Raw genomic sequence first — 226,027 nt, 5'->3', positions numbered from 1 at the left:
GCAGGTCCACCCGGATGCCGAGCCGCGCCCGCTGGTGGTTTTTCTGCACGGTTACGGCAGTAACGAAGCGGATCTGATAGGCATGAAATTCCAGTTGCCCAAGCATTACAACTACCTGTCAGTGCAGGCGCCGATGTCGCTGGGGGAAGGGCGTTTCCAGTGGTTTCGCAAGAAAGGCGAAGGTGTCTACAACGGCGAAACCGATGATCTGAAGCTCAGCAGCCAGAAATTGCGCGAGTTCATCGCGGCAGCGGCGCAGAAATATCACGCGCAACCGGACAAGGTGTACCTGATCGGCTTCAGCCAAGGGGCAATGATGAGCTACGAGGTAGGGCTGCGACGGCCAGCCGTGGTCGGCGGGATCGCGGCCTTGAGCGGACGACTGTTGCCGGTGCTCAAGGCAGAGCTCAAGGCCCAGCAACAGCGTCCGCCGCTGAACATCTTCATCGGCCACGGCACGGCGGATGACCGCGTGCCGTACAGCGCTGGCACCGAAGCCGATGCGCTGTTGCAAAAGCTCTCGTACAAGCCGCAATTTCATGCTTATCCGGGCGTAGGCCACAGCATCAGTGCGGCCGAATTGCGTGACTTGAACGCCTGGTTGCAGCAGCTCAACCCTTGAACATCACTTGTCCTTGAGGATGGTTCTGATCAGCGCGTCATGACCGCTCTTGTCGCTGGCGCGGGAAATCACCTGAACCAGCGCCATGCGCGTGCCGGAACCGGCCATCAGTGTGGTGTTGAGGGTCTGGCCGCCGCCCTGAGTGGCGGTGCTGTCGACTTCGCGCATACCTAAGCCGCTACCTTTCTGGGTCAGGCTTTTCTCGCTGAGCTTGTTGAAGTCCGGCAGTGCCTTGCGCTGGGCTTCGACGAAATCCGCCACGGTGCCGTCGAGGAATTCGCTGTCGTTGTCTTTGACGTTGTTGCCGCCGGGAATCTGGTTTTCCGCAGCAATCACCACAGTCTTGGTGGTCGGGTTGGTGTACATCGTGCCCGTGGCGCCGGTCGGACTGGCCGGCAACGGATCGGCGCTAAAACCCTTGGGCAGCACGAACGTGAACTTGCCACCAAGCATCGAGACTTTCTGCGTCGGTGCCTGTTCTTTGGCCTTGGCCGCCTGAGCATTAATGGCGGCGAAACCGGCCACCGCTGCCAGCAACAGGACAACGGTTTTCTTGCTAAGCAATGACATTCGAATCTCCGTGGGATGGTCGCGCTTGGGCGGCGATCATCCCATGGAGCGCACCCGGCACTCCAGAGCGGTTTGTCCGACCATGCTCAGGCTCGGGCAGCGACCGGTTTGGCCAGCAACTGCCGGGTGACACCCAGCATCGCTATAGAGACCGCGACAGCGATGCCGAATCCGCCGAAACCCAGGCTAGGCACCGTCAGCGCCAACACCAGACAAAACGCCGAAAACGAATACATCCCGGTCGCTGTGGCCCTTAACAACGCTGCGGTAAATGCCGGCCCACGGGTTTGCTGAGAAAATACCGCCATCACGCTGCCAAGCACCGGGAACACCGCAAGCAATCCGCTCCAGCGTTCGCCAACCGTGCTGGCAAGCAGGGTGACCGCCAGCGTCAACGCGGCGCCGGCGATCATCCGCCAGATCAATTTGTCCGACTTCGGCGCCTTGCTGTTGGCCACCGGTTGCACCTTTGGAAACAAATATGGCGCAGCGAGTAGCGCAATCGCAGCAGCGGCAATCGAAAACGGCAGCGACGCAGGGATAAGCGATAACACCACTGCCAGCGTGGCCCAAACTGCCAGCGAACTGACCAGCGCCAATGGCCACTGCGCTCGCTGCGCGACTTGCGCGTAGGTGATGCAGAACGCGATCATCGCGAACATGGCCGACAGTGCTGCGACCGCAGATTGCGCAGCAAACGCGGTGCCCTGTTCAATGGCGAGGAAAAACAGAATCGGCCCGACCACTACTGGCAACCCCGACAACCACCCGGCTACGCTTGGCCCCCAACGTTTGCCCGCCAGGGAAATCAGCAGCAGAAATCCGGGAATCAGCAGTAGTTTGAGGATCAGCACGCGGGTATCTCCGTCGGGGGCAGGTCGCCACGTTAGCATTGGGAATAGCAGATTGCTGCATGGATATGCAGTTCTTGTATACAAAGTTTTGGGCCAGACCCGACTAAACTCTGATTAACGAACGTCCTGGAGTTGATGCCGCAATGAACAAAGTGCCGAAGGTGTTACGCAAGTTCTGCGGCATTGGATTGTTAGCGCTGCTGATCTCGCCAGCGTCGGCCAATTGGCAGGAAGCGGTGCCCGGCGCGCAGATCATCGGCACCGGGGAGTTCAGCGTGTTCGGTTTCGACGTGTACAACGCGCGACTGTGGAGCACGACGCGACCGCTGGCGGAGGGCCAACCGTTTGCGCTGGAGTTGATCTATCAGCGCAACATTTCCCGCGATGATCTGGTGCAGGCGAGTGTCGATGAGATCAAGCGGCTGGCCGGTTCCGCTGTGAGTCCGGCACAGTTGTCCGAGTGGCAGACGCAGATGCAGCAAGCGTTCGTCGACGTGCAGGCCGGGACGCGCATCACCGGAGTGTATTTACCGGGGCAGGGCGCGCGGTTTTTTGTCGGTCAGCGCTTGCAGCATGAAATCGATGATCCGAAGTTTGCCCGGGCGTTCTTCGATATCTGGCTGGATCCGCGCACGCGCAATCCGGAATTGCGCCGGCAGTTGTTGGGTAAGTGAGTCCCGCTGCTGTTGGGCATGGGTTGGAATCAGGCTGCACGCTGAAACAGACTGGAATACCAACTGTGGCGAGGGGATTCATCCCCGTTGGGCTGCGAAGCGGCCCTGAGAATCTGCGTGCCAGTCAAGATTTTTGCCAGTGCTGCGCACTGGAACGGGGATAAATCCCCTCGCCACAGAGGCTATGTGTAACCAGGCAGCGGGCGGATGTCGTGGATCCGCCCGCCGTCTGTAGTGCTCTTTTCTGCTTACGCGCGTTCCAGCGCCAGTGCCACGCCCTGACCGCCGCCAATGCACAGGGTCGCCAGACCTTTCTTCGCATCACGTTTGATCATTTCATGCAGCAGCGTCACCAGCACGCGGCAGCCCGAAGCGCCAATCGGATGGCCGAGGGCGATGGCGCCGCCGTTGACGTTGACCTTGTTCATGTCCCAATGCAGATCCTTGGCGACTGCCAGCGATTGCGCAGCGAAGGCTTCGTTGGCTTCGATCAGATCAAGTTGCTCGATTGACCAACCGGCCTTGTCCAGGCAGCGGCGAGTCGCCGAAACCGGGCCGATGCCCATGATTGCTGGATCAACCCCGGCGTTGGCGTAGGCAGCGATTTTCGCCAGCACCGGCAGGCCGAGGGCCTTGGCTTTTTCGGCGCTCATCAGGATCACCGCAGCAGCGCCGTCGTTCAGCGACGAAGCATTGCCAGCGGTGACGCTGCCGTCCTTCTTGAATGCCGGGCGCAGCTTGGCCAGCGATTCGGCCGTGGTCTCGCCACGCGGTTGCTCATCAACCTTGAACGCAACCGGATCGCCCTTGCGCTGCGGGATCAGGATCGGAGTGATTTCATCGACAAAACGCCCGGCCTCGATGGCAGCGGCGGCTTTCTGCTGGGATGCAGCGGCGAACGCGTCTTGCTGTTCGCGGCTGATCTGGTATTTATCGACCAGATTCTCGGCAGTGATGCCCATGTGATAGTCGTTGAAGGCATCCCACAGACCGTCGCTGATCATGGTGTCGACGATTTGTGCGTGACCCATGCGCAGACCAGTGCGTGCGCCGGGCATTACATAGTTGGACAGGCTCATGTTTTCCTGGCCGCCGGCGATGATCACGTCAGCGTCGCCGCAACGAATCGCCTGAGCGCCCAAGTGCAAAGCTTTCAAACCCGAACCGCAGACCTTGTTCAGCGTCATGGCCGGCACCGCGTGGGGCAGACCGGCCTTGATCGCCGACTGACGCGCCGGGTTCTGGCCAGCGCCGGCAGTCAGCACCTGGCCCATGATCACTTCATCAACCTGCGCACCGTCCAGACCGGTTTGTTCGAGCAACTGGCGGATTACCGCAGCGCCCAGGTCTACCGCGGATACGCTGGCCAGCGAACCCTGAAAACTGCCGATCGCGGTGCGCGTGGCGGCAACAATTACGACGTCTTGCATGTGCGAATTCCTCACTGGGCAGCGAACTGCATTTCCGGTACGTGATCCGGGACGATCAGTTTACCTGCGGTTTTGGCGACGATTTCCTCGATGCTGACGCCAGGTGCGCGTTCTTTGAGGACAAAAGCGCCATTTTCGATTTCCAGGTAGGCGAGATCGGTCAGCACGCGCTTGATGCACCCGGCGCCGGTCAGCGGCAGGCTGCAACGTGGCAGCAGTTTCGACTCACCGTCCTTGGACGCGTGGGTCATGATGACGATGATGTTGTCGGCACCCGCCACCAGATCCATGGCGCCGCCCATGCCCTTGACCAGTTTGCCCGGGATCATCCACGACGCAATGTTGCCTTCGACGTCCACTTCGAAGGCGCCGAGCACGGTCAGATCGACATGGCCGCCACGAATCATCGCGAAGGACTCGGCCGAGGAGAAAATCGAAGCGCCGATGCGTGCGGTCACGGTTTGCTTGCCGGCGTTGATCATGTCGGCATCGATGGTTTCTTCAGTCGGAAAAGGACCCATGCCGAGCAGACCGTTTTCCGATTGCAGCATGACTTCCATGCCTTCGGGAATGTAGTTGGCGACCAGGGTCGGAATGCCGATGCCGAGGTTCACGTAGTAGCCGTCCTGCATTTCGCGGGCGACGCGCTGAGCCATTTGTTCGCGGGAAAGTGCCATGTTGTTGTTCTCCGTAGGCCTGAATTATTTGCGGATGGTGCGCTGTTCGATGCGTTTTTCGAACGTGCCGCAAATGACCCGGTCGACGTAGATGCCGGGCGTGTGGATGTGCGCCGGATCGAGCTCGCCGGGCTCGACGATTTCTTCGACTTCGACCACGGTGATCTTGCCGGCAGTGGCGGCCAGCGGATTGAAGTTCTGCGCGGTGTGGCGATAGATGACGTTACCGAAGTGGTCGGCTTTCCAGCCTTTGACGATGGCGAAATCACCGGTGATGGATTCTTCCATCAGGTACTTGCGACCGTTGAATTCACGCACTTCCTTGCCATCGGCAACCGGAGTGCCGACGCCGGTGGCGGTGAAGAATGCCGGGATGCCGGCGCCGCCCGCGCGCATTTTTTCGGCGAGGGTGCCTTGCGGGGTCAGGACGACTTCGATTTCGCCACTGAGCAGCTGTTCTTCGAACAATTTGTTTTCGCCGACGTAAGAGGCGACAACCTTGCTGATCTGGCGGTCGGTGAGCAGTACGCCGAGGCCGAAGCCATCAACGCCGCAGTTGTTGGAGACGACGGTGAGGTCGCGGGTGCCTTTGCGCTTGATCTCGGCGATCAGGTTTTCCGGAATGCCGCACAGACCGAAGCCGCCGGCGATGATGGTCATGCCGTCTTCAAGTCCGGCGAGAGCTTCCTCGTAGGAATACACGCGCTTGTCGAAACCTGCCATATGCACCTCTTTTATTGTTTGTAGGCTGGCTAGCCGAATGACTGGAGTGTCGCGCCGGTGGATATATTTGTTAAGTTGATTTTTACGGTTGATTGATTGATAAAGCTCAATAATTGAAATTGAGCTTTTGTAGGAGCTGCCGCAGGCTGCGATCTGTTGATCTTGAACTTTAAAGTCAAAAGATCGCAGCCTTCGGCAGCTCCGACACAAAATGGGGTGTTTTCGGTATGACCATCAAACAGATTCGCGCCTTTCTTGCTGTGGCTCAGAGCCTGAGTTTCGCGGTCGCCTGCGAGCGTCTGCACCTGTCGCAATCGGCGCTCAGTCTGACCATCAAGGCGCTGGAGGAGGGGTTGGGCGGGCGCCTGTTCAGCCGCAACACGCGCAACGTGGCGCTGACTCCGGAAGGCGAAGCGTTACTGCCGCTGGCCCGCCGGTTGATCGCCGATTGGGACAACGCCGAAGACGAAATGCGCCAGCGCTTCAGCCTGCAACGCGGGCGCGTGACGCTGGCGGCGATGCCGTCGTTTGCCGGCAACCTGCTGCCGCCGATTCTCAAGACCTTCCGCGCGCTGTATCCGAACGTCAGCGTGACGGTCAACGACGTGATCAACGAGCAGGTGCTGGAAATGGTGCGTGATCGTCAGGTCGAACTGGGCGTGGCGTTCGAGCCGATGCAGAACACTTCGCTGACCTTTACGCCGCTGTACATGGATCGGTTTGTCGCAGTGGTGCCACAGGATTCACCGTGGGCCGAGCGCACTGATATCGACTGGGAAACGCTGTTGCAGCAACCTTTCATTACCTTGCAACGGCCATCGACTGTGCGCGTGATGCTGGAAGAACACTTGCAGGCGCGAGGGATGAAGTTACCGGTGGAATTTGAAAGCCATCAACTGGCTACGGTCGGGCGGATGGTTGCCAGTGGCCTGGGCGTGAGCGCGGTACCGGCGTTGTGCGCGGGGCAGATGCGCGAATTAGGCGCGCGGTGTCTGACGTTGCATGAGCCTGTGGTGGAGCGGGCGATTGGCGTGCTGACGGAGCCGGGGAATGAATTGTCGGCGGCGGCGCAGGCGCTGTTCGACATCCTCAAGGCTGAACACCAACCCGTGTAGGAGCTGCCGCAGGCTGCGATCTTTTGATGTTGTTTTTAAAGCTCAAAGTCAAAAGATCGCAGCCTGCGGCAGCTCCTACACGGGTCGTGGGTTCAGGGGGTTAAATGTTGGGCCAGGAGGGGTAAGAGTTGCTCGCATGAACCCTCAATCTTCAAGTCGAGCAAATCATCCGCCCGCGTCTTGCCCAGATTGATCGCAATCAAAGGCTTGCCGCGATCCGCAATCACCCGGCACAGGCGAAACGCCGAATACGCCATCAACGACGATCCAACCACCAACATCCCCGCTGCATTCTCCGCCGCAGCCATCGCCTTGGCCGCTGTGGTCTGGGCCACGTTTTCACCAAAAAACACCACGTCCGGCTTCATCCGCTCGCCTGCGCAATACGGACAGTGCGGCATCTGAAACCGCGCTTCAAACGCAGGATCCAGCAATGTATCGCCGTCCGGCGCCTGCACCGCGTCGACCCCGGCCAGGTAAGGATTCTGCGCTTCCATCAGTTGCTGAATCGCATCACGCTCGCTGCGCTCTCCGCAATCCAGACACAGCACCCGATGCAGACTGCCATGCAACTCGACCACATCATGACTGCCGGCCTGATCGTGCAAGGTGTCGACGTTCTGCGTGATCAGACCGCTGATCCGCCCATGGCTTTGCAGATTCGCCAGAGCCTCGTGCGCTGCATTCGGCCGCGCCACGCGCACGCGCGGCCAGCCGAGCATTGCCCGCGCCCAATAGCGGCGGCGCGATTCAGGGGCGGAGAGGAATTCCTGATACATCATCGGCTGCCGGCCACGGCGTACACCATCGCTGTCGCGGTAGTCAGGAATACCCGACGCGGTGCTGATGCCCGCGCCGGTCAGCACCACAAAGTCGCCGCCGGCCATGGCTTCGAGGACGTAGTCGAGGGAGTCGAGCATCAGGCAGCACTCCGCAGGCGTTGAGGTGCCTGCAGATTAGCACTCGACTTTATTTGCGCGCCTCCAGAATCAGATTGAACGGCGTCTGCGTCGCGCGCCGAAACTGACTGAATCCGGCCTCGCTGAACACCTTGCGCAACCGCGCCTCACCAGCCTGTGCGCCCAAACCCAGGCCGACTTCCTGCGACAGCGAGTTCGGCGTGCAGATAAACGTCGAGGCCGCGTAAAACAACCGTCCGACCGGGGTGATGTTTTCATCCAGCGTATCGTTGGCGAACGGCTCGACCAGCAGCACCGTGCCGTCATCTTTCAACGATGCATAAGCATGCTTCGCCGCGCCGACCGGGTCGCCCATGTCGTGCAGGCAATCGAAGAAGCACACCAGGTCGTAATCCTCGCCGGGAAAATTTTTCGCCGAGCCCTGAAAGAACCGGGCCCGGCTGCTCACACCACCTTCTTCTGCACGCTGAGTGGCGACGGTGATCGAGGGCTCGTGGTAATCGAAACCGACGAACTGCGAGTTGGGATAAGCCTGCGCCATGATTACCGTGGACGCACCGTGCCCGCAGCCGACATCGGCGACTTTCGCGCCTGCTTCGAGTTTCGCCACGACACCGTCCAGCGCCGGCAACCATTCGGCAATCAAATGCCCTTTATAGCCGGGGCGGAAAAACCGTTCGGTGCCGCTGAACATGCACGGATGGTGATCGCCCCACGCCAGCGCACCGCTACCGCGCATGGCTTTGACCATTTTGTCCTTGTCGTGGAACAGCGCTGCCACCACGCCGAGGCCCGCGGCGACGTACACCGAGGAGTCTTCTTTGGCCAGGGCCAGCGCTTGTTCTTCCGGCAGGCGGAATTTGCCGTCGAGGTGTTCCATGTAGCCGGAAGCAGCGTGGGCGCTAAGCCATTCGCGCAGCAGCCGGGCATTGCAGGCGGTTTTTTCGGCGAGGGATTCGGCACTGATCGGTTGGCTGTCGGCCATCGCTCGATACAGCCCAAGTTCTTCGCCGAGGATGACATTGGCGAGCATCGCTGCGCCGCCCATGTCGTTGACCAGTTTGCCCATGAATTCGTTGAGTCGGGCCTCGTCCATGTCATGCGCTCCTGTTACAGGATCACAGTCCGGTGGCGTTGGGAGTCGAGGCATGCACCACCGGGCGGTGGTCGTGGAAACGGGCAGGGCTCACGACGCCTGCGGCCCCCTCGACTGGGTAACTACAGAGTCTAGCCGTTCTTTAATCCTGTGGGAGCGGGCTTGCCCGCGATGGCGTCAAGTAAGTGCTGAAGATGTTGACTGTTCCGGCCTCTTCGCGGGCAAGCCCGCTCCCACAGGGATCTTCGTCGATTCAGGCGTTGAGGTTCAGCTTTAGTTCAGCACACAGTCCGCCGCCCTCGCGATTGCTCAAACTCAACGATCCACCGAGGGCCATCGCCAGTTGCTGGGCAATCGCCAGTCCCAATCCCGTGCCGCCCGTGCTGCGATTACGCGAGTTTTCCACGCGGTAAAACGGCTGCATGACCTGGGCCAGTTCTTCTTCGGCAATTCCCGGCCCACGATCCAAGACTTTTACCGACAGGCCGGCAGGGCTGCGCTCAACCAGCAGCTCTGCGGCGCCAGCGAATTTCAGCGCGTTGTCCGTCAGATTCACCAGCACTCGGCGCAACGCATGTGGGCGGGTGTCGATCACCACCTGACTTTTGCCGCGCAATTGCACGTCCTTGCCCATGTCTTGATAGTCGAATACCAGGCTGTCGAGAAACGAGTCCAGATCAGTACGCCGACTTTCCTCGGTCGAACCGTGGATGCTTCGCGCATAGGCCACGCCCTCGCGCACCAGATGTTCCATCTCGCCAAGGTCGTCGCACAGCTTGTCCTTTTCCAGCGAGTCGTCCATGAACTCGGCGCGCAGTTTCATGCGGGTGATCGGCGTTTGCAGGTCATGGGAGATCGCCGCCAGCAGTTGCATGCGTTCCTTGAGATACGCAGCAATCCGCGCCTGCATCGCGTTGAAGGCGCGGGCGGCGTAGGCCACTTCGCTCGGGCCTTGTTCGTCGAGATTGATCGGGTGGGCGTTGGGATCAAGCGTTTCCACTGCGTTGGCCAGACGCGTGAGCGGGCGGATGGCGATGCGCACCGCCAGCCAGGTGCAGGCGAGCATCAGCGCCAATTGCCCGAGCAAAACCACCGGCAACCATGGCGACAGCGGCACCATCGCCGGGCGCACGTCGATGGTCACCGGGCTGCCATCGCTCAGGCGCAGGTGGCCCTGAAAGTGCTTTTGCGGGCCGGGGATGTCGGTAAAGGTCAGCGGATAGGCATCACCAATTGCATCGGTGATCGAGGTGACGGCAATGGGCACATCGCCAGGGCCGATAGGCGTACCCGGTTCACCCTCGCTCAGCAGGTAGCCGTAGTTGTTGCGCGCCAGGCGCTTGAGCCACGCCGGGCGTTCTTCGGCGGGTAAGCGGTCGAGTATGGCAATTGAAGTCGACACGTCGGTTTCGAGGTTGCCGAGCATGGTGTTTTTCGCGCTTTGATAGCGCTCGTAATACTGCGCGCCGAACGACAGCGCCTGCGCCAGGATCAGCCCGATCAAAAAGATCAGCGACACTCGCGAAGCCAGGGTGCGCGGCCAGCGCAGGGCGAAACTCATGCCGGCGCACCGAGAATTTCCACCGGCAGCGAGAACACATAACCTTCGCTGCGCACGGTTTTGATGTAGGCCGGCTCACGCGCGTCGTCGAGCAAGCGCTGGCGCAAGCGACTCACCAGCAAATCAATGGAGCGGTCGAACAGATCGGCGTCACGACCCTGAGTCAGATTGAGCAATTGATCGCGGCTCAATACCCGTTGCGGATGATCGAGAAATACCCGCAACAGTCGATATTCCGCGCCGCTGAGGGCAACCATGGTGCCTTCGCTGTCGAGCAGATGCCGGGCCGAGGTATCAAGCTGCCAGCGACCGAACGCCAGCAGCCGACCGCTTTCAGTCACGATCAGATTCGGCGGCAGCATCCGCGTGCGGCGCATCACGGCGTTGATCCGGGCCAGCAACTCGCGAGCGGCAAAGGGTTTGGTCAGGTAGTCGTCGGCACCCATTTCCAAACCGACGATGCGGTCGGTTTCATCGTTGCGCGCGGTGAGCATCAACACCGGCGTGGCCTTGTGTTTGCCTGCGCGTAGTTCGCGACACAGAACCAAGCCATCGTCGCCGGGCATCATCAGATCAAGCACGATCAGATCGACCGTGTTGGTTTCGAGAAAACTGCGCATCTGCCGGCCATCAGCGACCACGGTAGTACGCAGGCCGTTTTTCTTCAGGTAATTGCCGACCAGTTCGCGAATCTCGCGGTCGTCGTCGACGATGAGAATGTGATCGACATGATCCATGGGCCAAACCTCAATCGAAGGGGAATGCCACGCAGTTTATCGAGCCTTTATGAGCGTGCCTGCCGGCCTTTGTATTGCAGTGTATCTGGCGCGACGCCAGATACACATGCAGGTAAATATCCTGCTTTTGTATGGCTGTGTATCCCAGGCGTGTGCGGATACACAGCGATTGATTCAGCGCAATTGCCGACACATGCGCGATACCTCGCGAGCTTTGAATAGGCGCTATCGAGGCAGATTCCAAATGCCTCGGCCCAATGCCCAATATAGCCCTCAAGGTGAATCCCATGTTCCTCATAGCGTTCCTCGGCGGCCTGTTGACCGTCCTCAGCCCGTGCATCCTGCCGGTGGTACCGTTTCTGTTCGCTGGCGCCGACCGCAGTCGTACCTCAATCCTGCTGACACTGGGCGGCATGGCGCTGACCTTTGCACTGATTTCCAGCCTGGCGGTGGTCAGCAGCGAGTGGGTGATTCAGGCCAGCAACAGCGGTCGCAATATTGCGTTGATCGTCATGACAGTGTTCGCGCTGTCGCTGATTTCGGCGCGGATCGGCGACTGGCTGGCGCGGCCGTTTGTGATGCTTGGCAATCGCCTTGATCCGGACACCCGCAAGAAGGCCGGGCCGCTGCGCTCGGTCATGATCGGCGTCGCCACCGGGTTGCTGTGGGCGCCGTGTGCCGGGCCGATTCTCGGAGTGATTCTCACTGGCGCGATGCTACAAGGCGCCAATGCCCAGACCAGCCTGTTGCTGCTGGCCTACGGCGCAGGCAGTGCGCTGTCCTTGGGAGCGTTGATATTCGCCGGTCGCGGCCTGGTCAATCGGCTTAAGCCGTCGATTCCGTTCAGCGGCTGGCTGCGCAGGGGTGCGGGTGTTGCAGTGCTGGCGACGGCAGCGGTGATTGCTACCGGAACCGACAATCTGCTGCTCGCGAAAACTTCATCCGAAGGCGTGGCCACCGTGGAGAAAAAAGTACTGGAAAACGTGCCGAAGGTGGTCGACTACCTGGTCAGCAAAGTACGTGCGGACTCGATCGAGGATAACGCGAGCAAAAGTGCGATGCCGTCGCTCGCCGGCGCTGTGCAATGGCTTAATTCTCCTGAGCTGAGCGCCGAATCCCTGCGCGGCAAAGTGGTGTTGGTGGATTTCTGGACCTATGACTGCATCAACTGCCAGCGCACCTTGCCGTACGTCAAAGAGTGGGAGAAGAAATACGCGAAGGACGGCCTGGTAGTGATCGGCGTGCATACCCCGGAATATGGTTATGAGCGGATCATCGATAACGTCAAGGATCAGGTGAAACAGCTCGGCATCACTTACCCGGTGGCGATCGACAACAACTACGCGATCTGGCGCAACTTCGACAACCAGTACTGGCCGGCGCACTACCTGATCGATGCCAAGGGGCAGGTGCGTTACACCCACTTTGGCGAAGGGCGCTACGAAGCCCAGGAGCAGATGATTCAGCAGTTGCTCCGGGAAGCGAAAGCGCCTGCTGCGTAAACCACGAACAACAATGGCTCAGAGTTCGCGCACCATGAGCCATTGGTCGTTGTCCCAGGCGCGAAAGCGCTCCAACACCGTCCAGCCGCGTTTGGCGTAGTAGTCCTGTTTGTTCTGCGTGTGCAGGTAAATGCGTGGCAGACCGTGTTTTTTTGCCTCCTCGGCAATGCCTTCGATCAACCTTTGCGCCAGGCCCTGACCACGGGATTCGGGGCTGACCAGAACGCAGGCCAGCCATGGCCCCAGATCTGGACGCCGGGCAAGATCGGCTCGTGCCAACGCTGCACCGCCCAACAGCTTTTCGTCCTCAAGCGCAATCAGGCACCGCCAGTCACCATTGGTTTGCCCGTCGGCAAATTCTCGCTGCCATTCGGCCAACGGTTGCTGGGCGTATTCGTAATGAAATTGCTGATGGATCCATGCGGCGTAGGTGTCGCTGTGCTGCATGTGATCGGCTAGCCATTCGAAGCGTAAAGACATGGTTGCAGTCCGGTGGCGGGGGCGGGAATGCATCAGAGCCGATTAGCGGGTGGATTGGCAACCGCAGCAGTGTTTCGCGTGCTTTACAGAATCCGCCCATTCATCGGCGAAACCCCGGTTTTGCTGGATTGGCAGACGATTGACGGGGACGCCATGCAACCCCCGCGCGATAGTAGATTCCGCCTGATCCAATCTGCCTTGGAGCACCCATTCATGAGTACCCCGATTGATCTGTCTGCCCTGAAGGAACGCCAGAAAGTCGCTTGGGCCAGTGGCGATTACGCCGTCATCGGCACCACCTTGCAGATTGTCGGCGAAAGCCTCGCCGAAGCCTGCGACCTGCGTTGCGATGAAGAGGTGCTGGATGTCGCTGCCGGCAATGGCAATGCCACCCTCGCTGCGGCACGGCGGGGATGTCGGGTGACATCCACCGACTACGTCGCGGCGCTGCTGGAGCGCGGTCAGGATCGGGCGCGGGCCGAGCATCTGGACGTGACCTTCCAGGTCGCCGACGCCGAAGCATTGCCGTTTGCCGACGGCAGTTTCGATGCCGTGCTTTCGACCTTCGGCGTGATGTTTGCGCCGGATCAGGTCGTGGCTGCTGCCGAGCTGGCGCGGGTTTGCCGCAAGGGCGGGCGCATCGGTCTGGCCAACTGGACGCCCGAAGGCTTCGTCGGCCAGATGTTCAAGACCCTCGGCCGGCACCTGCCGCCACCTGCCGGTGCGCAACCGCCGTCGAACTGGGGCGCGGAAGCCTGGCTGCACTCGCAGTTTGATGAGCGCCATTTCCTGCTGCAGATCAGCCGCCGACACTTCAACTTCCGCTATCGCTCGGCGGCGCACTTCATCGATATTTTTCGCCACTGGTACGGGCCGGTGCACAAGGCGTTCGCGGCATTGCCGCCTGAGAGTGGCTTGGCGCTGGAAGGGGATTTGACGGAGTTGATCGAGCGTATGAACCGCGCGGGGCCGGATTCAATGGTGGTGCCGAGTGAGTATCTGGAAGTGGTGATTACCAAGCGGTGAATCATCGCGGGAGCGAGCAGGCTCGCTCCCGCAGAATCGACTATTTCAGAGAGGCGCCATCAAACCACTCCAGCGCCGTGCGCCAGATACAGATCCCCAGAAAGTAAGCCGACGCCAGTAACCACAAGCCCATGACCAGCGGATTGATCACTGGATGATTGAGCACCAGCGACAAACTGCACAGCAGCCAGATCGCCGTCACTGCAATATTGATGGGCATGAAGCGCCGCACGCGAAACGGGTGCAGGAATTTCATACGCGTCACGGTCAGCAGTGCCAGGCCAATAACGGTCAGGAAAGTGATCCACGGCCCCGGCGCGATGATGTACAGACACAGCGCTACCACGTTCCACGCCGCAGGGAAGCCGACAAAGTAGTTGTCTTTGCTCTTCATGTTGACGTTGCAGAAGCAGAACAGCGACGACACCAGAATCAGCGACACGCTCAGTAGCAGGGTGTAGTCGGGCAGCGGAATGTAGCGGTAGATGAACAGTGCCGGGATGAACACGTACGTCAGGTAATCGATCACCAGGTCGAGGATCGAGCCGTCGAAACTTGGCAGCACAGATTGCACGTTAACTTTGCGCGCGAGTGCGCCGTCGAGGCCATCGACGATCAGCGCCACGCCCAGCCACATCAGGCAATGGGTCGGCTGGTTCTCCAGCAGGGCGAGGGTGGCCAGAAACGCGGTGACCACGCCGGTCGCGGTAAAACCATGGGCGCCCCAGGCCTTGAGCCTGGCGATGTGGACGGTCGATATCACGGGGGCGTTCTCCAGAAATTCATACAAGCCGGTTGCACCTTCAGGCAGCAAGGGCGCCGGCGCACCGGGTCGGGGGATGCAGCTATCGACCGGTCGCGCCGGCATAGGTTCACCCTCCATGAATCTTAGCCTGCCGCGAATGGTTTACGCTGCACAAATTGCGCCCCGCCTGCCGCGTCAGCCAAACGGTGCTGGCGCAACCGCAGCAGGCGTCTATCGTTGCCAGACGCAGTCACGCCTTAGCCTGAGGACGCCGTCATGAACACCAGCGATTTACTCGAACAACTGCTGCGAGGCCAGGCCTCCGGTGGTCAACAAAGTGGTGCCGCTCCGGCCGGTGGCGGCCTTGGCGGTTTGCTCGGCGGATTGTTGGGCGGCGGTAGCGCTGCCGGCGGTGGTTCTTCTGCCGGTAGCGGCTTGGGCGGCTTGGGCGGCCTGGGTGGTTTGCTCGGCGGATTACTGGGCGGCGGCGCTGGTGGCTTGGGTGGCGCTTTGGGTGGTGGCACGCAGCGTCGTTCCGGCGGCACCAATTACGCGGCACTGGCGTCGCTTGGGATGATGGCTTATCAGGCGTATCAAGCCTGGCAGCGCAGCCAGGCCAGCGCCGCACCGCAGCAAGTGCCGCAAACGGCCGATCTGCTCGCCGGCCCGCAAGTTGAAGAACACAGCCACGCCGTGCTGCGCGCGTTGATTGCAGCGGCCAAGGCTGATGGCAGGATCGACGACTCGGAAAAACACCTGATCAGCAGCGAAATCGGGCGCCACACCGACGATCCGCAACTGCAGCAATGGCTCGACGCCGAAGTCGCCAAACCCCTCGACCCCGCCGAAGTCGCGCATGCTGCGCACAATGACCCGGCGGTAGCCGCTGAAATGTACCTAGCCAGCGTCATGCTGGTGGACGACCAACAAGACGCCGAACGCAATTATTTGGACGAACTGGCGGCAGCGTTGCAAATCGATCCCGAGTTGCAAGTGCATCTGGAACAGCAGGCCAAGGGCACCGCCTGACGTTTGATTCTTCCAATACGCACCGGGCCTTGGGCGAATGCTTATGTGGTCCGGTGCTCCGTCCGTCCGGGCAATTTTCACCTCGATTGAATTTTTCGCGGGCCAGATCGCTCTGGTGTTGTAGAGGCGTGTTGAATCAACGTCCTGCCAACCGACCGAGAATCTTGCCATGACTGTCCTGACTCGCCTGCAATCGACGCCGGCTCATCCTCAATTCATCAATGCCGATGGTAGCGTGCGGCGGGTTTATCAGACGCTGTTGCACGATGAAAATCCGTCGGCGCTGGCCAGATCGTTTCTGCACGAACACCTGCAAAGCGCGGCAAATCTGCCGGATGAACTCCCACGGGATCCATCGTCGTGGCACGACTGGGTGGCTGCCCACTCTGCTGATGTCGCCCGGCAATATTCCGATTACCTGCAACAACGCAAGGCCGGCGGGCCACGGCAGTTTTTCAGCACCAAGGCGCACGCGCTGTATTTCCTGCAAGCGGTGGCGCCGACCAAACTGGTAGACGGCGCCTGGCTGTACGGCCTGTTGCAGCATTGGCGCGATCCGCGTTTCGACGGCTTGCTGTGCACTTATCTGGAAGAACTTGGCGACGGCAATCCTGCGCAGAACCACGTGGTGATCTACCGCAAACTCCTCGCCGAACACGGTTTGCAGGACAGCAGCGCAATTGCCGACGAGCGCTATCTGCAAGGTGCACTGCAACTCGCGCTGGGTGTGTGTGGCGATGAGTTTTTGCCCGAGGCGATCGGCTACAACCTTGGCTATGAACAACTGCCATTGCATTTGCTCATCAGTAGCTATGAGCTGAGCGAACTGGGCATCGATCCCTACTACTTCACCCTGCACGTGACTATCGACAACGCCAGCACCGGCCACGCGCAAAAAGCCGTGCAGGCAGTGCTGGATCTGCTGCCGCTGGAGGCTGATCGCGAAGATTTCCTGCGCCGGGTTTCCCTCGGTTATCGCCTCAACGATCTGGGGCAGGGCAGTGGCGCGATCATCCAGGGTTTTGATCTGGGAAGCGAAGTGCTGGCGATGCTCGAACGTAAACGCCCGTTCGGCCAGCACATGCATTCGGATTACTGCCGCTTCGAAGGCCAGACCGTCAATCAATGGCTGGCCACACCGGAGCAATTGCCGGGTTTCCTGCAAGCCATGCAAGACAAAGGCTGGATCAAGCGCAATGAAGATCCGCAAGCCAGCCGTTTCTGGCAGTTGATTGAAGGCGACGGCGCGGCGATGTTCGGCGTGTTCAGCCCCTACGAGAAACGCCTGCTGCACGATTGGATCGCCGGGAGTTGGTCGCCTGCGCAAACGCCCAGTGCCGCCCGCCGCCATAGCCAGGTCGCACCGCCGCTGGAGGTGCCGGAGCAGGATCCCGATGTGCAGCAGCTAAACGAAGCACTGCAAGGCCTGGACGGTCACGCACAGATCGCGGCGCTGATCCCGTGGCTCGCTCCGGCCCGCCATGCGCACCCGGCCGGCCTGCTCGCCACGCGGCGTTTTATCGAACTCAAATCCAGTCTGCGTTAAGGAAATCGTCAATGATCCAGGAAGACCAATTGTCCGCCAACGACCTCGCGCTGCTGCAACTGGGCCGGCGCTTGCAGGCCGATGGCTATCGGTTCATCACCCCGACCCCGCTGACCCATGAGCGCGTCAATCAGCGCGACGAAGGCGAGCCTGCCGAAACCCTGCGCGACGTGTTTGGCTGGTCGCGCCCATTCGAACCGGGGCTGCTGTCAGCCGACGAACAACGCCAATTGCACGAAGCCCAAATCATCGATACCTACGATGGCCGCCTCAAGAGCCGCGTCCGTTGGTCGAGCCTGGATGATCTGTTGTTCGTGCATTCAGGATTTCCGACCGATGCGGCCGACTCTGTGTTTTTCGGCCCCGACACCTATCGTTTTGCGCAACTGATTCATGCCCATTTGCAGCAGAGTTACGCGCCAGTCACGCGCGCGGTCGATATCGGCTGTGGCGCCGGGGTTGGCGCGATCCTGATCGCCCGCGCCCGTCGCGAGGCAGAAGTCTTCGCCGTGGACATCAACCCGGCTGCGCTACGCCTGACCACCATCAACGCAGCGCTGGCCGAAGTGGCCAATGTCGAAGTGCAGACCAGCGATGTACTGCGCGGCGTCGACGGCGAATTCGATCTGATTGTTGCCAATCCGCCCTACATGGCCGACCCCGCCGGACGCGCCTATCGCCATGGCGGCGGCACACTCGGCGCCGGGCTGTCGCTGCGTATCGTCGAGCAGGCGCTCAACCACCTGGCGCCCGGCGGCTCATTGCTGCTGTACACCGGGGTGGCGATGGTCGATGGCCGCGATCCGTTTATCGACACGGTGCTGCCGCGACTGGATGAAAAGCGTTTCGGCTGGACCTATCGCGAACTCGATCCCGACGTATTCGGCGAGGAACTGCTCAACCCCGGATATCAACGGGTCGACCGGATTGCCGTGGTCGCGCTGACCGTGACCCGAATTGGCTGAAACAAGGCAGGTGCGCCATGAGCAGGAATCTCGACGACTACAACCGCATGCGCGATTTCTCGGCGACTTCCGAACCGGCGGCAGTCAAGCGCCGGGGCAAGAAAACCGCTGGCGAACATGCCTTGCAGTTCTGCATCCAAAAGCACGACGCTTCGCACCTGCATTACGACTTTCGCCTGGAACTTGATGGCTCGCTGAAAAGTTGGGCTGTACCCAAAGGCCCGTCACTCGATCCGAAAGTGAAGCGCCTCGCGGTACACGTCGAGGACCATCCGCTGGATTACGCGACGTTCGAGGGCAGTATTCCCGAGGGACATTACGGCGCCGGCGATGTAATCGTCTGGGATCGCGGCGTGTGGATCCCGCAAGAGGATCCAGAGGCGGCCTACGCCAAGGGCAAGCTCAAGTTCGAGCTACAGGGCGAGAAACTCGCCGGCCTGTGGAATCTGGTGCGCACGCACATGCCGGGCAAGAAACAGCAGTGGTTTCTGATCAAGCATCAGGACAGCGCCGCGCGCCCGCAAAGTGATTACGATGTGCTGGTAGCCGAGCCGGACAGCGTGCTCAGCGAACGTACGCTGGTGGACAAACCCAAACTCAGCGCCAAACAGGTCAAGCCACTGAAAGCTAAGCCGGTCAAGGCGAAGAAGGTTGCTTCGGGCAAACTCACTGGCGCGCACAAGGCGAAAATTCCTGCGCAGTTGAAGCCAGAACTGGCCACCTTGGTGGACAGCGCGCCTGAGGGCGACTGGAGTTATGAAATCAAGTTCGACGGCTACCGGATCATGGCGCGCATCGATCATGACCAAGTTCAGCTGTTCACGCGCAACGGCCATGACTGGACGCACAAGTTACCGAAGCAGGCCGAGGCGCTCGCTGCGCTGGGGCTGGAATCGGCGTGGCTCGACGGTGAAATGATTGTTGCTGACGAGCAAGGCGTACCGGACTTTCAGGCACTGCAAAATGCCTTCGAAGTGGGCAGCAGCGCCAACATCATTTATTACCTGTTCGATCTGCCCTATCTGAACGGCGTTGATCTGCGCGAAGTGCCTGTAGAGGAGCGTCGAGCCGCGCTGTCGACCGTTCTGAAAGCCCACGAAGATCCGTTGCTGCGCTTTTCCGAAGCCTTCGATGAAACCCCCGAGGCGTTGCTCAATAGCGCTTGCCAAATGCAGATGGAAGGCCTGATCGGCAAACGCCTCGGCTCGCCTTACGTGTCGCGGCGCAGCGGTGACTGGATCAAGCTCAAGTGCAAACATCGCCAGGAATTCGTGGTGGTCGGCTACACCGACCCGAAAGGAGCGCGCAGTGCGTTCGGCGCGTTGTTGTTGGGGCTGCACGACCGCGACAGCGGTGAGTTGCGGTATGCCGGCAAGGTCGGCACGGGCTTCAATGAGTCGACATTGAAAAGCATCCTCGCGCAGCTCAAGCCGTTGCAGGTGAAGCAAGCGGCGGTGGTCAATCCGCCCAGCGGCTTCGAGGCCAAGGGCGTGCATTGGCTCAAGCCGAGTCTGCTGGCGGAAGTGGCGTTTGCCGAGATGACCAAGGACGGCTCGGTGCGCCATGCGGTGTTTCATGGTTTGCGCGATGACAAACCGGCCAAGGTCATCACCGAGGAGCGTGTGAAACCCGTGAAAAAATCAACGTCGAAAACTGCCGGGAAACCCGTTGAGAAAAAGCCTGCCGACACTGCGCCGTCGCAGCTGGGTCTGGCCAGCGGCAAGGTGCGCATCACTCATCCGGATCGGGTGATTGACGCCAGCAGCGGCACGACCAAGATGCAACTGGCCGAGTATTACGCCAGCGTTGCCGAGTGGATTCTGCCGCAGCTCAAGGATCGCCCGGTCGCGCTGGTGCGGGCGCCGGATGGCATTGGCGGCGAATTGTTCTTTCAGAAAAATGCCGAAAACCTGGCAATCCCCGGCATCAAGACGCTGGATAAAGAGCTCACCGGCCAGCCGATCATGCTGGTCAATAACGCCGAAGCGCTGATCGGCGCGGTGCAGATGAGCACCGTCGAGCTGCACACCTGGAACGCCACCACTGTGGATCTGGACAAGCCCGATCGCTTCGTCCTCGATCTCGACCCGGATCCGGCTCTGCCGTGGAAAAGCATGGTCGAAGCAACGGCGCTGACGCTGACCGTGCTCGATGAACTCGGTTTGAAGGCATTCCTCAAGACCAGCGGCGGCAAGGGTATTCATCTGGTGGTGCCGCTGACGCGCAAGCTCGGCTGGGATGAGGTCAAGGATTTCAGTCACGCGATTGTTACGCATATGGCCAAGTTGTTGCCGGAGCGCTTTTCTGCGGTGTCCGGGCCGAAAAATCGCGTGGGTCGGATCTTCATCGATTACCTGCGCAACGGCTTGGGCGCGACCACAATTTGTACGTACGCGGCGCGTACCCGTGATGGTTTACCGGTGTCGGTGCCGATCTTTCGAGAGGAAGTCGGGGAGATCAAGGGTGGCAATCAGTGGAATATCCACAATGTCCATGAGCGGCTGACGGAAGTCGGCGATGAGCCGTGGGCGGACTTGAAGAAGACCCGTCAAAGCATCACCGCAGAGATGCGCAAACGGGTCGGCATGAAAAAATGATCAGGCGTCGCGCAGCAAGTCGTGGGCGTTGAGGAGATCGAAGGCGATTTGCGGATTCTTGTCCAGACCACGGCGAATTGCAGCGGGAATTGACTGGCGAGTCTTGCGACACAGGCCGGGCAAATCATCAATTTGAATGGCGATGCCGCGCATGGTGCGCACTTCGTTGAAGCCCGGCGCAATGTCGACGCGAAGTCCCAACTGGTCGAAAATCTTGCGTTGCATATGTTTGAGATCGGCGAGATCTTTCAGGTTTTCCAGGCGATCAAGCAGAAGCTTCTCTTCCTGTCGCGTCAGCAACAGGATACGCAAATCCGCCCCGGGTGTTTCGAGCAATGGATCGCGCCCGCAAATGCAGGCGCCGGGCGGGCAGGGTGAGCGCAACTGAACAGGAATCGTCATGGCCTCCATCATAGAGGCCCTCCGACGATTTTGCCCATGGTCGCTCAACTGCCATCCATCGGAGTCGGGTGATCACCGCACTCGACGTTGCAGGTTATTGCGACATTCCTTCGTAGTTCACCAGAATCGCGTTGGCCAAGTCTTCATCGCTGGCGTCGATGCCGGGATTTTCCTGACGCACCTGTTGCAGCACCGATTCCAGATACACGCCGCGAATAGCGCCGCCGCTGGCAACGAATGCGGACAAATCGTCACGCGCCGGAATCACCATTTTGTGATCCTTGAAGGTCGAATACAGCGACGCAGAAACACCCGCTGAGGTCGCGACATCTTTCGCATCGACGCGGGCCAGAGCCGAACCAAAGGGCAAGCACAATACCAAGGATGAAACGAGCACTAAATGACGCATGACGGTGTTCCTCCAGCAACGTGAAGCGAAAAGGAATTCCCACATAATGTGAGAGGCGCGCACCGGCCCGGAGTTCCGTTGCTTTGCGCTAGCGATAGACGGGGAAAAGTGCGACGCGGCGCACAGTCCTGAAGTTATTGCCGAGTATGACGACACACGTTGAGACGCTCTGGCGCGGCAGGCACGTGGAAATAGGCTTAACTGAAGCTCTGAAGCGCGCCGTACCGCGTGACCCGGAGAAAAGCCACGTGTCGATCAAATTGCGTTTGATGTTGCTGATTGCAACCAGCCTGCTGACGGCGCTGATTGTCAGCCTGGTCAGCTTCGTGGGGAATGTGCGGATGTCGGGCGCGGTCAGCGATAGCGCGGTAAGCATGAGCGCGCTGCGCAATCACCTCGAAGCCGACATGATGCACGATGCCCTGCGCGCCGACGTGTATTCGGCATTGCTGGTGGGCCTTGGTAAAAGCACGAGCAGCGCAGATGAGGTGCGCGCCTCGATTGGCGAACATGCTGCGCATTTTCGTGAGGTGGTTGGGGAGAATCTCAAGTTGCCGGTGAACCCGACGATCAAGTCTGCGCTGGATCAAATCAAGCCCAGTCTCGATACCTACATCAGCGCCGGCGAGCGAATCGTCGGCCTCGCACTGGACAACCCGGATGCCGCGCAACAGCAACTCGGTACGTTCAACAGCGCATTCAGCCAGCTCGAAGAACAGATGGCCGCCCTCAGCGAGCTGATTGAAACCAACACCCAGCAAACCAGCCAAGGCACCGAAGCGGCGATCCGTAACGCCAACATTGCCCTCGGCGCGGTACTGATCGCCAGTCTGTTGCTGCTTTTGGCCCAAGGACGCTGGGTGATCCTGAGCATCATGGGGCCGCTGAAAACCGCCAGCCGGATTGCCGAAAGCATCGCCCACGGCAACCTCAGCGAACCGATCATCGAGCCGTCCGGCAAGGACGAGGCCAGTGCGCTGATCCGCACGCTGGCAACCATGCAGCACGATTTGCGCGAGATGATCGACGTGGTACGCCGCAACGCCCATGGCGTGAGCGGCATGAGCGAGCAACTCAGCCATGGCTGCCATCAGGTCGCCGACAGCAGCCAGCAACAAAGCGTCGCCGCCGGCACCATGGCCGCTGCCGCGACCCAGATGACCGTCAGCATCGAGGAAATTACCCGCCACGCCGAACGCGCGCTGGGCATGGCCAATCAGGCCGAATCACTGGCGAAGAATGGCGGCCAGGTGATCCATCAAGTGGTCAGCGACATGGACGACATCGCGCGCTCGGCGCAGCAGTCGGCGCAGGTGATTCGCACGCTGGATCAGGAGTCCGAAAACATCTTCAACATCATTCAAGTGATCAAAAGTATCGCCGATCAAACCAATCTGCTGGCACTCAACGCCGCCATCGAAGCGGCCCGTGCAGGCGAGCAGGGGCGCGGTTTCGCTGTGGTCGCCGATGAAGTGCGCAGCCTTGCCGCGCGCACCAGTGCGTCAACCCAAGAAATCGCGGCGATGGTCGCGCGCATCCAGAACAGCACCCGTGAAGCGGTGAGCAGCATGGAGGCGGGCGTGGCCCAGGTCGATAAAGGCATGGCCGTCACTGCGGACGTCGAACGCGCGATCCGTGAAATTCTTGAAGCAACACTGAGCACGACGCAACTGGTCAACGACATCACCCGCACCATTGGCGAACAGAGCCAGGCCAGTAATGAAATTGCGCACCAAGTGGAAATGATTGCCGGCATGTCGGAGGGTAATAGCAAGGTGATTGGTCAGACGGCCAACACCACGGATGAGTTGTCGAGCCTGGCGGGGCGACTGGCGCAGTCGGTGGATCGGTTTCGACTTTAAATTTGCAGTGTCTGAGTGGACGCCTTCGCGGGCAAGCCCGCTCCCACAGTGAACGCACGGAACACAAATCCGGAGTACGCCTTGTACCCTGTGGGAGCGGGCTTGCCCGCGAAGAGGCCAGTCAAAACACTATCGAGCTCGGGCCACAAGAAAAACCCAGCCGTATCTCACGCAAGAGGCCCAAAATTGTTTAGAACTTGAACGCCTGACGCCCCACCAACAACCATTTCCCATCCTGCTTCTGCCAGATCTGAAAGTTCTCGATCTCGGTCGGCACAACCTCGGTGCCTTTCAACGCCTGCGCCGAGAAGTGATGGCGTACCAGTGCGGTATCTCCAGAGAGGGTGATGGTCTGTTTCTGCATCTCCAGGGTCTTGAACGCACTCTTGCCGGTTTCGATGTCGGCAATGAATTCTTTCTTGCCCTGAATCTTGCCGCTGGAATGGCCGTAGGTAAGGTTTTCAGCGGTCAGTGCATTCAGTTCGGCGATGTCCTTGTGCAGCATCGCTTGCGTGAGGTGATCGACCGCTTGGGCGACATCCTTTTCTGCCGGAACAGGGGCGGCGACGACATAGCCGCTGAACACGCAGAAGAAGCCGAGCAGCAATTTGCTTTTGTTCATGGTTATCCCTTGTTGTTGTAATGATATCGGAGCGACTGAATTTGTCAGTCGTCGTACAACGTAGCAGGTTTTTTCTTGTTGGAGAAAGCCCCTCAGGAACCAATCTGAAACTCTCCGGTCGCGAACAGACGCGCGGGTTTGCCATGTCGTGATATTCTTCGCGCCACTTGGTTTGACCTTATTCGGTTTGGTGCGTCTTTGGACGGGCCTGCGGAACCCCTGTCGCTCAAGTAGCTGAAGCCAATAATGATAAGAAGTCAGTTCAGAAGGGACATATAACTGAGGTCGATGCAGGATGTCGGCCTCGTGTGCCCACCCGTCAAAATTGAAGTGTGCCGCAATCTGCGACGCCAGCCTGAGCGTCATAAAGCGGACCGCATACAGATAACAGAGGCGGGCGGAAGGCGTTTTATCATAGGTGCTACAGATGTTTAAGAAAGTGAACACAGCCTTGCTAGGGCTGGCTCTGTCGATGGGGCTGTCGTCCGTGCACGCGGACGAGGCAAAGAAAGTTGATGTACTGCTGATCGGCGGCGGCATCATGAGCACCACCCTGGGTGTGTGGATCAATGAGCTGGAGCCAAGCTGGTCGATGGAAATGGTCGAGCGCCTTGACGGCGTCGCCCTGGAAAGCTCCAACGGCTGGAACAACGCCGGTACCGGCCACTCCGCACTGGCCGAGTTGAACTACACCCCGGAAGACGAGAACGGCAAAGTGTCGATCCCGAAAGCCGTCGAGATCAACGAAGCGTTCCAGATTTCCCGTCAGTTCTGGTCGTGGCAGGTTCAGCAGGGCGTTCTGAATAACCCTCGCTCGTTCATCAACACCACTCCGCACATGAGCTTCGTGTGGGGCGATGACAACATCAAGTTCCTGAAAAAACGCTACGAAGCGCTGCAAGCGAGCCCGCTGTTCGCCGGCATGCAGTACTCCGAAGACCCGGCTGTCATCAAGAAGTGGGTTCCGCTGATGATGGAAGGGCGTGACCCGAACCAGAAAATTGCGGCCACCTGGAGTCCGCTGGGCACCGACATGAACTTCGGCGAAATCACCCGCCAGTTCGCCGGTTACCTGCAAACCAAGCCGAACTTCAGCTTGAAGCTGTCTAGCGAAGTGCAAGACATCACCAAGAATGCAGATGGCACCTGGCGCGTCAGCTACAAAAACCTGAAAGACGGCAGCAAAACCGAAACCGACGCCAAGTTCGTGTTCATCGGCGCGGGCGGCGGTGCACTGCACCTGCTGCAGAAGTCCGGCATTGAAGAAGCCAAGGAATACGCTGGCTTCCCGGTCGGTGGTTCGTTCCTCGTGACCGAAAACCCTACCATCGCTGAGCAGCACTTGGCCAAGGCCTACGGTAAAGCTTCGGTTGGCGCACCGCCGATGTCCGTTCCGCACCTGGACACCCGTGTCCTGGACGGCAAGCGCGTAATTCTGTTTGGCCCATTCGCGACCTTCAGCACCAAGTTCCTCAAGGAAGGTTCGTACCTGGACCTGCTGACCAGCACCACCACCCACAACATCTGGCCTATGACCAAGGTCGGCATCAAGGAATACCCGCTGGTCGAGTACCTTGCCGGTCAACTGATGCTGTCGGATGAAGACCGTCTGAACGCGCTGAAGGAATACTTCCCGAACGCCAAAGCCGAAGACTGGCGCCTGTGGCAAGCCGGCCAACGCGTGCAAATCATCAAGCGTGATGAAGCTGCTGGCGGCGTGCTGAAACTGGGCACCGAGATCGTTGCTTCGAAAGACGGTTCGATTGCCGGCCTGCTCGGCGCATCGCCAGGCGCGTCGACTGCTGCACCGATCATGCTGACCGTGCTGCAGAAAGTCTTCAAAGACAAAGTCGCTTCGCCTGAGTGGCAAACCAAGCTGCACCAGATCGTTCCAAGCTACGGTACTCAGCTGAACAACGATCCAGCCAAAGTGGCTGAAGAGTGGGCTTACACCGCCAAGGTCCTGCAACTGCCAACCCCTCCGGTGATTGGTCAGGCTGCTGCTCCAGCGCCGGCTGCCGAAGCTGACAAGGCTAAAGCACCGAAAGAAAACGCTGCACGTGACATGGCTCTGTAATTTAGACGCCTGACACACAAAGCCCACTGAGCCGGTAACGGTCAGTGGGTTTTTTTGTGGGCGGGACTCAGGCTTTGGTGCTGGCCAGATAGGCGCCGAGTCGCTGGCCCATCTCCGCGCCCAACGCTTGCAGCCCGCTCAGGGGGCGAACCATGACTTCAAATTCAACAATCTTCCCCTGATCGTTGAAGCGGATCATGTCGATGCCCTTCAACTCCTTCCCCGCGACCTTGGCGCTGAACTCCAGCACCACATTCAAGCCATCCGCCGTCGCCAGTTCGCGGTGGTAGGCAAAATCTTCAAACACGTTGAACACCGTGTTGAGAATCATCGAGACCACCGGCGCGCCCGGATAAGGCGTATGCGCCATCGGTGAGCGGAATACAGCGTCCGGGTCAAGCAGATCGGGCAGGGCGCTCAGATCGCCAGTGCGGATCATCGAGTGCCAGCGGTTCAGCGATTCGGCAGCGTTGGGGTGCAGATCAGGTTGCGACATATTCCACTCCGGGACTGTTGTTGTTATTCGCGCGACGGCACTGACTTTAGATCAAAGCGCCGAGATGTGAATTTCTCTGACTGATTCTGAATGTCTGTTCATGCGTGAGACGATCGCGTTCTCTGCTGGAAAATCCATCTGATCCGCTTTTTCATCTTCAATCTGCACCTGTATCCATCTCAGCCATAGGTTCAAAATGCCTCTGCCTTTCGGCGACCCGCAGCGAACTTCATTCCGAAGCGCCCGGTGCGCCGGACATTCAGCAATCAGGAGGCCTTCATGGCTAAGATGGCGTTTTTTCTCGGTGGGTTTCTGGTGTTGACCATTATGATCGGCGTGCTGGCGACCATCTCTCCAGTCTGACGTCCAGTCGGTGTGCTGCGCGGGTGCCTTGTGCTCTAATCCGCGCCCCTGCCATCGTAAACGGACTTTTTCTTCATGGCCGAACAGCGAATTCGCGCGCTTGCACTGTGTGTCTTTCACCACCAGGGCAAGATTCTGGTTAATCAGTTTCGCGACCCGGTCAAACAACAAACCTGCTATCGCCCGGTCGGTGGTGGTATTGAATTTGGTGAAACCAGTTCAGAGGCGGTCATCCGAGAAGTGCAGGAGGAGTTGGGTTTAGCGATAACCGATCTGCGCTTGTTGGGCACGCTTGAAAGCATCTTTGTCTATAACGGCAAACCGGGGCACGAGATTGTTCAGGTGTATGACGCAGCATTTGCCGATGCAGGCGTTTATGAGCAAGCGCAGATTGACGGTCACGAAAGTGACGGTTCACCCTTCACCGCCAAGTGGCATGACAGTTCAAGTTTCAGCGAGCAGTCGCCGTTGGTGCCTGTTGGGCTGTATGCGCTGCTGAAGAAATCTGCGCTACTCGATTAACTGATTCAAAAAATCCCCGATCCACTGCAAATACTGCGTCCGCTCTGAAATCGAGTTATGCCCCGACTCCGCCACGACTTTCAGCGTGGCCACCCCCTTGGGAAAACTCTCCAACAAGCGCTCGCTGCTGACCCGTGGAATCACCTCATCCTCGCTCGCCACCAGCAATAACGTCGGCACGCTGATGTGCGCCGCGTACTTGCCCGACTGGTAGCGATCCTTGAGCAGCCACTTCACCGGCAACCATGGGTAATATCCGGCGGCGATTTCCTCAAGGCTGTTGTACGGCGTGACCAGAATCAACTGCGTCGCCGGTCGCTGACTGGCTAGCCGCACCGCAACGCCGGAACCGAGGCTGCGTCCGATCAGCGCGACTTGCGGATGGCTGGCGTAGACCTGATCGAACAGCGCCAGCGCATCCTCGGCAATCGCTTCTTCCGATGGCGCCCCCTCGCTGCCGCCAAAACCCCGGTAATGCAGAAAATACAGCGCGTAACCGGGAAACGCCTCGGCGAACTCCGGCAGATTGCGCGACACGTCTTCGGCATTGCCGCCGAAATAGATCAGCGCTTTTGCCCCGATCTGCTCGCGTACCGTCACGCGGACTTGTGCATCCGGCATCGCCAGCGTGAGCTGCGAGTCCGGTGAATTCACGGTGGCCGGCTGCGGGAAATAGATCAGCGAGCGCTGAAAAATGAACAGCGCCGCGCACAGCACCAGGTAAATGCCGACGATCAATGCGACGAGTGACATCAGGATTTTTGACATTCGACTAACTTTAACCGGGCGCGCAGATTGGCTGTCGCAGTGTAGTCCAGCGGTTTCCCCGGTTCGCGCCAAAACACAGGGTGCAACAGATCCATCAAGCAAGGGCGCCAGCATGAACCACAATGAGGGTTATTCCCGTCGCCGATTGCTCACGCTGGCTGCCGGGGTTTCGGCGGTTTTCACCTTTGACCGAGCGCTGGCCAATGCCACGGCGCCCAGCGCTACAGGAGCTCAGACCATGCAGACCCGCGCCATCCCTTCAAGCTCCGAGTCGCTTCCGCTCGTGGGGTTGGGCACCTATCGCGGCTTCGACGTCGCCCCCGGCGATCCCGCCTACAAGCAACTGCCGGCGGTGCTCGACGAGTTGTTCAGGAAGGGCGGCACTGTGATCGACAGCTCGCCGATGTATGGCCGCGCCGAAGAAACCACCGGGGAGTTGCTGTCGATCCACGAACCGCGCTCGCCGGCATTTCTGGCGACCAAGGTCTGGACTCGCGGGCGCAAGGAGGGCGTTGCGCAGATGGAGAAGTCATTTCGCCTGTTACGCACCGAGCGCATCGACCTGATGCAGATCCACAACCTGCTCGACTGGCAAACCCATCTGCCAACCCTGCGCGAATGGAAAGAGCAGGGGCGCATCCGCTACATCGGCATCACCCATTACACGGCCACGGCTTATGACGAAGTCGAGGCCGTGTTGAAAGCCGAGCAAGTGGATTTCCTGCAAATCAACTACGCCCTCGATGATCGTGCCGTCGAGAAACGCATCCTGCCGTTATGCCGCGAGCGTGGCGTCGCGGTGATCTGCAATCGGCCGTTCGGTGGCGGTGAATTGCTCGCGCGGTTCAAGGGTAAACCGCTGCCAGCGTGGGCTTCCGATGTGCAGGTCAGCAGTTGGCCACAACTGGCGCTGAAGTTTTTGCTGGCGCACCCGGCGGTGACCTGCGTCATTCCCGGCACCGGCAACCCGCGTTACATGGCGGATAACGCCAAGGCCGGGTTCGGCCCGATGCTTACCGATGCGCAGCGGCATCAGTTGATTGCCTTGCTCGGCTAGGCCGCAGGCGCGGCGCTGCTCTGGCGGATGGTCAATTCGAATGGCAGCACGCGTTGCCGCTCGCCCAGCGGTTTGCCTTCGATCAACGCGATGAGCATGTGTACCGCCATCTCGCCGAACATCTCAGCGGGTTGGGCGATGGTCGTTAGCGGCGGGTCACAGTAGGCGGCGAACGGAATGTCATCGAAGCCCACCAGCGACACGTCTTCGGGCACGCGCAAACCGAGTTGCCTAATCCGTCGCAATGCGCCGATGGCCATTTCATCGTTTTCGCAGAACAGCGCCGTCGGGCGCGGATTGAGCGCCAGCATTGCTGCGGCACCTTCGTCCCCGGCCTTCAGGGTGAAATCGCCATGGGCTATCAGTGTCGGGTCGCAGGTAATACCCGCCCCACGTAACGCATCTTCATAGCCGGTCACCCGATCCTGCGTCAGCGGGCTGCTTTGCGGGCCTTTGATCAGGCCGATACGCCGGTGACCGAGGGCGATCAAATGTTCGGTCATCGCTCTGGCAGCAGCGCGGTTGTCGAGGCTGATGGTCGGATGGCGGGTGTCTTTCAACACTTCGCAAGCGTTGACCAGCGGCGGCGTATCGACGCCCGGCGCCAAGTCGTGGAAGGGATCGCTGGCACGCAACTGAATCACGCCATCGGCCTGATGGGCGTAAACCAGTTCGGCGAATTCGCGTTCGATCGATTCATCGCCTTGGGTGTCGCACAACAGCAGTCGGTAGCCCGCTGCCTGCGCCGCTTGTTGGGCGCCGCTGATCACCCGGGCGAAAAAGATGTTGGCGATGGCCGGCACCAGAATCACCAGGTTGCCGGTCTTGCGTGAGCGGAATTGCACAGCCATCAGGTTCGGCCGATAGCCGGCCTGTTGCACGGCTGCGTTGACCTTGTCGCGGGTCTCGGGCAAGACCCGTTCCGGCGAGCGCAGGGTGCGCGACACCGTGGCCACCGAAACCCCGGCCAGGCGCGCCACTTCGCGGATGTTCGACACGGTCACCTCGTTGACGGAAATGCAGGTCGCGAGCTTACCTCAGCGACGGCTTGGCACAAACTGCCAGACGGTGTTTGACAGCAGCGATTCTCGAGCCTAGATTTGCGCCATGATGTAACCGGTTACATCTCCTGTAAACCCGGGACTTGCTCCCTGAACAGAGAAGCGTCGCAATGCACACGGCAAGCAGAATAAGAATGGGATTTGTCGGCGGTGGTGCCGGCGCATTTATCGGCCAGGCGCACCGTCAGGCGGCTGGTCTCGATGGGCATTTCGAACTAGTGTGCGGCGCGTTCAGCCGCGACCCGCAGAACAATCTTGAGACCGGCGCAGTATTGGGGCTGAGCGAAGCGCGCTGCTACGGCGACTGGCAGCAATTGCTGGAACGCGAAAGCGCCTTGCCTGCCGAGCAGCGCATGCAACTGTTGGTCATTGTCACGCCGAATCACTTGCACGCACCGATTGCGGCTGAGGCACTGCGCGCCGGCTTCCACGTGTTTTCGGAAAAACCGGCGGCGCTGAGCCTGGCTGAACTGATCGAACTGCAAGCCGTGGTGAACAGCAGCGGTCAGCTCTACGGCCTCGCTCACACTTACCTCGGCTACCCGATGGTCTGGCAGGCCCGTGACATGGTGCGCAATGGCGTAATCGGCGAAGTGCGCAAAGTCATCGTCGAATACCCGCAAGGCTGGCTCAGCCGCGACGTGGCGGGCGCGGGCAACAAGCAGGCCGAATGGCGTGATCGCCCGGAATTCTCGGGGCCGGGCGGCTGCATTGGCGACATCGGCACCCACGCTTTTTCGTTGGCGGAATTTGTCGCCGACCAATCCATCGAACAGATTTGCGTCAGCCTCGGCGTGCACATTCCCGGCCGCCAACTGGACGACGACGCGGCGATGCTGCTCAAACTGGCGAATGGCGCCAGCGGTGTGCTGATCGCCAGTCAGGTCTGCGCCGGTGAAGAAAACCCGCTGAAGATCCGCGTCTACGGCGACAAGGGCGGTCTGGAATGGCGCCAGGAAGAGCCATCAAGCCTGATCCACCGCTCCCTCGATCAACCGCTGCAAATCCTGCGCTCGGGCATCGGCCAGCCGTGGCTGTGCGAGGCCGCGCTGCAACGCATGCGTCTGCCGGCCGGTCATCCCGAAGGTTATCTGGAGGCGATGGCCAACCTCTACAACGATTTTGCCCGCGCCATCCGCAATCACACTGACGATCACGACGCCCCCGGCGTACCCGGCATCAACGTCGGCCTGCGTGGCATGGCGTTCATCGAAGCGGCGGTGGCCAACCATCGCGGCGACGCCAAATGGACGGCGATCACCCCATGAATCTGGAGACATCTGTCATGCAGCAAGCTCAACCAGGCCTGCGCGGCCCCGGGATCTTCCTCGCCCAGTTCATCAGCGACCAAGCGCCGTTCGATACCCTGAGCAACATCGCTCATTGGGCCGCATCCCAAGGCTACAAAGCGATTCAGTTGCCGACTCTGGGCACACGCTATATCGACTTGACGCTCGCCGCCGAATCTCAGGATTACTGCGACGAATTGAACGCCGTGTGCGCCAAGGCCGGCGTGCAAATCAGCGAACTATCGACGCACCTGCAAGGCCAGTTGGTGGCGGTGCACCCGGCGTTTGATGCGCTGTTCGACGATTTCGCCCCCGAGCATGTGCGTGGCCATCCGCATGCGCGTACCGAGTGGGCCATCGAGCAATTGAAACTCGCCGCGCGCGCCAGCCAGCGTCTGGGCTTGAGTGCGCACGCGACGTTTTCCGGGGCGTTGCTGTGGCCGTACATGTATCCGTGGCCGCAGCGTCCGGCGGGTCTGGTGGAGGAAGGTTTTGCTGAACTCGGCCGGCGCTGGCTGCCGATTCTCGATGCCTTCGATGCGTCAGGCGTGGATCTGTGTTTTGAAATCCATCCTGGCGAAGACTTGCACGACGGTGCCTCGTTCGAGCGGTTCCTGGAGGCGGTTAATCAGCATCCGCGCGCGGCAATCCTCTATGACCCGAGCCATTTGCTGCTGCAACAAATGGACTATCTGGGCTTCATCGACCGCTATCACGCGCGCATCCGCATGTTCCACGTCAAGGACGCCGAGTTCCGCCCGGACGCGCGCTCCGGGGTTTATGGCGGTTATCAGAGCTGGGTTGATCGGCCGGGGCGCTTCCGTTCGCTGGGCGACGGGCAGATCGATTTCAAGGCAATTTTCAGCAAGCTCACTCAGTACGGTTACGACGGCTGGGCGGTGCTCGAGTGGGAATGCTGCCTGAAGGACGCGGCGCAGGGCGCGGCTGAAGGCGCGCCATTTATCGAACGGCACATGATTAGCAAAGCCACCAAGGCGTTCGACGATTTCGCTGCGGTGACCTCTGACCTGCAGTCCAACCGGCGCCTGCTCGGCCTGAGCGAGCGCTGAAAAAAGCTGCACCACGGTTAGCCACAACAAAAATAAAACGGTGACTGAAATGACCACGATGAACGCACGCCTGAGCGTGATGATGTTTTTGCAGTTCTTTATCTGGGGCGGCTGGTTCGTCACCCTCGGCACCTTTCTGGCGAGCAATCTGGGGGCCAGTGGCGGGCAGATCGGCATGGCTTTTTCGACCCAGTCCTGGGGCGCGATCATCGCGCCATTCGTGATCGGCCTGATCGCTGACCGCTGGTTCAACGCCGAACGCATCCTCGCCGTGCTGCACCTGTTGGGCGCCGTGTTGTTATACCGCCTGTATAGCGCAGCGGATTTCGCGGCGTTTTATCCGTTCGTGCTGGCGTACATGGTCATCTACATGCCGACCCTGGCGCTGGTGAACTCGGTGGCGTTCCGGCAGATGCGCGATCCGGCGCTGGAGTTTTCGCGAATCCGTGTGTGGGGCACGGTCGGCTGGATCGTGGCCGGGCTGGTGATCAGTTTCGGGTTTGCCTGGGATTCGAGCGCGTCCATCGCCTCCGGCGGGTTGCGCAATACGTTCCTGATGGCGGCGATCGCCTCGCTGTTGCTCGGCCTCTACAGCTTTTCGCTGCCAGCCACTGCGCCGCTGAAGCGCGAGTCCGCCAATGTCGGGATCAAGCAGTTGCTGGGTCTGGATGCGTTGGGTCTGCTCAAGGATCGCAGCTATCTGGTGTTCTTCATCGCCTCGATCCTGATCTGCATTCCGTTGGCGTTCTACTACCAGAATGCCAACCCGTTTCTGGCTGAAATCGGCATGACCAACCCGACCGCAAAAATGGCCATCGGGCAGGTGTCAGAAGTGCTGTTCATGTTGCTGTTGCCGCTGTTCATCCAGCGCTTCGGCATCAAGTTGACGCTGCTGGTGGGGATGCTGGCGTGGGCGCTGCGCTATGCACTGTTCGCCTATGGCAACAATGGCGATCTGGCGTTCATGCTGTTTACCAGCATCGCGCTGCACGGCATCTGCTACGACTTCTTCTTCGTTTCGGGGCAGATCTATACCGATGCGAAGGCTTCCGAGCGTTTCCGCAGTTCGGCGCAAGGCCTGATTACCTTGGCGACTTATGGCGTTGGCATGTTGATCGGCTTCTGGGTGGCGGGGCAGGTGACTGATCACTACGCGACGGCGGGAGTGCATGACTGGCGCAGTATCTGGATGTTCCCGGCCGGATTTGCCCTCGCAGTGTTTGCCTGTTTTCTGCTCGCGTTCAATCGTCGGCAAACGGTGGCGGTTCAGCCATCCAATGGCTGAAAGCTTTAACCTCGATAACGCAATGCCTCAAGCAACAATGCGAAAGCCGGCGCCGCCTGGCGTCGGCTCGGGTAATACAGGTGATAGCCGGAAAATGCGGGGCACCAGTCTTCCAGTACTTGCACCAGACTTCCGTCGGCCAGGTGCGTTGCAACCAGGTTTTCCGGGATGTAGCTCAGGCCGAAACCATCGAGCGCCGCATCGAGCAGCGGATACACGCCATTCAGGGTTATTTGTCCGGAGACGCGCACCTTGAGACTTTCGCCGTCCTTCTCGAACTCCCAGGCGTAGAGGCCGCCATTGGTCGGTAAACGCAGATTGTTGCAGGCGTGATCGGTCAGGTCGCGTGGCGTTTCGGGCGCGCACCGTGTGGCGAAATACGCGGGCGAGCCAACCACCGCCATGTGCATGTCCGGGCCGATGCGCGTGGCGATCATGCCTTGCGCCACGTCTTCACCCAACCGCACTCCCGCGTCAAACCCCTGCCCGGCGATGTCGACGAAACCGTAATCGCAACAGACCTCGACCGCAATGTCCGGGTATTGCGGGAGGAACTCTTTCAGCACCGGACGCAACAGCCAATCCAGCGAATGATCCGTTGCGCTGATGCGGATCCGCCCGGCCGGGGTTTCGCGCAGGCTGCTCAGCGCCGCCAGCTCCAGCTCGATCTCTTCGAAACGCGGGCCGACGGTTTGCAACAAGTGTTCACCCGCGTCGGTGGGGGAAACGCTGCGCGTGGTGCGCGTCAACAGGCGCATGCCCAAGCGTGCTTCGAGAGCGCGAATGGTGTGGCTGAGCGCCGACTGCGACACGCCAAGTTTGGCCGCGGCTTTGGTGAAGCTGCGTTCCCGCGCCACGGCGAGGAAGGCGAGCAAGTCACTGGCATTTTCACGAAGCATTGATGAGTGTCCTGCATAAGTTTTTTCGAATTCTAGTCGATTATCTGAAGAGTAGGGCTGGGTACAGTGATGACTGTCTTTATTGGAGAACATCACTATGAATCCGATTGCCGCTTCTGCGTTGACCCTGTCCTTGCTCGCTGCCGACGTTCAGGCCAACGACGCGCCGCGTGTCACCGTTACGCCCAATGGTTCACAGCCTTCGGCCCGTGGCCCGGCGGATTGGTTCACTGGCACGGTGCGGGTTGATGCGCCGTTCAAAGGGACTGATGCCGCGCGGGTCAGCGGCGCTACCGTGACCTTCGAACCGGGCGCGCGTACGGCGTGGCATACGCACCCGTTGGGGCAGACGTTGATTGTCACTTCGGGAGCGGGATTCGTGCAGGAGTGGGGGCAGGACGTGCGGGTGATTCGGCCGGGGGATACGGTGTGGATTGCACCGGGTGTGAAGCATTGGCATGGGGCAGCATCGACGACAGCGATGACCCACATCGCCATCGCCGAAGCGCTTGATGGCAGCGTGGTGGAATGGATGGAGCAGGTGAGCGACGCGCAATATCCGGTGGTCGAGTAAGAGCTTTTTTCGCTCGGCTGGGGGTTGTAGTGCGATTCGAAATCGTTGCCCCTCACCCCAGCCCTCTCCCGGAGGGAGAGGGAGTCGAATGGGGGATGCTTGAAAGGCACATCGACCTGAACCTATTGTGCCGAATCCATAATCGACACGATCTTTCAGGTCGATGGATAGCCTGAGACAACGCGGTCAGTCCCCTCTCCCTTTGGGAGAGGGTTAGGGTGAGGGTTTTTTTAGATCATCTCCGGCAAAGCCGCCAACACCTTATCCAGCGTAATCGGATACTCCCGCACCCGCGCCCCGGTGGCGTTGTAAATCGCATTTGCCACCGCCGCACTCACTCCGCAAATCCCCAATTCGCCAACCCCTTTAGCCTTCATCGGCGAAGAAATCGGGTCCGTCTCATCCAGGAAGATCACTTCCTGATGCGGAATGTCGGCATGCACCGGCACTTCATATCCGGCCAAGTCATGGTTGACGAAAAACCCCAGCCGCTTGTCCACCGCCAGCTCTTCCATCAGTGCCGCGCCAACGCCCATGGTCATTGCGCCGATCACCTGGCTGCGTGCCGCTTTCGGGTTGAGAATCCGCCCGGCCGCGCACACTGCCAACATGCGCCGCACACGTACTTCACCAGTGGCGGCGTCGACGGCGACTTCGACGAAGTGCGCGCCGAAGGTCGATTGCTGATATTTGTCGGCAAGCTCGCTGAATTCGATGCTGTCCTCAACGGTTATCGCGCCGCTTTCGGCTGCGTTGCGCAGCGGTAAAGCCTTGCCTCCGGCACGCACCTGGCCATCGGAAAAAACCACTTCGCCGTCGGTCATTCCCAACTTGCTGGCCACAGCTGCGCGCAATTTCACGCACGCCGCGTATACCCCGGCGGTCGAGCAGTTAGCGCCGAACTGACCGCCGGATCCTGCCGATACAGGGAAGTTCGAATCTCCCAGACGCACCACGACATCGTCGATGCCCACGCCCATCATTTCGGCGGCAGTCTGGGCGATGATTGTGTAGCTGCCGGTGCCGATATCGGTCATGTCGGTCTCGACGGTGATCTTGCCATCGCGCTCCAATCGCACCCGTGCGCCGGACTTGACCAGCAGGTTGTTGCGAATCGCTGCCGCCACGCCCATGCCGATCAGCCAGCGACCTTCGCGTCGGGTGCCGGGCTGTGCATTACGCTTGTCCCAGCCGAAATGTTCGGCGCCGGTTTGCAGGCATTTGATCAGTTGCCGTTGCGAGAACGGCCGCTCGGTTTTCACCGGATCGACCTGAGTATCGTTGAGAATGCGGAACTCGACCGGATCGAGTTTGAGCTTCTCGGCCATCTCGTCCATGGCGATTTCCAGCACCATTAATCCCGGTGTTTCACCGGGCGCACGCATGGCATTGCCCTCGGGCAAATCCAGCGGTGCGAGGCGCATGGTCACCAAGCGATTTTGTGCGGCGTACAACAACTGACTCGGCTGCGCGGCGACTTCGACTTTGCCGTCTTTGAGATTGCCCGACCAGCCTTCGTGAGCAATCGCGGTGAGTTTGCCGTCCGCCGTCGCGCCCATGCGAATCCGCTGAATCGTGGCGGGGCGGTGGGTGGTGTTGTTGGCGATCTGCGGACGGGCGAGGGCGACTTTGACCGGACGCCCGGCCAGCCGTGCGCCGAGGGCCGCAAGAATCGAGTCGGCACGGATAAACAGTTTGCCGCCGAACCCGCCACCGATGTACGGCGAGATCAGGCGCACTTTTTCCTTGGGCAGACCCAGCGTTTCGGCGACGTCATCGACGCTCCAGCCGATCATCTGGTTTGAAGTCCACAGCGTCAGTTGATCACCTTGCCACGCGGCCAATGTCGCGTGCGGCTCCATCATCGCGTGGGACTGATCCGGCGTGGTGTAAGTCTGATCGAATTGCACCGGCGCGGCAGCGAAGGCACCGGCAAAATCGCCGTGGCTGACGTCGGGTAATTCGTCCTTTGGCTCGACGCCCTGATCGCGCACGCTGGCCAGATCGAACTGGCCTTTGGCAGTCTGGTAATCGACTTTGACCAGTTGCGCCGCCGCACGCGCTTGTTCAAAAGTTTCCGCGACCACCAGCGCTACCGCCTGATGGTAGTGCTGGACTTCCGGCCCGGCGAGCAAGTGCGCCGCGTTGTATTTACCCTTGCCGAGTTTGCCGGCATTCGCCGCGGTGACGATCGCCAGCACGCCCGGCGCGGCTTTGGCATCGTCGAGATTGATGTGGGTGATGCGGCCCTTGGCGATGGCTGAACCGACCATGAAACCGTAGGCCTGATTGGCCACGGCATCGTGTTGTTCATAGGCGTAAGGCGCCTGACCGCAGGTCTTCAGCTTGCCTTCGATGCGGTCGGTGGGCTTGCCGATGACTCTCAACTGGTCAATCGGATTGGTGGTGGCGGGCGTGTCGAATTTCATGCTTCGTCCCTCGCTTGGGCCAGCACCGAGGCGAGCGTGCGTTCGACCAGGGTCACTTTGAATTGGTTGTCGTCAGTCGGCGTGGCGCCTTCGAGCAGCTTCGCGCTGACCGCTTTGGCGCCTTGCGGCACCAGTGCTTCGGCCGCTTCCACACGCCAAGGTTTGGGGGCGATGCCACCGACGGCGATGCGCGCGCTGCCATCCTTCTGCAAGATCACGCCGACCGACACCAGCGCAAACGCGTAGGACGAACGATCGCGCACCTTGTGGTAAACGTGCGTTCCACCGAGCGGTGCGGGTAGGGTCACAGCAGTGATCATCTCGCCGGGCGTCAGGCTGGTTTCGATGTTCGGCGTGTTGCCTGGCAGCAGATGAAAATCAGCGATGGCGATGCTGCGGGTGCTGCCATCCGGTTTGACTGTTTCTACCTGAGCATCCAGCGCGCGCAAGGCAATCGCCATGTCGCTCGGGTGCGTGGCGATGCACGCGTCGCTGACACCGATGATCCCCAACTGCCGGGTAACCCCGCCAATCGCTGAGCAGCCGCTGCCGGGATTGCGTTTGTTGCAAGCCTGGTTCGTGTCGTAGAAATACGGGCAGCGCGTGCGTTGCAGCAGGTTGCCGGCGGTGGTCGCCATGTTGCGTAACTGACCGGAAGCCCCTGCGAGCAGGGCGCGGGACAGCAGTGCGTAGTCTTTTCTGACGCGCGCATCGGCCGCCAGATCGGTGTTGCGCACCAGCGCGCCAATGCGCAATCCGCCCTCGGGCGTGGCTTCTATCTGATCGAGCCCCAGATGATTGACGTCAATCAGATGCAGCGGCGTCTCGATGTCGAGCTTCATCAGGTCCAGCAGATTGGTGCCGCCGGCAATGAACTTCGCACCGTCGAATTGCGCAGCTTGTGCAGCGGCTGCCGCAGGCGAATCAGCGCGGCTGTAATTGAACGGTCTCATGCCGGCACCTCCGCGACTTCGCTGATGGCTTCGATGATGTTCGAGTACGCGCCGCAGCGGCAGATATTGCCGCTCATGCGCTCCTGAAATTCACTGGCGATCAATTGCGGCGAGTCGGTCAGGCTCGGGCTGACGTGGCTCGGAATGCCGTCACGAATTTCCTGCAACACGGCCACCGCCGAGCAGATTTGCCCCGGCGTGCAATAACCGCACTGGTAGCCATCGTGCTTGATGAACGCGGCCTGCATCGGGTGCAATTTGTCAGGCATGCCGAGGCCTTCGATGGTGGTGATCTCGGAACCTTCGTGCATCACTGCCAGACTCAGGCAGGAATTGATCCGCCGGCCATCGGCGATCACTGTGCAAGCGCCGCACTGGCCATGATCGCAGCCTTTTTTGCTGCCGGTCAGGTGCAGATTTTCGCGCAAGGCATCAAGCAGGGTGGTGCGGTTGTCGACCACCAGCGCCTGCGCCTTGCCATTGACCTGCAAGCTTATTTTGGTCATGGACGGTTGCTCCAGATTGGCGGCGTAGGCCTTGAGGCTGATGAACGGTGGCATGGCGAACGCCGTCGCGGTGACGGCGCCGATAATCAGAAATTGTCGCCGGGATAGGGTTAACGGCTCACGGTTGTCCATTGCTGCGATTCCTCTCAGTCAGGGCGGCAGGGTTCACAGGACCCGCTCAGGCGTGCCGGCATGCATGCCAGTCTCGTTCTAGGAGTGACCGCCGGAGAGAGGAAAAGGTTTTTGCGGATTTGAGCTATAGAGTTATGCGGTTTGTTCATGAATCAGTTTGAGATGTGGCCTCTGCGGCAATTGGCGCGACGGCGAGTATTCGTCTGCACAATCGATTGGAAGTGACGAACGGCTATCGGCGGTCAGTGAATCATCGGTCTATTACCCGGTCGTATCTGCGGCTGCGCGCACTCCGTCTCCAGGGCGGGGGCAGCGCTGGCCGTTTCCGTCGTCAAGACTTTGGTTTTAGGGATGTTCTGAATGAAGCGCGCAACCACTTTGCTGCTGACCGTTTCCGCTGCCGTGCTGCTGGGCGGCTGTGTAGCCGACTTTGATGATGACCATCGCCATGGTCGCCACTACGACCGAGATCATGGCCGCTATCAGGATCATGATCGCCGCGACAGTCGCTGGGATGACCGCGATGACGACCGCCGCGACGGGCGTCGTTATCACCGTGACCGCTATGATGACTGATTGAACGAGGAGGGCGTTGCCGCAATGGCAACGCCCTCTGGCTTTTAAAAATGAGCGCTCGCCCGGACGCGGGAACGCGCAGGCTTCGCAGCCTCGAGATCCAGCAAATGGGTGGCGAGAATGTCGCTCAGAAAACGGAACTGATCGTTGATACCGACCACTTCATTGCTGAAATGGTTGCTCGCGGCGGGCATCAGCAGGTCTTCGAAATCTTCGTTGAACAGCAATACTGCGGTTTTGCGCGACACTACTTGCTGGTCGTAGTAGTTGCTGCCAAATACCGGAAAGCTCACGGCGAGGGTGACGGTAGTGATCATGAGGTAAAGGCCTCGTTGTGTGTCTCGGATGAGGTGCATCCTGCGCCAGCGGGTTTAAGCGCGGAAGGCAATCGTCGCGATGGTGAATATCGATGGCAGTGATGGTCGGGGTTTGTGGTGGATTTTCCGGCCTCATCGCTGGCAAGTCGAATCGTCGCACCGCAGCTCCCACAGGGATTTGTGTTGAACCCATAATTCGGCAACACCACTGAAACCTGTGGGAGCTGGCTTGCCAGCGATGAGGCCCGCACATCCGGCACCACTCTGAACTGACCCACCTATACTCAAATCATCACCTCCAAACCCGAGCCACTAAAGGACACCGCCACCGTGAACCTGCGTGCGCTGATCGTCGCCGCAATGTTTTTGCTGGCTGGCTGCGCGACCACCACGCGGGCCCCGGTGACTGCGCCAGCGGTGCTGGTTTCGCCTGCGACGTGGCAACAGATCGACCGCGAAATCGTCAGCTCCTCCCAGCAAGCTACCGAGCAGGTCAAGCTGTTTGCCCGTGGTTCGATGGAACATTGGCGCACTCGGGTCTATCAGCAAACTGAAGAAAATTTCATCCCGTGGTTCAGCAGCTACTGGACCCAGGAATGGCTGTCGGTGAAAGTCAGCTGGTACACCATCAGCGCCAGCGGCGAGCAAGATGCCTCGGAGAAGCGACTGGCCGCCTATCTGCTTGAGAAGTATCAGGAAAAGGTCTTGGCGCCAGTGGCGGTGGAGATCGATCCGGATGCAATCCTCAGCCAGGCGACGGGTTATTACGCGCAGTTGATGGCGCAGCAGATGCCGCTCATCGCCCAGCGTCACCGTGTGCCGGTCGCGCAACTCAATGGACGCTTACAGAAAGTCCCGGCCATCGCGCTGGGGCCGCCTGCTGCGCGCAATGCCTCGCTGTACCAGATTGTCAGCACTGAACCGCTGAACACCCTGCCGGCCTACGCCGCGCTGATCGACAAGATTCACACCGACGGCGGCTCCAAAGGCGTTGGCTCGACTGAATCTGCGATGGCCCCGGTGGCCAAACGCGCAAGCAAGCGCATCGAGGCCGAGATGGCCCCGCGCGGCGCCGCCAGTGCGGTGGCGGCAGCAGCGGGGAAACTCGCCGGAGCGCTGATCTCGGTCGGGGTGATCGGCATCCGAGCGATCATCCAGGCCAGCGATCGCCCGGACAGCGAAGCGTTGATCCGCAGCAGCCTGGGCAACACCTTCGACAAGGCCTGGTTGAAACTGGTGCAGAACCCGACCACCGGTGTCATGGCCGGCACGCTGCACATCGCCGGGCAGGTGGAAGGCAATCTTGGCGGGAGGGATGAGCCGTCGGTCGGGCTGGGCAGCAATCGTGTCGAATGGCGGCCGCCGGAGACGACTACCCAGCAGATCGATCCCTAAACCCGCAACATCTTCATCGACTGACCCACCGCCATCGCCAGCAGGCTGGCTCCTACAGGTTTTGTGTTCACTCTGCCGACGGGGTGATCCGGCAGCTTTTACGCTGGCGGATTTCTTCGTCCGTCGGCCGCTCCTGCACGAATTCGAAACGCGGTTCGCCCTCGCTGTAATGCACCAGCCAGCCCCACTCCAGCTCCTTTTCATCCTGTCCGGGATTCGGCGGTCGCGCCCACCACGGTTCTTTGCTGAGGATCTCGCGCATCACGGCCTCCGGTTGTTTGGCAATCCATCAACTATAACCCTCGTGTCAGGGGTCGCCAGAAATGGCCGTGTAGAATTCGCCAGACATGACGAGTGAAGGAGAGAGCGCCATGACCGATGACACAGGGAAAAGGCTGTTTTTTGCATTGGACTGTCCGCCAGCGCAGCGCAAAGCCATTGCGCAGTGGCGTAGCGAGTTGGGCCTGCGCACCGGCAAACCAGTGCCAGCGGATAACTTTCATCTGACGTTGCTGTTTCTCGGTGACGTGCCATTGGCGCAGATTACCGGCGTTTGCGACGCTGCATCCAAGGTGAGTACGCCGGGCGAAGCGCTGAAGATTTCGCTGGATCGCTTGCAGGTCTGGCTCCGCGCGGGCGTGTTGGCGCTGGCGCCCGAACAGGCACCGCCGGGGTTGCTGCGTTTGGTGTATGCACTGGAGCAGGCGATGTTGCCGTTCGGTTTTGAAGAGGCGAATCGCGAGTATCGCCCGCATCTGACGCTGGCTCGCGACTTTCGCGCGCAAGAGCCGGAATCTGCCACGCCGCCGGAGTTTTTTCTGCGCGCTGAACGCTTTGCCCTGTTCGAATCGCACAAGGGCCGCTATCGCACACTGGCGGATTGGCCGCTGATCTGACGCCACAAAAAAAGGCGCCCGAGGGCGCCTGAATTCACCTGAGCCGAGGGAGCCAGGTGAGGCCGTTCATATGCAGGGTGCAGCGGTGGTAAGGCGCTGCGTGAACGGAAAACCATCATTCCTGAGTCGTATCACAGCTCCTACAGGGGTTTGAGTTATTTGCCTAACTTCACCCGGGTCCAGCCACGCGTCATGATCCGCTGCGTGGCAATCGGTTGATCCGGCACCGCATACAACGTCGCCATCACCGCTTGCGACGGGTACGAACCCGGGTCATTGCGGATCGCTTCGTCTACCAGCGGTGTCGCGGCCGAATTGGCGTTGCTGTAGCCGTTGCTGTTGGTGATCTCGGCGATGATGTCCGGGCGCATCAGGAAGTCCATGAACAGGTAGGCGTTGTCGACATTCGCCGCATCGCGCGGGATGGCGACCATGTCGTAGAAACTGCCGGCGCCTTCTTTGGGAATGCTGTAATCAATCTTTACGTTATTCCCCGATTCGACTGCGCGTGCCTTGGCTTGCAATACGTCACCGGAGTAACCGACGGCTACGCAGATGTTGCCGTTGGCCAGATCGGAGATGTACTTCGAGGAATGGAAATACGCCACGTTCGGGCGGATCTTCATGAACAGCGCTTCGGCTTCCTTGATGTGCGCGGTGTCCTTGTCGTTCACCGGGTAACCCAGATAGTGCAGGGCGGCCGGGATCATTTCGGTCGGCGAATCGAGGAAACTGATGCCACAGGCTTTAAGCTTCTCGGCGTTCTCCGGTTTGAACAGCAGGTCCCAGGAGTTGGTCGGGGCATTGGCGCCGAGCACTTCCTTGACCTTTGCCGGGTTGAAGCCGATGCCGATCGAGCCCCACATGTACGGGAACGCGTGGGCGTTGTCCGGGTCACTGGCGGCAGCGTTTTTCAGTAGCACCGGGTTGAGATTCTTCCAGTTCGACAGTTTGGATTTGTCCAGCGTCTGATAGACCCCGGCCTTGATCTGCTTGGCCAGAAAACTGTTGGACGGCACCACCAGGTCATAGCCGGATTTGCCCGCCAGCAGACGTGCTTCCAGGGTTTCGTTGCTGTCGAACACGTCGTAGGTCACACGAATCCCGGTCTCGTCTTCGAACTTCTTGACGGTGTCCGGGGCGATGTAGTCCGACCAGTTGTAAACGCGCAGCACCTTGTCGTTGGCCTGGACGCCCGTGGCGATTGCGCCCACTAAGGACAGTGTGAGCAGAGTCCTGCCAAACATTTTCATCGGTACAACTCCATTCTTTTTATTCAAAAACACAACACGTAATGCACATGGAAACCTGTGGCGAGGGGGCTTCTGTGGCGAGGGAGCTTGCTCCCGCTGGGCTGCGCAGCGGCCCCAAAAGCTTGTGAGCGCTGCGCACTCAAGCGGGAGCAAGCTCCCTCGCCACAGTTCCAGTCGCCATTACTTAAGCGGTGGCGGCACGTTGCGGCTGTTGCCACGACTCGTTCGCCGTCTGATCCATCGCTTCCTGTATCGCGCGTTTGCGGTTGGCTTCTGCCTTGCGGCCGAAGTACCAGACCAGGAAGGTCACCAGCGACACCGCCAGCAGAATCAAACTGGCCACCGCGTTGATCTCAGGCTTCACACCCAGACGCACCGCCGAGAACACTTCCATCGGCAAGGTCGTCGACCCCGGTCCGGAGACGAAGCTCGCCAACACCAGATCATCCAGCGACAAGGCAAACGACATCATCCCGCCCGCCGCCAGCGACGGCGCGATCATCGGAATGGTGATCAGGAAAAACACCTTGAACGGCTTCGCCCCGAGATCCATCGCGGCTTCTTCGATCGACAGATCCAGTTCACGCAAACGGGCGGAGACGACCACCGCCACATAAGCCGCGCAGAACGTGGTGTGAGCGATCCAGATCGTGACGATGCCACGCTCCTGCGGCCAGCCGATCAACTGCGCCATCGCCACAAACAGCAGCAGCAGCGACAGACCGGTAATCACCTCAGGCATCACCAGCGGCGCGGTGACCAGGCCACCGAACAGCGTGCGACCCTTGAAGCGCGTGACGCGAGTCAGCACGAATGCGGCGAGAGTGCCCAACGCCACTGCGGCAATCGCGGTGTAGCAGGCGATTTCCAGCGAGCGCACCACCGAGCCCATCAGTTGCGTGTTGTCGAGCAAGCCGACGTACCACTTCAGCGACCAGCCGCCCCACACCGTCACCAGTTTGGATGCGTTGAACGAGTAGATCACCAGAATCAGCATCGGCAGATAAATAAACATCAAACCGAAGATCAACATGAACTTGGAAAAACCGAAGCGTTTCATCCCCGTGCCTCCATCTCTTTGGCCTGGCTGCGGTTGAACAGCAGAATCGGCACAATCAGGATCAACAGCATCACCACCGCCAGCGCGGACGCCACCGGCCAGTCGCGGTTATTGAAGAACTCTTGCCACAGCACACGCCCGATCATCAGCGTCTCCGGGCCACCCAGCAGTTCCGGAATCACAAACTCGCCTACCACCGGAATGAACACCAGCATGCAACCAGCGATGATCCCGTTCTTGGCCAGCGGCACGGTGATTTTCCAGAAGTTGTTGAAGTTGCTCGAACCCAGATCCTGCGCGGCTTCCAGCAGGCTGCCATCGTGTTTCACCAGGTTGGCATACAGCGGCAATACCATGAACGGCAGATAGGCATACACGACACCTATATAGACGGCCGTGTTGGTGTTGAGGATCTCGATCGGGTGATCGGTCAGCCCGGTCCACATCAAAAAGCCGTTGAGCAATCCGTTGTTGCTGAGGATGCCCATCCACGCGTAAACGCGGATCAGGATCGCAGTCCAGGTCGGCATCATGATCAACAGCAGCAGGACGTTTTGCGTTTCCTTGTTGGCCTTGGTGATCGCGTAAGCCATCGGAAAACCGAGCACCAGACACATCATCGTGCTCAGCGCCGCGACCTTTAGCGAACCCAGGTACGCCGAGAGGTACAGTTCATCCTCGCCAAGCATCGTGTAGTTGCCGATGTTCAGCAGCAGCTGGAATTTCTGCTCGGCGAAGGTGTAGATCTCCGAGTAGGGCGGGATCGACAACGCGGCTTCCGAGAAGCTGATCTTCATCACCAGAAAGAACGGCAGCATGAAGAACAGGAACAGCCAGATGAACGGAATGCCGATCACCAGTTTTCGCCCACTGGGCACCAGGCGCAGGAATTGCTGATTGAAGGTTCTCATGAGCGCAGTACCACGCCGCTGTCATCTTCCCACCAGACGTAAACCTGATCGTCCCAGGTCGGCCGCGCGCCACGGCGTTCGGCGTTGGCCATGAACGACTGGACGATTTTGCCGCTCGGCAATTGCACGTAAAACACCGAGTGGCCGCCGAGGTAGGCGATGTCATGCACTTTGCCTTCGGACCAGTTGTAACGGGCCTCGGGTTGGGTGGTGCTGACGAGCATTTTTTCCGGGCGGATCGCGTAGGTGATCGACTTGTCCTGCACCGAGGTGCTGACGCCATGACCGACGTAGATCTTTTGCTGTAAATCAGGGCAGTGAATAATCGCGTGGCCTTCAAGGTCCTCGACCACGGTGCCGTCGAAGGCGTTCACGTTGCCGATGAATTCGCAGACCATGCGGCTGACTGGTGCTTCATAGATGTCGACCGGGCTGCCGATCTGCGCGATCCAGCCGAGGTGCATGATCGCGATGCGCTCGGCCATGGTCATGGCTTCTTCCTGGTCGTGGGTCACCATTACGCAGGTCACGCCGACGCGTTCGATGATTTCCACCAGTTCCAGCTGCATCTGCGAACGCAGTTTTTTATCCAGCGCGCCCATCGGTTCGTCGAGCAGCAACAGCTTCGGGCGCTTGGCCAGTGAGCGGGCGAGGGCCACGCGCTGGCGCTGACCGCCGGACAGTTGATGCGGACGGCGTTTGGCGTACTGAGTCATGTGCACCAGACGCAGCATCTCTTCAACGCGCGCGTCGATTTCACTGGCGGGCAAACGGTCCTGCTTGAGGCCGAAGGCAATGTTCTGCGCCACGGTCATGTGCGGGAACAAGGCGTAGGACTGGAACATCATGTTGATCGGCCGCTCGTACGGCGGCATGTCGGTGATGTCCACGCCGTCGAGGAAGATGCGTCCGTCAGTCGGACGCTCGAAACCGGCGAGCATGCGCAGCAGGGTCGATTTGCCCGAACCGGAGCCGCCGAGCAGGGCGAAGATTTCGCCTTGCTTGATCTCCAGGGACACGTCGTCCACTGCGATGGTTTCGTCGAATTTCTTGGTGACTCGATCGACTTTCAACAACACCTTTTTCGGTTGCTGCTGACCTTCAAGAGCCTTCCTGTATGTGCTGGAGGCGTTTGCCATGTGAAACTCCCAACAGGTTTCAGTCGCCGGGCCAACGTGGCCTGGCTTAAGAGTGGATTGCAGACCCGCACCGTGCGGGTTGTTCGGCGCCGCCGTCCTGGCTGCCGGGTGGTGCTTTTTGTTTTCGCGGTGTGTTGCTGATCGCGGGTGACCGATGCGCAGACGCGCAACTGCCGGCCCACGGGGGCAGTAAAAGGTTTTTCAGAATTCGGGATGGTCAGCGCTGGTTACGCTGCACCGCGCGTTGCCGGCAGGCCGCGCCGAACGCCTGGAAAATCTTCAGGTAGTTCGGGTTGTCCAGCACTTGCCATTCCGGGTGCCATTGCACACCGACGGCGAAGGTCGGGCTGTGCTCGACCGAGATCGCCTCGATCAAGCCGTCCGGCGCCACGGCTTCCGCACGCAGGCCGGGGGCGAGGCGGTCGATGCCCTGGCTGTGAATCGAATTGACCTGAAATTCTCTAGGCAACTCAAGCGCCGCGAACACGCCACCGGCCAGAACCGTCACGGCATGCGCCGGGGCGTACTGCACGGCGACATCCGGGCTGTCGGCCTCGCGGTGATCGAGCATGCCCGGCAACTCATGCACCTTCTGATGCAGGCTGCCGCCGAACGCCACGTTCATTTCCTGAAAGCCGCGGCAAATACCCAGCACCGGAACGCCCGCCGCAATCGCTGCACGTAATAAAGGAAGGGTCGTGGCATCTCGCGCCGGATCGTGATCCGTGCCGGGAGCGCTGGCCGGGCCTTGATAGTGGAAAGGTTCCACATTGGAAGGCGAGCCGGTCAGCAACAGACCGTCGAGCTGACCGAGCAGGTCATCGATTTCAGTCTGATTGCCAAGAGAAGGAATGACCACTGGCAACCCCAAAGCCGCGACGCTGACAGCACGCAAATACTTGTCGCCGCTGACGTGGTAGGGGTGCAGGCCAATTTGTTTGACGCACGCAGTAACGCCGATCAATGGCTTGAATGCCATTTTTATTCACCTCGAAGTTTGACACTTGAACGAGCTTTTCCGGAGCTTAGCCTCGTTGATTTTAATTAACAACCGCCATGTAAAAAATTCTAAACGCCGTTCATCAAATCTTCATGATCCTCGGGGGTTTGCCGCCATATTTGGCAGGACGGTGCCCCGAAAGCCCCTGAAAATAAACGCTGAGCGGCCAGGTGTTCGCTATTGACTTCACTTTGCCTTTCGGATTGACTGGCTCGGCGAAACAGCAGTGAACATAATAATTAACAGCTAAATAGGTGCATCATGTCGGTCCCTCTGCGTACCGTTCAACTCAACGAAGCAAACGCATTCCTTAAGAAATATCCTGAGGTTTTGTACGTCGACCTTCTGATTGCGGATATGAACGGTGTGGTGCGCGGCAAGCGCATCGAACGCACCAGTCTTCATAAGGTTTACGAGAAAGGCATCAACCTGCCGGCCTCGCTCTTCGCCCTCGATATCAACGGCTCCACGGTGGAAAGCACCGGTCTGGGTCTGGACATCGGCGACGCCGACCGCATCTGTTACCCGATTCCCGGCACCCTCAGCATCGAGCCGTGGCAGAAACGCCCGACCGCGCAATTGCTGATGACCATGCACGAAATCGAAGGCCAGCCGTTCTTCGCTGACCCGCGTGAAGTGTTGGCCAACGTGGTGCGCAAATTCGACGACCTCGGTCTGACCATTTGCGCGGCGTTTGAACTGGAGTTCTACCTGATCGACCAGGACAACGTGAACGGCCGTCCGCAGTCGCCACGTTCGCCGGTTTCCGGCAAGCGTCCGGTGTCGACGCAGGTGTATCTGATCGATGACCTCGACGAATACGTCGACTGCCTGCAAGACATCCTCGAAGGCGCGAAAGAGCAGGGCATCCCCGCCGACGCCATCGTCAAGGAAAGCGCCCCGGCGCAGTTCGAAGTCAACCTGCACCACGTTTCCGACCCTATAAAAGCCTGCGATTACGCAGTGCTGCTCAAGCGTCTGGTGAAGAACATCGCCTACGACCACGAGATGGACACCACCTTCATGGCCAAGCCGTATCCGGGCCAGGCGGGTAACGGTCTGCACGTGCACATTTCGATTCTGGATAAAGAAGGCAACAACATCTTCGCCAGTGAGGAGCCCGAGCAGAACGCCGCACTGCGTCACGCGATCGGCGGTGTGCTCGAGACCCTGCCTGCGCAGATGGCTTTCCTGTGCCCGAACGTCAACTCATACCGCCGCTTCGGCGCGCAGTTTTACGTGCCGAACTCGCCGTGCTGGGGCATCGACAACCGCACTGTGGCGATCCGTGTGCCGACCGGTTCTGCCGACGCCGTGCGCATCGAGCACCGGGTTGCCGGCGCGGATGCCAACCCGTACTTGTTGATGGCGTCGGTACTGGCCGGTATTCACCACGGTCTGACCAACCAGATCGAGCCGGGCGCCCCGGTTGAAGGCAACAGCTACGAGCAGAACGAACAGAGCCTGCCGAACAACCTGCGCGACGCATTGCGCGAGCTGGACGACAGCGAAGTCATGGCCCGCTACATCGACCCGCTGTACATCGACGTGTTTGTCGCGTGCAAGGAAAGCGAGCTGGCCGAGTTCGAGAACTCGATTTCTGACCTTGAGTACAACTGGTATCTGCATACGGTGTGATGGGTTTGGGCCCTCAAAAGCCCAAGAGCCCCCACCCTAACCCTCTCCCGGAGGGAGAGGGGACTGAACGAGTTGTCTTGAGAAATTCAGCGACCTGAACGATCCAGTCGGTTATGGATTCGACAAAGATTTTTCAGGTCGGCGCAGATTTTGAGCATCCCCCAATCGGTCCCCTCTCCCTCAGGGAGAGGGCTAGGGTGAGGGCAACAATCTCAAGCCGAATACATAACCCAGACACCCCCAAATCCCCCTTGTCGAGCCACAACAATGACAACTACCCGCACCGACTGGGAACAACGCTTCCAGTCCCTGAGCATCGAAGCCCGCGCTTTCATCGACGGTGAATACCGCCCGGCCATCAGCGGCGATACCTTCGAATGCACAAGCCCGGTTGACGGCCGTTTTCTCGCCGCCGTCGCCAGCACCGATGAAGCCGACGCCAACCTTGCCGTCGCAGCTGCACGCCAATCGTTCGAGTCCGGTATCTGGGCAAAAAAAGCCCCGGCCGAGCGCAAGCGCATCCTGATTCGCTTCGCCGATCTGATCCTGCAGAACCAGGAAGAACTGGCGCTGCTCGAAACCCTCGACATGGGCAAACCGATCAGCGATTCGATGAGCATCGACATCCCGGCGACCGCCAACGCGATCCGCTGGAGCGCTGAGGCCATCGACAAGATCTACGATGAAGTCGCCGCCACGCCACACGATCAACTCGGCCTGATTACCCGTGAACCATCGGGCGTAGTCGCGGCCATCGTGCCGTGGAACTTCCCGCTGATCATGGCCAGCTGGAAGTTCGCTCCGGCGTTGGCGGCCGGCAACTCGTTCATTCTCAAACCTTCGGAAAAATCCCCGCTGACCGCGATTCGCATCGCCCAGTTGGCGCTGGATGCCGGCATCCCGAAAGGCGTGTTCAACGTGCTGCCGGGCTTCGGCCACACCGTCGGCAAAGCGCTGGCGCTGCACATGGACGTCGACGTGCTGGCCTTCACCGGCTCCACGGCGATTGCCAAGCAACTGATGATTTATGCAGGCCAAAGCAACATGAAACGCGTCTGGCTCGAAGCCGGCGGCAAGAGCCCGAACGTGGTGTTCGCCGATGCCCCGGACTTGCGCGCAGCCGCTCAAGCAGCCGCCAGCGCTATCGCTTTCAACCAGGGTGAAGTTTGCACCGCCGGTTCGCGTCTGCTGGTCGAGCGTTCGATTCGCGAGCAATTCATTCCGCTGCTGGTGGAAGCGCTGCAAGCGTGGAAACCCGGTCACGCCCTCGACCCGGCGACCACCGTCGGTGCGGTCGTGGATCAGCGGCAACTGGACAACGTACTGCGCTACATCAGCATTGGCCGCGAGCAGGGCGCTGAACTGATCGCCGGCGGCAAACGCACCCTCGAAGAAACCGGAGGCTTGTATGTGGAGCCGGCGCTGTTCGACGGCGTGACCAACGCCATGACCATCGCCCAGGAAGAAATCTTCGGCCCGGTGCTGGCGCTGATCACCTTCGATACCGTTGAAGAAGCACTGCAAATCGCCAACGACAGCATCTTCGGCCTCGCCGCCGGCGTGTGGACCAGCAACCTGAGCAAGGCCCACACCTTCGCCCGTGGCCTGCGTGCCGGCAGCGTGTGGGTCAACCAGTACGACGGCGGCGACATGACCGCGCCGTTCGGTGGTTTCAAACAGTCGGGCAACGGTCGCGATAAATCGCTGCACGCGTTCGACAAGTACACCGAGCTGAAAGCGACCTGGATCAAGCTCTAACTCTTTTACAGCGGCGGCCGCCATCAACCGGCGGCCCTCGGAGAATGAAAATGAAACAACAACACGTAAATAGCTACTACGCCGCCACCCGCAATGAAGTCATCGATTTTCCGACGCTGGAAGAAGCGGTGGATTGCGATGTGTGCATCATCGGCGCCGGTTATACCGGTTTGTCCTCGGCACTGTTCCTCACCGAGGCTGGCTATAAAGTCACCGTGCTGGAAGCGGCGAAAGTCGGTTACGGCGCCAGCGGTCGCAATGGCGGGCAACTGGTCAACTCCTACAGCCGCGACGTCGATGTGATCGAAGCGCGCTACGGCGACAAGACTGCCGAGATTCTCGGCAGCATGATCTTCGAAGGCGCCGACATCATCCGTTCGCGCATCAAGGACTACGACATCAAATGCGACTACCGCCCGGGCGGCATCTTCGCGGCGATGAACAAAAAACAACTCAACGGCCTGGCCGAGCAGAAACGCGGCTGGGAACGCTACGGCAACCATAATCTGAAGATGCTCGACGCCGCGCAGATTCGCCGCGAAGTCGGCTCCGACGCTTACGTCGGCGGTCTGCTGGACATGCAGGGCGGCCACGTTCACCCGCTCAACCTGGCGCTCGGTGAAGCCGCTGCCATCGTGCGTCTCGGTGGCAAGATCTACGAGCAATCGGCAGCGGTCGAAATCAGCTACGGCGAACCGATCACCGTGCGCACCGCCAAAGGTCTGGTGCGCGCCAAGTACCTGCTGATCGCCGGCAATGCCTATCTGCCGCAAGGCCTCGAGAACCGCGTGACCGCCAAGAGCATGCCGTGCGGCTCGCAAATCGTCGTCACCGAACCGTTGACCGAGCAGCAGGCACGCAGCCTGATCACCAACAATTACTGCGTCGAAGACTGCAACTACTTGCTGGATTACTACCGCCTCACCGCCGACAACCGCTTGCTGTACGGCGGCGGCGTGGTCTACGGCGCGCGCGAACCGGACGACATCGAACAGCTGATCCGCCCGAAGATCCTCAAGACCTTTCCGCAGCTCAAAGACGTGAAAATCGACTACCGCTGGACCGGCAACTTCCTGCTCACCATGTCGCGCATGCCGCAATTCGGCCGCATCGAGAAAAACGCCTACTACATGCAAGGCTACAGCGGCCACGGCGTCACCTGCTCGCACCTGGCCGGCAAACTGATCTCGGAAATGCTCCGCGGCGATGCCGAACGCTTCGATGCTTTCGCATCCCTGCCGCACATGCCAATGCTCGGCGGCCGCACCTTCTCCGCACCTCTCACCGCCCTCGGCGCCGTGTACTACTCGTTGCGCGACCGCTTCGGCATCTAGTTACCTCCCCGGCGGCCGCCCCAAAAGGCGCCGCCGGTTTTTCACCCCACCAGCCACACCACAAAACCCTGTGGGAGCTGGCTTGCCAGCGATGGCGATTTATCAGCCAAAAGTGATGTTGAATGCGTGGCCCAATCGCTGGCAAGCCAGCTCCCACAGGTGTTGTATGCAACCCGGAATTATCACCAGCACACAGATTTCACCCACCACCCATCGAACCTGCTGAGCAACACCAACAAACGTGATTTAATAGCCGCCTTTCACGGTTCCGGGACACGGGAGCAACGTGATACGCGGCCTCCCGCGTCCACCCGCCACCCACCCCCATTACCCTTAAGTCGTTCTCACATAAGGCAGTCAATGGATACGGGTTCTCGACTCAAACTAGTACGCGAAAGCTACAAACTCTCCCAGCGCGAGCTGGCCCGACGTAGCGGCGTGACCAATGCCACCATCTCCCTGATCGAACAGAATCGCGTCAGCCCCTCCGTCAGCTCCCTGAAAAAGCTGCTCGAAGGCATCCCCATGTCCCTGGCCGACTTCTTCACCTTCGACCAACCCCCGCGCGAACACCAATACGTCTTCCGCGCCAACGAACAGCCCGACCTCGGCCGCCACGGCTTGCGCCTGCTGCTGATCGGCGCCTCAGTCCCAAGCCGCCAGATGCGCCTGCTGCGCGAGCAATACGCACCGGGCGCGAGTTCCGGGGAAGAGCCGATCGTGCATTCGGAAGGTGAGGAGTGTGGGCTCGTCACCCGTGGCACCGTCGAGTTGACGGTGGATGGGTCGGTGAGTGTGCTGAATGCGGGGGATGGGTATTATTTTCCGACGACGCTGCCGCATAAGTTTCGGAATATCGGGGCGGATGAGGCGGAGATTATTAGTGCGAATACGCCGGCGAATTTTTGAAGGTTTCACGAAATTTTTTGTCGGAGTAGGAATGTATTAAAAAAGCGCAGAAGTGCAGGTTTTTTTGTCGACTGCACTTCCGTTGTTGCCGCGGCTCAACGCTACATTTGGTGGTGCTCCATTATCGCCGAATAGCTTCCAGTTGCGGCGAATTGAAAAATTAGCAGGTGTACTGGATTGCAAGCATCGCTGCGCTAGGTTGACCATGGAGTGGAAGTTATTGAACGGTCTTTAACTTTGATAGGGAATAAATATGTCTAAATCACAAGTTGAACTTGAGTTGATTGATGCGCTTTCTTGCTGTAAGCGAAGTATAATTGCTGAGGCGGGTAAAGCGTGGGCGAATTGTAATTTTTCGCTGGCTGAGCCCAAGTTGGTGAAAAGCTTTGCAATGGAAAGCGGCAAAGGTGTTCATTATTTAAATTCTAGTCTGGCGACAAATTTTAACTCGTCACAGAATCGATTTGTTCTCAAGTTTGCCGCCGTTTACACTCACCAACGACCATACGTAGAGCGTCGGCCTAGAAATATTAGTTTGCGTAAAGGTTCTAACCGCACAGAGCGATGTGAGTTGGCCGACTTAGGGTTTCTTTCTGTTTTTGTTGATCAAAATAAGAAAGTTATTACCTCTCGTGCAAGCTTTTTTCAAGCTAAAAAAGATGAGTCTATAGACAACGAAACACAGCAGTGGTTGTACGATTTTGATGGAGGCTTTGAATATAAGCATTCGTCTTTTTGGGAGTTAACGGATTGCGCTACTCCAAGTCGAGAGTTTCCAGCTTGGAGTGAAGGACGTTCGAGTGCATTTCAGTATTTGCTTCTTCTCAGCAATACGAAAATCAAGGTACGGTTAAGTCCGTGGAGTATGGATCATACTCATAGTTTTGGATTCTTTTTTTATCGACTTCTGACTATGGGGGCCGGCATTCCTTATCAGTCGAATGAAAGTATGAGTGGAGGATGGTCGTCAATAGTTAGTGATGTTTTACGTATGGGAGGTGGTGATATGGCCGGTAAGCATCGAGGTAGTATAGGTTTGGATAAAATAGTTGACTATTTTAATAGTTTTAAAAGTCATGATCGATACTTCTACGAATCTGCAGGCGCGGAAGGGTTTCCAATAATTATTGCGATAATGCAGGATGCACAGTTCAAAGATGAAGGGTGAAATGTAGGAGTTTATGTTTCTGCCTACTAATAGAAGTAAGAGTTTTACATCGCTTTTGCCTGTAAAAAATGCGTGATTTCCGGAGTCTGGCTCGGCTTTGCCTCTGGGAACTCATATCGAGCTATTTGAGGACAGCATTTAAGCGTTCGCCGAGACAGGCGTGGAGATTGCTAAGTGAGGATAAAGGTGACAGATTTTTTTTGAATCTGTCACCTTTTAGCATCCGATACGCCGGCGAATTTTTGACGGGCGATTTGGTTTAACAGTTTTGCAAAAAGGAAATGGGTCTTATCAAACCATTTCCTTTTTTATTGGTTTGAAGGGAAGTTGTCCCACGGACCCCATTTTCCATGGGCTATCGAACGTTACTGGCGCTAGCTAACAACATCAAACCCCCGCCGCTCAATCACCCGAAACACATCACTCACATCCTGCACCATGATCCTGGCGATAGTGGTGACGGTGTTTATATCTTGCTCGGCGTGGTCGGGGAGGCGGATGCAAGCCATGAGGTCGAGGTATTTGAGGACGGCATTGAGGCGTTCGCCGAGGCAGGCGTGAAGATCGTTCAGTGGGGCATTGGCGTCAATGTGGAGAACTGGGACGTCGGAGGCGGGGTGGGACATTTGGGCGTAGCTGGCGATCGGTTTATCCATTGGCATAAGTAAAGCTTCCTCATATCTGTGAGAAGAGCTACTGCCATTCGCTGCGAGTCGAAGGGTGGTAGCTATGTGCGGGTTCGCAGACCGAGGATACGAGGAACCCGGCAGACCCTAAGGTCTCCCACACACAGCCACCATCAAGCGGTTTTCGGACGCGGTTGCGACCGCCACCGTTTTAGGGGGCGCTAGGTTACTACACGTATCGTCAGGGCTGCGAAACCCTATCGCCGAATTCGGTCAGCGACAGACCCACTCTAGGCACCAAGTTCAGCAGCCGCAACCCACCTGTAGGACGTGGAAAACGCACCTGTGGCGAGGGAGCTTGCTCCCGCTCGACGGCGCAGCCGACGTGTTCTGGGCGCTGCGCGGTATCAGGACGAAAGGGATTGCCGAGTTGGGGACTGCTTCGCAGTCCAGCGGGAGCAAGCTCCCTCGCCACGGGTCGTGTTTTCCTACGAGATTTTGAGATCTCGAGATTCATAGCGCAAAACCGCTACTTCCCCTTCCAATGCCCACCACCGCTCTCACAATCAATCTTCGCCTGCCCCAAATGCTCCACGTCGTAGTAGTACGTAGTCACCTGTGCACCATCCGGGATGTTTAACGCCTTGGCGTTTTTGTCTTTGCTGGTGGAGTGCGGATTGGCCAAGGACTCCTGAGTGAGGGTGGCTTTACACGTGGCCTGGTAGTGGTCGTCGCAGTGTTCGACTTTTTTCTTGGTGCTGCTGAGCATCTCCTTGCTTTCGTTGCTGCACGACCAGTCGATGGCATCTACGGGCACGCCTTCGTACTCGTAGCAGCTGTGGGTTTCGACGGCGGGGACGGCGGCGCTTTGGGAGCGGGTTTCGACGTCGCAGCCTTGGGCCATGACGAGGGTTGGGGTGAGGCTGAAGCTGGCGATCAGGAGCAGACAGCGCATGTTCATCGGGATTTCCTCCGCAATGGCGCCGGGTGTGATCGTTGATTAGGCGCTTACTGGTTTCGAGGTAGCACGCTGGCGGGAGGTTCCATCAGGTTACTGATTTGCCGATTGGACTCAGTTCGGAACTTTCCTAAAAAACGATGTCAATTTGATGGCGTGTCGCGACGCTCATTCAAACAGGATCAACCAGTGCCAGGCTGTTTCCCGGCAAGCCCATGGAAGTGTGAGATGAAACTGATTCTTGCGATGTTGTTGATGTTCAGCGGTTACGCGTTTGCCAGTTGCGGCAATATTGATGACCATGATCAGCGCGCCTATTGCAATGCGCGGGAGAGCGGTACCAGTTGCGGCAACATTGAAAACCACGACTTACGCGCAGCGTGCAATGCGGAGCAGGGCGGCACTTCTTGCGGCAATATCGATAATCACGACCAGCGCGCCTATTGCAATGCCAAGCAGAGCGGGACGAGTTGCGGCAACATCGATGATCATGACCTGCGTGCGCGGTGCAACGCGGAGCAGGGTGGCGGTTCCTGCGGCAACATCGCTGACCACGATCAGCGTGCCTACTGCAATGCCACGACGGGCGGCAGCAGTTGCGGGAATATCGACAACCATGATTTGCGCACGCGGTGCGAAGCCACGAAGCGTTGATTGATCGGCTTACCCCCAAACGCAAAAAGGGACACCCACCGGTGTCCCTTTTTTGTGGGCGACTGAAACGGAGTTCCCAGATTGCCCAGTCAAATTTTTCACATGTCACAACCCGGCTCATCGCCAAGGTTCCCCCCATCGGCACCACGTCGTAGACTGCGAGACAAGTCGTAACGCCTCACCCAAGGACGGAACCCGCGCATGATCGAAATCGGCAGCCGCAACAACGCCCCCACGCCGCAACACCAGATCCACGACGTCTACATCTTCAACATCGATCTGTCCCGACCGGCCACGCCGTTCTGCTTCGAGCAATCGATTGGCGGCGGGCATGCCGAGCAGGGTGGTGCGCGGTGGTTGGCGCTGGATGAGCTGGATGCGTGGCCGGGTGAGTGGCGCGAGCATTTGCGCAAGGCCGACTGCGCCTGGGTTGCCGAGTTGATGGATACGCATCCGGGGGCGGATCAGGCCACGGTGGTTTCGTTGATCCTCCAGCGACATGCCGGGCCAGCAAAACCAGCAAGCCGTTTGCAGAAAATAGGCCGATGGTTCAAGCGCAATTTTTACGTCGGCGGCCGATACGGCGTCTAACCCGAGGAAACCCCATGACTCAAACACTCGAACGCGCAATAGCCATCGCCGCTACCGCCCACGCTGGTCAAGTGGACATGGGCGGGGCGCCGTATATTTTGCATCCGCTGAAGGTCATGTTGCGCATGAGCAGCCTGGAAGAACGCATCGTCGCGGTGCTGCACGATGTGGTCGAGGATTGCGGTATCAGCCTGGATGATTTGCGCAAGGAAGGCTTCAGCGAGGAGGTGCTTGAGGCCATTGCTTCGGTGACCAAAGTGCCGGGTGAGTCCTACGAGGACTTCGTCGAGCGCGCGGCACAGAACCCGATTGGACGGGTGGTGAAACTGGCGGATCTGGAGGAGAACAGCGATCTGTCGCGGATCGCTTCGCCGAGCTGGGAAGATCTGGAGCGGGTCGAGAAGTACCGGCGGGCGATTGGGCGGTTGCGGTCGTAACGGTTTGCGGTGGGTCAGGTAGATCTTTCCCCCCTCACCCCAGCCCTCTCCCCGAAGGGGGTGAGGGGTAAAGGGAGCCGATTTTCAAGTTTTTCAAGTCCTGAGTTCGACTCGGTATTTCAGGTCGATGTAACTCGAGAGTACAGCGCGGTCAGTTCCCTCTCCCCCGGGAGAGGGTTAGGGTGAGGGGCTTTTGATTGGAAACCATCAACTACACTCTCTGATTACCCCGCCATCACAGGCAACCCCACGCCGCGCCGGAGGTAATCATGCTTCGTTTATCGTCCATTTCCCTGTTTTTCGTTGCAACGCTTTGCGCCACACAAGCCACGGCCCAATCCGTGGTGCCGCTCAAAGGCCAGACCTCCCAACAGACCCAGATCGACATCAACGACTGTCATTCCATCGCCTCGACCTCAACGACATCCACCACGCAAAGCGGCGGCCGTCTCAAGGGCGCGGCAGTCGGTGCCGCGGCCGGTGCTGCTGGCGCGCAGATACGCGGGCGGCAGCACGATGAGTTCTACGACGCGGTCGACGATGATCGAAAACAGGATTACCGACAAAATCGCGCCAGAGAGACGGCTGCGGCCGGTGCGGTGGTCGGTGGTTCACGCCAGCGCCAGGAGCGGCGGGCGCAGGGCAAGACTGATGCGGCGGCCAGTTCCAGCGCCTACGCCGGGTGTTTGCAGGGCCGCGGTTATCAGGTCACGCCTTGACGACGTTCCCGGTGCGCTTCGAGCAAGTGCACCATCGCGCCGCTGTAGAGCGTCACCAGAATGAACAGACTCATGCGCACGGCGAACGCGGTGTACACGTCTTTGCCGGCGATGCTGTCCTGCACCGATTGTCCGAGCAGAATGATCATCGTCACCAGGGTGTTGAGCCAGAAGCTCGCACCGAAGCGTGAGCGGCTCAGGCCGTAGAGTTTGCGCGCCATGAACAGGCCGAACAGCAGCATCCACAAAAAGAACATCCACAGATGCACGAACAGGCTCAGCGCGCACCAGAACAACACCGCCAGCAGCCCGCCGAGCAGGGTCGAACCGAGCAATTCACGCCCGGCATGCTGGGCGCGAGTGGTGGAGCTTTGCTGACCGAGGCTGACGGCTTTGAGGATGATCGGCAGGTAGCTGGCCGGGTCGATCAGGGCGAGTAAAAAGGTCGGCAGGACGATCAACGTCGCCCTTAGCGCCACACGCGGTACATCTTCGGCGGGGAGGGCGGGCGCACTCGGTGGTGCGGGACTGTTGGCCGGCTCCGGGAATAACGCGTGGCTGATTCCAACCACCGCGACCGCCAGTAACAGCCCTTTGACCAGAGCGCCGATCACCGCCATCGCCAGATCGAACTCGGCGAACCCGGCGGCAGAGATCATGGTCATGCCGATCACCAGAAAGATCACGATCAGATTGTTGCCGCCGCGCAAGCCAAAGCGAAACACCAGAAACAAACCGACGCCGATCAACAGCACGCCACACACCGGGTAATAGCGCAGCAACGGCACCAGCAACAGGCCGATGCTCGTGGTGAGCGCTGCGACCAAACCCAATACCAGCGCGCCTCTCAGCGGCAATGGTCGAGGCAGGCTGGCCAGCAGCAACACCGCCAACACTGGCGAAATAAATGCCAACGGCAAACCAAGCGCATAACTGGCGGCAGTGCACAGCGCGGTGCCAAACGCCAGACGCAAGGCTCGCTGTGCCGGTGCGCTGCGTTCAGTAGGCATACGACAGCCAGCTCATCAGACTGAAAAACACTCGCCCGAGCGGATTGAGCAGATTGCCTTCGCTGGGGAATGCCATGACTTCCGCTTGGCCACCGGCACGGATCGCGCGGCTCTCGAACAGGCGCTTTTTCGCCTCCTCGCTGAACTCGATGATCACCGGAAAGCGCTGGGCCGGGCGCAGCCAATCGCGGCTGTTCTGGATCGTCGGCAGGGTGCCCGGCGCGGGTGTCTGGCCGACGCTGACGCCATAGCCGACGCTGCGCACCCGGCCATCGAGCACTTCGCCGGGCAGTGCGTCGAGAATGATCGACACCGGTGTTCCGGGTCTGATTCGGCCAAGGTTGTTCTCGGTCAAGTCAGCGCTGATCCACAAATCCTGGATGGTGATCAACGTCATCACCGGGCTGCCGGCGGCGGCGAATTGGCCGACTTCGGTGCGCAGGTCGGTGATCAGTCCGGCCGACCGCGCGCCGATCCGGGTGTTGGCCAGGTCCAGTTCGGCTTTGGCCAGCGTGGTCGCGGCACTGCGCAATTGGGCGTTGGTTTCAGCGCTGCCGCCTTCCTGTTCCTGCGCCCGTTGCACCTCGGCACGTGCGGCCGCGACCTGGCTGATCGCTTGCTCGCGATTGGCCCGCGACACTTCCAGCAGTCGGACGGAGATCGTGCCGGGATCCTGTTTGTACAAACCTTCAAGACGTTGATTGTCCTGGCGTGCCTTGAGTTCGTTGGCCTGAGCGGCGCGCAACGAAGCCTGCGCCGAGGCGATGCCAGCGGTGCTCGCGCCGACCTGACGGCGGGTCGATTCGAGATCGGCTTTCGCTCGGTCGACGGCTATTTGCAGCGGCTGCGGATCAAGTTCGAACAGGATGTCGCCAGCCTGCACATCCTGATTGTTGCGCACGTTGACGCGGATCACTCGGCCTGCGACTTCCGCCGCCACCGGGATCACAAACGCGCCGACTCGCGCTTGCTGGGTGTAGGGCGTCATGCGGTCGGCCAGCAGGTACCAGACCAGACTCAGCAGAATCAGCAGCAATACCCAGCGAATGCCTTTTTTTGCCGGATCGGGTGCAGCAGGCGCTGTTTCACTCATTGCGATTTACCTGCAGGGGGAAGGGGATACGCGGGTTGCGCGGGCGGTTCGGTCAGCAATCCGCCCCAGTCAGTGCGTTGCTGCATTTGCTGGCGGGTCGGCGCGTCGATCTGCGGCGCGCTGCTTTGCCAACCGCCGCCGACGGCTTTGTACAAGGCAATCAGATTGCTCACGGCGTTGCTGCGGCTGACCAGATAGTTGTCCTGCAACTCCAGCAGCGCGCGCTGCGCATCGAGCACGCGCTGAAAGTCCGAATAGCCTTCACGGTATTGCGCGTTGGCCAGCACCAGTGAACGCCGCGCGGCGCCTTCGGCCTCGCCAAGAATGCGCTCGACCTCCAGCGCTTTGGTCAGGCCGCTGGCGGCATCATCCGCCTCGCGCGCGGCTTGGCGAACCTTGTCTCGATAGGCTTGGATCAACTGCTGCAAGCGCGCATCTTGCACGCGGATGTTGTTGCGGATGCGCCCGTAATCGAACAGGTTCCAGCGCAGGCTCGGGCCGCCGATCAGGTCGAGACTGCGTGGCGTTGCGCTTAGGGAATCGCTGGACCAGACGATGCTGCCAAGCAATGTGAGCGACGGATACAGATCGGTTTCAGCGACACCGATCAGCGCCGATTGCGCGGCGACATTCAGTTCAGCCGCGCGTACATCGGGACGGCGCAGCAGCAGATTGGCCGGTACGTCTTGCAACACCGCGCGATCGATCAGCGGAATCAGCCCAGAAGTTTCAGCAATCAGCGCCGCGCCGCCGGGCGGTTGGCCGACCAACACCGCCAGCGCATTGCGGGTGCGCAGCAATTGGTCTTCAAACGCCGGAATCGTGCTCAAGGTGCCAAGGTATTGGGTTTTCGCCTGTTGCAGATCAAGTTCAGCGCTTTGTCCGCTGGTGAAAAGCTTTTCAGTGATCTCGAAATTGCGCTTCTGCTGCGTGGCGTTTTCTCGCGCAACGCGCAGGCGTGCTTCGGTGGTGCGCAAGGAAAAGTAAGTGTCGGCCACTTGGGCGCGCAGTAATACGAGCGCATCTTCGTAGTTGGCCTGGGCGGCAAAGTATCCCGCGTCGGCAGACTCGATGGCGCGACTGAAACGGCCCCAGAAATCCAGTTCCCAGCCAACATCGAATGCGGCGCTGTGTTGCCAGAAATGCAGATTCTGCGGGTTAGTGCCGCCGGACTGGCGGCGGTCGATGTACAGGCTGTCGGCGCTGGCCTGTTGCAGTTGCGGATAGCGGCCACTTTCGGCAATGCCCAATTGCGCGCGGGCCTCAAGCACGCGCAGGCCGGCGATTTTCAGGCTGCTGTTTTGGGCTTCGGCTGCGCTGATCATTTGATCGAGGATCGGATCAGCAAAAACTTGCCACCATTGGCGCAAATCCGGATGCGCCCCGCGCTCACTGGCCTGTTCCAGCGCCGGGCTGTTCCACTGCTTGCTCCAGACCTCGGCCGGCGCCTGGAAATCCGGCCCCAGACGCATGCAGCCGCCAAGTCCGAGGACACCGAGCAACAGCAGGTGGCCGGGCCACGTCGGCAGGGCTGTGGTTGGAGGCATGCAGGTGTCCGCAAACGGGAATGTCACTGGAGCATAGACGTCAGTTTGCGCCTTGCGCGGTCGAATCAACTGCTACGCTTTGGCGGGCAAGGTTCGATGATCTGCGCCCCTGACGAAAAGGTGGGAACCCCCATGGATACTGCTCAAGACCCGATTGCACCGACCAATGCGACCTGGCGTTTCAAGGTCGGTGTGGCGATCATCTGCCTGATGCTTGGTTCGTGGGCGATGGTGCCGATTGCCGCCGCCCTGGATGTACCCGGTTCGAAAGTCGCGGCGCTGACTGGCGTGCTGTTCATCAGCAATAAAGTCCTGCTGCTGTTGGTGATCGCCGTGATGGGCAAGGCCGGGTTTGCCGAACTCAAACGCAAGATCGGCAAATACGTTTCCGGGATGATCCCGACGCCGGTCGCCGAAGTCGGGCCGATCCGTCACCGCATCGGCGTGGTGATGTTCTGCCTGCCGCTGCTGTGCTCGTTTCTCGAACCCTATTTCGACAACTTCTGGCCAGGGTTGCGGCCCAATCTGTGGCAGCTGCAATTGCTCGGTGACCTGATGTTCATCGGCAGCTTCTTCGTGCTCGGCGGCAATTTCTGGGAAAAAGCCCACGCCTTGTTCGTACGCAAGGCGCGGGTGGTAAGCGAATGAATCAGGCGTGGCCGAGTGCCACGGCAAACGACACGACGATCATGCAGGCGAAGGCGAAATTGAGGTTCATGGCGGGCGGTCCTTGTCGTTTGGAATGGGGGCCATTCTGAACAGACAGGGGCGCGATGAAAAATTCGGCGTGTTGATTCCAATGATCGAAGCCATTGATGGACATAAAACCCTGTAGGAGCTGCCGCAGGCTGCGATCTTTTGATCTTGCCTTTAAAAACAAGATCAAAAGATCGTCCGAACGCGGCCCGAGCCTGCGGCAGCTCCTACAGGGGGATGGTGTTGAATCAGCGCAGTTTTTCCAGCATCTGGTAGTACCACATGCCCGCCGCCAGCATTGGATTGCCGAGCAAATCGCCCATGGGCACGCGAATGTGCTGGCACTGCGCAAACGTATCGAACTGCTGCATCTGCCCGGTGATTGCCCGGCCCATGATTTCGCCCATGATGTGCGTGGTGGCGATGCCGTGCCCGGAGTAGCCCTGGCAATACCAGACGTTGTCCGACAGTTTGCCCAGTTGCGGGATGCGGTTGATCACGATGCCCATCGCGCAGCTCCACTGGAAATCGATTTTCACGCCTTTGAGCGCCGGGAAGGTCTGCTCGATGCACGGGCGTAGTTCGCCAGCGATGTCGCGCGAGTCCTTGCCGCTGTAGTTGGCGCCGCCGCCGAACAGCAGGCGACCGTCGGCGGTGAGGCGATAGTAGTCGAGGACGAAGCGGCAGTCGTAGACGGCCAGGTCTTCAGGGTTGATCTGTTTCGCCAGATCGCCCAGCGGTTCGGTGGTAACGATGCCGCCCATGGCCGGGAAAATCTTGCCCTTGAGCTGGCCCGGTTCGAGTTTGTGATAGACGTCGCCGGCCAGCAGCACCTGATTGGCGTCGATCTGGCCGTGTGCGGTTCGCACTCCCGGCGTCTCACCGTGAATGATCTCCAGCACTTCACTGTTCTCGAAAATCAGCGCACCAAGACTCTCCGCTGCGCGTGCCTCACCGATACACAGGTTGAGCGGGTGCAAATGCATGTTGCGGGTGTTCTTGATCGCGCCGTGGTACAGCTCGCTTTGCAGCAAGTCACGCACTTGGCTGCGATCAAGCAGGCTGACTTCGTCGGCCATGCCACGGCGTACGGCTTCTTCGTAGTCTTTAAGCAAATCGGGCATGTGACTCGGTTTGTACGCAGCATGCAAATGGCCGTGTTTAAGGTCGCATTCGATAGCGTATTTCGCAACCCGGTTTTTGATGATTTCATGCCCACGCCAGCGCAGGTGCCAGATGAAATCGTCGACCTCGTCGCCGAGCTTGCGGCGCATCTGTTTGCGCATCGCGCCGTCGCCGGACAGGCTGCCGGTGACTTGCCCGCCATTACGCCCGGTGGCACCCCAGCCGATCTTGTGGCTTTCGACGATGGCGACTTTCAGGCCTTTTTCGGCGAGTTCGACGGCGGTGGCCACGCCAGTGAAACCGCCCCCGATGATCACCACGTCGACCTTGTGCCGGCCTTGCAGGGTCGGGTAATCGGTGTCGCGGTTGAGGGTGGCGGTGTAGTAGGAATTCGTGCGTTCGGTCATGTCAGCATCCAGTCAAAAAGGTGAGGAGGGAATCAGGCTTCAGTCAGATACCAGCGCCAATCCTGCTCACCCACTTCGGCCATGAACTGGCGATACTCCGCACGTTTGACGGCCAGATACACCCCGAGAAATTCCTGCCCCAAGGCATCGCGCGCCCACACTGAGTTTTCCAGCGCCGTCAGCGAGGTCAGCCAGTCGGTCGGCAGCAATTCCTTGGCCTGCGCGTAGCCGTTGCCCTGCACCGGTTCGCCCGGATCGAGGTTTTCCGTAATGCCACGATGAATGCCGGCAAGGATCGCTGCAGCCGCCAGATACGGGTTTGCATCGGCGCCGCAGATGCGGTGTTCGATATGCCGAGTATTGGCCGGCCCGCCCGGCACCCGCAGGCTCACGGTGCGGTTGTCGATGCCCCAGGTCGGCGCCAATGGTGCGTAGCTGTTGGCCTGAAACCGTCGGTACGAATTGGCGTTCGGGCAGAACAGCAGCAGCGAATCGAGCAAGGATGTGAGCATGCCGCCAATCGCGGTGCGCAGCAGCGGCGTGCCGGCCGGATCCTCGGAGGCGAACAGATTATGTCCCGCGCCATCGGCCAGGCTGACATGCATGTGCATGCCGGTGCCGGCCAGGTGATCGAACGGCTTGGCCATGAACGTCGCTTGCATGCCGTGCTTGTGCGCGATGGCCTTGACCAGGCGTTTGTAGCGCACCGCCTGATCCATCGCTTCCAGTGCATCGCCGTGTTCGAGGGTGATTTCGACCTGGCCCGGCGCGTATTCGGAAATCGCGGTGCGAGCCGGAATACCGTGCAGTTTGCAGGCGCTATACAGGTCGGCGAGGAACGGCTCGATCTGTTCCAGTTCACGTAAACCGTAGACTTGCGTGTGTCGCGGCCGCCCACCGTCGACATCCAGCGCCGGTTGCGGACGACCGTGGTGATCGCGCTTGGCGTCGAGCAGATAGAACTCCAGCTCACAGGCCATTACCGGGTGAAAACCCTCGGCTTTCATGCGATCAATCACTCGGATCAACAGATGACGTGGGTCGGCAATGCTCGCCGGCATGCCTTGCTCCGGGTGCATGCTGACCTGCACCGCAGCGGTCGGAATCTGCCGCCACGGCAGGCGCACCAGACTGCCTTCGAGCGGATAGGCGCGGCAGTCGATATCGCCGACGTCCCACACTAAACCGGAGTTTTCTACATCGTCACCCTGTACGGTCAGACCGAGAATAGTGCTCGGCAACGGCCGGCCGCTTTCATACACGGCGAGGAGTTCTTCGCGGTGCAACAGCTTGCCGCGCGGCACGCCGTTGGCGTCGAGAATGAACAGCTCGATCATGTCGATATCGGGGTTCTGATCGAGGAAGGTACGGGCGTCTTCAAGGGCTGCAAATTTCATGGATGTCACTCACGCGAGCGCCGCACAGGCGCGCAGATTCGGGCCAGACGCAGCAACGGGCAAAAGCTCGGGCAGTCTGGCTTGGATATCAAAAAAAGAGGGGGACTAGCGGATATCCGGCGGGCGTGCGGAGTGACGGAGTTTGGAGCGCAGCAAAGCCATGGGGAGATTGACGATACGGTTCATACGCCGCCCCTGTGGGAGAGGGCGCGCAGCGTAGACACGTTCAACGATTCTAATTGTTGTAGGGACGTGCTCATGACGCGTGTTTCCGTTGGCGGAAAACGTCGGCGGCGGGAGTGTCCCGCCGTGCCGGTGTGGCTGGATAGTAAGGGCAAAGTCGCGGACAAGTAAACGACCGATTGGCGCCGCGATCAGAAGTTGTAGACCACCTGGCCGGCCAATGAAGTCTGCAACCGGCGCTCGACTATCGGGCTGTCCGCCGCATCGTTGCTCAGATACTGCGCCGCCAGTACTGCCGACAGGCTCCATTGTTCATCCAGCGGCAACGACCACGTAAGATCCGCGCCACGACTGATCAAACCGCCACGCGCCTTGTACGCTTTGAACTGACTGCGCGAGGCCTGAGCGGCGCTGACGCCGTACCAGGTGCGCAGGTAATCGCTGTCACCGAACTGGCTGTTCAAACTGCCCGTCAACGTGCCCAGCGGCCCGTCATACAGCGGCGCACTGATGCTCAGCTTCAGGCGATTCCAGCCCGAGCCGGTGTCGTGATCATCCTTATCCTTTTCCAGCGCATGCTCGAAACTCGCGCCGAGAATGATCGGCCCCATGTGATAGCTGCCGTCCACCCCCAGCACCGGGCGCGACTTGATCGACCCAATGCCGTTGAGCTCATCCGAGCCCTTGAACCCGGTCTTGCGATCCTTGCGCACATCACTCGCGCCGACGTACACGCTCAAGCCGAAATCGTCTTCGTCAAACCCCCAGCCGAGACCGCGTGAAGTGTCGAAGAAAATCCCGTACGGGCTGCTGATTTCCACAGCCGCCACAGGCGCCACAATCCGTTCGGCACTGCCGCTGTAACGCGGCGCACTGATGGCTCCGGCACTGAGTCTGGCCTGCCAGTCTTCGGCGCGCAGGGAATCGGCCGGCAGCAGCAGGCAAATGGATGTCAGGGACAACGAGAATGTGCGAAACGAAACTTGCATGGGGCACCTGTGGGGAATGTGGATGCGCCCATGCTAGGCGGGTGACGGCGGGCAATCTTTGGCAGCTTTGTCGGGAAACTGTCAAAGACTGTGAAGCCGGTTTCAGCTCAGTCCCGGTGGGCGCCGGGTGAATCATCTTGAAGTGCTTTGGCAGTGGGAATGGCGGGGCAGGGTCTGGTAGGTTTCGGCCATGATTTTGCACCGGCAATGACGCCGAGCGCTGATGCAGCAACCATTCAAGGATGAAACAACATGCCACTGAAACCGCCGATCAAGGGCACAAGCCCGGTCGATGTTCATATCAGACCTTCCACCGACGGCCCGACACTGGGGCCGGTGATTCGGCCGAGTGTCAATCTCACTCCGACGCCATCTCAGCACCTTCCCGGTGCGCTGAAGACACCGCAGGCCAGCGCTGGAGATATCGTTGCTTCCGTGTCAACGCTGACTGTTCGCGATGTTGCGGGCGTGCCAGAAGTTTCGCCGAATGCCGGGCAACGACCGCTGGAGGATTACCGCGTCAACGCCGCAGCCCGGCTTACGGAAGTCGACGCCGAGGGGCTCAGATCCTTCAAGGGACGTCAGTTCGCTGAAGTGCCGGGGCAGGGCGTTGTTCAGGTCGGAACTGATCAACAGACCGGCTTGTACCGAGCCAAACTGGCCAGCGAACTCAACCCGTCCGGCCCGGCTCTGGAGCGCGACAGTGATGGCACTGTCTGGCATCCGCTGGAAGAGTTCGCCACAGACGCCTCGCGTACGCCCGATCCGCGCAACGAAGGCGGGTCGACGCTGGAGGCCCTGGCGCATCCGAGGGAGGCCGAGGACGGCAACCAGCGCGATTCCTCTGACGACCCATTCGAGCTGGCGTCGGAATCGATGCCGATCAAGCCCTACACCGAGCAGGAACTCGCCTTCATGCGCGAGGAGACCCGCTACACCTTCCGCGACAATCAACTGGGCTCATATAACCGTGCCAACAACGGCAAATATCCGCTGCGCGATACGTTCGGCAGGCCGGTGCGGATTCGCAAGCTTGAAACCATAGTCACGCTGACCACGGGAGAGAAATACACCTCCGGGCCGATCAAGCCTTACATCAAATTTGAAGGCTTCGAAGACGTCGCCAGGCTCTACGAAGAGAAGCTCGAGCTGCGCACGTTCACCGAGGCCGACGTGAAAGTGCCGGGTGAACGCGGCCTTATCGGGCAATCGATGGTGGTGGCCAACAGGCGAATCAATAAAGGTGAAGCCTTGGGCCTGTATGGCGGAATGCTCAGCCCGTTGCGGCTGGTCAGGCGTCAGGAACAGACCTTCACCATGCTGGCCGGGTCTTACGTACATTACGGGCCGGGAAACTTGATTGAAGAACCGGTGGTTATCATCGGCGATAACATCATTTCCCGGCTTAACTCGAACTTTGAGTATGACGCCAGCGGCAAGCCGATTCGGCAATCGCCGGACGGCTATAACGTGCAGACCGTCGGATTCAAAGTCGAAGCGGACATGTTGATTGGCGATCGGCTAGTCAACCGGCCATACATGTTGAATGCGCTGTTTGCCACGCAAGATATTCCGGCGGGGACGGAGTTACGCTGGAATTACAATTATTCGGATAAAGAGATGAAGATGATTTTCGGCTGAATGGAAGTATTGATTGTGCTGACGCCATCGCTGGCAGCCCAGCTCCCACACGTTTACTTGCTCGAACTCAACGCTCGTGTTCGCTTAAAACCCTGTGGGAGCTGGCCTGCCAGCGATGAACGATAACGCGGCCTACGGTTTGGCCACCCGCCACAAATACCAGGCCGCTACGGTCCGAAACGGACTCCAGCCCAACCCGATCTCAATCATCTGCTTGCGCGCAGGCTGCACCTGCAACCCCTTCAATCGCCGATACCCCTCGCGCACGCCAAAATCATCCGCCGGTAACACATCCATCCGCTCCAGGCTGTAGATCAACAACATCTCCACCGTCCAGCGCCCAACCCCGCGCAGGCTGACCAAACGTTCAATCAACGCCTCATCCTCCATCGCCAGCGCGGTAGCGTAATCCGGCACCACGCCATCCAGCGTCGCCTGAGCAATCCCCTGAATCGTCGCAATCTTGCCGGCCGAAAACCCGCAGCCGCGCAGGCTGGCGAAATCTGTTGCCAGAATCTGCTCCGGACGCGGAAACGTCTGATCAGGAAACAATCCCACCAGCCGTCCGACAATCGCATCGCCCGCCTTGGCATGCAGTTGCTGGTAGGCAATCGCGCGCACCAGCGATTCATAAGGATCCCGCGCCGGATGCGGCTGATGCATACACGGGCCGATGGCCGCGATATGCCGCTGCCAGTCGGCATCCAGCCCTGCGAGAAATGTACTTGCCGTTTGATATGTATCGGTCATCAGAAAGCCAATGGTTGCCTGAGCTGCACCGCTGCATTCTCGAGCCTGAGCAGAAACGCCTTACGCGGTTGCCCACCACCATAGCCGGTCAGCGAGCCGTCCGCGCCGATCACCCGATGACACGGCACCACAATCGACAGCCGATTGTGCCCATTCGCAAGCCCTACCGCACGGCTCGCGCCAGGTTTTCCCAGACGCGCAGCGATGGCGCCATAGGTGCTGGTGTGGCCGTAGGGAATTTGCAGCAGTTCCGCCCAGACCTGCCGGGCGAACTCGCTACCCGGCATGTGCAGCGGTGTGCTGAATTGGTCGAGCTTGCCGGTGAAATACTGCGCCAGTTCCGATTCGATCTGCTGCAAATGCGCGTTGTGCCCCGGAGCGACCACATAGCCATGCCGGCTCTGCAGTTCTTCGACTTCGCGAGTCAGCGCCGGGCGGTCGAGAAACTCCAGCAGCACCAGTCCCCGGCGCTCGGCCATGGCGATCATCGGCCCCAGTGGCGTGGTCAGGCGCGTGAACAGCAGCGGTTCACTCGAACCGACGCGCCCCGGCGTAATGTGAAAAGACTTTTGAAACGCATCGCGAAAACCGCTCAGTGATTCATACCCGGACTCGAACGCGGCGTGATCAATCGAGGTGCCTTGGCGAATCCCGCCCAGCGCCATGCCCAGACGCCGTGTGCGCAGCCAGGCGTGAAAGGTCATGCCGAAATGCTGTTTGAACCAGCGCCGCAGCTTCAGCGGTTCGATGCCCTCGGCGAGCAATTGCGCATCGCTCCAGCGCACCTCCGGATCAGCATCCACGGCTTTCAACAAACCCTGCACCCAATCCGGCGCAATAGCCGCAGCGTCCAGCGGTTTGCAGCGCAGGCAAGCGCGATAACCGGCAGACATGCATTCGTCGGCATGCGCAAAGAACTCGACATTCTCCGGTTTCGGCTTGCGCGCGGTGCAGCTTGGGCGACAAAAAATCCCGGTGGTTTTCACCGCCGTGAAGAACACGCCTTCGTAGGCAGTGTCGCGTTCGAGCATGGCGCGAACCATTTCGGCGTGGGATGGCAGCGTGGCGGTTTGTATGTTCATGGGCTGAGCATAAATCCAGGTTTTCGATAGCTCCACCGAAAAATCGACAATGAATTTTGATGGCCTTGTTCTACAGTCAAAGCCTGTGCATCCATGGAATCACGTCATGCATCCATTCATCATCCAACACATCGATCACATCGTTCTGCGTGTCGAAAACATGCAACGCAGCATCGAGTTCTACCAACAGGTATTCGGGGCTGAAGTGGTCAAGCGTCAGGAAAAGCTCGGCCTGGTGCATTTGCGCGCAGGCACTTCGATGATCGACCTGGTCGACATCGCAGGCGAAATCGGCCGCAAGGGCGGTGCCGCTGCCGGTAGCGAGCGGCGTAATGTCGATCACTTCTGCCTGCGCATCGAGCCATTCAATGAGGAGGCGCTGATCGCTCATCTAGAGTCGTTCGGCCTGACAGTCGAGAAAGCCGCACTGCGTTTCGGCGCTGAAGGCAGCGGCTTGTCGCTGTATTGCTTCGACCCGGACGGTAATCAAGTCGAACTCAAAGGCCCGTCCGAAACCTAGGCACGCTTGGCCAGCAGCAGTACGGAAGCCGCCGCTGACAGCAGCCCTGCGCAGCAGCGGTTGAAGATCCGCTTGCCGCGCGGTTCGGCGAACCAGCGGCGCATGTGCAGGCCCATGTAGGCGTAGGCGCTGATGGCGATCCATTCCAGCAACAGAAACAACGTCCCGAGCACCGCGAATTGCCCGGCAATCGGTCGAGTCGGGTCAACGAACTGCGGTAGAAACGCGGTGAAAAGCAGAATCGCTTTCGGATTGCCGGCCGCTACAAAAAACTCCTGCCGGGCCAGCGCGACCATTCCAGCCGTGGCGCCGGTCACGATGTCCTGCGCATGCGGATCGGCGCGCCATAGCTGCCACGCCAGATACAGCAAATACCCTGCGCCAATGATCTTGATCGCCGAGAACAGCCATTCCGACGTTTGCAGCACCACAGACAAACCGGCGGCGGCGAGCGCAATCATTCCGGCAAACGCGAACAACCGCCCGATTCCCGCCACGCAAGCGCGACGGTAGCCATAGCGGGTGGCGTTGCTTACCGACAGCAGGTTGTTCGGGCCGGGGGCCATATTCAGTGCGAAGCAGGCCGGGAGAAAAATGGCGAGGGTGGCGAGATCCATGACGCGCGCTCCATTGGCTGAGCGCTATTTTTATCACGGGCAGATGCGAGCCTGACCCGTACAGCCATGGTGAAGTGTCGCGGTACAGGTCGATCGAACTTTATGGCACTTTGCTAACTCTGAGCCATCACGGAGGGCGGTAATTGGTCAGAAAAAACCGTCCGCCCGGTCAGAAAGAGCGCTCGGCCGTGTAAGATCCGCGCCACGCTTTTACATACCTTCATGGCCCCAGGCGGCCCTTTACGAGCGATATACATGCAAGCAAAGGCCCGTGAGGTTTATGTGCCCCCGGTGTTGCAAGATTTGCGCGCCGGCACTGCCGAACTGCACATCGCACTGGAAAAACGCCTTCCTTTCTTCTCCGATGCCCTCGATTTGAACGCTTTTATGCGGCTGATGCAGGCCTATTACGGTTTCTATCGACCGCTGGAAAGTGCCTTGCAGGACAGTCAGTCGATTCCTGCTGATTTTGATCTGGCGCCGCGCTTGAAAGCTTTGACGCTGCTCAAAGACCTGCAAGCCCTGGGCATGCAGACTCAAGCGTTGCAAGACTTGCCGATCTGCCGCAACTTGCCCGTTATTGATTCCAGCGCTGCATGCCTCGGCGTGTTGTACGTACTGGAAGGCGCGACGCTCGGCGGACAGATCCTGCGCCGCGAGATCGCCGCAAAGCTGAGTCTCGAAGCCGACAACGGCGCGGCGTTCCTCGACATCTATGGTGCTGCCACCGGCCGCCGCTGGCGCGAATTCATCGAGTATCTGGGCACGCGCCCGCTGGACGCCGACGAGCGCAAATGTGTTGTCGCCGCTGCGCAATCCACATTCAGCTGTTTCGAACACTGGCTCGAAAGCCAGGAGGTTCTGGTATGACCCCGCAAGACCAACAAGCCTTTGAAGAGTTGCTGGCCAACTGCGCCGACGAGCCGATCCGTTTTCCCGGTGCGATCCAGCCGCACGGCCTGCTGCTGACCCTGAGCGAACCTGCGCTGAATGTGGTTCAGGTCAGCGCCAACGTTGAAACCCTGCTCGGGCGAGCGCCGCAAGAGGTGATCGGTCAACTGCTGGACAGCCTGATCGGCGAGGCCTACGCCGGCCAAGTGCGCGAAGCTTTGCAGCAGCCGAGCCTGTCCGACCCGTCGCCGCTGCTGTTGCGCCTCAACGGCACGGCGTTCGACGCACTGCTGCACCGTCATCAGGGCGTGCTGATTCTGGAGCTGGAAATCCACGTCGAGAACTTCCAGCCGCGCAACGTCGCCGGTAAGCACACCCACCTCGGCCGGATGTTGCAACGCCTGCAAGGGGCCAAGAGCCTGCAGGCGCTGTACGACATCAGCGTCAAGGAAATTCAGGCGATGACCGGTTACGACCGGGTGCTGATCTATCGTTTTGAGGAGGAGGGCCACGGTCAGGTCATCGCCGAAGCGTCCGACCCATCGATGGAAGTTTTCAACGGTCTGTTTTTTCCGGCGTCCGACATCCCCGCGCAGGCGCGTGAGCTGTACCGCACCAATTGGCTGCGGATCATTCCGGATGCGGCGTATCAACCGGTGCCGTTGCTGCCCAAATTGCGCCCGGACAACCAGACCCCGCTCGACTTGAGCTTCGCCACCCTGCGCAGCGTGTCGCCGATCCACTGCCAGTACATGAAAAACATGGGCGTGCTGTCGTCGATGAGTATTTCGCTGCTCAAGGGTGATCGGTTGTGGGGGCTGATCAGCTGCGGCAACCGCGAGCCGCTGCACGTTCCGCATGAATTGCGCACTGCCTGCCAGACCATTGGCCAGGTGTTGTCGCTGCAGATCAGCGCGATGGAAGCGCTGGAAGTCAGCCGTCAGCGCGATGAGAAAGTCGAGAGCCTGGCGCTGCTCAATCAGGCAATGATCGACTCGCCGTCGAATGTCTTCGACGGTCTGGCGCAGCATCCGCAAATCCTCATGGCGCTGGCGAATGCCGGCGGTATCGCGATCATCGAAGACAAACAGTTGCATCGCTACGGCAACTGCCCGGAACCGGAAGAAATCCGCGCCCTGCACAAATGGCTGCAAGACAGCGGCGAGCCGGTTTTCGCCAGTCACCACCTGTCCAGCGTTTACCCGCCGGCCGCGCAGTTTCAGCAGGTGGCCAGCGGCGTGCTCGCGCTGAGCCTGCCCAAACCGGTGGACAACGGCGTGCTGTGGTTTCGTCCGGAAGTCAAAGAGAACATCAACTGGAGCGGCAACCCGGAAAAGCCGCTGGACCTGGAAAACTCCGAAGCCGGCCTGCGCTTGCGCCCGCGCACTTCGTTCGAAATCTGGAAGGTCGAAATGGCCGGGATTTCCACCAAATGGAGCCACGGTGATCTGTTCGCCGCCAACGACCTGCGCCGCTCGGCACTGGAAAATGATCTGGCGCGCCAGGTGCGTCGCGAACAGGCAGCGGTGCGCGCGCGTGATGAGCTGGTCGCCGTGGTGTCCCACGATTTGCGCAATCCGATGACCGTGATTTCCATGCTCTGCGGCATGATGCAGAAGGCCTTCAGCTCGGATGGCCCGCACACCTCGCGGCGTATCTCCACGGCGATCGACACCATGCAGCAGGCCGCCGGGCGCATGAACACGCTGCTCGAGGACTTGCTCGACACCTCGAAAATCGACGCCGGGCGCTACAGCATCACGCCGCAAAAACTCGATGTCAGCCAGATGTTCGAAGAGGCGCAGGCGCTGCTCGCACCGTTGGCGCTGGACAAGGACATCAGCATCTCGTTCGCGGCCGATCCTGACCTGAGCATTCATGCCGATCCTGAGCGACTGTTTCAGGTGCTGTCGAATCTGGTGGGTAACGCAATCAAATTCACTCCGCGTCTGGGCACGGTCGACGTGCACGCCAAATCAGTCGGCGACGAGATCGTCTTCACCGTGCGCGACAGCGGTGAAGGCATTCCCAAGGATCACTTGCCGCATGTGTTCGATCGATACTGGACAGTGAAGGAAGGCAATCCGAACGGCACAGGTCTGGGCCTGTACATCACGCAAGGTATCGTCGAGGCGCATGGCGGGCGGATCGTCGCCGAGAGTGAACCGGGGCAGGGCAGCGAGTTTCGTTTCACGGTGCCGCGTCTGGCTTGATCGCACAGGGCAGTTCTGGTCGTAGAAGACCCGTACGCCGCTGAGCGGAGTACGGGTCTTTGTCATCCACTCAGGTGGCGAACATCAGAAAATGCCGTTGAGTTCCCTGAAAACGTGGGGTGGCATGGCTTTGAACTGGTCGCGACGCAATTGACTGATCGCGTACAGCGCGCTGGCAGTTCGGCCATTGCCGTCGCCAAAACCCTGGAACCCGACAACTGCCGCGAGCACGTGTTTATCAAAGTGCTCATGACTTGCGTTCAACGCCTGCAAATGTTCTTCGAGTAGCGCGAAACCGGTGGGGCTGCTGCCATATTTGGTCGGCGCACCCGCATCGCGCACTCGGCCGACAGCTTGCGGCACAAGATGGCGATGGATATCGCGAATAACCGCTGGATCGGTCAAGGACGCCTTGTTGGCCGTGTACTCGCGTAAAACGTTAACGACATTATCGAAGTTGTTACCGTTGGACGTTGAGCCGTTGAGCATCCACGCGGCTGCTCTCTCGGAGTGATCGGTGTAGCCCATTGGATTGAAGAGTGAATCCGGCATCACGTCGTTGTAGGGCGGCCTGCCCAGATCAAGTTTCAGAACGTCCTTCTGATAACCCTTCATATATCGGGCTTTTTTGCTTTCGAGTTCGTACAGCACCGTCAGGGTTTCGGTGTAACTCTGGGCAGTGCTGCGTGCATCGTTGAGCTGAACGGGGTGGCCTTTTACGAACGCCTCCGTCAGCTCTTCCAGCGCCTGGCGACCGATCAAGGATTGCAGTTCACCTGCCTGTTTCGATTGATACGCGGTTTCCTTGACCGCGTTATTGGCCAGATGGCCTAACTCTGTTTCGGTAACCCCTTTGGGCAACTTGAAGTTCTTTTCGCTCAAGTGCGTGACGATTTGTTGGGCGGTTTCAATTGCATCGCTTTTCAGCAACGCCCGCCCGTGGGCGACGGTGTCCAACGACATGCGTGCCTGGGCCGCCGAACCGGTGTGATCAATCGCTTTGAGCAGGTCGTAGCCGTTGGCGCCGCTCAAAAAACGCAGTTGCTGTCTGGCTTGGTTGGCAAGTTCGAGTGCTTGTCCGCTCAGTTTTACCGCGCCGCGCCCGAGGAGTTTGCCAGCGCCCTTGAGCAGTTGTGGCAATCCGGAAATCGGGTTGAACAGGCTGATGGCCGTGCTCGCCAATATGCGTGACGCCGCAAGGAGTTTGCCCGCGATGGTTGCTGCTTTGGTGGCGGCCGCAGCAATTGCAACGGGCGCGGCGACGAAGGTCAGCGCCAACACGGCTGCGTCGACAATACAGTCAAAAATCGCACCGCCGTGTTTTTTCGGGTCACCGGAAGCCAGCCCCTCCACGCAGCTCTTGAAGGGAATGATCAGGTTTAGAATCATATTGAAGATGGCGTCGGATTTTTCAATGGCTTTTTCCCGCTCCGTCTGTTGCAGGCCCAGTTGATGAATCTCGCTCTCGGTGATGTACGGGTTCTTCTGAGAGATCAACTCGGCCAGCGCTTGCGTGCGCGCAGAGCGGAAAAGAGGCGCCGAATCGTATGCCTCGGCGGCAATTGCAGCGAACGTCCCGATCTTGCGTACATGAATTCTGCGTTTGAAGTGTGGTGCTGGAGCACCGTTTTGCAAGTAAGCTTTTAGATCGATCGGGACTTCCGGAAGCTGTTTTTGATCGACGAAATGAGTGTTCATATACAAATAGTCGCCGAACACCAGTTGTTTGAAAAAGCCTTCCAGTTCCAGGTTGCGGCGGCACTCCATACGCAGTGGAAACAACTCGAAGCACCTGATGCCGTCAACGTACTGTGCGCACAAAATGACGCCATAACGACCTGTTTCTCCCAAGCTATAGACAGGATTATTGATGCCGGTTCGACCGCTGCTTGTCCTGCGTCTGACATTGACATTTTGCACGCAGTAAACGCCGATCGCGCCGTGCTGCAGGAATGCCGCATCTTCTGCGTTCAATTGTGAAATAGCGATCTGAATGTTGCCTGCGAGCCCGCCCACAATTGTAGTGAGGTGACTGGCAGTGGCCGTGGCATACAACTCGGCAACGGGGAACAGTTCGCTCAGGCCTGGAAAAGATTTGTAGATACTGCCGCCTTTGATGCGGTCCCAATCCTCTGTGTGAAGTTCATCGCCCATATAAAGGTCGAGCACCGAAACTTTCCTGCCGGCACCTCCTCCCGTGCCGCGATGTTTGACCAATAGCTCATGCGGATTGCAATCCGCTGCCTCGGACTTCAGTTCATCCAGTGCGAGCTGTTTACGATCCGGCAGAGGTGTAGAAAACCTGGCGGCAGCTTCAATCATTGTGTCGATGTAGCGTTCGTATTCGCGTGCGGCGCGAATTACATCATCCGGGCTCAGACTGCCGTCTGCGTCGCGGGTGACATACCCGTTCATCCACGCCCAAGTGACCACCGGGTCTACGGACCCGACGGCATGCAGCGCTGCCAATGAGCCCATGGCTTTTACGGATTGGGTGAAACCCATCAAATGTTGATAATTCATCTTGCGGCTGGCGCCCGGCACCAGAACTTCGACCAGGTGCACGGCCTGTGTGGCAACCACCCAGGTGGGTGTGCCCATTCGCATGCTCTGCGGCCAGTCGGTAAACAGGTATTCCGGCGCCATGCCGGCGAGGACCATATGTGCCACCAGCGGCGCGAACAAACTGTCGAGTTCGAGGCTGTCGATCAGATGTTTTTCCAATTGCGCCCGTACATCGTCAGGGTGGCGTCTGAAGAAGCTTTTCGAATAAAGATCGAACCCGGCGAAGTGGGTGTTGGCCGCATCCAGGTTCGGGTCGAGATCGAGCAGCAATACAGCAATCAAAAGCTGCTCTACCAATTCGGGAGACGCTGGTTTCTCGGCCTTCCCGGCAACCCAACCCAATGCGTCGAGGTATTCTTTTGCTTGTCCAGAGTTGATTACGGCGCCATCGATCAAGCGCTGCAGGCGGAAGTCGTCGCTGTTCGAAATACCGTCTGCCGAAGTGCTTGCCAGCATTAAATGGCTGCCATGGATATGCACCAGTATGTCGTCTTCCCAGGTGTAGCGACGGGTCACATCACGAATGATTGAGCGTGCGTTGTCGTCCAGTTTGAACGGCGAATCGTCGGGCGCGTCCAGCACTTCCCAGCAGTTTGCGTACTTCGGTTGCTCAGGCAATGTCGAGAAATTCAGCAGGTCCAGCAGGCCCCGGGTGTCTTGTTCATTGTCCGGGACTTGCAGTCCGTGAAAGCACAGCCATTGGCCGACAGTGATTTCGTCGCCCGTGATGATCCAGCCGCCACTTAATGCGGCGACTTTGGCCAATAGCTGGAGGTTGTCATCGAAATCCGCCATACCTGCAACATCGGCGGTGATGTCTTGACGAGACACAAACGCGATAGCGGGTCGGTCGTTGCTGGAAACCATGTTTCGATAGCTGTGAAACAGCCGGCCATGCTCGTTCACCAGGAAAATTGCATCATCCGAAATCTTGCGTCGAGCCCGGACGAAGTGAAACTCGTCACTGCGCAGAAGTATGGACAGAGAAACTTTGCCACTGCGATGGATTCGGTCAAATGCACTGTCTTCGATGCACGGGACAAGGATCTCGTTCCAGCTCCAACCGAGGCGTTCGATAACTAACGTGTCTTTGATAAAGTTGCTGATTGTTGTGATTGTATTTTGTTTCTGAAGTTTGTCGGTGGGCGTGTACGCCTGATTATCTGTTGAAGTAGTCATTGAAAAATCCATTTTCCGATGGTGTATCAGAATATTCCGTTGAGTGACGCAAATACGTGGGGTGGCAGGGCATTGAACCCGTTCCGCCGCAGTTGAATGATCGAATACAACGCACTTGCCGTACGTCCATTGCCGTCGCCAAATCCCTGAAAACCGACCACGGCCGCGAGCAGGTGTTTATCAAAGTGCGGATGGCTCGCGTCGAGCGTTTTCAGGTGCTGTTCCAGCAAGGAGAAACCGGTGGGACTGCTGCCGTACTTGGTTGGGGAACCCGCATCGCGCACCCGTCCAACAGCCTCCGGTACCAGTCTGCGGTGGATCTCCCGGATAACAGTCGGATCGGCCAAAGGCGCGTTGTTGCTGGTGAACTCGCGCAAAACCCCGAGGATGTTTTCAAAGTCATTACCGTCGGAGGTCGAGCCTTTCAACATCCACGCCGCTGCTCTTTGCGATTGATCGGTGTAGCCCAAGGGATTGAAAGCAGACTCCGGCATAACGTCGCTATAAGGCGCTTTGCCCAGATCCTGTTTCAGGACGCCTTGCTGATAGTCCGTCATGTATCGGGCTTTTCTGGCTTCGAGGCCGTAGAGGTCGGCCAGGGTTTCTGCGTAACTCTGCGCGGTATTGCGCACATCGTTGAACTGCAGGGGATGACCTTTTATGAACGCGTCGGTCAACTCGTCCAGCGCCGGGCGACCGATCAGCGATTCCAGATCGTTGGCCTGTTTGTATTGGTAGGCGGTTTCTTTAACGGCGTTGTTGGCGAGGTGGCGCAGTTCCGTATCTGAAATCCCCTTTGGCAACGTGAAGTGCTTTTCACTCAGTCGCGCGACAACCTGTTGCGCGGTTTCGATGGCATCACTTTTCAGCAGTGCACGCGCATGCGCCACCGTGTCCAGCGACATGCGGACTTGCGAAGCCGAACTGGTATGTTCGAGTGCCTTGATCAGGTCATAACTGTTGGCACCGGTCAGAAAACGCAGTTGCTGGCGTGCCTGACGCGCGACGGAAAGTGTATGCCCGCTCAACTTGGCCACGCCACGCCCGAGCAATTTGCCGCCGCCCTTGAGCAACTGCGGCAGTCCCGACAACGGGTTAAACAGGCTCAGTGCCAGGCTTGCCAACACCCGCGATGCCGACAGCAGCTTGCTGGCAACGGTCACGGCTTTGCTGGTGGCGGCGGCAATGGCAACTGGTGCGGCCACAAACGTCAGTGCCAGCACTGCGGCGTCGACAATGCAGTCGAAAATGGCGGCGCCGTGTTTTTTCGGATCACCTGAAGACAATCCTTCCACGCACCCCTTGAAGGGAATGATCAGGTTGAGAATGACGTTGAAGATGGCCTCGGTCTTTTCAATCGCCTTTTCCCGAGTGGTCTGCTGAAGACCCAACTGGTGGATCTCTTTTTTGTTGATGTACGGATTTGCTGCGGCAATAAGCCGGGCCAGCGCTGCTATGCGCTTAGAGCGGAAGTAAGGTGCCGGACTGTAGTCATCTGCGGTATCTGCTGGCAGTGTCGCGATTCTGCGAACCTGAACCCGCGATTGCTGATTATTCTTCGGCGCAACGTTTTTCAGGTAGGCCTGCAAGTCAAGCGGGATTGTTCCTTCGAACTCTTTCTTTTCGACGAAGCGAGTGTCGAGGTCAACGTAGGTCCCGGACACGAGCGGGCTGAAAATATCCTCAAGGCTGGAGCTATATCGACACTCCATTCGCAGTGGAAACAACTCAAAACATTTGATGGCGTAACTATCCTGCACGCAGATCACAACGCCGTAACGGCCCGTTTCGCCAGCAGCCCAAAACCCCCCGGCTACCCCTCCACCTTGCGTGGCTCTCTGAGGCCGATAGTCGAGTTTCTGTACGCAGTAGACACCCACAGCCCCCAGTTCGATCGATGCCGCATCTTCCGGGTCAAGTTGGGAAATGGCGATCTGGATATTACTGGTCAGGCCCTGGATGATTGCCTCGAAGTGCGCACCGGTTGCCTCTTCATACAGATCGGGAACTGGTGTCAGGTACACCAGATTGGAAAAGGCTTCGTAAATACTCGGGCCTCTTTTGCGGTTCCAGTCCTTGGTGTGCAGTTCGTCGCCCATATACAGATCGAGCACCGAAACCTGGCGTCCGGCACCACCGCCGCTGCCGCGCACTTTGACCAGCAACTCGTCGGGATCGCAGTTCTTTTCCTGCAACTTGAGTTCTCGCAGTGCGAGTTGTCTGCGATCTGGCAACGGTCTGGAAAACCTTTCGGCGGCTTCCAGCATCATGGTGATGTAATGGTCGTATTCGCGAGTGGCGAGTGCGACCAGTTCCGGGCTCAGATTGCCTTCTGCATCGCGCACGACCAGTCCGTTCATCAATGCCCAGCTGACCACCGGATCGACCGCGCCTTCAGCCTGCAATGCGGCAAGCGGTGCCATGGCTTTGGCCGATTGGCTGAAGCCCATCAGATGTTGATAGGTCATCTTGCGGCTGGCGCCAGGAATCAGCGCTTCGACCAGATGCACAGCCTGAGTGGCCACCACCCACGCCGGCGTGCCCATTTGCAGGCTGGCCGGCCAGTCGGCAAACAGATACTCCGGCGCCATACCGCCGAGGACCATTTCCGCCACCAGCGGGGCGAACAGAAAGTCCACGTCCAGGTTACCGATCAGGTGCTTTTCCAGTCGTGCCTTTACATGGGATGGATGGCGCTTGAAATACTCTCGCGAATACAGATCGAAGCCAGCGAAGTGAGTATTCGCAGCGTCTAAGTCTGGATCGAAATCCAGTAGAAGCGCCGCAATGATCAGTTGCTCGATAAATTCCGGTGACGGCTTTGATGCGCCTTCTTGAGTAAACCAACCCAATGCCTGCAAGTAGTCCTGAGCCTGCCCGGACGCCCAGACTGTGGTTTCGATCAAGCGTTGCAGGCGATAGTCGGTGCTGTTGGAGAAGCCGTCCGCCGAGGCGCTTTCAAGTTTCAAATGGGCGCCAAAGACCTCCACCAGCCGCGCATCAGCGCCGGTGAGATCGTTTGTCACCTGCTTGATAATTGCCCGGCGCTGTTCATTCAGTTGGAAAACCGAATCGTCAGGAGCGTCCAGCAACTCCCAATAGTTTGCGTACTTGGGACGCTCGGGCAATGTCGAAAAGTTCAGCAGATCAAGCAGGCCGCGTGTGTCTTGCTCATTATCCGGTACTTGCAGTTTCTGGAAGCGCAGCCACTGGGCGACAATGATCTCGTCTCCGCTGGTTACCCAGCCGCCACTCAGCTTGGCCATTTTGGCCAACAGCCTGAGTTCCTCTGCAAAATCCGTCAGCCCGGCGACTTCGGTAGTGATGTCCCGGGGCGAAACGTATTCCGCGCTCGGATGATCCTTGCTGGAGATCAGATTCCTGTAAGAGAAATACAAACGGCCATTGTCATCTACCAGAAAAATCGCGTTCTGCGGCATGTTGCGCCGCTCACGCAGCGCCTTGAACTCGGGACGCCGCACGAGTATCGCCAACGAGATTTTGCCAAGACGATGCGTCTGATCGAATGCACTGTCCTCTACACCGCGAACAAGAATCTGGTTCCATGCCCAGCCGAGACTTTCGATGGCGTATTGATTGGCAATGAAGTCGGTGATTGTTTGAGCAACGGATTTCTTTTGAAGTGTGTCGGCGGAATACGCGGCTTTATTGTCGTTGGATAGCATTAGTTAAAATCCATTTTCTGATGGCTCGTTGATATATAAAAAACAAACATTCGTTAGTTGGCTGTCTGGCGTCAGGCGGCTGGAGTTTGGAGAGTAAAGCGCGGTGGAGAAAGTGGTGGATCGTTGGATATACCAACTGTTTCAGGGTTGTCTTTCAATCGTAAGGAAGTCGCTGGTTTGCGGGGTTGGCGGGGTGGTTGGATATATCTGTCTGATTGTGTAGTTGTGGGGCGGGTCGGGATGGTTGTTACTTGAAACATCAATAAATAACTGTGCTGCTGGAGTGAGAATTCTTTTTAGAGAGGGGTGTGTTCTGGCCATAGTTTGCGTCTGTGCGAACACTCTGGTTCTGTACCGTTCGTCATAAACCCGCCTTCACCTGTCAGATCTGACAGTAGGCAGTGCTGCGTTTTCGAGGTGTGATGGAGGCCTATTTCCCAACTGGCCCGTGCGGCAGGAGACAGCGATGATCCTTCAGTCAAATGCAGTGGACGCGGGGCTGGCCTTGGTCCCGGTGTACCCACCGGAGTGGATAACACCAGTAGGACCCCTTGGGACTGCTGACGGCGGTGTTTCCTACGCTGCATTCCAGCCGGCTGGCGTTAAGCTCATCATTGAACCCATAACCGGCTTGCTGAATTGGATCGTGGCGGCTTATGACGTTCTGACCATCTTTGTCAACGGAGTTAACACTGGCGTCAGCAAAACCATCATGCCGGGTGAGGAGGGTGATCGCTTTTTACTGCTGGTGCTGGCGCTCTGGTTCAATAACGGTGTCAACGATGTGCACTACACAGTGAAACGAGTCAGCGGCAATACCGACAAGTCGCCCACACTCAAACTGCTGTACAACGACCCGGCGCCCACCGTCGCCGTTATCCATCCGCCCAGCATAGGGCCGGGGCAGCCGAGATCCATCACAATTAACGTCGGATACGCGCGGCTTTACGACACGGTTAAGTTGACCATTGGCATCTGGACCAAGACATTCAACAACCCCGATCCCACCAAACCGATCACGCACACCCTGACGGTCGCCGAACTGCTGTTGATTGGCGACGGTGTTCATCGGGTTTCCGCCACGGTGGTCGATCAGTTGACTAATAGTGGTGTGTCGGCGGCGACCTCTATCGTAATAAGCTCCAAACAGCCCCTAAGTATCGACCAATCTGTGCTCAACCTTGACGGAGTGATGGTCCGCAGTGGCCATTGTCCACATCCCAATGGAAGAAATGCCTCGGGCAATTTTTCTGTGCGACAAGCTTCCGGAGGCGTTGAGCCTTACAGCTATCTAACATCTAACAGCTATATCGCGAGTGTGAGTTCTCAAGGGGAAGTGGTGGGGATGAGTAATGGTCGCACCATAATTACAGCCGTCGATCAGAATGGCGATACAGTCGATTTCCCAGTGGATGTTTCAAATGTTTTCGACGTCACGATATTTCACACATCGAACTTGACCCAACCTGCTTATAAGCAACTGCTTGCTGAGAACAGTTGGATTGGAATGACACCGCAGATTCGCGCTGCATTGGACAGCTGTTACCACCACCCTCATTTCAGTTGGACGATACAGCCAGAACCCCGAGCCAATCGCTCTTGGACGGGCGTCACCAGTGGAGGCGCAGGGGAGGTATACGACATCTCCGGGCGGCTTTATACCTGGGATGACTGGTATATGAACCCTCCTTATCACGGGTTTGGTTTTTGGCTGAAAAAGTAGATTTAATAAGAAGTAGGAAAGAAAAAAGTAGAAACGAGGGACGCATTTAGTTACCGGGGACGTAAGAAAAGGCGTAAGAAAAGGGGACGCATTTATTTACCGAAACCCTGACCTCGGCCAAAGTCATGGCTAACGACTTCGCCGGAATGCTCGATGCGTCGCAGCGACATGTGCTGTTAGGGATTGCGCAACTGATCATGCTCGGGGAATTGGCGGTGAATCGGGTGCTGGATAATCTGGAGTTGAAGGCTGACGAGAGCCTGTAAGCCTGTGCAACTGAAACGGCCCTTCACGGGCCGTTTTTGTTTTCACCCCCGATACTGCCCCGGCGTAGTCGCCAAATGTTGTTTGAACGCCCGCTGAAAATGCGCCGCGGCGCAAATGTCCTCGAGACTGAGTAACTAGGTGCCGTGCTCGCGGATGAAATCAGCAGCGCGCTCGCTGCGGCGTGTTTTATTGTTTTTGTTCCCTACAGACCAAGGTCCGAATGTATTAGCTGTGCCCGGCAAACGCCCGTTCGAGTTCGGCGATGTCGAGTTTTTTCATCTGCAACATGGCCTGCATCGCTCGTTGGGATTTTGCCGTGTCGGCGTCGGTCATCATGTGCATGAACGCCACCGGTACGATCTGCCACGACATGCCGAACTTGTCCTTGAGCCAGCCGCATTGCTGCGCCTCGACCGGTCCGCCGGCCGACAGGTTGCCCCAGAAGTGGTCGACCTCTTCCTGGTTGTCGCAGTTGACCTGAAACGACACCGCTTCGTTGAACTTGAACACCGGACCACCATTGAGGCCGGTAAAGCCATGGCCATCGAGTTCGAAACTGACGGTCATCACCGAGCCTTCCGGGCGGCCGTGGAATTCCTGGCCGACCTTGCTGTAGTGGGTGAGGGCGGTGATTTTCGAGTGGTCGAAGATCGAGCAGTAGAACTTCGCTGCCGCTTCGGCCTGATCGTCAAACCACAGGCACGGCGTGAGTTTTTGGAAGCGTTGCATGGCAGTCATCCTCGGCAGGTTAGACACGCAGGATTAACAGCGTAGTCAGTCTGTAGTCGGCTGACGCTGCCGTAGATCGACAAGTCGGTGAATCCCGCAAGGCCCAGTGCGGAGCGCGTCGTGCGGCTTGTTTTTGTTGGTGTATACACGGATCTTGTTAAACCCCAGGCTGCAGGTATCGGGGATGACCATTTAACGGAGGTGGCGCATGGATCGATTCACTGGCGGTTGCCTGTGCGGCGATGTACGAATCGAGGCTTCAGGGCGACCCTATCGGGTCGGACTCTGCCATTGCCTCGATTGCCGCAAGCACACGGGCGCGTTGTTTCATGCGTCGGCGATTTTCCCCGAGACTGCAGTGGTGATTACCGGCGAAACGCGGGACTACGCCGGACGGTTTTTCTGTCCGCACTGTGGTTCGTCGGTGTTCGGCCGCAGCGGCGATGAAGTGGAAGTGAGTCTTGGCGCGCTGGATGCGCCGGATCAATTGCAACCGAGCTATGAACTGTGGACGTTGCGACGCGAGGCGTGGTTGCCGGCGTTTGCGTTCGCCAGACGCTTCGAGCGTGATCGCGACAGGGGCGGGCGGCAGGAAGAATAGGGAGTCAGCGGGCTGGCATGCCGGCTCCCGTTCTTCTCAACCTTTGATAAACGCCAGCAGATCAGCGTTGATCGTTGCCGCCTCGGTAGTCGGCATGCCGTGAGGGAAGCCTTTGTAGATTTTCAGCGTGCCGTTTTGCAGTAACTCCGCTGACAACAGCGCCGAATTTTCGAACGGCACAATCTGGTCATCGTCGCCATGCATCACCAGCACCGGAATCGTGATGCGTTTCAGGTCTTCGGTGAAGTCGGTCTGCGAGAATGCGACGATCCCGTCGTAGTGCGCCTTGGCGCCGCCCATCATGCCCTGACGCCACCAGTTCGCAATGTTCCCTTCTGACGGGGTGGCGCCCGGCCGATTGTAGCCGTAGAACGGCCCACTGGGAACGTCGCGGTAAAACTGCGCGCGATTCGCCGCCAGTTGCGCCTGCAAGTCATCGAACACCAATTTGGGCAGGCCACCGGGATTGCTTTCGGTCTTGACCATCAACGGCGGCACGGCGCTGATGATCGCCGCTTTCAGCACTTTGTCCTCGCCATGACGCGCAATGTAATGCACCACTTCGCCGCCGCCAGTCGAGTGGCCGACATGCACGGCTTTCTGCACACCGAGGTGGCTGACCACCGCAGCAGCGTCATCGGCGTAGTGATCCATGTCGTGGCCGTCCCAGACCTGACTTGAACGCCCGTGCCCACGTCGATCATGCGCGATCACGCGAAAGCCCTGGGCGAGAAAGAACAGCATCTGCGCGTCCCAGTCATCCGAACTGAGCGGCCAGCCGTGATGGAAGTGAATCACTGGCGCGTCTTTCGGCCCCCAGTCCTTGTAGAAGATCTCGACGCCATCGTTGGTTGTGACAAATCCCATGTTCGCGACTCCAGGAAAGTGTGGGTGAACAGCCGGTATCAACTGTAGGAGTAAATCCGGCAGGCGCACGGCGCGGCATGACCGGTGGTCGCGGCGCCTGGTCAGCAGCGCAAATTGCGCTTAGCTGAAAGGGATAAGCCGAGGCGCGCGCAGGCCTTCCACAGCCGCAGCGACGCCCTTCAGAACACCGTGAGTCTGAGGAAATCCCCGATGCTGACCCTGAACATCAATGGCAAGGATCAGGAGCTCGATGTCCCCGCGGACATGCCGTTGCTCTGGGTTCTGCGCGATGTCGCGCACCTGACTGGCACCAAATTCGGTTGCGGCATGGCCCAGTGCGGCGCCTGCACCGTGCATGTCGATGGCGCGCCGTTGCGCTCGTGCATCACGCCCGCGACCGCCGTCGCCCACGGCCAGAAGATCCTGACCATCGAAGGCCTGTCGACCGATGGCTCGCATCCGGTGCAGCAGGCCTGGGCCGAACTCGACGTGGTGCAGTGCGGCTACTGCCAGTCCGGGCAGATCATGTCCGCCGCTGCGCTGCTGGCGAAAATTCCCACGCCCACCGACAGCGATATCGATCAGGCGCTCTCCGGCAATATCTGCCGCTGCGGCACTTACCCAAGAATCCGCGCGGCGGTCAAACGCGCAGCCGAACTCGGTTAAGGGGGATCTGCGATGAACGGTCCTGTATCCCGTCGGGGATTTCTCAAGGGCAGTGCGCTGTTGGGCGGCGGTCTAGTGGTCGCGTTTGCCGTGCCTGGCGGCAACCGGTTTGCCATGGCCGCCGAGAATGAAGGCAAGGCATTTGCGCCGAATGCTTTCTTGCGTATTGCCGCGGATAACAGCGTGACCGTGTTGCTCGGCCACTCGGAAATGGGCCAGGGCATCTGGACCGGTCTGACCATGTTGATCGCCGAAGAACTCGACGCCGACTGGTCGAAAATCCGTGTCGAGCACTCGCCAGCCTCGGCCGCTGACTACGGCATGCCGGGGTTTGGCGGGATGCAGATTACCGGCGGCTCGACTTCTACGTGGATGGAGTTTGACCGCTACCGATTGGCCGGCGCCACGGCGCGGCAGATGCTGGTGGAAGCGGCAGCGAAGCGTTTTGAAGTGGCGCCATCGACGATTCGCACCGAGTCCGGCGTGGTGATCGCCGGCGATAAACGCGCGACCTACGGCGAACTGGCGGACGCCGCCGGGCAACTGCCGGTGCCGGATCCGAAATCGATCACTTTCAAGGAAGCCAAGGACTGGAAGATCATCGGCAAACCGACCAAGCGTCTCGACACACCTGAGAAAATCACCGGCCGCGCCAAGTTCGGCATGGACGTGCAGTTTGAGGGGCTGATGACGGCGATGGTCGCCCGCGCGCCGGTGTTTGGCGCCACGGTGAAGTCGTTTGATGGCGCCGCCGCGCTGACGATTCCGGGTGTGCACAAGGTGCTGCAGGTGCCGAGCGGGGTGGCGGTGATTGCCGATCACTATTGGGCGGCGAAGCTGGGACGCGATGCGCTGAAAGTCGATTGGGATATGGGGCCGCACGCGGATCTGAGCAGTGAAAAAATGCTCGAGAGCTTCCGCAAACTGGCGGCGACACCCGGCAGTTCGGCGGCGCAGGCCGGGGACGCCAAAGGCAATTTCGCCAAAGCTGCGAAGAAAATAGACGTCGAGTACAGCGTGCCTTATCTGGCCCATGCGCCGATGGAGCCACTGAATTGCACGGTGAAGATCAGCGCCGAAAAGTGCGAAATCTGGACCGGCACGCAGTTTCAGACGCTGGACCAAATGGTCGCCGGCAAGATCACCGGGCTCAAACCGGAGCAGGTGGAAATCCACACTGAATTCCTCGGCGGTGGTTTCGGGCGCCGGGCCAATCCGACCTCGGACTTCGTCGCCGAAGCGGTGCAAGTGGCGAAAGCTGCAAGTCTGCCGGTGAAAACCGTGTGGTCGCGTGAAGACGATATCCGTGGCGGTTACTACCGTTCGATGTTCCTGCATCAGGCGAAGATCGGCCTTGGCGCCGATGGCATGCCGTCGGCGTGGCAGCATGTGCTGGTCGGGCAATCGATCATGTCCGGCACGTTCATGGAGCAGACCATGGTCAAGAACGGGGTTGATCAGACCTCGGTTGAAGGCGTTTCCGACAGTCCGTACGTCAAGGACCTCGCGCATCATCAGGTCGATCTGCATTCGCCGAAAACCGGTATCGACGTGTTGTGGCTGCGTTCGGTGGGCCACAGCCACACTGCGTTTGTCATGGAATCGCTGATCGATGAAATGGCCACGGCGGCGGGCAAGGATCCGGTCGAGTATCGGCGCACCTTGCTCAAGGATCACGCGCGGCATCTGGGGGTGTTGAATCTGGCTGTGGAGAAGGCCAACTGGAAAGCACCGCTGCCTGACGGGCATGCGCTCGGGGTGGCGGTGCATGAGTCGTTCGGCAGCTACGTGGCGCAGGTCGCCGAAGTCTCTCAAGACAATCTGAAAATCCGCGTGCACCGGGTGGTCTGTGCCGTGGATTGCGGGATCGCGGTCAATCCGCAAAGCATCGCGGCGCAGATGGAATCGTGCATCACCTTCGGCCTCGGTATGGCGCTGCACAGTAAACTGAGCCTGAAAAACGGCATGGTCGAGCAATCCAACTATCACGACTACCAGGTGCTGCGTCTCAACGAAATGCCCGTGGTCGAGGTGCATATCGTGCCGAGCAGCGACAAACCCGGCGGCATCGGTGAAGCAGGTGTGCCACCGACGGCGCCAGCGGTGGCCAACGCGGTGTTTGCCCTGACCGGCCAGCGTCTGCGCGAATTGCCGTTGCAACTGGCGGGGGTGTGAGATGAAACGTCATTTGCTGTTGGGCACGGTGGTGTTGCTGGGACTTGGCGGTTATGCGTCGGATCTGTTTGCTGACGATCAGGAAGCCTTGAAGGCGTTTGGCACGGTGCAGAAAGTCTTTCAGAGTCCGCGTTGCCAGAACTGTCACATTCCCGGCGATTCGCCGCTGCAATTTGACGCCGGCGTGCCCCACGCGATGAACGTGGTACGTGGCCTGGACGGCAAGGGAGCCGCCGGTCTGCCGTGCGCCACCTGTCACGCGGAGAACAATCCGCCGGCCAGTTATGGCGCGCACACGCCACCGGGGGCGCCACACTGGAGCCTGCCGCCGGCCGCGCACAAGATGGCCTGGATCGGCCTGCCACCGGATCGCTTGTGCGCCATGATCAAGGACCGTGCGAGCAACGGTGATCGCGACTTCGCTGCGCTGCTCAAACATGTCAGCGAAGACAAACTGGTGCTCTGGGGCTGGAATCCCTGAGCAGGGCGCGCGCCGGTGCCGGTGCCGGTGCCGCATGACATCTTTGTGAACCAGTTCAAGCTCTGGGCCGATGCTGGCGGGCCTTGTCCGGTGCTCGGCGGCTGAGGGGTGTCAGCCTCGGTCGATTTCGGGCTACGCTTATATGCATTGACGCAAATGGAGTGTGTGATGCTGGTACCAGGCAAACCCGCGAATGAAGCTGCGCGAATTCAAGTGCTGCATGATTTGAAACTGCTGGATTCAGCGCCCGAGGAACGTTTTGACCGGCTCACGCGCTTGGCCAAGCGCTTGTTCAATGTGCCGATTGCGCTGGTCACGCTGGTGGATAAGGATCGGCAATGGTTCAAATCCTGCGTCGGGCTGGACGCCACTGAAACCTCGCGTGATGTGTCGTTCTGCGGCCACGCGATTCTTCAGGATGAATTGCTTCTGGTACCGGATGCGACCGAGGACGAACGATTCCACGACAACCCTCTGGTGACCGGCGCGCCGAATATTCGGTTTTATGCCGGCTATCCGCTGACGGTGCCGCACGGCAACAAAATGGGCACGTTGTGCCTGATCGATACCAAACCCCGCGAACTCGACGACGAAGAACGCGCGTTACTGCACGATTTGGCCGGGATGGCCGAGCAGGAGTTGGTCGCGGTGCAGATGGCGAGCATGGACGAGCTGACGCTGCTGTCCAATCGCCGGGGCTTTATGCAATTGGCCCAGCATGCGCTGGATGCTTGTGTGCGTCTGAACCGGCCGGCGACGCTGCTGTTTTTCGACCTGAATGACTTCAAACAGATCAACGACCTCTACGGCCATGCCGAAGGTGACAGCGCGCTGAAGACCTTTGCCGATGTGCTGCGGATCGCTTTTCGCGAGAGTGATGTGGTCGGGCGTTTGGGCGGGGATGAGTTTGTGGCGTTGCTGACCGGGTCCAGCCATATCGAGACCAATCTGGTCATGACGCGGCTTAAGGAAATTCTGGAAGAGCGCAATGCTACGTTGCATCGCGGGTATGCGATTCGTTTCAGCGTGGGGCAGATCGAGTACGACGCGCACAGGCATGAGAGCGTGGATAAATTGCTGGCGGATGCGGATGGGGCGATGTATTTGCACAAGCAGGCGGTCAAGCGTAGTTAGTCTTGGCGATGGCTATCTTTCAGGCGCGGGCGCTATTGCGGATGTACTCAACACCTGTGGGAGCTGGCTTGCCAGCGATGGCTTCAGTGCGGGCGATGGTTTTTTTCTGGCTGAGTACATATCCATTGCTGCGGTGATGGCTTCTTGAGGTTCCGCCCTGACGGCGGGTCACCTTTTTCAAACGCCAAAAAGGTAACCCAAAAGGCTTTACCCTGACGTTCGGCCCACTCGCTTAGGCTCGGGGTTCCTTCGCTCCGGGATTGATCCGGGGGCATCGCCTCCGGTTTGCTGCGCTGCACCTCCTCTCGATGTGTTTGGCTGCGCCAAACGTCGCTGCGCTCCCACCCCCGGATCAATCCCTCCACTCAGCCTGCCGACGGGCGCTTTCGATCAAAAGCCGCAGCCGAGCCAACGCTCATCCTGTTGAGTGGGGCGGCTTCGCCGCATGGTGTGCGCAAATCAAGACTGTGGGAGCTGGCTTGCCAGCGATAGCGGCCTGACAGCCGACCGAAATCGTCCGGTTGTACACATCCTGTGTAGGAGCTGCCGCAGGCTGCGATCTTTTGATTTCTGGCATAAAAAAACCCGCCTGAATTCAGGCGGGTTTTTTATTGGCTAACCGAAGATCACTCTTCGAGGTTGCCCATCGCGGTGGTGTTGAAGCCGCCGTCGACGTACATGATTTCACCGCTGATGCCCGACGCCAGGTCGGAGCACAGGAAGGCGCCGGCGTTGCCGACTTCGTCGATGGTGACGTTGCGACGCAGCGGGGTTTGCGCTTCGTTGGCGGCCAGCATTTTGCGGAAGTTCTTGATGCCCGACGCTGCCAGAGTACGGATCGGGCCAGCCGATACGCAGTTGACGCGGGTGCCGTCCGGGCCCAGGGAGCCGGCCAGGTAACGTACGCCAGCTTCCAGCGAAGCTTTGGCCATACCCATTACGTTGTAGTTCGGCATGGTGCGCTCGGCGCCCAGGTACGACAGGGTCAGCAGGCTGCCGTTGCGGCCTTTCATCATTTCGCGGCCAGCTTTGGCCAGGGCCACAAAGCTGTAGGCGCTGATGTCGTGCGCGATGCGGAAACCTTCACGGGTGGTGGCTTCGGTGAAGTCGCCGTCCAGTTGGTCGCCTGGGGCGAAGCCGACGGAGTGCACGATGCAGTCCAGGCCGTCCCACTTCTTGCTCAGTGCTTCGAAGACCTTGGCGATTTCTTCATCGCTGGCCACGTCGCACGGGAAGCACAGCTCAGGGCTCGAACCCCAGCCTTGGGCGAATTCTTCAACACGACCTTTCAGCTTGTCGTTCTGATAAGTGAAGGCAAGCTCAGCGCCCTCGCGATGCATGGCGGCAGCGATGCCGGATGCGATGGACAGCTTGCTGGCGACACCGACGATCAGTACGCGCTTACCGGCGAGAAAACCCATGTGTTGCTCCTCTTTCAGGTTATTGCGCAGTGGCTGGTGCCAGAAAAGCGGCTTCCAGCAACTGCTGTGTATACGGATGTTGGGGAGCGGCAAAGATACTTTGCGCGTCTCCCTGTTCGACCACTTGGCCATGCTTGACCACCATCAACTGGTGGCTCAGCGCTTTGACGACAGCCAGATCATGGCTGATGAACAAATACGTCAGGTTGTACTTGGCTTGCAGCGAGCGCAACAGCTCGACCACTTGCCGCTGCACCGTCCGGTCGAGCGCTGAAGTCGGCTCGTCCAGCAGGATCAGCGCCGGTTTGAGCACCAAGGCTCGAGCAATGGCGATTCGCTGCCGTTGCCCACCGGAAAATTCGTGGGGGTAGCGGTGCCGGGTTTCCGGATCCAGACCTACCTCCTTCAAAGCCGCAATAATCGCTGCTTCCTGTTCTACCGCAGTGCCGATCTTGTGGATCCGCAGGCCTTCACCAACGATATCGCTGACACACATGCGCGGGCTCAGGCTGCCAAACGGGTCCTGAAACACCACCTGCATCTCACGGCGCAACGGTCGAACCTCGCTCTGCGTCAGGCAGTCTAGCTGCTTGCCCTCAAAACGGATGCCACCTTTGCTGCCAATCAAACGCAAAATCGCCAGACCGAGCGTGGATTTGCCGGAACCGCTTTCGCCCACAATGCCCAAAGTCTGACCTTGGGGCAGGCTGAAATTGATGCCGTCCACCGCTTTGACATGATCGACCGTGCGTTTGAGCAGGCCTTTCTTGATCGGGAACCAGACTTTCAGATCCTCGACTTCAAGCAGCGGTGGCCCGATTTCATTGGTCGCCGGGCCTCCGCTAGGCTCAGCTCCGAGCAATTCCCGAGTGTACGGATGCTGCGGCGACCCGAACAGCTCTGCGCACGATGCCTGTTCGACGATGCAACCGCGCTGCATGACACATACACGATGCGCAATTCTTCGCACCAGGTTCAAATCGTGGCTGATCAACAGCAGCGACATGCCTAATCGAGCCTGAAGTTCCTTGAGCAAATCGAGGATTTTCAGCTGAACGGTCACGTCCAGCGCGGTGGTCGGTTCGTCGGCGATCAACAGCTCCGGCTCGTTGGCCAGGGCCATGGCGATCATCACCCGCTGACGCTGACCGCCGGACAGTTCGTGCGGCAGGGCCTTGAGACGTTTATGCGGCTCGGGAATGCCGACCATCTCCAGCAGTTCCAGGGTGCGCCTGGTTGCGATTTTGCCGGTCAGACCTTTGTGGATGCCCAGCACCTCGTTGATCTGCTTCTCGATCGAGTGCAGCGGGTTGAGCGAGGTCATCGGCTCCTGAAAGATCATCGCGATGCGGTTGCCACGAATGTGGCGGATGGTTTTTTCTTTCAGCCCCAGCAGATTTTGCCCGGCATATTCGATGGTGCCGGACGGATGCCGGGCGAGCGGGTAGGGCAGCAGGCGCAGGATCGAGTGCGCGGTGACCGATTTGCCCGAACCGCTTTCGCCGACCAGCGCCAGGGTTTCACCGCGCTTGATGTCGAAACTCACGCCTTCGACCACCCGTTGCACGCGCTCGCCAACCACGAATTCGACGGCGAGGTCGCGCACTTCGATCAGATTGTCCTGATTCATTTCACTTCCTCGGGTCGAAGGCATCGCGAGCGGACTCGCCGATAAACACCAGCAAACTCAACATCAACGCCAGCACGGCAAACGCGCTCATGCCCAGCCACGGCGCTTGCAGATTGGATTTGCCCTGCGCCACCAACTCGCCGAGCGACGGACTGCCGGCCGGTAAGCCGAAGCCAAGGAAATCCAGCGCGGTCAGGGTGCCAATGGCGCCGGTCAGGATGAATGGCATGAAGGTCATGGTCGAGACCATGGCGTTGGGCAGGATGTGGCGGAACATGATCGCGCCGTTCTGCATCCCCAGCGCCCGCGCGGCGCGTACGTATTCGAGGTTGCGCCCGCGCAGGAACTCGGCACGCACCACGTCCACCAGGCTCATCCACGAAAATAGCAGCATGATCCCCAGCAGCCACCAGAAATTCGGCTGGACGAAACTGGCGAGGATGATCAGCAGATACAACACCGGCAGCCCCGACCAGATCTCCAGGAAACGCTGGCCGGCCAGATCGACCCAGCCGCCATAGAAACCCTGCAAGGCCCCGGCAATCACGCCGATGATCGAGCTGCAGACGGTCAAGGTCAGCGCAAACAGCACCGAAATCCGGAAGCCGTAGATCACCCGCGCCAGCACATCGCGCCCCTGATCGTCGGTGCCCAGCAGGTTGTCCGCCGAGGGCGGCGCCGGAGCCGGGACTTTCAGGTCGTAGTTGATGCTTTGGTAGTTGTAGGGGATCGGCGCCCAAAGCACCCATGCATCCTTGGCCTTGAGCAGTTCGCGGATGTACGGGCTCTTGTAGTTGGCTTCCAGCGGGAATTCGCCGCCAAAAGTGGTTTCCGGGTAGCGTTGGATGGCCGGGAAATACCAGTTGTTGTCGTAATGCACCACCAGCGGTTTGTCGTTGGCGATCAGTTCGGCGCCGAGGCTGGCGCCAAACAGAATCAGGAACAGCCACAGCGACCACCAGCCACGCTTGTTGGCCTTGAACAGTTCGAAACGGCGGCGGTTGAGAGGGGACAGGTTCATCTCAATGCTCCCGGCTTTCGAAGTCGATGCGCGGATCGACAAAGGTGTAGGTGAGGTCGCCGATCAGTTTCACCACCAGCCCGAGCAGGGTGAAGATGAACAGGGTGCCGAACACCACCGGGTAATCGCGGTTGATCGCCGCTTCGAAACTCATCAGGCCGAGGCCGTCGAGGGAGAAAATCACCTCAACCAGTAGCGAGCCGGTGAAGAAGATGCCGATGAACGCCGAAGGAAATCCGGCAATCACCAGCAGCATCGCGTTGCGGAACACATGGCCGTAGAGCACGCGATGCCGGGTCAGGCCTTTGGCCTTGGCGGTGACCACGTACTGTTTGTTGATTTCATCGAGGAAGCTGTTTTTGGTCAGCAGGGTCATGGTCGCGAAATTGCCGATCACCAGTGCCGTTACGGGCAACGCGAGGTGCCAGAAGTAATCGAGGATCTTGCCGCCGAAACTCAGTTCATCGAAGTTGTTCGAGGTCAGGCCTCTTAGCGGGAACCAGTCCAGATAACTGCCGCCGGCAAACACCACGATCAGCAGAATCGCAAACAGGAATGCCGGGATCGCGTAGCCGACGATGATCGCCGAGCTGGTCCAGACGTCGAAATGGCTGCCGTGGCGCGTGGCTTTGGCGATCCCCAGCGGGATCGACACCAGGTACATGATCAGCGTGCTCCACAGCCCGAGCGAGATCGACACCGGCATCTTTTCCTTGATCAGGTCGATGACCTTGGCGTCGCGGAAGAAGCTGTCGCCGAAATCCAGCTGGGCGTAGTTCTTGATCATGATCCACAAACGTTCCGGCGCCGACTTATCGAAGCCGTACATCTTCTCGATTTCCTTGACCAGCGCCGGGTCCAGACCCTGTGCGCCGCGATAGGCGGAACCTGCCACCGACACCTCGGCACCGCCACCGGCGATGCGGCTGGTGGCGCCTTCGAAGCCTTCGAGCTTGGCGATCATCTGCTCTACCGGCCCGCCGGGGGCGGCCTGGATGATTAGAAAGTTGATCAGCAAGATGCCAAACAGGGTCGGGATGATCAGCAGCAGTCGCCGAAAAATGTACGCCAGCATCTGATTACTCCGTGCCCGCAGGGTCGGCTTGCAGTTGGTTTTGGATTTCTACTGCCGGCTTCGCATCGGGTTTGATCCACCAGGTGCTGGTGCCGATGTCGTACTTGGGTGAGATTTGCGGGTGACCGAGGTGGTTCCAATAAGCCACGCGCCAGGTCTTGATGTGCCAGTTGGGGATCACGTAATAACCCCACTGCAGCACCCGGTCGAGGGCGCGCGCATGGGCCACCAGGCTCTGGCGCGAATCGGCGTTGATCAGGCGCTCGACCAGTTGATCGACCACCGGATCCTTCAGACCCATGGTGTTGCGACTGCTCGGCTTGTCGGCCGCAGCACTCATCCAGAACTCGCGCTGCTCGTTACCCGGCGAGTTGGATTGCGGGAAGCTGCCGACGATCATGTCGAAGTCCCGCGAACGTACGCGATTGATGTACTGCGAAACGTCAACGCGACGAATCACCAGCTCGATGCCGAGGTCGCTGAGGTTACGCTTGAGCGGCAGCAGCACCCGCTCGAAATCGGTCTGGGCCAGCAGGAATTCGATGCTCACCGGTTTGCCGCTGGCGTCGACCATTTTGTCATCGACGATCTTCCAGCCCGCCTCTTGCAGCAGTTGATAGGCCTCGCGCTGCTGGGTGCGGATCATGCCGCTGGCGTCGGTTTTCGGGTTCTCGAAGGCTTCGCTGAACACCTGCGCCGGCAGTTGGCTGCGGAACGGATCGAGGATCGCCAGTTGATCGGCGTCGGGCAGGCCGGTGGCAGCCATTTCCGAGTTCTCGAAAAAGCTGCGGCTGCGCGCGTAGGCGCCGTTGAACAATTGTTTGTTGGTCCATTCGAAGTCGAACAACAACGTCAGCGCACGACGCACTCGAATATCCTGGAACACCGGGCGGCGCAGGTTGAATACGAAGCCCTGCATGCCAGTGGGGTTGCCGTTGGGGATCTGTTCCTTGATCAGCCGTCCTTCGGTGACCGCCGGAATGTTGTAGGCGTTGGCCCAGCTCTTGGCGGTCATTTCCAGCCAGTAGTCAAACTGCCCGGCCTTCAGCGCCTCAATCGCCACGGTGTTGTCGCGGTAGTAATCGGTGGTCATCACGTCGAAGTTGTAGAAACCGCGATTGACCGGCAAGTCCTTGCCCCAGTAATCCTTGACCCGCTCATAACGCACCGAGCGCCCGGCCTTGACCTGGGTCAGCTGATACGGGCCGCTGCCCAGCGGAATTTCCAGATTGCCCTTGTTGAAATCGCGTGTCGCCCACCAGTGTTTCGGCAGCACCGGCAACTGCCCGAGGATCAGCGGCAGTTCGCGGTTGTTGGTGTGCTTGAACTTGAACAGCACTTTGAGCGGGTCTTCGGCGATGACTTCTTCGACATCGTTGTAGTAGCCGCGATACAGCGGCGAGCCGTCCTTGGTCAGCGTCTGGAAGCTGAACACCACGTCTTCGGCGCGTACCGGGTGGCCGTCGTTGAACCTGGCTTCAGGACGCAGGTAGAAGCGTACCCAACTGTTGTCCGGGGCTTTTTCGATCTTGCTGGCGATCAGGCCGTATTCGGTGAACGGTTCGTCGAGGCTGTGCTTGGTCAGGGTGTCGTAGATCTGCCCGATGTCGTCCGCCGGCACGCCTTTATTGATGAACGGGTTGAGGCTGTCGAAGCCGCCAAAACCGGCCTGGCGAAAGATCCCGCCCTTGGGTGCGTCGGGGTTCACGTAATCGAAATGCTTGAAATCGGCAGGGTATTTCGGCGGCTCGTTGTACAGGGTCACGGCGTGTTGCGGGGCGGCACAGGCCAGCCCGGCGAACAACAGGCCGCCGACCTGCACCAGCAGGGCGCGGATAGGCTTCATCGATCTGTCTCCGAAGATTTCAGCCACCATGCGCTCAGGCCCAGCGTGTAGGGCGGCGTGGTGACGAAGGCAAACCGGTTGCGGTACGCCAGACGGTGATAATTGAGGTACCAGTTGGGAATGATGTAGTGCTGCCACAGCAGCACGCGGTCGAGCGCTTTGCCCGCAGCGACCTGTTCATCGCGGGTGCGCGCCGCGAGCAATTGCTCGAGCAGATGATCGACCACCGGGTTGGCGATGCCCGCGTAATTCTTGCTGCCCTTGACCCCGACCTGACTGGAGTGGAAATACTGCCACTGCTCCAGGCCGGGGCTGAGGGTCTGGTTGAGGGTCATGAGGATCATGTCGAAATCGAACTGATCGAGGCGCTGTTTGTATTGCGCACGATCCACCGTGCGCAGCCGCGCCTCGACGCCGATGCTGTTGAGGTTTTCGATGTAGGGCTGAAGCAGGCGCTCCAGATTCGGATTGACCAGCAGCAGTTCGAAACGCAGCGGCTGGCCAGCGGCGTTTTGCAGGCGTTGGCCGTTTAGCTTCCAGCCCGCTTCGGTCAGCAGCGCGAGGGCTTTACGCATGGTTTCGCGGGGAATGCCGCGCCCCTCGGTTTTCGGCAGGCTGAACGGCTCGGTGAGTAATCGCGCCGGCAGTTGATCCTTGTACGGCTTGAGCATCAGCCATTCGCGCCCGACCGGCAGGCCACTGGCGGCGAATTCGCTGTTTGGGTAGTAACTGGTCGTGCGCTTGTAGGCGTCGCTGAATAGCGCGCGGTTGGTCCACTCGAAATCGAACATCAGCCCCAGCGCTTCACGCGTCTTCACATCGGAGAAAATCGCGCGGCGGGTGTTCATGAACAGACCCTGACTCTGCGTCGGAATCTGGTGGGGGATCTGCGCCTTGATCACCTCGCCACGGCGTACGGCGGGGAAGTTGTAGCCGTTGGCCCAGTTCTTCGCCTGGTGTTCGATGTAGATATCGAATTCGCCAGCCTTGAACGCTTCGAACGCCACGTCGCTGTCGCGGTAGAACTCGACTTCCATCCTGTCGAAGTTGTACTTGCCGCGATTGACCGGCAAGTCCTTGCCCCAGTAATCCTTGACCCGCTCAAAGATCAATTGCCGGCCCGGCGTCGCCGAAGTGATGCGATACGGGCCGCTGCCAAGTGGTGGCTCGAAGGTTGTGGCCTTGAAGTCGCGATCCTTCCAGTAATGCTGCGGCAGCACCGGCAACTCACCCAGACGCAGAATCAGCAGCGCGTTGCCCGAGCGCTTGAGCACGAAACGAATCCGCTGCTTGTTGAGGATATCCACGCGCAGCACTTCCTGCAGTGCGGTGCGATACAGCGGATGACCTTCCTTGAGCAACAGGCGATAGGAAAACGCCACGTCATACGCGGTGATCGGCGTGCCGTCGTGGAAGCGCGCCTCGGGGCGCAGATTGAACACCACCCAGCTGCGATCTTCGCTGTATTCCACCGATTGCGCGATCAAGCCATAACTGGAGGCTGGCTCATCGCCGGAGGGCGAGTATTGGCCGGTGCCGACCATCAACGGCTCGTTCAGCTCGTTGATGCCGTATTGCAGGAAATTCGCTGTGGTGACCGGGCTGGTGCCCTTGAAGGTGTACGGGTTGAGCGTATCGAAGGTGCCGAATGCCATCACCCGCAATGTACCGCCCTTGGGCGCTTGCGGGTTGACCCAGTCGAAGTGGGTAAATCTGGCCGGGTACTTGAGCGTGCCGAACTGCGCATAACCGTGACTTTCGGTAATCGTCGCGCTTGCGGTTGAGCTCAAGGCCAGGCTGATCAGGAGCAGGAGGAGGGGACGCTTCAAGTCAGATCCGATCCAGGCGGCTTGGGCTTAGTGGGCCGTACAGTAACAGCTTGTATGGACAGGAAAAAGATGGGGGGGTAATGCGCTGTTAACAATACCGCCAAGAGCCCCTCACCCTAACCCTCTCCCCGAGGGAGAGGGGACTGACCGAGTTGTTTGGCCGAGCTGCACCGACTTGCGGTACCGAGTTGAACTCAAGGTTTGAAAAGCACACAGATCGGCCCCCTTTCCCCCTCGCCCCCTTGGGGGAGAGGGTTGGGGTGAGGGGGGCTGGGCTTACCAGGCACAACACCAATCAAACAAACACCGGACAAAAAAAAGCCCCTGAATTTCAGGGGCTCTCATATCAATCAATGCGGCTGATAAACCGTCAGCATCTGCCCAGGCTTCAACGCCTTGCCAGCACCCGGATTCCAACGCTGCAGATGTTGCATCTCAACGTTGAAACGCTTGGCTACCACATACAGGGTGTCGCCGCGTTTGACCTTGTACTGCGTCTGTTGCTTGCTCTCGGCCTTGCCTTTGGTCTTGCTGTTGGCAGCCACCACCGTGTTGACCCGGCCGCTGTTGCGCGCGACGTTGCGAGCAGGGCTGCGCTTGGTAGCGTCCTGCATCACCAGTGTCTGGCCAACCTTGAGGTTCTTGCCGCTCAGCTTGTTCCAGCGTTGCAGGTCCTTGACTTCAACCTTGTTCGCCTTGGCAATCGAACCGAGGTTATCGCCACGCTTGACCCGATAAGCACGCTTGAGCTGCGCGACTTCGCTCGGATCAGCACCTTCGAATACGGGCTTCAGCGAGCGCGGGCTGATCAACTCGTCCGGGCGCATGGTCTGCAGACTGGCGGTCAGCAGTTGCGCCTTCGAGGTTGGCACCAGCAAATGCTGCGGGCCGTCGATGGTGGTGCGCTGCTTGAAGGCCGGGTTGAGCTGGAACAGTTCGTCTTCGTCGATGTTGGCGACAGCAGCGACCTTGGACAGGTCCATGCGCTGGTTGATTTCGACAACCTGGAAATAGGGTTCGTTGGCGATCGGGTTGAGGTTGACGCCATAGGCTTCCGGCGTCAGGACCACTTGCGACAGGGCCAGCAGCTTCGGTACATACGCCTGGGTTTCCGCCGGCAGCGGCAGGTTCCAGTAGTCAGTCGGCAGGCCGAGTCGTTCGTTGCGTTCGATGGCGCGGCTGACCGTGCCTTCGCCGGCGTTGTAGGCAGCCAGTGCCAACAACCAGTCGCCGTTGAACATGTCGTGCAGGCGGGTCAGGTAGTCCATCGCAGCGGTGGTCGAGGCGGTGATGTCGCGACGGCCATCATAGAATTGGGTTTGACGCAGGTTGAAATAACGGCCAGTCGAAGGGATGAACTGCCACAAGCCCACTGCGTTGGCTCGGGAATAGGCCATCGGGTTGTAGGCACTTTCAATCACTGGCAGCAGGGCCAGTTCCAGCGGCATGTTGCGTTCTTCGAGGCGCTCTACGATGTAGTGGATGTAGAGGCTGCCACGCTCGCCGGCGTTTTCCAGAAACGAAGGGTTACTGGCGAACCACAGGCGCTGTTGCTCGATGCGCGGGTTGACGCCCAGACCGTCCTGCAACTGGAAACCGTTGCGCATGCGGCCCCAAATGTCCTGAGGCGCTTGCGGCACGGGCTTTTCGGTCAGCCAGATGGGCTTCTGCTTGGCTCGCGCAGCAATGTTCGGCGTATGTGTCGCTTCAGGCTGCGGAGCGTGGCTGGAACAACCCGCCAGTGTGGCGGACACAGCCACCGCGATGGCTTGCGCCAGGCGGGTCAAAGCATCTGAATTGACGGACTTACGTATGGATGACGACATTGGCTGGAAGTAAGTTCCGGGCAAAAATGTCGGGCGATTCTAGAAAGCGCACCCCTCGCGGTCAACCATTCAGAATTTTTGTACCAGCGCACGAGTGCCTTAGAAATTATCTTTCCATGCCCGCAGAGCCGCAAAAACCTCACTCGGCGCCCGGTTTTGAGCACCATTCCGTTCGTCCACTTTTTGTGTAACTAATGTTTCAGAGGTACGCAAAAACGGATTTGTGAGCTTTTCCAGCGCCAGCGTCGAGGGCAATGTCGTGACGCCGTTTTGCCGCTGCTGAATGACTTTTTGCAGACGAGCGGCAACATCCGGGTTGCCCGGTTCGACCGCTGCGGCGAATTTCAAATTGCTCAGGGTGTATTCATGGGTGCAGTACACCAGCGTATCTTCAGGCAACGCGGCGAGACGGCTCAGCGAATGATGCATTTGCTCCGGCGTGCCTTCGAACAAGCGGCCGCAACCGGCAGCGAACAGCGTGTCGCCGCAGAACAGCAAGCCGTGATGGTAATAGGCAATGTGGCCCAGTGTGTGGCCGGGCACGGCATACACGTCGAAGTCCCAGCCCAGTACGCGGGCCTGGTCGTTGTCCTTGAGCGCCACATCGCGCGCGGGGATGTTTTCGCTGGCCGGGCCGTAGACGGTGGCGTCTGTAGCCTTTTTCAGCGCTTCGACGCCGCCGACGTGGTCATGGTGATGGTGAGTGATCAGAATATCGCTGAGCACCCAGCCCGGATGGGCGTCGAGCCAGGCCTGTGCCGGCGCGGCGTCGCCAGGGTCGACCACCGCGCAGCGCTGGGTCGCATGATCCTGTAACAACCAGATGTAGTTGTCGGTGAAGGCGGGCAGGGCACTGATCTGTATCATCGTCGAATTCGCCAAGCGGTAAACATTGGCGCATCTTAGTGGTTCCTGGCGCTTTGGAGAATGACATGACCGATAAAGCGTTCGCACAGGCTGATCCGGACTGGCTGGCCCTGATCGGTGCGGCCCGTGAATGGCTGTCCGGCCCGCTCGGCCAATTTCTGCTGGACGAAGAGCGACGCATGCTCGAAGACGAACTCGGGCGGTTCTTTGGTGGCTATCTGGTGCATTACGGCCCGTCTGCCGAGACCCCGCCGTGCGCGCCTCAGGTGCAGCGCAATGTGCGTCTCGGTGCGCCATTGCCGGGTGTAGAGATCGTCTGTGAAGAACAGGCCTGGCCCTTGAGCGAGCACGCCGCCGATGTGGTGGTGTTGCAGCATGGTCTGGATTTCTGCCTGTCGCCCCACGGTTTGCTGCGTGAAGCGGCGAGCAGCGTACGGCCCGGCGGGCATCTGCTGATCGTCGGTATCAACCCCTGGAGTACCTGGGGCTTGCGTCATGTTTTCACCAGCGACGCCATGCGCAAGGCGCGCTGCATCTCGCCATCGCGGGTCGCCGACTGGCTGAATCTGCTGGGCTTTGCGCTGGAGAAACGCCGCTTCGGGTGCTATCGTCCGCCGCTCGCGTCAGCCAAGTGGCAGACCCGTCTGGCTGGCTGGGAACGCAAGGCCGGCGACTGGCAACTGTCGGGCGGCGGCTTTTATCTGCTGGTGGCGCGCAAGATCGTCGTCGGTCTGCGACCGCTGCGCCAGGAGCGACGCGAGCCGATGGGCAAGCTGATCCCGCTGCCGATGGCCAAGGTCAACCGCCGCCGCATCGAACCCTGAACCCTCTTTAATTTCCGGCCGGGCTTGCCCCGGCCTCGGCCATCGTCGGTCTACGATTGACGAGGCAGCGTATTTTTCTGGATAGATTGCATGACTGAAAGCAGCGAAAGCACCGATAGCGTAGAACTGTTCACCGACGGCGCCTGCAAAGGTAATCCCGGCCCGGGCGGCTGGGGCGCCTTGCTCGTGTGCAAGGGCATCGAAAAGGAGTTGTGGGGCGGCGAAGCCAACACCACCAACAACCGCATGGAACTGCTCGGCGCGATCCGCGGCCTCGAAGCGCTCAAGCGTCCGTGCGAAGTGCTGCTGGTGACCGACTCGCAATACGTGATGAAAGGCATCAACGAGTGGATGGTCAACTGGAAAAAACGCGGCTGGAAAACCGCCGCCAAAGAGCCAGTGAAAAACGCCGACCTGTGGAAAGAACTGGACGAGCAGGTCAACCGCCACAAAGTCACCTGGAAATGGGTACGCGGGCACATCGGTCACCACGGCAACGAACGCGCCGACCAGTTGGCCAATCGTGGTGTGGATGAAGTGCGCGGTTACAAACAGAGCTGATTTCTGGCTGATGCACCGAGGTGCCCCAATCGCTAGCAGGCTAGCTCCCACGGGGAATGTATTACCAATGTGGGAGATTCTATGTTTGGGGGGAAGGCCCCAAACCTGTTTTTGACTGAGTCCATATCCGTTGCTGCGGTAACGGCTTCTTAGGGTTCCGCCCTGACGGCGGGTCACTTTTTCCAGACGCCGAAAAAGTAACCAAAAAGGCTTTTCCCTGACGTTCGGCCCTCGCTGTGGCTCGGGTTCCTTCGCTCCGGGATTGATCCGGGGGCATCGCCTCCGGTTTGCTGCGCTGCACCTCCTCTCGATGTGTTTGGCTGCGCCAAACGGTCGCTGCGCTCCCACCCCGGATCACTCCCTCCCCTCAGCCTGCCGACGGGCGCTTGCGATCAAGAGCGGTACGCGAGCTAACGCTCATTGTGTTGAGTGGTGAGAAGCGAAGTGCGGTTTTCGGGTGGCTGTAGATTCTGTGGGAGCTGGCTTGCCAGCGATGGCGGCCTCCAAGCCGACCAGTCTCTGGCAGATGTACCCAGTTCCCACTATGGGAGCCAGCCTGCTGGCGATGGCGGCCTGACAGCCGACCGAAATCGTCCGGTTGTACACATCCCACTGTAGGAGCTGCCGCAGGCTGCGATCTTTTGATCTTCAGCCTGCAATCATTGGCTGCAAGGTCCCGAGCAGCGACACGGCCGCGACCGCACCAATCCCCAACAGCCATTCGATGATTACACTGCGCTTGAGCGCTTCGATCCGCTGTTCACAATCGTTGATGCGCAAGCGGTTGAATAACGCCAACCCAAGCATGCCCAACACCAGCAAAGCCTTGATCAGCAGTATCAGCGCAAATCCGGAAAACGTCGGCGTCGGCCACCACTGTCCGGTCAACACTCGCACGTTGATCAGGCCGGTGATCAGCAGTCCCGCAACCAGCAAATATCCAATCCCGCTAAAGCGCTGCAACACCGGCCGCACTGGCTCATCCGCACGGCGCAAAATCATCAGCAACAGCAACAATCCGCCAAGCCAGGCGCTGACGCATGTCAGGTGAATCACTTGATTGAGGATCAGCATCTGCCCGCTCAGACCATCGAGCATCGCCCCGTGACCGACCGGTGCCAGCGTCGCCAGAAGCAAAGCACTCAGCCCCAGTCGCAACGGCTGGTTCGAGCGCCAAGGCGTGAACAGCAACGCCAACAGCAGCGCGTTGATCAGCAAATGCCAGCGCCAGACCTGACCGAAAAACGTCTTGTCCAGCACCAGCCTGACGGTATCCGGATCGAACGCCGACGCCGCCGAACCGGCCATGCTCGCGGTAATCAGCAGCGCCCAAGCAATGCCGCTGACCAATGCAACGGCCGCCAACCCACGAGCCAGCCGCGCCAAATGCCGATCCAGTAACGGCGCGTCACCCCCGAGCAGCAGCGGCCGAAACAACCACGCCCCGAACAGCAGCAACACCACGCTGAAATGCACAAACCGGCACAGCACCAGCGCTTCGCTCATGAACTACTGGCCAACCTTGAACTGGTAAGCACCTTCGCTTTTGTGCGTATCGACCGACACGGCGTGCCATTCGACTTTGTACTCGCCAGCCGCCAAGGGAGCGGCGGGGGTGACGATCAGGGTTTTCTTGTCGCCTTCGGTGGTCAGTGGTTTGACTGCAATCGGTGCACCGTCTTTGGTCAGCGTGATCTTGGTGAAACTCGCTTCAACACCTTCGGAAAACACCAGCCGTAAGTCCGCAGGCGCGGTGACGGTGCTGTCGGCGGCCGGGGTCTGGCTTTTCAAATGGGCGTGGGCAAAGGTCTGGGAAGTCACCAGGACAGAGGCGAGCAGGGCGCCGGTGGTCAGCAGGTTTTTCAGCTTCATGGGAATCCCTTGGTAGTGAATGGCGGCCGACAGTATAGGGCGTGCGGTTCGCCCTGAGCAGATGCTAGTCTTCAAGCACGTTGTCGTCAGGGAGCCCTTATGGGCAATCACAAGATCGAGATCCGTCGCAGTAACGTCGAAAAAATCCTGCTGGCAGCGGAAAAGGTGTTCGCCGAAAAAGGTTTTGGTGGCACCGCCATGGCCGACATCGCCGCCGAAGTGCAATTGCCGCGCTCCAACCTGCATTACTACTTCAGCACCAAAAGCGAGCTGTACAGCGCGGTGCTGTTCGACTTGCTGGAAGTGTGGAAACAGGACGCGCTGTGTTTCGAGATGTTCGACGATCCGCGCGTGGTGCTCAGCAGCTACATTCGCGCCAAGATGAACCACTCACGCAGCCGGCCGTATGGGTCGAAAGTCTGGGCCAATGAAATCATCCATGGCGCGCCGACCTTGGGCGAGGCGCTGGATGTGAGTCTGTATGACTGGGCGAAAATGAAGGAAGCAAAAATTCGCCAGTGGGTCGAGGACCAGCGGATTTTGCCGGTGGAGCCGTCGAGTCTGCTGTATATGATTTGGGCGTCGACCCAGCACTATGCGGACTTTGATCATCAGGTGAATATCTTGAATGAGCATCAGCCGTTGTCGGACATGCAGTTCGAGCGGGCGGTGCAGACGGTGACCAGTGTGATATTGCGTGGGATCGGGTTGGAGCCTTGAAAGTCAAAGGCTGACCCTCCCCTCTCCCAGAGGGAGAGGGGGCCGACCGAGGTGTCTTGCGTCTCACATCGACCTGGAAGATCGGGTCGATTATGGATTCACAGCAAGGCTTTCAGGTCGGCGTAGCTCTGCAATATTCCCCAACCAGTCCCCTCTCCCTTTGGGAGGGAGAGGGGGCCGACCGAGGTGTCTTGTGTCTCACATCGACCTGGAAGATCGGGTCGATTATGGATTCAAAGCAAAGCTTTCACGTCGGCGTAGCTCTGCAATATCCCCCAGTCAGTCCCCTCTCCCTGTGGGAGAGGGCTAGGGTGAGGGCCGTTTCGGATCAGTGCGCCAATCTAAACAGCAACGTGGTACGGATTCCGCGGATCATGATTCCAGTCCAGAAATGGCTTCCCGGTTTCCATCGGCACCATCTCGATGCAATCCGCCACTGGACAGGTGATCTGGCACAAGTTACAGCCCACACATTCATCATCAATCACTTCATATTTATGCGTGCCATCCGCCTCGCGAACGCTGCTGATCGCCTGATGTGAAGTGTCCTCGCAGGCAATGTGGCAGCGGCCGCAACCAATACACGCCTCCTGATCAATCTTCGCGATGACCTGATAATTGATATCGAGGTACTTCCAGTCCGTGGTATTGCCCACCGCACGCCCGGAGAACTCGGCGATGCTCGCGTAGCCCTGACTGTCCATCCACCGCGACAAGCCGTCCTTCATCTCCTCGACAATCCGAAACCCGTGCAGCATCGCCGCCGTGCACACCTGCACCGCGCCACTGCCCAGCGCAATAAATTCCGCCGCGTCACGCCAACTGCCAATCCCGCCAATCCCGCAAATCGGTAATCCCTGAGTCTGCGGATCGCGGGCGATTTCTGCGACCATGTTCAGCGCAATCGGTTTGACCGCCGAGCCGCAATACCCGCCGTGGGTGCTTTTGCTGCCGACGGTGGGCAGGGCGACCATGTGCTCAAGGTCGACGCTGGTGATCGAGTTGATGGTGTTGATCAGCGACACCGCATCAGCACCGCCCCGGTAAGCCGCGCGGGCGGCGACGCGGATGTCGGTGATGTTCGGCGTGAGTTTGACGATCACCGGCAGCGAGCAATAGGTCTTGCACCAGCGTGTGACCTGCTCGACATACTCCGGCACCTGACCGACCGCTGCGCCCATGCCGCGTTCGGGCATGCCGTGTGGGCAGCCGAAGTTCAGTTCGATGCCGTCAGCGCCAGTGGCTTCCACCAGCGGCAGGATGTGTTTCCACGACTCCTCCTCGCACGGCACCATCAGCGAGACGATCAGCGCGCGATCCGGCCAGTCCTTCTTCACTTGGGTGATTTCGCGCAGGTTGATTTCCAGCGAGCGGTCGGTGATCAGTTCGATGTTGTTGATACCCAGCACTTCGCGGTTCGCGCCATAGTGCGCCGAGTAGCGTGACGAGACGTTTACCGCCGCCGGATCCTCACCAAGGGTTTTCCAGACCACGCCGCCCCAACCAGCCTCGAACGCACGCACCACGTTGTAGGCCTTGTCGGTCGGCGGCGCGGAGGCCAGCCAGAACGGATTGGGGGCTTTGATGCCGGCGAAGACTATCGAGAGATCGGCCATTTACGCAGCCTCCACGTTAAGCATCAGTTGAGCGTTGATCGCCTCGGCGGCGCGTTTGCCGTGTTGCACGGCTTGCACGGTCAGGTCTTGATCAAGGCTGGTGCAGTCGCCGCCGGCATACACGCCGGGGATGCTGGTGCGCAGGTTTTCATCGACCTCAATGCGTTCGCCCTGACGTTTGAGTTCGCGCGCCATCGGGTCGGAGAGGGCGCCGCTGTCGAAAGACTGGCCGATGGCTTTGAAGATCGCATCGGCCGCCAAGTCGAAGGTTTCGCCAGTGGCTTGCAAGCGGCCGTCCACCAGTTCAGTGCGCGCGAAACGCATGCCGCGCACTTTTCCTTGATCGTCGAGTAAAACCTCTTCGGGTTGCGCCCAGGTTAGCAGCCGAACCTGATTGGCTTTGGCGATTTCCTGTTCGTGGCCAGTGGCACCCATGTCGGCCAGACCACGGCGATACACCAGGTTCACATCGCGGGCGCCGAGGCGGGCCATTTGCACGGCCATGTCGATGGCGGTGTTGCCGGCGCCGAGGACGATGCAGCGATCGGCCAGCGGCAGTTGCGTCAGGTCATCGGCCTGGCGCAGTTCGCGGATGTAGTCAGTGGCGGCGAGCAGGCCGGGCGCGTCTTCGTGGGCCAGACCGAGTTGTTTGCTGGCGTTCAGGCCGAGGCCGAGGAATACCGCATCGAACTGTTGATGCAGTTCGCTGAGGGTCAGATTCTCGCCGAGTTTCTGCCCGTGACGGATCTCGATTCCGCCGATTTGCAGGAGGAAATCCAGTTCCTTTTGCGCGTAATCGTCGACCAGTTTGTACTTGGCGATCCCGTATTCGTTGAGGCCGCCAGCCTTGTCCCTCGCTTCAAAAATCACCACGTCGTGGCCGTGCATCGCACTGCGATGAGCGCAGGACAAACCCGCCGGCCCGGCACCGACCACGGCGATGCGTTTGCCCGTAGCAGCAGCACGCTGGAATGGGTGTTCAGTGAAGTGCGCGTTATCCACGGCATAACGCTGCAACAGGCCGATCAACACTGGTGCGCATTCGTGGGCGTTGTTTCTCACGCAGGCTTGCTGGCAGAGGATCTCGGTTGGGCAGACTCGCGCGCAACTGCCGCCGAGGATATTCGCCGAAAGGATTTTCTGCGCCGCGCCGGTCACATTGTCCTGATGGATATTGCGGATGAACGACGGAATATCGATCTCGCTCGGGCATGCATTGACGCACGGTGCGTCGTAGCAATACAGGCAGCGCGAGGCTTCCAGATGTGCCTGACGGTCGTTGAGCGGTGGCGCCAGATCGCTGAAATGCCCGGCAAGCGCGGCCGCGCTTTCGTGCGGATGCGGGAGGTGGTTGAGGGTCTCGATCACGGTTTTTGCCTCACGGTTATTGAGGTTCTCTGCCTCTGTCGGGCAGTGTTCAAATCCCCCTGTAGGAGCTGCCGAAGGCTGCGATCATTTGACCTTGATCTTGAAAAGCGGGATCAAAAGATCGCAGCCTTCGGCAGCTCCTACAGGGGATTGCATTTCAATTTCGGGTGCTAGCGCTTGACCGCTACCGGCCTATGCAACTCAGCCCGCTTGCTCAGCAAATCAAACACCGCCGGATACGCCGGCCGCTCGATATACCGCCCGGCCCCACGCTCGGCGCGCAAATCACCATCGGCCCAGACCACCCGGCCCTGGCTGACGGTATGGCTTGGCACACCGGTCACGGTCTTGCCTTCGAAGATGTTGAAGTCCACCTGCTGATGGTGGGTTTTGGCGGAAATGGTGCGCGTGCCTTGCGGGTCCCACAGCACCAGATCGGCATCGGCGCCAACACGAATCGCACCTTTGCGCGGATACAGATTGAAAATTTTCGCGGTGTTGGTCGAGGTCAGTGCGACGAAGTCCTGCATCGACAAACGACCGGTGTTCACGCCTTCATCCCACAACACTGCCATGCGGTCTTCGATGCCGGCGGTACCGTTGGGAATCTTGCTGAAATCGTCACGCCCCGCAGCTTTTTGCTCGGCGCAGAAGCAGCAATGGTCGGTGGCGGTGGTGTGCAGATTGCCGTTTTGCAAACCATGCCACAGCGCTTCCTGATGTCCGCGCGGACGGAAAGGCGGGCTCATCACGTAACCGGCCGCGGTCTGCCAGTCCGGGTGCTGATACACGCTGTCATCCAGCAGCAGATGCCCGGCCAATACCTCGCCGTATACCGGCTGGCCCTTGCTGCGTGCATAGGTGATTTCGTCGAGGGCTTCCTGGGTCGAGACGTGCACCAGGTACAACGGCGTGCCGATGGTTTCGGCGATGCGGATCGCGCGGCTGGCCGCTTCGCCCTCGACCTGCGACGGCCGCGACAGCGGATGCGCTTCCGGCCCGGTAATCCCCTGGGCCATCAACTTGCGTTGCAGGTGATACACCAGCTCACCGTTTTCCGCATGCACGGTCGGCACTGCGCCGAGTTCCAGGCAGCGCTCGAAACTGGCCACCAGCGTGTCGTCGGCGGCCATGATTGCGTTCTTGTAGGCCATGAAATGCTTGAAGCTGTTGATCCCGTGATGGCTGACCAGCTCGGCCATTTCCTCGCGCACCTGCTCGCTCCACCAGGTGATCGCGACGTGAAAGCCATAGTCCGAGGCGGACTTCTCCGCCCAGCCTCGCCACTGATGAAACGCCTCCATCAATGACTGCTGCGGATTGGGAATCACGAAATCGATGATCGACGTGGTGCCGCCCGCCAGACCGGCCGCCGTGCCGCTGAAAAAATCTTCGCTGGCCACGGTGCCCATGAACGGTAGTTGCATGTGCGTATGCGGATCGATGCCGCCGGGCATCAGGAATTGGCCGCTGCCATCCAGGATTTCGGCGCCGGCGGGAATATCGAGGTTTTCACCGATGGCTTTGATCACGCCGTCAGCGCAATACACATCGGCGCGGTAACTTTCATCATGGGTAACAACGGTGGCGCCACGGATCAACAGAGACATTCCGAGTTCCTCGCAGGCATGACCGACTTATGCCGGCTCTAGATGTTTTATATTTTTTGTATGAACCCAGCGCTGAACGGCGTATTCCTGTCAGCGCTGTCAGGAATAGACGCTAGCCGCAGAATTCAAATAGAGCAAGATTATTTTTTATAAGCTTATAAGTGTTTTAACTCGCTGATAAATAACGATAAAAAGTACAAATCACCAAAATGGTGAGGCCCTTCACCATTTTGACGCACTTGACAGGTTGGAAATATGGTCAAGATTTCTTATGTGAAATCAGCCGCTTGAAGTTGAGCTGCGGTTGTTCGATCAGCAGAAAAATAAATGCAGTGCACCAGTTTGAGTCCTGTCTGTTCGAACAACTTGTCGGACCTTTAGCCTGAGCGCCCAGACAAATTTCCGAGGACTCAACGGTAAATATTTAAAACTGATAAAACTCAGTAAGTTGCACAGTTACAAATGCATGGCCCGATGCGTAAGCGGGGCACTCGGCACGTTTATTGATGCCGCCGCTGACACCTTGGCCGGTGCATGCAGGTTGTCAGTTCCTCCGGCCATCGTCGGCTGCCGCGTGAGTGCGCCAGCCCCTGATGAGCAAAAAAATAATCAGAAGAACAGTGGAGCGGCCATGCAACAGATCAGATCGCAAGTGACCGAGCGCGACGGCTTGTTCGAGCTCGAAGCCGGCAGCGACGTCCTCGACAGTCCCCGTTACAACCACGACATGGCGCCGACCAAGGTGCGCGAACGAACCTGGAACAAATGGCACATCACTGCACTGTGGGTCGGCATGTCGATCTGCGTGCCGACGTACACCCTGGGCGGTGTGCTGACCGCGTATTTCGGCTTGAGCGTCGGCGAAGCGCTGCTGGCGATTCTGTTCGCCAACATCATCGTGCTGATTCCACTCACGCTGAATGCGTTCCCCGGCACCAAGTACGGAGTCCCGTTTCCGGTGCTGCTGCGTTCATCGTTCGGGATTCTCGGCTCCAACGTGCCGTGCCTGATTCGCGCGCTGGTGGCGTGCGGCTGGTTCGGCATTCAGACGATGTTCGGCGGGCTGGCGATTCACCTGTTTCTCGGCTCGGTATTCGAGGGCTGGAAATCCCTTGGCGGCACCGGCGAAGTCATCGGTTTCATGGTGTTCTGGGCGCTGAATCTGTGGGTAGTGATTCGCGGCGCCGAGTCGATCAAGTGGCTGGAAACCCTGTCTGCGCCGTTGCTGGTAGCGGTCGGCATCGGCTTGCTGGTGTGGGCCATGCCCAACGTGTCGATGACCGAATTGCTGGCGATTCCGCCGAAGCGTCCGGAAGGCGCGAGCGTGGTCAGTTACTTCGCCGCCGGGCTGACGGCGATGGTCGGATTCTGGGCCACCTTGTCGCTGAACATTCCCGATTTCAGCCGCTACGCCAAGAGTCAGAAAGACCAGATCCTCGGGCAGATTATCGGCCTGCCGCTGACCATGTTTCTGTTCGCCGCGCTGGGCGTGGTGATGACTGCTGCGTCGGTGAAACTGGTCGGCGTCAGCGTTTCCGATCCGGTGACCTTGATCGGACATATCCAGAGTCCGGTGTGGGTCGCGGTCGCGATGGCGCTGATCATTATCGCCACGTTGTCGACCAACACCGCCGCCAACATCGTGTCGCCGACCAACGACTTCCAGAACATCGCGCCCAAAGTGATCAACCGCACTAAAGCCGTGCTCCTCACCGGGTTTGTCGGCCTCGTGCTGATGGGCCATGAGCTGCTGAAAAAACTCGGTCTGATCGTCTCCGACGTGAGCCTTGAGACCGTGTATTCCAACTGGTTGCTGGGTTATTCGAGCCTGCTCGGGCCGATTGCCGGGATCATGGTGGTCGACTATTTCCTGATCAAGAAACAGCAGCTGGACCTGGCCGGTTTGTACCGCGATGACGTGTATCCGGCGTGGAATTGGTCTGGTTTCATCGCGTTCGGCGTACCGGTGGCGCTGACCTTGCTGTCGCTGGGCAGCGATGCGTTCAGCTGGTTTTACAGCTACGGCTGGTTTACCGGCTCGGCGCTGGGCGGGTTGATCTATTACGGGTTGTGCGTGATGCGCGCTCAGCCTTCTGCCGTGAAATCGACTGTGTGATATAGGGCCCCATCGCTGGCAAGCCAGCTCCCACAGGTTTTCCGGTGAACACAACATTTGTGTACGACTGCATTCCCTGTGGGAGCTGGCTTGCCAGCGATGAGGGCCTCACAGACAACACAGAGACATCCATAAGAACTGCCTGAGGAGATCCCCATGAACGCAGCCGTAGACGTTCTGCAATCGACCCATCAGCACATCAACCGCGATCGCTTGTGGGCGTCGCTGATGGAACTGGCCAGACTCGGCGCGACGGTCAAGGGCGGCGTCTGTCGCCTGGCCTTGACCGACCTCGACCGCCAGGCCCGCGACCTGTTCGTGCAGTGGTGCGAGGACGCCGGTTGCAGCGTCAGCGTCGATGCGGTCGGCAACATTTTCGCCCGCCGCGCCGGGCGCAATCCGGACCTGCCGCCCGTGATGACCGGCAGCCACATCGACACCCAGCCCACCGGCGGCAAGTTCGACGGCTGCTTCGGCGTGCTCGCCGGCGTTGAAGTGCTGCGCACCCTCAACGACCTCGGTGTGGAAACCGAAGCGCCGCTGGAAGTGGTGGTCTGGACCAACGAAGAAGGCTCGCGCTTCGCCCCGTGCATGATGGGTTCGGGCGTGTTCGCCGAGAAATGCACCCTCGAAGAAACCCTGGCCAAGGTCGACGCCGACGGCGTGACGGTCGGCGAAGCGCTGAACGCGATTGGCTACGCTGGGCCACGCAAGGTCAGCGGACACAAGGTCGGCGCCTATTTCGAAGCGCACATCGAACAAGGCCCGATCCTCGAAGACGAACACAAAACCATCGGCGTGGTGCTCGGCGCACTTGGCCAGAAGTGGTTCGACCTGAAACTGCGCGGCGTCGAAGCCCACGCCGGCCCAACCCCGATGCACCTGCGCAAAGACGCGCTGGTCGGCGCCTCGGTCATCGTCGGCGCCGTCAACCGCGCCGCCCTCGGCCATCAACCGCATGCCTGCGGCACGGTCGGCTGCCTGCAAGCCTATCCCGGCTCGCGCAACGTCATCCCCGGCGAAGTGCGCATGACCCTCGACTTCCGCCATCTGGAACCGGCACGCCTGGATTCGATGATCGCCGAGGTCAAGCAAGTCATCGAATCCACCTGCGAAGAACACGGCCTCACTTACGAGCTGACCCCGACCGCCGACTTCCCGCCGCTGTACTTCGAAAAAGGCTGCGTCGACGCCGTGCGCAACGCCGCCAAAGGCCTCGGCCTGTCGAACATGGACATCGTCAGCGGCGCCGGCCACGACGCCATCTTCCTCGCCGAACTCGGCCCGGCCGGCATGATCTTCGTGCCGTGCGAAGGCGGCATCAGCCACAACGAAATCGAAAACGCCGCACCGGATGACTTGGCGGCGGGGTGTGCGGTGTTGTTGCGGGCGATGTTGGCGGCTTCGGCGGCGGTGGCCGGACAGCGAGCAGCCTGAACAACCAAAACTACAGCCTCATTGCCCTCTGTAGGAGCTGTCGAGTGCAACGAGGCTGCGATCTTTTGATCTTTGTCATCCAGATGTCATAACCCCATGCGAACGTCCCGCGCATGAAAATAATCACCTCCGGCGCCGCCTACCTCGACATCGACGCCTACGCCTGCTGCATCGCCTACGCCGAACTGCTGAACCTGCAAGGCATTCCAGCCGTTGCTGTCAGCAGCGCGCAACCGAATGCCAGCGTCTCGAAAACCGTGCTGAGCTGGGGCGGCGCATTCAGCGCTTATACCCCTGGCTCGGACGATGAATTCGTGCTGATGGATGTCTCCGACTATCACCATTTCGACCCGCTGGTGCTGCTCGATCAAGTCGTCGAAGTCATCGATCATCACCCAGGCTACGAAGAATACTGGACGGAAAAACTCGGCACTGCCGCCGATATCCGTCCGATAGGCGCGGCTGCGACTCAAGTGTTTGAGCGTTGGGTGGCCGCTGATTTGCTAGCGATGATCAGCGAATCCAGTGCCGCGTTACTGGCCACGGCCATTCTCGACAACACCCTGAACTTCACGGGGCAGATGACAACGCCGGCAGATATCCACGCATATGAAATGCTCGCGCGTCTCGCGAACCTGAGCGCAGATTGGCCCGCACGGTATTTTCAAGAATGCCAAGCCGCTATCGAAGCGGAATTGCGCATTGCGTTGTTGGCAGATTTGAAACGAATGAAACCCGAAACTCGACTGCCCGAAGTCTTCGCGCAAATGACCGTGTGGGATGCCGAAGGATTGATCGCAAGGCACCGCTCAGAGATTAGTCATGCGATGGCGGAGCAGGGCGAAGACTGGTTGCTGAATGTCATCAGCATCCAGGATCGGAAGAGCTGTTTTCTCGCCGATTCCGCGTTCAGCCAAGAAAAACTGAGCCGCTTGCTGGCAATGAATTGGCGCTCTGGAGCGGCCGTTGGAGCGCCAGCCACACTGCGTAAAGAGTTATTGAAACTCGGCCTGTCAGCCCTTGCTTAGGCTCATAGGGGTAAGCCTGCTCGCGAAAGCATGTATTCATTCAACAACGATGTCGACTAAGCCACCGGTTTCTTCAGCCTCCTCAAGCCTATCGGTATGCGCTTGTCGTCGGAGTGACACTGTTCAGCTCCTTCAATAACACCCCAGTCTCCATTGGGGATGCCACTGCATTCACAAAAACCAGTTTCAAAATCCATCCGTGTCGGTGAGTATGCCAACTATTTGTGCGTGTATTTACAAGTAGAACCGCCGAATTCATTACGGAGAAAGGTTATGACCATCAAGATCGAGGGAGTGATCGCCAATAAGATTGGCTTTGCTTCTCACCAGAATGCGGTGCCGGTCGTTCGAGAGCTCGCGGTACACAATGATGGTGATGTGGATTACAACGATCTTGAGCTGGAACTTGTAGCGGACCCTCCCTTTCTTGAGGGCAAGACTTGGCGGCTGGACCGATTAGGCAAAGATTCGACACTGCATATTTCCGAGCGAAATTTGACCCTGAATGCTGGTTATCTTGCAGATCTGGCGGAAAGTCTCACTGCAACATTGACTTTGCGTCTTCGATGCAAAGATCAAACTCTTTACAGCCAGTCATTTCCGATTGAGCTTTTGGCAAAAAATGAATGGGGTGGGATCAACTCCATGCCGGAGCTGCTGCCAGCGTTCGTTATGCCCAACGATCCGGCGGTAGATCGAATACTTAAATCGGCTTCTGATGTTTTACGTCGAGCCGGGAAGCCAGACGGCATCAATGGATATGAAAGCAAGTCGAGGACCAGAACGTGGGAGCTGGCTTCTGCTATCTGGTCAGCAATCTGTGGACTGAGACTAAGCTACGCGTTACCTCCAGCGAGCTTCGAAATTCAAGGACAAAAAGTTCGGACGCCCGGTCTTATTCTGGAAGGTGGTATCGCGACATGCCTCGATACTGCACTGCTTTTTGCTGCAGCGCTGGAACAGGCGGGTCTCAACGCGCTCGTCGTTATGACTAAAGGGCACGCATTTGTCGGAGTCTGGCTTCAGCCGCAAGAGTTTTCTCAGCTTATTACGGAGGACGCTGGTGCGGTAAGAAAACGCATTGATCTCAAGGAGGCGCTCGTATTTGAAACGACTCTGGCAACGCATGTTCCTGTGCCGGGTTTTAGTCAGGCGATAAGCGCAGCCGAACGGCAGATTAATGATGAAGACTTCATCATGGCCATTGATATGCATCGTGCACGGATGCAGCGTATCCGGCCATTGGCGACTTCTATCTCCATGCCTAAGTCGGACACCGGTGAAGCATCAAGCGAAGTCCTGGACGCATTAGAAGCGGCTCCTCCGTTGCCGGTTTTTGACGTCGAAGTGCTGGCCGACGCGGATTCTCCCGCTGGAAAGCTGACTTTGTGGCAACGGAAACTCCTGGATCTGACAACCAGAAATCGCCTCCTGCATCTGCCGGACAGCGCGAAAGGCGTTCGATTGATCTGTCCGGAGCCTGCTGCGCTTGAGGATCATTTGGCCAGTGGCAAGCGCATCCGAATAGTGTCAGTGCCTGACCTGGAAGCGGGAGGTAGAGACGCGGCCCTATACGAACAACAAAATCGCGAAAGTCTGCGAGACGAATACGCGCGGAGCGCGCTATCCAGGGGGGAAGTACTAGCCACACTCGAAAAAAGCAAACTCGAAGTTGCTCTCATCGATCTCTATCGCAAAGCTAGAAGTGATCTAGATGAAGGCGGGGCGAATACCCTGTTTCTCGCCTTGGGTTTCCTGAAATGGAAAAAGTCGGCAGATGACCCGAAAACCTATTCCGCCCCCTTGATTCTGCTCCCCGTCAAACTTGATCGAAAAAGTGCTCTATCGGGTGTGACGATGACCTTGCTCGAGGATGAGCCGCGCTTCAACTTGACGCTTCTTGAGTTATTACGACACGATTTCGAGTTGGTGATTCCAGGTCTAGAGGGGGAGCTTCCTGCCGATGACAACGGGATTGATGTAATCGGAATTTGGAACATCGTCAGGCGGGCTGTCAGGGATGTGCCAGGATTTGAAGTCACTACGGATCTAGTGCTGGGGACGTTCTCTTTCGCAAAATATCTGATGTGGCAGGACTTGGCTGCTCGCTCAGCGCAGCTGTTGAAAAGCCCCATGGTCAAGCACCTGCTGGAAAGAAGCGTTGGCGGTGATGGTTACGCTGTTTCGGGTGATTTTCCGAAGCCCGCCGAGCTAGATAGAAAGGTCAGTCCGTCTGATCTATTTACACCGCTACCTGCTGACTCTTCCCAGTTAGCGGCAGTCGTCGCGTCGGCCAGTGGTTGTGATTTTGTACTTGATGGTCCTCCAGGAACTGGTAAGTCGCAAACTATCGCCAACATGATTGCTCACAACCTTGCCCTTGGGCGCAGAGTTTTATTTGTTGCCGAGAAAATGGCTGCCTTGGACGTGGTTTACCGGCGACTTGAAGAAAAGGGCTTGGGCGAGTTTTGCCTGGAGCTACATTCCAGCAAAACGTCGAAGGTGGAAGTGCTCAAGCAACTCGAACGAGCGTGGGATGTCCGGGATGCGTTGACTGCGCAAGAATGGACATCAGAAGCGAACAAGTTGCACCTGCTGCGAAACCGGTTGAATGACGTTGTTGAAATACTGCACCGTCGTTCCCCTAACGGTTTGTCCGTGCATCAGGCTATAGGACGCGTAGTTCGAGATGGCAACCCATCATTACCACGTTTGATGTGGGCAGAAGGCACAGTTCACGACACTCAGACCTATGCGCTGTTGCGCGACGTTGCCAGACGTCTTGATCTGAATAGTCAGGCAGCGCGAGAGCTTTCTGACGACTTTTCGCTTTTGTCTCCCACTGATTGGTCAAACGGATGGCAGGAGGCAATTGTCGCCGCGGCTGGCGAGCTTCCCGGTGTGATTGAGCGACTGCAAGTTGCTAGTACCAGTCTCCTGAAAGCTACGGACCTTCCTCTCGCGGTCGAGAGCGGCGAAGACATAGAACAATTTACTCAGTTCGTCGCTTTATTGGTCGACGCCCATGGAGTTGATCTCGGGTTCGTTTTTACTCTGAATGCCAGCGCGAAGATAAATTCAGCCAAGCGAGCAATTCAGTTGATCGCCGGTTATCGAGAAATCGAACGATCGCTATCTCTGCGATATGCGCCAGAGGCCTGTCGAACGATCAATCTTGAGCAGATGAAATCCGACTGGGAGATCGCCAAGTCCAAATTTTGGTTTCTTGCGACTTTGGGCAAGAAAAGAGTGGGAAAAAATCTGGCCGTGGCAGGGGGGGCAACTGGACAGCCAGATGTTGAGGCGGATTTGATCAAACTCTCTAGCATGCGTGAGTTGCTCGATTCTCTTGAAAGCTTGGTGGTGGACGTCGGTTCCGTGCCGGGCTGGAGCGGGGTGTCCAGCGATGTTTCAGCTATGGCAGCAGCTTGTGAGTTGGGCGAGCGTTTGAGGACGGTGGTTAGCTCAAGGGCAGGCTCTCCTGAAGATTTAATTTCATTACGTGGAGCGACTGAAAATCTGGTCGTTAAGGCCAATGAACTGCTTGGCGGCGGCGGTTTCATTTCATCGGCACTGCATCACTTGACGGAGGCGTTAGCTGACTTCAATCGCGCGAGCAAAAAATTCAATGATCTGAGTAACCTTCCACTTGAATCGAAGTTGACGATCGAGTCGTTGCTCGTAGCTTCTAACTCAGTCGTTCGGCAGGAATCCAAACTTAAGGCTTGGTGCGATTGGTGCAGGGTCAGGGAAGAAGCAATCGCTTGCGGACTTAAACCGTTAAGTGATGCGTTGGCGGCAAAATCACTCCCCGCAGGCGGTGCCGGTGATGCTTTCGAGACTTCCTATGCTCGTTGGTTTGCGACGCAGATTATCGACGCCGAACCGCTATTGCGAAATTTTGTACCAGCAGAACATGCAAGCGATATCGAAGCGTTTATCCGCATTGATGAGGATATGTCCAAGCTCACGGTGCGCTACATACGCGCAAAACTGTGTGGATTGATTCCGTCGAAAAACGAAATCGGTAAGCAAGGCGGCTTTGGTATTTTGAAGCATGAGCTACAAAAATCTCGACGCCACAAACCAGTGCGACAGCTGGCGGTTGAGATGGGTGATGCCATGTCCAAGCTCGCTCCCTGCATGCTGATGAGTCCACTTTCAATTGCGCAGTATCTTCCGACGGATCTTGAGCTGTTTGACTTGGTCATCTTCGACGAGGCTTCTCAAATAGCACCATGGGATGCCATAGGGTCGATCGCAAGAGGCAAACAAGTAGTGATTGCGGGCGACCCGCGTCAGATGCCGCCAACCAATTTTTTCAATCGTGCTGCGTCCGCCGCTGAGGATGATACGGCAGAGGATATGGAGAGCATTCTCGACGAATGTTTAGGTGCAGGCATCCCAAGCCATAGCCTAAGTTGGCATTACCGCAGCCGCCACGAAAGCTTGATCGCATTTTCCAATCATCGTTACTACGACAGTAATTTGATTACTTTCCCTGCGGCTGAAACACGTGCTAGCGCTGTGGAATGGCGTCGTGTTGATGGCGTTTACGCCAAGGGTAAGGGCAGACATAACCAAGCCGAGGCTGAAGCGATCGTCAATGAAACGGTGAAGCGTTTGATGGACCCGGCCTTTGTGGCTGCGGGGCACACTATCGGGATCATTACGCTCAACACTGATCAGCAAAGATTGATCAATGACCTGCTGGACAGGGCCCGGCAGCAGTTTCCCCAGATCGAGCCATTTTTTCAGCATGATATTGCCGAACCTGTCGTAGTGAAGAATCTGGAAACCGTACAAGGTGATGAACGTGATTTGATCATGCTTGGTATCGGATACGGTCCTACCGAACCGGGTGCGCAAGTCATGTCGATGAACTTCGGCCCTTTGAACAAGGAAGGTGGCTGGCGTCGTTTGAATGTCGCTATAACGCGTGCACGCAGGGAGATGTTGGTCTTCTCATCTTTTGATTCTGCGATGGTGGATCTGAACCGAACAAATGCTAGAGCCGTACGCGATCTGAAACACTTTATCGAGTTTGCTCAGCGCGGGCCAAGGGCGCTTGCTGAAGCGGTGCGAGGATCAGTAGGGGGTTATGACTCGCCATTTGAGGAGGCCGTGGCACAAGGCTTAAGGCGCAAAGGTTGGCAAGTCGTCCCGCAGATTGGCGTATCACGCTTCCGTATCGACTTGGGTGTCGTGCATCCAGATCGGCCGGGAGACTATCTCGTTGGCGTCGAATGTGATGGTGCTACCTATCACAGTGCGGCCACTGCAAGAGACCGTGACAAAGTGCGCAGTGGAATTCTAAAGGGGTTGGGGTGGAACTTGGTTCGGCTCTGGTCCACCGAGTGGTGGATTGATAAGTCGAGCGCGCTTGATCGCTTGCACGCGTCGTTGGAAGCGTTGCTGGAAGATTCTCGTTCCATCGCTGCTGCCCGTGTGGAGTCTGAGAAAAGTACACTTGCACCTCATTTGTCTCTAGTACATAACGTGCCATTCGCAGTAGTCACAGATCATTCAGAGGATACCGATCTGTCGATGACGGATACGCCCATTGAGCCAATTACCGAACTCAAGATCGCAAAGTCGTTCGTGGGTTGGGTGACTCCTGCAATCAAGGGCGAGTACCGGGTTACGGACTTCACTAATGTGGGCGACAGGATTAATGCAGAAGCCTTCTATTCTCCTGAGTACGACGCGGTTCTCGCAGACTTGATCGCGCATGTATTGGCGCAGGAAGCACCAATCCTCGATTCACTGCTCGTTCAACGCGTTGCTCGGGCCCACGGATTTCAGCGCACCGGCCGCCTTATCCGAGAGCGAGTTCTAGACTTGACGGAGCAGAAACATCATCTGCGAAACGATCCGGTTTATGGACAATTTGTCTGGCATTCAGCAAATGACGTTGCTGCATGGAACAGCTACCGTGTCCCAGCAACTGTTGATGATGGGCGATCTGTGGAGGAGATCGCCGCTGAGGAGTTGCTAACGGTAGCAGCTTTGATTTCCGCAGGTGACATGCCTTTGGAAATTGCCAAAACCCTCGGTGTAAAGCGTTTGACCAGTGCTGCACGGGAGCGAATAGAGAACGTGATTAAGACTATGTCTGACCTTTAGCCTCTACCAACACATTGAAAGGGAGAGTGTGACATTGGCCTGCTCTCCCTTTTTTACCCTAATGCTTACGCTCAGGAGCATGGAATTTACAACGATGTAAAGATGCTCTGCTCACATCAGGCGCTTCTTGAGCAAGCACGCGAAAGACTCTCGCTGGTCACGCCAGAATTCAGTCCGCCGTTAACAGCCGAGCAAGTCAATCAGTCAGGCTTGACGGTTTTCTTCACCACACTTTGACGTCGTTCTTTACCCTCCGGATTACCCAAATCCACCAACCTCCGTTCCACCAACACAACCTCAAGCGCCTGGCGCTCGACAGGCGCCATCTGATCTTCGCGTTTTTTCAATTCCAGCAGGATAGGCGTGGACCAGGTGCGGTAGGTCCGTTCGATGTTGCTGCGGTGTGTCATCAGTCTCTCCTTGATCAAGAGCCCGATGTAGCTGGCAGGGGCTCAATCCGATGAGGCACTAACTCTAGTCGAGAAAGCCCTGGTGCGCGAATGACCACGCGCCACGGTTTTTGCGGGGGCTTGGGTCAGTCGTCAACGTTCATGAGTTGCTGCACACCTTCCCACGCTTCGGCGCGCATGCGTTCGATGTCCAGCCCCGGAATCACGCCGTTGTCCACCACGATGCGGCCGCCGACCAGACTGTATTTCACCGTGATCGGCTCACCCGCGACCACTGGCGCAACGGCGCTGTCGTGGAAGCCATAGAAGCGTGGATGATCAAGGCTGTAGACCACCAGATCTGCCGCTTGCCCGACTTCAAGTGTGCCAACAGCGCCCAGCCCCAGCACCTGCGCACCACCCGCCGTGCCCCAGTGAATCACGTCTTCAGCCGTGGTGGCGCCGGCGCCTTGTTCGGCGCGATGAATCAGCCATGCGGTGTTGGCTTCGCCGACCATGCTCCCGGATTCGTTGGAAGCCACGCCGTCGACGCCAAGGGAGATCGGCACGCCGGCCTCGTACATCTGCGGGATCGGCGCCACGCCGCTGCCCAGTCGGGCGTTGCTCACCGGGCAGTGCGAGACGCCGGTGCCGGTCTGGGCGAGCATGCGGATCTCGCCCGGTTGCAAGTGCACGGCGTGGGCGAACCACACGTCCGGGCCGAGCCATTCGTGTTCGGCGACGAATTCCACTGGCAGGCAGTTGTATTTTTCGCGGCAGAAGTTCACGTAGTTCTGGGTTTCGGAGAGGTGCGTGTGCAGGCGAAGGCCCATGCCACGCGCGGTGTGCGCCAGTTCGCGCAGCAGCGTTGGTGGTAGGGAAAACGTTGGTGTAGTTGGAGCGACGACCACGCGGCGCATCGCGTCCGGTGTGTCCTGGTGATAGCGCGATTTCAGCCGTTCAATATCGCCGACCATCTGCTCAAGACTTTCCGGTTGCAGCGCGGTTTTCGAGAAGCCCGGATGTGCGCTCGCCGACTCCAGCGCGCCGCCCCGGCACAGTACGAAACGCAGGCCGAATTCATCGGCGGTGTCGAACAGCAAGTCGCCGGTCTCGGTGCTGCCGTTGGCGTGATACAGGTAGTGGTGATCGGCGCAGGTGGTAACGCCGGACAGCAGCAACTCGACCATGCCCAGCCGTGCGGCAATCTGCGCCAGTTGCGGGGTGAAGCGGTTCAAGCGCGGATAGGGCACGCTGGCCAGCCAGCCTTTCAGATCCTGATTCAAGCCTTCGGGCACGGCCTTGAGCAGGTTCTGGAAAAGGTGATGGTGCGTGTTGATCCAGCCCGGATACACCAGCGAATTGCGCGCATCGATCACCCGTTCACCGGGATGTGCTTCAAGGTTGGCGGCCATTTCAGCTATGCGCCCGTTGACGATGCGGATGTCCACCGCACCGGCGCGGGCGCGCGGGCCACGCAGGCCGGTCATCACCGCCACGGGGTTTTTGATCAGGATGTTTTGAAGTTGAGTCATGGGCAGCTCCAGTCAGAGGATGTGCGAAGCGGATTTGCTGGGCGTGCTCTCTGGCACGTTGACGCCGTTCAGTGCGGCGTTGAGCAGCACCGACACCAGGCAGGCGATCACTACGCTGCTGTGCAGGAACGGCTGCGACCACTCGGGCAATTGTTTGAACAGGGCCGGCGCGAGCACCGGCACCAGGGCGGCGGCGAGGGTGAAACCGACGATCAGTACGTTGTAGCGATTACGCTCGTAATCGACCTTGGCCAGGGTCTGAATCCCCGCCGCCGCGACTACGCCGAACATGGCAATGCCGGCACCGCCCAGCGCCGCGGTGGGCATCGAGGCGATGATCGCCCCGGCCTTCGGCACCAGCGCAATCGAGCACATCAACAAACCGCTGACCGCCACCACCCAGCGGCTGCGCACGCCGGTCAGGATCACCAGGCCGACGTTCTCCATGAACGCAATAAACGGGAATGCGGCGAACATGCCGGCGATGGTGCTGGCCAGACCGTTGGCGCGCAGACCGTTGATCACTTGTTTGTCTTCGACGGGTTTCTCAACGATGTCGCCAATGGCGACGAACAGCCCCATCGACTCGACCATCTGCACGATCATCACCACCACCATGGTCGCAATCGGGATCAGGCTGAAGGTCGGCAGACCGAAGTAGAACGGGTAGGGCACGGTCAGCCACGGCGCATCTTCGACGCTGTGAAAACTGCCCATGCCCAAGCCATAAGCCAGCCCCGCGCCGACCAGCATCCCCACCAGCACCGCCATGTTGCGCAGCATCGGGCTGCCAAAGCGGTTGACCAGCAGGATGGTCAGCAGCACCACCACCGCCACGCCGAGAAATGCCGGAGCACCGAAGTTGCTCGCATTGCGCCCGCCGCCGACCCACTCGTAGGCAATCGGGAACAGCTGCAAACCGATCACGGTGACGATGCAACCGGTCACCACTGGCGGAAAAAACCGCCGCAATCGACCCACGAACGGTGCGATCAACATGGTAAAAATCCCGGCGCCAATCACCGCTCCGCAGACTCCGGCAAAGCCGACTTCCGGGTTGCTGCCGATGGCGATTACCGGGCCGACGCTGCTGAACGCCACGCCTTGCAGAATCGGCAGGCGCACGCCGAATTTCCAGAAGCCGACGGTTTGCAGCAGGGTGGCGATTCCGGAGCAGAACAGCGTGGTGCTGATCAACACCACGGTGTCGGCATGGGACATCTTCAAGGCGCTGGCGACAATCAACGGCACCGCGATGGCGCCGATGTACGACACGGCCATGTGTTGCAGGCCGAGGGTGAGCATCTGTCGCACCGGCAAAACGCGGTCGACCGGGTGCACGGTTGAGGCGGTACTTGATGGGGTTGTGGCTGACGACATGGGGAAACACCTCTAGCTGTTGTTATTCGGTACAGAGGGGTATTCGTCTGATGCCGCTTAGCTCAAGAGCACAATGGAACCCTGTGGGAGCTGGCTTGCCAGCGATGGCGATTTTGCAGTCACCATCTTGATCAACTGACAGTCCGCTATCGCTGGCAAGCCAGCTCCCACAGGTTTTGTGTTGTTCCTTCTGTTCTGGCATCAGTCATTCGTGCCCGGAACCGCCATCCACCGGCTCCGATGCCGTTTCAGCCTGCCAGGCAGGCGGCGAAGCCTTGATTCAGCGCCGCACGATCCAGGTCGCGGCCGATGAAGACGATCTTGCTCGAGCGCGGCTCCGTGCCCCACAAGGTCGAGGCGCGGAACTCGACCAGGCTGTGCACGCCTTGCAGCACGTAGCGCTGGTCTTCGTTGGCCACCGCCAGCACGCCTTTCATGCGATACAAGTTGTCGGCCTGAGCGCTGCGCAATTCGCTGATCCAGCGATGGAACGCCATCAGATCGACTGCGCGATCCACGGCGATGCCGACCGAGGTCACGCTCGGGTCATGGGTATGGTCCGGTTCGTCATGTTCGTGGTGATGTTCATCGGCGTGATGGTCGTGTTCGGCGCCGATTTCCATCAGCTTCTGGGTGGATTCGAAGGCGCCGATGCCGAGGATTTTCGACAGATCGATTTGCGCGTGGGTCGAGGTCACCAGATCTGCAGTGGCATTCAATCCACGAATCTTGCCGCGCAGCGCTTCGACTTCCTCAGCGCTGACCAGATCGACCTTGTTGATGACGATGCGGTCGGCGCAGACGATCTGATCCACGGCCTGATTGTCGACACCGTCGAGTTGCAGATCTTCCAGATGCCGGGCGATGTGTTTGGCATCGACCATGGTCACGATGGCGTCGAGTTCGACTTCATCGGCGATCGGATCGTTAATGAAAAAGCTCTGCGCCACCGGGTACGGATCGGCGAGGCCGCTGGTCTCGATCAGGATGTGATCGAGCCGCACCGGACGCGCCACCAGCTCGCGGACAATGCGCACCAGATCCTCGCGAACTTCGGCGGTGCAGCACACGCAGCCGTTGACCATTTCGTAGATTTCTTCGGTTTCCGAGCTGAGTACCAGATCGCCGTCGATGCCGACCTCGCCAAACTCGTTTTCGATCACGGCAATCTTGCGCCCGTGGTTTTCCTTGAGGATGTAGTTGAGCAGGGTGGTTTTGCCGGCACCGAGAAACCCGGTGAGGATAGTCACGGGGATTTTGGTGTTCGGGGTCGGGGCGTTGAAGGGTGTGTTCATGTGAGGCTCCTTTGATTGACCTTTGTGGCGAGGGGATTTATGTCAGCCGGTGGATCTGCTTGAGGTTCTCGCCAGCGCAGCGCGGTGCCGGCATCAAGGCCGAACAGGTCGAGCACGCGCCCGAGGCTGTGGTCGACCATTTGTGCGAGGTTATCGGGACGTGCGTAGAACGCCGGCACCGGCGGCGCGATGATCCCGCCCATCTCGGTGACTGCGGTCATGTTGCGCAAGTGGGCGAGGGTCAACGGCGTTTCACGGGCCATCAGCACCAGCGTGCGGCGCTCCTTGAGCGTGACGTCGGCAGCGCGGCCGATCAGCCCGGATGAAGTGCCGGTGGCGATTTCCGCCAAGGTGCGCATGGAACAGGGCGCGACGACCATCCCGAGGCAGCGGAACGAACCGCTGGCAATCCCGGCGGCGACGTCATCGGCGCGGTGGTAATGGCTGGCCAGCGCCGTGACGTCGGCGAGTTTGTAATCGGTTTCGTGGGCCATGGTCAGCAATGCAGCGCGGCTGATGATCAGGTGGCTCTCTATATTCAGCTCGGCCAGCAATTCCAGCAGACGCACGCCGTAGATGAACCCCGACGCGCCGCTAATGCCGACGACCATGCGCTGGCGGTTCACGCTGGATACTCCTTGAGCAGATTGCGCGCACGTTCGAGCACTGCCTGATCAAGCTGCGCCTTGATCCCGTCAAACCCAGAGCCGCGCGTGGCATCCAGGCCCATGCGCGACGTGGTGCCGTTGACCGAGGATGACGGGTCTAGCGGGCTGCCGGGCAAGCCGTCGATTACGAAAATGTCCAGGTGCGGCTGGAAGTGCGTGGCCAGTGCCCACAGCACCTGGCTGTCGTCAGTGATATCGATATCGCTGTCCACTGCGATCACGCTTTTCAGATACGGATCCCAGCCGAGCAGCGCCAGCATGATCTGTCGCGCTTCGCCGTCACGGCTTTGATCCAGTGCAACGTAGCAATGAAAATGCGTGCCGGAATTCGGGTAATGCACGGCGGTGACGGCGGGGAAACGCGCCTTGAGCTTTTCGCTCATTTCCGCTTCACGCGGCAGTCGCGCGAGGGTCAGGTGCTCGGCGTATCGCCCGCCGACCACGTCCACCAGCCACGCGTCTTTGCGTCGCAACAGGGTATCGACGCGCAGCACGTTGTTGGTCGAGCGATCCGAGGAATAGCCGCTGAATTCGCCGAACGGGCCTTCTTCTGCATAGGCCGCAGGATCGATTGCGCCCTCAAGGACGAACTCTGCATACGCGGGTACGCCGATGCCGTAACGCGGGGTCTTGACCAGTTCCAGCGGGGCGCCGAACAAGCCACCGGCCACCGCGCGTTCATCACTGCCGAACGGCAAACGCGCCGCCGCTGCGAGCATGAAGACTGGATGCGCGCCGACCACCATCGACACGCGCAGCTCTTCGCCGCGTTCGCGGGCAGTCTGCAACATCCGCCACAAGTGTCCGCGCGAGTGCAGGCTGGTGGCGAGGGCTTGGCGGGCATGGCGCATCGAGCGGTGATAGCTCATGTTGGCAATGCCGGTCTGCGGATCCTCAGCGATGATGATCGCGTTGGTGATGTACGGTCCGCGATCACTGTCGAAATGCTTGAGCATCGGCAGCAGCGCCAGGTCGAGTGCTTCGCCTTCGAACACTTCATCCAGCACCGGGCCGGTTTCCACATAGCGCGGCGCAATTGGATGGTTGGCGCGGGCCTGGAAGGTTTCGTGCAACTGCGCCGCAGGCACGCCGAACAACCGGGCGATGCGGGTACGGGAGGCGAACAGATTGGTCGCCACCGGCACGCCGAGGTTGCCGACTTGCTCGCAGATTAGAAGCGGATCGCGGCCCTGAGCGGCGAGGGCGTCGACCAGCGCGGTGACGTCCTGATCGGCGGAAAGCGGTTGGGTGATGGTCAGCACATCGTCCGGATATTCGCGGCGATAAGCGTCGATGAAAACGTGGAAATCCTGGGTATCGCCAAGCGTCGAAACGGTCATGGTTTCACCTCAAAAAAAGCAGGCGCGCAGGGCTGAAAGGGCTTTCAATCGACAAGCCGTTGGCCTGCCGGTCGAGCGAACGCCGGGTCATCTTCGCGCCTGTAAAGTCGCTGTGTGCTCTTTGCGCGGGTCCCCTGTGGCGAGGGAGCTTGCTCCCGCTGGACTGCGCAGCAGGCCTGTTTTTTGGGGCGGCTTCGCCACCCAGCGGGAGCAAGCTCCCTCGCCACAGAGGTGCAACATCTCTTTCAGTTAGAGGTAAGTCGTGGTCAGACGTATGTCTGCTTCGATCAGGTCTTTGGGCGGTGGGGTCGGTTCGATCCCGCACAACCTGGCGATGTTGTTGCCCAGGTAATCTTCGAGATGATCTTCATCAATCCCCAAGCCCTGCGGTGCCGGCGAGCACAACACTTCAAGCTCACGCAGCCACATGCCCGGTTCGTTCGGCGGCGAGTCGGTGCCGAACACGATCTTGTTGCGCGGCAGTTCCTTGGCGAATTCGACGATCCGCGACTGGAAGCACCAACCGGATTCGCAGTACACGTTCGGCGTGTCCATGGCCATCCAGAACGCTTCGAACGAGTAGTTGCCGCCGGTCTGGATACCGAAGTGGCCGATGATGAAATTGACCATCGGGAACTCGCGGATGATCGGGTAGAACATGGTCGGAATGGTGTACGGGCCATCGCCGGTATGGATCAGCACCACGATGTTGTACTTGGCGCAGACTTTCATCGCCGGACGCAGCCAGTCCAGCGCCCGATCCGGGCGATAGCCGTGCATGTTCGCGTGCAGCTTGAGCATTTTGAAGCCGTATTCCTTGATGTGGAATTCCAGCTCCGCCGCGCCGTTTTCCGGTCCCCAGCGCGGGTTGAAGTTGAAGTTGCCGATGAAGCGGTCCGGGTACTTCATGCACAGTTCGGCGATGTACGACATGTAGTCGCGCACGCCTTCACGGCCGCGGCGGTTGCCGTCGCGATAACCGGTGTTGCCCGGTGGCGGCTGGATGAAGCCCATGTCGATCCGGCGCGGTTTGCCGTTGATCATGTACGGGCCGTCCATCAGCTTGAGCATGCGCTCGCCAGTGAACGGTTCGCCGGTGTGGCGCCAGGCCTCGTCGACCAGATTGGTGGGGTGCAGATGGGTGTCGATGATCATCGGTTCAGCTCCTGGCCAATTGAGTGGTGACGGGGCGCTTGAGCTGCGCCTCTGCTTCGGAAACGGAACGCGGTGGCGGGGTTGGCTCAAGGCCGATCATCCGCGCGGTGTTGTTGCCCAGGTAATCCTCGAGCGTGTTCTCGTCGAGGTTCAGGCCCTGCGGCGGCTCATGGCACAGCACCTCCAGCAGACGCAGCCACATGCCCGGTTCGTTCGGCGGAGTGTCGGTGCCGAACAGGATCTTGTGCGTCGGCAGAACCTTGGCGAACTCGACAATCCGCGATTGCAGGCACCAGCCGGATTCGCAATAGACGTTGGGCAACTCCATCGCCCATTGCATCGGTTCGAACACGTAGACGCCGCCGGTCTGCACGCCGAAGTGCGCCATGATGAAATCGACGTTGGGGAATTCCTTGATCATCGGCACCCATTCCGACGGGATGCTGTACGGCCCGTCGCCGGTGTGCAGCTTGACCGGGATGCCCAGCTCGGCGCATTTCTCGAAGCACGGACGCACCCAGTCGAGTGCGCGGTCAGGCCGATAGGCATGCATGTTGGCCTGCATCTGCACCATCTTGAAACCGTGTTCGGTGACGTAGCGCTCGATCGCCTCGACGCCGTTTTCCACGCCGCAGCGCGGGTTGTAGACGAAACAGCCGATGAAACGGTCCGGGTAGGTCTGGACCATTTTCAGGGTGTAGGCCATGTAGGCGTCGATGGACTCGCGACCGGTCAGATCGCCGTCGGTCCAGGTGTAAATGGTGTTGCCTTGCGGGGGCTGGATGAAGGCTTTGTCGATGCGGCGAGGTTTGCCGTTGACCATGTACGGGCCATCCATCATCTCCAGCAGACGCTCGCCGGTGAACGGGTCACCGTCATGCCTCCAGGCGAGGTCCACCAGATCGGTGGGATAGCAGCTGATATCGATGATCATTGCAGTCGATCTCCTGATAGCGGGGAAGGCAGCCTTGCGGCTGACAGCTTCCACGTCCCGGGTCATCGGCCATTTCTATGCGCAACTGGATTGCACATTCCCTCGCCTGGTCGCATCCGGCCCGGGTGGGTGGTTGCTTGGGGGCGAGTATTGGGAGGAGGGGTTGGGTTCGTACAATATTAATTGGGAGGGGTGGTGATACTTCAGGGATATCGCGAGCCGCCTTCACCAGCGGCTCTTGATGCTTGAATCAAAACTCCAATGAAGCGCCGTCTTCCGGGATGTCTACGCGACTCTCGATACCCTGCTGTTTGACGTAGGTGCGCAATTGCTTGCGGGTCAGGGACATATGGTTGACTGCGTCCATGTGCACGGCGACGATTTTTGCGTTTTTCGCGACCTGTGAAGCGCGCAGAACGTCCTCCTCACCCATGATGATTGCACCCTCGTAGCCGGTCATTTTTGCTTTCCCGGCATTGAGCACGATGACCTCGGGGTGATATTTCTCGATGGCCTGATCGACCTCTTTACGCCAGATAGTGTCGCCGGCGAGGTAGAGCGTCTTGTAGCCTGGCGCTTGAAAAACGACGCCCATTGCTTCGCCCAGAGGTTTCGCCAGAGCGGGTACGGCATACATTTCGTCGGTGCCATGCTGACCACCGGTCTTGCTGATTTTGACGCCGCCGAATTCAGCTTCATCAGTCAGTACGCGGACATCCTTGAAACCCTGGGAGCGAATCAGCTGCGCATCTTCTTCATGCTGAGTGAACAGAGGGATGTCTTTGGGCAGCGCTTTTTGTGCGGCATCATCCCAGTGGTCAAGATGCGTATGCGTGACGATGACTGCGTCGATACCGGAGATCACTTCAGCCGGCGACTCTGTCAGATCAACCAACGGATTGCGCAGGTTGCTTCGGTAAGTATTTTCAAATCCTGGATAGGCTCCCTTTTTGGCGAGCATTGGGTCGATCAGGAATGTCGTGCCGCCGTAGGTGATTTTCACCGTGGCGTTACGAATTTGCTGCAAGTCGACTTTATGCGATGCGTCCGGCGACTCGGGGGCGTTTGATCCCGCAAATGCCGGTGCGGTGGTCACAGCGCAAGCAATGCTGAGCGCAAGAGGGAGTGTTCTGAAGTTCATGTGATTAATCCTGTTGATACATCGAGAACACCATTCTTGCCGAATGCTTTAGAGCCCGACAGTGGCCTGAATGACATATTTCGATATAATCGGGCCAATCGACTAACGTGTCCGTACATTTGAGAGGGGCGATTTATCCCTCTGAGGCTGCCTGATGCAATCCATACGTGTGGCTGTTCTGGCTTTCGACGGCGTAAGTCTGTTCCATCTTTCTGTCCCGGGCGTGGTTCTGGGTACGGCTCAATCCGCGCCCGGTGAACCGCAATACGAGGTCAGCTACTGCGCTGAGTCGCCGGGTACGGTGAGTAGCGACCAAGGCATCGGCCTGGAGGTAGCTCATGGCCTGGAACTGATGGAGGCATCTGATGTAATTGTCATCCCTGCGTGGGGCGATCAGTCGGTCGTTGCATCTGCGCAGCTTGTGAAAGCCTTGCAGCTCGCTAATGCCCAGGGAAAGCTCATCGTCGGCTTATGTCTGGGAGCATTCGTGCTCGGAGATGCCGGGCTGCTTGATGGCAAGGAAGCGACCACCCACTGGGCCGTCAGAGACGAATTTTCCCGACGCTTCCCTGAGGTTCATTTCAGGCCCGAGGTGCTCTATGTCAGTGATGGCAATATCGTGACTTCTGCGGGAACCGTGGCGGCAATCGATTGTTGCCTGCACTTGATACGCCAGCGGTTCGGTGCCGATGTGGCGAATCGCACCGCAAAGATGCTGGTAACGCCGCCGCACAGGCAGGGAGGTCAGGCTCAATACGTTGAGCGCCCTGTGCCGCAGCTATCCAGCGAGACTCATTTGTCTGATGTACTGGCGTGGGCGCGTACGCACCTGTCCAGTGATCTGTCTCTCGATGTCCTGGCAGACATGGCAAAAATGAGCAGGCGCACGTTTACTCGACGCTTTAAGGAGGCGACGGGCAGTACCGTCTCTAAATGGCTGAATGCCGAGCGAGTCGTCAGAGCACAAGAACTGCTTGAAACGACTGATCTACCCATTGAATGCGTTGCCGGAGAGGCAGGTTTCGGAACGCCCTTATCCTTGAGGCAACAATTCGTCGCTCAGCTCGGCACGTCGCCTTCTGAATATCGGCGAACGTTTTTTCGCGAAATGAAGCCGGATGGATCTAAACGGAGCAGCTGAGTCCGAAAGGCTTCAGCGGTAAACCTCATCAACAGTCTTCGGCGACTCCGGTGTAAAGCGCGCGGTCATGATTGGGGGAGGGCAGGATCTTCAAGCGTACGCAAAACCAACTGCCGCACGGCATCAACCACAGGCGCCACGCGTTCAGCCTGCCCATGCGGCCAGACCGCATACAGATTGTAATGCGCCACAATCTGCGCCTCGTTCAGCGCCACCAACCGCCCACTGCGCAACGCATCTGCTGCCAATAATCCGCGCACCAGCCCTGCGCCGACACCGGCCTCGGCGGCGGCAATCAGGTTGGCCGCATTATCAAAAATCACCCGTGCCGGAGGCTCGTTCGGCGGCATGCCGGCGGCATCCAGCCACGGAATCCACGACCTGCGCGTATACCCCAAAAGCGGCAGTTCCAAAATCTGCGCCGGACTCAGCGGCACCTGTAATTCATGCCGCGCCAGCAACTCACGCGACGCCACTGCCAGCACCCGATCCCCACAGATCTGCGTCATCTCGCAGTCATCCCAATCGCCATAGCCATAGCGCAACGCAAGATCCACCCGCTCGAAGGTGCTGCGATCACTGCGCGGCATCGACAGCAGCGTCACCTCGTAATCCGGCAAGCCATCCAGTAACTGCGGCAGGCGCGGATTGAGCCAGCTCTGCGCCAGTTCACTGTCCACATCCAGCGTCAGACGCTGAGCCACGCTACGGTTTTTCACCGAAGACAAGGCGCGATCAATCTGCGCCAGGCCATCCGACAGCACGCTGGCAAACAGCTGCCCGGTATCGGTCAGGTTGCTGCCGCCGCCCTCGCGCACGAACAGCGGCTGGCCGATAAAGTCTTCGAGTGCACGAATCTGCTGGCTGATGGCGCTGTGTGTGAGGTCGAGTTTGCGCGCGGCGCTGGAGAAGCTGCCGCTGCGCGCCGCGTGGATAAACGCGCTCATGGACTGCACCGACGGGTATCGCTTGTACATGTTGTTAGTCCTGCTTACACCGGTTGGCAGAAATCGTCGCTGGCCGCGATTTGCCGTGGCTCCCAATAATCGGTGACCAGGCCTGCACAAAGACGGGCCGCTCTTTTGGAGCCTGACAATGATTACATTCACGGTAAACGGCGAACGACGCGAGCTGGTCGAGGCGTCCCCCTCCATGCCCTTGTTATGGGTGTTGCGTGATCAGTTGAAGCTCACTGGCACCAAGTTCGGTTGCGGCATGGGCCTGTGCGGTGCCTGCACCGTGCACCTGAACGGCGTCGCGGTGCGTTCTTGCCAGTTGCCGGTGGCCGCCGTCGCTGGCCACAACATCACCACCATCGAGGGCTTGTCGCCCGACGAAACCCATCCGCTGCAACTGGCCTGGGTCGCCGAAGATGTGCCGCAATGCGGCTACTGTCAATCCGGGCAGATCATGTCTGCCGCTGCGCTACTAAACACTGGGGCGGTGGTGAATGACGATTCGATCCGCAACGCCATGTCCGGCAATATCTGCCGCTGCGGCACTTACGGGCGCATCAATAAAGCCATCAAACGCGCGGCGAATGCGCCTAAGGAGGCGTGATGAGCCGCCTGGATGACACGCAATTCGAGCTGCCGCGCCGGGAATTTCTCAAGCAAGCGGTGACCGTCGCTTCAGGGCTGGCGATTGCGCTGTACCTGCCGTCCGGCGCGGCCGCGACTGACCCGAAAGCCCCGGCGCCAGCCACGCAATTCGAGCCGAATGCCTGGGTGCGCGTGCTGCCCGACGGCACGGTAAAACTGGTGGTGCACAAGCACGACTCCGGCACCGGCACGCACACGGCGTTGGCCGCGTGTGTGGCCGAGGAGCTGGACGTCAATCCGATGACCGTGCAGGTGATCACTCCGGAAGATCCGTTTTTCGAAACCTACATTCATCCGGTATGGAAAGTCTTCTCCACCGGCGGTAGCACCAGCGTTTCTCTGGAGTACGACCGCTTGCGCATGGCCGGGGCGACGGCGCGGGCACTGTTGATTACGGCGGCGGCGAAGCAGTGGAAGGTCAGCGCTGACAGCTGCGCAACCGAAGAAGGTCGCGTGCTGCACACCGCGAGCAAACGCAGCCTCGGCTATGGCGAACTGGTGGGTGTGGCGGCGCATCTGCCGGCTCCGGCCAACGTAACGCTGAAAGATCCTGCGCAATTCAAATACATCGGCAAGCTGCGGCATAAACGTGATGCGGCGGCCAAGGTCTGTGGGCGTTTCCAGTACAGCATCGATGTGCAATTACCGGGGATGATGGTGGCTGTTATTCAACGCGCGCCAGTGGTCGGGGCGAAAGTGCTCGCGGTGAATTCAGCGCAGGCACTGCAAGTGCCCGGCGTGCGCAAAGTCATCGCAATCCCGGGCCGGCCCGACGTGCTCGGCGGCAACCTTGAGGGCGTGGCGGTTGTTGCCGATACGTACTGGGCCGCGCAAGAGGGACGCAAACTGCTGGAAATCAAATGGAGCGATTCCGCGCTGGCCCGGTTTGACAGTGTGGAGTTGCACAAGGCCCAGGCTTTGTCGATTGGCGACGCGAAAACGCAGACTATCAAAGCCATGGCCCACGGCGATGTCGCCGCGCAATGGCCGGGCGCAACCAAGCTGCTCGAAGCCGATTACACCATGCCCTACAAAGTGCAAAACCCGCTGGAACCGATCTGCATCACTGCGCAGATCAAGGACAAAGCCATCACCTACTGGGGCGGCGTGCAGGTGCCGTCCTCGGCGCTGGAAGCGGCTCAGGTGATCTGTGGATTCGGCAAAGACCAAGTCACCATTCATGAACTGGTGTCCGGCGGCAGTTTCGGCGCACGGGAAGCCAAATACTGGCTGTTCGAAGTCGCCTATCTGGCGCAGAAAACTGGTGTGCCGGTGAAATTGCTCAACAGTCGTGAAGACGAAATGCACGCGCTGTTCTATCACCCGGCGACTCTGCATCGGATCAAAGGCGCACTGGATGCGTCCGGAAAACTCAGCGCACTGCAATTGCACGCAGTGTCCCCAGCCTCGCCGGAGCAGTGGGAACCGGGCTATTTCGAGCGCCCGGATCACATGGATTACAGCACCACCGAGGCGATCACCGCGTGGGACTTCGCCTATCGTCCGCCGCACCTGGATCTGAACTGGGTCAAGCATGAAAGTAACGTGCCCAGCGGCTGGTATCGCTCGGTGAGTTTCATTCCCAACGTGTTCGCCGTCGAGAGTTTCATGGATGAACTGGCGCATGCGGCCGGCGCAGATCCGTTGGCATTTCGGCTGGCGAATATGCAGGAGCGTCCACGGCATGTCGCGGTGCTCAAACAGGCTGCCGAACGTGCCGGTTGGGGCCAGCCATTGCCGCCAGATACCGCGCTGGGGATCGCGACCAATCAGGGTTACACCAGTTTTATCGCGGTGGTCGCCCGGGTTGTGAAAGTCGATGGCCAAGCGAAAGTCGACAAGCTCACTTGTGTAGTCGATTGCGGCTTGGCAGTTTCGCCCGGTGGCGTCGAAGAACAGATCTACGGCGGCCTGATGTGGGGCCTCGGCCATGCGTTGTTTGATCGGCTCGACATCAAACAGGGCAGGGTGCAGCAGAGCAACTTCCACGATTACCGCGTCACGCGCATGTCGGACATGCCGGCGGTGGACATCCTGGTGCTCGACGGCCAACCGGACAAACCCGGCGGTGTCGGCGAGCTGGGCAGTCCGTCGGTGGTGCCAGCCATTGCCAACGCGCTGTTCAGCCTGACCGGCGTGCGGCAGCGCTCGACGCCGCTGAACCTCGGGTGAGCCGCCATGGACCTGCGCTTGCTGCGTTACTTCATGGCGCTGGCCGATGAGTTGCACTTCGGTCGTGCTGCCGAACGGCTGCACATCTGCCAGCCGCCGCTGAGTCAGCAGATTCGTTTGCTGGAGGAAGAACTTGGTACGCCGCTGTTCGAGCGCAGCCATCATCGGGTCGAGCTGACAGCGGCGGGGCAGATGCTCAAGGAGCAGGCACCGCTGGTGTTCGAACAGCTCGAACGCGCGCTGGACCTGACCCGGCAGACCGGGCGCGGGCAGCTTGGTGAACTTGAAATCGGCATGATCAGTTCGGTGATGGTCGGCGTGCTGCCCAAAGCCCTGCATCTGTTTCGCGAGCGCTATCCGCAGGTCAATTGGCGTCTGCATGAAATGACCCCGGCGGCGCAGGTCAAGGCGTTGAAGGAAAAGCGCATTGACGCCTGTGTGTTCCGCGTTGGCTATGATGATCCGCAGTTGCGCAATGAACTGCTGATCTACGAGCCGATTCGCGTGGTGATGCCGGCGGATCACCCGCTGGCCAGTCGCGAACATCTGGCGCCCGCCGATCTGGCGCAGGAACCGTTCGTGGCGCTGGAATTGAAGCAGTCGCGGTTTGCCGATTTTCTGTTTCAGTGCTGCATCAAGTCCGGGTTCACGCCGCAGATTCGCCAGCAAGTGATCGAGGTGCAGACCTTGCTCAGCCTGGTCAGGGCCGGGTTTGGCGTGGCGCTGTTGCCGGCTTCGATCGAGCAACTCGCCCCGGCAGGGCTGGTGTTCCGCCGCCTGACTCCGGCGCTGCCGGAAGTCCCGCTGTACGCCACTTACCGCGCCGACGACGCCTCACCGGTGCTGCGGCTGTTTCTCGATACGCTGCGCGAACTAACTGACCACGCACCCTTGTAGGAGCTGCGGCAGGCTCGGGCCGCGATCGGACGATCTTTTGATTTGGATTCTTAAAATCAAGATCAAAAGATCGCAGCCTGCGGCAGCTCCTACAGTGGGCTCTGTGTAATTGCACGATCCTGAACGGCGGCGGTCGTAACCTTCACATGCTCGCATCACTTGTGGAGAGCCAATGATCCAGGACGTACTGACCACCGAAACCAATCGCCGCCAGTTGCAGCAGATCATTGCGAGTCTGTCCGACGGGGTGATTTTGCTGGAACTCGATCAGAGCATTCTCTGGGCCAACGAAGCGGCGTTGACCATGCACGGCATCAGTCGCGTCGGTGAGCTGGGGCACAATGCCAAGGAATACGCTGAACGCTTCAACCTGCGCTATCGCAACAATCACCCATTGACCGCCGATCAATACCCGCTCAGCCGCGTGGCGGCCGGTGAAACCTTCAGCGACGTGCTGGTCGAAGTCACTCCGGCGCATGATGAAGAACGCACCTGGGTGCATACCGTGCGCAGTCTGGTGTTGACTGATCGCAACGGCGATCCGGAATCGCTGGTGCTGATCATGAGCGATGTCACCGATTGGGCCAACGCCGAGCAGCGCTTCGAAAAGACCTTCAACGCCAACCCGGCCCCGGCGGTCATCTGCCGTCTCAGCGACTTGCGCTACATCAAGGTCAATCCGGGGTTTCTGGAGATGACCGGCTACAGCCGCGATCAGGTGATCGGCGCCTCGACCTATGAGCTGGACATCCTCGAAAAGGCCGAGCGCAAAGAGCTGGCGATCCAGCGCCTGCGCGATGTGGCGACCATTCCGCAGATGCAGGCTGAGCTGCGCACGGCCGACGGAGGCAGCAAGCAGGTAGTCGTCGCCGGTCAGACGCTGGTGCTCAACGATGAAGACTGCATGTTGTTTTCCTTCGTTGATATGGAACCGCGACGCAAGGTCGAAGTGGCGTTACGGCAAAGTGAAGAACGCTTCGCCAAGGCCTTTCGTCTGACGCCGGTGCCGATTCTCATCTGCAGCACTGACGAGCAGCGGGTGATCGACGTCAATCAGGCGTTCCTCGATACCCTGGCTTACAGCGGCGATGAGGTGCTGGGCAAGACCGTTTCCGAGCTGGAGTTTGTCGATGATGTCGCGGCGCGCACGCGTCTGTTTGCGGCGCTGGTCAAATCCGGCCGGGTTGATCGCGTGGATTTGCGCGTGCGCAAGAAAGACGCGGATCTGCTCGAGTGCGCGGTCTCGGCCGAGACGATGGTCATCCAGGACACGCCGTGCTATTTGCTGGCGCTGATGGACATCACCGAGCGCAAACGCACCGAGCTGGAATTGGTGGCGGCGATTGAGGAGGTGATGAAAGACGCGTCCTGGTTCAGCCGCACGCTGATTGAAAAACTGGCCAATGTGAAAAAGGTCAATTCTCCGCAATTGCCGAGCGTATCGTTCACGGAGCTGACGGCGCGTGAGCGTGACGTGCTCGGGCTGATCTGCGAAGGGCTGGCGGACAAGGAAATCGCGGCGCGCCTGAAACTCGCACCGAATACTGTGCGTAATCATGTGGCGACGGTGTACTCCAAGCTTGATGTGCACAGCCGCAGCGAAGCGATTGTCTGGGCGCGGGAGCGTGGACTGTTCTCTGGCGTGTGGGGAAGCAAAGGCCAGCGATAAGGTGCAAATGCACTAGTCGAAGGGGTGCAAATTCGGGTTTTGGCATCAGGCGCAGGTTCTTAGTCTGTTCAGGTGCGATACGGGTCTGCGGATTCTGGTCGCATCCTCTTCGAAGCGGTTTAAGGATCGACCCATGTGTCTGTTGTCTTTCATTGAGTCATTTCTGGTGCGTCGTCACGCGGGAGTATCGGGATGATCAATCTGGCGCAGTTGCGCGTGCAGCTGGAGCGCAGTTTTTCGCCGTTGGCGTGTGAGTGTGTGGTGGATGGGGAGAATTCGCTGACGGTGAAGTTGTATCACCCGGCGTCGGGGCGGGTTGACCTGGTGGTGAGTGGGTTGAGTCTGGATGCTTTGCGGTCTGGGGAGGCTGTGGAGGGGTTGGTTGGGGAGTTGCGGTATGAGTTGGAGAGCAATTCCTTGCTGTCGGCTGGGGATCCTGTCTGATTACATATCCGTTGTTGGGTGAAGGCTGCTTATGGTTTCGCCCTGACGGCGAGGCACTTTTTCCAGACGCCGAAAAAGTACCCAAAAAGGCTTTACCCTGACGTTCGGCCCCTCGCTTGGGCTCGGGGTTCCTTCGCTCCGGGATTGTTCCGGGGGCATCGCCTCCGGTTTGCTTCGCTGCACCTCCTCTCGATGTGTTTGGCTTCGCCAAACGTCGCTTCGCTCCCACCCCCGGATCAATCCCTCCACTCAGCCTGCCGATGGGCGCTTGAGATCAAGATCAAGAGCTGCAGCCGAGCTAACGCTCATCCTGTTGAGTGGTGGTGGGGCACAATCTGAGGCGGGGTTGCGTGCTTTTCTGAGTTTGAGTTCACCTCGCTTGGTCAGGTCGATGTACCTCGCTTGGGCACCTCGGTCAGTCCCCTCTATCTCTGGGCGGTCCGACGTTTCGGGAGGGCTAGGGTGAGGGCCAGTTCTAAAGTCATTCGCATATTTTCCGACCACACGATCCGCTTCACCATCACACCCCAAAATCGACAGCCAATTCCCTCCAGTCCCACCATTCCACTGGCACTTGCCGGACTCTGGTCTATAAGGAATGAGTGGTTCGGTTTCCATCGCCGTGCATTGTCCTGCCCGGCCACGGGAGTTTTCTTCCATTCTTCGCGGGTCGTCCTATGAATAATGCTGGGAAACGCGTGTGTTCTGCGTTGTCGTCGATTTTGTTGCTGGGGCTGCTCGGTGGCTGCGCCAGTCCTCCACCTCCGCCGCCTGCCGCGCCGCCTCCACCGCCTGAACGTACTTGCGAAGTCCTCGAGAACACTGAAGTGGTCGGTGATGCGTATGCCGACGGCCAAGTCACTCGACAGATCACGACCACCCGTTGCGTCACGCAATAGCGCCGGCGGGGCGTAAGTCCCGGGTTGAGCGGGTTGTGCTGGTGGCCGATCTGGCCGGTACGGCGGTGTTTGCTGTCGAGGGCGCGATTGCGGCGATGCGCAGTCAGCTTGATCTGCTCGGGGTCATGGTGATTGCGTTCATCGTGGCGCTGGGCGGCGGGGTTACGCGTGATCTGCTGATTGGTGCTACGCCGGCCAATGCTGTGGCGGATTGGCGTTACCCTGCGCTGGCGTTCGCCATGGGCGGTCTGGCGTTTGTGTTTCATGAACAGGTGCTGAGCTGGTCTGGATCGACGTTGATCGTGCTCGATGCCGCCGGGCTGGCGCTGTTTGCCGTGGCCGGGGCGCAGAAGGCGTTGAACTATGGCATCTCGCCGTTTGTGGCGATGCTGATGGGTACGATCACCGGGGTCGGTGGCGGGGTGATGCGCGACATTGTGCTGGCACGGGTGCCGGTGGTGTTGCAGGCGGATTTGTATGCGAGCTCGGCGTTTGTCGGGGCGGCGGTGTTGATCATCGGGCGGCGGCTGGGCATATCGCCGGTGGCTGCGGCGCTGCTGGCGGGGGCTGCATGCTTGTCGTTGCGACTGTTGTCGGTGCATTTCGGCTGGCAGTTGCCGAAGATCATGAACCTGTAAACCTCCTGTAGGAGCTGACGAGTGCAACGAGGCTGCGATCTGTTGATCTTGTTTCTATAAATTCAAAGTCAAAAGATCGCAGCCTCGTTGCACTCGATAGCTCCTACAGGGGACGCAATCAGGACAGGAAGCCGCCGTCCACATTCAGCGAAACGCCGGTGGTGTAGCTCGAAGCATCACTCGCCAGGAACAACACTGCGCCGGCCATTTCACTCGGATCAGCCACGCGCTTGAGCGGGATCTGCGCCAGCGCTTGCTTGAGGATTGCGTCGTTTTTCACCAGCGCCGAAGCGAACTTGGTGTCGGTCAAACCCGGCAGCAAAGCGTTGCAGCGGATGCCGAATTGCGCGCATTCCTTTGCGAAGACTTTGGTCATGTTGATCACCGCAGCCTTGGTCACCGAGTAGATGCCCTGGAAGATCCCCGGCGAAATACCGTTGATCGACGCGACGTTGATGATGCTGCCGCCACCGTTTTCGCGCATCAGCTTGCCGGCTTCGACCGACATGAAGAAGTAGCCACGGATGTTCACGTCGACGGTTTTCTGAAAGGCGCTCAGATCGGTGTCGAGCACGTTGCAGAATTGCGGATTGGTTGCGGCGTTGTTGACCAGAATGTCCAGACGGCCGAACTGTTCCTTGATCTCGGCGAATACCTGGCTGATCTGCTCCATCTCACCAATGTGGCAGGCGACGGCGGTAGCTTTGCCGCCAGCCGCGATGATCGCGTCGGCCACGTGCTGGCAGCCGTCGAGTTTGCGGCTCGACACGATCACGTGTGCGCCTTGCTGGGCCAGCAGTTTGGCGATGGCTTCACCGATGCCACGGCTGGCGCCGGAGACGAATGCAATCTTGCCGTCGAGGTCGAACAACTGAGTCTTGGACATGCTATCCCCTTGAAAGAGTCTTGTTATGAGGCGTGCGATCAGAGCGTGGATTTCTGGATGACCTGCAGGCTCATCTGCTCCAGCAGTTTGTTCATGTGAATGAACTGCGCGAAGCGTTTGTCCTGGGTCTGGCCGTGGTAGAAGCGGTAGTAGATCTGCTGCACGATCCCGGCCAGGCGGAACAGGCCGTAGGTGTAGTAGAAGTCGAAATTGTCGATCTGGATCCCGGCGCGCTCGGCATAGTAATCGACGAACTCGCGGCGGGTGAGCATGCCCGGGGCGTGGCTCGGCTGGCGGCGCATCAGTTGCACCGGTGCCGGGTCGTCGGCTTGAATCCAGTAGGCGAGGGTGTTGCCCAGATCCATCAGCGGATCGCCAAGGGTGGTCAGTTCCCAGTCGAGCACGCCGATGATCTGCATCGGGTTGTGCGGGTCGAGGATCACGTTGTCGAAGCGGTAGTCGTTGTGCACGATGCTAGACGTCGGGTGGTCGGCTGGCATCTTGTCGTTGAGCCAGGCTTTGACCGCTTGCCACTGCGGCGCATCCGGGGTCAGGGCTTTTTCATAACGCTCGCTCCAGCCTTTGATCTGGCGGGCGACGTAGCCTTCGGGCTTGCCCAGATCACCGAGGCCGCAGGCGTTGTAATCGACGCGGTGCAGTTCGACGAACTTGTCGATGAAGCTCTTGCACAGGGCTTCGGTCCTGGCTGAATCAAAGCCCAGTTCCGCCGGCAGTTCCGAGCGCAGGATGATGCCGTTGACGCGTTCCATCACGTAGAACTCGGTGCCGATCACCGATTCATCGGTGCAGTGCACGTAGGCTTTCGGGCAGTAAGGAAAGCCGTCGCGCAGTTGATTGAGGATGCGGAATTCGCGGCCCATGTCGTGGGCTGATTTGGCTTTGTGGCCGAACGGTGGACGGCGCAGGACGAACTCCTGTTCCGGGTATTCCAGCAGGTACGTCAGGTTCGACGCGCCGCCGGGAAACTGGCTGATCTGCGGCGTACCGCTGAGGCCCGGAATGTGCGCCTTGAGGTACGGATCAATCAGGCTGGCATCGAGTTCTTCGCCGGAGCGGATACGGGTGGACTGGTCAGTAAGCGCCATGCTTATCCCTTCTGCTTATTTTGGAGGCCAGACATCATTGGCTAATCTAATGGCGCGCCGGGGCGGCCACAAGCGCGCTGCGGTCTTATAGGTTAGCGTGTTGCCGGATAATCAGCGTTTCGAATAGGCTGGGACCAGCGCGGACGGCAGCGTCTGCTGACGCTACCAATGAGGCTAGTGCACGCGTTCTTCGCCAAGCTTCGGCGGTAGTTCCAATGGAGTCAGCACCGCTTCCCCGCTGAAGAACGCCACCAGATTTTTGCCCACCAGTTCCACCGTGCCTTGGGTGGCTTCGGGTGACAGGCCGGCCACATGCGGCGTTAAAAGTACGTTGCTCAGGGCTTTCAGTGAATCCGGTACCTGCGGCTCGTGGTCGAATACATCGAGTGCGGCGCCGGCGATTTTTCGATGTTCCAGTGCCGCGATCAAATCTGCCGTGGCAATCACGCTGGCGCGGGCGATGTTGACGATGAAACCTTCCGGACCGAGCGCGTCGAGCACGGCGCGGTTGACCAGATGTTTGGTTCCCAGTCCGCCTGGTGTGGCAATGATCAGAAAGTCGGCGGTGCGCGCCAGCTCGGTCGGGGTCGAGCAGAATGTGTAAGGCACATCGCTGGCCAATCTGCGGCTGTGGTAGCTGATCTGCATGTCAAACCCCAGGTTGGCGCGTTTGGCGATGGCCATGCCTACCGCGCCGAGCCCGAGAATCCCCAAATGCTTGCCGGCCAGCGACGGGCGCATGATTTTTGGCCACTCGCCACGGCGAACGGCCGCATCGCAACGCGGAATGTCGCGGACCAGCGCCAGCAACATGGCCATCGCGTGATCGGCCACCGAAGATGCGTTGACCCCGGCGCCGTTGGTCACGGTGATCCCTCGGTCGCTGGCAGCTTGCAGGTCGACCTGCTCGTAACCGGCGCCAATCACCGTGATGATTTTCAAGGCCGGCAGCGCGGCGATTTCTTCGGCGTACAAACCCAGCGGACCACGGGTCAGCACCGCATCGATCCGCGCGCCGTGAGTGGCGATAGCCTGGGCACGCTCGGCGGGAGTCGGCGCGAGGATCAGGTGAAAGCCCTGTCGTTCGAGAATCGGCAGGTAGTCATTGATGGTTTCAACCAGTACCAGAACGGTTGCGGGCATCGCGCGGCTCCTGAGGGCTCGGGTTATTGGGCTTGCTGAGCTTAGTCTACTTTCAAAAGCTGCCTGTGGAACTTGGGATAGAGCGTCAGCCCGTGATTAACAAAAGTTGTCACTCTTTGAGCGGCACTGCCTTGGTTGGGCGGACTTTCACGCGGCGCGTTGACGCTCCATACGCCAAATATGATGATCTCGGTGTCTTTCGGAAATTTTTTCAGCCAGGTGGCGTCACGGTCACCGACACTGATGTCGAAGGAGTTGACGGTGTTTTCAGAGTCAGCGCGGTTGTACTCGGAACGCAAATTCAGAAAGTGAATGACGTGTTTGGAGCCTTCTTTCGGGGATCTGAGCTGATTGACCGTTCCAGCGATTGCGAAAGGGTGGCATTGAGCTCCGCGGCGGTTTGCCATTTTCCAGGCATCCTCATAGCGATCATGCTCGAAGAAAAACTCCGACCATCGAATTCTTTTGTCGCCGAAACGCAGAATCAGGTTGTTCTTCAAAACGTCATCGGCTTCACACCGGGCGCGAAGCTTGAGGATGTCAGAGGTGGTGCGCAAATAACTGTCGAGTTTGTTGCCGGTAGCCTGATACCCCGAAGGGCGACGAGGTGCCGCGCTGCCGGTGGACAACAGCGCATTATCGGCGGCCGCTATTGATTTTCCACCCAGGCTGTTGTGCAGAAGCAGTAGGCGCAGCTCGACTTGACCCTCATCTATAGCACCAATGAAGTCCGGATCCGATTGGGCGGCAATAATGGTTCTCAGTTGTCCAAGCGCATCGTACTTGCAGCCCCCTTTGTGGTCCGACTCAGCTCCAGCAGTCAAGCCAATATAAGCGGCGATGTCCGATGGCTCTTTACCAGGATTGTTACGCAGGCCCCTCGGAACAAAACGCACCGGAACCTTGCAACTACCACCATCGCACAGCAGTGCCGGGATGGTTTGATGGTTGTCGTGCTTATGCTGCAGTGTTTCAAGGGTATGCGGTTGATCATATGTATCAACTGCACTAACCATTTTGATGCCCTTGCCCATTTTTGTGCCTCTGGTTATTGGATCCAATCAATACTAACCAGAATCTGCCATTAGAAGGCAACCTCTGCGCTGATGATCAACCGTGCGTAGGCTGCACCGAGGGATGCGTTATGGTGCTCGATGATCGCCCGAGCGGACAGCACGGGGGTGTCCATGCAAGTGTGGGCATCGGCAACCAGCAACGGCTTGAAGCCCAGGTCAGCGGCGGTGCGGCAGGTGCTGTCGATGCAGAACTGGCTTTTCATGCCGACGATATACAGGTCATCGATCTGCGCTGCTTTGAGTTGCTGTTCGAGTGCTGTGCCGTGAAAGGCGTTGGGGCGGAACTTGTCGAAAAGGCTGTCGACTTCAGCGTTCAGATTCAGCTCCGGCAGCAATTGCCATAGCGGGCTGCCAGCGGCAATTGGCGAGTTCAGCGGGCCTGTGTGGCGCACCGCGAAGATCGGCACATTTTTTTCGCGTGCCTGCGCGATCAAGTGCTGGATGTTGGCGAGAACGCGTTCGCCGTTAAAAGGCTGTTCCGGGCCGTGGAACAGGCCGACCTGCATATCGATGATCAACAATGCTGCGGACATGGTGTTTCTCCTTGAGTGACGAGCGGGGTAATAGCTACAGCTGCCGCACGGACGGGAGAAACAACAAGGCCCCGTCCATTGCTGGCGGGGCCTTGGGTTTGCTGCGCTGGTTTTACCTCAGGCAGCAACACCACGACCCGCCGGTGGCGGTCGTGGTGGTACGGGTGAGGTGCAGCGCGCAAAGGTTCATGGGGCCGATCATGCTGGCGGCGTCACGCAGGTGTCAACTGGCATATTGGGCGAGGCCGTTGCCGAGCGACCAGTTCTGTTTCTTCACTTCCACCAAATCGATGAACACATCTTCCAGCCGAATGCCCAGTTGCGTATTCAGGCTGAATTGAAAGGCCGTTTGGTCTGGAATGTTTGTCGGAAGTTTCGCTAGTGGTTGTCCTCGGAGCGTGCTTACACAAAGCACGGATTTTGCCTACGCATGCTGATGGCTTTGCCCGCTAGTCTTCAGGGGACGAATACGAAATTATCACCGGGCGGAAAGGGCAGTGCGGTCCAGGATGGAATCGCAGCCCGAGCGGTAACCATCAAAGCCAAGGAAGGCCAATGCTGCAGGATGATCGTGAAAATCTGGAACTCGAAAGGCTACAAAAAGAAGTGCGGAAAATCGCGGTTGAGACAAAGAAGCTTCTGACGGAAGAAAGAAAGCTGAGGTGGGAGACGAATTTGTATCCATCGCAGTAATGGGCGGAGTGTTAGTCGCATTCGTCGCTGTAGCAGGGTTTGCACTCAAATTTTGAATTATTCACACCACTCGTCAGCCCCATAACCTGAAAAGGAAAAATCAAAATGAGTACCTATGACGTCAAAGCTCGTGGAGAGCAAATGGATCGAGAGCTCGAGGAGTATGTCCAGGCAATGCGCCTTGAAGACAAGGAGAACATGTCTAGATTCTGGGTGCTGTTAGGTTTCGGCATGTTTTGCGTTTGCCTTGGCTTCATGTTGGGCCGATCGTTCTGATCGCGCGTGATGAGCCAATGCGATGCCGCAACATGTCGGAAACCGACACTGTGCGTATCCGTGGCCGACAGCTATTTCACCAAAAACGACACCCCTCCGATCTGCTCCGCACAACCATTCCTCAGCTAAGTCTTTGCTTCTGCTGATTTATCACGGAGAATCGCGCCCCTGTTTCGGCCGGAGCATGTCTGTCGGTTTTTTCCGACGCGTCCTGACCGAGTGGCAAGTGACCGGAATGCGGAGATCCGACCGGATGAATGATCAGGCCAATAGCGTCGACGAACGCTATGAAGCGGCAGCACCAGCTGAACTGTCGAGCTGGAATCGCCATGACACTACCTGGATGTTGGGACTGTTCGGGACGGCCATCGGCGCCGGTACCCTGTTTTTGCCGATCAATGCGGGTCTTGGAGGCTTTTGGCCGCTGGTGATTCTGGCGCTGTTGGCATTCCCCATGACGTTCTACGCACACCGCGGTCTGACCCGCTTCGTGCTCTCCGGTCGCGAAGGCGCCGACATCACGGAAGTGGTGGAGCAGCATTTCGGCATCAAGGCCGGCGCGCTGATCACCTTGCTGTACTTCTTCGCAATTTTCCCGATCCTGCTGATTTACAGCGTCGGCCTGACCAACACGGTCGCCAGTTTCCTCGAACATCAACTGCACATCACGCCGCCACCGCGCGCGTTGCTCTCGTTCGGGTTGATTCTCGGTTTGCTGGCCGTGGTGCGTTGCGGTGAGCAGGTAATCGTCAAGGCCATGAGCCTGATGGTTTACCCGTTTATCGTCGCGCTGCTGTTTCTGGCGGTGTACCTGATTCCGCACTGGAACGGCGGCATCCTCAGCACCGTTTCGCAAGTGCCGGCGCCGTCCGCGCTGCTGCACACGTTGTGGCTGGCGATTCCGGTGATGGTCTTCTCGTTCAACCACTCGCCGATCATCTCGGCGTTTGCGGTTGATCAGAAGCGCCGCTACGGCGTCCACGCCCAAGAGCGCAGCTCGCAGATCCTCTGCCGTGCACATTTGCTGATGGTCGGGATGGTGCTGTTCTTCGTGTTCAGTTGCGTACTGACCCTGACGCCAGAGCAACTGGCCGAAGCCAAGGCGCAGAACCTGTCGATCCTGTCGTACCTGGCCAACCACTTCAGTAACCCGACCATCGCGTTCGCCGCGCCGTTGATTGCGTTCGTGGCGATCTCCAAGTCGTTCCTCGGTCACTACATCGGTGCCAGCGAAGGCTTGAAAGGCCTGATCGTCAAAAGCGGCAAGCGTCCAAGTGCCAAGGCGCTGGATCGCATTGTGGCGGCGTTCATGCTGGTGGTGTGCTGGATCGTTGCCACGCTCAACCCGAGCATCCTCGGCATGATCGAAACCGTGGGTGGCCCGGTGATCGCGGCGATCCTGTTCCTGATGCCGATGTACGCCATCCGCAAAGTGCCGGCGATGGCCCGCTATCGCGGCCAGGCATCGAACGTGTTTGTCACCGCAGTTGGCCTGGTGGCGATTTCTGCGTTGATCTACTCGCTGACTGCTTAACTGACAGGCGCAAATTTTGGTCTGATCTGGCGAATCAAGAAAGGCCGATCTGCATCGCAGGTCGGCCTTTTTTGCGCCTGTTTTATCGGTGCTGGCGATGGGTTTTTTCTGGCTGAGTACATATCCATTGCTGCGGTGACGGCTTCTTGGGGTTCCGCCCTTACGGAGGGTCACCTTTTCCAGACGCCGAAAAGGTAACCCAAAAGGCTTTACCCTGACGTTCGGCCCTCGCTGGGGCTCGGGTTCCTTCGCTCCGGAATTGTTCCGGGCGCATCGCCTCCGGTTTGCTGCGCTGCACCTCCTCTCGATGTGTTTGGCTTCGCCAAACGGTCGCTGCGCTCCCACCCCCGGATCAATCCCTCCACTCAGCCTGCCGACGGGCGCTCTCGATCAAGAGCTGCACTCGAGCTAACGCTCATTGTGTTGAGTGGGGCGGCTTTGCCGCATGGGTTGTACGCGAATCAAAAACTGTGGGAGCTGCGGTGCGACGATTCGACTTGCCAGCGATGCGGCCGGAGCAGGCGGCGACTTTCCAGCAGGCATAAAAAAACGCCGCTCATCTCACGATGGGCGGCGTTTTTCATTGCGTTGTAGCGTTAGGCTTGAACGACCGGGATGTTGGCGTTCGCAGCAGCTTCACGGAACTCGGCGATCTGGTCGAAGGACAGGTAGCGGTAAACGTCGGCCGCCATGCTGTCGATCTTGCCAGCGTATTCCATGTATTCCTCGACGGTCGGCAGGCGACCCAGGATCGAAGCCACGGACGCCAGCTCGGCCGAGGCCAGGTAGACGTTCGCGCCGTCGCCCAGACGGTTCGGGAAGTTACGGGTCGAAGTCGACACCACGGTCGCGTTCGGCTCTACACGTGCCTGGTTACCCATGCACAGCGAGCAGCCCGGCATTTCCATGCGCGCGCCAGCCTTGCCGTAGATGCCGTAGTAGCCTTCTTCGGTCAGTTGGTGAGCGTCCATCTTGGTCGGCGGCGACAGCCACAGACGGGTTGGCAGCTGACCTTTGACCTGTTCCAGCAACTTGCCGGCAGCGCGGAAGTGACCTATGTTGGTCATGCACGAACCGATGAACACTTCGTCGATCTTCTCGCCAGCAACGCTGGACAGCAGACGGGCGTCGTCCGGATCGTTCGGTGCGCAGAGCACAGGCTCGTTGATGTCGGCCAGATCAATTTCGATGATTTCGGCGTATTCGGCGTCGGCATCGGCTTCCATCAGTTCCGGGTTGGCAACCCAGGCTTCCATCGCTTGTGCGCGACGTTCCAGGGTACGTGCATCGCCGTAGCCTTCGCCGATCATCCAGCGCAGCAGGGTGATGTTCGAGTTCAGGTACTCGGTGATCGACTCTTTCGACAGCTTGATGGTGCAGCCGGCAGCAGAACGTTCAGCCGACGCGTCGGACAGTTCGAAAGCCTGTTCCAGCGTCAGGCCTTCCAGGCCTTCGATTTCCAGGATGCGGCCGGAGAAGGCGTTTTTCTTGCCTTTCTTCTCGACAGTCAGCAGACCGTTCTGGATGGCGAAGTAAGGAATCGCATGCACCAGGTCACGCAGGGTGATGCCAGGTTTCATCTTGCCTTTGAAGCGCACCAGGATCGATTCCGGCATGTCCAGCGGCATGACGCCGGTGGCAGCGGCGAACGCGACCAGACCGGAACCGGCCGGGAACGAGATGCCCATCGGGAAACGGGTGTGCGAGTCACCACCGGTACCGACGGTGTCCGGCAGCAGCATGCGGTTCAGCCACGAGTGGATGATGCCGTCGCCCGGACGCAGGGAAACGCCGCCGCGGGTCATGATGAAGTCAGGCAGGGTGTGGTGGGTGGTCACGTCGATCGGCTTTGGATAAGCCGCGGTGTGGCAGAACGACTGCATCACCAGATCAGCGGAGAAGCCCAGGCACGCCAGGTCTTTCAGTTCGTCACGGGTCATTGGACCGGTGGTGTCCTGAGAACCTACGGTGGTCATCTTCGGTTCGCAGTAGGTGCCAGGACGAACGCCTTTGCCTTCTGCCAGACCGCAAGCCTTGCCGACCATCTTCTGCGCCAGGGTGAAACCCTTGGTGCTTTCGATCGGTGCATCAGGCTTTTTGAACAGGTCGAACGGTGGCAGACCCAGCTCGGCGCGAGCCTTCTCGGTCAGGCCGCGGCCGATGATCAGCGGAATACGGCCGCCAGCACGGACTTCGTCCAACAGCACCGGAGTCTTCATTTCGAAGGTGGTCAGGACTTCGTCGGTACCGTGTTTGCAGACTTTGCCAGCATGCGGGTACAGGTCGATCACGTCGCCCATGTGCATGTTGGAAACGTCGAATTCGATTGGCAGTGCGCCGGCATCTTCCATGGTGTTGTAGAAGATTGGAGCGATCTTGCTGCCGAAGCAGAAACCGCCGGCACGCTTGTTCGGAACGAAAGGCACGTCGTCGCCGAAGAACCACAGTACCGAGTTGGTTGCCGATTTACGCGACGAACCAGTACCGACCACGTCACCGACGTAGGCGATCGGGAAGCCTTGACCGCGCATTTCCTCGATCTGCTTCATCGGGCCGATGGCGCCTTGCTGATCAGGCACGATGCCGTCACGAGCCATTTTCAGCATGGCCAGGGCGTGCAGCGGGATGTCAGGACGCGACCAGGCATCCGGCGCCGGCGACAGGTCGTCGGTGTTGGTTTCGCCGGTGACCTTGAATACGCGCAGGCTGATCTTGTCGGCCAGGGTCGGACGGTTCTTGAACCACTCGCCGTCAGCCCAGGACTGCAGCACGCCTTGAGCGTGAGCGTTGCCGTTCTTGGCTTTTTCGGCCACGTCGTGGAACGCGTCGAACATCAGCAGGGTGTGCTTGAGTTGCGCGGCAGCGACTGGTGCCAGTTCGGCATCGTCCAGCAGGTCAACCAGGGTCACGATGTTGTAGCCGCCCTGCATGGTGCCGAGCAGTTCTACAGCGCGCTTTTTGTCCAGCAGAGGGGAGGAGACTTCGCCCTTGGCCAGAGCAGACAGAAAGCCGGCCTTGACGTAGGCCGCTTCGTCCACGCCTGGCGGAATGCGATTGGTGATCAGGTCAACGAGGAAAGCTTCTTCGCCAGCCGGAGGATTCTTCAACAGCTCGACCAGGCCGGCTGTTTGTTCGGCGTTAAGCGGCTGGGGAACAATACCCAGTGCTGCACGCTCTTCGATATGTTTGCGGTAGGCTTCAAGCACAGTTATTACCCTCATCAGTGGTCCCAAATGGGTGTCCGGGACGCTCGTCGCGAAATGCACGTACTCATGCGCCGCGCGGCGTTGTGCGCCGCTTGGCCAGAATTACCGGGCATTCCTTACAGAAGCTGCTTTCAAAGTTTTACGCCTGCAGAACGTGGAGCTGATGAGGGTTGGCGTCGGATTTTTCCCCGCTGGAAAAACCCTTCGCCAACACCGTTCTGAAGGAACGACTGTGCTCGTGACGCTTTGAAAACAGCTTCTAACGGACATTTGCGCCTTAAAAGGCTGGCTGATTCTACGGCAAAAAAAATTTAAAGGTAAGTCGCGCTCTATTGGACTTTGGTGGCGGGCCGCGTCGGCGGGGCAAAGTCCGTTTTGTGCGCTAAGCCCTGATGTTTGAGGGGTGATCAATGCCCGACAAAGGGCTAACATGCCGGCCTGTTCCGCGTTGCAGTGTTTTGCCCATTTATGCCCAATCAGACCATCAAGACCCCCTGCGTCGGCCTTTGCTCCACCGTTTACGGTGATCTGGTGTGCCGTGGCTGCAAGCGTTTTCACCACGAAGTGATCAATTGGAATGGTTACAACGAGGAGGAAAAGCGCGCGGTGTGGCTGCGTCTGGAGCAACTGCTGTCACAAGTAATGGAGAGCAAGGTCGAGGTGTTCGACCGCGATCTGCTGCGTCAGCAGCTTGAGCAGCGCAAGATCCGCTTTGTGCCGCATCAGTCTGAGTATTGTTGGGCTTATCAGCTGATCGCCCGGGGTGCGCGGGTGATCATTAATCTGGAAGCCTACGGAATGGTGTTGCTGCCGGAGTTTCGCGAGTGGAATCTGCCGGAATTGCGCGATGCCATTGATCGGGAATTTTTCCTGCTGTCGGAAGCGCATTATCAGCGCTACATAGCACCGGGTTTCCTCAGGGATGCCTTCGGCGCTTGAAAGTCAAAAGATCGCAGCCTGCGGCAGCTCCTACAATATCCTCATGTAGGAGCTGCCGGAGGCTGCGATCTTTTGATCTTTAATGCTTCACCGCCAATTCCACCAAATGATCCTCAACCTCCTGCGGTTTGAGCACCAGCACATCACTCTCCAGCGCATCCAGCACGACCTCGGCAGTATTGCCGATCAACGCGCCAGACAAACCGGTGCGCGCTACCGTACCAATCACCGTCACCGCCGCTTGCAGCTTGTGCGCCATGAACGGTATCAACACATCCGCCGGGCCTTCCTCGATGTGCAGGCGTGCATCGTCAATATCGAATTCAGCCTGAAACGCCCGACATTGCTCGCGATATCGCGCTTCGATGGTTTCACTCAACTGCAATGCAGGGTCAGCGGCCGAAAGCATCGGCGACGGATGAGCGGCAATCACATGCAAATGCCCCTTGGCCAGAGCCGCAATGTCAAAGCCATGGTCGATGATGCCGGCGTGCAAATGGCGATGCTCGCCATCGGTATTGCCCACATCAACTGCGGCCAGAATCACCTTGTCCTTCCACGATCCAGAGGTTTTTACCAGCAAAACCGGGGTAGGGCAGTGGCGCAACAGCTTCCAGTCCGCCGGGGTCAGCAGGGCTTTTTTCAGCGCGCTGTCGGGGAAATGCTGTTTGATTACCAGCCCGCAACCCTCGGCCTGCTGCACGTCAACGATGGTTTCATGCAGGCTCTCGTTCCACGCCTGCTCGGTGGTCACGCTGTAACCATCCGCCAGCAGCGCCGATTTGAGCACGCCGAGCATGCCGGCATGGTCGTGCTTCTTGTCGCACACCAGCAGGTGCAAATGGGCTGAGGTCACCCCGGCGATCAGCTTGGCGCGCTTGAGCGCCAGGCTCTCGGCGTGTTCGGGTTCGATGACCACCAGGATGCTGCGAATGGCTTGCATGAGCGGAGTCTCCAGCAAAGAAAAAACACGGCGTTGCACAACTATAGTTGCTGCGCCCGTGCCCGCGAGTTGATGCATATCAACGCGGGCGACTGGTGGTCTGCGGGCAGGCCGGTATAATCGGCGCCCTTCGCTCGAACACCTTTAGCCGTGAGCCTGATGATCTTTCCCGAAATCCACGAATTCCTTGGCTGCCGCACGCCCGATGCCTGGGTGCAAGCCGCACTGGCCGACCAGGAAACCCTGCTGATCGACCACAAGAACTGCGAGTTCAAGGCCGCCAGCACCGCGTTGAGCCTGATCGCCAAGTACCACTCCCACGTCGATCTGATCAACATGATGTCGCGTCTGGCCCGGGAAGAGCTGGTGCACCACGAACAGGTCATGCGCATCATGAAGCGGCGCAAGATCGAGCTGCGTCAATTGCACGCCGGCCGTTACGCCTCAAGCCTGCGCAAAGTCGTGCGCAGCCACGAGCCGGTGAAACTGGTCGATACGCTGGTGGTCGGCGCTTTCATCGAAGCACGCAGTTGCGAGCGTTTCGAAGCGCTGGTGCCGCATCTGGATGAAGAGCTCGGCAAGTTCTACTTTGGTCTGCTGAAAAGCGAAGCGCGGCATTATCAGGGTTACCTGAAACTCGCTTATCAGTACGGTGACGCCAAGGACATCGGGCAAGTCATCGAACGCGTGCGCGCTGCCGAGCAGGAATTGATCGAATCGCCGGATGCCGAGTTCCGCTTCCACAGCGGTGTACCAGCCAGCGCATAACCCTGTAGGAGCTGCCGCAGGCTGCGATCTCTTGATTTTGCTTGTAAAGGGCAACGTCAAAAGATCGCAGCCTTCGGCAGCTCCTACAAAGATTGTTAAAAACTCTTAAGAGTATGAAACATCATCGAAAACCGGCCCTTGCGGCCGGTTTTTGCTGTCTGCGGTAAACGTCTCGCCAGTGAATGCAGCCATAATGCCAGCCACTTCAAAAAGCAGTTGGCGGCGGTTGGTATGGATAACCTGGGTTTTGGCAAAGTCCTGCTGGTGGAGGACGACGAGCGCCTCGCGACACTCATTGCGCATTTTCTCGAACAGCACGGCTACGAAGTGCGCACGGTGCATCGCGGCGATCTGGCGGTGGCAGCGTTTGTCGAATTTCAGCCGAAAGTGGTAGTGCTTGACCTGATGCTGCCGGGGCAAAGCGGCCTGCACGTGTGCCGGGAGATTCGCAGTGTGTCGGATACGCCAATCGTCATCCTTACCGCCAAAGAGGACGACCTCGATCACATTCTCGGGCTGGAATCGGGCGCCGACGATTACGTGATCAAACCGATCAAACCACCGGTTTTGCTCGCGCGTTTGCGCGCACTGCAACGGCGCCAGGTGCCGGACAGCGGTGTAGTCAATTCACTGGAATTCGGCCAGTTGAACATCGACCGCAGCTGTCGCGAAGTACGTCTGGTCGGCGAAGTGGTGGAGATGACCACCATGGAATTCGAACTGCTGTGGCTGCTGGCGAGCGCCGCCGGCAAAGTGTTGTCGCGCGACGATATCCTCAACCGCATGCGCGGCATCGCCTTCGATGGCCTGAATCGCAGCGTCGACGTGTACATCAGCAAGTTGCGCAACAAGCTCAAGGACAATCCTCGCGAACCGGTGTGCATCAAGACCGTGTGGGGCAAGGGATACCTGTTCAATCCGTTCGCGTGGGAGTTGTAGATGCTGCGGTTATTTCTCGGGCTGTTTCTGGTGATGACGGTCGGCCTGGTGCTGGCGTTGCAGACGGTCGAGCACACCTTCAATGCGCTGCTCGACAATCAGATGAAAGCCTACAACCGCGAGGCGGTCCGTGGTCAGGCCTGGTCGCTGATTGAGCACATGCGCGACCAGCAAGGCCCCGCTCGTGAACAGCAGTTGGAGGCTTTGCGTCCGCATTATGGGTTGACGCTGAGTCTGGTCGAGGCCGATCAACTGGCGCTGGATGAACAGGAAAAAGCCGAACTGGCCCGAGGGCTGTTGGTCACGCGTGACAATTACACCCAGTTCATCAGCAACATCGACGGCGGGTCGCAAGTGCTGAGCATCAAGCTGCCGCCCGAGCCGAGTCTGATGACGTTCTACATTGTCGGCGCGTATCTGATGCTGGCGGTACTGCTCGGTTTCGTCATGTTCTTCTGGGTGCGCCCGCACTGGCGCGATCTGGAGAAACTGCGGCTGGCCGCCGAGCGTTTTGGCGACAACGACCTGTCGTCGCGTATTCAACTGTCCAGGCGCTCGAACATTCGTGATCTGGCCGAACACTTCAACTTGATGGCGGCACGCATCGAAAGCCTGATCGCCAACCAGCGCGAGCTGACCAACGCCGTGTCCCACGAATTGCGCACGCCGATTGCACGTTTGTCGTTCGAACTCGACCAGCTCAAGCAGCAACCTGATCCAAATCAGAACCGCGAGCTGATCGCCGATATGTACGCCGATCTTGGCGAACTGGAGGAAATGGTTTCCGAACTATTGACCTACGCCAGCCTTGAGCGCGGTGCCACGGTGATCACTCGCGAGAACATTCAGGCGGCCGACTGGCTCGACAGCGTGGTCGGCAGTGTCGCGCTAGAGGCCGAGGCGGCGGGGGTGCAGTTGCTGATTTGCGACTGCGAGCTTGAGCATGTACGCATCGAACCGCGGTTCATGGCGCGCGCCGTGATCAATCTGCTGCGCAATGCGATTCGCTATGCCGAACAGCGCGTCGAGGTGTCATTGGTGCGCACTGGCGATTATTACGTGGTGCAGGTCAACGACGACGGGCCGGGGGTGCCGCTGCACGGGCGCGAAAAAATCTTTGAGCCGTTCTCGCGCCTCGACGCCAGTCGCGACCGCCGCACCGGCGGTTTCGGGCTGGGGCTGGCGCTGGTGCGGCGCGTGTCGCAGTCCCATGGCGGACAGGTTGAGGTCGGCGATTCCGCGTGGGGCGGGGCATCGTTCCGCATGACCTGGGCTCATCTGGATTAATCACCGCACACATACCTTGTGAGGGGCTTGCGGGTTATGGCGCGCCGAACATCGCGGTCCAGTAAATCCCCGCGTCGCTCTTCGGATCTGTCGCATACGCCGCGCCCAGTTCGCGATATTGCGGGTTCATCAAATTCGCGCAATGGCCCGGACTGGCGAGCCAGCCGTCGACCACTTTGCGCACGGTGTCTTGCCCGGCAGCGATGTTTTCGCCAACCAGTTGGCCGCTGTAACCGGCCAGTTCCGCACGGTCGCCTGGGGTGCGGCCGTCGCGATCCTTGTGGTCGAGAAAGTTGTTGTTGGCCATCGCCCGGCTGTGGCTTTCGGCAGCGCCACCGAGCACCGCGTTCCACGCCAGTGGTGTGGTTGCGGCGAATGCCTGGCCGCCGCACTGACGCGGCTGACTGCGTGCAACGTTGAGTTGCTCAAGCAATTTCTGTCCTTCAGTTTGCCCGTCGCCAAGCCGTGCCGTCAGCAGCGGCCGCGCGAGCACGATGCGCCAGTCGCGATCGTTATGGCTGACGCCGACATCGACGAACTGTGGATCGAGCACCACCTGACAGAAGCTCTCCTGAATCGCCTTCATCGCCGACGTCGCATCGCGTGGGCCGTTGAGGGTGATGGCTTGTACGTTGACCATCGGGTAACTGGCGCGGGCCATCGCCTGTTGCAAATCGACGGCGCCGCTGGCGGACAGAATCAGCCGTGGGTCGGCCGACAGTGGCGGCAACTCGTTGGAGGCTTGGCTGCCGCAACGCTGCGGTTGGCTGCGGTAGTTGTTGATCGATTCGACCAGTTGCGATTCGTCGCTGGCCATGGCCGAAGCGGCAAACGCCAGGCCCACGGACAACGCGGCAAATCGCAGAACGGATGACATGAAGCGCATGGAAATCTCCCTTGGGCTGAATGCGCCCATGATGCGCGAAAAGCCCCGGTTTGGGGCAATGGATTTTTTGCTTGAAACGTGGAATTTTTGCGCTTGAGGTTGGGTCAGTATTTGCCGTCTACACTCTGCGCAGGCCCCGCAATCCGGGGGTCTCAATCACGTAACAACTTGCCCGGACCGGGCTCTTCCGGAAGAATCGATCATGCGATTGAACGGTTTTCTTGTGTGTCTTGCGTTAACCCTGCTGACCGGCGCTGCCAGCGCCACCGATCAAGCGCCAATCAAAGCCAGGGCCGAACAAAAGGCCCAGGTGCTGGAAGAAAAAGCCGCTGACAAACCCAACGCCCCGCCTGCAGCAAAATCCGAAGCCATCACCCCGAAAGAGGTGCAAGCCGTCGACCCGGCCGGCATCGCGCCGCTGGACGATCCGATCACCTGCCTGGCGCGCAGCATTTATTGGGAAGCCAAAGGCCGGAACACTCCCGAGATGGAAGCGGTGGCCAGCGTGGTGATGAACCGCCTCGGCCACGACGGGTTTCCAGGCACTGTTTGCGAAGTAGTCAAGCAGGGTTCGGAAACCAGGAGCTGCCAGTTTTCCTGGTGGTGCGACGGCCGCTCGGACCAGGTCAAGGAGGACGCCGAGTACACCCTGGCCAAGAAAATCGCCGGCAAGGCACTGAACCGTCAGCTCAAGGATCGCACTCGCGGCGCGTTATATTTCCACGACCGTAACGTGCATCCGAGCTGGGCCAGGGAGTACACCAAGACCGCCGAGACCGGCAGGTTTCTGTTCTACAAACCCAAGAACGGCGACGCGCGTTAGGCGCAGATTTCGCGCACTAGATTGCGCAGCCAGCGGTGCGCCGGATCGGCATCCATGCGCGGGTGCCAGAGCATCGAAACGTTGATGTCCGGCAACAGCAGCGGCAGGTTGAAACTGTGCACGCCGGCGCGCAGGTTGGCGGTGTGACGCTCGGGCACGCTGGCGATCAGATCCGAATCGCGCACCAGTGCCAGTGCGGCGGAAAAACCGCTGACGGTGGTGACGATGTCGCGGGTCAAACCCAGTGCCTGCAATGCCTCGTCTATTGGCCCGCTGTTGCGTCCTCGATGTGACACAAGTACGTGTCCGCCGGCGGCGTAGCGTTTGGCGCTGAGCTTGACCGCACTCAATGCATGACCCTCGCGCACCACGCCGATAAATCGGTCGCGGAACAGGATGCGGCTGTGCAAGCTGTCGTCTGTGTTGTCGCTGACCACGCCGGTTTCCAGATCGACCCGGCCGTCGCGCAGCAGCGTGCTGTCCTTGTCGGTTTTTTGCACGAAGCGCAGGCGTACATTTGGCGCGTCAGATGCGATGCGCGCGAGCAGGGCGGCGGCGAAGGTTTCAACGAAGCCGTCGCTACTGCGCAGGGTAAATGTGCGCTGCAACTGTTTGAGATCGAGCACTTCGGCGGGGCGCAAAACCGCTTCGGCTTGTTGCACCAGCAGCGCGACGCGTTCGCGCAATTCCAGCGCGCGCGGGGTTGGCACCAGCCCGCGACCCGCGCGAACCAGTAGCGGGTCACCAGTGGTTTCACGCAGACGGGCGAGGGCGCGGCTCATGGCTGACGGACTCAGGCGCAACTGCTCGGCCGCGCGGGCGACGCTGCCTTCGCGCAACAATACGTCGAGGGTGATCAACAGGTTCAGATCCGGTGCGCTCATGACATGGCGTTTCATGCAGGTATCGAGTGCAAAGCATGCGTCTTCCGCCTGGTGCTGTCGAGTCATAGGCTGCTCTTCATCATTCCTGTGTCGAGAGCACTTTATGTCGCAAACAACTTTGAAAAATTCCGCGCGTTGGGCATTGATCAGCCTGTGCCTGTCGATGCTGATGCCGGCGCTCGACACCAGCATCGCCAACGCCGCGCTACCGATGCTGGCCGCCGCTTTGGATGCATCGTTCCAACAGGTGCAATGGATTGTGCTCGCGTACTTGTTGGCGGTCACCACGTTGATTGTCAGCGTCGGGCGCTTGGGGGATTTGCTTGGGCGGCGCAGGTTACTGCTGACCGGCATCGGGATTTTCACGCTTGCTTCGTTGTGCTGCGCGGTGGCGCCGAGTCTTTGGTGGTTGATCGGCGCGCGGGCGGTTCAAGGGCTGGGCGCGGCGATCATGCTCGCGTTGACCATGGCGCTGGTGGGCGACGCTGTACGGAAAGCGCGGGCCGGGAGTGCCATGGGGTTGCTCGGCACGATGTCGGCGGTTGGTACCACGCTGGGGCCTTCGTTGGGCGGGTTGTTGATTGCGCAGTTCGGCTGGCCGTGGATTTTTCTGATCAATCTGCCGTTGGGGTTGCTCAATGCTTTTTTGGTTTATCGCTATTTGCCGAAGGATCAAATCAGCGTGGAGGCGATGCGTTTCGATCACCCGGGCACGCTGGTTCTGGTGTTGAGCCTGGCGGCGTATGCGCTGGCTCTGACGCTTGAGGACAGTCTGTGGTTGCTGCTGATCAGCCTGTGCGGGGCCGGGCTGTTCGTTTACATCGAAAGCAACGTTGCGGTGCCATTGATTCGTTTGTCGTTGCTTAAAAATGCGCGGCTCGGCGCGAGTCTGACGATGACTTTGCTGGTGACGACGGTGGTGATGACCACGCTGGTGGTCGGGCCGTTTTACCTGACGCGTGGGCTCGGGCTGGAGGCGACTGCGATGGGTTTGGCGTTGTCGGTCGGGCCGCTGGTTGCTGCATTTGGCGGCGTCCCGGCCGGGCGGTTGGTGGATCGCTTTGGTGCACCGCGCATGGTTAAGGTCGGGCTGTTGGGGATGGGTGGCGGTTGTGGGTTGCTGGCATTGCTGCCGATGTCGCTCGGTCTGATCATCTACTTGCTGCCAATTGCTTTGGTCACTGCGAGCTATGCGCTGTTCCAGGCCGCCAATAGCACCGGGTTGATGGCCAATGTCAGCCGCGATGAGCGCGGGCTGGTATCGGCACTACTCGGACTGGCGCGCAATCTCGGGCTGATCACCGGCGCTGCGGCCATGGGCGCAGTGTTTGCCTGGGCTACCGACGACCCGACCCAAGCCCCTGCCAGCATGATTGCCAGCGGCTTGCACATCACCTTCGGCGTCGCCACGGCGCTAATCCTCGCAGCCCTCGTCATCGCCAACACCGAGAAAAAACTGTGGGAGCTGGCTTGCCGGCGATTGGGCCGGCAGGGCTGATATTTTTGCTGACAGACCCACCGCCATCGCTGGCAAGCCAGCTCCCACAGGGTTCTTTGGTGGATGTTAAGTTCGGGCGGGGAAGAACAGTTCGAAGCAGGTCACGCCCTCGGCGCTGCTGACGCTGTAACGGCCATGGTGCAATTGCATGATGGTCGCGACTATCGACAGGCCAAGTCCGTTGGACTGGGCGGAGCGTTCGCGGGATTGATCGACGCGGTAGAAACGCTCGAACAATCGCGGGAGGTGTTCGGCGGGAATAGTTGCGCCGTGGTTGCGCACTCGCAGATAACTGCCGTCCGCCTCGGCAATCGCTTCCACTTGCAAGATCGAATCCGCCGCGCCGTACTTGATCGCATTGGCGCACAGGTTGGCCAGCGCACGTCTCAACAGCATCGGCTCAGCCCAGATCACGCCGCTGCCGCTGGCCTCGATGCTGATCCCGACATCCGCCGCCAGTCCCTCGAAATAGTCGGCGATGCGCTGCATCTCATCAAAAGCGTCCAATTCCTGACGCTGACTCAAGGCACTTGCCGGATCGGTGCGGGCGAGAAAGAGCATGTTGTCGAGCATCCGCGTCAGGCGTTCCAGTTCCTCAACGTTGGAGGCGAGCAACTGCTGATAGGCGTCGATGCTGCGATGTTGTTGCAGTGCAACCTGGGTTTCGCCGAGCAGATTATTGATCGGCGTGCGCAGTTCGTGGGCCATGTCGGTGGAGACCTGACTCAACTGCGCGAAACCCTTGTTCAGCCTATCAAGCATGGCGTTGAACGCTTCGATCATCGGTTGTAACTCACGAGGCGTACCCTGGCTGTCGAGGCGCTCACCGAGGTTGCCGACGCCAATCCCGTGCGCATGCTGCGCAATCCGCCGCAACGGCAGCAGCCCGCGATACACCAGCAAACAACCAATCAACGCCAGAATCAGCGCCGCCAGCGAGGCGAGGCCGTAAACGCTGAGTCGGTAGTTGGCGAGCATCGCCGTGCGTTCGCTCATCAGGCGGCCGGTGAGCACTTGCAGATGGCCCAGCTCGCCAGAATCGATGGTCGCCGCCACTGCGGAAAACGGCACGCCGCTGATGCTCGGCAAATGCTGCACATCGCTGAGTCCCATCGGGTGATCGACCGGCACCGCGGGCAGGTTCGGCATCGCCAGATTGCCCGGGTTGACCACCAGCAACGGCGGCTGGCCCGGCGTGCCGATGCTCAGCAGTGCCTCGCGGTTGCCGAGCATGTTCTGGAACAGCGCCGGTTTGGTCTTGATCAGCTCCAGCGTATTGCTGTCATTGAGGAAGGTGCGCAACTGATCGACGCGGCTGACCAGCGCAATGTCATCGCGGCGGATCAATTGTTCTTCCAGTTCGCTGTACAACGCCGCGCCGAGACCGGCCAGCGAGCCGAACGCGAGCAGGGCGAACACCAGCGCCAAGCGCAGCGTCAGGGAATAACTGCCGGCAGCTTTCATGACTGCGTATCGAAGCGGTAACCGATGCCGCGCACGCTGTGAATCAGCTTGAGCGTGAACGGATCGTCGATCTTCGCCCGCAAACGGCGCACCGCGACATCCACAACATTGGTGTCGCTGTCGAAGTTCATGTCCCACACCCGCGAGGCGATCAGCGAGCGCGACAGCACTTGCCCGGTGTGGCTGGCGAACAGTTGCAGCAAGGCGAATTCCTTGTTGGTCAGGGTGATGCGTACCCCGGCGCGGCTGACCCGACGCTTGGGCACGTCGATCTGCAGATCGGCGATTTGCAGCTGTTCGTCTTCATGGATCGGCCCACGCCGGGTCAGGGTGCGCAGACGCGCCACCAGTTCGGCGAAGGAGAACGGTTTGATCAGGTAATCGTCGGCGCCCAGTTCCAGACCCTTGACGCGGTCGGCGATGTCGTCGCGGGCAGTCAGAAACAGCACCGGTGTATCGGCTTCCTTGCGCAGCCGCCGCAGGACTTCCCAACCATCCATTTTCGGCATCATCACGTCGAGCACGATCACGTCGAAGCTGTGCTCCAGCGCCAAGTGCAGTCCATCAGCGCCATCGCGTGCCAGGCTCACGCTGTAACCCAATTCCTGCAAACCGTTGAGCAGATAATTGCCGGCCTTGGGTTCATCTTCGACAACGAGGATATTCATGGGCATGGGCCTCAATGGTCATTGGTGCAACCGCTGCCTTGCACCTGGTAGTTCAGCACATGCTCACGGCCCTGATGGTCGAGGTAGTTGAGCTGTGCCGGAATCACGCCGCAGGCCTGGGAAATATCAGTGCTGGAGAGGACTTTGTCGACATCCAGATGCACGAAGACCCCGGTTTTATCTTGAATCACGGCGGTGTCGGGCATGGATGATGCGAAAACCGAAGCGCTGGCGAGGAGGGCGGTGAAGGCGAGGATGAGGGTTTTCATGATGAGTCACTCAAGTGTTGAAGTTGACCGGCAAGTGCGCCGGAACAACTTCAGGCTACCGAGCGATCCGCTCGGTAAACCGACAACTCAATGACAAATCTGTAATGAAACCCCGCAGGTCGAAACTGTAGGAGCTGCCGAAGGCTCGGGCCGCGATCGGACGATCTTTTGATTTGATCTTCAAAAACAAGATCAAAAGATCGCAGCCTCGTTGCACTCGACAGCTCCTACAGGGGCTATGCGTTGTGTCAGCTGCCGTGAGTGCTGAGGATGCTCGCAATCTGCTGCGGCTTGCAGTTGAGGTACGGCGAGGTTTTCAACCAGCGCTGATCGGGATACCACGAGAACATGAACTGGCCGTTCTTCAAACGATCGATCACCTGTTTGGCAATCTGCGGACGCACCGCCGGGCAACCCTGGCTGCGACCGATGCGACCTTGACGCTTGCTCCAGAGCGGATTCACGTAGTCGGCGGCGTGAATCACAATCGCCCGGTCGCGGGCCATGTCGTTGAAGCCCGGTTCCAGACCGTCCATGCGCAGCGAGTAACCGTGGGTGCCTTCGTAGCTTTCCTGCGTGCGGAACAGGCCGAGGCTCGACTGAAAACTGCCCTCACGATTGGAAAACTGCGTGGCGAAGTTTTCCCCGGAATTGGAGCCGTGGGCGACCAGATCGCGCAGCACCAGTTTTTTCTTTTTCAGATCGAAGATCCACAGCCGGCGGGCGGTGGAAGGTTGCGAGTAATCGATGATCGCCAGGTGCTGCGATTGCCGGGCGCCGTTGTTGATCGCGCACTGCATGGCATTCAGTGCACCTTTCAGCGCCTGGGGATTGAGTTCCGGCGCGGCGTGGGCGAGGCTGGTGTATAAAACCGGCGATGGGCTGCCGGCGGCAAAAACCGGACTGGTCACCACACCCATGGCGGCGGCAGTCAGCAGAAGTCGGCGCAAAAACGTCAACATGTAAAAAGTATCCTCGCTTGCTACGTGTTTGCCACTTAGGCTCCTGACGTCCAGTCGTCCCCGGCAGGCCCGCGAATCGCGCCTGACTGTTCACCGCACCTGATGTAAGGTTGACCGTCATCGAGACGGCCATGGATTGGAGTAAAGCAGTTGTTCAAAAAGTACGCATCCTACTTGAGCATTTGTTTGCTCGCAGCGCCGTTTGTCGCTTGTGCCGAAGAGGCGCTGGCGCCATTGCCGACGTTGTCGCAGCCAATCCCGCTACAAGCGCCGGTCGAACCGCAGAGTCCGTTGCAGGCGGTTTTGCTCGGTCTGCCGCAGGCGTGTCCGGCGGTGGCTACGCGTCTTGACAGTGCGGCACTCGATCAACTGCGCGCGTTCTATCAACAGCAAGACTGGCTGCCAGTCTGGGCTGACAGTGGGCAATTGGCGGCCCTGCATGCGCAAGTGCAACTGTTGGCCGACGATGGCCTGAACCCGAAACGCTACCCGGTGGCGCTGACCGCGCCGCAGGACGGCGAGCTGTGCGCCGACATCGAAATCAGCCGTTATTACCTGCAAGCCTTGCAGGATTTGCACTACGGCAGCCTGCTGCAAAAGCACTTCGAGCCGCTGTGGCATTCCGACGAAACGCCACGGGATCGTCAGACCGAACTGCTGGCAATCGCCGTGCCGGGCCTGCATGACGTTGCAGCGGCCTTTAATCTGGCGCGCCCGCAACTGGCGCAGTATCAGAATCTGCGACAGCTTTACGCCGCCCAACGCTTGCAAGCATTGCCGCACTGGCAGTCAGTCGGTAGCGGGCCGCTGCTGCGCCCGGACATGGAAGACAAACGCGTGCCGGAACTGGCGCAGCGTCTGTATAACGAAGGCTATCTAAGCAGCGTGACCGGCACGCCGGACAACGCCTATCACGGCGTACTGGTCGAGGCGGTGAAGAGCTTTCAGCTCAACCATTCGTTGCAGGCTGACGGTGTGGTCGGGCCGGGCACCATTGCTGAAATGAACATCAGCCCGCTGACGCGCCGCGAACAACTGCGGGTCAATCTCGAACGTTTCCGCTGGATGGCCCAGGATCTGGAACCCGATGGCCTGTTGGTCAACGTCGCCGCCGCCGAGCTGACCCTGTACCAGAACGGCCAACCGGTGTGGCAGACCCGCACCCAGGTCGGCCGCGCCGAACGGCAGACGCCGCTGCTCAAATCGCGCGTGACGCGCTTGACGCTTAACCCGACCTGGACTGTGCCACCGACGATCTGGAAGGAAGACAAGTTGCCGGAAATCCGCAAGGATCAGACCTTCCTCAGCCGGCACAATCTGCAAGTGCTCGACGCCAACGGCTTGCCGCTGGCAGCGGAAGATGTCGACTGGGATCATCCGGGCAATATTCTGCTGCGTCAGGATGCCGGACCGCGCAACCCGCTGGGGCAGATGGTCATTCGCTTCCCCAACCCGTTCTCGGTGTACTTGCACGACACGCCGAGCAAAGCGTTGTTCGACAAGGGACCACGCGCGTTCAGTTCTGGCTGCGTGCGCGTCGAACATCCGTTGAAGCTGCGCGACTTCCTGCTCAGTCCCACGGAAAAGGCGCGCACCGACACCTTGCTCGCCACCGGCACTACGCATGAGTTCCGTCTGAGCAATCCGGTGCCGATCCTGATGACTTACTGGACGGCGCAGGTCGATAGCCAAGGGCGTGTCATGTACGCGCCGGACATCTACAGCCGCGACAGCGCGTTGCTCACCGGGCTGAATCGGGTGCATTGATCCGCTAAAGAGTGTGATTTGAAGTGCGCTTGGCGCGTCTAGCCCCAGTGTCCCCACAATCCCACGGGGCGTGACTGCGGAACCCGGCATGCAAGCGCTGTTGAACGAGATCCTTGACGCTGTCCGGCCCCTGATCGGGCAGGGCAAGGTGGCTGACTACATTCCCGCCCTCGGCACCGTCCCGCCCAATCAATTGGGCATCGCCGTGTACGGCAACGACGGCGAAATGTACTGCGCCGGCGACGCTGATACGCTGTTCTCGGTGCAGAGTATTTCCAAAGTCTTCAGCCTCGTGCAGGCCATCGAGCATTCTGGCGAAGCGATCTGGCAGCGCCTCGGGCATGAACCGTCCGGCCAGCCATTCAATTCGCTGGTGCAGCTGGAATTCGAACGCGGCCGCCCGCGCAATCCGTTCATCAACGCCGGGGCGCTGGTGATCTGCGACATCAACCAGTCACGCTTTGCCGCGCCAGCATTGTCGATGCGCGACTTCGTTCGGCGCCTGTCGGGCAACCCGCAGGTGATGGTCGACGGCAAGGTCGCGGATTCCGAATACCAGCACCGCGCACGCAACGCCGCGATGGCGTATCTGATGCAATCCTTCGGCAATTTTCACAACGATGTGGAAGCGGTGCTGCGCAGTTATTTCAGCCACTGCGCGTTGCGCATGAGTTGCATCGACCTGGCGCGGGCGTTCTGTTTCCTCGCCAACGACGGTTTCTGCAAGCACAGCGGCGAGCAGATTCTGACCCGGCGCCAGACCCAGCAAGTCAACTCGATCATGGCCACCAGCGGCCTCTACGACGAGGCCGGCAACTTCGCTTATCGCGTCGGTTTGCCGGGCAAGAGCGGCGTTGGCGGCGGCATCGTCGCGGTGGTGCCGGGGCAATTCACCGTGTGCGTGTGGTCACCGGAACTCAACGTGGCGGGTAATTCGCTGGCGGGCATGGCAGCGCTGGAAATGCTCAGCTCGCGGATCGGCTGGTCAGTGTTCTGAACCTGTGTTGCGTTGAGAGGGGCCAACCTATACATTTTCCGGCCGCCCTCAATATGGTGAATCCGCTCCATGTCTCTCGCGCTCGAACGTCTCGTCGCTGGCACGCCAATCCCTTTCGCCGGTAACCGCGTCACCGTGGTCAGCCCCGAACTGGCCGAGCGTTTCCGACCCGGCGATCACCTGCTGGTGGAGCAGGTGAGTGGCGAGTTGTTGTTGATTCCGGTGGTGGATCAGCAGGCCGCATCCGTGGCCATTGAAAGTGCGGCGACGGCGTTCACAGCGTTGTCTTCTGTGTCAGATGAAGCGATCAGCCGCTTCTTTGATCTGTTCGCTCAGCGTCTGGAAAGCCCGGACGCGTGGGCGTTGATTGAAACCGCCAACCTTGCCGACATCGAACGCGCCAAGACCCGTGGGCGTTCCACTACACGCTTGCTCGCCGATGAACGCATGCGCCGCGACATGATTGCCGGCCTGCGCGCCTGGCGCGATGCGCCGGCCACGCGCGGCAAAGTTATCAGCTGCGTCGAGCACGACGGCTGGAAGGTCGAGCAAGTGGTGTCGCCGTTGGGCATCGTCGCGTTCGTGTTCGAAGGTCGGCCGAACGTGTTTGCCGATGCTGCCGGCGTTTTGCGCACCGGCAACACCGCGGTGTTGCGCATTGGCAGCGATGCGTTGGGCACCGCGCAGGCAATCGTTGCTCACGCACTGAACCCGGCGCTGGCCGATGCCGGGCTGCCGGCGGGTGCGGTGTCGTTGGTAGAGAGCGTCAACCACGCTGCCGGTTGGGCGATGTTCGCCGATCGGCGCCTGTCGCTGGCCGTCGCGCGCGGTTCGGGGCGGGCGGTCAGTCAGTTGGGCAGCATCGCTCAGCAAGCCGGTACCGCCGTCAGCCTGCATGGCACTGGCGGTGCGTGGTTGATTGCTGATCGTGATGCCGACTCTTTGCGCTTTGCGGCGGTGGTGCGCAACTCGCTGGACCGCAAGGTGTGCAACACGCTAAACGTGTGCCTGATTCAGCGTGAGCGTGCGGCTGAGTTGGTGCCGCTGTTTCTCGATGCCTTGCAGCAGGCTGGCAGCGCTCGCGGTCAGGGCTGCAAGTTGCACATCGTTGAGGGCAGTGAAGGTTATCTGCCGCAGGGTTGGCGCGACGCGACGGTCGAGGTTTATCGCGCCGAGGGTTATCAGACTGAAGCCCTGGCCGAACCGTTGCCGGAAGGGCAATTGGGGCGCGAGTGGGAATGGGAAGAAACGCCGGAAGTCAGCCTGATGATCGTCGATGATCTGGATCAGGCGATTGCGTTGTTCAACCGCTACAGCCCGCAGTTCACGGTGTCGTTGATCAGCGAAGATCTGCTTGCCCATGAGCGCTTTTACCACGCGGTGAATGCGCCGTTTGTGGGTAATGGGATTACGCGTTGGGTCGATGGACAGTACGCCCTGAACAAGCCGGAGCTGGGGCTTTCGAACTGGGAGAGCGGGCGCTTGTTTGCGCGCAGTGCGATTCTTTCCGGGGATGGGGTGTTCACGGTGCGTAGCCGCATGAGCCAAACGGATCTCACGGTAAAACGCTGAAAACACCGATCCTGTGGCGAGGGAGCTTGCTCCCTCGCCACAAAGTGAGTGTTTCAGGCGGCATTGGTCGTTTGGGCGTACACCGCGCAAGTCGCCGGTTGTTCAGCCAGCGGCACAAAAGTGCGGCGGTCTGAGGACAGCGCATCAATCGACCCGGTCTCGATGTCGTACACCCAGCCATGCAGATTCAGCAAGCCTTTCTCCTGCGCCAGGCGCACGCTCGGATGGGTCTGAATATTCGCCAGTTGCGCGATGACATTCTCGCGCACCATCGAACTCAACTTGGCCGCGTCATTCGCATGTGGCCGGGCTTCGTTGACCACTTTCGCCGACTCGGCATGTTGCAGCCAACCGCTGACTGCGGGCAGGTGATCCATGCATTTGCACTGCGCGATGGCGGTCATTGCGCCGCAATCGGAATGTCCGCAGATCACAATGTCAGTCACGCCAAGCACCGCTACTGCATATTCCACCGTCGCTGAAACACCACCCGGATGCGGGCTGTAGGACGGCACGATATTGCCGGCATTGCGAATCACAAACAGCTCGCCGGGTTCTTGTTGGGTCAGCAGTTCCGGCACTACGCGGCTGTCGGAGCAGGTGATGAACAAGGTGCCGGGATGCTGCGTCGTGGCCAGATGTTTGAACAGCTCGGTGCGCTGCGGGAATACTTCGTTCTGGAATTTCAGGAAACCGTCGATCAGGGCTTTCATGTGCGTGTCCTCTTGGAAAGTAGGCCCGCACAGAAAGTGCGGGCCGGTGCAGATCAGAACGGACGCAGCGGCAGGAACTTGCCGTCGAGGGTGACCACGGCACGCGAGCCGCCTTCCGGGTCTTCGACTTTCTTGATGTCGAGTTTGAAGTTGATCGCGCTGATGATGCCGTCGCCGAACTGTTCGTGAACCAGGGCTTTGAGGGTGGTGCCGTAGATCTGGATCATCTCGTGGAAGCGGTAGATGGTCGGGTCGGTCGGCACGCCGTCGAGGCTGCCGCGCAGCGGGATGATTTGCAGGGCGGCGACGTCGGTGGCGCTCAGTTCCAGTTTGTCACCGACCACTTCAGCGGCGGCTTGCGGCAGCGGATGCTGACCGAGCAGGGCCGCGGTGACGTAAGCCACGCTCAGACCGGTGCCGTCGGCGAGATCCTGCCACGAAAGTTTTTTCTGTGCTTTGGCGTCAACGGCGCGGGTGGTCAGGGCGATGCGGCTGTCGTTGTAGGCTTGGGACTGGTGCATGGTGTCGCTCCTTTCGGGGTTGGCTTGCTGTGTGGGACTGATCTTCTGCTCAATCATCCATAGCGTCCAAGACCGATATACAATGCCACGCATAAGTCCTGCCTATAGATGGTGATCCCATGCTGCTGCGACATTTGCGTTATCTGCTGGCCGTCGCCGATCACGGCGGCTTCACCCGCGCTGCCGAAGCGTTGCATGTGTCGCAGCCGACCTTGTCGCAACAGATCCGCCAACTGGAAGAAAGCCTCGGCGTGAACCTGTTTGACCGCACCTCCCGCTCGGTCAAAGCCACCGATGCCGGCCAGGCCTACATCGAATGCGCGCGTCGGGTGCTGGTGGAGCTGGAGGCGGGTAAACGTGCATTGCATGATGTGAAAGATCTGACCCGCGGCACGCTGCGCCTGGCCATGACGCCGACATTCATGGCGTATCTGGTCGGGCCGTTGGTGCGCGATTACGTGGTGCGCTATCCGGGGATTCATCTGCAGATTTTCGAGCTGTCGATGGACGATATCGAGGCGGGACTGGCAGATGACTCGCTGGATATCGCCATTGCATTTACCCCGGTGCGTAACCCGGACATTGAATGCATTCCGGCGTTTGTCGAGACGTTGGGCGTGATGGTCGGGCGGGAGCATCCGCTATATGCGAGTGCTGCGGTGCTGACGCCGGATGACCTCGCGCAGCTGGATTTCGCCTTGCTGGCGCCGGAGTTCATCACGCGCTTATCGATTGACGAGTATTTCCGGCAGCATGGGATAGCGCCGAAGGTGCAGATCGAGGTGAATTCGGTGAGCACGTTGCTGGAGGTGATTCGGCATGCGCCGCTGGCGACGATGTTGCCGGAGGCGATTGCCACCGAGGATCGCGCGTTGCGTCGGTTGGTGGTGACGGGGGAGGCGCCGCAGCGCGGGGCGGCTTTGTTGCGGCGCGGCGGGAATTATCACAGTGCTGCTGCGTTGGCGTTTGTGGACTTGGTGTTGGAACGAAACCCGTGAGCAACGCTGTTCACGTGCAGCGAAAGTAAAAAAGGGCCTGCTCCATTTTGGAAGCAGGCCCTTTCTGTCAGTTAGGTTCTAACTCAGCAAAACCGATCAATCACCCGAACTTCACCCTTGTTCTGCAGCGAGTCCCACGCCTGTTTCAGCGTTTGCAGAACACTCCCGATGAAATCCTTGTCGGCTGCGGCTTTTTTGCCGACATAACCGTGACCGCGACGGTACATCTTCAGGCGGGCCGCAAGGTTCTGGTGGTTCTGGTCGAACTCGGCCTCGCCGGTGTGCGGCGACAGGCAGTCGATATGCACTTGGCCCGACTTGCTGATCCAGAGAATGTGGCTGTCGTGGCTGTCTTTTTGCGCAGCGAACATACGAGCCAGTTCTTCGATGGTGGGTTGATTGTTCAGATTCATGATTTTGCCCCTTGACCAGTCTGGTGATCTTTCAAAGTTGATTCGCTAATACAGGTAGCCCATCGGTTAGTTGATCCCTGGCACCGAAACCAGGACGTCAGCGCTCGCCCGTTTGAAGTACGGGGTCATGCTTCTGTTGCATGTAGTCGTGTTGAATAACTGCTACGCAATAGCGTCACAACGAGGAGAAGCAGCGAAAACCGGGAGGCTCCTTGACGACATTTACCGTGTCGACCACAAGCGTCTTGAGAATTTTCGCCAGCGCTTCTCGTCCTTGTACTGGACGTTCAGGCCAGGTCAGCTTCTTCAATCTGCCTTGTGGGCAGCGTGTATCCGGAAAAAACAACTCGGCGGTCAGACGAGTTTGCTCAAGCGTGTTACCAGTGCTCCCGATCGGGGAGACGTCTGCATCATGCAAAAGCAAAACGATGCCGTCAACGGTTTTGTAGTGATTATTTTCAAGCACTACATATTGTCGGACAAAGTCATTCCGGAATGAGAAAAGTTGCCCTCAGGCAACGGGAGCGGGGCTTTTCAGGCAGTAGAACGTGCACGGGTAACCGTCGACGGATTTTTCATGCAGAGTGAATTCGCCGCCGCTCAAATCAGGTATGACCTTGGCCCAGAAGCGCTGTGCCGGGAGGTTGGCGTCGATATGGAAAATTTGCCATTGACCGGGAATTCGGCTCAAGAGGGCAGAGACGACAAACTGCGCGACGCCTTGGCCACGAAAGCGTCGGCTAACGAAAAAGTAGCCGATGTTGTGTTCGGCGCCGTCGAGGTGGATGTCGTTATCCACGGTCACGAATCCGGCAAGTTCGCCGTCAACTTTGATCAGGAAGGGTTGGGTGGCAGGTTGGCGCCAGTAATCGAGTTTCGGCTGGATGCTGAAGAAGCCATGTTTGCCAAGTTTCAGCGGCAGCCATTGGCTGAGATCGTACATGTAGAACTGCATCAGGTTTTCGATAGTGTCCAGTTCGTCGCGCTGGGCGGGGTGCAGTTCGATGTTGGGCATGTTTGTGAACCCCCGGGCTGGCGACGACAGAAACAATAGTGTGAATCGGGCTCCTGTGGCGAGGGGATTTATCCCCGTTGGGTCGCGTAGCGGCCCGTTCTTTGCCTAAAAACTTGGGACTGCTGCGCAGTCCAACGGGGATAAATCCCCTCGCCACAAGGAGCTCCAAGCGCTACTTCGCGGGGCGCTTGGCGGTGGTCGTGGTTTTGCGTCGGGTGGACTTGCGTTTGTTTTTCCACGGCGCGCCGGCCTTGCCGGCCGGTGGCGGGCCGCTGATGGTCAGGCTCAACCCGGAGCAGCGCGCCACCTGCTTGCTCATCCACGCTGCTTGCTTGGTGACGAACTCTTCCAGACTCATCTCGCCGCTCTGCACCATGTCCAGCGCCTGTTCCCAGATGGCTGTGGTGCCGGGGTCAGCAATCGCTCGCGGTACCGCGTCGATCAGGCTGAACGCGGCAGGCGTGGCCGCGAGTGCCTTGCCGTTCTTCAGCAGATAACCGCGATCCAGCAGCCCCTGAATGATTGAGGCGCGGGTGGCTTCGGTGCCGATGCCGGTGGTGTCCTTGAGTTTCTGCTTGAGCAGCGGGTCTTGCACCAGTTTGGCGACATTCTTCATCGCCTTGATCAGGTCGCCTTCAGTGTAGGGCTTGGGTGGCTGGGTCCACAGATCCTTGAGCTTGACCTCAGCCACCGCGCACTCGGCGCCTTCACTCAGGGTCGGCAAGGTTTGCGGTGCCGGCGCCTCACGCCCCTTGGCTGGCGCCAGTGCTTCGGGCAGGGCGCGTTTCCAGCCGGGTTCGACGATCTGCTTGCCGACGGCGCGCAACGCTTCACCGGCGCAATCGAAATCGGCCTGAGTGCGATCGAATTCATGATTGGGCAGAAACTGCGCCAGATAACGCGCGCGAATCAGTGTGTAGACCGCGCGGTGCTTGCCGCTCAGGCGCTCGAGGTTTTTCGCGGCAGCGGTGGGGATGATGCCGTGGTGCGCGCTGACCTTGGCGTCGTTCCAGGCGCGGGAGCGGCGCTGTGGCTGCAGATGCTCGTGCAACGCTTCAAGGCTCGGGTCAGCCTGACGCAACGCCGCGAGAATCCCCGGCGCTTCGCTGTGCTGACTCACCGGCAGATAGCCGCAATCACTGCGCGGGTAGGTGATGACTTTGTAGGTTTCGTACAGCGCTTGGGCGACATCGAGAGTTTCCTGCGCGCCGAGGCCGAGTTTCTTCGAGCAGACTTCCTGCAAGGTGCCGAGGTCGAAGGGCAGGGGCGCGACTTCGCGCATACGTTCGGTGCGCAGTTTGATCACTCGGGCACTGGCGGCGCTGCTCATGGCGGCAGCTGCTTGCTGGGCCAGCGCCTGATTGAGGCAGCGATCCTGATCATCACAAACATCATTTGGCGCGCGCCATTGGGCGGTGAACGAGGTGCCATCGTGCAAAAGCTGCACGTCGATCGCCCAATACGCCACCGGTACGAAATCAGCGATGCTGCGGTCGCGATCCACCACCAAGCGCAAGGTTGGCGTCTGCACCCGACCCACCGGCAGCACGCCCTGATAACCGGATTGCCGACCGAGCAGGGTGAACAGCCGACTCATGTTCATCCCGATCAGCCAATCCGCCCGCGAGCGACCCAGCGCCGAGTGATAGAGGCTGAAAGTCTCTGCGCCGGGTTTGAGTGCAGCCAGCGCCTTGCGGATCGACGCTTCGTCCAGCGCTGACAACCACAGCCGGCGAATCGGCCCGCGATACCGGCAATGCTCGACCAGTTCCCGGGCGATCATCTCGCCCTCACGGTCGGCGTCGGTGGCGATGATCAGTTCGCTGGCCTCGCCGAGCAGCCGCTTGACCGCTTTGTATTGGCTGGCCGTGCGTGGCTTGACGGTCATTTTCCATTTGTCCGGGATAATCGGCAGGTCCGCCAGCACCCAGCGCTTGTAGCGGGCGTCATAGGCATCCGGTGGCGCGGTTTCCAGCAAGTGGCCAATGCACCAGGTCACCGTGACATCCGTTCCTAGCCAACAGCCGTCGCCCCGGCGCTGGGCACCGAGTACGGCCGCAATATCCTTGGCCTGGGAAGGTTTTTCACAGAGGTACAGCCGCATAACCACCATCGTCGATCATTGCCCGCAGAGGCGCACAGAATGGCCGGTGTTGTGTCGATGGGCAACTTTTATCTGTATGGATATACAGATAAAGCCTTGCCGATCATGACGGTCGCGTAGTGGCAAAAAGGGACACAGGGCTGCGCTATCGAGAAATTAGTTAGCGCCATGTTTCCCGCTGTGTCAGGTTCGAACCGCCTGAAAAGGGCGAGTGACAGGACGATCTCGCCAGGAGATCGCCGTGGTCTGTCGGATCCTGACTACTTTGAAACAAGGACGTACACCATGTCTCAACCTTCCTCCCAAGCCACTAGCGCGTTCACCGCAGTCGACACGTTCAGCCACCTGTATGACCGTGGTACCGGCACCGTCAACGGCAAACCGTCATTCACAGCCGATCAGGCCGCCGACGAAATCCTGCGCAAAGGCATGTCGTGGCAAGACAAGAATGGCGACAGCAAAATCGATCTGAGCTACACCTTCCTGACCGAGAAAAATGCCAACTACAACCCGAAACTCGGCAACTTCAGCGAATTCAGCGCTCAGCAAAAGGCTCAAGCCGTGCTGGCCATGCAATCGTGGTCGGACGTGGCCAACGTCACTTTCACTGAAGGCAAGGGCGGCGACGGGCACATGACCTTCGGCAACTACGACGTCAGCACCGGCGGCGCAGCGTTCGCTTATCTGCCACAGGGCAGCGCTTACGACGGTCAGTCGTGGTACCTGATCAACGACAAGTATCAAGTCAACAAGACGCCGGACACCAACAACTACGGGCGTCAGACCCTGACCCACGAAATCGGGCACACCCTCGGCCTGTCGCACCCGGGCGCCTACAACGCCGGTAACGGCAACCCGACCTACGCCGACGCCAAGTACGCCGAAGATACCCGCGGCTACAGCCTGATGAGCTACTGGAGCGAAACCAATACCGACCAGGATTTCAGCAAGGACGGCAGCGGCGCCTACGCTTCGGCGCCTCTGTTGGATGACATCGTCGCGGTGCAGAAACTCTACGGCGCCAACTTCGAAACCCGTGCCGATAACACCGTATACGGCTTCAATTCGAATGCCGACCGCGACTTCTACAGTGCCACCTCGGCATCGTCCAAAGTGGTGTTCTCGGTGTGGGACGGCGGCGGCAACGACACCCTGGATTTCTCCGGTTTCAGCCAGAACCAGAAGATCAACCTCAATGAAGGCTCGTTCTCCGACGTCGGTGGTCTGGTTGGCAACGTTTCGATTGCTCATGGCGTGACCGTGGAAAACGCCATCGGCGGCGCGGGCAATGACTTGCTGATCGGTAACGGCGCGGCCAACGATCTGATTGGCGGCGCGGGCAACGACATCATCTATGGCGCGGGTGGCGGTGATTCGCTGTGGGGCGGCCAAGGCGCGGACACTTTTGTATTCGGCGCGGCGAGCGATTCGACCATGACCGCACCGGACTGGATCATGGATTTCACCAGTGGTCTGGACAAGATCGACCTGTCGGGCATTGCCGGGTTTGCCAATGGCGCAGCTTCGCTGAACTTCGTCAGCGGCTTCACCGGCCACGCGGGCGACGCGATCCTGACTTACTTCGAACAGACCAACCAGACCAGCCTGATGATCGATCTGACCGGGCAGGGTTCGGTGGACTTTGCAGTAGGTGTGGTGGGGCAGGCTGTGGCGACCGATATCGTCGCGTGATGTCGTGAATCGTCGGCCCTCACCCTAACCCTCTCCCAAAGGTAGAGGGGACTGATTGGGGGTTGCTGGAGAAATACATCGACCTGAAAGGGCTGTGCCGAATCCACAATCGACAAAGCTTATCGATTCCATAATCGCCACGGTTTTTCAGGTCGATGTATCCCGCAAGACGATGCTGTAGGCTCCCTCTCCCTCCGGGAGAGGGCTGGGCGGGCGGCGTTCCGATGAGGGGGGTTTCAGCCGTTCGGCTGCGAACCCGACGAGATCGCCGCGCATGAGTTATACCTGAACCGCTGCCTTCGCCGCCGTCAGGAGAAACCGATGAAAACTTCCGGTCCCAGTCCCGTCATCACCATCGCCGAACAACCAGGTTGTCTGCTGGTGAAATTCCACGGCATTCAGGTCGCCGCCTCGGCCCGCGCGTTGGTGCTGCTCGAAGCCAACTATCCGCCGGTCTACTACATCCCGCGCGAAGACATCGATGAAAAATACTTCGCGCGCACCGATCACACCAGTTATTGCCCGTACAAGGGCGACGCCAGTTACTTCAGCCTGCAAATTCCGGGGCATGAAGGGGCGAATGCAGTGTGGACTTACGAAAACCCGAAAATCTCCGTCGATCAGATCAAGAACTATGTGGCGTTCTATCCGGATCAAGTGAAGTTTGAGTTGTTAGAGTCTGAAGTCTGACTTTCTCAGCTATGGCGAGGGAATTGCTCCCTCGCCATCTGCGCAGGCTTTAGTTCTTGTCGAGATCGATATTCTTAGTCTCGTGCAAAAAGATCATCCCCACCACCAGGCTCACGCCGGTAATCAGCACCGGGTACCACAGCCCGTAAAAGATGTCCCCGGTGTACACCACCAGCGCAAACGATACGGTCGGCAGGAAACCGCCGAACCAGCCGTTGCCAATGTGGTACGGCAGGGACATCGAGGTGTAGCGGATGCGTGTCGGGAACAGTTCGACCATCAGCGCCGCGAGCGGTCCGTAGCACATGGCCGAGATAATGATCAGCGCCACGATCAACGCGACGATCATCGGTTTGTTGGTCTGCTGCAGATCGGCCTGTTGCGGGTAGCCGGCGAGGGTGATTGCGCCGCGCAGGGCGGCCTCGTCGAAGTTGTCGAGTTTGACGTCGCCGACGCTGACTTGCACTGCGCTGCCGGCGGGCGCGGCGATGCTGGTGTAGGGCAGGCCGGCTTTGGTCAGGAAGGTTTTGACCTTGTCGCACGGGCTGTCAAATTTGGCCTTGCCCACCGGGTCGAACTGGAAAGTGCAAGTCGCCGGATCCGCCAGCACGGTGATCGGCGCCTGACGGCTGGCCTGATCAATCGCCGGGTTAGCGTAATGCGCCAGTGATTTGAAGATCGGGAAGTACAGCGCAGTCGCTAGCAACAGGCCAAGCATCAGGACTGGTTTGCGCCCGACCTTGTCCGACAACCAGCCGAAGATAATGAAGAACGGCGCACCGATCACCACGCTGATGATCAGCAAGGTGTTGGCCACCGCCGGGTCCATCTTCAGGAACTGGGTGAGGAAGAACAGCACGTAAAACTGCGCCGCATAAAAGGTCACTGCTTGCCCGGCGTTGATGCTGAACAGCGCGATCAATACGACTTTGAGGTTTTCCCATTTGCCGAAGGATTCGCGGATCGGCGCCTTCGAGGTTTTGCCTTCCTCTTTCATTTTCAGATAGGCCGGCGACTCGTGCAGGCTCAGGCGAATCCAGGTGGAAATGCCCAGCAGCACAATCGATAGCAGGAACGGGATGCGCCAGCCCCAGACTTCAAACTGATCACCAGTGAAGTAGCGGCAGCCGAGCACTACCAACAACGACAGCAGCAGGCCGATGGTCGCGGTGGACTGAATCCAGCTGGTGTGGAAACCGCGTTTGCCGATCGGCGCGTGTTCCGCAACATAGGTTGCGGCGCCGCCGTATTCGCCACCGAGGGCCAGGCCCTGAAGCATGCGCAGCACCACCAGAATGATCGGCGCGGCAATGCCGATGCTGGCGTAGGTCGGCAATAAACCGACGCAGAAGGTCGCGACACCCATCAAAATGATCGTCGCGAGGAAGGTGTATTTACGCCCGATCATGTCGCCCAATCGACCGAACACCAGCGCACCGAACGGCCGCACGATGAAGCCTGCGGCGAACGCCATCAGCGCAAAGATGAAAGCCGTGGTGTCGTTGACCCCGGCGAAAAACTGCTTGCTGATCACCGCCGCGAGGGCGCCATAGAGAAAGAAGTCATACCACTCGAACACCGTCCCCAGGGACGAGGCGAAGATGACTTTGCGGGTATCGGGACTGGTTTCGGCGCTGCGCACGCCGTCCAGTGGCTGAACATGTTCTGACATATCGGTATCCCTCACAGTGATTGTTTTTGTTGTTCCACTGGTGTTGCGTGTCCGTGAATCAGATGCGGCCCCCTGTAGGAGCTGCCGCAGGCTGCGATCTTTTGATCTTGCTTCTAAAAATCAAAGTCAAAAGATCGTCCGATCGCGGCCCGAGCCTGCGGCAGCTCCTACAGGGGGTGCGCCAGTTGTTGTTTTTGGGTGTTGATCCTTGTTTCGGGGTTAAGAATCAGCTGCGCAGCCTTCTCGGCAATCATCAGCGTAGGCGAACACGTGTTGCCCGAGGTGATGCGTGGCATGATCGACGCATCGGCGATGCGCAGACCGGGCACGCCATGCACGCGCAACTGCGCATCGACCACCGCGCCAGCGTCATTGCCCATGCGACAAGTGCCGACCGGATGGAAAATCGTCGTGCCAATGGTTGCCGCGGCTGCATGCAATTGCGCTTCGGTTTGCAGGTCCGCCCCAGGCAGATATTCCACCGGGTTGAACGCGTGCAACGCAGGTGCGCTAACGATCCGCCGGGTCAGACGAATCGCATCGGCGGCCACGCGCAGGTCTTCGGGATGACTCAGGTAGTTGGGCTGAATCAACGGTGGGTCCTGCGGATTGGCCGAGCGAATCTCCACCCGACCCCGACTCTGTGGGCGCAGATCACACACTGACGCAGTGAACGCCGGGAAGCTGTGCAACGGCTCGCCGAAGCGCTCCAGCGACAGCGGCTGCACGTGATATTCAAGGTTGGCCGAAGTCTGCTCCGGACCGGAGCGGGCAAACGCACCCAGTTGACTCGGCGCCATCGACAACGGCCCACTGCGGTCATACAGATAGCGCAGGCCCATGCCCATTTTGCCCCACACGCTGCCAGCAATCTGGTTCAGCGTGCGCGCGTTTTCCAGTTTGTAGATCAGGCGCAATTGCAGGTGATCCTGCAGATTGCCGCCGACCCCCGGCAACTCATGCACGACGCCGATTCCGAGTTTTTCCAGCAGTGGGCGTGGCCCGATCCCGGAGCGCTGCAAAATGCTCGGCGAGCCCACGGAGCCGGCGCACAACACAATCTCCTTGCGCGCTTTGAAGCTCCTGACCGCACCTTGCCAACGGGCGCTGACCGCTGCTGCGCGACCGTCCGCGAACAGCACCCGATCCACTTCAACATCGGTCAGCACTGTGAGATTGGCCCGATGCCGAATCGGCTTCAAAAACGCCTTCGCCGCATTCCAGCGGATCCCGGACTTCTGATTGACCTGAAAGTAACCGCAACCCTCGTTGTCGCCCTGATTGAAGTCATCAATGCTGGCGATGCCGCTTTGCTCGGCGGCGCTGCGGAAGGCATCAAGAATCGGCCACGACAGGCGCTGACGCTCAACCCGCCATTCACCCTTGTCGCCATGAAATTCAGCGGATCCGGCGAAGTGGTTTTCGCTCTGTTTAAACAGCGGCAGCACGTCATCCCAGGCCCAGCCCGGATTGCCCTCGGCGGCCCAGCCGTCATAGTCGCCAGCCTGGCCACGCATGTAGATCATGCCGTTGATCGACGAACAGCCGCCCAACACCTTGCCGCGCGGATAGCTCAGCGCGCGGCCATTCAGGCCCGGTTGTTGTTCAGTCTTGAAGCACCAGTCGGTGCGCGGGTTGCCGATGCAGAACAGGTAACCCACGGGGATGTGAATCCACGGGTAGTTATCGCGCCCGCCAGCCTCCAGCAACAGCACGCGCTGCTGCGCATCAGCCGACAGCCGATTGGCCAGCAAACACCCGGCCGGCCCGGCGCCGACCACGATGTAGTCGAATTCATCGAGGGAAGTCTGCATTCCCTGACCTCACTTATTGTTTTTGTTGTCGGTCATCCTAGTTGTTAGCTTTCGGCAAAAGAATGTTAGTTTTTGCGCAGCCGCTGTGCGTTTTCAGACAGCGTTCACAGACCATAGCTGACAAGGACAAGCGATGTTCGACTGGAACGACCTGCGGTTTTTTCTCGAGTTGCAACGCAGTGGCCGATTGCTGACTGCCGCGCGTCGCTTGAACACCACCCACGCCACGGTCGCCCGGCACATCGAGGCCATCGAAAAAAGTCTCGGCACCGCGCTGTTCGTCCAGCACGCCCAAGGCTACGAAATGACCCCGGCAGGGGAGGCGCTGCTTAAACACGCCGAGGCCATGGAAAACGTCGCGTTGCTGGCTCAGGAAGAAATCACCCAGTCGACCGCGCCGCTGGGCAAGATCCGCGTCGGCGTGACTGAGGGTCTCGGGATCATGTTTCTCGCCAGTCGCATGACCGGGTTGTTCGAGCGCTATCCGGGTCTGGAAGTGCAACTGGTGGCGGTGCCGCGCTTCGTCAGCATCCTTAACCGCGAAGCCGAAATCAGCATTCATCTTGAGCGTCCGGCGGCGGACATGCTGGTCACGCGCAAACTCACCGATTACCGACTGGCGCTCTATGCGAGCCGCGCTTACCTCGACAGTGCGCCCCCCTTGAATAGTCGCGAGGATCTTGGGCGTCATGCGTGGATCGGCTATGTCGACGACCTGCTGTTCAGCCAGGAACTGATGTTTCTCAACAGCTTCTGCCGCAACCCGCGCGTGGTGTTTCACAGCACCAGTGTGATTGCCCAACAGCAAGCAGCGCGCTCAGGTCTGGGGATCGCAGTGTTGCCGTGTTACATGGCGGCGGCCGATCCGGAGTTGGTCGCGCTACTGCCGGGCGAAGGCATCGAGCGCAGTTACTGGATCAGCACGCGGCGCGAGTTGCACAAATCGGTGCGACTACGCGTAGTTTGGGATTATGTGGTGGGATTGTGTGAGGCGGAGCAGGGGTTGTTGCTGGGGGCAAGCGTTTAAGCTGCCACCCGCGAACGCTGTGGCAGGCTGATCAAATTGCTCAAACAACCACTCAACCGCGCTTCGGCAACTTCCACTCCGGCCGAATAAAGTGGCACGTATACCCATTCGGAATACGCTCCAGGTAATCCTGATGCTCCGGTTCCGCTTCCCAGAACGGCCCTGCCGGTTCGATCTCGGTAACCACTCGACCTGGCCACAACTTTGAAGCGTCGACGTCGGCAGCGGTGTCCTCGGCGATGTCGCGTTGCTGTTCGTTGAGGTAGTAGATCGCCGAGCGGTAGCTGGCGCCGCGGTCGTTGCCCTGACGGTTGGGGGTGCTCGGGTCGTGGATCTGGAAGAAGAACTCGAGAATCTGTCGGTAGCTGATCACGGCGGGGTCGAAGACGATTTCGATGGCTTCGGCGTGGTTGCCGTGGTTGCGGTAGGTGGCATTCGGCACATCGCCGCCGGTGTAGCCGACGCGCGTTTGCAGCACGCCGGGATAGCGCCGCAGCAGGTCCTGCATGCCCCAGAAGCAGCCGCCGGCAAGAATGGCAGTTTCGGTTTGAGTAGTCATGATGTGTGCTTCTCCCGGGAATGTTCGGTGTAACCACTGTTATGAGGGCGCATTGAGCAATTCCAAGATCGAGCGCCGCAATCAGTCGCCACGTTTGAGCCTTATGCAGTGATGATCTCAACCGCAGTGCTCGCCAAGCGTTCTCCATTCACCATCACATGAATCGCGTGCCGCCCTGCATGGTGCTTACGTGTGGTGAAGTCCTTGATCACCTGACGACGCTGTACGCGGTCCGTCGTGAAGGCCGGCAGAGTCAGAGCCTTTAGCTTGAACACTTTCGCTGAAGTGCTGCCGTTGGCCTTCACATAGTCAATTGCATAATCAATCACCAGTCGTTGATCCACCGGCGCCAACGACCGTACCGCGAACGACAACGTAATCGACTCCCCGAGCCGGACCACCGCCGGCGCTACCTGTACATCCAGCAACTCGACCTCAGCCTTCGCCCCCGCACCCATCACCGTCAAAGCGCGCAAATTCCCCTGCTTGATCAAGCTTCTTAACGCATGCTTGGCAATCCATGCCGTGTGCTTGTTTTCCAGCGACCATCCCTCAACCGTGTTGAGCACCCAGTCGGGGTGAACCTTGGTGACGTCATTCAGATGATTGGCCACGGATTTGCGCACATACAAACTCTCATCCGCCTTCAACCGATCGAGAATTCCCGCTGCCAATTGCGGATCTGCCTGCACCGCGTCCAGGCGAAATGACCACGGCAAGCGAGGGCGACTACCCTCACTGGCCAGACGCCGAACGTGGTGATTTTCATCCCGCGCCCAGTCATGCATAAGCTCCAGCGACCGCTCCAGATCGCTGCGCAGAAAATACCGGACAGCAAATTCGGACGATCCAAACGCGGTGAAGTATTTCAACGCTTGCATCGATGTATCGAATGCATGCGCGCCATAGCTCGCCACGTAGTGCGGCAAGCACATGCTGACGAATCCGCTGTTCAGCCGAGGGGCGAGGGCGCGCAGGACCTCGAGGGAATCTTCGTAATCCAGCGGCAGCACCGTGTGCAGGCTTTCGCTGACACGGGCCATGCGTTGCATCACCGAGAGTTCGGCCAGGCCATCACTCGCATGCTTGAGAAATGCTTTGGCGTTGAACGCCGGGTACACAGCGCTGGTTTGCGTGGCGATGTGTTGCAGCCGCTCGAAGTTGAAGATTTCTTTCAGGGCCGGGGCTGCGGTTTCGTTTACGCTCATGGTCAGGTCATCGGGGTGCTGATGAATGCTTCTACACCTTCGGCGTAAGCGCTGTATTGGGCGATGCGCGGAAAGCGTTCAGCGTCGATCTGATCCGGGACTACGAGGTTGGTGAAACTCCAGGCGACGGCGAAGCTGATGCCGTCCTGTTCAAGAGCGCCATCGGTGGGCAACGGCTGTTTTTCCAGTTCATGCTCAAGAGCGGTAAACGCGGCGGCGAGTTGGCCTTCAACGCGTTCGACCCATGGCTGATATTGAATATCGGCAGGACGCAGGTTGCGTTCGTAATAGAGCTGAACGGCTTTTTCGCAGGCGGCGAGGCTCAGGCCTATCAGACGCAGGGCTTTCACCCGTTGGTTCAGGTCGCCGGGCAACAGGCTTTTGCCGGACAGCGCTTCCAGATAGTCGAGGATCAGCGTCGAGTCGATCAGCACTTCGCCGTCGTCAAGAATCAGCGTTGGCGCCTTGACCACCGGGTTGATCTGCTGGAAGCGTTCGAAATGGCGGAACACCGACACCGGGTCATGCTCCAGGTCGATGCCGAGGCACTTGGCGGATATGGCCACGCGGCGCACGTAGGGCGAGTCGAGCATGCCGATCAGTTTCATGACGCGTTCCTTCAAGTCGAACCGGGAAGACATAACCTAGCCGAGCCTGAGGTAATTGTCAGTCTTCGAAGCCGACCTGCTCGTGAATCTCCTCGACCTTCAAGCCCAAACGATACGCCACCGCAATAAACAGCGCCTGGCACAAACACAATGTGGCGCTCAACGAGCGAAACGCAAACGAGCTGCCTTCATTCACCAGCAACACGCTGTTCGCGCCTTTGGCCACGGGCGACAGGTTGCTGTCGGTGATGATCAGCGTGTTGGCCTGTTGCTGTCGGGCGTAGCGCAGGCAGTGTTGGGTCTCCTTGGCGTAGGGCGTGAAGCTGATGGCGATCACCAGATCCTGCGCGCGCACGCTGCGCATTTGCTCGCGATAGCTACCACCGAGTCCCGAGACGAGGTGCATGCGCTTATTAGTGTGTTGCAGGTTGTAAACGAGGTAGTCGGCGACGGCGAAGGAGCGGCGCACGCCGATCACGTAGATGTTGTCGGCGCCGACGATCAAGTCGATGGCAGTCTCGAACGCTGCGTCGTCGAGTTCCAGTCCCAGCCTTTCAATGCCCGACAGGGTGGCACCGATGCATTCGCGGGCGAGGTCGCCGTCGCTGGATTTTTGCGACTGGTTGGCGATCATGCTGCGCACGCGCTGCTGATAGTTCTGCACCGGGGTGGTTTTGTCGGTGTAGGCCTCACGGAACAGTGCCTGCATTTCGCTGAAACCGCTGAAGCCGAAACGCTGGGAGAAACGCACGATGGCCGAGGGGTGCACTTCGCACTCACGGGCGATGTCGCTGATGCGGTCGACCATGATCCGGTCGCTCTGCTGGCTCATGTAGCTGGCGACGCGTTTGAGCTGACGCGGCAGGGCTTCGTATTCCTCGGTGATCTTTTGCAGCAGGCGATGGGCGGTGATCGGGGGGCTGGCGAGGGCGTGCTCGTCGTTGGCCGGCTGATCGGGGCGGGACATGGAAAATCCTTCTGGCTGAATCCGGGAAGCGCTGGGGTGGCCTTGAGAATAGGCGGGCTGCGCGGAATCGAAAGGCCGTCTGCAGGCAAAATGTGTAGCGCCATCCCGGCTGAATCGATGCACCGCACGCGCCGTATGGCCAAAATATTTGCGATAAACCTGCTCGCCGTCAGCCGTTTGTCTTCTATATACAGCCGCTCGACTGAATTTCTTGCTATAAACGCACTCCGATGACCGCTAACAGGCCTGCGTCAGAGCAGTTTCCGGGCTTTGTCGGACAAATTCCCTGTATTTACAGTTGCTGAGGCCTCAATCGGGCCTTAGACTGCCGCCCCTCGTAAATTGAGTGCCGGGTGGCGTTTGCAATAAACGATGCCTTTTCGACGACCGGGCACGGTTCGCCGAAACGCTCCCTATTTCGCCTTAATGCACGTTTTTTTATAGAGATATCAATGACAAAGGACAAGTTGCTGGCCATGCCGGCAGATGACTACATGAATGCTGAGCAACACGCTTTCTTCCGCGAGCTGTTGCAGAACATGAAAGTCGAAACCCACGAGCGCATTGAGCAGAACCGTATCGCCATCGAAAGCCTGGACACCCCGGCTGACCCTGCGGACGCGGCATCGGTTGAAGAAGAGCGCACCTGGCTGGTAAACGCGATTGATCGCGACCAGCGCATGCTGCCGCAGCTCGAGCAAGCCCTTGAGCGTATCAAGGAAGACAGCTTTGGCTGGTGCGATGACAGCGGCGAGGCCATCGGCCTGAAACGCCTGCTGATCAGCCCGACCACCAAGTACTGCATCGAAGCTCAAGAGCGTCACGAGCAGATCGACAAGCACCAGCGTCAGGCCTGATTTCTGCGGCGACCCATACACTTGGGTCGTCTGAACAAGATCGCAGCCTTCGGCAGCTCCCACAAAGAGCCGCCGGGGCTGCGATCTTGTTTTTGCTCGTGCGCAAAAAACCACGCCGTTGTATTGACCTGCCACAGACCCACGACTAACGGATCATGGATAATGGCGTTGTAGTGGCGCTTAATGCAGCCACAACAATGAGAACAGCGTGGGGTGACGAAGATGACGAGAGATGGATCTCTGGTTGGGGCTCTGCCTGCACCAGTGCTTTTGCCGAAAAACCGCTGGCTGACGCCGACCCTGCAAAGCATCGCGCTGATGCTGTTGCTGGCCGGGATGACCCTGGGTGGCTGGTCGCTGTATATCGGCATGCCGGTGGCGGTGCTGATTGTCTGGCTGCCGCGCCTGCGCTCCCGTGCGAACCGCGCTGTGCAATCTGCCGATAGCGGTAGTGCGATGTCCGAGCTGACTCGCGACCTTTCCTACACCACCAGTCATAACGCTCTGTCAGCTGCCGGTGTGGCGTTTTCCGTCAAGGAGCTGGCGGGAAAACTGCAATCGCAACTCGATGCCGCTGCGCAAATCGTCAATAACGCTGAAGTGATGATCGCCACCGAGCAGGCGACTTCGCAGCTCAGCCGTGAAGCTTTAAGTGCTGCCAGCGAAGCGCATCACAGCAGTGCGGCAGGGCGAACCGAGTTGGTTGGCTCCATTGCGCTGATGCATCAACTCAGCCAGCGTGCCAGTGCCAGTCGCGAAATGATCGAAGCCTTGAGCCAGCGCAGTGACGACATCCAGCGCGTGACTTTGGTGATTCAGTCGATCGCCAGCCAGACCAATCTGCTGGCCCTGAATGCCGCGATTGAAGCGGCGCGGGCCGGTGAGCATGGTCGCGGGTTTGCGGTGGTGGCGGATGAAGTCCGTGGGCTGGCAGCGCGCACGGCGACGGCTACTGGCGAAGTGGGCGAGATGGTTGCCGACATTCAAAAGCGCACCGCGCAAGTGGTCGAGCAGATTCGCCAACTGTCCGATGATCTGCACACTGGTGTCGAGCAGGTCGAACACACCGGCCAGCATCTGGAGAATATCGCGCTACTGGCGGCAGGGGTGGAAGGTCAGGTCAGCGAAATCGCCCGTGGCGCCGAGACCAATCGCGAACAACTCGATAGTCTGTTCATCGCCATCGAGCAGATGCGCAGCGATCTGGCGATCAGCGATCAACAGACCCGACGTCTGGCCGAGGCGGCGGTGCAGATGGAAGGGCAGGCCGAAACCATCAGCGAGCGCCTGGCTGAAGTCGGTCTGGATGACTATCACCAGCGCATTTATGACTTGGCGCTTGAAGGTGCGGGTCAGATCACCGAGCGCTTTGAAGCTGATGTCGATCAGGGGCGAGTCAGCCTCGAGGACTTGTTTGATCGTCAGTATCAGCCGATTGCCAACACGCAACCGCCGAAGTTTCAGACTCGCTTCGACCGCTACACCGATCAGGTGTTGCCGGCGATTCAGGAACCATTGCTGCCGCGCCATGAGGGGCTGGTATTCGCTATCGCCTGCACGCAGCAGGGGTATGTGCCGACACACAATCAGCTGTTCAATCAGCCGCTGACCGGCGATGCGCAGGTCGATAGCGTGAACAATCGCACCAAGCGCAAGTTCGCTGACCGCACCGGCATTCGTTGCGGCAGTCATCAGCAACCGGTGCTGCTGCAGACCTACACCCGCGATACCGGCGAACTGATGCACGACCTGTCGGTGCCGATCATGGTCAAGGGCCGGCACTGGGGCGGTTTGCGTCTGGGCTACAAACCGCAAAAGCCGCGTTGAGGCATTGTTGCTTGAACTGCAATTAATCCGTGCACGGCGGTCGCTGTCGGCGACAGCCTGCACTGATCGCGGTTATTTGCCGTCGTGCAGACGCACGTTCAGCTCATCGACGACGATCGCCTCCTCACCGTCAGCCCGTAACCACTCTTTGAGAAGTTGAGCCTGTTGCGGGGTCCAGAAGTCGGCATCGATCAATTTGGTCTCGGCATCCAGCGGGTGCGATTCGATGAAATCATCAATGGCGGTGCCCTCAGAAGGCAGTCCCAGTTGATCGAACAGGGTCTTCAGATCATAAGTAGGCAATTGCATCATGTGCTCCTTTGGCAGACGCCGGGGTGGCGCGGTCAATCTCTCTTTCATCTGAGGCGGTCACTGGCCAGGAGTTCGATCTGCGATTCAAGCGCGCGGGCGAGAGCGCAAGCCTTGTTGTGATCTTCGCGGAAACCTCTGACACGTCCGGTGGAAATTTCCTTGATATGAAAGAAACCAATTCCGGCCGGAATCACCTGAAACAAGGGCGGTTGACCGCATTGATCCTCCGCGCGCAGCCCTTGCAAACCTTCGATATGCATCGTGAAAGGGGCGCTGGCTTGGGCGTTTGCGGGCAAAAACAGATGGCTCAGAGTGCACATATGAAGTCCTTTTCATGGATTGGCCCGCATTTACAGGCTGTTACGGGTAGTCGCGAACAGCGTCGCTGCTCTAGAATCGCCAACAGCGGTTGACGGCATGGCGTTATCTAAAGCAATTTTTTGCCTGCGATATGTCGGAAACGTGCTTTTCTTACTGAGTTTTTTCCCTAAAGTTTGTAGTCAGTTTCTCTGGCCTGCATGGAAGCGCGGTTCTTCAACATTTGGAGAACGTCTTTGTGGGTTTCGCGAGTGACATTCCAGTAGTCTTGGGAACCTCGCGATGAATCGGCACTCTGCTCGGTTCAGGTTTTTATTTGATTGATTCGGTAACACCGTCGGCCTGGCCGTTATTTCTGCCGTGCGCGCTTTTCGCGCAGGCACTCTTTTCAAGTGTGGGGACGTTTCTTTGGCAGTCAGTAACCTCGATATGCATGCTTTGTTCGTGCTGGGTGATTTGCGCGCAAAGCTGGTCAAGCTGTTCCAGTTGCGTTTTGTTTACATCACCGAGCAAAACGCCGAAGGCATTTACGTTGCCGAGATCGACACTGAGTCGGCGTTGGTGGTCGACGACAAGCCGGGTCTCAAGCTCAAGGTCGGTGATCACTTCAGCGCGGCAGTCCTGCCCAGCCGTGAAGGCGGCAAGCTGGATCTGCGCTTTCGCGAGATCAAACTCACCGTCTATGGCTTGGGCGATTACGCATTTGTCACGACCGCCGATGGTCAGGCGATCCTGTTCAAGGAAGGCCACAGCGTGGTCACCGTGTTCGCTGCGAACGAGCAGTTGCAGGAAGGTCTGACCAAGACTTTGAAAGCCGTGACCGCCAAGGCGGCCAAGTGGCGCAAGGGTGAACTCGTCACGTTCAAGGCCAGCGAGTGAGCCGCGCCGATTTCCATTTGCAGAATCTCGACAGCGCCCGGGTCGAAGCTCAGCGACTGTTTGCTGCCAAGGCCGACATGCAGGGCGCCTGGCTTGGCTGGGTCGCATCGCAGATCTACAGCTTGCAGCCGGCGGAGTACGCCAGCATGGTCAGACGCGAGCTGCAAAGCTTGAAGGAAAAGTCTGAAACGTAACCTCGTCCGCGGCATGCCCCGGAAAAACCAGGAACCTCGTCTACAGTCAGTTGACTGAGTATTCAGAGGCTTGCGGTCTTCTGTCAGGCCATCCTGCTATTGCTGTGAACAGCACGAGGTGCAAAAGCATGAACGGATTTCGACGGTTGCTGGCTGCCTGTCTGGCCACGCTGGGCGTGTTGACGGTGGTGCCAGCGGCGAATGCTGCGCCGGCGCCCATCCACTTCGCCGACCTGAACTGGGAAAGCGGCAGTCTGATCACCGATGTACTGCGCATCATTGTCGAGAAAGGCTACGGCCTGCCGACCGATACGCTGCCGGGCACCACCATCACCCTGGAAACCGCGCTGGCCAACAATGACATTCAAGTGATTGGCGAGGAGTGGGCGGGGCGCAGTCCGGTATGGGTCAAGGCTGAAGCCGAGGGCAAAGTCATCAGCCTCGGGGATACGGTCAAGGGCGCGACCGAAGGCTGGTGGGTGCCGGAATACGTGATCAAGGGCGATCCGGCCAAGGGCATCAAGCCGCTGGCGCCGGATCTGCGCAGTGTCGATGACCTGAAGAAGTACAAGGACGTGTTCAGGGACCCCGAGAATCCGAACAAGGGGCGCTTCCTCAATAGCCCGATTGGCTGGACTTCGGAAGTGGTGAACAAGCAGAAGCTCACTGCCTACGGGTTGCAGGACGACTTCACCAATTTCCGCAGTGGTTCCGGCGCGGCGCTGGATGCCGAGATCAGTTCATCGATCCGCCGTGGTAAACCGGTGCTGTTCTACTATTGGTCGCCGACGCCGTTGCTCGGTAAATTCAAACTGATCCAGCTCGAAGAACCGCCGTTCGATGCCGAGGCGTGGAAGACGCTCACCGATGCGGATAACCCGAATCCGAAGCCGACGCGTTCGCTGGCTTCGAAGTTGTCGATTGGTGTGTCTGCGCCGTTTCAGAAGCAGCATCCTGAGATCGCAGAGTTCTTCAGCAAGGTCGATTTTCCGATTGAGCCGTTGAACAAGGCTCTGGCCGAGATGAGCGAAAAGCACACGGCGCCTCGCGAGGCAGCGGTGGCGTTCATGAAGGCGCATCCGGATGTGTGGCAGGCGTGGGTGCCGAAGGATGTGGCAGACAAGGTGTCGGCCGACCTCTAGAAAGTCTCGGATGTTGCCCCTGTAGGAGCTGCCAAAGGCTGCGATCTTTTGATCTTGATGTTTAAATAAAGTCAAAAGATCGCAGCCTTCGGCAGCTCCTACAGGGTGATGTGGCTTTTAGAACTTGGTTTGTACCGCTAGCTCGAAGGTGCGTGGCGTGCCCAGATAGTACGCCGGCGATACGTGCGCAAACTCGGCATACACCTCATTCGTCAGGTTGCGCACCCGGCCAGTCACCGTGGTGTGCGCATCCACCTTGTAGCTGAGAAAGCTGCCAAACAACGTATAGGACGGCACGGTCATGGTGTTGGCAGTGTCAGCAAACACCGACGCCACGTACCGCGCATCAACCCCTCCTTGCCACTGCGGCGAAAAGTCGTAGGTCAGCCACAGATTGCCAACCCGATCCGGCACGTTGGTCGGTGTATTGCCCTTGCGTGAAACCACCACGCCAGCCGCGTTCTTCTCGTTGAATTCATCGTATTGCGCGTCGACCCAGGCGAAATTTCCCTCGGCCAGCAACTTGTCGGTGATCCGCAACGAACTGGCGATCTCGATCCCCTTCGAAGTCTGCTGGCCGACTGGAATGCTGCTGGTCGGATCCAGTGGATCAGTCACGGCGAAGTCCTTGCGCTCGATGGTGTAAGCAGCAACCGTCGCCGAGCCACGTCCATTCAGGTAGTCGAACTTGCTGCCGATTTCCCATTGTTTGCCGGTCGAAACATCGAAGTCCTGCGTGCCGTTCGGCTGTTCGGCGGCGGTGCTGTATTGCACATACACATTGGCTGACGGAATGAATTGATAGGTCAGGCCGACGCGCCCGGTCACCGGTTCCCAACTGCGCTTCAAGTGGCGCGGGTTGGCAGCGGTCACCGTGCGGTGGTTAGTCACGTCGAGGTCGATGTCGTCGTAGCGCACGCCGGTCAGCAGCGCCAGCTTGTCGGTCAATGCCAAGCGATTCTCGGCGAATAACGCCTTGGTCGTGACCTCGTTGGTCTTGTCGCTGACGAAGCCCGGTTTGGTGCCGGGAATGTCGTAGAAGTGCCCCGGTCGATAGTTGTTCGGGTCGACACTGCTCGCACCTTTGATGTTGAGTGGCGAGTTGGTGGTCTGGTTGACCTTGTACTCGAAGCCGCCGGACCAAGTGGTATCGAGGCCGAACAGCGTGTTGTCATGGCGCAGTTCGAACTGGTTGCCGTTCTGTTCACCCTGATGCCGAACCTGATACGCGGTGGAGCGATTTACCGCGCTGTTGTCGGCGTTGTATTGGTAGGTTTCGAGGTTGCGGTAATCGCGCTGGCTGTCGAGGTGGTACAGGGTGTTGCGCAGGGTGGTGCTGTCGTTGATTCGGTAGTCGATGATCGAGCGCAGCCAGATAGTGCGTTGCTCGTAGCGCCCGTCCTCGACGTTGTAATTGTTGAAGCGGTTGTGCTTGTCGATCTTCAGTTCGCCAGCCTTGGGATTGAGCACTGGCGTGCCCCAGTACGGACTGTCTTCCTGTTCGTCCTGATATTCCACGGCCAGGGTGTGCGACAGGTTCGGCGTCAGGTCGCTGAGCAGCGAAAACGCCACACTCCAGGCATCGCGTTCCTGGCGGTCAATGTAGCCGTTGCTGGTGTTGTGGCTGACGTCGAGGCGTGCGTAGTGCTGCACGTCGGCGCCGGGTTCGGTAAGGGCGTGATTCAGACCGAATGCGGTTTCGGTTGTGTCATAGGTGCCGTAGCTGACCCGACCTTCGATGGCCCGCTCGTCGCGGGTCGCGAGTTTGGTCACGTAGTTCAGCGAACCACCCACCGAGCCTGCGCCGTTGATCAGCGAGGACGGGCCGCCGACCAGTTCCACCCGGTCATAAATCCACGAATCCACGGGCCGTGCCAGTCCGCCGGAGACGTTGATGCCGTTGAACATCTGCGTGATCTGACTGCTGGTGAAGCCGCGATAGGAAACGAACCCGCCAAACCCCGGCGGGGCGCTGGCGTTGACCCCGGGCAGGGTGTTGGCGGCGTCCTGAAAGTTCTGCGCGCCATGGCGTTCGATGTCGTTGCGGTTGGCGATAGCGACTGAGGCGGGGGTCTCACGAACGCTAAGACCGAGGCGTGAGGCCATGCCGCTGGATTGCTCAAGGCTCAAACCCGGTTCAGCAGCGGATTCGCCATCAATGGTGATGGGCGCCAGATCCACGGTGGATTGCGCCCAGGCGTTGACGGACAGGCAGCCGCACAGGCTCGCCAGCAAGGTAAGTTGTTTCATCGTTTGAATCCTGAATGCTTGTCTAGGAGTCAGCGCACAGGCGAACGCCGCGCGTTGGCGCAGTGGGCTGACAAATCAAAAAGGCAAAGACACTCAGGCGAGCGGCGGGGCGCGCGGGTTGGCCGAAGGCCAGATGAAGCGGGCAGGCAGATCGGGGCTGACAATCAGCGGCAGCGGCGGGCTGTGTTGTTCCGGCAGGATCGCCAAGGTCAGGCTGGAGTTGAATGCCGGGCCCATGCCGCCGGTGGAACACAGCGGACAACCAAAGGCCTTGGCCAGCGTCGGCAATTGTTCTTCAGAAGGATTGCTGGCGAGCGGCGCCTGGGTGCTCGGGTCGACAGCGCAGAACTGGCCGCCGATACCGTTGAGCTGCATGCCGACCATTTGCCCGTGACCGATGCTGCAGGCGAACACGTTGAACAGGACGCAGCAATAAAGCATCCAGGCCAGTAGTGAACGATCGGAACGGGAGAATTTCATGGGGCGGCACTTTACCCCACTGCCGGCCGGTCGTGCACATCAAAAAAAGCCGACTAGGATAGTTTGTTCAAATCCCTTTCAAGGATTCTCGACCATGACCTTTGTGTTGGCTCAATGGCTGGTGACGACTTTCGCGGTAATCAGTCTGGTGCATGTGTACTGGGCGCTGGGTGGGCAGTGGGCAGCAGTGGCGGCGGTGCCGCACATTCCGGTGGAGGGCGGCGGGCCGAAGTTGCGGCCGGCGTTCAAGCCGCGTGGCTGGATGACGTTTCTGGTGGCAGCAGCGTTATTGGTGATTGCGTTGCTGGTGTGTTTGCGTGTCGGGTGGTGGTTGCCCCCGGTGCATCACTCGGCGTTGCAATGGGTGATCAGCGCGATTGCGCTGTTGATGTTTGCTCGGGCGATTGGTGATTCGAATCTGGTAGGTTTTTTCAAGGAAGTGAAAGGCTCGCGGTTTGCCCGGCTCGACACTTGGGTTTACTCGCCATTGTGTCTGGTGTTGGGAGCCGGGTTGTTGGCGGTGGCTTGGGTTTGACCGGTTAGCTACCGGTTTCAGTGCGCCGGCTACTGACTTCCGCCGGCACGTCATCGCCAGCCATACGCTTGCGAAACAACGCGGCCCGCGCCAGCAGCAGCGTTGTCACGGGTACGGTGATCGACAGCAGAATCGGAATCAGCCAGGCGTGAAACACCGGGCCGGACTTCAGCGCGGAAAAACAGATGATCGACGCCAGCGCCACGCACCAGGCGCCAATCGTTGAAGCCAGCGCCGGCGGATGCATACGCTGGAAATAATCCTTCATGCGCAACAAACCGACCGCACCGAGCAACGCAAAAATACCGCTGAGTACCAGCAGGATCGCCACTGGAATTTCCACCCACAGAGACAGTTCCGCGTTCATTCGATCACCTCGCCACGCAGGAGGAATTTCGCCAGGGCAAACGAGCCGACGAAGCCGAACAGCGCGATCAGCAGCGCCGCTTCGAAGTAGGTGTCACTGGAATACCGAATCCCCAGCGTCAGCATCATCAGCATGGCGACGATGTACAGATAATCCAGCGCCAGTACCCGATCCTGTGCGGATGGGCCTTTGAACAGGCGGATCAGCGTCAGTACCATGGCCAGAGAAAACAGGAACAGCGTCAGCAGGATCGCGTTCGACAGCAGCGAGCTCATTCGAAAATCTCCATCAACGGTCGCTCGTAAGTGACCTTGAAGTGCTGGATGAATTGCGCCTCGTCATCCAGATCGAAAACGTGCAACAGCAAGATGCTGCGGTCCAGTGCCAACTCCGACCACACCGTGCCGGGAATCACCGTGGTGATCATCGACAGCGCCGCCAGACCGTTGGCATCACGTAAATCCAGCGGCACCTTGATGAAGCGCGAGCGCGGCGGGCGGCGACCAGCATTGAGTACGCCCCAGGCCACGGCAAGGTTGGAAACGATCACGTCACGCCCGACCAACAGGAACAGACGCAGGATCACAGCGGGGCGATGGATGCGCACTCGCTGCGGACGTAATTTGCGCATCATCAACGGCGCACAGAAACCCAGCACGGCACCCAGAAGGATGTTGCCGGGGCTGATCGACACGTTGAGTACCAGCCACAGCAGCCACAGAGCCAGCGACAGCCATGGTGCAGGAAACAGACGCTTCATGGCTGCACCTCGAGCATCGCGGCTTTGGCTTCCGGACTTGGCACCACGCGCGTGCCGAGCACCGCCATCACGTACTGCTGCGGGTTATTCAGCGCATCGGCGGCTGCCTGGGTGTAGCGCAACAGCGGCTCGGCCTTGAAGGTCAGAAGGATGCTCAGACCAAGTAGCAGGAAGATCGGCGCGCATTCGAGTTTGCGCAGCAGCGGCGATGGGCGCTCTTCAGGCGTCCAGAAACGCTGGATGCCCAAGCGCGAGAACGCCATCAGCGAACCCAGCCCCGTGAGAATCAACAGCGCCAGCAACGCCCACGCTGCATTCGAGATCGGCTCGTCTGCACCGAGACCCAAAGGATTGAGCAGGGCGCCGATCAAGCTGAGCTTGCCGATAAACCCGGACAGCGGCGGCATGCCGATGATCAGCAGTGCGCAGGCAATGAAGCTCAGGCCGAGGAACGCCATGGTCCACGGGATCACCTGGCCAACCACGGCTTTCTGCTCGTCGTCGAGGTTGATGCCTTTGGGCGGTTGCAACGATTCCTGTGGACGCGGAAGGAAACCACCTTCGTCCTCCAGCGGGATTTCGTTGGCCGAACGCGAACGTTCGATCAACTCCGCCAGCAGGAACAATGCACTCAGTGCCAGAGTCGAGCTGACCAGATAGAACAGCGCCGCGCCGATCAGCTTCGGTTGGGCGAAACCCACTGCCGACAGCAGAATCCCCGCCGACACCAGAATGCTCAGGCTGGCCATGCGCTCCAGTCGCTGCGCGGCAATGATTGCCACGCCCGCGCAAACCATGGTCGCCATACCGCCGTAGATCAGCCAGTCGCCACCAAAGTAAGCCGATGCGCCGGCCTGGCCGGAGAACAGCAGCGTCCACAAGCGCAGCAGGGTGTACACGCCGACTTTGGTCATGATTGCGAACATCGCCGCCACCGGTGCACTCGCCGAAGAATAGGCCGGCACCAGCCAGAAATTCAGCGGCCACATGCCGGCCTTGGCCAGGAAGGCTACTGCCAGAATCCCCGCGCCGGCGTGCAACAAGCCACGATCAGCTTCCGGTACCAGAGGAATCTTCAGCGCCAGATCGGCCATGTTCAATGTGCCGGTCACGCCGTAAATCAGCGCCGCGCCGATCAGGAACAGCGATGACGCCAGCAGGTTGATCGAGATGTAATGCAGCCCCGACGACACCCGCGAGCGCCCCGAGCCATGCAGCAACAAGCCGTAAGACGCGGCGAGCAACACTTCAAAGAACACGAACAGGTTGAACAGATCAGCCGTCAGGAACGCGCCGTATAAACCCATCATCTGAATCTGGAACAACGCGTGGAAACTCGACCCCGCGCCATCCCAGCGTGCCATGGCGAACAGCAGCGCGCTGACGCCGATGATCCCGGTCAGCACCAGCATCAGCGCCGACAATCGATCAACCACCAGCACAATGCCGAACGGCACCTGCCAGTTGCCCGGCAGATACACGCCGATGGAGCCGGGAACGCCTGTGGTCTGTGTCCATTGCAGCAGCATCACTGAAATAAACAAGCCGAGCAGACTCGAGAACAGATTGATCTTGGCCTTCAGCGGCCGGTGTTTTTCGCCGAGCATCAGCATGATCGCGGCGGTCAGTAGCGGCAGCAGAATCGGTGCGGCGATCAAGTGGGTCATCGCCATCATTCTTTAGGCTCCCGGCCGTCCACATGGTCAGTGCCGGTCAAGCCGCGCGACGCCAGCAGCACCACGAGGAACAGTGCGGTCATGGCGAAGCTGATGACGATCGCGGTGAGTACCAGCGCCTGCGGCAGCGGATCGGTGTAATTGAGCAAGTCCTGCGGCACGCCGTCCTTGATGATCGGTTCTTTGCCGATAAACAGGCTGCCCATGCTGAAGATGAACAGGTTGACGCCGTAAGACAGCAGGCACAGTCCCATCACCACCTGGAACGTCCGTGGCCGCAGGATCAGCCACACGCCAGACGCGGCGAGTACGCCGATGGCGATTGCGATGACTTCTTCCATCAGACGGCTCCTTTGGTGGCGACGGATTTGGGTAGGGATGCAGTCTTGTGACCACGCACCGATTGGTGGGCGAGGGCGGTGAGGATCAACAATGTCGAACCGACCACCACGCCATACACGCCGATGTCGAAGAACAGCGCACTGGCGACGTGGATGTCACCCAGAATCGGCAAGCTGAAATGCCAGGTGTGCGTGGTAAGGAATGGATACCCGGCGACCATCGCGCCGAGGCCGGTGGCCGTGGCGAACAGCAGGCCGGTGCCCATCCAGCGCAGCGGACGCAGGCTCATTTGCGCCTCGACCCACTGCGTGCCGGCGACCATGTATTGCAGGATGAACGCCACCGACATCACCAGACCGGCAACGAAACCGCCACCCGGCTGATTGTGCCCGCGCATGAACAGGTAGAACGACACCACCAGCGCAATCGGCAGCAACAGACGCACCAGCACTCCCGGCACCATCATGAAACCGAGCGCGGTGTCGCTGGCCGAACGCGGGTTGACCAGGTCGGTGACCACGTCCGGCGCGAGCAGACGTTGCTGGGCTGGCAGTTGCAGGCTTTCTTTCGGTGGGCGGAAACGCCGGAGCAGGGCGAACACGGTCAGCGCCACCGCCACCAGTACGGTGATTTCGCCGAGGGTGTCGAAACCACGGAAGTCCACCAGCATCACGTTGACCACGTTGCTGCCGCCACCCTCCGGCAGAGCACGGCTGAGGTAGAACGAAGAAATGTCGTTCGGCGTTTGCCGGGTGAGCATCGCGTAAGACAGCAACGCCATGCCGCCACCGACCGCAATCGACAACAGCAAGTCACGCAGACGTCGGACCTTGGCCCTGCGCACGCTGCTCGGCAATGGCGAGACTTCCTCGATACGTCGCGGCAGCCAGCGCAGGCCGAGCAGGATCAACACCGTGGTCACCACCTCGACCACCAGTTGCGTCAAGGCCAGATCCGGCGCGGAGAACCAGACGAAAGTCACGCAAGTCATCAGCCCGCAAACACTGACCATGGTCAGGGCGGCGAGACGGTGGTACTTGGCTTGCCACGCGGCACCGAGAGCGCAGGCAATCGCCAGCAGCCACAAGGTCACGAACACAATGGAACCGGGGATCTTCGGCCGGTCGCCCCAGCTCAGGCTACTGTGCAGCATCGGGATCAGCCCGGCGAGCACCGCCGCCAGCACCATCAGGAACAACTGCGATTGCAGGCGTTTGGTGCCGATCCGCCGTTCCAGACGACGGGCCAGACGCATCATCACTACCAGACTGCGCTCGAACATGCGCTTGCCGTTGAGGCGCCCCGCCAGCGGCGGGTACTTGAAGCGCCCGAGTTTGAGCTGTTTGCGCAGCAACAGGTACAGGACGATGCCGCCGGACATGGCGATCAGGCTCATGATCATCGGCGCATTCAAGCCGTGCCAGATCGCCAGACTGTATTCAGGCAGCACGCCGCCAACCACTGGCAGCGCGGCCGCGGCGAGTAGCGGGCCGACGATCTGCGCCGGGAAAATCCCCACCAGCAGGCAGGTGAACACCAGCAGTTCCACCGGCGCACGCATCCAGCGTGGTGGTTCGTGCGGTGTGTGCGGCAGGTCGGTGGCAGTCGGGCCGAAGAACACATCAACAGTGAAGCGCAGCGAGTAGGCAACGCTGAACATGCCGGCGATGGTCGCAACGATAGGCAGGGTCATTTCCACCCACGCCGTGGCGTTGATGAACACGGTCTCGGCGAAGAACATCTCTTTCGACAGGAAACCGTTGAGCAGCGGCACTCCGGCCATCGAGGCGCTGGCGACCATCGCCAGCGTCGCGGTGAACGGAATCAGTTTGAACAGACCGTTAAGCTTGCGGATGTCGCGGGTGCCACTTTCGTGGTCGATGATCCCGGCAGCCATGAACAGCGAGGCCTTGAAGGTCGCGTGGTTGAGGATGTGGAACACCGCAGCCACAGCGGCCAACGGGCTGTTCAGACCCAGCAATAAAGTAATCAGGCCGAGATGGCTGATGGTCGAGTAGGCCAGCAAGCCTTTGAGGTCGTTCTGGAACATCGCGCAATACGCGCCGAGCAACAGCGTACAGGCCCCGGCGCCACTGACGATGTAGAACCATTCTTCACTGCCGGACAGCGAAGGCCACAAACGCGCAAGCAGGAAGACCCCGGCCTTGACCATGGTCGCCGAGTGCAGATAAGCCGAAACCGGAGTTGGCGCCGCCATGGCGTGGGGCAGCCAGAAGTGGAAGGGGAATTGCGCACTTTTGCTCAATGCGCCAATAAGAATCAGAGGTAGGAGAACAGGGTAGAGGGCATGTGCGCGAATCAGATCGCCGGCGGCCAGGACCTTGTCGAGGTCATAGCTGCCAACCACATGGCCGAGAATCATGACTCCCGCCAGCAGGCATAATCCTCCCGCACCGGTGACCATCAGCGCCATGTACGCGCCACGACGGGCATCGTGGCGATGGTGCCAGTAACCGATCAACAGGAACGAGAAGAGGCTGGTCAGCTCCCAGAAAAATACGATCTGGATCAGGTTGCCGGAGATCACCAGCCCGAGCATGGCGCCCATGAACGCCAGAAAAAACGCGAAAAAACGCGGCACCGGGTCATCCGGCGACATGTAATAACGGGCGTATAAAGAGACAAGGGTGCCGATGCCGAGCACCAGCATCGAGAACAGCCAGGCGAAGCCGTCCATGCGCAAAACGAAGTTCAGGCCCAGGCTGGGCAACCAGACGAACTCTTCGCGGATTACACCGCCATTGGCGATTTGCGGGTACATCATTGCAACCGAAACGGTGCCGATCAGGGCGACCAATCCGGCCAACAGGGATTCAGCGTTACGCGCGTTGTGCGGCAGCACCGCTGCCAGACAGCTGCCCACAAAAGGCAGAAGCAGTAGAACTATCAGGGACATAGGCTTCTAATCTGCGGAAGTTTGTGAAGCATCATACGTGCCAGCTCCCGGATCGCCAAACGCGAGGATGTCTCAGAATCCTACAAAGTAGTCTCGAAATGGTTGATTCACATTGTTTCAACGGCGCGTTTAGCGCTCGGTTTCGCGGCTCAGATCTTCTTCGCTGTCCGCGACAACCTTACCCTTGGTCTTCAGCTCACTGACAATCACCGCCGCCACAATCAGCCCCGCGCCAACCAGCGCAATTGCCGGCAGCCGTTCCCCGGCAAGCCGTCCGACGATTCCGGCCCACACCGGTTCGCCGGCATAGATCAACGTGGCTCGGGTCGGCGAGACACTCTTCTGCGCCCAGTTCATTGCCACTTGAATCGCGGCACTCGCTGCGCCCAGCCCCAGCGCGCTGCACAACAGCAGCCAGGAGAAATCCGGAAGCACTTCACCAGTCGGCACCACCATCAGAAACGCCAGCACCGCGGTCACGCCCAGTTGCACCACGGTCACCCGGCGCACGTCGACTTGCCCGGCATAGTTGCTGATCAGGATGATTTCGGCGGCAATCGCGATGGCGCTGATCAGCGTGGCGATTTCACCGGGGCTGAAATTCAGCGCAGCACCCGACGGCCCCGACAACAACATCAACCCGGTAAACGCCAGCATGATGCCGATGCTCGGCATCAACCCCGGACGCCGCCCCAGCACCAGCCATTGCAGCAGTGGCACGAACGGCACGTACAGCGCGGTGATGAACGCCGACTGACTGCTCGGGATGGTTTGCAAGCCAACCGTCTGCAAGCCATAACCGAGCATGATTGCCACCCCGATAAAGGCGCCGGCCTTGAATTCGAACAGCGTCAGTTCGCGCAGGTGTTTCCACGAAAACAGCGCGACGATGCTCGCTGCTGCAGCAAAGCGCAGCCCGACAAAAAACATCGGGCCGCTGACGGTCATCGCGTGCTGCACCAGCAAAAAGGTGCCGCCCCAGACCATGGTGATCAACACCAGCACGCACTCGGCTTTGCTGAAACGAGAGAAATGAGAGGAATGAGAGGAACTGGCTGTCGTCATGAACTTGCGCACTTTTGCAGAGGAGACGCACAATGCGCCAAATGTTGCGCAGTATACTGCCCAACCCCAGCCAGTGAGCAATATAGTGCACAAAGATTCTGTTCAACGCGCCTCGGTCCTGCAACACGTCAGCCACAATGTGCGGCGCCTGCGGCATGCCGCCGACATGAGCCAGACCACTCTCGCGGAAAAATCCGGGGTCAGCCGCCGGATGCTGGTGGCGATTGAGGCCGGTGAGAAAAATGTCAGCCTGACCACCCTCGACCGCGTCGCCGAAGCTCTCGAAGTGGCCTTCAGCGATCTGATTCAGGCTCCGGACAATCGCGATCCCGGGCGTATCAACGAAGTGGCCTGGGCTGGCAGCATCCCCGGCAGCAAAGCCGTTTTGCTGTCCAAAGCCGTCGCCACTCGCGCGGTCGAACAGTGGGAATGGTGCCTGCAACCGGGCGAAATCTATCCCTCACAACCGGACGCCGAAGGCTGGAGCGAGCAGATCTTCGTCTTCGAAGGCTGCCTGACCCTGATGCTCGGCGATCAACCGCAGCACATCGCCGCGGGCGAGTTCTACATGTTCGCCAGCAATCAGCCGCATTCCTATCGCAACGACGGCGAGGTCGCGGCGCGGTTTGTGCGTAATGTAGTGGTCTGATTGATTGAGGCAAAACTGAACAGCGAGAAAGGCATGAGCCAAACCGCAGACGCAGTATTTCGCCACGCCGACATCCTGATCATCGGCGGTGGCCTCAGCGGCACCCTGCTTGCGGCGCAATTGCTGCACCTGCCCGGCCGACGCCAAATCCTGATCATCGAACCGCGCGCCGAGCTGGGACGCGGTGAAGCCTACAGCGCCGTGGAGTTGGGCCACACATTGAATGGCAACGCGGCCCGTATGAGCGTCGATCCGGACAACGCCGATGACCTGACCCACTGGCTGACCGCGCACATTGCCGCTGGCGGCTGGCCAGAGTCGGATCAGCAACACGTGCCGATCAGCGAACTGTTCCCGCCGCGTGGACTGTTTGGTGTCTATGTGCAGCAGCGTCTGGCTGAGGCGCGGCAGGTTGGCGCTGCCAACGGTTCAACAGTCGAGCATGTGCGCGCCGAAGTGGTGGATTTGCAAACGACCGCCGACGCAGTTCAGATCACCTTGAGCGATGGTCAGCAATTACAAGGTGCCCAAGCAGTACTCGCCACCGGAATGTTCCCCGCCGCGCGCACGCCGCAAACACAATCCAGCGGCCTCAACGCCGCCGCGCTCGATCCTTGGGATGTCGACGCCATGCGCCAGCTCGACCCGCAATCGACGGTGCTGATCATCGGTTCTGGACTGACCATGGTCGATGCGGTGGTCTCGCTGGAGCAGGCCGGGCATCGCGGGCCGATTGAAGTGTTTTCACGCCACGGCCTGTTGCCACATGTACGTCGGCAACCACCAGCATGGGCAGACTTTCTCGCCGAAGATCAGAGCATCCGTTCACCCCGCCAGTTGTTGCGCGAGCTGCGTCGGCATTGCCGGGACGCGATCGCCCAAGGCATCGACTGGCAAGCGCCGCTGGACACCGTGCGTGCGCATATCGGACGGTTGTGGAGCCAGGCGACTGACGCGCAGCGTCGACAATTCGTACGGCATGTGCGGCCGTGGTGGGAAAGTCATCACCATCGTTCGCCGCCGCTGAGTGCCAAGCTGGTCGAGCGTCTGCACGCGCAGGGTCGATTGCGAATTCAGGCTGCGTCCTACAAAGGCCTGGAGCCGCCTTCGATGGACGGCGTGAGTATCCACATCCGTCGTCGCGGCGAGACTGAAACTTGCGTGGTTCAAGGCGCCGCGCTGATCAACTCCAGTGGTATCGAATACGACTGGCGCCGCGTCGCACGACCATTACCTCAGCAATTGCTGGCTCGCGGACTGGTGCAACCGGGGCCATTGGCGCTGGGAATTGCGGCGGCGGTTGATGGCGCGGTTGTCGATGCCAACGGAAAAGCCGCCAGCCGATTGTTCGCCATTGGCCCGCCATTACGCGGCATGTGGTGGGAAAGCACCGCCGTGACGGATGTGGCAGCACAGGCCAAAGCATTGGCCGCACGCCTGGTTCGCTGAACCGCAAATACAACAAACCCCGCATCGGCGGGGTTGGTTTTTTCTGGCGGTTCAAGCCATTGACTCAGTAGCGCTGATATTTGGAACCGAACTCAGGGCGGTTTTCCGCGACGTACAGTTTGGTTCGCTCGGCGTTCTGTTGCAGATTGACGCTGCCTTTGCGTTCGGTGTCGATGCCGACGGTGTCGACGTTCAAGGTACCGGACTGGCCAATAGTTGCAGCTGCAACCACCGGGGCGCTGGCGTGTGGGGCGGCGATGGCGGAGGTGGCGCCGATCAGCGAAACGATGAAGCCCAGGGCAATGATGTCTTTCATGATGTTGCTCCAAAGAGTGGGGAGAAGATGGAGCCCACTCTATGGCTGGAGCGTCGAGATGAAAAAACACCCTTGCGCATAGTCGTTATCGAAGGCGTTGATGTGCGGTCAACGCCTTGGCCGATCCTGGTCGGAAAAGTTACGCCACCACTTGATAGCACGGCACATACGCCGCGCCGCCCGGCAGTTTCATCCGGTGCTGCGCGACGAAGGCTTTGAGCAGCGCATCCAGCGGCTGCATGATCGCCGCTTCGCCACGGATCTGGTACGGCCCGTGTTGCTCGATCAGGCGGATGCCCATGTCCTTGACGTTGCCAGCCACGATCCCGGAGAACGCGCGGCGCAGGTTGGCTGCCAGTTCATGCGGTGGCTGGTCGCGGTGCAGTTTGAGGTTGGCCATGTTTTCGTGGGTCGGATCGAACGGGCGCTGGAAGCCTTCGTCGATCTTCAACAGCCAGTTGAAGTGGAACGCGTCGTTGCGCTCGCGGCGGAACTGTTTCACTTCTTTCAGGCCTTGCGTCATCTGCCGCGCCACCTGGGCCGGGTCGTCGATGATGATTTCGTAGTGCTTCTTGGCCGATTCGCCCAGTGTCGCGACGACGAAGGCGTCGAGCTGCTCCAGATAAGGCGCGGCATGTTTCGGTCCGGTCAGAATTACCGGGAACGGCAGGCCGGCGTTGTCCGGGTGCATCAGGATGCCCAGCAGGTACAGGAACTCTTCGGCAGTACCGGCACCGCCCGGGAAGATGATGATGCCGTGACCGACGCGCACGAAGGCTTCCAGGCGCTTTTCGATGTCCGGCAGGATCACCAGTTCATTGACGATCGGGTTCGGCGCTTCGGCGGCGATGATGCCCGGCTCGGTCAGGCCGAGGTAGCGACCGCCGTGAATGCGCTGTTTGGCGTGGGCGATGGTCGCGCCTTTCATCGGGCCCTTCATCACGCCCGGGCCGCAACCGGTGCAGATGTCGAGGCTGCGCAGGCCCAGTTCGTGGCCGACTTTCTTGGTGTACTTGTATTCTTCAGTGTTGATCGAATGGCCACCCCAGCACACGACGATTTTCGGCTCGACGCTTGGGCGCAAGGTGCGCGCGTTGCGCAGCAACTGGAAAACGTAGTCGCTGATGCCCTGTGAGTTGCTCAAGTCGATGCGTTGGCTGCCGAGTTCGTTTTCGGTGTAGACGATGTCGCGCAGGGCGCTGAACAGCATCTCGCGGGTGCTGGCGATCATTTCGCCGTCGACGAAGGCATCGGCCGGGGCGTTCAGCAGTTCCAGGCGCACGCCGCGATCCTGCTGATGAATGCGGATTTCGAAGTCCTTGTAGGCTTCCAGAATGGTTTTTGCGTTGTCGACGTGCGCGCCAGTGTTGAGGATGGCCAGAGCGCACTGGCGGAAGAGGGTGTAGCTGCTGCCGGATCCGGTTTCGCTCAGTTGCTGAACTTCACGTTGAGACAGGGTTTCGAGGCTGCCTTTCGGGCTGACCGAGGCATTGATTACGTGTCGTTGGGTCATGCAATGATCCTTAAAACGATGTCATTGCCGGCGTGGCCAATGGCATCCGAATAGTGTGTATCCATGAATGAAGATGGCACGATCTGCGCAGTACCGCCATGTCCCCGTTGGACATTGAAAAGATGAAAAGGAGCTCCAGCATAGCTAAATCCGCCTCAGAGGCGATAATGCGCCCGCGTCTTTTTATTTCAAGCCATGGAAGCCTGTCACGATGTTCGAGATTCAGCCGATCGATGCCATCACTTATCGCCAGCAAACCCGGCGCAGCACGCTGATCATTGCAGTGCTGTTCATGGTGCTGGCGATGGCGTTTTCCACGGCGGCGGTTGCGCTGTTCGGCGAGCCGGGCGGGGATAACCTGCGCTTCAATGTCGGTGGGGTGTTTGCGGCGTTTCTGCTAACCGCGGGCCTGTTGCGCGGACGCTTCTGGAACCAGACCTGGATGGCTCCGGCGGTGTACGGCTGGCGCCTCAAGCGCAATCTGATGAGCGTGACCAACGTCATGCATCAGGTGACGGCAGCGGTTGAGAAGGCTGATCCGACGGCGATGAAAGTATTGCGCTTCTATCATCTGGGGCTGACGCAGATGCATGAACTGGACGCCAACTCCAGTGATCACGCGCAATTGCACCGCGAAGTCGAGCAGCACAAACTGCGAATGCAAGAGATGGGGCTTGATCCAGCACAGACCCGACTCGATCCGGCCTGGCTGGAAGCCTTGAAGGCGAAGTCGGTCTAGAATGGAATCCGCGCGGCGCGCCGCAGTTTCCAGCGGCGGATCAGGCGCCCGTAGACCAGAAGGTTGATCACCAGTACCACGCTGCCCAATGCCAGTTGAATCTGCGGGGTCAGCCCGGCGGGATAGATGATCGGCCACACGTAGTGCTCGATGAACCCGCCGGCGTATTCGGTTTGCCCGGCGGCGTGGCGCATCAGGTTTTCCCAGTAGGTCAGCGGACAGGTCAGGTGCAACACCTCGACCGCTACACCCCAGGCGGCCGCTGGCAAATGCAGCCAGATCAGCTTCGGCCACTTCAGCACCAGCAGCCCGCCGAACAGCACAAACAGAATGAACAGCAAGTGGAACAGCACCAGCCCGTCGGCGGCAATTCGATAAAGCATGTCGTCTCCCTGACGCGAGTTTGAATGGTTGCAATGTTACTCGGCCAGGCGGCGCATGGCTGGGGATTTTTTCTGTGGCTGACCCCGAGGCAGCAAACCGCTCGGCACAAAAAAGCCCTGCTTGTGCAGGGCTTCATTGTTGTATCAGAGACCGTCCAACTGCGTGAAATCGGGGTGCTCAGCCCGATAACCCAAGGTCTTGTCGATCCACGCATTCAGCTCGTTGACCATTACCGGCGGATGGCACGGATAGCTTTCGAGGGTAGTGCGCAGGATGCGGTCGATATCGGGCACGGCACTCAGGTTTCGGGTCTTGATGTAGTGGCGGATAAAACAGTCGAGTTGAAAGCGTTCTGTCGTCGACAGATGGACACACTCCAGGCCGCTGACCTGTTTGATTGCAAAATCGTCGCGCAACTTAGTTCTCTGCAAGGCTTGTAAAAGTTGTAGGGAAATTTCCTTGTTTGTTGACTCTTTGGTCAACTGGTATGCCAAATGGAAATGCTGCGCGCATGCTAGCTGTAGTGCCTTTAAATGTATGTATGACGATTGAAATGTCAGACAAGCGGTGCATTCAGTCAAACGGCTGTTTTGTTGATCCTGTTTCTTTACTGGAACAGCAGCTGTAACGCGCCTGAATCACCTGTCTGGAGAACGTCTAACGGCGGGTTTTATTTAGGCCACTTGCTCAATCAGATGTGGCCCTTGATTGCGCGTATTGCCAACCGCTTTGCTGACTTTGTACCACTCGAACGTCTCGCTCGGCTCGCTTTCGAACAGCAGCATTTGTTCAGCTCGCTGCGCCGGTGTCGCCGGATCGAGCCACTCGCGCGCGAGTTCTGCGGACAACACAATCGGCCGCCGATCATGAATGTCGAGCATGCCGCCAGCGCTGTCAGCGGTGATGATCACGCAGCCGTCGCCTTCTCTTGGGGGCTCTCCCGGAGCAGGAAACTGGCCAATACCGGCACAGAAAACCGGCTGCTGATCCGCCCGACGAATCAGCCACGGTTGCCGGCCATCGTCGGAATCGACCCATTCGAACCAATTGTCGACTGGCACAATCAGTCGCCGTTGCCAGATCGCCCGGAAGAACACGCCATGCGCGACTTTCTCGACCCGCGCGTTGATCGGCGCGGCGCGATCCCTGGCCCAGTGCGGACGCCAGCCCCAGCGCAAATTGTCGGCGTGCAATTGCTGTGCGTGTTGATGCAGCACTGCCAATTGCGTGGTGGGCGCAGCGTTATAGCGCGCCAGCGGCGCATCGCCGACATGGTTGATCAGCGCATCGGGAATGCTCAACACCGCCACAAAATCGTGAATGCCCCGGTACTGCGTGAGTCGTCCGCACATGGCCGAGCCTCTGGCAAAACTGCCTGAAGGTTTGAGCTTAGTTGGCGCTTTCAGTCCTTGCCGACGACGGTGTTGAGTGCCAATGAACGAGCGCCGCATTCAATCCCTGTGTAATCTTGTCCAACCTCAGCGCGCATCAACGGGCCGAGAGAGGCAGCAACGGCGAGGGAGTTTTGCCATTCGACAACATGACTGGAACGGTCGGACTCGAGGCAAACCATGACTCGCGGACTCAAACTTCTCTGTGCAGCCGCCATCGCATCCGGACTGGCCGGCTGCATCGCGGCACCGATCGAACTGACGGCGCCAACCGCAACCCGGCTCAAGACCCAGGCGCCGGTGCGCTTTGTGCTGACATTCGATGACGGCCCCAGTGCTTCGAGCCTGTTCAACCCGACGCTGACGGTGCTCGACAGTCTGAAAACCAATCCGGTGCAAGCGGACATCAAAGCAGTATTTTTCGTCCAGACACGTGCACCGCGGGCCGGCAACAGCGACATTGGTCGTGAAGTCATGCAGCGCGAACATGCTGAAGGGCACATTCTCGGTTTCCACACTGCGACCCACTGGCACACCAATCACCGTTCGCTGAATCCGCAGGAGCTGGAAGAGTCGCTGAGCAATGGCACTGCCGATATCGCGGCGATTACGGGTGCGCCACCGACGCTGCTGCGCCCGCCATTCTGGAATTACGACAAGCGCACCTTCGCCGCTTATCAGCGGCATGGGCTGCGTGTGTTGCTGACCGACGTCAGCGCGAATGACGGCAAAATCTGGGGTTTCAATGCCAGCCCACGGCGTCGGGCGAACATGCTTTTACAGCTGTCGCAAGTGCGCGAGCAGATTGCCAAGGGCGAATTGCCGACGGTGGACGGGGCAATTCCGGTGGTGGTGACTTTCCATGATCTGAATCGCTACACCGCACGCCACACCCGCGAGTACTTGCAAATTCTGCTCGACAGCGCGGCGGCTACTGGTGTGCGTCTGGCGGTCAAGCCGTTCTACGACGATCACGCCGCGCTGGAAAAAGCCGCGCTGGCGCGTACGGTGCAGCAAAGTTCCGAGCCGATGCAACTGCCGGGTCTGTGGAACTGGATCTGGGACAGCGACAGTCACTGAGAGATGTGAAGCGGTTGGCATTTTCCGTCGGGTACGGCAGCAGCGGGGCGACAAAAGCTCATCTATGCTCAATCGGTCAACCGCCCCCATCGCCTGCGAGGCGTCCACCCATGCTTGCCATCGCCGACATCTGCCGCATCGTCCAGTCCGGCTTTTCGCCGCTGAATTGCGACTGCACGGAAACCGCGCAGGGGCTGCTGCAAATCAAGGTTTATGAACCGGACAGCGGGCGGGTCGATTTGCTGCTCAATGGAGTGTCGCCGGAACACTTGGTCACCATTCGTGACATTTCCAACTTCATTGGTGAGTTGCGCACTGAAATGAGTGCCGGGCGCCGGGCGTTCGCCGGTTAGGACTTTAAAGCCTGCGCTGGAAGGCGCGCACGATGCGCAACGTGACTTCGCTGGTTTTCATGTTCTGTACTGCGTCCAGCGGATGCCAGACACAGTCGACAATTTCGTTCTGCGGGCGCATCTCGTCGATGTTCAGCACCGACGCCTCGTAGACGTGATGGCGTGTGTCGCTGCTGTGCACATCCATCAAGTACAGCACTTGCTCGGCGTTGAGTCCGGTTTCTTCCTGCAATTCACGGATGGCGGCTTGTGCGCAGGTTTCTCCAGGCTCGACTTTGCCTCCCGGCAAGGCCCAGCGACATCGGGGTTTGCGCACCAGGAGGATGTGCCGATCCTGTTCGCATATGACCGTGGCTCTCTGTTTCATTGGTTACCCGATTGCTTGTGCCATAAAACGGTCATGAAACTGCAACGTTCGAGCCGTGCGTGGACGCAGAGGTTCCTCAAGATTTCAGAGCGCTGATCAGGCTGAAAAGTGCCAGTCAGCTAACGTTGAGCATAGGGGCCTTTCGATTAAAAGTGCCTGCCATAAAAAAGCCCCGGCAGTCCGGGGCTCTGGCTGTGCGGTCGAGACTCAATGCACCTTGGTGCGGCTGATGGCGCGGGTCTTCACTTCCATGGCATACAGTTGCAAACGTTCCTCATCGCTCTGCAGTATTTCGCAGGATCTGAGCACCGCCTGAGCGTCCGCCTCGTTGCCGGACTTGCGCAACTGGTCAGCGATACGCTTGAGTTCCACCGCTGACCAGCGCAGATCCGATGCAACGCTTTGCAGGTCGCGTTGAAGTTCGTGTTCGTCTTGGTTGAGCCGCATGATCATCTCCAGAACATTCCCGGTAGAAAATACTAGTCGCATTTCCCGGGTTCGGCGCAAGACTCGTCCGTCAGCGCTGCTGAACAGGGATGATTTGCATGCCGCCGGTCGGGGCGAGTGGGCTGCAAGCGCGAATGGGTGTCGTATTGGAGTGACCGACTTGACGAGGCAGCGCCCATGACCACGACGGATGATTTCAGATTCCATGCCCACGAGTTGGTGATTGACATGGATGCAGCGACTACCGAGATGATGAAGCTGATCAGCGCGCATCAATTGAACGGCCCGGAATGGGAGCGCGTGACGCAGTGGCAGCACGACGCGCATGAGCGCTGGGTGACTTTTCTCAACGCAAGGGATGATGCAGGCCAAGTTTCCGAGGGTTAAAGACACTGTGTTCTGATGGATGTCCGATCCGTTACAAGGTACATTCGCGTTTTTTTCAGATGAAGGATTCACCATGCGGATGTTGATCGGGGGAATGCTGCTTGCAGCGTTGGCCGGTTGTTCGTTGCCAGCCTCCCTGGTTCCAGGCGAGCCGAACATTAGCAAAACCAGCGCCAAGGTTCCCAAGGACTACGCCGCATGCCTGTTGCCGTTGTGGCAGAAGGACATTCCGAAGACCACGCAGATCGGCATTTCCAACGGCTATCGCATCAAGGCGCCGAGCATTATCACGGCTGACGAAATCCTGGATATCGTGAAGTACAAGGATGGCAGCCGGGTCTCGCTGTATCAGGGGCCGCCATGGGCCAAGTCAGCCTCGCTGCGCAAAGCGGTACGTGATTGCCTGTAACCGCCATGCCGTAGACATTGAAGAAGCAGAAACCGGGTGAGCGGTTTCTGCTTTTTTTGTGCCTGTCAGTCGGAAACATCGGTCAACGGGATACTGCCACCGCCGATTTTCTTCTCGCGTCGATCCTGAATCCAGTCTTCTACCTGACCGTTGAATTCCGGCGGCGCTTTGCGCCCGACCTTGCGCGCGATGTCGAGAATGGTTTGCTGAGCCAGCGCTTCTTCCATGCGTTTTTGCGCGGTCATCATTGCCGCGTGAATCGAGCAAGTGCCGTCCAGCGCCCATTCCGGCGGCGAGCCATCGAACAACGCGCAGCGCCCGCGTATGTCGCGGCACTCGAAAATATTCTTGCGACCGTCGATGGCGTTGACGATATCGAGCAGGGTGATTTCATCTGCCGGCCGCGCCAGTGAAAACCCGCCCTTGATGCCGCCAGTGGCCAGCACCAGTTTGGCTTTCGCCAGTTTGGTGAAAATCTTCGCCAGATAATCCAGCGGCACGCCTTGCAGCTCGGCCAGGTCGCGCACGCTGGCTTCACGACTGTCACCGCCATTGCCCACCAGAAAGGTCAGGCAATGAATGCCGTACTCGACGCCTGCACTGTAAAGCGACATGGATATCTCCGACTGTAGTTGTCGCAGATGTTAGCAGGCATGGCAGGCTCCGACAATTACTCTGCGGAACATCTTGGCAACGCTTGAAGCCATTCTTATGGGTTTATATGCGTTCGTGGGGCTTTCGTGATGGGCCAGTGAGACCTGATCAGTATCGAGATATACGATCAAACCTATCGGATTATCTGACTTGTCGAAATTAACGGCGACCAATAGAGTCGCCGTTAATTAACTCGGCGACTGGCTTGGAGATAACAATGAAGCAGCACATTCTGGTAATCGGTGCAGGTTTTGGTGGCATGTGGACTGCGCTTAGCGCGACCCGTCTGGTCGACATTCACAATCGCGACAACATCCAGGTCAGCGTTCTGGCACCGCAGGCCGAGCTGCGCGTACGTCCACGTTTCTACGAGCCAAATGCGCATCACTTGGCTGCGCCGCTGGGCGAGCTGTTTGATGTGGTCGGCGTCAACTTCATCAAAGGCGCAGCCAACACCATCGACGTGCAGGCGAAAACCGTTGGCTACACCGATGCGGCGGGCGCTGAGCAAGTGGTGCATTTCGAGAAACTGGTGCTGGCGTCCGGCAGTGGGCTGGCGCAATCGGACACTCCAGGTGTGACGCAGCATGCGTTCGACGTCGATCAGATCGAAGCGGCAATCCGCCTCGAAACCCATCTGAAAGCCCTGGCCACTCAGCCCGAAAGCGAGGCGCGCAACACTGTTGTGGTCGCTGGCGGTGGCTTCACCGGGATCGAAACTGCAACCGAAATGCCGGCACGTCTGCGCGCCATCCTCGGTGAACAAGCGGACATAAAAGTGATCATCGTTGATCGCGGGCGGAAAGTCGGCGCAGCGATGGGCGAAGCCATCAGCGTGTCGATTGCCCAGGCTTGCACCGAGCTGGGCGTTGAATGGCGACTGGGTGTGTCGGTGCAGTCGGTTGATGCAAACGGCGTGACGTTGTCGGACGGCCAGCACATCGACGCAAAAACCGTGGTCTGGACCACCGGTGTACGCGCCAGTTCGCTGACCGAGCAGATCCCGGCGGAGCGCGATCGCCAGGGTCGTCTGCACGTTGACGCCAACCTCAAAGTCATCGGCCAGGACGACATCTTCGCCACCGGCGACGTGGCTTACGCCGCCAGCGACGAGATCGGCAATTTCGCGCTGATGACCTGCCAGCACGCGATCTCTCTTGGTCGTCACGCCGGCAACAACGTCGCGGCGCAGATTCTCGGCGTTGACCCGACGCCGTACAGTCAGCCGAAGTACGTGACCTGTCTCGATCTGGGTGCGTGGGGCGCGGTGTACACCGAGGGTTGGGATCGTCAGGTGAAACTGGTCAAGGAGGAGGGCAAAGCGCTCAAGACCCAGATCAACACCCAGTGGATTTACCCGCCGGCAGCTGACCGTGTGAGTGCGCTGGCGGCTGCGGATCCGATGATTCCAGTGGTTGCATGAATCCATAGCCTCGAATGAAATCCCGTCCGGGCGTATGCCGGACGGGATTTTTTGCTCAGAAACGACAGACCGCGTCGGTGAAAGTAATCCGGGCGAACTGCGCATGCGCATCCTGCGGGGTGATCGCGAGTAACTGGTCGAGGCGAATGTCCTGCTGCACGCCGGCATGCTCGACCCGCATGAATTCCTCTTTCTCCCTCGACGTGCGGGTAGTCAATGCCCGCGCCACCAGCCGCTGGCCGTCGATCAGCTCGATGTCCAGCTGATAGCCGCGCAGGCAGGCGATTTCCAGGTAGTCGTGCAGATCGCAGTCCAACGGCTGATAGCGGGTCATGGCGTTACTCCTCGAAACCTTGCAGGGTGATGATGAAATAGCCGTCCTCGCTGATCGCCTTGGCGACTGGCGGATTGGCCGGCTCGCTGTGGCAAAACAGGCACTGGCTCTGGGAAATGTCTTCGTCCTGATAGCCCTTGCCGATCAGGAACTGCCGGGCGAAAGCCTTGGCCGCATCGGCTTCGCGATCGGTCAACACGTCGAAATGCAGATAGCGGCCATCCTTGGTGCGCACGTGGGTGTCGAACACTTTGACGAACATTATTGAGCCTCCTGCATTTTCCAGGTGCCCGGCAACGACAGGTCGCCCGAGGCAATGTCATACACGCTGCTTACACACAACAGCGGATTGTGCAGATCGGCATTGACCTTGAGTGCAGCGGTCACACCGTCGTAGTTGAAACTCTTCGGAAACCCGACCGCAGCCAGTGGCACGCGGATTTGCGCGGCATCGTTTTTCACGCTCAGGTTGTATCCCGGCGAATCGATATACAGCGGCGCACCGGGCCAAGTGGCGGGGAGCTTGGGTTTCGCATCCTTGGGAATGTCGCGCACTTTCAAGCCGCCGGGGCCGCAGCTTTCATCTTTGCTCAACACCACCCAGTGCGAGTGCCAGAGGCCGCCGTCGTTGTCCTTTTTGCCGTCCTTGTTTTCGTCTAGCTGCGGGGTGTCGTCGAAGTCCGGGTGCGACGTCAGCGCGAGGGCGAGGATGCCGGAACCTGCTTCAAAGCCTACTGCGCCGCTGTCGAGGCTGGTCGGCCAGACGTAGCTGTAAACCTCGGCGCCGGCGAACGAACCCTTGGCGCTCGGCACGCGGCTGCCGGCCTTGCCGTCGACCAGTTGCTCGAACACCAGCGTGCTGCCGTCGGTGAAAACGCGGGTGTGCACCAGGTCGAACGCGGCGTCGGTCTTGCCGGTTGCACTGTGGATGCCTTGCGGCCCATGGGCCCAGGCTTGGCTGCTCAAGAGTGTGCTGATGGTCAGCGCCAGGATGGTTTTCATTGCGGCTCCTCGGTTGATTATGTTGTTTCGAATCGACACCGCAATCCTAATCTTCAGCCGTTTTTTGTCAATAAGGTTTTTATTCGATACTATTCATCGACCCCATTGAGCCAGGCAATAACCGTGTTATTTGATTTGCTGGAAAGATTATCGAGCCTGACCCGCGTGTGGTTCCGCGAACACCCGCTGCTGGCCGAGTTGCAACCGATTCAACTGAGTGCGCTGCTGTACCTGGCGCGCTGCAACCGCTATTCGAATACGCCGCTGGCGGTCACTGATTATCTGGGGCTGACCAAAGGCACGGTTTCGCAGTCGTTGAAGGCGCTGGAGCTCAAAGGCTTTGTGAACAAGGTTCCGGACGTGCGCGACAAACGCAGCGTGCATCTGGAATTGACCGCCACGGCGCGCACGTTGATCGAAGCGGTCATGCCGCCGGATTTCCTGCGCAACGCCGCCGAACGCATGGGCGCCAGCGCCGGTGATCTGGAGGGTTTGCTGCTGGAGTTGTTGCGCAATATTCAGCGCGCAGAAAATGTCCCGAGTTTCGGACTTTGCCGGACGTGCCGCTTTCACCAGACCTCGGCAACCGGCGCCGTGTGCGGCTTGACCGGTGAACCGCTGGTGGCCAGGGAGATAGACCTGATTTGCCGAGAGCATCGCTTGCCCGTGGAAACCCCCGGCTGAAACGGCTCCCGCATCGACGCCAAATGATCCCGCTCACTGAGCGGGATTTTTTTCGCCCGTCAAAAGGCTATGACTAAAAGTCATTGCCCCATGATTTTTAATGGTTACGCAAATCCACCGCTGCGAATCTGCGCCGCTCGCCAATCTTGTGACGATCAGAAAATTCAACTGCAAGGGGTGTTCCTAAAGGCGTAACGTTGGCCCTTTCGGATTTCAACGCTTTGCCATTCGCAGGAGATATGTTTTGGAAGGAACCATCGCTCGAATCAAAACGTCAAGGGAGGCGAAAATTTATGCCGCAAATGCCAAGCGTCTTGGCGATTCTGTCGCAGAAGCAAACGCACTCGACCACGCACTGAATCTTCAGGCGCGAGAGGACGGGTATTCCACGCCTGCCGAGATCGCCATCGCACGAGCACTCTACTTCTATGAAGATCAACAAGGAAAGGTGAGCGGTAAAGTGTATCGGGCGAGTCGAACCCGAAAGATGATGCGCGATCACGGCGCTTTGCTAGCCGCCGAGCGTATGGTGATCGCTCCAAATCCTTCTGTTGGATTTACCGTGCTAGTGGGGGCTGGGCTTGGGGGGCACAGCTTTGAAGCGATCATCGATCAATATCCGCAAGAGTTTTCTGAGCGGGCCGTAACGGCTGCAAGAGCTCGGCTTGCTGGCGTTAGGTCCGGCTCGCGGAATTCGGGTAAGAAGGGTTCGAGCAGAACGGATGCTCCCGATCCTGACGATGAAGCACTCATGTTTATTGAAGGTTTCAAAGACCCGACAAACAGATTTCAGGGTGTCTGGCGACCGCATTACGCCGCCACGATAAACACTGTCCAGCAGGCGCTTTTGAAAGGGCAGGTTGCAGATGTAATCGATCTGATCTGGGCAGAGCGAGATAACGGCGTCAGTAACGCGGCTCAGGGTGTGCTTGGATTGCCAGTGGTTCATGCTCTGCGAGCGCAGTTCGAGACGCTGACTCATGACATTGCCATGGACGGTAGTCCTGAGAGTTTTTACAGGGTTGTGACGCTGATGGAGGAGTGGCGTGATGAAAGGATGATTCCCAAGTTACCAATGTTGCTGATTGCCAGAGCATTTGCCGCTATTCATCCAGAGCGTTACCCCACTTTGGTAGTCGAGGAGAAGCTGGAGAAGGTGCTTGCTTGGTTTAGCTTTCATACTGGATTTTCCATTCCTGATGGAAATTGGGCGTCCAAAGCTCAGGCACTGATGTCCCATTTGAGTCTGATCAATACCCTTGAAGGTGAAAGCATTTTTCGGAGCATGTTTCCCTGGTTTGTCTATGAGCAACTGCGTGATTCGAATCACAGAGTTCCGTTCACTCCAGGCCACAGAGAGCGTCCTGAATCGACAATAGTCGACTTGCCTGCCACTTCACGTCAGGTTCTGCTACGCCACAACCAGCTCCAGACCCATTTATACGGCCTGTTGTCTGCGCAATTTGGAGAAAATTTCGTCAAAACGGAACAAGCAACCGGATCGGGCGGGTATGCGGATGCTTTAGTCCGCCTGAGCGACAGTCGCTGCATTCTTTATGAAATCAAAGTCGCGTTGACCGCTGCCAGTGCCGTTCGAGAAGCGATGGGGCAGTTACTCGAATACGCCTTTCGGGCGGGTGGATTTGAGCCGGAAAAATTGGTCATCGTCGCCGAACCTGCAATTGACCTGGTAACAGAAAAATTTCTGAAGCGATTGAATGAAGAGTTCCGGTTAAGGCTCGAATATCTGCGGATCGAACTGCCTCGTGATGAGTGATGCCATCAGCTTTCAGGTATCGAGGCGCCGAGGTAGTCCTCGAGGTGTTTGATCTGGCGGCTGACCGCGCCCTGGGTGACGTTCAGCCCCAGTGCGGCCTGACTGAAACTGCGATGACGCGCGACTTCTTCGAACACGCGCAGGGTGTTGAGCGAGGGCAGTTGACGCATGGAGGCAGAACTCCGGGGCGGGTGGTTTATTGTTGTTTTGAGGTGGGCCTATCTGACTATTGATGGAGGTTCTGATGCAAGTGTTGTCCGGGCGGACGCCATCGCGGGCTTGCCCGCGATGACGAACGACATGACGCTAAAGATTCCCGATCAGAAGTAATAACCAACATTCACATACATCTGATTTTCCCACTGATCCAGCCCACCGGCCCCCAGACTCTGGGTGTAGCTGCTACCACCGATATACGGATCGTTCTTGCCGATCAGCCACTCCGCCGCCACCCACAATTTACTCACCGAAAACGAGCTGCCGAGGATCATCCGCTCGGAGGTCTTGAAGCCGCTGGCGGATTTGTCGAAGGCGCTGTAGTTGGCGTAGAGCTTGACCCCGCTGATCTGGTCGAACAGGTATTTGCCGCCGACGTCGTAGCTCAGATCGGCCACGTACAGGTTGCCGCGACTGGCGACGTTGTAGGTGCCGTCATAGCCGCCAAGTGTCACCAGTTCATCGCTGCCCGGATTGCGCGGCGACATCTGCTGGCGCGCCGCCTGCAACTGCACGCCCCACGGGCCGTTCTTGCCCAGATAGTGCACGGCCACCGCGTTGCGTCGGCCGTCATTGTGCGTGTCTTTATTTTCGAGGGTTGAGGTCAGGCCGGAGATCCCGACTTCGGATTTCCACGGCCCCAGATCCAGAGCTTTGGCCACTCGCAGGACGACGGTGTTGCGTTCCTGGTTAGCGCTGCCGTCGGCCACGTAACTGTCGGCTTCGGAGACGACGCTGGAGTAGGTCACGCCGTTGCTGGTGCCTTTGCCTTGCCAGGCCGGGCGCAGGTAATAACCGGCCTGAATATTCCAGTCGCCGTTTTGCTGGATGTATTTGGCGCCGACCTGCTGCACGTCTTCGAGGCCGATGACGTTGCCGAGGGTTTCGTAGAAGGTGCTGCCGAAGTATGGCTGCAAGCCAAACGGCACGGTGTTCAGGCCCACATGCACCTGCTGGTCAGGATTGAACTTGTAGCCGGCCCACGCGAATTTGGCGAAACGGATATCGCCGTAATCCTTGGTGTACTGATAGGGGTAGGAGCGGCCATAGAAACGGTATTGCGCTTCACCGATCCAGGTGTCGGAGTTGTACTTGGCACTGAGGAACACCGTGTCCAGACCAAACTTCTGAATATCGCGGTCAGGGTCGACGTCCCACCGGGCGCGAATCGCTCCGCCGAGGTCGAGATTGTCGGTGACTTGCACAGCCATCGCCGGTGCGGCAAAGCTGCAGAACAGAGCGATGGAGGTGGTGCGCAGACGCAAAGATGCTGGGAAGGGCATGGAGCGGCTCTCGATTGTTTTTATTAGAGATGCCGCGCAGTTTTGCCATCCGCAGAATGTTGAACAAACGATAAAAATGCTGAGCAAACCTGCATCGAATGCATGTTACTCGCAAAATCCTGTAGGACAGTCTGGCGCAGTCGTGGGATGCTTTGCGCCCCCTCAGCAGTTTTCGAGTGCCTTGTATGAAACGCAAAATGCCCGGCTTGAATGCGCTCAAGGCGTTCGAAGTGGCCGGCAGCACCGGCAGCTTCACCCGCGCGGCGGAATTGCTCAACGTGACCCAGAGCGCGGTCAGTCGCCAGGTGCGCCAGCTGGAGGAACAGCTCGGCGAGAGTCTGCTGGAGCGCCGCCATCACCATCTCGAATTGACCGGCGCCGGCAAGATTCTGCTGCGGGCATTGCACCAGTCATTCGACAAGATCGAGCTGACGGTGCGCAGTATTCAGCAGAAAACCCACGCCAATCGCCTGCACATCAACGCGCCGCCGACCTTTACCAGCCGCTGGTTGATGCCGCGTCTGGGGCGCTTGCGCGAGCAGCATCCGGAACTGGAGCTGAGCATCACCACGCGGTTGCAGGACAGCCTCGCCGAGACCAGCACGCTGGATTGCGCGATCCGTTTTGGCGATGGCGAGTGGGACGGGCTCGACAGTTCGCTGCTGATTCAGGAACGGCACATCGCCGTGTGCGCGCCGACCCTGTATGCGCGGGAGGGTGGCGAGCAGGGCATCGGTCTCAATCGCCTGACGCTGCTGCATGTGCTGGCCAAGGAAGATCAGCGTTATCTGACCTGGAAACACTGGCTGCACGCCGCGCGGATCAACGGCATCGATACCGAGGGCGGTTACGAGTTCGATCTGCTGGATCTGGCGATCCAGGCGGCCATCGACGGTCTCGGCATCAGCATTGCCGACTGGCACATGGTGGCGCCGGAGCTGGCCAGCGGGCAGTTGACCCAAGTGCTCAATGTGCATGTGGAAGGTCACCAGTCGTACTGGCTGGTGACCCGGCCCGAGCAGACGCAAATGCCGCAATTGGTGGCATTCAGTCAGTGGTTGCAGGAAGAAATCTGGCTGGCGCAGCGCCAGCTTGAGCCTTCGACGGCGATTTTTTGAGTAACCTGCCTTTTTCGCATGTTTGGCCGACCGATAAATCGTTTGTTCAACGTCGGCGGGATGACAAGACTGGCCCCATCGATAAAAACAACGATGGGCGATGCACATGCGAGTCGAGCGAAATTTTGTAAACGGCCACTTTGTCGAGCCAGCCAGCGCGGCGCAGATTGCGGTCTATAACCCGGCCACCGAAGCGTTGCTTGGCCAGGTTTCGGCTGCCACTGCCGAAGAAGCCACAGCAGCAGTCGATGCCGCAGCGGCAGCGCAAAAAGTCTGGGGCAAACTCACCAGCATCGAACGCGCCGAACACTTGCGTGCTTTCGCTACCGCACTGGAAAACTGCGCCGAAGCCATCGGCACCGCGTTGGCCGCCGAATCCGGCAAGAGCGTGGCCGATGCCAGCAATGAAGCGCGCTACGCGGCACAGATCACCCGCTACCACGCCGAGTGGGCGCGGCGTATCGAAGGCGAGATCATTCCCAGCGACAGCCCTGATGAAAACCTGTTCCTGCACCGCGAACCGATTGGCGTGGTCGCGTGCCTGATTCCGTTCAACTATCCGGTTTACACCCTGCTGCGCAAAATCGCCCCGGCGCTGATTGCCGGCAACACCGTAGTGGTGCGTCCGAGCAACAACACCCCGACTTCGGCGTTCGAGATCGCCAAAGCCGTGCAGCAATCGGGCATGCCCGCCGGTGTCATCAACATTCTGGCAATGGATCACGCCACCGCCGCCGCGGTGTGCACGCACAAAGCTGTGGGCCTGATCACCTTGACCGGCAGCGTGAATGCCGGGCGTATCGTCCTCGACTATTGCAAAACCAACATCGCCAAACCGTCGCTGGAACTCGGCGGCAAGACCCCGGCGATCATCGAAGCCGATGCCGATCTGGAAGCCGCCGCGTCGGCGATTGTCGCCTCCAAGACCACCCACTGCGGCCAGCTGTGTACGGCAGTCGAACGGGTCTATGTGCAGGAAAGCGTCCACGACCGATTCCTCGCGTTGCTCAAAGCGAAGATCGCCGCTGTGAAGTACGGCGACCGCGCCACTGACGCCAGTCTGATGGGGCCGCTGGTCAACGCCAGTTCGCAACAGAACATCCACGCCATGGTCGAGCGCGCCATTGCCGACGGTGCCGTCCTCGAAACCGGTGGCGTACTGCCCGCAGGGCCGGGGCATTTCTACCCGCCAACGCTGCTCAGCGGTTGCCGGCAGGACATGGAAATCATTCAGGAAGAAATCTTCGGCCCGGTGTTGCCAGTGCTCAAGTACCGCGACATCGACGAAGCGCTGGCCATGGCCAACGACCACCAGTTTGGTTTGGCGTCGGTGCTGTACACCGAGAATTACCGCACCGCACAGAAAGTCGCCAACGCCATCGAGGCCGGCGAGTTGTATGTCAATCGCACCCCGGCCGATCCGTATCAGGGCTACCACGCCGGGTGGAAACGCTCGGGCCTGGGCGGTGATGACGGCAAGCATGGCATGCTCGAATTCACCCAGACCCGTCTGGTGGTGATGAAGTACTGATCCATCGCTCCACGCCTCACGCTGCACCTATAAAAACAATTATCAGGGGCGTCCGGAGCACCGGCGCCCGAGGTCACTTCAATGTCCAAGCATGCATCCTCTGCTGCCGCTGTTCAGGGTTCCACTTCGGCTGTGAAAAGCCCCAGCGACAAGGGAAGTCGCTATCTGCAATTGACCCTGCTGGTGCTGGCCGCCGGCGCAATCTATCCGATTCTGTATCTGCGCCAGGTCTATCAAACGACCATGCTCGAGGTGTTCCAGATCAGCCACAGCGAACTGGGCTATCTGTACTCGATGCTCGGCACGATCTTCCTGCTCAGCTATTTGCCCAGCGGTTGGCTGGCCGACCGGATCGCCCCGCGTTTTCTGATTTTCTTTTCGCTGGTCGCCACCGGTGCGCTGGGCCTTTGGTACTCCACCGCGCCGTCGATGACCGGGCTGATGATCATCTTCGGTTGCTGGGGCCTGACCACCGGCCTGACCTTTTGGGCCTCGGTGCTCAAGCGGGTGAAGATGATTGCGCACCACACCGAACAGGGGCGGTTCTTCGGCATTCTTGATGGCGGTCGTGGCCTGGTCGAGGCGCTGCTGGCCACGGTTGCGCTGGGGCTGTTCGCCTACGCCACCGAAACCAATGGTGAATCCACCGCGCAGGGTTTCAAGCATGTGATCTATCTCTACGCCTTTACCTGTATCGCGCTCGGTTGTGTGCTGGTGCTGATCAAGGATCCGAAGTCGATGGAAGACACAGCGGCGGTGGAGAAGGGCAAGTTCAATTTGCTCAGTGACCTGGCGACGCTGGTGAAGATTCCTGAACTGTGGCTGGTCACCGCCATTGTGTTCTGCGGTTATCACATCTTCTGGGCCACCTACAGCTTCTCCGATTACCTGCAAGGCAACGGCATGAGCGCCGTGATGGCCGGCACCATCACCACCATCAAGTTGTGGATGCGCCCGGTGGGCGGCATCGGTGGCGGCTGGCTGGGCGACAAATTCTCGAACATCTCGGTGCTGATCGTGGCGCTGTTGCTGGCGACGCTGGCGATGTTCGGTCTGATCGTGTTCCCGGCCATCAACAGCATCGGTCTGCTGATCGCCACGGTGGTTTTCATCGGCCTGATGACCTACGCCATTCGTGGCCTGTACTGGGCGATCCTCGATACCTGCAACATTCCGCTGCGCATCACCGGGCTGGCGATCGGCATCGTGTCGGTGGTCGGTTACCTGCCGGATACGTTCATTCCGCTGATCAACGGCTATCTCACTGAGCAATACCCCGGTGCCTTCGGCTACCAGCTGTATTTCGGCTATATCGCCAGCGTCGGCCTGATCGGCACGCTCGCCGCGCTGACCCTGCGTGCGCGCATCAACAGAAAATCCTCGATCAAAACCTTTTCGAACACGACAGGTGCCTGAGATGAAAATCGTCGCCCTTGAAACCCATATCGTCGCCGTACCGCCACCGCACATTGGCGGCATGTACTGGCTGTTCGTCAAACTCAAGACTGACTGCGGCATCGAAGGCGTCGGCGAGATCTACGCAGCGACCTTCGGCCCGAAAGCCATGCTGCCGATCATCGAAGACGTGTTCGAGCGGCACTTGCTCGATCAGGACCCGCATCACATCGAACGCTTCTTCCGTCAGGCCTATTCGAGCGGTTTCACCCAGCGTCCTGACCTGACCATGATGGGCGTGGTCAGCGGGCTGGAGATGGCTTGCTGGGACATCATCGGCAAAGCGGCCAACAAGCCGGTTTATGAGTTGCTCGGCGGCAAGGTCAACGAGCGCCTGCGCTCCTACACCTACCTGTACCCAGTCAACAGTCATGGCGAGTACGACTACGACGATGCCGATCTGGCCGCCGAGTGCGCCGTCGAGAACATGAACAAAGGCTTCACCGCGCTGAAGTTTGACCCGGCCGGGCCGTACACCGCGTACTCCGGTCACCAGCTGTCGCTGGAAGTGCTGGAGCGCTGCGAAACCTTCTGCCGCAAGATTCGCGAAGCGGTCGGCAACAAGTGCGATCTGCTGTTCGGCACCCATGGGCAGATGGTGCCGTCCTCGGCGATTCGTCTGGCCAAGCGCCTGGAGAAGTACGACCCGCTGTGGTTCGAAGAACCGGTGCCGCCAGGCCAGGAAGAGGCGATGGCGCAGGTCGCGGCCAAGACCAGCATCCCGATTGCCACCGGTGAGCGTCTGACCACCAAGTACGAATTCTTCAAGCTGTTGCAGGCGGGCGGCGCGTCGATCCTGCAAATGAACGTCGCGCGCTGTGGCGGACTGCTCGAAGCGAAGAAGATCGCGAGCATGGCCGAAGCCTATTACGCGCAAATCGCCCCGCATTTGTACAACGGACCGATTGGCGCGGCAGCAAGTTTCCAGCTCGCCACTTGCACGCCAAATTTCCTGATTCAGGAAAGCATCGAGACCTGGGGCGGTTTTCACGCCGAGATCCTCAAGAAGCCGTTGCAGTGGGAGGACGGGTACATCATTCCATCGACCGAGCCGGGCCTTGGCGTCGAGCTGAACATGGACGTGGTGCGCAAGCATTCGCCGTACACCGGCACGCGCCTGCACCTGCAAATGGCGCCGACCCCGGTGGACGTCAAAGACACATCGCCAGCCAAGGGCTGACAGCGGTTTTTTTGTACAACGACTTACGCGGTAACCGTGCATGACATACGACTACATCATCGCTGGAGCAGGCGCCGCTGGCTGCGTGCTGGCCAACCGGCTCTCGGCCTCGGGCAAGCATTCGGTGCTGCTGCTGGAAGCGGGCGGCAAGGACAGTTCCCTGTGGTTCAAGATCCCGGTCGGCTTCGCCAAAATGTATTACAACCCGACCTTCAACTGGATGTACTACAGCCAGCCACAAAAGCAGTTGGGCAACCGCGAAATCTATGCTCCGCGCGGCAAAGTGCAGGGTGGCTCAGGCTCGATCAACGCGATGATCTACGTGCGTGGCCAGGCCCATGACTTCGACGATTGGGTGGCCAATGGCAACGACGGTTGGGGCTTCAAAGACGTATTACCGTACTTTCGCAAACTGGAAAACCACCCGCTGGGCGACAGCGAATACCACGGCGGCAGCGGCCCGATCAGCATCACCCCGATGGCCGGCCAGACGCACCCGATCTGCGACGTGTTTCTCAAGGGCTGCGACGAACTCGGCTACCCGCGCAGCAACGATTTCAACGGGCCGAAATTCGAGGGCGCGGGCCTCTACGACGTCAACACAAAAAACGGTCAGCGCTGCTCCAGCAGTTTCGCGCACCTGCATCCGGCGCTGAATCGAGCGAATCTGACCGTCGAGCATTACGCACTGGTTGACCGGGTGCTGTTCGACGAGACGCAGCAGCGCGCGACCGGTATTTCCATCACTCAGCATGGCGTAGTTCGCACCTTTACCGCGCGCAAAGAAGTGATCTTGTGCGCGGGAGCGGTCGATACGCCGAAAATCCTGCAATTGTCCGGCGTGGCTGACCGCGACTTACTGGCCAAGCATCAGATTCCATTGATCAAGCATCTGCCGGCGGTCGGGCAGAACCTGCAGGATCACCTGTGCGCCAGCTATTACTACAAGGCGAATATTCCGACGCTGAACGATGAGCTCAGCTCTCTGTTCGGCCAGTTCAAGCTCGGCGTGAAATACCTGCTGACACGCAAGGGCGCGCTGGCGATGAGCGTCAATCAGGCTGGTGGTTTCTTCCGTGGCGATGCGCAGCAGAGCCATCCGAACCTGCAACTTTATTTCAACCCGTTGTCGTACCAGATCCCGAAAAACAACAAGGCCAGCCTCAAGCCCGAGCCGTATTCTGGCTTCCTGCTGTGCTTCAACCCGTGCCGTCCGACCAGTCGCGGGCATATCGAGATTGCTTCGAAAAATCCGCGCGACGCGGCGTTGATCGACCCGAACTACCTGAGCACGCAAAAGGACATTGATGAAGTGATTCAGGGCAGCCGGCTGATGCGCAAGATCATGGCGGCGCCGGCCCTCAAGAGCATCACCGTTGACGAGGTGTTGCCTGGCCCGGCAGTCGAGACCGACGAGCAAATGCTCCAGTATTTCCGCGACAACTGCGGCTCGATCTATCACCTGTGTGGTTCGTGCGCGATGGGCGCGGATGCGCAGACTTCGGTGGTCGACAAGCGGCTCAAGGTGCATGGTCTGGACGGGCTGCGGATTGTCGACGCCTCGATTTTCCCCAATGTGACCTCCGGCAATACCCATGCGGCGGTGCTGATGGTGGCGGAGAAGGGGGCTGATCTGATTTTGCAGGATGCATAAGCTGTTTCTGAGTTAAGGCTCCTGGCCCCATCGCTGGCAAGCCAGCTCCCACAGGGTTTTGTGTGTATGCAGAACCTGTTGCAGGCCAGTACCCAGATTTCTGGGTGTAAGCAGAACCTGTGGGAGCTGGCTTGCCAGCGATGGCGGCCTGACTGGCGATAGAGGAATCTAGAGCGTACGCATCAACCAATCCCGAAACGCCTTCAGCGACGGCAACGACTCATTGCGCGCCGGGTACACCAGGTAATAGCTGCGCCGACTGACAATCGCCTCACCCAGTTGCAGCAACTCACCATTGGCCAACTCATCCTCCACCAGAATCCTCGGCACCAGCCCGATCCCGATATTCGCCCGCACCGCTTGAATCAAGTGCGACGTCATCTCAAAACTCGGCCCGATGCGCATGCTGCGATGCGGCAGTTTGTGCTGGCTGAACCATTCGGCCCAGGCCTGCGCGTTGCTGCTGACATTCAGCAGCAGTTGCCCGGCGATTTGCTTTTCGGCCACGCATCGTTCGTCCGCAGACAACTGCGCACTGGCGATCACCACCAGTTCTTCAGTGTGCAGGCGATGCGCGGTCAATCCCGGCCAATCGCCGCCACCCACGCAAATCGCGGCGTCGATTTCGCTGGTATCAAAGTCGATCGCCTCGATGCGCGAGTGCAGGTGCACGGTCATGCCGGGGTGTGCGGTGTAGAAATCCTTGAGTCGCGGCAACAGCCATTTCGAGCCAAACGTCGGCAACGTCGCCAGCCGCAAGCTGTGGATCCCGGAACCAAACGCCATCGCCTGCAACGTCGCGCTGCGAATCTGCCCGAGCGCTTCGGCAAGTTCGCGCTGATACATGCGCCCGACGTCGGTGAGAATCACCCGCCGGCCCTCGCGGCTGAACAGGCGCATGCCGAGCATTTTTTCCAGAATCTGCACCTGACGGCTGACCGCACTCTGCGTCAGCGACAGCTCGTGGGCGGCACGGGTGTAACTTTCGTGGCGCGCGGCGGCTTCAAAGGCCAGCAGCAATGACATCGAGGGCGTGAGCGTTCGCGGATTCATTCGTTTTAGTCATCAATAGCGGGTCGAATTTACGTTTGTCCCGAGCGGTATATGCAATGAACATGGGCGCCATGAGATGGCGGAGCCTGACGCAATCATTCGTTGCCGACAAGTGTTTACCGCCACAACGCCTTTTTGACCGGGATTGACCGACCGATGATTGCCCAGCTTTCGCCTGCCTCCACGCTGAACAGCGATTACCAACAGTTCCTCAAGGCACTTGCGGCCGCTGGGTTCAAAGGCGAAATCAGTGCCGACTACGCCAGCCGCGTGGTGCTTGCCACCGACAACTCGATCTACCAGCGCTTGCCGCAAGCGGCGGTGTTTCCGAAGGATGCCGACGACGTAGCGCTGCTCGCGCGGTTGATCGCCGAACCGGCTTACCAAAAAGTGGTGGTTACGCCTCGTGGCGGCGGCACCGGCACCAACGGCCAGTCGCTGACTGACGGCTTGGTGGTTGATCTGTCGCGGCACATGAATCGCATCCTCGAAATCAACGTCGAACAGCGCTGGGTACGCGTGCAGGCCGGCGTCGTCAAAGATCAGCTCAACGCCGCGCTGAAATCCGCCGGGCTGTTTTTCGCCCCGGAACTCTCGACTTCGAACCGCGCGACGGTCGGCGGCATGATCAACACCGACGCCAGTGGCCAAGGCAGTTGCACCTACGGCAAGACCCGCGATCACGTGCTCGAATTGCACATGATTCTGCGCGGTGGCGAACGTCTGCACGGCCAGCCGTTGGAAGAAAACCAACTCGGCGAACAATGCGCGCGCGAGGATCGGGTTGGCGAAGTTTATCGTTGTGCGCGGCAAATCATCGACGAGCAAG

At 59.3% G+C, this 226,027-nt stretch carries 205 protein-coding genes and 7 pseudogenes (2 of these 212 cut by a window edge); 95 read left to right on the top strand and 117 right to left on the bottom strand.

Annotation, left to right across the window (positions count from 1 at the left end; translation table 11 throughout):
* Positions 1–622 carry the 3' portion of an alpha/beta hydrolase gene (locus tag ACOI8A_RS02775; protein WP_420649495.1) on the top strand. The gene continues 95 nt to the left of window position 1, outside the view, so the window shows 622 of its 717 coding nt (coding positions 96–717); its start codon lies beyond the left edge, outside the window; it ends in the stop codon at positions 620–622.
* A 3-nt stretch (positions 623–625) separates the two neighbouring features.
* On the opposite strand, the gene ACOI8A_RS02770 is transcribed toward ACOI8A_RS02775, so the two are convergent.
* Together ACOI8A_RS02770 and ACOI8A_RS02765 are read right to left on the bottom strand one after the other, a co-directional pair.
* Complete coding sequence (locus tag ACOI8A_RS02770) at positions 626–1,192, bottom strand: hypothetical protein (RefSeq protein ID WP_420649494.1); 567 nt, start codon at positions 1,190–1,192, stop codon at positions 626–628.
* Positions 1,193–1,278: 86 nt separating this feature from the next.
* Positions 1,279–2,046: a hypothetical protein gene (locus ACOI8A_RS02765; protein WP_420649493.1), complete on the bottom strand. Its 768-nt coding sequence runs from the start codon at positions 2,044–2,046 to the stop codon at positions 1,279–1,281.
* A gap of 143 nt (positions 2,047–2,189) precedes the next feature.
* On the opposite strand from ACOI8A_RS02765, the gene ACOI8A_RS02760 reads away from it, so the two are divergent.
* The gene (locus tag ACOI8A_RS02760) at positions 2,190–2,720 is read left to right on the top strand and encodes a chalcone isomerase family protein (protein WP_420649492.1); all 531 of its coding nucleotides are present in this window, start codon (positions 2,190–2,192) and stop codon (positions 2,718–2,720) included.
* A 248-nt stretch (positions 2,721–2,968) separates the two neighbouring features.
* Here ACOI8A_RS02760 and ACOI8A_RS02755 read toward each other — a convergent pair whose 3' ends face one another.
* From ACOI8A_RS02755 to ACOI8A_RS02745, 3 genes are read right to left on the bottom strand one after another with little or no spacing between them, the layout of a single operon-like run.
* Positions 2,969–4,150 carry an acetyl-CoA C-acetyltransferase gene (locus tag ACOI8A_RS02755; protein WP_420649491.1) on the bottom strand — a complete coding sequence of 394 codons (1,182 nt, stop codon included), beginning with the start codon at positions 4,148–4,150 and terminating at the stop codon, positions 2,969–2,971.
* A gap of 11 nt (positions 4,151–4,161) precedes the next feature.
* Positions 4,162–4,827: a CoA transferase subunit B gene (locus ACOI8A_RS02750; protein ID WP_420649490.1), complete on the bottom strand. Its 666-nt coding sequence runs from the start codon at positions 4,825–4,827 to the stop codon at positions 4,162–4,164.
* 24 nt (positions 4,828–4,851) lie between these two features.
* On the bottom strand, positions 4,852–5,550 hold the full coding sequence (locus tag ACOI8A_RS02745; RefSeq protein WP_420649489.1) for a CoA transferase subunit A: 699 nt from the start codon (positions 5,548–5,550) through the stop codon (positions 4,852–4,854).
* Positions 5,551–5,777: 227 nt separating this feature from the next.
* Between ACOI8A_RS02745 and ACOI8A_RS02740 the strand changes: the two genes are divergently transcribed.
* Positions 5,778–6,665, top strand: coding sequence for a LysR substrate-binding domain-containing protein (locus ACOI8A_RS02740; RefSeq protein ID WP_420649488.1), 888 nt, complete (start codon positions 5,778–5,780; stop codon positions 6,663–6,665).
* A 92-nt stretch (positions 6,666–6,757) separates the two neighbouring features.
* Here ACOI8A_RS02740 and ACOI8A_RS02735 read toward each other — a convergent pair whose 3' ends face one another.
* From ACOI8A_RS02735 to ACOI8A_RS02720, 4 genes are all read right to left on the bottom strand, one after another.
* Complete coding sequence (locus tag ACOI8A_RS02735; protein WP_420649487.1) at positions 6,758–7,585, bottom strand: NAD-dependent protein deacetylase; 828 nt, start codon at positions 7,583–7,585, stop codon at positions 6,758–6,760.
* Positions 7,586–7,634: 49 nt separating this feature from the next.
* Positions 7,635–8,681: a class I SAM-dependent methyltransferase gene (locus tag ACOI8A_RS02730; protein WP_420649486.1), complete on the bottom strand. Its 1,047-nt coding sequence runs from the start codon at positions 8,679–8,681 to the stop codon at positions 7,635–7,637.
* A gap of 253 nt (positions 8,682–8,934) precedes the next feature.
* Positions 8,935–10,242, bottom strand: a complete 1,308-nt coding sequence (locus ACOI8A_RS02725; protein ID WP_420649485.1) for an ATP-binding protein — start codon at positions 10,240–10,242, stop codon at positions 8,935–8,937.
* Positions 10,239–10,979, bottom strand: a complete 741-nt coding sequence (locus ACOI8A_RS02720) for a response regulator (RefSeq protein ID WP_420649484.1) — start codon at positions 10,977–10,979, stop codon at positions 10,239–10,241. Before ACOI8A_RS02720 ends, ACOI8A_RS02725 begins: the two co-directional genes overlap by 4 nt.
* Positions 10,980–11,266: 287 nt before the next feature.
* Here ACOI8A_RS02720 and ACOI8A_RS02715 point away from each other — a divergent pair, with 287 nt between their 5' ends.
* Positions 11,267–12,481: a cytochrome c biogenesis protein DipZ gene (locus ACOI8A_RS02715; RefSeq protein WP_420649483.1), complete on the top strand. Its 1,215-nt coding sequence runs from the start codon at positions 11,267–11,269 to the stop codon at positions 12,479–12,481.
* Between the two features lie 18 nt (positions 12,482–12,499).
* Here the strand turns inward: ACOI8A_RS02715 and ACOI8A_RS02710 are convergent, their stop codons facing one another.
* Positions 12,500–12,961, bottom strand: coding sequence for a GNAT family N-acetyltransferase (locus ACOI8A_RS02710; protein ID WP_420649482.1), 462 nt, complete (start codon positions 12,959–12,961; stop codon positions 12,500–12,502).
* A gap of 213 nt (positions 12,962–13,174) precedes the next feature.
* Here ACOI8A_RS02710 and ACOI8A_RS02705 point away from each other — a divergent pair, with 213 nt between their 5' ends.
* On the top strand, positions 13,175–13,987 hold the full coding sequence (locus ACOI8A_RS02705; RefSeq protein WP_420649481.1) for a class I SAM-dependent methyltransferase: 813 nt from the start codon (positions 13,175–13,177) through the stop codon (positions 13,985–13,987).
* Positions 13,988–14,027: 40 nt separating this feature from the next.
* Here the strand turns inward: ACOI8A_RS02705 and pcsA are convergent, their stop codons facing one another.
* On the bottom strand, positions 14,028–14,750 hold the full coding sequence (gene pcsA, locus ACOI8A_RS02700; RefSeq protein ID WP_420649590.1) for a phosphatidylcholine synthase: 723 nt from the start codon (positions 14,748–14,750) through the stop codon (positions 14,028–14,030).
* 258 nt (positions 14,751–15,008) lie between these two features.
* Between pcsA and ACOI8A_RS02695 the strand changes: the two genes are divergently transcribed.
* The 4 genes from ACOI8A_RS02695 (at position 15,009) to ligD (ending at position 20,869) form a co-directional block, all read left to right on the top strand.
* Positions 15,009–15,761: a tellurite resistance TerB family protein gene (locus ACOI8A_RS02695; RefSeq protein WP_420649480.1), complete on the top strand. Its 753-nt coding sequence runs from the start codon at positions 15,009–15,011 to the stop codon at positions 15,759–15,761.
* Between the two features lie 169 nt (positions 15,762–15,930).
* The gene (locus ACOI8A_RS02690; RefSeq protein ID WP_420649479.1) at positions 15,931–17,307 is read left to right on the top strand and encodes an iron-containing redox enzyme family protein; all 1,377 of its coding nucleotides are present in this window, start codon (positions 15,931–15,933) and stop codon (positions 17,305–17,307) included.
* Between the two features lie 11 nt (positions 17,308–17,318).
* Positions 17,319–18,272, top strand: coding sequence for a methyltransferase (locus ACOI8A_RS02685; RefSeq protein WP_420649478.1), 954 nt, complete (start codon positions 17,319–17,321; stop codon positions 18,270–18,272).
* A gap of 17 nt (positions 18,273–18,289) precedes the next feature.
* Positions 18,290–20,869 carry a DNA ligase D gene (gene ligD, locus ACOI8A_RS02680; protein WP_420649477.1) on the top strand — a complete coding sequence of 860 codons (2,580 nt, stop codon included), beginning with the start codon at positions 18,290–18,292 and terminating at the stop codon, positions 20,867–20,869.
* Here the strand turns inward: ligD and ACOI8A_RS02675 are convergent, their stop codons facing one another.
* Together ACOI8A_RS02675 and ACOI8A_RS02670 are read right to left on the bottom strand one after the other, a co-directional pair.
* On the bottom strand, positions 20,870–21,283 hold the full coding sequence (locus tag ACOI8A_RS02675; protein WP_420649589.1) for a hypothetical protein: 414 nt from the start codon (positions 21,281–21,283) through the stop codon (positions 20,870–20,872). It lies immediately after the preceding gene.
* A gap of 82 nt (positions 21,284–21,365) precedes the next feature.
* On the bottom strand, positions 21,366–21,680 hold the full coding sequence (locus ACOI8A_RS02670) for a DUF2388 domain-containing protein (protein ID WP_420649476.1): 315 nt from the start codon (positions 21,678–21,680) through the stop codon (positions 21,366–21,368).
* 146 nt (positions 21,681–21,826) lie between these two features.
* Between ACOI8A_RS02670 and ACOI8A_RS02665 the strand changes: the two are divergent.
* Positions 21,827–22,687, top strand: a pseudogene (locus tag ACOI8A_RS02665) (MCP four helix bundle domain-containing protein); the annotation flags it as partial.
* On the top strand, positions 22,679–23,542 hold the full coding sequence (locus ACOI8A_RS02660; RefSeq protein WP_420649588.1) for a methyl-accepting chemotaxis protein: 864 nt from the start codon (positions 22,679–22,681) through the stop codon (positions 23,540–23,542). The pseudogene ACOI8A_RS02665 and the gene ACOI8A_RS02660, both read left to right, overlap by 9 nt.
* A 190-nt stretch (positions 23,543–23,732) precedes the next feature.
* On the opposite strand, the gene ACOI8A_RS02655 is transcribed toward ACOI8A_RS02660, so the two are convergent.
* Entirely contained in the window at positions 23,733–24,164 is a 432-nt protein-coding gene (locus ACOI8A_RS02655; RefSeq protein ID WP_420649475.1) for a nuclear transport factor 2 family protein, read from the bottom strand.
* A 427-nt stretch (positions 24,165–24,591) separates the two neighbouring features.
* Here ACOI8A_RS02655 and mqo point away from each other — a divergent pair, with 427 nt between their 5' ends.
* Positions 24,592–26,241, top strand: coding sequence for a malate dehydrogenase (quinone) (gene mqo / locus ACOI8A_RS02650; RefSeq protein WP_420649474.1), 1,650 nt, complete (start codon positions 24,592–24,594; stop codon positions 26,239–26,241).
* Positions 26,242–26,308: 67 nt separating this feature from the next.
* On the opposite strand, the gene ACOI8A_RS02645 is transcribed toward mqo, so the two are convergent.
* The gene (locus ACOI8A_RS02645) at positions 26,309–26,737 is read right to left on the bottom strand and encodes a nuclear transport factor 2 family protein (RefSeq protein WP_420649473.1); all 429 of its coding nucleotides are present in this window, start codon (positions 26,735–26,737) and stop codon (positions 26,309–26,311) included.
* Between the two features lie 438 nt (positions 26,738–27,175).
* Here ACOI8A_RS02645 and ACOI8A_RS02640 point away from each other — a divergent pair, with 438 nt between their 5' ends.
* Positions 27,176–27,622, top strand: coding sequence for an NUDIX hydrolase (locus tag ACOI8A_RS02640; RefSeq protein ID WP_420649472.1), 447 nt, complete (start codon positions 27,176–27,178; stop codon positions 27,620–27,622).
* Here the strand turns inward: ACOI8A_RS02640 and ACOI8A_RS02635 are convergent.
* Entirely contained in the window at positions 27,611–28,390 is a 780-nt protein-coding gene (locus ACOI8A_RS02635; RefSeq protein WP_420649471.1) for an alpha/beta hydrolase, read from the bottom strand. The genes ACOI8A_RS02640 and ACOI8A_RS02635 overlap by 12 nt on opposite strands.
* A gap of 112 nt (positions 28,391–28,502) precedes the next feature.
* Here ACOI8A_RS02635 and ACOI8A_RS02630 point away from each other — a divergent pair, with 112 nt between their 5' ends.
* The gene (locus ACOI8A_RS02630; protein ID WP_420649470.1) at positions 28,503–29,447 is read left to right on the top strand and encodes an aldo/keto reductase; all 945 of its coding nucleotides are present in this window, start codon (positions 28,503–28,505) and stop codon (positions 29,445–29,447) included.
* Here ACOI8A_RS02630 and ACOI8A_RS02625 read toward each other — a convergent pair.
* Positions 29,444–30,445 carry a LacI family DNA-binding transcriptional regulator gene (locus tag ACOI8A_RS02625; RefSeq protein ID WP_420649469.1) on the bottom strand — a complete coding sequence of 334 codons (1,002 nt, stop codon included), beginning with the start codon at positions 30,443–30,445 and terminating at the stop codon, positions 29,444–29,446. The genes ACOI8A_RS02630 and ACOI8A_RS02625 overlap by 4 nt on opposite strands.
* A gap of 197 nt (positions 30,446–30,642) precedes the next feature.
* On the opposite strand from ACOI8A_RS02625, the gene ACOI8A_RS02620 reads away from it, so the two are divergent.
* Genes ACOI8A_RS02620 through ACOI8A_RS02610 form a run of 3 tightly spaced genes read left to right on the top strand, consistent with a single transcriptional unit; the run spans position 30,643 to position 34,152 of the window.
* A complete protein-coding gene (locus ACOI8A_RS02620) occupies positions 30,643–31,776 on the top strand; it encodes a Gfo/Idh/MocA family protein (RefSeq protein ID WP_420649468.1) in 1,134 nt (377 codons plus the stop codon).
* The gene (locus ACOI8A_RS02615; RefSeq protein ID WP_420649467.1) at positions 31,773–32,867 is read left to right on the top strand and encodes a sugar phosphate isomerase/epimerase family protein; all 1,095 of its coding nucleotides are present in this window, start codon (positions 31,773–31,775) and stop codon (positions 32,865–32,867) included. Before ACOI8A_RS02620 ends, ACOI8A_RS02615 begins: the two co-directional genes overlap by 4 nt.
* 49 nt (positions 32,868–32,916) lie before the next feature.
* Positions 32,917–34,152, top strand: a complete 1,236-nt coding sequence (locus ACOI8A_RS02610) for a nucleoside permease (RefSeq protein WP_420649466.1) — start codon at positions 32,917–32,919, stop codon at positions 34,150–34,152.
* Positions 34,153–34,157: 5 nt separating this feature from the next.
* Here ACOI8A_RS02610 and ACOI8A_RS02605 read toward each other — a convergent pair whose 3' ends face one another.
* On the bottom strand, positions 34,158–35,051 hold the full coding sequence (locus ACOI8A_RS02605) for a LysR family transcriptional regulator (RefSeq protein ID WP_420649465.1): 894 nt from the start codon (positions 35,049–35,051) through the stop codon (positions 34,158–34,160).
* 97 nt (positions 35,052–35,148) lie between these two features.
* On the opposite strand from ACOI8A_RS02605, the gene ACOI8A_RS02600 reads away from it, so the two are divergent.
* The gene (locus ACOI8A_RS02600; protein WP_420649464.1) at positions 35,149–35,625 is read left to right on the top strand and encodes a (R)-mandelonitrile lyase; all 477 of its coding nucleotides are present in this window, start codon (positions 35,149–35,151) and stop codon (positions 35,623–35,625) included.
* A gap of 230 nt (positions 35,626–35,855) precedes the next feature.
* Here ACOI8A_RS02600 and paoC read toward each other — a convergent pair whose 3' ends face one another.
* The 3 genes from paoC to paoA are packed head-to-tail and all read right to left on the bottom strand — an operon-like array spanning position 35,856 to position 39,645.
* A complete protein-coding gene (paoC, locus tag ACOI8A_RS02595; RefSeq protein WP_420651263.1) occupies positions 35,856–38,054 on the bottom strand; it encodes an aldehyde oxidoreductase molybdenum-binding subunit PaoC in 2,199 nt (732 codons plus the stop codon).
* Positions 38,051–39,007, bottom strand: coding sequence for an FAD binding domain-containing protein (locus ACOI8A_RS02590; protein ID WP_420649462.1), 957 nt, complete (start codon positions 39,005–39,007; stop codon positions 38,051–38,053). Before ACOI8A_RS02590 ends, paoC begins: the two co-directional genes overlap by 4 nt.
* Positions 39,004–39,645: an aldehyde dehydrogenase iron-sulfur subunit PaoA gene (gene paoA / locus ACOI8A_RS02585; protein ID WP_420649461.1), complete on the bottom strand. Its 642-nt coding sequence runs from the start codon at positions 39,643–39,645 to the stop codon at positions 39,004–39,006. Before paoA ends, ACOI8A_RS02590 begins: the two co-directional genes overlap by 4 nt.
* A gap of 360 nt (positions 39,646–40,005) precedes the next feature.
* Between paoA and ACOI8A_RS02580 the strand changes: the two genes are divergently transcribed.
* Complete coding sequence (locus ACOI8A_RS02580; protein WP_420649460.1) at positions 40,006–40,221, top strand: hypothetical protein; 216 nt, start codon at positions 40,006–40,008, stop codon at positions 40,219–40,221.
* A gap of 44 nt (positions 40,222–40,265) precedes the next feature.
* Here ACOI8A_RS02580 and ACOI8A_RS02575 read toward each other — a convergent pair whose 3' ends face one another.
* Positions 40,266–40,538, bottom strand: coding sequence for a hypothetical protein (locus ACOI8A_RS02575; RefSeq protein ID WP_420649459.1), 273 nt, complete (start codon positions 40,536–40,538; stop codon positions 40,266–40,268).
* 330 nt (positions 40,539–40,868) lie between these two features.
* On the opposite strand from ACOI8A_RS02575, the gene ACOI8A_RS02570 reads away from it, so the two are divergent.
* Complete coding sequence (locus ACOI8A_RS02570; protein ID WP_420649458.1) at positions 40,869–41,933, top strand: hypothetical protein; 1,065 nt, start codon at positions 40,869–40,871, stop codon at positions 41,931–41,933.
* A gap of 67 nt (positions 41,934–42,000) precedes the next feature.
* Here ACOI8A_RS02570 and ACOI8A_RS02565 read toward each other — a convergent pair whose 3' ends face one another.
* Positions 42,001–42,195, bottom strand: coding sequence for a hypothetical protein (locus ACOI8A_RS02565; RefSeq protein WP_420649457.1), 195 nt, complete (start codon positions 42,193–42,195; stop codon positions 42,001–42,003).
* Between the two features lie 109 nt (positions 42,196–42,304).
* On the opposite strand from ACOI8A_RS02565, the gene thpR reads away from it, so the two are divergent.
* Positions 42,305–42,829, top strand: a complete 525-nt coding sequence (thpR, locus tag ACOI8A_RS02560) for an RNA 2',3'-cyclic phosphodiesterase (RefSeq protein WP_420649456.1) — start codon at positions 42,305–42,307, stop codon at positions 42,827–42,829.
* Between the two features lie 155 nt (positions 42,830–42,984).
* Here thpR and ACOI8A_RS02555 read toward each other — a convergent pair whose 3' ends face one another.
* The 5 genes from ACOI8A_RS02555 to ACOI8A_RS02535 all read right to left on the bottom strand — a co-directional run bounded on the left by ACOI8A_RS02555 (position 42,985) and on the right by ACOI8A_RS02535 (position 48,171).
* The gene (locus tag ACOI8A_RS02555; protein WP_420649455.1) at positions 42,985–44,082 is read right to left on the bottom strand and encodes a polyamine ABC transporter substrate-binding protein; all 1,098 of its coding nucleotides are present in this window, start codon (positions 44,080–44,082) and stop codon (positions 42,985–42,987) included.
* 184 nt (positions 44,083–44,266) lie between these two features.
* Complete coding sequence (locus tag ACOI8A_RS02550) at positions 44,267–45,142, bottom strand: ABC transporter permease subunit (RefSeq protein ID WP_420649454.1); 876 nt, start codon at positions 45,140–45,142, stop codon at positions 44,267–44,269.
* A complete protein-coding gene (locus ACOI8A_RS02545) occupies positions 45,139–46,053 on the bottom strand; it encodes an ABC transporter permease subunit (protein WP_420649453.1) in 915 nt (304 codons plus the stop codon). Before ACOI8A_RS02545 ends, ACOI8A_RS02550 begins: the two co-directional genes overlap by 4 nt.
* Positions 46,050–47,192, bottom strand: a complete 1,143-nt coding sequence (gene potA / locus ACOI8A_RS02540) for a polyamine ABC transporter ATP-binding protein (protein ID WP_420649452.1) — start codon at positions 47,190–47,192, stop codon at positions 46,050–46,052. Before potA ends, ACOI8A_RS02545 begins: the two co-directional genes overlap by 4 nt.
* A gap of 217 nt (positions 47,193–47,409) precedes the next feature.
* Positions 47,410–48,171, bottom strand: coding sequence for a gamma-glutamyl-gamma-aminobutyrate hydrolase family protein (locus ACOI8A_RS02535; protein ID WP_420649451.1), 762 nt, complete (start codon positions 48,169–48,171; stop codon positions 47,410–47,412).
* A gap of 282 nt (positions 48,172–48,453) precedes the next feature.
* Here ACOI8A_RS02535 and ACOI8A_RS02530 point away from each other — a divergent pair, with 282 nt between their 5' ends.
* The 5 genes from ACOI8A_RS02530 (at position 48,454) to ACOI8A_RS02510 (ending at position 54,999) form a co-directional block, all read left to right on the top strand.
* Complete coding sequence (locus tag ACOI8A_RS02530; protein ID WP_420649450.1) at positions 48,454–49,830, top strand: glutamine synthetase family protein; 1,377 nt, start codon at positions 48,454–48,456, stop codon at positions 49,828–49,830.
* Between the two features lie 267 nt (positions 49,831–50,097).
* Positions 50,098–51,588 carry an aldehyde dehydrogenase gene (locus tag ACOI8A_RS02525; RefSeq protein ID WP_420649449.1) on the top strand — a complete coding sequence of 497 codons (1,491 nt, stop codon included), beginning with the start codon at positions 50,098–50,100 and terminating at the stop codon, positions 51,586–51,588.
* Between the two features lie 50 nt (positions 51,589–51,638).
* Positions 51,639–52,922, top strand: coding sequence for an NAD(P)/FAD-dependent oxidoreductase (locus ACOI8A_RS02520; protein ID WP_420649448.1), 1,284 nt, complete (start codon positions 51,639–51,641; stop codon positions 52,920–52,922).
* Between the two features lie 360 nt (positions 52,923–53,282).
* Positions 53,283–53,831 carry a cupin domain-containing protein gene (locus ACOI8A_RS02515; protein WP_042558757.1) on the top strand — a complete coding sequence of 183 codons (549 nt, stop codon included), beginning with the start codon at positions 53,283–53,285 and terminating at the stop codon, positions 53,829–53,831.
* Between the two features lie 253 nt (positions 53,832–54,084).
* Positions 54,085–54,999 (top strand): hypothetical protein, encoded by a 915-nt coding sequence (locus ACOI8A_RS02510; protein ID WP_420649447.1) that lies wholly within the window; start codon positions 54,085–54,087, stop codon positions 54,997–54,999.
* A gap of 374 nt (positions 55,000–55,373) precedes the next feature.
* Here the strand turns inward: ACOI8A_RS02510 and ACOI8A_RS02505 are convergent, their stop codons facing one another.
* Both ACOI8A_RS02505 and ACOI8A_RS02500 read right to left on the bottom strand, forming a co-directional pair.
* Positions 55,374–55,661, bottom strand: a complete 288-nt coding sequence (locus ACOI8A_RS02505; RefSeq protein ID WP_420649446.1) for a fructose-bisphosphate aldolase — start codon at positions 55,659–55,661, stop codon at positions 55,374–55,376.
* A gap of 493 nt (positions 55,662–56,154) precedes the next feature.
* Positions 56,155–56,586, bottom strand: coding sequence for a hypothetical protein (locus ACOI8A_RS02500; RefSeq protein ID WP_420649445.1), 432 nt, complete (start codon positions 56,584–56,586; stop codon positions 56,155–56,157).
* Between the two features lie 225 nt (positions 56,587–56,811).
* Here ACOI8A_RS02500 and ACOI8A_RS02495 point away from each other — a divergent pair, with 225 nt between their 5' ends.
* The 4 genes from ACOI8A_RS02495 to ACOI8A_RS02480 all read left to right on the top strand — a co-directional run bounded on the left by ACOI8A_RS02495 (position 56,812) and on the right by ACOI8A_RS02480 (position 58,984).
* Positions 56,812–57,237 (top strand): hypothetical protein, encoded by a 426-nt coding sequence (locus tag ACOI8A_RS02495; protein ID WP_420649444.1) that lies wholly within the window; start codon positions 56,812–56,814, stop codon positions 57,235–57,237.
* A gap of 201 nt (positions 57,238–57,438) precedes the next feature.
* A complete protein-coding gene (locus ACOI8A_RS02490) occupies positions 57,439–57,828 on the top strand; it encodes a hypothetical protein (RefSeq protein WP_420649443.1) in 390 nt (129 codons plus the stop codon).
* A gap of 14 nt (positions 57,829–57,842) precedes the next feature.
* On the top strand, positions 57,843–58,265 hold the full coding sequence (locus ACOI8A_RS02485) for an HD domain-containing protein (protein WP_420649442.1): 423 nt from the start codon (positions 57,843–57,845) through the stop codon (positions 58,263–58,265).
* 269 nt (positions 58,266–58,534) lie between these two features.
* Positions 58,535–58,984: a hypothetical protein gene (locus ACOI8A_RS02480; RefSeq protein WP_420649441.1), complete on the top strand. Its 450-nt coding sequence runs from the start codon at positions 58,535–58,537 to the stop codon at positions 58,982–58,984.
* On the opposite strand, the gene ACOI8A_RS02475 is transcribed toward ACOI8A_RS02480, so the two are convergent.
* Genes ACOI8A_RS02475 through ACOI8A_RS02465 form a run of 3 tightly spaced genes read right to left on the bottom strand, consistent with a single transcriptional unit; the run spans position 58,969 to position 62,634 of the window.
* Positions 58,969–59,994, bottom strand: a complete 1,026-nt coding sequence (locus ACOI8A_RS02475; RefSeq protein WP_420649440.1) for a DUF2955 domain-containing protein — start codon at positions 59,992–59,994, stop codon at positions 58,969–58,971. The genes ACOI8A_RS02480 and ACOI8A_RS02475 overlap by 16 nt on opposite strands.
* Positions 59,984–61,087, bottom strand: a complete 1,104-nt coding sequence (locus tag ACOI8A_RS02470; RefSeq protein WP_420649439.1) for an HlyD family secretion protein — start codon at positions 61,085–61,087, stop codon at positions 59,984–59,986. Before ACOI8A_RS02470 ends, ACOI8A_RS02475 begins: the two co-directional genes overlap by 11 nt.
* Complete coding sequence (locus tag ACOI8A_RS02465; protein WP_420649438.1) at positions 61,084–62,634, bottom strand: TolC family protein; 1,551 nt, start codon at positions 62,632–62,634, stop codon at positions 61,084–61,086. Before ACOI8A_RS02465 ends, ACOI8A_RS02470 begins: the two co-directional genes overlap by 4 nt.
* Positions 62,635–62,766: 132 nt before the next feature.
* On the opposite strand from ACOI8A_RS02465, the gene ACOI8A_RS02460 reads away from it, so the two are divergent.
* Together ACOI8A_RS02460 and ACOI8A_RS02455 are read left to right on the top strand one after the other, a co-directional pair.
* Positions 62,767–63,282, top strand: coding sequence for a transporter suffix domain-containing protein (locus tag ACOI8A_RS02460; protein WP_420649437.1), 516 nt, complete (start codon positions 62,767–62,769; stop codon positions 63,280–63,282).
* Positions 63,283–63,289: 7 nt separating this feature from the next.
* Complete coding sequence (locus ACOI8A_RS02455; RefSeq protein WP_420649436.1) at positions 63,290–63,469, top strand: hypothetical protein; 180 nt, start codon at positions 63,290–63,292, stop codon at positions 63,467–63,469.
* A gap of 109 nt (positions 63,470–63,578) precedes the next feature.
* Here ACOI8A_RS02455 and ACOI8A_RS02450 read toward each other — a convergent pair whose 3' ends face one another.
* From ACOI8A_RS02450 to ACOI8A_RS02440, 3 genes are all read right to left on the bottom strand, one after another.
* A complete protein-coding gene (locus ACOI8A_RS02450; protein ID WP_420649435.1) occupies positions 63,579–64,862 on the bottom strand; it encodes an NAD(P)/FAD-dependent oxidoreductase in 1,284 nt (427 codons plus the stop codon).
* Between the two features lie 32 nt (positions 64,863–64,894).
* A complete protein-coding gene (locus tag ACOI8A_RS02445) occupies positions 64,895–66,259 on the bottom strand; it encodes a glutamine synthetase family protein (RefSeq protein ID WP_420649434.1) in 1,365 nt (454 codons plus the stop codon).
* 374 nt (positions 66,260–66,633) lie between these two features.
* Positions 66,634–67,431, bottom strand: coding sequence for a MipA/OmpV family protein (locus tag ACOI8A_RS02440; RefSeq protein ID WP_420649433.1), 798 nt, complete (start codon positions 67,429–67,431; stop codon positions 66,634–66,636).
* A 252-nt stretch (positions 67,432–67,683) separates the two neighbouring features.
* On the opposite strand from ACOI8A_RS02440, the gene ACOI8A_RS02435 reads away from it, so the two are divergent.
* Complete coding sequence (locus tag ACOI8A_RS02435) at positions 67,684–69,072, top strand: hypothetical protein (protein ID WP_420649432.1); 1,389 nt, start codon at positions 67,684–67,686, stop codon at positions 69,070–69,072.
* 132 nt (positions 69,073–69,204) lie between these two features.
* Here the strand turns inward: ACOI8A_RS02435 and ACOI8A_RS02430 are convergent, their stop codons facing one another.
* Positions 69,205–69,822: a DNA-3-methyladenine glycosylase family protein gene (locus ACOI8A_RS02430; protein ID WP_420649431.1), complete on the bottom strand. Its 618-nt coding sequence runs from the start codon at positions 69,820–69,822 to the stop codon at positions 69,205–69,207.
* Positions 69,822–70,904 carry a bifunctional transcriptional activator/DNA repair enzyme AdaA gene (locus ACOI8A_RS02425; RefSeq protein WP_420649430.1) on the bottom strand — a complete coding sequence of 361 codons (1,083 nt, stop codon included), beginning with the start codon at positions 70,902–70,904 and terminating at the stop codon, positions 69,822–69,824. Before ACOI8A_RS02425 ends, ACOI8A_RS02430 begins: the two co-directional genes overlap by 1 nt.
* Positions 70,905–71,010: 106 nt before the next feature.
* On the opposite strand from ACOI8A_RS02425, the gene ACOI8A_RS02420 reads away from it, so the two are divergent.
* Entirely contained in the window at positions 71,011–71,424 is a 414-nt protein-coding gene (locus tag ACOI8A_RS02420; RefSeq protein WP_420649429.1) for a VOC family protein, read from the top strand.
* Here the strand turns inward: ACOI8A_RS02420 and ACOI8A_RS02415 are convergent.
* Positions 71,421–72,041 carry a LysE family translocator gene (locus ACOI8A_RS02415; protein WP_420649428.1) on the bottom strand — a complete coding sequence of 207 codons (621 nt, stop codon included), beginning with the start codon at positions 72,039–72,041 and terminating at the stop codon, positions 71,421–71,423. The genes ACOI8A_RS02420 and ACOI8A_RS02415 overlap by 4 nt on opposite strands.
* 255 nt (positions 72,042–72,296) lie before the next feature.
* Between ACOI8A_RS02415 and ACOI8A_RS02410 the strand changes: the two genes are divergently transcribed.
* Both ACOI8A_RS02410 and ACOI8A_RS02405 read left to right on the top strand, forming a co-directional pair.
* A complete protein-coding gene (locus ACOI8A_RS02410) occupies positions 72,297–72,911 on the top strand; it encodes a biliverdin-producing heme oxygenase (RefSeq protein ID WP_420649427.1) in 615 nt (204 codons plus the stop codon).
* Positions 72,908–75,145, top strand: coding sequence for an ATP-binding protein (locus tag ACOI8A_RS02405; protein WP_420649426.1), 2,238 nt, complete (start codon positions 72,908–72,910; stop codon positions 75,143–75,145). The genes ACOI8A_RS02410 and ACOI8A_RS02405 overlap by 4 nt, the downstream gene beginning before the upstream one ends.
* A gap of 84 nt (positions 75,146–75,229) precedes the next feature.
* Here the strand turns inward: ACOI8A_RS02405 and ACOI8A_RS02400 are convergent, their stop codons facing one another.
* A complete protein-coding gene (locus tag ACOI8A_RS02400) occupies positions 75,230–78,889 on the bottom strand; it encodes a hypothetical protein (protein ID WP_420651262.1) in 3,660 nt (1,219 codons plus the stop codon).
* Between the two features lie 26 nt (positions 78,890–78,915).
* Positions 78,916–82,575 carry a hypothetical protein gene (locus ACOI8A_RS02395; protein WP_420649424.1) on the bottom strand — a complete coding sequence of 1,220 codons (3,660 nt, stop codon included), beginning with the start codon at positions 82,573–82,575 and terminating at the stop codon, positions 78,916–78,918.
* Positions 82,576–83,041: 466 nt separating this feature from the next.
* Between ACOI8A_RS02395 and ACOI8A_RS02390 the strand changes: the two genes are divergently transcribed.
* Positions 83,042–84,298 carry a hypothetical protein gene (locus ACOI8A_RS02390; protein ID WP_420649423.1) on the top strand — a complete coding sequence of 419 codons (1,257 nt, stop codon included), beginning with the start codon at positions 83,042–83,044 and terminating at the stop codon, positions 84,296–84,298.
* 101 nt (positions 84,299–84,399) lie between these two features.
* Positions 84,400–84,564 (top strand): annotated as a pseudogene (locus ACOI8A_RS02385) (DUF6124 family protein); the annotation flags it as partial.
* A gap of 42 nt (positions 84,565–84,606) precedes the next feature.
* On the opposite strand, the pseudogene ACOI8A_RS02380 reads toward ACOI8A_RS02385, so the two are convergent.
* Both ACOI8A_RS02380 and ACOI8A_RS02375 read right to left on the bottom strand, forming a co-directional pair.
* Positions 84,607–84,738: pseudogene (locus tag ACOI8A_RS02380) on the bottom strand (helix-turn-helix transcriptional regulator); the annotation flags it as partial.
* Positions 84,739–84,790: 52 nt separating this feature from the next.
* The gene (locus tag ACOI8A_RS02375; protein WP_420649422.1) at positions 84,791–85,294 is read right to left on the bottom strand and encodes a VOC family protein; all 504 of its coding nucleotides are present in this window, start codon (positions 85,292–85,294) and stop codon (positions 84,791–84,793) included.
* Between the two features lie 208 nt (positions 85,295–85,502).
* On the opposite strand from ACOI8A_RS02375, the gene ACOI8A_RS02370 reads away from it, so the two are divergent.
* Entirely contained in the window at positions 85,503–85,895 is a 393-nt protein-coding gene (locus tag ACOI8A_RS02370; RefSeq protein ID WP_420649421.1) for a GFA family protein, read from the top strand.
* 36 nt (positions 85,896–85,931) lie between these two features.
* Here the strand turns inward: ACOI8A_RS02370 and ACOI8A_RS02365 are convergent, their stop codons facing one another.
* Positions 85,932–86,762 carry an alpha/beta fold hydrolase gene (locus ACOI8A_RS02365; RefSeq protein ID WP_420649420.1) on the bottom strand — a complete coding sequence of 277 codons (831 nt, stop codon included), beginning with the start codon at positions 86,760–86,762 and terminating at the stop codon, positions 85,932–85,934.
* Positions 86,763–86,972: 210 nt separating this feature from the next.
* On the opposite strand from ACOI8A_RS02365, the gene ACOI8A_RS02360 reads away from it, so the two are divergent.
* The 4 genes and pseudogenes from ACOI8A_RS02360 (at position 86,973) to ACOI8A_RS02345 (ending at position 91,218) form a co-directional block, all read left to right on the top strand.
* Positions 86,973–87,428 (top strand): (2Fe-2S)-binding protein, encoded by a 456-nt coding sequence (locus ACOI8A_RS02360; protein ID WP_420649419.1) that lies wholly within the window; start codon positions 86,973–86,975, stop codon positions 87,426–87,428.
* A gap of 12 nt (positions 87,429–87,440) precedes the next feature.
* Positions 87,441–89,603 (top strand): molybdopterin cofactor-binding domain-containing protein, encoded by a 2,163-nt coding sequence (locus tag ACOI8A_RS02355; RefSeq protein ID WP_420649418.1) that lies wholly within the window; start codon positions 87,441–87,443, stop codon positions 89,601–89,603.
* Position 89,604: 1 nt separating this feature from the next.
* Positions 89,605–90,189: pseudogene (locus ACOI8A_RS02350) on the top strand (hypothetical protein).
* A gap of 63 nt (positions 90,190–90,252) precedes the next feature.
* Positions 90,253–91,218 (top strand): sensor domain-containing diguanylate cyclase, encoded by a 966-nt coding sequence (locus tag ACOI8A_RS02345; protein ID WP_420649417.1) that lies wholly within the window; start codon positions 90,253–90,255, stop codon positions 91,216–91,218.
* A 626-nt stretch (positions 91,219–91,844) separates the two neighbouring features.
* Here the strand turns inward: ACOI8A_RS02345 and fabI are convergent.
* From fabI to gloB, 8 genes are all read right to left on the bottom strand, one after another.
* The gene (gene fabI, locus ACOI8A_RS02340) at positions 91,845–92,639 is read right to left on the bottom strand and encodes an enoyl-ACP reductase FabI (protein ID WP_150802880.1); all 795 of its coding nucleotides are present in this window, start codon (positions 92,637–92,639) and stop codon (positions 91,845–91,847) included.
* A gap of 19 nt (positions 92,640–92,658) precedes the next feature.
* A complete protein-coding gene (locus ACOI8A_RS02335; RefSeq protein ID WP_420649416.1) occupies positions 92,659–94,269 on the bottom strand; it encodes an ABC transporter ATP-binding protein in 1,611 nt (536 codons plus the stop codon).
* Position 94,270: 1 nt separating this feature from the next.
* Complete coding sequence (locus ACOI8A_RS02330) at positions 94,271–95,290, bottom strand: ABC transporter permease (RefSeq protein ID WP_420649415.1); 1,020 nt, start codon at positions 95,288–95,290, stop codon at positions 94,271–94,273.
* A gap of 1 nt (position 95,291) precedes the next feature.
* Complete coding sequence (locus ACOI8A_RS02325) at positions 95,292–96,365, bottom strand: microcin C ABC transporter permease YejB (protein ID WP_420649414.1); 1,074 nt, start codon at positions 96,363–96,365, stop codon at positions 95,292–95,294.
* A 4-nt stretch (positions 96,366–96,369) separates the two neighbouring features.
* Positions 96,370–98,211 carry an extracellular solute-binding protein gene (locus ACOI8A_RS02320; RefSeq protein ID WP_420649413.1) on the bottom strand — a complete coding sequence of 614 codons (1,842 nt, stop codon included), beginning with the start codon at positions 98,209–98,211 and terminating at the stop codon, positions 96,370–96,372.
* Positions 98,208–100,040: an extracellular solute-binding protein gene (locus ACOI8A_RS02315; RefSeq protein WP_420649412.1), complete on the bottom strand. Its 1,833-nt coding sequence runs from the start codon at positions 100,038–100,040 to the stop codon at positions 98,208–98,210. Before ACOI8A_RS02315 ends, ACOI8A_RS02320 begins: the two co-directional genes overlap by 4 nt.
* Before the next feature lie 350 nt (positions 100,041–100,390).
* On the bottom strand, positions 100,391–101,866 hold the full coding sequence (locus ACOI8A_RS02310) for a transglycosylase SLT domain-containing protein (protein ID WP_420649411.1): 1,476 nt from the start codon (positions 101,864–101,866) through the stop codon (positions 100,391–100,393).
* Positions 101,867–101,965: 99 nt separating this feature from the next.
* Positions 101,966–102,733 (bottom strand): hydroxyacylglutathione hydrolase, encoded by a 768-nt coding sequence (gene gloB / locus ACOI8A_RS02305; protein ID WP_420649410.1) that lies wholly within the window; start codon positions 102,731–102,733, stop codon positions 101,966–101,968.
* Positions 102,734–102,798: 65 nt separating this feature from the next.
* Here gloB and ACOI8A_RS02300 point away from each other — a divergent pair, with 65 nt between their 5' ends.
* The gene (locus ACOI8A_RS02300; RefSeq protein WP_420649409.1) at positions 102,799–103,557 is read left to right on the top strand and encodes a methyltransferase domain-containing protein; all 759 of its coding nucleotides are present in this window, start codon (positions 102,799–102,801) and stop codon (positions 103,555–103,557) included.
* Positions 103,558–103,647: 90 nt separating this feature from the next.
* The gene (gene rnhA / locus ACOI8A_RS02295) at positions 103,648–104,118 is read left to right on the top strand and encodes a ribonuclease HI (protein WP_420649408.1); all 471 of its coding nucleotides are present in this window, start codon (positions 103,648–103,650) and stop codon (positions 104,116–104,118) included.
* A gap of 648 nt (positions 104,119–104,766) precedes the next feature.
* Here rnhA and copD read toward each other — a convergent pair.
* Both copD and copC read right to left on the bottom strand, forming a co-directional pair.
* Complete coding sequence (gene copD / locus ACOI8A_RS02290) at positions 104,767–105,624, bottom strand: copper homeostasis membrane protein CopD (protein WP_420649407.1); 858 nt, start codon at positions 105,622–105,624, stop codon at positions 104,767–104,769.
* 3 nt (positions 105,625–105,627) lie between these two features.
* Entirely contained in the window at positions 105,628–105,990 is a 363-nt protein-coding gene (gene copC / locus ACOI8A_RS02285; RefSeq protein WP_420649406.1) for a copper homeostasis periplasmic binding protein CopC, read from the bottom strand.
* Positions 105,991–106,089: 99 nt separating this feature from the next.
* Between copC and ACOI8A_RS02280 the strand changes: the two genes are divergently transcribed.
* Positions 106,090–106,710, top strand: a complete 621-nt coding sequence (locus ACOI8A_RS02280) for a TetR/AcrR family transcriptional regulator (RefSeq protein ID WP_064587091.1) — start codon at positions 106,090–106,092, stop codon at positions 106,708–106,710.
* A 341-nt stretch (positions 106,711–107,051) separates the two neighbouring features.
* Here the strand turns inward: ACOI8A_RS02280 and preA are convergent, their stop codons facing one another.
* The 3 genes from preA to hydA all read right to left on the bottom strand — a co-directional run bounded on the left by preA (position 107,052) and on the right by hydA (position 111,304).
* The gene (preA, locus tag ACOI8A_RS02275; protein WP_420649405.1) at positions 107,052–108,326 is read right to left on the bottom strand and encodes an NAD-dependent dihydropyrimidine dehydrogenase subunit PreA; all 1,275 of its coding nucleotides are present in this window, start codon (positions 108,324–108,326) and stop codon (positions 107,052–107,054) included.
* Positions 108,327–109,694 (bottom strand): NAD(P)-dependent oxidoreductase, encoded by a 1,368-nt coding sequence (locus tag ACOI8A_RS02270; RefSeq protein WP_420649404.1) that lies wholly within the window; start codon positions 109,692–109,694, stop codon positions 108,327–108,329.
* Between the two features lie 170 nt (positions 109,695–109,864).
* The gene (gene hydA / locus ACOI8A_RS02265; RefSeq protein ID WP_420649403.1) at positions 109,865–111,304 is read right to left on the bottom strand and encodes a dihydropyrimidinase; all 1,440 of its coding nucleotides are present in this window, start codon (positions 111,302–111,304) and stop codon (positions 109,865–109,867) included.
* A gap of 631 nt (positions 111,305–111,935) precedes the next feature.
* Between hydA and ACOI8A_RS02260 the strand changes: the two genes are divergently transcribed.
* From ACOI8A_RS02260 to ACOI8A_RS02245, 4 genes are all read left to right on the top strand, one after another.
* Complete coding sequence (locus ACOI8A_RS02260; protein WP_420649402.1) at positions 111,936–113,420, top strand: NCS1 family nucleobase:cation symporter-1; 1,485 nt, start codon at positions 111,936–111,938, stop codon at positions 113,418–113,420.
* Between the two features lie 156 nt (positions 113,421–113,576).
* Positions 113,577–114,857, top strand: a complete 1,281-nt coding sequence (locus ACOI8A_RS02255; RefSeq protein ID WP_420649401.1) for a Zn-dependent hydrolase — start codon at positions 113,577–113,579, stop codon at positions 114,855–114,857.
* Between the two features lie 113 nt (positions 114,858–114,970).
* Complete coding sequence (locus tag ACOI8A_RS02250) at positions 114,971–115,885, top strand: DHH family phosphoesterase (protein ID WP_420649400.1); 915 nt, start codon at positions 114,971–114,973, stop codon at positions 115,883–115,885.
* Between the two features lie 273 nt (positions 115,886–116,158).
* A complete protein-coding gene (locus ACOI8A_RS02245) occupies positions 116,159–122,011 on the top strand; it encodes a DUF3320 domain-containing protein (RefSeq protein WP_420651261.1) in 5,853 nt (1,950 codons plus the stop codon).
* Positions 122,012–122,211: 200 nt separating this feature from the next.
* On the opposite strand, the gene ACOI8A_RS02240 is transcribed toward ACOI8A_RS02245, so the two are convergent.
* From ACOI8A_RS02240 to ACOI8A_RS02200, 9 genes are all read right to left on the bottom strand, one after another.
* Positions 122,212–122,421, bottom strand: a complete 210-nt coding sequence (locus ACOI8A_RS02240) for a hypothetical protein (RefSeq protein ID WP_420649592.1) — start codon at positions 122,419–122,421, stop codon at positions 122,212–122,214.
* Positions 122,422–122,546: 125 nt separating this feature from the next.
* Positions 122,547–123,935, bottom strand: a complete 1,389-nt coding sequence (locus ACOI8A_RS02235) for an amidohydrolase family protein (protein WP_420651260.1) — start codon at positions 123,933–123,935, stop codon at positions 122,547–122,549.
* A 12-nt stretch (positions 123,936–123,947) separates the two neighbouring features.
* Entirely contained in the window at positions 123,948–125,315 is a 1,368-nt protein-coding gene (locus ACOI8A_RS02230) for a nucleobase:cation symporter-2 family protein (protein WP_420651259.1), read from the bottom strand.
* A 248-nt stretch (positions 125,316–125,563) separates the two neighbouring features.
* Positions 125,564–126,610: a CobW family GTP-binding protein gene (locus tag ACOI8A_RS02225; RefSeq protein WP_420649595.1), complete on the bottom strand. Its 1,047-nt coding sequence runs from the start codon at positions 126,608–126,610 to the stop codon at positions 125,564–125,566.
* Complete coding sequence (locus tag ACOI8A_RS02220) at positions 126,607–127,221, bottom strand: UbiX family flavin prenyltransferase (RefSeq protein WP_420649769.1); 615 nt, start codon at positions 127,219–127,221, stop codon at positions 126,607–126,609. The genes ACOI8A_RS02225 and ACOI8A_RS02220 overlap by 4 nt, the downstream gene beginning before the upstream one ends.
* Before the next feature lie 11 nt (positions 127,222–127,232).
* Complete coding sequence (locus ACOI8A_RS02215; RefSeq protein ID WP_420649596.1) at positions 127,233–128,618, bottom strand: UbiD family decarboxylase; 1,386 nt, start codon at positions 128,616–128,618, stop codon at positions 127,233–127,235.
* Between the two features lie 249 nt (positions 128,619–128,867).
* Positions 128,868–129,773 (bottom strand): amidohydrolase family protein, encoded by a 906-nt coding sequence (locus ACOI8A_RS02210; protein WP_134418495.1) that lies wholly within the window; start codon positions 129,771–129,773, stop codon positions 128,868–128,870.
* A 4-nt stretch (positions 129,774–129,777) separates the two neighbouring features.
* Positions 129,778–130,707: an amidohydrolase family protein gene (locus tag ACOI8A_RS02205; protein ID WP_420649597.1), complete on the bottom strand. Its 930-nt coding sequence runs from the start codon at positions 130,705–130,707 to the stop codon at positions 129,778–129,780.
* A 250-nt stretch (positions 130,708–130,957) separates the two neighbouring features.
* Positions 130,958–131,848, bottom strand: coding sequence for an MBL fold metallo-hydrolase (locus ACOI8A_RS02200; RefSeq protein ID WP_420649598.1), 891 nt, complete (start codon positions 131,846–131,848; stop codon positions 130,958–130,960).
* A 154-nt stretch (positions 131,849–132,002) separates the two neighbouring features.
* Between ACOI8A_RS02200 and ACOI8A_RS02195 the strand changes: the two genes are divergently transcribed.
* Positions 132,003–132,989: a GlxA family transcriptional regulator gene (locus ACOI8A_RS02195; protein WP_420651258.1), complete on the top strand. Its 987-nt coding sequence runs from the start codon at positions 132,003–132,005 to the stop codon at positions 132,987–132,989.
* Between the two features lie 65 nt (positions 132,990–133,054).
* On the opposite strand, the gene ACOI8A_RS02190 is transcribed toward ACOI8A_RS02195, so the two are convergent.
* Positions 133,055–133,966, bottom strand: coding sequence for a LysR substrate-binding domain-containing protein (locus tag ACOI8A_RS02190; RefSeq protein WP_420649600.1), 912 nt, complete (start codon positions 133,964–133,966; stop codon positions 133,055–133,057).
* A 118-nt stretch (positions 133,967–134,084) separates the two neighbouring features.
* Here ACOI8A_RS02190 and ACOI8A_RS02185 point away from each other — a divergent pair, with 118 nt between their 5' ends.
* From ACOI8A_RS02185 to ACOI8A_RS02160, 6 genes are all read left to right on the top strand, one after another.
* Entirely contained in the window at positions 134,085–134,549 is a 465-nt protein-coding gene (locus ACOI8A_RS02185) for a (2Fe-2S)-binding protein (RefSeq protein ID WP_420649601.1), read from the top strand.
* Positions 134,549–136,762, top strand: coding sequence for a molybdopterin cofactor-binding domain-containing protein (locus ACOI8A_RS02180; RefSeq protein ID WP_420649602.1), 2,214 nt, complete (start codon positions 134,549–134,551; stop codon positions 136,760–136,762). The genes ACOI8A_RS02185 and ACOI8A_RS02180 overlap by 1 nt, the downstream gene beginning before the upstream one ends.
* A 6-nt stretch (positions 136,763–136,768) precedes the next feature.
* Positions 136,769–137,659 carry a LysR substrate-binding domain-containing protein gene (locus ACOI8A_RS02175; RefSeq protein ID WP_420649603.1) on the top strand — a complete coding sequence of 297 codons (891 nt, stop codon included), beginning with the start codon at positions 136,769–136,771 and terminating at the stop codon, positions 137,657–137,659.
* A 172-nt stretch (positions 137,660–137,831) separates the two neighbouring features.
* A complete protein-coding gene (locus ACOI8A_RS02170) occupies positions 137,832–139,328 on the top strand; it encodes a helix-turn-helix transcriptional regulator (RefSeq protein ID WP_420649604.1) in 1,497 nt (498 codons plus the stop codon).
* A 192-nt stretch (positions 139,329–139,520) separates the two neighbouring features.
* Positions 139,521–139,772, top strand: a complete 252-nt coding sequence (locus tag ACOI8A_RS02165) for a DUF1652 domain-containing protein (RefSeq protein ID WP_420649605.1) — start codon at positions 139,521–139,523, stop codon at positions 139,770–139,772.
* 883 nt (positions 139,773–140,655) lie between these two features.
* Entirely contained in the window at positions 140,656–141,309 is a 654-nt protein-coding gene (locus ACOI8A_RS02160; protein ID WP_420649606.1) for a trimeric intracellular cation channel family protein, read from the top strand.
* Between the two features lie 118 nt (positions 141,310–141,427).
* Here ACOI8A_RS02160 and ACOI8A_RS02155 read toward each other — a convergent pair whose 3' ends face one another.
* The 6 genes and pseudogenes from ACOI8A_RS02155 to ACOI8A_RS02130 form a co-directional block, all read right to left on the bottom strand.
* On the bottom strand, positions 141,428–142,195 hold the full coding sequence (locus ACOI8A_RS02155) for an SDR family oxidoreductase (protein ID WP_420649607.1): 768 nt from the start codon (positions 142,193–142,195) through the stop codon (positions 141,428–141,430).
* A gap of 38 nt (positions 142,196–142,233) precedes the next feature.
* Positions 142,234–143,301 (bottom strand): phosphotransferase family protein, encoded by a 1,068-nt coding sequence (locus ACOI8A_RS02150; protein WP_420649608.1) that lies wholly within the window; start codon positions 143,299–143,301, stop codon positions 142,234–142,236.
* 174 nt (positions 143,302–143,475) lie between these two features.
* The gene (locus ACOI8A_RS02145) at positions 143,476–144,444 is read right to left on the bottom strand and encodes a 2-hydroxyacid dehydrogenase (RefSeq protein WP_420651257.1); all 969 of its coding nucleotides are present in this window, start codon (positions 144,442–144,444) and stop codon (positions 143,476–143,478) included.
* A gap of 41 nt (positions 144,445–144,485) precedes the next feature.
* Positions 144,486–145,478, bottom strand: a complete 993-nt coding sequence (locus ACOI8A_RS02140) for a hypothetical protein (protein ID WP_420649610.1) — start codon at positions 145,476–145,478, stop codon at positions 144,486–144,488.
* 50 nt (positions 145,479–145,528) lie between these two features.
* Positions 145,529–146,053, bottom strand: coding sequence for a cysteine hydrolase family protein (locus ACOI8A_RS02135; RefSeq protein WP_420649611.1), 525 nt, complete (start codon positions 146,051–146,053; stop codon positions 145,529–145,531).
* A 223-nt stretch (positions 146,054–146,276) separates the two neighbouring features.
* Positions 146,277–146,387: pseudogene (locus ACOI8A_RS02130) on the bottom strand (tautomerase family protein); the annotation flags it as partial.
* Between the two features lie 464 nt (positions 146,388–146,851).
* On the opposite strand from ACOI8A_RS02130, the gene ACOI8A_RS02125 reads away from it, so the two are divergent.
* Positions 146,852–147,022, top strand: a complete 171-nt coding sequence (locus ACOI8A_RS02125) for a hypothetical protein (RefSeq protein ID WP_420649612.1) — start codon at positions 146,852–146,854, stop codon at positions 147,020–147,022.
* A 253-nt stretch (positions 147,023–147,275) separates the two neighbouring features.
* Positions 147,276–148,556, top strand: coding sequence for an HAAAP family serine/threonine permease (locus ACOI8A_RS02120; protein WP_420649613.1), 1,281 nt, complete (start codon positions 147,276–147,278; stop codon positions 148,554–148,556).
* Positions 148,557–149,152: 596 nt separating this feature from the next.
* Here ACOI8A_RS02120 and acnB read toward each other — a convergent pair.
* Positions 149,153–151,762 carry a bifunctional aconitate hydratase 2/2-methylisocitrate dehydratase gene (gene acnB, locus ACOI8A_RS02115; RefSeq protein WP_420649770.1) on the bottom strand — a complete coding sequence of 870 codons (2,610 nt, stop codon included), beginning with the start codon at positions 151,760–151,762 and terminating at the stop codon, positions 149,153–149,155.
* A 468-nt stretch (positions 151,763–152,230) separates the two neighbouring features.
* On the opposite strand from acnB, the gene ACOI8A_RS02110 reads away from it, so the two are divergent.
* On the top strand, positions 152,231–152,701 hold the full coding sequence (locus ACOI8A_RS02110; protein WP_420649614.1) for a DUF1289 domain-containing protein: 471 nt from the start codon (positions 152,231–152,233) through the stop codon (positions 152,699–152,701).
* Between the two features lie 79 nt (positions 152,702–152,780).
* Here the strand turns inward: ACOI8A_RS02110 and ACOI8A_RS02105 are convergent, their stop codons facing one another.
* A complete protein-coding gene (locus tag ACOI8A_RS02105) occupies positions 152,781–153,644 on the bottom strand; it encodes a universal stress protein (protein WP_420649615.1) in 864 nt (287 codons plus the stop codon).
* Between the two features lie 159 nt (positions 153,645–153,803).
* On the opposite strand from ACOI8A_RS02105, the gene ACOI8A_RS02100 reads away from it, so the two are divergent.
* From ACOI8A_RS02100 to ACOI8A_RS02090, 3 genes are all read left to right on the top strand, one after another.
* The gene (locus tag ACOI8A_RS02100) at positions 153,804–154,412 is read left to right on the top strand and encodes a tRNA-(ms[2]io[6]A)-hydroxylase (RefSeq protein WP_420649771.1); all 609 of its coding nucleotides are present in this window, start codon (positions 153,804–153,806) and stop codon (positions 154,410–154,412) included.
* Between the two features lie 231 nt (positions 154,413–154,643).
* Complete coding sequence (locus ACOI8A_RS02095; RefSeq protein WP_420649616.1) at positions 154,644–155,351, top strand: response regulator; 708 nt, start codon at positions 154,644–154,646, stop codon at positions 155,349–155,351.
* The gene (locus tag ACOI8A_RS02090) at positions 155,352–156,638 is read left to right on the top strand and encodes an ATP-binding protein (protein WP_420651256.1); all 1,287 of its coding nucleotides are present in this window, start codon (positions 155,352–155,354) and stop codon (positions 156,636–156,638) included.
* A 34-nt stretch (positions 156,639–156,672) separates the two neighbouring features.
* Here the strand turns inward: ACOI8A_RS02090 and ACOI8A_RS02085 are convergent, their stop codons facing one another.
* Positions 156,673–157,524 carry a CAP domain-containing protein gene (locus tag ACOI8A_RS02085; RefSeq protein ID WP_420649618.1) on the bottom strand — a complete coding sequence of 284 codons (852 nt, stop codon included), beginning with the start codon at positions 157,522–157,524 and terminating at the stop codon, positions 156,673–156,675.
* A gap of 202 nt (positions 157,525–157,726) precedes the next feature.
* Between ACOI8A_RS02085 and ACOI8A_RS02080 the strand changes: the two genes are divergently transcribed.
* On the top strand, positions 157,727–158,347 hold the full coding sequence (locus ACOI8A_RS02080; RefSeq protein WP_420649619.1) for a cell wall hydrolase: 621 nt from the start codon (positions 157,727–157,729) through the stop codon (positions 158,345–158,347).
* Here ACOI8A_RS02080 and ACOI8A_RS02075 read toward each other — a convergent pair.
* The gene (locus tag ACOI8A_RS02075; protein ID WP_420649772.1) at positions 158,344–159,231 is read right to left on the bottom strand and encodes a LysR family transcriptional regulator; all 888 of its coding nucleotides are present in this window, start codon (positions 159,229–159,231) and stop codon (positions 158,344–158,346) included. The two genes, ACOI8A_RS02080 and ACOI8A_RS02075, sit on opposite strands and share 4 nt — an antisense overlap.
* Before the next feature lie 103 nt (positions 159,232–159,334).
* Between ACOI8A_RS02075 and ACOI8A_RS02070 the strand changes: the two genes are divergently transcribed.
* The gene (locus ACOI8A_RS02070; protein ID WP_420649620.1) at positions 159,335–160,729 is read left to right on the top strand and encodes an MFS transporter; all 1,395 of its coding nucleotides are present in this window, start codon (positions 159,335–159,337) and stop codon (positions 160,727–160,729) included.
* Positions 160,730–160,795: 66 nt separating this feature from the next.
* On the opposite strand, the gene ACOI8A_RS02065 is transcribed toward ACOI8A_RS02070, so the two are convergent.
* From ACOI8A_RS02065 to ACOI8A_RS02050, 4 genes are all read right to left on the bottom strand, one after another.
* Complete coding sequence (locus ACOI8A_RS02065; RefSeq protein WP_420649621.1) at positions 160,796–162,193, bottom strand: heavy metal sensor histidine kinase; 1,398 nt, start codon at positions 162,191–162,193, stop codon at positions 160,796–160,798.
* Positions 162,190–162,861, bottom strand: a complete 672-nt coding sequence (locus ACOI8A_RS02060) for a heavy metal response regulator transcription factor (RefSeq protein WP_420649622.1) — start codon at positions 162,859–162,861, stop codon at positions 162,190–162,192. Before ACOI8A_RS02060 ends, ACOI8A_RS02065 begins: the two co-directional genes overlap by 4 nt.
* Before the next feature lie 11 nt (positions 162,862–162,872).
* Positions 162,873–163,130, bottom strand: a complete 258-nt coding sequence (locus tag ACOI8A_RS02055; RefSeq protein WP_420649623.1) for a DUF2790 domain-containing protein — start codon at positions 163,128–163,130, stop codon at positions 162,873–162,875.
* A gap of 248 nt (positions 163,131–163,378) precedes the next feature.
* Positions 163,379–164,092, bottom strand: a complete 714-nt coding sequence (locus ACOI8A_RS02050; RefSeq protein ID WP_420649624.1) for a murein L,D-transpeptidase catalytic domain family protein — start codon at positions 164,090–164,092, stop codon at positions 163,379–163,381.
* A gap of 150 nt (positions 164,093–164,242) precedes the next feature.
* Here ACOI8A_RS02050 and ACOI8A_RS02045 point away from each other — a divergent pair, with 150 nt between their 5' ends.
* The 3 genes from ACOI8A_RS02045 (at position 164,243) to ACOI8A_RS02035 (ending at position 168,428) form a co-directional block, all read left to right on the top strand.
* Positions 164,243–165,859 carry a L,D-transpeptidase family protein gene (locus ACOI8A_RS02045; protein ID WP_420649625.1) on the top strand — a complete coding sequence of 539 codons (1,617 nt, stop codon included), beginning with the start codon at positions 164,243–164,245 and terminating at the stop codon, positions 165,857–165,859.
* Between the two features lie 88 nt (positions 165,860–165,947).
* Positions 165,948–166,856, top strand: a complete 909-nt coding sequence (gene glsB / locus ACOI8A_RS02040) for a glutaminase B (protein WP_420649626.1) — start codon at positions 165,948–165,950, stop codon at positions 166,854–166,856.
* Positions 166,857–166,925: 69 nt separating this feature from the next.
* On the top strand, positions 166,926–168,428 hold the full coding sequence (locus ACOI8A_RS02035) for an aldehyde dehydrogenase family protein (RefSeq protein WP_420649627.1): 1,503 nt from the start codon (positions 166,926–166,928) through the stop codon (positions 168,426–168,428).
* Positions 168,429–168,481: 53 nt separating this feature from the next.
* Here the strand turns inward: ACOI8A_RS02035 and ACOI8A_RS02030 are convergent, their stop codons facing one another.
* Both ACOI8A_RS02030 and cynS read right to left on the bottom strand, forming a co-directional pair.
* Positions 168,482–169,141: a carbonic anhydrase gene (locus ACOI8A_RS02030; protein WP_420649628.1), complete on the bottom strand. Its 660-nt coding sequence runs from the start codon at positions 169,139–169,141 to the stop codon at positions 168,482–168,484.
* 53 nt (positions 169,142–169,194) lie between these two features.
* Positions 169,195–169,662, bottom strand: a complete 468-nt coding sequence (gene cynS / locus ACOI8A_RS02025; protein WP_420649629.1) for a cyanase — start codon at positions 169,660–169,662, stop codon at positions 169,195–169,197.
* A gap of 119 nt (positions 169,663–169,781) precedes the next feature.
* Between cynS and cynR the strand changes: the two genes are divergently transcribed.
* The gene (cynR, locus tag ACOI8A_RS02020) at positions 169,782–170,660 is read left to right on the top strand and encodes a transcriptional regulator CynR (RefSeq protein ID WP_420651255.1); all 879 of its coding nucleotides are present in this window, start codon (positions 169,782–169,784) and stop codon (positions 170,658–170,660) included.
* 83 nt (positions 170,661–170,743) lie between these two features.
* Here cynR and ACOI8A_RS02015 read toward each other — a convergent pair whose 3' ends face one another.
* On the bottom strand, positions 170,744–171,073 hold the full coding sequence (locus ACOI8A_RS02015; RefSeq protein ID WP_420649631.1) for a hypothetical protein: 330 nt from the start codon (positions 171,071–171,073) through the stop codon (positions 170,744–170,746).
* Between the two features lie 127 nt (positions 171,074–171,200).
* Between ACOI8A_RS02015 and ACOI8A_RS02010 the strand changes: the two genes are divergently transcribed.
* Positions 171,201–171,572: a hypothetical protein gene (locus ACOI8A_RS02010; protein ID WP_420649632.1), complete on the top strand. Its 372-nt coding sequence runs from the start codon at positions 171,201–171,203 to the stop codon at positions 171,570–171,572.
* 12 nt (positions 171,573–171,584) lie between these two features.
* Here ACOI8A_RS02010 and ACOI8A_RS02005 read toward each other — a convergent pair whose 3' ends face one another.
* Positions 171,585–172,088, bottom strand: a complete 504-nt coding sequence (locus ACOI8A_RS02005) for a GNAT family N-acetyltransferase (RefSeq protein WP_420649633.1) — start codon at positions 172,086–172,088, stop codon at positions 171,585–171,587.
* Between the two features lie 172 nt (positions 172,089–172,260).
* Positions 172,261–174,192: a DNA topoisomerase III gene (locus ACOI8A_RS02000; RefSeq protein ID WP_420649634.1), complete on the bottom strand. Its 1,932-nt coding sequence runs from the start codon at positions 174,190–174,192 to the stop codon at positions 172,261–172,263.
* Between the two features lie 285 nt (positions 174,193–174,477).
* On the opposite strand from ACOI8A_RS02000, the gene ACOI8A_RS01995 reads away from it, so the two are divergent.
* Both ACOI8A_RS01995 and ACOI8A_RS01990 read left to right on the top strand, forming a co-directional pair.
* Positions 174,478–175,884 (top strand): serralysin family metalloprotease, encoded by a 1,407-nt coding sequence (locus ACOI8A_RS01995; protein WP_420649635.1) that lies wholly within the window; start codon positions 174,478–174,480, stop codon positions 175,882–175,884.
* A gap of 321 nt (positions 175,885–176,205) precedes the next feature.
* A complete protein-coding gene (locus ACOI8A_RS01990; RefSeq protein ID WP_420649636.1) occupies positions 176,206–176,574 on the top strand; it encodes a DUF427 domain-containing protein in 369 nt (122 codons plus the stop codon).
* 49 nt (positions 176,575–176,623) lie between these two features.
* On the opposite strand, the gene ACOI8A_RS01985 is transcribed toward ACOI8A_RS01990, so the two are convergent.
* Positions 176,624–178,246, bottom strand: coding sequence for an MFS transporter (locus tag ACOI8A_RS01985; protein WP_420651254.1), 1,623 nt, complete (start codon positions 178,244–178,246; stop codon positions 176,624–176,626).
* 167 nt (positions 178,247–178,413) lie between these two features.
* Positions 178,414–180,060 carry a GMC family oxidoreductase gene (locus ACOI8A_RS01980; RefSeq protein WP_420649638.1) on the bottom strand — a complete coding sequence of 549 codons (1,647 nt, stop codon included), beginning with the start codon at positions 180,058–180,060 and terminating at the stop codon, positions 178,414–178,416.
* 133 nt (positions 180,061–180,193) lie between these two features.
* On the opposite strand from ACOI8A_RS01980, the gene ACOI8A_RS01975 reads away from it, so the two are divergent.
* Positions 180,194–181,087 carry a LysR family transcriptional regulator gene (locus ACOI8A_RS01975; protein WP_420649639.1) on the top strand — a complete coding sequence of 298 codons (894 nt, stop codon included), beginning with the start codon at positions 180,194–180,196 and terminating at the stop codon, positions 181,085–181,087.
* A 52-nt stretch (positions 181,088–181,139) separates the two neighbouring features.
* Here ACOI8A_RS01975 and msrA read toward each other — a convergent pair whose 3' ends face one another.
* From msrA to ACOI8A_RS01955, 4 genes are all read right to left on the bottom strand, one after another.
* Positions 181,140–181,646 (bottom strand): peptide-methionine (S)-S-oxide reductase MsrA, encoded by a 507-nt coding sequence (gene msrA, locus ACOI8A_RS01970; RefSeq protein ID WP_420649640.1) that lies wholly within the window; start codon positions 181,644–181,646, stop codon positions 181,140–181,142.
* A gap of 101 nt (positions 181,647–181,747) precedes the next feature.
* Positions 181,748–182,854 carry a DNA alkylation repair protein gene (locus tag ACOI8A_RS01965; protein WP_420649641.1) on the bottom strand — a complete coding sequence of 369 codons (1,107 nt, stop codon included), beginning with the start codon at positions 182,852–182,854 and terminating at the stop codon, positions 181,748–181,750.
* Positions 182,855–182,856: 2 nt separating this feature from the next.
* Complete coding sequence (locus ACOI8A_RS01960; protein ID WP_420649642.1) at positions 182,857–183,462, bottom strand: glutathione S-transferase; 606 nt, start codon at positions 183,460–183,462, stop codon at positions 182,857–182,859.
* A gap of 58 nt (positions 183,463–183,520) precedes the next feature.
* Positions 183,521–184,429, bottom strand: coding sequence for a MurR/RpiR family transcriptional regulator (locus tag ACOI8A_RS01955; protein WP_420649643.1), 909 nt, complete (start codon positions 184,427–184,429; stop codon positions 183,521–183,523).
* A 452-nt stretch (positions 184,430–184,881) separates the two neighbouring features.
* Here ACOI8A_RS01955 and ACOI8A_RS01950 point away from each other — a divergent pair, with 452 nt between their 5' ends.
* Together ACOI8A_RS01950 and ACOI8A_RS01945 are read left to right on the top strand one after the other, a co-directional pair.
* Positions 184,882–185,286: a TraR/DksA family transcriptional regulator gene (locus ACOI8A_RS01950; protein ID WP_420649644.1), complete on the top strand. Its 405-nt coding sequence runs from the start codon at positions 184,882–184,884 to the stop codon at positions 185,284–185,286.
* A gap of 222 nt (positions 185,287–185,508) precedes the next feature.
* Positions 185,509–187,113 (top strand): methyl-accepting chemotaxis protein, encoded by a 1,605-nt coding sequence (locus ACOI8A_RS01945; RefSeq protein WP_420651253.1) that lies wholly within the window; start codon positions 185,509–185,511, stop codon positions 187,111–187,113.
* 72 nt (positions 187,114–187,185) lie between these two features.
* Here the strand turns inward: ACOI8A_RS01945 and ACOI8A_RS01940 are convergent, their stop codons facing one another.
* Positions 187,186–187,422, bottom strand: coding sequence for a DUF2789 family protein (locus ACOI8A_RS01940; RefSeq protein WP_420649645.1), 237 nt, complete (start codon positions 187,420–187,422; stop codon positions 187,186–187,188).
* Positions 187,423–187,469: 47 nt separating this feature from the next.
* Complete coding sequence (locus ACOI8A_RS01935; RefSeq protein ID WP_420649774.1) at positions 187,470–187,685, bottom strand: hypothetical protein; 216 nt, start codon at positions 187,683–187,685, stop codon at positions 187,470–187,472.
* A 466-nt stretch (positions 187,686–188,151) separates the two neighbouring features.
* Between ACOI8A_RS01935 and ACOI8A_RS01930 the strand changes: the two genes are divergently transcribed.
* The 3 genes from ACOI8A_RS01930 to ACOI8A_RS01920 all read left to right on the top strand — a co-directional run bounded on the left by ACOI8A_RS01930 (position 188,152) and on the right by ACOI8A_RS01920 (position 189,958).
* Complete coding sequence (locus ACOI8A_RS01930; protein WP_420649646.1) at positions 188,152–188,622, top strand: hypothetical protein; 471 nt, start codon at positions 188,152–188,154, stop codon at positions 188,620–188,622.
* Entirely contained in the window at positions 188,619–188,816 is a 198-nt protein-coding gene (locus ACOI8A_RS01925) for a hypothetical protein (protein ID WP_420649647.1), read from the top strand. The genes ACOI8A_RS01930 and ACOI8A_RS01925 overlap by 4 nt, the downstream gene beginning before the upstream one ends.
* Positions 188,817–188,944: 128 nt before the next feature.
* Entirely contained in the window at positions 188,945–189,958 is a 1,014-nt protein-coding gene (locus ACOI8A_RS01920; protein WP_420649648.1) for an ABC transporter substrate-binding protein, read from the top strand.
* Between the two features lie 117 nt (positions 189,959–190,075).
* Here the strand turns inward: ACOI8A_RS01920 and ACOI8A_RS01915 are convergent, their stop codons facing one another.
* Both ACOI8A_RS01915 and ACOI8A_RS01910 read right to left on the bottom strand, forming a co-directional pair.
* Entirely contained in the window at positions 190,076–192,208 is a 2,133-nt protein-coding gene (locus ACOI8A_RS01915; protein WP_420649649.1) for a TonB-dependent receptor, read from the bottom strand.
* Between the two features lie 93 nt (positions 192,209–192,301).
* Complete coding sequence (locus tag ACOI8A_RS01910) at positions 192,302–192,688, bottom strand: DUF2946 domain-containing protein (protein WP_420649650.1); 387 nt, start codon at positions 192,686–192,688, stop codon at positions 192,302–192,304.
* 94 nt (positions 192,689–192,782) lie between these two features.
* Here ACOI8A_RS01910 and ACOI8A_RS01905 point away from each other — a divergent pair, with 94 nt between their 5' ends.
* Positions 192,783–193,223 (top strand): DUF3995 domain-containing protein, encoded by a 441-nt coding sequence (locus ACOI8A_RS01905; protein WP_420649651.1) that lies wholly within the window; start codon positions 192,783–192,785, stop codon positions 193,221–193,223.
* Positions 193,224–193,227: 4 nt separating this feature from the next.
* Here ACOI8A_RS01905 and ACOI8A_RS01900 read toward each other — a convergent pair whose 3' ends face one another.
* From ACOI8A_RS01900 to ACOI8A_RS01870, 7 genes and pseudogenes are all read right to left on the bottom strand, one after another.
* Entirely contained in the window at positions 193,228–193,590 is a 363-nt protein-coding gene (locus ACOI8A_RS01900) for a Na+/H+ antiporter subunit G (RefSeq protein WP_420649652.1), read from the bottom strand.
* Positions 193,587–193,865 (bottom strand): K+/H+ antiporter subunit F, encoded by a 279-nt coding sequence (locus tag ACOI8A_RS01895; protein ID WP_330206202.1) that lies wholly within the window; start codon positions 193,863–193,865, stop codon positions 193,587–193,589. Before ACOI8A_RS01895 ends, ACOI8A_RS01900 begins: the two co-directional genes overlap by 4 nt.
* On the bottom strand, positions 193,862–194,350 hold the full coding sequence (locus ACOI8A_RS01890) for a Na+/H+ antiporter subunit E (protein WP_420649653.1): 489 nt from the start codon (positions 194,348–194,350) through the stop codon (positions 193,862–193,864). The genes ACOI8A_RS01895 and ACOI8A_RS01890 overlap by 4 nt, the downstream gene beginning before the upstream one ends.
* Complete coding sequence (locus ACOI8A_RS01885; protein ID WP_420649654.1) at positions 194,347–196,026, bottom strand: monovalent cation/H+ antiporter subunit D; 1,680 nt, start codon at positions 196,024–196,026, stop codon at positions 194,347–194,349. Before ACOI8A_RS01885 ends, ACOI8A_RS01890 begins: the two co-directional genes overlap by 4 nt.
* Positions 196,023–196,367 carry a Na+/H+ antiporter subunit C gene (locus ACOI8A_RS01880; RefSeq protein WP_003192163.1) on the bottom strand — a complete coding sequence of 115 codons (345 nt, stop codon included), beginning with the start codon at positions 196,365–196,367 and terminating at the stop codon, positions 196,023–196,025. The genes ACOI8A_RS01885 and ACOI8A_RS01880 overlap by 4 nt, the downstream gene beginning before the upstream one ends.
* Complete coding sequence (locus tag ACOI8A_RS01875) at positions 196,367–199,285, bottom strand: monovalent cation/H+ antiporter subunit A (RefSeq protein ID WP_420649655.1); 2,919 nt, start codon at positions 199,283–199,285, stop codon at positions 196,367–196,369. Before ACOI8A_RS01875 ends, ACOI8A_RS01880 begins: the two co-directional genes overlap by 1 nt.
* A gap of 129 nt (positions 199,286–199,414) precedes the next feature.
* Positions 199,415–200,441, bottom strand: a pseudogene (locus ACOI8A_RS01870) (DMT family transporter).
* On the opposite strand from ACOI8A_RS01870, the gene ACOI8A_RS01865 reads away from it, so the two are divergent.
* Together ACOI8A_RS01865 and ACOI8A_RS01860 are read left to right on the top strand one after the other, a co-directional pair.
* On the top strand, positions 200,436–200,999 hold the full coding sequence (locus ACOI8A_RS01865) for a helix-turn-helix domain-containing protein (RefSeq protein WP_420649656.1): 564 nt from the start codon (positions 200,436–200,438) through the stop codon (positions 200,997–200,999). The pseudogene ACOI8A_RS01870 and the gene ACOI8A_RS01865 sit on opposite strands and share 6 nt — an antisense overlap.
* Before the next feature lie 33 nt (positions 201,000–201,032).
* Positions 201,033–202,448 carry an FAD/NAD(P)-binding protein gene (locus ACOI8A_RS01860; protein WP_420649657.1) on the top strand — a complete coding sequence of 472 codons (1,416 nt, stop codon included), beginning with the start codon at positions 201,033–201,035 and terminating at the stop codon, positions 202,446–202,448.
* Positions 202,449–202,512: 64 nt separating this feature from the next.
* Here the strand turns inward: ACOI8A_RS01860 and ACOI8A_RS01855 are convergent, their stop codons facing one another.
* Together ACOI8A_RS01855 and ppnN are read right to left on the bottom strand one after the other, a co-directional pair.
* Positions 202,513–202,764: a hypothetical protein gene (locus ACOI8A_RS01855; protein WP_420649658.1), complete on the bottom strand. Its 252-nt coding sequence runs from the start codon at positions 202,762–202,764 to the stop codon at positions 202,513–202,515.
* Positions 202,765–202,903: 139 nt separating this feature from the next.
* On the bottom strand, positions 202,904–204,277 hold the full coding sequence (gene ppnN, locus ACOI8A_RS01850; RefSeq protein WP_420649659.1) for a nucleotide 5'-monophosphate nucleosidase PpnN: 1,374 nt from the start codon (positions 204,275–204,277) through the stop codon (positions 202,904–202,906).
* 211 nt (positions 204,278–204,488) lie between these two features.
* Here ppnN and ACOI8A_RS01845 point away from each other — a divergent pair, with 211 nt between their 5' ends.
* Complete coding sequence (locus ACOI8A_RS01845) at positions 204,489–205,016, top strand: DUF3087 domain-containing protein (protein WP_420649660.1); 528 nt, start codon at positions 204,489–204,491, stop codon at positions 205,014–205,016.
* On the opposite strand, the gene ACOI8A_RS01840 is transcribed toward ACOI8A_RS01845, so the two are convergent.
* The 3 genes from ACOI8A_RS01840 to ACOI8A_RS01830 form a co-directional block, all read right to left on the bottom strand.
* Complete coding sequence (locus ACOI8A_RS01840) at positions 205,013–205,399, bottom strand: DUF2784 domain-containing protein (RefSeq protein WP_420649661.1); 387 nt, start codon at positions 205,397–205,399, stop codon at positions 205,013–205,015. The two genes, ACOI8A_RS01845 and ACOI8A_RS01840, sit on opposite strands and share 4 nt — an antisense overlap.
* Positions 205,400–205,543: 144 nt before the next feature.
* A complete protein-coding gene (locus ACOI8A_RS01835) occupies positions 205,544–205,816 on the bottom strand; it encodes a hypothetical protein (RefSeq protein ID WP_420649662.1) in 273 nt (90 codons plus the stop codon).
* Between the two features lie 258 nt (positions 205,817–206,074).
* Positions 206,075–206,752, bottom strand: a complete 678-nt coding sequence (locus tag ACOI8A_RS01830) for an SOS response-associated peptidase (RefSeq protein ID WP_420649663.1) — start codon at positions 206,750–206,752, stop codon at positions 206,075–206,077.
* Between the two features lie 219 nt (positions 206,753–206,971).
* On the opposite strand from ACOI8A_RS01830, the gene ACOI8A_RS01825 reads away from it, so the two are divergent.
* Positions 206,972–207,871 carry a polysaccharide deacetylase family protein gene (locus ACOI8A_RS01825; protein ID WP_420649664.1) on the top strand — a complete coding sequence of 300 codons (900 nt, stop codon included), beginning with the start codon at positions 206,972–206,974 and terminating at the stop codon, positions 207,869–207,871.
* A gap of 110 nt (positions 207,872–207,981) precedes the next feature.
* Positions 207,982–208,224 carry a DUF1652 domain-containing protein gene (locus ACOI8A_RS01820; RefSeq protein WP_420649665.1) on the top strand — a complete coding sequence of 81 codons (243 nt, stop codon included), beginning with the start codon at positions 207,982–207,984 and terminating at the stop codon, positions 208,222–208,224.
* A gap of 4 nt (positions 208,225–208,228) precedes the next feature.
* Here ACOI8A_RS01820 and ACOI8A_RS01815 read toward each other — a convergent pair whose 3' ends face one another.
* Together ACOI8A_RS01815 and ACOI8A_RS01810 are read right to left on the bottom strand one after the other, a co-directional pair.
* Positions 208,229–208,591 (bottom strand): NUDIX hydrolase, encoded by a 363-nt coding sequence (locus tag ACOI8A_RS01815; protein ID WP_420649666.1) that lies wholly within the window; start codon positions 208,589–208,591, stop codon positions 208,229–208,231.
* A 207-nt stretch (positions 208,592–208,798) separates the two neighbouring features.
* On the bottom strand, positions 208,799–209,038 hold the full coding sequence (locus tag ACOI8A_RS01810; protein WP_420649667.1) for a hypothetical protein: 240 nt from the start codon (positions 209,036–209,038) through the stop codon (positions 208,799–208,801).
* A gap of 177 nt (positions 209,039–209,215) precedes the next feature.
* On the opposite strand from ACOI8A_RS01810, the gene ACOI8A_RS01805 reads away from it, so the two are divergent.
* Together ACOI8A_RS01805 and ACOI8A_RS01800 are read left to right on the top strand one after the other, a co-directional pair.
* Complete coding sequence (locus tag ACOI8A_RS01805; RefSeq protein WP_420649668.1) at positions 209,216–209,425, top strand: hypothetical protein; 210 nt, start codon at positions 209,216–209,218, stop codon at positions 209,423–209,425.
* Positions 209,426–209,498: 73 nt separating this feature from the next.
* Complete coding sequence (locus ACOI8A_RS01800; RefSeq protein ID WP_420649669.1) at positions 209,499–209,834, top strand: hypothetical protein; 336 nt, start codon at positions 209,499–209,501, stop codon at positions 209,832–209,834.
* Between the two features lie 65 nt (positions 209,835–209,899).
* On the opposite strand, the gene ACOI8A_RS01795 is transcribed toward ACOI8A_RS01800, so the two are convergent.
* Positions 209,900–210,448, bottom strand: a complete 549-nt coding sequence (locus ACOI8A_RS01795) for an RrF2 family transcriptional regulator (RefSeq protein ID WP_420649670.1) — start codon at positions 210,446–210,448, stop codon at positions 209,900–209,902.
* 257 nt (positions 210,449–210,705) lie between these two features.
* On the opposite strand from ACOI8A_RS01795, the gene ACOI8A_RS01790 reads away from it, so the two are divergent.
* Entirely contained in the window at positions 210,706–211,911 is a 1,206-nt protein-coding gene (locus tag ACOI8A_RS01790) for an NAD(P)/FAD-dependent oxidoreductase (protein WP_420649671.1), read from the top strand.
* 55 nt (positions 211,912–211,966) lie between these two features.
* Here the strand turns inward: ACOI8A_RS01790 and ACOI8A_RS01785 are convergent, their stop codons facing one another.
* Genes ACOI8A_RS01785 through ACOI8A_RS01775 form a run of 3 tightly spaced genes read right to left on the bottom strand, consistent with a single transcriptional unit; the run spans position 211,967 to position 213,247 of the window.
* On the bottom strand, positions 211,967–212,245 hold the full coding sequence (locus ACOI8A_RS01785) for a Rho-binding antiterminator (protein WP_420649672.1): 279 nt from the start codon (positions 212,243–212,245) through the stop codon (positions 211,967–211,969).
* A gap of 4 nt (positions 212,246–212,249) precedes the next feature.
* The gene (locus tag ACOI8A_RS01780; RefSeq protein ID WP_420649673.1) at positions 212,250–212,507 is read right to left on the bottom strand and encodes a DUF2024 family protein; all 258 of its coding nucleotides are present in this window, start codon (positions 212,505–212,507) and stop codon (positions 212,250–212,252) included.
* Positions 212,507–213,247 carry a hypothetical protein gene (locus ACOI8A_RS01775; RefSeq protein ID WP_420649674.1) on the bottom strand — a complete coding sequence of 247 codons (741 nt, stop codon included), beginning with the start codon at positions 213,245–213,247 and terminating at the stop codon, positions 212,507–212,509. Before ACOI8A_RS01775 ends, ACOI8A_RS01780 begins: the two co-directional genes overlap by 1 nt.
* Before the next feature lie 117 nt (positions 213,248–213,364).
* Here ACOI8A_RS01775 and ACOI8A_RS01770 point away from each other — a divergent pair, with 117 nt between their 5' ends.
* Positions 213,365–213,931, top strand: a complete 567-nt coding sequence (locus ACOI8A_RS01770) for a MarR family winged helix-turn-helix transcriptional regulator (RefSeq protein WP_420649775.1) — start codon at positions 213,365–213,367, stop codon at positions 213,929–213,931.
* A gap of 244 nt (positions 213,932–214,175) precedes the next feature.
* Complete coding sequence (locus tag ACOI8A_RS01765; protein WP_420649675.1) at positions 214,176–215,708, top strand: hypothetical protein; 1,533 nt, start codon at positions 214,176–214,178, stop codon at positions 215,706–215,708.
* A gap of 17 nt (positions 215,709–215,725) precedes the next feature.
* Here ACOI8A_RS01765 and ACOI8A_RS01760 read toward each other — a convergent pair.
* Positions 215,726–215,878, bottom strand: a pseudogene (locus tag ACOI8A_RS01760) (LysR family transcriptional regulator); the annotation flags it as partial.
* A gap of 150 nt (positions 215,879–216,028) precedes the next feature.
* Complete coding sequence (locus tag ACOI8A_RS01755) at positions 216,029–217,207, bottom strand: hypothetical protein (protein ID WP_420649676.1); 1,179 nt, start codon at positions 217,205–217,207, stop codon at positions 216,029–216,031.
* Positions 217,208–217,392: 185 nt separating this feature from the next.
* Here ACOI8A_RS01755 and ACOI8A_RS01750 point away from each other — a divergent pair, with 185 nt between their 5' ends.
* The 5 genes from ACOI8A_RS01750 (at position 217,393) to ACOI8A_RS01730 (ending at position 224,145) form a co-directional block, all read left to right on the top strand.
* Positions 217,393–218,325, top strand: coding sequence for a LysR substrate-binding domain-containing protein (locus tag ACOI8A_RS01750; RefSeq protein ID WP_420649677.1), 933 nt, complete (start codon positions 217,393–217,395; stop codon positions 218,323–218,325).
* A 106-nt stretch (positions 218,326–218,431) separates the two neighbouring features.
* Positions 218,432–219,856, top strand: coding sequence for an aldehyde dehydrogenase (gene aldA, locus ACOI8A_RS01745; RefSeq protein ID WP_420649776.1), 1,425 nt, complete (start codon positions 218,432–218,434; stop codon positions 219,854–219,856).
* Between the two features lie 81 nt (positions 219,857–219,937).
* Positions 219,938–221,272 carry an MFS transporter gene (locus ACOI8A_RS01740; RefSeq protein WP_420649678.1) on the top strand — a complete coding sequence of 445 codons (1,335 nt, stop codon included), beginning with the start codon at positions 219,938–219,940 and terminating at the stop codon, positions 221,270–221,272.
* Between the two features lies 1 nt (position 221,273).
* Positions 221,274–222,491: a mandelate racemase/muconate lactonizing enzyme family protein gene (locus ACOI8A_RS01735; protein WP_420649679.1), complete on the top strand. Its 1,218-nt coding sequence runs from the start codon at positions 221,274–221,276 to the stop codon at positions 222,489–222,491.
* A 40-nt stretch (positions 222,492–222,531) separates the two neighbouring features.
* The gene (locus ACOI8A_RS01730; RefSeq protein ID WP_420649680.1) at positions 222,532–224,145 is read left to right on the top strand and encodes a GMC family oxidoreductase; all 1,614 of its coding nucleotides are present in this window, start codon (positions 222,532–222,534) and stop codon (positions 224,143–224,145) included.
* Between the two features lie 168 nt (positions 224,146–224,313).
* Here the strand turns inward: ACOI8A_RS01730 and ACOI8A_RS01725 are convergent, their stop codons facing one another.
* Positions 224,314–225,198, bottom strand: a complete 885-nt coding sequence (locus ACOI8A_RS01725) for a LysR substrate-binding domain-containing protein (RefSeq protein ID WP_420649681.1) — start codon at positions 225,196–225,198, stop codon at positions 224,314–224,316.
* 156 nt (positions 225,199–225,354) lie between these two features.
* On the opposite strand from ACOI8A_RS01725, the gene ACOI8A_RS01720 reads away from it, so the two are divergent.
* Positions 225,355–226,027, top strand: partial view of an FAD-binding and (Fe-S)-binding domain-containing protein gene (locus ACOI8A_RS01720; protein ID WP_420649682.1) — the 5' end (the start) only. The gene runs 2,351 nt beyond the window's last position; the window shows 673 of its 3,024 coding nt (coding positions 1–673); it begins with the start codon at positions 225,355–225,357; the stop codon falls past the right edge of the window.

This window comes from Pseudomonas sp. P4795 (assembly GCF_048822895.1).
GTDB lineage: Bacteria > Pseudomonadota > Gammaproteobacteria > Pseudomonadales > Pseudomonadaceae > Aquipseudomonas.
The sequence above is the reverse complement of the archived record's forward strand: the minus strand, read 5'-3'. Positions and strand labels throughout refer to the sequence as shown.

What these genes read in the sequence shown, in the direction of transcription:
- ACOI8A_RS02260 (WP_420649402.1), top strand. Translation starts at nt 111,936, where the DNA reads ATGCAACAGATCAGATCGCAAGTGACCGAGCGCGACGGCTTGTTCGAG.
- ACOI8A_RS02590 (WP_420649462.1), bottom strand. Translation starts at nt 39,007, where the DNA reads ATGAGACCGTTCAATTACAGCCGCGCTGATTCGCCTGCGGCAGCCGCT.
- ACOI8A_RS02550 (WP_420649454.1), bottom strand. Translation starts at nt 45,142, where the DNA reads ATGAAACGCTTCGGTTTTTCCAAGTTCATGTTGATCTTCGGTTTGATG.
- cynS (WP_420649629.1), bottom strand. Translation starts at nt 169,662, where the DNA reads ATGCACCAGTCCCAAGCCTACAACGACAGCCGCATCGCCCTGACCACC.
- ACOI8A_RS02355 (WP_420649418.1), top strand. Translation starts at nt 87,441, where the DNA reads ATGAACGGTCCTGTATCCCGTCGGGGATTTCTCAAGGGCAGTGCGCTG.
- ACOI8A_RS02310 (WP_420649411.1), bottom strand. Translation starts at nt 101,866, where the DNA reads ATGTCGTCATCCATACGTAAGTCCGTCAATTCAGATGCTTTGACCCGC.
- ACOI8A_RS01965 (WP_420649641.1), bottom strand. Translation starts at nt 182,854, where the DNA reads ATGAGCGTAAACGAAACCGCAGCCCCGGCCCTGAAAGAAATCTTCAAC.
- ACOI8A_RS02030 (WP_420649628.1), bottom strand. Translation starts at nt 169,141, where the DNA reads ATGAAAGCCCTGATCGACGGTTTCCTGAAATTCCAGAACGAAGTATTC.
- ACOI8A_RS01840 (WP_420649661.1), bottom strand. Translation starts at nt 205,399, where the DNA reads ATGCTTTATCGAATTGCCGCCGACGGGCTGGTGCTGTTCCACTTGCTG.
- ACOI8A_RS02630 (WP_420649470.1), top strand. Translation starts at nt 28,503, where the DNA reads ATGAACCACAATGAGGGTTATTCCCGTCGCCGATTGCTCACGCTGGCT.
- ACOI8A_RS02155 (WP_420649607.1), bottom strand. Translation starts at nt 142,195, where the DNA reads ATGTCCAAGACTCAGTTGTTCGACCTCGACGGCAAGATTGCATTCGTC.
- ACOI8A_RS01780 (WP_420649673.1), bottom strand. Translation starts at nt 212,507, where the DNA reads ATGTTCGTCAAAGTGTTCGACACCCACGTGCGCACCAAGGATGGCCGC.
- ACOI8A_RS02770 (WP_420649494.1), bottom strand. Translation starts at nt 1,192, where the DNA reads ATGTCATTGCTTAGCAAGAAAACCGTTGTCCTGTTGCTGGCAGCGGTG.
- paoC (WP_420651263.1), bottom strand. Translation starts at nt 38,054, where the DNA reads ATGAAATTCGACACGCCCGCCACCACCAATCCGATTGACCAGTTGAGA.
- ACOI8A_RS02725 (WP_420649485.1), bottom strand. Translation starts at nt 10,242, where the DNA reads ATGAGTTTCGCCCTGCGCTGGCCGCGCACCCTGGCTTCGCGAGTGTCG.
- ACOI8A_RS02695 (WP_420649480.1), top strand. Translation starts at nt 15,009, where the DNA reads ATGAACACCAGCGATTTACTCGAACAACTGCTGCGAGGCCAGGCCTCC.
- ACOI8A_RS02485 (WP_420649442.1), top strand. Translation starts at nt 57,843, where the DNA reads ATGACTCAAACACTCGAACGCGCAATAGCCATCGCCGCTACCGCCCAC.
- ACOI8A_RS02220 (WP_420649769.1), bottom strand. Translation starts at nt 127,221, where the DNA reads ATGGTCGTCGGCATTAGCGGCGCGTCGGGGTTCATCTACGGCGTGCGT.
- ACOI8A_RS02370 (WP_420649421.1), top strand. Translation starts at nt 85,503, where the DNA reads ATGGATCGATTCACTGGCGGTTGCCTGTGCGGCGATGTACGAATCGAG.
- ACOI8A_RS02405 (WP_420649426.1), top strand. Translation starts at nt 72,908, where the DNA reads ATGACCCCGCAAGACCAACAAGCCTTTGAAGAGTTGCTGGCCAACTGC.
- cynR (WP_420651255.1), top strand. Translation starts at nt 169,782, where the DNA reads ATGCTGCTGCGACATTTGCGTTATCTGCTGGCCGTCGCCGATCACGGC.
- ACOI8A_RS02670 (WP_420649476.1), bottom strand. Translation starts at nt 21,680, where the DNA reads ATGCGTCATTTAGTGCTCGTTTCATCCTTGGTATTGTGCTTGCCCTTT.
- ACOI8A_RS02735 (WP_420649487.1), bottom strand. Translation starts at nt 7,585, where the DNA reads ATGCTCGACTCCCTCGACTACGTCCTCGAAGCCATGGCCGGCGGCGAC.
- ACOI8A_RS01820 (WP_420649665.1), top strand. Translation starts at nt 207,982, where the DNA reads ATGCTTGCCATCGCCGACATCTGCCGCATCGTCCAGTCCGGCTTTTCG.
- ACOI8A_RS02555 (WP_420649455.1), bottom strand. Translation starts at nt 44,082, where the DNA reads ATGAAAATGTTTGGCAGGACTCTGCTCACACTGTCCTTAGTGGGCGCA.
- ACOI8A_RS02360 (WP_420649419.1), top strand. Translation starts at nt 86,973, where the DNA reads ATGCTGACCCTGAACATCAATGGCAAGGATCAGGAGCTCGATGTCCCC.
- ACOI8A_RS01975 (WP_420649639.1), top strand. Translation starts at nt 180,194, where the DNA reads ATGTTCGACTGGAACGACCTGCGGTTTTTTCTCGAGTTGCAACGCAGT.
- ACOI8A_RS02105 (WP_420649615.1), bottom strand. Translation starts at nt 153,644, where the DNA reads ATGCAAGCCATTCGCAGCATCCTGGTGGTCATCGAACCCGAACACGCC.
- ACOI8A_RS02620 (WP_420649468.1), top strand. Translation starts at nt 30,643, where the DNA reads ATGGGATTTGTCGGCGGTGGTGCCGGCGCATTTATCGGCCAGGCGCAC.
- ACOI8A_RS02175 (WP_420649603.1), top strand. Translation starts at nt 136,769, where the DNA reads ATGGACCTGCGCTTGCTGCGTTACTTCATGGCGCTGGCCGATGAGTTG.
- ACOI8A_RS02530 (WP_420649450.1), top strand. Translation starts at nt 48,454, where the DNA reads ATGTCGGTCCCTCTGCGTACCGTTCAACTCAACGAAGCAAACGCATTC.
- ACOI8A_RS02095 (WP_420649616.1), top strand. Translation starts at nt 154,644, where the DNA reads ATGGATAACCTGGGTTTTGGCAAAGTCCTGCTGGTGGAGGACGACGAG.
- ACOI8A_RS02065 (WP_420649621.1), bottom strand. Translation starts at nt 162,193, where the DNA reads ATGAAAGCTGCCGGCAGTTATTCCCTGACGCTGCGCTTGGCGCTGGTG.
- ACOI8A_RS02320 (WP_420649413.1), bottom strand. Translation starts at nt 98,211, where the DNA reads ATGAAGCCTATCCGCGCCCTGCTGGTGCAGGTCGGCGGCCTGTTGTTC.
- ppnN (WP_420649659.1), bottom strand. Translation starts at nt 204,277, where the DNA reads ATGACCCAACGACACGTAATCAATGCCTCGGTCAGCCCGAAAGGCAGC.
- ACOI8A_RS02755 (WP_420649491.1), bottom strand. Translation starts at nt 4,150, where the DNA reads ATGCAAGACGTCGTAATTGTTGCCGCCACGCGCACCGCGATCGGCAGT.
- ACOI8A_RS02255 (WP_420649401.1), top strand. Translation starts at nt 113,577, where the DNA reads ATGAACGCAGCCGTAGACGTTCTGCAATCGACCCATCAGCACATCAAC.
- ACOI8A_RS02580 (WP_420649460.1), top strand. Translation starts at nt 40,006, where the DNA reads ATGAAGCGCGCAACCACTTTGCTGCTGACCGTTTCCGCTGCCGTGCTG.
- ACOI8A_RS01950 (WP_420649644.1), top strand. Translation starts at nt 184,882, where the DNA reads ATGACAAAGGACAAGTTGCTGGCCATGCCGGCAGATGACTACATGAAT.
- ACOI8A_RS01785 (WP_420649672.1), bottom strand. Translation starts at nt 212,245, where the DNA reads ATGACCCGCTATCAGCCGTTGGACTGCGATCTGCACGACTACCTGGAA.
- ACOI8A_RS02425 (WP_420649430.1), bottom strand. Translation starts at nt 70,904, where the DNA reads ATGAACATACAAACCGCCACGCTGCCATCCCACGCCGAAATGGTTCGC.
- ACOI8A_RS01795 (WP_420649670.1), bottom strand. Translation starts at nt 210,448, where the DNA reads ATGTCGCTTTACAGTGCAGGCGTCGAGTACGGCATTCATTGCCTGACC.
- ACOI8A_RS01855 (WP_420649658.1), bottom strand. Translation starts at nt 202,764, where the DNA reads ATGAAAGACATCATTGCCCTGGGCTTCATCGTTTCGCTGATCGGCGCC.
- ACOI8A_RS02710 (WP_420649482.1), bottom strand. Translation starts at nt 12,961, where the DNA reads ATGTCTTTACGCTTCGAATGGCTAGCCGATCACATGCAGCACAGCGAC.
- ACOI8A_RS01935 (WP_420649774.1), bottom strand. Translation starts at nt 187,685, where the DNA reads ATGCATATCGAAGGTTTGCAAGGGCTGCGCGCGGAGGATCAATGCGGT.
- ACOI8A_RS02450 (WP_420649435.1), bottom strand. Translation starts at nt 64,862, where the DNA reads ATGACCGAACGCACGAATTCCTACTACACCGCCACCCTCAACCGCGAC.
- ACOI8A_RS01810 (WP_420649667.1), bottom strand. Translation starts at nt 209,038, where the DNA reads ATGCGGCTCAACCAAGACGAACACGAACTTCAACGCGACCTGCAAAGC.
- ACOI8A_RS02565 (WP_420649457.1), bottom strand. Translation starts at nt 42,195, where the DNA reads ATGCGCGAGATCCTCAGCAAAGAACCGTGGTGGGCGCGACCGCCGAAT.
- ACOI8A_RS02215 (WP_420649596.1), bottom strand. Translation starts at nt 128,618, where the DNA reads ATGACCGTTTCGACGCTTGGCGATACCCAGGATTTCCACGTTTTCATC.
- ACOI8A_RS02060 (WP_420649622.1), bottom strand. Translation starts at nt 162,861, where the DNA reads ATGAATATCCTCGTTGTCGAAGATGAACCCAAGGCCGGCAATTATCTG.
- ACOI8A_RS02120 (WP_420649613.1), top strand. Translation starts at nt 147,276, where the DNA reads ATGAATGATCAGGCCAATAGCGTCGACGAACGCTATGAAGCGGCAGCA.
- ACOI8A_RS01920 (WP_420649648.1), top strand. Translation starts at nt 188,945, where the DNA reads ATGAACGGATTTCGACGGTTGCTGGCTGCCTGTCTGGCCACGCTGGGC.
- ACOI8A_RS02140 (WP_420649610.1), bottom strand. Translation starts at nt 145,478, where the DNA reads ATGGGCAAGGGCATCAAAATGGTTAGTGCAGTTGATACATATGATCAA.
- ACOI8A_RS01800 (WP_420649669.1), top strand. Translation starts at nt 209,499, where the DNA reads ATGCGGATGTTGATCGGGGGAATGCTGCTTGCAGCGTTGGCCGGTTGT.
- ACOI8A_RS02430 (WP_420649431.1), bottom strand. Translation starts at nt 69,822, where the DNA reads ATGACCGATACATATCAAACGGCAAGTACATTTCTCGCAGGGCTGGAT.
- ACOI8A_RS02615 (WP_420649467.1), top strand. Translation starts at nt 31,773, where the DNA reads ATGAATCTGGAGACATCTGTCATGCAGCAAGCTCAACCAGGCCTGCGC.
- ACOI8A_RS02675 (WP_420649589.1), bottom strand. Translation starts at nt 21,283, where the DNA reads ATGATGGAGGCCATGACGATTCCTGTTCAGTTGCGCTCACCCTGCCCG.
- ACOI8A_RS02390 (WP_420649423.1), top strand. Translation starts at nt 83,042, where the DNA reads ATGATCCTTCAGTCAAATGCAGTGGACGCGGGGCTGGCCTTGGTCCCG.
- ACOI8A_RS02035 (WP_420649627.1), top strand. Translation starts at nt 166,926, where the DNA reads ATGTCTCTCGCGCTCGAACGTCTCGTCGCTGGCACGCCAATCCCTTTC.
- ACOI8A_RS02720 (WP_420649484.1), bottom strand. Translation starts at nt 10,979, where the DNA reads ATGGATCATGTCGATCACATTCTCATCGTCGACGACGACCGCGAGATT.
- ACOI8A_RS01990 (WP_420649636.1), top strand. Translation starts at nt 176,206, where the DNA reads ATGAAAACTTCCGGTCCCAGTCCCGTCATCACCATCGCCGAACAACCA.
- ACOI8A_RS02470 (WP_420649439.1), bottom strand. Translation starts at nt 61,087, where the DNA reads ATGAGTGAAACAGCGCCTGCTGCACCCGATCCGGCAAAAAAAGGCATT.
- ACOI8A_RS02015 (WP_420649631.1), bottom strand. Translation starts at nt 171,073, where the DNA reads ATGAATCTGAACAATCAACCCACCATCGAAGAACTGGCTCGTATGTTC.
- ACOI8A_RS01750 (WP_420649677.1), top strand. Translation starts at nt 217,393, where the DNA reads ATGAAACGCAAAATGCCCGGCTTGAATGCGCTCAAGGCGTTCGAAGTG.
- ACOI8A_RS02395 (WP_420649424.1), bottom strand. Translation starts at nt 82,575, where the DNA reads ATGCTATCCAACGACAATAAAGCCGCGTATTCCGCCGACACACTTCAA.
- ACOI8A_RS02730 (WP_420649486.1), bottom strand. Translation starts at nt 8,681, where the DNA reads ATGGACGAGGCCCGACTCAACGAATTCATGGGCAAACTGGTCAACGAC.
- ACOI8A_RS02445 (WP_420649434.1), bottom strand. Translation starts at nt 66,259, where the DNA reads ATGAAATTTGCAGCCCTTGAAGACGCCCGTACCTTCCTCGATCAGAAC.
- ACOI8A_RS01830 (WP_420649663.1), bottom strand. Translation starts at nt 206,752, where the DNA reads ATGTGCGGACGACTCACGCAGTACCGGGGCATTCACGATTTTGTGGCG.
- ACOI8A_RS02330 (WP_420649415.1), bottom strand. Translation starts at nt 95,290, where the DNA reads ATGAACCTGTCCCCTCTCAACCGCCGCCGTTTCGAACTGTTCAAGGCC.
- ACOI8A_RS01740 (WP_420649678.1), top strand. Translation starts at nt 219,938, where the DNA reads ATGTCCAAGCATGCATCCTCTGCTGCCGCTGTTCAGGGTTCCACTTCG.
- ACOI8A_RS01875 (WP_420649655.1), bottom strand. Translation starts at nt 199,285, where the DNA reads ATGTCCCTGATAGTTCTACTGCTTCTGCCTTTTGTGGGCAGCTGTCTG.
- ACOI8A_RS02760 (WP_420649492.1), top strand. Translation starts at nt 2,190, where the DNA reads ATGAACAAAGTGCCGAAGGTGTTACGCAAGTTCTGCGGCATTGGATTG.
- ACOI8A_RS02125 (WP_420649612.1), top strand. Translation starts at nt 146,852, where the DNA reads ATGAGTACCTATGACGTCAAAGCTCGTGGAGAGCAAATGGATCGAGAG.
- ACOI8A_RS01915 (WP_420649649.1), bottom strand. Translation starts at nt 192,208, where the DNA reads ATGAAACAACTTACCTTGCTGGCGAGCCTGTGCGGCTGCCTGTCCGTC.
- ACOI8A_RS02600 (WP_420649464.1), top strand. Translation starts at nt 35,149, where the DNA reads ATGAATCCGATTGCCGCTTCTGCGTTGACCCTGTCCTTGCTCGCTGCC.
- ACOI8A_RS01775 (WP_420649674.1), bottom strand. Translation starts at nt 213,247, where the DNA reads ATGAAAACCATCCTGGCGCTGACCATCAGCACACTCTTGAGCAGCCAA.
- ACOI8A_RS01805 (WP_420649668.1), top strand. Translation starts at nt 209,216, where the DNA reads ATGACCACGACGGATGATTTCAGATTCCATGCCCACGAGTTGGTGATT.
- ACOI8A_RS01995 (WP_420649635.1), top strand. Translation starts at nt 174,478, where the DNA reads ATGTCTCAACCTTCCTCCCAAGCCACTAGCGCGTTCACCGCAGTCGAC.
- ACOI8A_RS02690 (WP_420649479.1), top strand. Translation starts at nt 15,931, where the DNA reads ATGACTGTCCTGACTCGCCTGCAATCGACGCCGGCTCATCCTCAATTC.
- ACOI8A_RS02170 (WP_420649604.1), top strand. Translation starts at nt 137,832, where the DNA reads ATGATCCAGGACGTACTGACCACCGAAACCAATCGCCGCCAGTTGCAG.
- ACOI8A_RS02410 (WP_420649427.1), top strand. Translation starts at nt 72,297, where the DNA reads ATGCAAGCAAAGGCCCGTGAGGTTTATGTGCCCCCGGTGTTGCAAGAT.
- ACOI8A_RS02055 (WP_420649623.1), bottom strand. Translation starts at nt 163,130, where the DNA reads ATGAAAACCCTCATCCTCGCCTTCACCGCCCTCCTCGCCAGCGCTTCG.
- ACOI8A_RS02660 (WP_420649588.1), top strand. Translation starts at nt 22,679, where the DNA reads ATGCAGCACGATTTGCGCGAGATGATCGACGTGGTACGCCGCAACGCC.
- copC (WP_420649406.1), bottom strand. Translation starts at nt 105,990, where the DNA reads ATGAAGCTGAAAAACCTGCTGACCACCGGCGCCCTGCTCGCCTCTGTC.
- ACOI8A_RS02480 (WP_420649441.1), top strand. Translation starts at nt 58,535, where the DNA reads ATGCTTCGTTTATCGTCCATTTCCCTGTTTTTCGTTGCAACGCTTTGC.
- ACOI8A_RS02655 (WP_420649475.1), bottom strand. Translation starts at nt 24,164, where the DNA reads ATGAACAAAAGCAAATTGCTGCTCGGCTTCTTCTGCGTGTTCAGCGGC.
- ACOI8A_RS02515 (WP_042558757.1), top strand. Translation starts at nt 53,283, where the DNA reads ATGGATACGGGTTCTCGACTCAAACTAGTACGCGAAAGCTACAAACTC.
- ACOI8A_RS01885 (WP_420649654.1), bottom strand. Translation starts at nt 196,026, where the DNA reads ATGATGGCGATGACCCACTTGATCGCCGCACCGATTCTGCTGCCGCTA.
- ACOI8A_RS02100 (WP_420649771.1), top strand. Translation starts at nt 153,804, where the DNA reads ATGATCTTTCCCGAAATCCACGAATTCCTTGGCTGCCGCACGCCCGAT.
- ACOI8A_RS02235 (WP_420651260.1), bottom strand. Translation starts at nt 123,935, where the DNA reads ATGACTCAACTTCAAAACATCCTGATCAAAAACCCCGTGGCGGTGATG.
- ACOI8A_RS02245 (WP_420651261.1), top strand. Translation starts at nt 116,159, where the DNA reads ATGACCATCAAGATCGAGGGAGTGATCGCCAATAAGATTGGCTTTGCT.
- ACOI8A_RS02490 (WP_420649443.1), top strand. Translation starts at nt 57,439, where the DNA reads ATGATCGAAATCGGCAGCCGCAACAACGCCCCCACGCCGCAACACCAG.
- ACOI8A_RS01910 (WP_420649650.1), bottom strand. Translation starts at nt 192,688, where the DNA reads ATGAAATTCTCCCGTTCCGATCGTTCACTACTGGCCTGGATGCTTTAT.
- ACOI8A_RS01815 (WP_420649666.1), bottom strand. Translation starts at nt 208,591, where the DNA reads ATGAAACAGAGAGCCACGGTCATATGCGAACAGGATCGGCACATCCTC.
- rnhA (WP_420649408.1), top strand. Translation starts at nt 103,648, where the DNA reads ATGACTGAAAGCAGCGAAAGCACCGATAGCGTAGAACTGTTCACCGAC.
- ACOI8A_RS02500 (WP_420649445.1), bottom strand. Translation starts at nt 56,586, where the DNA reads ATGAACATGCGCTGTCTGCTCCTGATCGCCAGCTTCAGCCTCACCCCA.
- ACOI8A_RS01845 (WP_420649660.1), top strand. Translation starts at nt 204,489, where the DNA reads ATGTTCGAGATTCAGCCGATCGATGCCATCACTTATCGCCAGCAAACC.
- ACOI8A_RS01755 (WP_420649676.1), bottom strand. Translation starts at nt 217,207, where the DNA reads ATGCCCTTCCCAGCATCTTTGCGTCTGCGCACCACCTCCATCGCTCTG.
- gloB (WP_420649410.1), bottom strand. Translation starts at nt 102,733, where the DNA reads ATGATACAGATCAGTGCCCTGCCCGCCTTCACCGACAACTACATCTGG.
- ACOI8A_RS02210 (WP_134418495.1), bottom strand. Translation starts at nt 129,773, where the DNA reads ATGATCATCGACACCCATCTGCACCCCACCAATCTGGTCGACGAGGCC.
- ACOI8A_RS02750 (WP_420649490.1), bottom strand. Translation starts at nt 4,827, where the DNA reads ATGGCACTTTCCCGCGAACAAATGGCTCAGCGCGTCGCCCGCGAAATG.
- ACOI8A_RS01735 (WP_420649679.1), top strand. Translation starts at nt 221,274, where the DNA reads ATGAAAATCGTCGCCCTTGAAACCCATATCGTCGCCGTACCGCCACCG.
- ACOI8A_RS02545 (WP_420649453.1), bottom strand. Translation starts at nt 46,053, where the DNA reads ATGAGAACCTTCAATCAGCAATTCCTGCGCCTGGTGCCCAGTGGGCGA.
- ACOI8A_RS02345 (WP_420649417.1), top strand. Translation starts at nt 90,253, where the DNA reads ATGCTGGTACCAGGCAAACCCGCGAATGAAGCTGCGCGAATTCAAGTG.
- ACOI8A_RS02205 (WP_420649597.1), bottom strand. Translation starts at nt 130,707, where the DNA reads ATGATCATCGATATCAGCTGCTATCCCACCGATCTGGTGGACCTCGCC.
- ACOI8A_RS02075 (WP_420649772.1), bottom strand. Translation starts at nt 159,231, where the DNA reads ATGAGCGCACCGGATCTGAACCTGTTGATCACCCTCGACGTATTGTTG.
- ACOI8A_RS02460 (WP_420649437.1), top strand. Translation starts at nt 62,767, where the DNA reads ATGGATACTGCTCAAGACCCGATTGCACCGACCAATGCGACCTGGCGT.
- ACOI8A_RS02610 (WP_420649466.1), top strand. Translation starts at nt 32,917, where the DNA reads ATGACCACGATGAACGCACGCCTGAGCGTGATGATGTTTTTGCAGTTC.
- ACOI8A_RS02250 (WP_420649400.1), top strand. Translation starts at nt 114,971, where the DNA reads ATGAAAATAATCACCTCCGGCGCCGCCTACCTCGACATCGACGCCTAC.
- ACOI8A_RS02475 (WP_420649440.1), bottom strand. Translation starts at nt 59,994, where the DNA reads ATGCCTACTGAACGCAGCGCACCGGCACAGCGAGCCTTGCGTCTGGCG.
- ACOI8A_RS02415 (WP_420649428.1), bottom strand. Translation starts at nt 72,041, where the DNA reads ATGGATCTCGCCACCCTCGCCATTTTTCTCCCGGCCTGCTTCGCACTG.
- ACOI8A_RS02225 (WP_420649595.1), bottom strand. Translation starts at nt 126,610, where the DNA reads ATGAACACACCCTTCAACGCCCCGACCCCGAACACCAAAATCCCCGTG.
- ACOI8A_RS02300 (WP_420649409.1), top strand. Translation starts at nt 102,799, where the DNA reads ATGACCGATAAAGCGTTCGCACAGGCTGATCCGGACTGGCTGGCCCTG.
- ACOI8A_RS02420 (WP_420649429.1), top strand. Translation starts at nt 71,011, where the DNA reads ATGCATCCATTCATCATCCAACACATCGATCACATCGTTCTGCGTGTC.
- copD (WP_420649407.1), bottom strand. Translation starts at nt 105,624, where the DNA reads ATGAGCGAAGCGCTGGTGCTGTGCCGGTTTGTGCATTTCAGCGTGGTG.
- aldA (WP_420649776.1), top strand. Translation starts at nt 218,432, where the DNA reads ATGCGAGTCGAGCGAAATTTTGTAAACGGCCACTTTGTCGAGCCAGCC.
- ACOI8A_RS02400 (WP_420651262.1), bottom strand. Translation starts at nt 78,889, where the DNA reads ATGACTACTTCAACAGATAATCAGGCGTACACGCCCACCGACAAACTT.
- ACOI8A_RS02200 (WP_420649598.1), bottom strand. Translation starts at nt 131,848, where the DNA reads ATGAACTTCAGAACACTCCCTCTTGCGCTCAGCATTGCTTGCGCTGTG.
- ACOI8A_RS02135 (WP_420649611.1), bottom strand. Translation starts at nt 146,053, where the DNA reads ATGTCCGCAGCATTGTTGATCATCGATATGCAGGTCGGCCTGTTCCAC.
- ACOI8A_RS02705 (WP_420649481.1), top strand. Translation starts at nt 13,175, where the DNA reads ATGAGTACCCCGATTGATCTGTCTGCCCTGAAGGAACGCCAGAAAGTC.
- ACOI8A_RS02745 (WP_420649489.1), bottom strand. Translation starts at nt 5,550, where the DNA reads ATGGCAGGTTTCGACAAGCGCGTGTATTCCTACGAGGAAGCTCTCGCC.
- fabI (WP_150802880.1), bottom strand. Translation starts at nt 92,639, where the DNA reads ATGGGTTTTCTCGCCGGTAAGCGCGTACTGATCGTCGGTGTCGCCAGC.
- ACOI8A_RS02495 (WP_420649444.1), top strand. Translation starts at nt 56,812, where the DNA reads ATGAAACTGATTCTTGCGATGTTGTTGATGTTCAGCGGTTACGCGTTT.
- ACOI8A_RS02240 (WP_420649592.1), bottom strand. Translation starts at nt 122,421, where the DNA reads ATGACACACCGCAGCAACATCGAACGGACCTACCGCACCTGGTCCACG.
- paoA (WP_420649461.1), bottom strand. Translation starts at nt 39,645, where the DNA reads ATGGACAACCGTGAGCCGTTAACCCTATCCCGGCGACAATTTCTGATT.
- ACOI8A_RS01960 (WP_420649642.1), bottom strand. Translation starts at nt 183,462, where the DNA reads ATGAAACTGATCGGCATGCTCGACTCGCCCTACGTGCGCCGCGTGGCC.
- ACOI8A_RS01895 (WP_330206202.1), bottom strand. Translation starts at nt 193,865, where the DNA reads ATGAGCTCGCTGCTGTCGAACGCGATCCTGCTGACGCTGTTCCTGTTT.
- ACOI8A_RS02280 (WP_064587091.1), top strand. Translation starts at nt 106,090, where the DNA reads ATGGGCAATCACAAGATCGAGATCCGTCGCAGTAACGTCGAAAAAATC.
- ACOI8A_RS02195 (WP_420651258.1), top strand. Translation starts at nt 132,003, where the DNA reads ATGCAATCCATACGTGTGGCTGTTCTGGCTTTCGACGGCGTAAGTCTG.
- glsB (WP_420649626.1), top strand. Translation starts at nt 165,948, where the DNA reads ATGCAAGCGCTGTTGAACGAGATCCTTGACGCTGTCCGGCCCCTGATC.
- ACOI8A_RS01955 (WP_420649643.1), bottom strand. Translation starts at nt 184,429, where the DNA reads ATGTCCCGCCCCGATCAGCCGGCCAACGACGAGCACGCCCTCGCCAGC.
- ACOI8A_RS02010 (WP_420649632.1), top strand. Translation starts at nt 171,201, where the DNA reads ATGCTTCTGTTGCATGTAGTCGTGTTGAATAACTGCTACGCAATAGCG.
- ACOI8A_RS02520 (WP_420649448.1), top strand. Translation starts at nt 51,639, where the DNA reads ATGAAACAACAACACGTAAATAGCTACTACGCCGCCACCCGCAATGAA.
- ACOI8A_RS02525 (WP_420649449.1), top strand. Translation starts at nt 50,098, where the DNA reads ATGACAACTACCCGCACCGACTGGGAACAACGCTTCCAGTCCCTGAGC.
- ACOI8A_RS01860 (WP_420649657.1), top strand. Translation starts at nt 201,033, where the DNA reads ATGAGCCAAACCGCAGACGCAGTATTTCGCCACGCCGACATCCTGATC.
- ACOI8A_RS02005 (WP_420649633.1), bottom strand. Translation starts at nt 172,088, where the DNA reads ATGCCCAACATCGAACTGCACCCCGCCCAGCGCGACGAACTGGACACT.
- ACOI8A_RS02510 (WP_420649447.1), top strand. Translation starts at nt 54,085, where the DNA reads ATGTCTAAATCACAAGTTGAACTTGAGTTGATTGATGCGCTTTCTTGC.
- ACOI8A_RS02440 (WP_420649433.1), bottom strand. Translation starts at nt 67,431, where the DNA reads ATGCAAGTTTCGTTTCGCACATTCTCGTTGTCCCTGACATCCATTTGC.
- ACOI8A_RS02640 (WP_420649472.1), top strand. Translation starts at nt 27,176, where the DNA reads ATGGCCGAACAGCGAATTCGCGCGCTTGCACTGTGTGTCTTTCACCAC.
- ACOI8A_RS02685 (WP_420649478.1), top strand. Translation starts at nt 17,319, where the DNA reads ATGATCCAGGAAGACCAATTGTCCGCCAACGACCTCGCGCTGCTGCAA.
- ACOI8A_RS02435 (WP_420649432.1), top strand. Translation starts at nt 67,684, where the DNA reads ATGCCACTGAAACCGCCGATCAAGGGCACAAGCCCGGTCGATGTTCAT.
- msrA (WP_420649640.1), bottom strand. Translation starts at nt 181,646, where the DNA reads ATGACTACTCAAACCGAAACTGCCATTCTTGCCGGCGGCTGCTTCTGG.
- ACOI8A_RS02090 (WP_420651256.1), top strand. Translation starts at nt 155,352, where the DNA reads ATGCTGCGGTTATTTCTCGGGCTGTTTCTGGTGATGACGGTCGGCCTG.
- ACOI8A_RS02365 (WP_420649420.1), bottom strand. Translation starts at nt 86,762, where the DNA reads ATGGGATTTGTCACAACCAACGATGGCGTCGAGATCTTCTACAAGGAC.
- ACOI8A_RS02635 (WP_420649471.1), bottom strand. Translation starts at nt 28,390, where the DNA reads ATGTCAAAAATCCTGATGTCACTCGTCGCATTGATCGTCGGCATTTAC.
- hydA (WP_420649403.1), bottom strand. Translation starts at nt 111,304, where the DNA reads ATGTCTCTGTTGATCCGTGGCGCCACCGTTGTTACCCATGATGAAAGT.
- preA (WP_420649405.1), bottom strand. Translation starts at nt 108,326, where the DNA reads ATGGCCGATCTCTCGATAGTCTTCGCCGGCATCAAAGCCCCCAATCCG.
- ACOI8A_RS01945 (WP_420651253.1), top strand. Translation starts at nt 185,509, where the DNA reads ATGACGAGAGATGGATCTCTGGTTGGGGCTCTGCCTGCACCAGTGCTT.
- ACOI8A_RS02085 (WP_420649618.1), bottom strand. Translation starts at nt 157,524, where the DNA reads ATGCGCTTCATGTCATCCGTTCTGCGATTTGCCGCGTTGTCCGTGGGC.
- ACOI8A_RS02375 (WP_420649422.1), bottom strand. Translation starts at nt 85,294, where the DNA reads ATGCAACGCTTCCAAAAACTCACGCCGTGCCTGTGGTTTGACGATCAG.
- ACOI8A_RS02645 (WP_420649473.1), bottom strand. Translation starts at nt 26,737, where the DNA reads ATGTCGCAACCTGATCTGCACCCCAACGCTGCCGAATCGCTGAACCGC.
- ACOI8A_RS01890 (WP_420649653.1), bottom strand. Translation starts at nt 194,350, where the DNA reads ATGAAGCGTCTGTTTCCTGCACCATGGCTGTCGCTGGCTCTGTGGCTG.
- ACOI8A_RS01730 (WP_420649680.1), top strand. Translation starts at nt 222,532, where the DNA reads ATGACATACGACTACATCATCGCTGGAGCAGGCGCCGCTGGCTGCGTG.
- thpR (WP_420649456.1), top strand. Translation starts at nt 42,305, where the DNA reads ATGACCGATGACACAGGGAAAAGGCTGTTTTTTGCATTGGACTGTCCG.
- potA (WP_420649452.1), bottom strand. Translation starts at nt 47,192, where the DNA reads ATGGCAAACGCCTCCAGCACATACAGGAAGGCTCTTGAAGGTCAGCAG.
- ACOI8A_RS02050 (WP_420649624.1), bottom strand. Translation starts at nt 164,092, where the DNA reads ATGTTGACGTTTTTGCGCCGACTTCTGCTGACTGCCGCCGCCATGGGT.
- ACOI8A_RS02180 (WP_420649602.1), top strand. Translation starts at nt 134,549, where the DNA reads ATGAGCCGCCTGGATGACACGCAATTCGAGCTGCCGCGCCGGGAATTT.
- ACOI8A_RS02070 (WP_420649620.1), top strand. Translation starts at nt 159,335, where the DNA reads ATGTCGCAAACAACTTTGAAAAATTCCGCGCGTTGGGCATTGATCAGC.
- ACOI8A_RS02000 (WP_420649634.1), bottom strand. Translation starts at nt 174,192, where the DNA reads ATGCGGCTGTACCTCTGTGAAAAACCTTCCCAGGCCAAGGATATTGCG.
- ACOI8A_RS02230 (WP_420651259.1), bottom strand. Translation starts at nt 125,315, where the DNA reads ATGTCGTCAGCCACAACCCCATCAAGTACCGCCTCAACCGTGCACCCG.
- ACOI8A_RS02575 (WP_420649459.1), bottom strand. Translation starts at nt 40,538, where the DNA reads ATGATCACTACCGTCACCCTCGCCGTGAGCTTTCCGGTATTTGGCAGC.
- ACOI8A_RS02150 (WP_420649608.1), bottom strand. Translation starts at nt 143,301, where the DNA reads ATGGCGCTTACTGACCAGTCCACCCGTATCCGCTCCGGCGAAGAACTC.
- ACOI8A_RS01825 (WP_420649664.1), top strand. Translation starts at nt 206,972, where the DNA reads ATGACTCGCGGACTCAAACTTCTCTGTGCAGCCGCCATCGCATCCGGA.
- ACOI8A_RS02465 (WP_420649438.1), bottom strand. Translation starts at nt 62,634, where the DNA reads ATGCCTCCAACCACAGCCCTGCCGACGTGGCCCGGCCACCTGCTGTTG.
- ACOI8A_RS02335 (WP_420649416.1), bottom strand. Translation starts at nt 94,269, where the DNA reads ATGAATCAGGACAATCTGATCGAAGTGCGCGACCTCGCCGTCGAATTC.
- ACOI8A_RS01790 (WP_420649671.1), top strand. Translation starts at nt 210,706, where the DNA reads ATGAAGCAGCACATTCTGGTAATCGGTGCAGGTTTTGGTGGCATGTGG.
- ACOI8A_RS01900 (WP_420649652.1), bottom strand. Translation starts at nt 193,590, where the DNA reads ATGAACGCGGAACTGTCTCTGTGGGTGGAAATTCCAGTGGCGATCCTG.
- ACOI8A_RS01880 (WP_003192163.1), bottom strand. Translation starts at nt 196,367, where the DNA reads ATGGAAGAAGTCATCGCAATCGCCATCGGCGTACTCGCCGCGTCTGGC.
- ACOI8A_RS02535 (WP_420649451.1), bottom strand. Translation starts at nt 48,171, where the DNA reads ATGGCATTCAAGCCATTGATCGGCGTTACTGCGTGCGTCAAACAAATT.
- ACOI8A_RS02110 (WP_420649614.1), top strand. Translation starts at nt 152,231, where the DNA reads ATGCCCAATCAGACCATCAAGACCCCCTGCGTCGGCCTTTGCTCCACC.
- ACOI8A_RS02190 (WP_420649600.1), bottom strand. Translation starts at nt 133,966, where the DNA reads ATGTACAAGCGATACCCGTCGGTGCAGTCCATGAGCGCGTTTATCCAC.
- ACOI8A_RS02715 (WP_420649483.1), top strand. Translation starts at nt 11,267, where the DNA reads ATGTTCCTCATAGCGTTCCTCGGCGGCCTGTTGACCGTCCTCAGCCCG.
- ACOI8A_RS01725 (WP_420649681.1), bottom strand. Translation starts at nt 225,198, where the DNA reads ATGAATCCGCGAACGCTCACGCCCTCGATGTCATTGCTGCTGGCCTTT.
- ACOI8A_RS01985 (WP_420651254.1), bottom strand. Translation starts at nt 178,246, where the DNA reads ATGTCAGAACATGTTCAGCCACTGGACGGCGTGCGCAGCGCCGAAACC.
- ACOI8A_RS02145 (WP_420651257.1), bottom strand. Translation starts at nt 144,444, where the DNA reads ATGCCCGCAACCGTTCTGGTACTGGTTGAAACCATCAATGACTACCTG.
- ACOI8A_RS01940 (WP_420649645.1), bottom strand. Translation starts at nt 187,422, where the DNA reads ATGCAATTGCCTACTTATGATCTGAAGACCCTGTTCGATCAACTGGGA.
- ACOI8A_RS02325 (WP_420649414.1), bottom strand. Translation starts at nt 96,365, where the DNA reads ATGCTGGCGTACATTTTTCGGCGACTGCTGCTGATCATCCCGACCCTG.
- ligD (WP_420649477.1), top strand. Translation starts at nt 18,290, where the DNA reads ATGAGCAGGAATCTCGACGACTACAACCGCATGCGCGATTTCTCGGCG.
- ACOI8A_RS01980 (WP_420649638.1), bottom strand. Translation starts at nt 180,060, where the DNA reads ATGCAGACTTCCCTCGATGAATTCGACTACATCGTGGTCGGCGCCGGG.
- ACOI8A_RS01905 (WP_420649651.1), top strand. Translation starts at nt 192,783, where the DNA reads ATGACCTTTGTGTTGGCTCAATGGCTGGTGACGACTTTCGCGGTAATC.
- mqo (WP_420649474.1), top strand. Translation starts at nt 24,592, where the DNA reads ATGTTTAAGAAAGTGAACACAGCCTTGCTAGGGCTGGCTCTGTCGATG.
- ACOI8A_RS02080 (WP_420649619.1), top strand. Translation starts at nt 157,727, where the DNA reads ATGCGATTGAACGGTTTTCTTGTGTGTCTTGCGTTAACCCTGCTGACC.
- ACOI8A_RS02185 (WP_420649601.1), top strand. Translation starts at nt 134,085, where the DNA reads ATGATTACATTCACGGTAAACGGCGAACGACGCGAGCTGGTCGAGGCG.
- ACOI8A_RS02605 (WP_420649465.1), bottom strand. Translation starts at nt 35,051, where the DNA reads ATGCTTCGTGAAAATGCCAGTGACTTGCTCGCCTTCCTCGCCGTGGCG.
- ACOI8A_RS02505 (WP_420649446.1), bottom strand. Translation starts at nt 55,661, where the DNA reads ATGCCAATGGATAAACCGATCGCCAGCTACGCCCAAATGTCCCACCCC.
- ACOI8A_RS02165 (WP_420649605.1), top strand. Translation starts at nt 139,521, where the DNA reads ATGATCAATCTGGCGCAGTTGCGCGTGCAGCTGGAGCGCAGTTTTTCG.
- ACOI8A_RS02740 (WP_420649488.1), top strand. Translation starts at nt 5,778, where the DNA reads ATGACCATCAAACAGATTCGCGCCTTTCTTGCTGTGGCTCAGAGCCTG.